We start from the raw sequence: 223,074 nt of genomic DNA, 5'->3' as shown, positions 1-223,074 counted from the left end.
GTTGCCGAGTCCGCCGCCCAGGGTGAGACCGGCGATGCCGACGCCGGGGCACATGCCGGAGGGCAGGCTCAGCCCGCCGCGATCCAGTTCGCGATAGATGTCGTAGAGGGTGTGGCCGGGCGCGATGACCGCGGTGCCGCCCTCGGCGCGGATGCCCTGCATGCGCCGCACGTCGATGACGAGTGTGCCTGTCGCCGTGGACATTCCCGCATACGAGTGGCCGCCGGCGCGGGCCGCCACCTGGAGGTCGTTCTCGGCCGCGAACTCGAAGGTGGCGGCGGCGTCCTGGGCGTCCGCGATCTGCACGATCGCCTCGGGCATCTCGTTGTCGAAGCGAGTATTGAAGACCTCCTTCACGCCCGGATACCCGTAGTCCCCCGGCAGGACGACCCGGCCGCGCAGTTTCCCTTTGAGCTCACGCCATTTCGGGTCGGCGCTCCCGCTGCTCGATCCGGAAGCGCTGCCCAGGTCTCCGGCGTTCGCTCCGGAGGACCCGGTATCGGGTGTCGCATCCGAGGTGGGCAGCCGTGTGGCCCCCGCGAAACCCACACCGGCGACCGCGATTCCGAGAGCTCCGCGCAGAAACACGCTGCGCGAGAATTGGGGTCTCACACCAGCCCCCTCGGTCTGCCGGAGATCCGCTGTGCCGCCGACTTATTCGCTTTCGACATCAAATTTCGCGACCACCTGTTTTCCATCGAACGACACGGCACCAATTGATCATGGTTCACCCACCGTTCATTCGTCGAAACGGGTGCTGGCGTGTCCACCGCATGCCGCCTACCGGGACCACATGTCGGCCACCGCATCCGGCGGCACGATCCACCGCGCGAACGTCTCCTCCGGACTGACGATGATCACATCCGCCCGCCGCACCAACTCCCCCGGCACCTCCCCACCCTCGAAATGCTCCAGACTCGGCACGATCACCGCATCCACCCCCACATTCCCGACCAGCACCCCCAACCGGTGCACCGGCCGATCGGTATGCGGCCCGAACACCGCCGTCCGCCGAAGGTCATACCCCAACCGTTCCGCCAACGCCCGAATCCGCCGCTCATCCCACTGCCGTCGTGAGCCGGACACGTCTTCGCGGAGATATCCCAGAGCCCCGGGGTTCATTGCTCGCCCTCTCGATCGTCGAGTGTGCTTCCAGCGGATTCCGAATCAGGATCGGGCCGCGGAGATTCTGCGGCAATGGCACTTTCCGGGGTCCGAACGCGGAAGTGCCACGAAGCGATCAGTATTCGAGGTGCATGAGGTCGGCGAGGGTGCGCATCTCCGGGGTGAGGGTTCGGCGTCTGCCGATCAGCCTGGCCAGGAGATCCTTGGCCAACCGCTGCTCGATCAACCAGGGGCGGGCCTCGCCGGAGAGCCGAATCAGGATGTCCAGGGCCGGATCTGGCCGGGCGAGGTCGAGGTGGGCTCGAGCGACGTCGAGGAGGTGCCGATTGCGGTTGTCGGAGGTGGGCCGCAGGCCGGTCGGTACGTCATGGGCCAACCGCAGTGCCAGGTCGGGCCGGTCATCGATGACCGCGTTCTCGACGCGCTTCATGGCCACGGTGGCGGGTCCGAAGACCGTCCAATAGTCCTGGTAGCCGCGGGGTTCGCGTTTGACGGCCACCGCGGCGGCCTGTGCGAACCGCATCATGTCATCGGCGTCGTCGGGGCGGTTGTCGCGGATCGCCGCCGCCGACCCACGCAACAGCAGCCAGCCCCACGTGGAGAGCTCGCGATCGGTTGCGGTCGAGATCCGTGGCTCGATTCGGTCGGCCCAGTCGATCGCCAGGTCATCGACCTGCTGAAATCGCCGCTCCACCAGGAGTAGCCAGCACAGCGTGACGACAACGGACGCGGCATCGAGTAGATCATCGCTCGCCTGTGCCGCCGCCAGCGCGTGATCGAGAACTCTGCGCGCCGTTCCCAATTGTCGCGTCTGCACCATGACCGATCCGGTCAGCTGGAGAATCCGCGCCCGCAGCACGGGTGAGACACTCTCACTCGCGTCCACCAGATCGGGCAGAACTCGCGCCAGCAGCTCATACCGGTTGTCGTGGTAGAGCCGCACGGCCGCCGCAAGGGATTCGGCCACAGCCTCTTCCGCGTGCGGCTCCACCGCGACATCCGGCCGAGGCGCATCGATCGCTCGCCTGGTGGCGGCCCACAGCTCGCCGTCCCTGCTCTCCGGAGCGCGGGGCGCGGCACCGATGAGCGCGGTCAGCGGGCACCCCAGGGCCACCGCCAACCGCCGCAGCGTCTCGATCCGAGTGTCGTCCCGCTCCCCCTGCTCGATCTTCCGGATCAGTGACACCGAGACAGCCGAATTCGCGGCCAGCTCCCGCTGCGTGAGCCCCCGCCGCTTCCGAACCGATTGCAGCCGCTGACCAAGGTCGCCGCTCATCGCTCCAGACTAGGTCGGCCACGCGGCAGGCGCAGCTGGTATCGGAACGTCCTGAGCCCCAAGCGGTCCGACCGCTGCCGGATTTGTCGGACCCGCGTGCTGAAGTATCGTGTGGCGGCCCGGCCAGTCGGTCTTACCTAGACCTTCGACCGGGCTCTTTCGTGAAAAGGAACAACATATGAAGAAGCTCGCAACGACCTCCCTGGTTGCCCTCGGCCTGATCGCCGCGATGGGTACCGCCCACGCCGGCAAGGACACCGAGTGGCAGGTGGACGGCAACTACCCCACCGAGGCCGCCTGCGACGCCGACGGCGAAACCGGCACCTTCACCCGCCCCGACGGCACCCAGCTCGTCCCCGGCGACGACATCTACGACTGCACCCTCGGCGACGACGGCCTCTGGTACCTCTCCATCTGGACCGACTGACCCCACCGGCGACAGCCCGAGCAATCGGCCCGGGCTCGACCCGTCCGCCGAACGCGGCGAAAAATCCGTGGCCGACCGCGCTGGTTCGTGATCTGGTGTGGGGATGACGGATTCGGTTGCGGACAGACTGGCGATCCACGAAGTGGTCGCCCTGCACGGACATCTGAGCGATTCGGGCGAGTTCGACCGCTGGACCGAGGTATTCACCGAGGACGTCGCCTACGACCTGACCGCTTTCGGCGCAGGCACCGTGCCCGGAGTGGAAGCCCTCCGCGACATGGCACGCGAACTGGGCGACGCCAACCCCCTCGCCCACCACGTCACCAATGTGGTGGTCACAGCCCTGGACGGCGACACGGCCCATGCGATCTCCAAGGGCCTGGCGGTCAACACCGACGCCACGACCACCAGCGTCACCTACGAGGACACCCTCCGCCGCACTCCCCACGGCTGGCGCATCGCTCACCGCCGCGTGATCCCCCGCCAGAAGCCCTTGACCCCGTAGATAGCCCGCCGGGATGGGCGCCACGCGGGTAGGGCAATATCCGCAAACCAGCGGAGTGCGGAACGCCGGGTGTCGGTCAGCTGTGGAGGTAGCGGACCAGGGCTTCGCGTTCGGTTTCGAGTTCGGAGATTTGGCTTTTGACCACGTCGCCGATGCTGACTATGCCGATCATCCGGCCGTCCTCGAGGACGGGGAGGTGGCGGATTCGGTGTTCGGTCATGATGGCGTTGAGGGTTTCGACGTTGTCGTCCGGGGAGCAGGTGTGGAGGGCCGCGGTCATGATGGTGGAGACCGGGGAGTCCAGGAGGGGTGCGCCGTCGCGGTAGAGGCGGCGGACGATGTCTCGTTCGGAGACGATGCCGGCCATGGCGGTGCCGTCCGGGGAGACGATGACCGCGCCGACATTGTGTGCCGCCAGGATTCTGAGCAGTTCACGCACGGTTGCATCGGGTGCAATCGTGACGACTTCGCCGCCCTTCCGGCGCAGGATTTCCGAGATTCGCATGTGCCCACCGCCCAACCAGCTAGGACTATCGATGGTTACCAGGATGCCGCTGTTGCTCGGGTGTGAACAGCAACGATTGCGATTCGATGCCTAAACGGACGCGAGGGCATCGAGCGCGGATTCGATGGCGCGGTGGAAGGTCGGGTAGGCGAGGATCATCTCCCGCAGGGTCGCGGTCGGGACCTGGGCGTGGACGGCTACCGACAGGGCGCTGAGGACTTCGCCGCCCTGCGGCCCGGCGGAGCACGCGCCGACGAGCACCCCGCGGTCGGCGTCCTCGACCAGTTTGATGAACCCGGCGTTGCCCGCTTTGTGGATCCAACCCCGCGTGGACGCAGGTACTTCGGTGATTCCGACCCGCACGGTCAGCCCCGCCGCCCGGGCCTGTTCCTCGGTCATACCGACCGCCCCGACCTCGGGATCGGTGAAGGTCACCCGCGGTACGGCGTGATACCGCGCGACCTCGTCCCCGCTACCGAGAATGTCCTGTGCCACGATCCGCGCCTGATACATGGACACGTGAGTGAAAGCCCCCTGCCCGGTGACGTCACCGATCGCCCACACCCCTTCGGCCGCCCGCAGCCGGTTGTCCACCGGTATTGACCTGGCCGACTCGTCCAAGCCGACCGCCCCGATTCCCAAGCCCGCCAGTTCGGTTCGCCGCCCCGCCGCGACCAGCAGCCGCTCGGCGCGCAGCACCTCGCCATTGTCGAGAGTCAGCGCGAACTCGCGCCCGTCGTGCCGCACCGCCGTTCCCCGAACCCCGCTCCGGACCTCGATCCCCTCCTCCGCGAACACCGTCGCCAGCAGCTGCCCCGCCTCCGGCTCGTCCTGCGGCACCAGCCGCCGCGGCACGACCACGGTCACCCGCGCCCCGAATCGCGCGAAGATCTGCGCGAACTCCGCCCCCACCGGGCCCCCGCCCAGCACGATGAGCGATTCGGGCACCTCGGTAGCCGGCACCGCCTCCCGGTTCGTCCAGAACGGCGTTCCCGCCAGCCCGTCGAGCGGAGGAACAGCCGGTTCCGTCCCCGGATTCAGCACAATCCCCCGCCGTGCTCGAAACATCCGTTCTCCACTATCGGTTGCCACGGTCACCTCCCCCGGCGCACTGATCCGCCCCCACCCGCGCACGAACCGCCCACCGGCCTTCTCGAACCGCTCCACCGCCGCCCGGTCGTCCCAATCGTCGGTGGCCTCGTCCCGGATCCGCGCGGCGACCGGCCGCCAATCCGCCTGTACCGTCGCCGACCCCGCGAGCCCCCGCACCCGCCGAGCCTCGGCCAGCACCCCCGCCGCCCGAACCATCATCTTGGTCGGCACACACGCGTAATACGGGCACTCGCCGCCCACCAATCGCCCCTCTACCCCGACCACGGCGAGTCCGCCCCGCGCCACCCGCGTGGCCACGTCTTCGCCTCCGGGCCCCATCCCGATCACCACGACATCAACGGATTCGGCAGTCACGCGTGCTCCTTCGCTCGTCAGCTCCCTGTGACGCTATCCCCACATCCGACCGGATCGATCCAACCTCCGCCGTCAGCGTCCGTGCGGCGAGTCGAAGGTGAACACCCGTCCACCGAGCAGCAACTGGCTGCCGGGCGCCAGGACGGTGGGGTGGCCGGGTGCGGCGCGGATCCAGTCGGGGCGGCCGGGCGGGCGGATGTGCGTGCCATTGGCGGACCCGCGATCCATGACCAGGACATCCCAGTCCACGAGGCGGATCTCGGCGTGGACCCGGGACATGCCGCCGGTGGCGTCGGGGATGCGGATGGCCTGGGCGCCACGCCGCACCTGCGGTGAGCGGGCGGGCTCGCGGCCGATCACGAGATCGCTGTCGAGGACATAGGAGGTGCCGTCGTCGAGCAGCAGAACGCCCAGCGGCGGGCGGATCCCGGGGGCGAGGACACAGGTCAGCTGTTCCATGCGAATGCCGCACACGACGCAGAAGGACACGCGAGGGTCGTTGAGATGTCTGCGAGCGCAGGTGAATCCGTGCACGACGACACCGGTGCGAGCGGTCTCGATTCCCGCGGGAATGGCAGTGGGTGCGATGGTGCGCGCGCTGCCGGAATCGCGCGGAACCGGGCGCCGGCCTCCGGTTGCGATCTCGGCCTCGGGTGTATTCGCCTTCTCTCCCAACCACATCACCGCTCCCGAACCTGGCACCCGCCCGTCGCGCAGCGACCACACGCTCTCCCGGGGCAGGGTCGTCCGCGGTTCGCCGTCGTCGACGAAGACCGCGGCCGCTCGCCCCGGCGCGGGACTCACCACCCGATCGACACTGAATCCGGCATCACGGCCGTGCAACACCTCCCGGTCATCCATCCCCTCGAGCATCGCGGTGACCCGCCCGTGCAGAAAGACCGCCAGCCCCCGCTTTCCCGGTGTGAGCACCCCGAATTCGACCTGCTCCTCGTCCGTACGGCCCATGAGCCACGTGCTCGCCAGCCGCGCGAAGGTGCGCCCGGTGCGCCGAGTCTCCCGCGACGACGCCTCCGCCACCATCGCCAATACCTTGTCCAGCACGCCAATAGCCTCGGACGCCGCGGTGATCACACTCGAATCCCGGTGCGCGACTACCACGACCACCCCGTCGACGCAGGCCACCAGGTGGCGGCCCGGCACCACCTCGACCCGCGCGGTCATAGCACCCGGCCCCCGGTATATCGCCAGCGCGGCAGCACCACCCGGATCGGACCGTTGACGAATCCCCAGTACGCAAACCAGGTCAGCGTGAAATCGATGCCGAACGCCGGCGCGGACGGCCGCAGATCCCGGGGCACGACCGCTGAGGTGTATCGCACCAGCAACCACAGCAGCAGTCCCTCGTTCGCAATGGTCACCAGCCCGAACACGGTCGGCCAGTCCTTGTCCCACCGGAACTGCTGCAGACCGTGATACGCCAGCTCCCACCCGACTCCGAGCAGGATGACCGCCGCCAATATGGTCAGCGTGACCCGGTAACCCTGCTCCAGCGACAGCCTCCCCATCGGCAGCAGCGGGGTGATCAGTAGCGTGATCACCGCCCCGATCCCCCCGAGCACGATCACGCGAGTCTGAATCCGCCCCCACAGCGTCGGCGTCATGCCGGAATCTTCCGGTCGGTGACCCACAGCCACCACTGCGTCAGCGACCGCAGCGCATCCAGTCGCCGGCAGAACCCGTTCGCCGCCAGGTCATCGGCGATCTCCAGGGCCGCGTACTGCAATCCGGCGAACGAGTCCACGGGAGCGAAATACCCGCCCAGCGTCGCGCTGCCCGAGGCGTAGACCCGCCCGGCCCCGCTGCGGGTCCCGAACAGCTCGAAGGTCCGATCCACATCCAGCCGCCCGAGCGGATTGCGCCGCGCCCCGGTGTGATCGAGCAGGTCGGCGAGCAGCCGATGCTCCCGGATATCGGCTTCGAGCCCGGTGCAGTCGATGATGTAATCGGCGTGCACGTCAACCGGCCGGTCGGTCGACGCGAAGCTGCTCGGCCCGCCCGGCTCGGGCGCCACCGTCGTCACCACCCCGGGCCGGGTGCGACCGGGCCGCAGATTCCGCGCCGACCCCACCAGGATCTGATACCAGCCCTGCGCCCGCCCCCGCGCCAGCTGTTCCTCCCACCGCTTGCGCAGCGGCGTCGTGGTCCCGCCCAGCGTCTTCAGCGCCTCCGCCCGTTCCCGCCCTTCGAGCTTCCCCAGCCGCTGCTTGATCTGGCCGCCGAAGCTCGCCTTGGGAAAGTTGAAGGCTTGATACGCCCACCCGTTCGCTCCCGCCCGCCGCGCGAACACGCTCTCCCCTTGTGGTCCCGCCACATAGGTCCGGAACAGATGCAGGATCTGGGTGTTGAGCCGCAGCCGATCCCGGTCGTCGATCAGCCGTTGCAGCACACGACTGGCTACTATCCCGCTGCCGCGCACCATGACCGTCCCGGGTCGCCGCTGCAACGCTTCGTACACGTGCTCGTGCGGCTCGTAGGCGTTCACCACCCGCGTCGGATCGCGATACCGCTCGCGGTACTCCTGCAGATCCGGCAGCAGCCGCAGCCCGGGGTACCCGACGGCGATGTGAACATGACTGCTGCGAAACGCGATTCGCTTGGTCGCCGCCGCTCCTTCGGGCGGCGTGAGAATCGTGAAATACCCGCCGCCGTTCCGTTTGCGCACCATGCGAACCTGCCCTTTGTGCAAGGATCGCGCGTATTCGACCCGCTGGAATTCGCGTTCCAGCGCCACGAGGACCTGCCCTGCCCGAGGCGTGTGATACTCGGCGAGAACGGGCTCCACCAGCACATTCCACACGGCTGACAGCGACTTTTCAGCTATTGCCTCGCGCAGGGCATAGGACGGAAATCCCCAGATATTGTCCGGCGTTCCGCCCGAATCGCTGCGCAGCCGTTCCCCGCGCGGAATCTGCGACACCCGGGTCAGGTATTCGTACGACCCCCACGGCACGTCCTGTGGCCCGAGCACCGCCATCGCCGCCCCGGGCACCCCGTAGATCCGCAAGGTGTCGAACAGGGTGAACGATCCCAGCCCGCTGCCGACGCTCACCAGCGGCACATCGAAGACCGGAATCCCGGCTCGCCCCACCAACTCGTCGGTCCATACGTCGGTTTCGATGAGGCGTTGCGTGACGTCTCCCCTCATTCGCGGGATCGTACCGGTCTCGGATTACGAACAACCGGGCATCGACACATTGTGCGACAGGCGATTCCGCGACGCGTCCGCGGACTTCTCGCGAAGCTGCCCCGCACCGCCCCATCTGCGACGTAGCATGCGGAACGTGGCCGATGCCAAACGTCCCGCCGCTGTGCGGGTCCTCGTTTACAGCAGTGATGCCGATACCCGGAGCCAGATCATGCTGGCGCTGGGCAGACGGCCGCACCCCGATCTGCCGCCCATCGACTACGTCGAGGTGGCCACGGGCCCGGTGGTCCTCGAGCGCATGGACGCCGGTGGACTGGATCTGCTGATCCTCGACGGCGAGTCGGCCCCGGAGGGCGGTCTCGGCCTGGCCAAGCAGCTCAAGGACGAAATCGCCGACTGCCCACCGATTGTCGTGCTGACCGGTCGGCCCGATGATGCCTGGCTGGCGAATTGGTCGCGCGCGGAAGCGGCGGTGCCGCACCCCATCGACCCCATCCGGTTGACCGACGCTGTCCTGGGTGTGCTCGGCAATAGCTTCGCGGCCTGATCTTCCTCTGCCCTCGTGATCAGGGCAAACCCGTGTCACGTGACAAACGGGATTGCGTCCAATCGGTCATAAAAGACCGTTCCGAATTCGATCAAACGCGATCGCGAATCGTCATGTATCTTCTCGTCCGAGTTGTAATCTGTGCCGTAGCTCACAGGAGCGCGGGGAGATGCATGACTGCCATGCACCACTGACATCATCCCTCCGCGCCCGCTGCCGTCCGTAGTGCGTCGTCCAGCTCGCAGGAGGGGTAGTGCTGAAGTGAATATCGAGGTACCGACCCTGGTTCTCGGCGCGGTCGCCGCCGCGTTCGGGGTGTTCTCCATTTTCCTGGCGGCCCTGATCGGCCCCAAACGCTACAACCGGGCCAAGCTCGAGGCCTACGAATGCGGTATCGAGCCGACCCCGCACGCGGTCGCGGGTGGTCCGGGAAACGCTGCGGGCCAACGCTTTCCGGTGAAGTACTACCTCACCGCCATGCTGTTCATCATCTTCGACATCGAGATCGTCTTCCTCTACCCGTGGGCCGTGCACTTCGACGCACTCGGAGTGTTCGGGCTGGCTGCCATGGCGTTGTTCATCTTCAACGTCTCGGTCGCCTACGCCTACGAGTGGCGGCGCGGCGGTCTCAGCTGGGATTGATCGGCGCACAGGGGATTTCCATTCACACATCCCGTGCGAGGCGGGATGTCCCGATCCGGGAGAAGTAGTTCGATATGGGTCTCGAGGAGAAACTGCCCAGCGGGTTCCTGCTGAGCACGGTGGAAGATTTGGCCGGCTATCTGCGCAAGAGTTCGCTGTGGCCGGCGACGTTCGGCTTGGCGTGCTGCGCGATCGAGATGATGGCCACCGGCGGCGGGCGATTCGATATCGCCCGCTTCGGCATGGAGGCGTTCCGCGCCTCGCCGCGCCAGGCCGATCTGATGATCGTGGCGGGCCGGGTGAGCCAGAAGATGGCGCCGGTGCTGCGCCAGGTCTACGACCAGATGACCGAACCGAAATGGGTGCTGGCCATGGGTGTCTGCGCATCCTCGGGCGGCATGTTCAACAACTACGCCATCGTGCAGGGCGTCGACCACATCGTCCCGGTCGACATCTACCTGCCCGGCTGCCCGCCGCGGCCCGAGATGTTGTTGAACGCGATCCTGAAGCTGCACGAGAAGATTCAGGAGATGCCGCTCGGCGTCAATCGCGAAGAGGCCGTGCGCGCGGCCGAAGCCGCCGCGCTCGCCAGCACCCCGACCATTCAGCTGAAGGGGCTGCTGCGATGAGCTTCGATGCACCTGTCGGCACGGAGAGCCCCCCGGAGGCGGCCGTGGAACCCACTGAGAAGACCCCGGACACAACGGAATCCGCCGCCGCCGAGTCTCCGGCCGCCGAGCCCGCACCGCCCGCCGACGATGTGATCGGCGTGCGCCAGGGCATGTTCGGCGTCTCCGGCACCGGCGACACCTCCGGCTACGGCCGCCTGGTCCGGACCGTCTCCATGCCCGGCGGTACCCCCGCCCCCTACGGCCCGGTCTTCGACGAGGTCATCGCGCATCTGCGCCTGGCGCTGGCCAAGACCTTCGACGAGGCGGTGGAGAAGATCGTCGTGTTCCGCGGCGAGCTCACCCTGCACATCCGCCGCGATCATCTGGTGCTGGTCGCGAAGACGTTGCGCGACAACGAAGCCCTGCGGTTCGAGCTGTGCCTGGGCGCCAGCGGCGCGCATTACCCGGAGGACACCGGGCGCGAGCTGCACGCGCTCTATCACCTGAACTCGATCACCCACAACCGCCGCCTGCGGCTGGAAGTGTCGGTGCCGGACAGCGATCCGCACCTGCCCTCCCTGTACTCGGTGTACCCGACGGTGGACTGGCACGAGCGGGAGACCTACGACTTCTTCGGCATCCGCTTCGACGGTCACCCGTCGCTGACCCGCATCGCCATGCCCGACGACTGGCGTGGCCACCCGCAGCGCAAGGACTATCCGCTCGGCGGAATCCCGGTCGAATACAAGGGCGCGCGCATCCCGCCGCCCGACGAGCGGAGGACGTACTCGTAATGAACAACACCGGCACCAAGTCCCGTCGTGACACCCAGGACCGGCCCGAACGCTCGGTCACCGTGGTGGGAAACGATTGGGACGAGATCTCCGCGACCTTGGACGGCATCGCCGAGGAACGCATCGTCGTGAACATGGGCCCGCAGCACCCTTCCACGCACGGGGTGCTGCGGCTCATTCTCGAAATCGAGGGTGAGACCGTGACCGAGGCGCGCTGCGGCATCGGCTACCTGCACACCGGCATCGAGAAGAATCTCGAGTACCGCAGCTGGGTGCAGGGCACCACCTTCGTCACCCGCATGGACTACCTGTCGCCGTTCTTCAACGAGACGGCGTACTGCCTGGCGGTGGAGAAGCTGCTCGACATCACCGATCAGATCCCCGAGCGCGTCAATGTCATCCGCGTGATGCTCATGGAGCTGAACCGCATCTCCTCGCACCTGGTGGCGCTGGCCACCGGCGGCATGGAACTGGGCGCGCTGACCCCGATGCTGTTCGGTTTCCGCGAACGCGAACTCATCCTCGACGTGTTCGAGACCATCACCGGTCTGCGCATGAACCACGCCTACATCCGCCCGGGCGGCCTGGCCCAGGACCTCCCGGACGACGGCGTGCAGAAGGTCCGCGAACTGCTCGACCTGCTGCCGAGCCGCCTGCGGGACATGGAGATGCTGCTCAACGAGAACCCCATCTGGAAGGCACGCACCCGCAATGTCGGCTACCTGGACCTGACCGGTTGCATGGCGCTCGGCATCACCGGCCCGGTGCTGCGTGCCACGGGTCTGCCGCACGACCTGCGCAAGTCCCAGCCGTACTGCGGCTACGAGAACTACGAGTTCGAGGTGCAGACCGACACCGGCTGCGACTGCTACGGCCGCTACCTGATCCGCGTCAATGAGATGAAGGAATCGGTCAAGATCGTCGAGCAGTGCCTCGACAAGCTGCGGCCGGGTCCGGTCATGGTGGAGGACAAGAAGATCGCCTGGCCTGCCGACTTGCAGCTCGGGCCGGACGGTCTCGGCAACTCGCCGAAGTACATCGGCCAGATCATGGGCACCTCCATGGAATCGCTGATCCACCACTTCAAGCTGGTGACCGAAGGTCTGCGGGTCCCGCCCGGCCAGGTGTACGTGGCGGTCGAGTCGCCGCGCGGCGAACTGGGCGTGCACATGGTGAGCGACGGCGGCACCCGCCCCTACCGGGTCCACTACCGCGACCCCTCGTTCACGAATCTGCAAGCGGTGGCGGCGATGTGCGAGGGCGGTCTGGTCGCCGACGTGATCGCCTCCGTCGCCTCCATCGACCCGGTGATGGGAGGCGTGGACCGATGACCGAGATCCTGCTGAACCTGACCACGCGGCCGATCCCGTTCCCGCCGGAGGCGCACGACCGGCTGCAGGTGGAGGCCCGGGAGATCATCGCCCGGTACCCGCATCCGCGTTCGGCACTGCTTCCCCTGTTGCACTTGATGCAATCGGTGGAGGGCTATGTGTCCGGTACCGGCATCGAATTCTGTGCTGAGCAGCTGGGATTGACCGATGCCGAGGTCACCGCGGTGGCCACCTTCTACTCCATGTACCGGCGCACCCCGACCGGCGACTACCACGTCGGCGTCTGCACGAACACGCTGTGCGCGGTCATGGGCGGCGACGAGATCCTCGCGGACCTGAAGCGACACTTGGGACTCGGGAACGGCGAGACGACCGCGGACGGCATGGTCACCCTCGAGCACATCGAGTGCAATGCCGCCTGCGACTACGCGCCGGTCATCATGGTCAACTGGGAGTTCTTCGACAACCAGACCCCGGAATCGGCCAAGGAACTGGTGGATTCGCTGCGCCGCGACCAGCCGCCGACCGCCTCCCGCAGCGGCATCCCGCCGTGCAGTTTCCGCGAGACCGCTCGGATCCTCGCGGGCTACCCGGACCAGCGACCCGGCGCCACCGACGGTGTGGCCGGGCCCGCGTCGCTGGCCGGTCTGCGTGCCGCGGAAGAGAACTCGACCGACGGAGGCGTTCGGTGACGACTGCTCTGACTCCCGTCTTCACCAAGCACTGGGCGGACCCGGACAGCTGGACCCTGGCGTCCTACCGCCGTCAGGGCGGCTATCGGGCGCTGCCCCAGGCACTGCGCATGCAGCCGGACGAGGTGATCGCCACCATCAAGGATTCCGGTCTGCGCGGCCGCGGCGGCGCGGGCTTCCCGACCGGCATGAAGTGGGGCTTCATCCCGCAGGGCCCCGGCCCCGACGGCGTCACCAAGCCGCACTACCTGGTGGTCAACGCCGACGAGTCGGAACCCGGCACCTGCAAGGACATTCCGCTCATGCTGGCCACCCCGCACACCCTCATCGAGGGCGTCATCATCGCGGCCTACGCCATTCGTGCCTCGCACGCGTTCATCTACGTGCGCGGCGAAGTGGTGTCGGTGCTGCGGCGATTGCAGGCCGCCGTGCGGCAGGCGTACGAGGCGGGCTATCTCGGCCGCAATATCCAGGGCTCGGGTTTCGATCTGGAGATCGTGGTGCACGCCGGGGCGGGCGCCTACATCTGCGGTGAGGAGACCGCGCTGCTGGATTCGCTCGAGGGCCGCCGCGGTCAGCCGCGACTGCGTCCCCCGTTCCCGGCTGTGGCCGGCCTCTACGCCTGCCCGACCGTGGTCAACAATGTGGAATCCATTGCGTCCGTGCCGCTCATCCTCGCGAATGGCGTGGAGTGGTTCCGGTCGTTCGGCACGGAGAAGTCGCCGGGGTTCACCCTCTACTCGCTCTCCGGTCACGTGACACGACCGGGCCAGTACGAAGCGGCCCTCGGAATCACGTTGCGCGAGTTGCTGACCTACGCCGGAGGCATCCGCGAGGGCCACACCCTGAAGTTCTGGACCCCGGGCGGTTCGTCGACCCCGCTGTTCACCGCCGAGCACATCGACGTCCCCCTCGACTACGAGGGCGTGTCGGCCGCGGGCTCCATGCTCGGCACCAAGGCGCTGCAGATCTTCGACGACACCACCTGTGTGGTGCGGGCGGTGCTGCGCTGGACCGAGTTCTACGCCCACGAATCCTGCGGCAAGTGCACCCCCTGCCGCGAGGGCACCTACTGGCTGGTCCAGCTGTTGCAGCGTTTGGAGAGCGGACAGGGCCACCAGACCGACCTGGACAAGCTGGCCGACATCGCCGACAACATCAACGGCAAATCCTTCTGCGCCCTCGGTGACGGCGCGGCCAGCCCGATCTTCTCCTCCCTGAAGTACTTCCGCGACGAGTACGCGGAGCACATCCGCCTCGGCGCCTGCCCGTTCGACCCGGCCCGCACCACGGCCTGGGCCACCCAAGGAGCACGATGACCTCGACAGTGAGCTCCACAACCGGTGGCGGGGTGACCCCCACCGACATGGTGACCGTGACCATCGACGGCACCCCGGTTTCGGTGCCCGCCGGAACCCTGGTGATCCGGGCAGCCGAACTCATCGGCGTCCAGATCCCCCGCTTCTGCGATCATCCGCTGCTCGACCCGGTCGGCGCGTGCCGGCAGTGCCTGGTGGAGGTCGAGGGGCAGCGCAAGCCCGTCGCCTCCTGCACCCAGACCGTGGCCGAGGGGATGGTGATCAGCACCCAGGTCTCCTCCCCCGTGGCCGCCAAGGCGCAGGAGGGCGTGATGGAGCTGCTGCTCATCAATCACCCCCTCGACTGCCCGGTGTGCGACAAGGGCGGCGAATGCCCGCTGCAGAACCAGGCCATGTCGGCGGGGCGCTCCGAATCCCGTTTCGACGGTAAGAAGCGCACCTATCCCAAGCCGATTCCGCTGTCCTCGGCGATCCTGCTGGACCGGGAGCGCTGCGTGCTGTGCGCGCGCTGCACCCGGTTCTCGCAGCAGGTGGCCGGTGACCCGTTCATCGAACTGATGGAACGCGGTGCGCTGCAACAGGTCGGCACGGCCGCCGGGGAGCCGCTGGACTCCTACTTCTCCGGCAACACCGTGCAGATCTGCCCGGTCGGCGCGCTCACCGGCAGCACCTACCGCTTCCGCGCCCGGCCCTTCGACCTGGTGTCGAGCCCGGCGGTGTGCGAGCACTGCGCGAGCGGCTGCGCTCAGCGCACCGATCACCGGCGCGGCAAGGTGATGCGCCGCCTGGCCGGTGACGATCCGCAGGTCAACGAGGAATGGAACTGCGACAAGGGCCGATTCGCGTTCACCTACCTCACCGAGTCCGATCGGCTCACCACGCCGCTGGTGCGCAGCTGGGACGGCAGCCTCCAGCCCGCGTCGTGGTCGGAGGCCATCGGCGCGGCCGCCCGCGGACTGGCCGCGGCGCGCGGTAAGGCGGGCGTCCTGGTCGGCGGCCGGGTGACCCTGGAGGACGCCTACGCGTACTCCAAGTTCGCGCGAGTCGCGTTGAACACCAATGACATCGACTTCCGCGCCCGCGAGCACTCCGCCGAGGAGGCCGACTTCCTGGCCGCCCGGGTGGCCGGGCAGGGCATCACCGTCGACTACGCCGCCCTCGAACGTGCGCCCTTCGTGCTGCTGGTGGGGTTCGAGGCGGAAGAGGAATCGCCGATCGTGTATTTGCGGCTGCGCAAGGCCGCACGCCGCAACGGCACGCCGATCTACTCGCTCGCGCCCTATGTGACCCGCGGCCTGCAAAAGCTGTCCGGCACCCTGCTGCCGGCCGCACCGGGTGCGGAACCGCATGTGCTGGAAGCGATCCGGACCGGCGAGACCGATGAGCTGACCGCCGGATACGCCCGGCTGCGCGAGGTCGCGGACCTGTTGCGCGAGCCCGGCGCGCTGATCCTCGCCGGTGAACGCCTCGGTGGCATTCCGGGCGGCCTGTCCGCGGTGGCGCGGCTGGCCGACGACACCGGATCGACGCTGGCCTGGATCCCCCGCCGCGCCGGTGAGCGCGGCGCGCTCGAGGCCGGGGCACTGCCGGTGCTGCTGCCCGGCGGGCGGCCCGTCGCCGATCCCACAGCGCGCAAACAGGTTCGCGAAGCCTGGAACGTGAACGAACTGCCGGGCACTCCCGGCCGCGACACCGCCGCCATCCTGGCCGCCGCGCCCAGCTTGGGCGCACTGCTCATCGGCGGCGTCGAGGTCGGGGACATGCCCGACCCGCACGCCGCCCTGCAGGCCATCGACGCGGCGGGCTTCGTGGTGTCGATGGAGTTGCGCCGCAGCGACATCAGCCAGCGCGCCGACGTCGTGTTCCCGGTCGCCTCGGCCATGGAGAAGGCCGGCACCTTCCTCACCTGGGAGGGCCGCCACCGCCAATTCGAGGCCGCCCTGCGCGATTCCACCGTCCGCCGCGAGGCGGCGCCGCTGCCCGAGTACCGGCTCCTGGACGCCATCGCCAACGAGATGGGGGTGCGGCTGGGCCTGCGCGACGCCGCCGGCGCCCGCGCGGAACTGGCCGACCTCGGAGTCTGGGACGGCGCCCCCGCCCCGACGCCGGTGCACCGCCCCCATCCGCCGGCCCAACCCCATTCGGGTACAGCGGTTCTCGCGTCCTGGCGGATGCTCATCGACCGCGGCCGGCTCCAGGACGGCGAACCCAACCTGGCGGGTACCGCCCGCACCCCCGTGGTGCGGCTGTCGGCCGAGACCGCCGCCGGGATCGGCGCCACCACCGGCGATCCGGTGACCGCCGCGACCGACCACGGCCACATCACCCTGCCCCTGGTCATCACCGAGATGCCCGACGGCGTGGTGTGGCTGCCCATGAATTCCCCCGGCTCCGACGTGCTGGTGCAGCTCGGCACCACACCCGGCCACCTCGTGCGTATCCGACGGGAGGACCACCGTGAGTGAGCTCGATCTGATGAGGGTGTTCGCGGGGCCCTCTGTGGTTACACACGCTGCCTCCTCCGGGCCTGACGCGAACACCCTGGGTATGTTCGGCCACGATCCGTGGTGGCTGGTGCTGGTGAAATCCATCGGGATCTTCGTGTTCCTGCTGCTCATCCCGATGCTGGCGGTGTACGCGGAGCGAAAGATCGTGGCGTTCATGCAGATGCGTGTCGGACCCAACCGGGTCGGGCCGCGCGGCTCGCTGCAGTCCATCGCCGACGGCGTGAAGATGCTCCTCAAGGAGGACATCATCCCGGCCATCGTGGACAAGCCGATCTTCATTCTCGCGCCGGTGATCTCGCTGATCCCGGCCGTGATGGCGTTCGCGGTGATCCCGTTCGGGCCGCAGGTCAGCATATTCGGGCACCAGACAATGCTGCAGCTGACCGATATGCCGGTGGGCGTGCTCTACATCCTGGCCATGGCTTCGGTCGGCGTGTACGGCATCGTGCTGGCGGGCTGGGCGTCCGGGTCCACCTATCCGCTGCTGGGCGGGCTGCGCTCTACCGCGCAGGTTATCTCCTACGAGATCGCCATGGCGCTGTGCTTCGCCGCGGTGTTCCTGCTCTCGGGCACCATGGCCACCTCGGGAATCGTCAAGGCGCAGGAGGGAACCTGGTACGTCTTCCTGCTGCTGCCGTCGTTCCTGATCTACGCGGTGTCCATGGTCGGCGAGACCAACCGCGCGCCCTTCGACCTGCCCGAGGCCGAGGGCGAGCTGGTCGGCGGTTTCCACACCGAATACTCCTCGCTCAAGTTCGCCATGTTCATGATGGCCGAGTACATCAATATGGCGACCGTGTCCGCGCTGGCCACCACGCTGTTCTTCGGCGGCTGGCACGCGCCGTTCCCGATCAGCCTGTGGGCGGGCGCGAACAGCGGCTGGTGGCCCATGCTGTGGTTCACCGCCAAGGTGTGGACGTTCCTGTTCGTGTTCATCTGGCTGCGCGGCACGCTCCCCCGCCTGCGCTACGACCAGTTCATGAACCTGGGCTGGAAGCTGCTGATCCCGGTGTCGCTGGCCTGGGTCATGTTCGTCGCGACCCTGAAGGTGTTGCAGAACAACGGCACCCACATCCAGACCGCGGGCATGGTGATCGGCGGGCTGGTGGTCGCGGCCGTGCTGCTCGCGCTGGTGATCCGGGCCGGGCACGCGGGCTACGACCGCGCCAACGCCTCCCCGGACCCGGACTCGACGCGGGCGTACTCGGACTTCCCGGTGCCGCCGATGCCCGCGACGCCGATGGCGTCCACCCCCAAGCCGGATCTGCTGGCCCCACTGGGCGGATTCGTGGTCACCGCCTCGACGATGTTCAAGAAGCCGAACACCGAGCTCTACCCCGAGGTCAAGACCCCGACCGCGCCGCGCTACCACGGCCGGCACCAGCTCAACCGACATCCGGACGGGCTGGAGAAGTGCATCGGCTGCGAGCTGTGCGCCTGGGCCTGTCCCGCCGACGCCATCTACGTGGAGGGCGCCGACAACACCGAGGACGAACGCTTCTCTCCCGGTGAGCGTTACGGCCGCGTCTACCAGATCAACTACCTGCGCTGCATCGGGTGCGGTCTGTGCATCGAGGCCTGCCCGACCCGGGCGCTCACCATGACCAACGAGTACGAGATGGCCGACGACAACCGCGCCGGGCTGATCTACGAGAAGCAGGATCTGCTCGCCCCGATGCAGCCGGGCATGGTCGCCCCGCCGCACGCCATGTACCCCGGCGCGGACGAGGGCTCCTACTACCGCGGCGAAGTCCCCGGCGCGGCAAGCGAACTCGCCGGAGCGGAAGGGACCAAGCAATCATGATCACCGACCGGATCGCCCAGCCCGCCCAGCAGATCGTCACCCACACCTCCACCGGCGAGGCCGTCCAGTTCTGGATCCTCGCCGTGGTGGCCGTGCTCGGCGCGCTCGGCATGGTCTGCGCGCGCAAGGCCGTGCACTCGGCACTGTGCCTGGCCGCCACCATGATCACGCTGTCGGCGTTCTACATCGCGCAGAGCGCGCTGTTCCTGGGCATCGTGCAGATCGTCGTCTACACCGGCGCGGTCATGATGCTGTTCCTGTTCGTGCTCATGCTCGTCGGCGTGGATTCCGCGGAGTCGCTGCGGGAGACGCTGCGCGGGCAGCGGCTCGCGGTCGTGGTGGTGGGCATCGGCTTCGGCATGCTGCTCATCGGCGGCATCGCCCGCGGCATGGCCGACCGGAGCGTCGCCGAGACCGGTCCCGGCCTGGGCGGCAACTACAGCGTCGGGGCGCTGGCCGAACTCATTTTCGTGCGCTACGTGTGGGCGTTCGAGCTCACCGGCGCACTGCTCATCACCGCGACCATCGGCGCCATGGTGCTCGCGCACCGCGAACGGTTCGGGCCGCCCACCGATCAGCGCACCCTGTCCAAGGAACGCTTCCGCGCGGGCACCCGGGTGACGCCGCTGCCCACGCCCGGCGTGTACGCCCGCCACAATGCCGTCGACGCGCCCGCGCGGCTGCCGGACGGCTCCTTCGAGGAGCTGTCGGTCAGCACCATCCTGCGGCACCGCCGCAATCGCGCCCACACCGAAGCGGTCGTGCTGACCGTCGGCGACGGCAGCGACGTTCCCGGCGACGACACTCACGAGGAAGGCCAGCGGTGAATCCGGACAACTATCTGTACCTCTCGGCCCTGCTGTTCACCATCGGCGCCGCCGGAGTCCTGGTGCGGCGCAACGCCATCGTGGTGTTCATGTGCATCGAGCTCATGCTCAACGCCGTGAACCTGGCCTTCGTCACCTTCGCGCGCACACACGGCAATCTGGACGGCCAGGTCTTCGCGTTCTTCACCATGGTGGTGGCCGCCGCCGAGGTCGTGGTCGGCCTGGCCATCATCATGAGCATCTTCCGTGCCCGCCGCTCGACCTCGGTCGACGACGCGAACCTGCTGCGGTATTGACATGGATACCGCACAGATGCTGTGGCTGATGCCCGCGCTCCCGCTCGCGGGGGCCGTATTCCTGCTGCTGATCGGCCGGATCGGCGACACGTGGGGCCATATTCCGGGCACCGCGCTGGCGCTCGCCTCGTTCGGGGTCGCGGCGTGGGCGTTCTCCGACATGCTGGACCGGCCGAATTCCGAACGGGCCGTGCACTACACGCTGTTCGAGTGGGTGCCGGTCGCCGGGCTGAAGGTCGACTTCGCGCTGCAACTCGACCAACTGTCGATGTGCTTCGCGCTGCTGATCACCGGCGTCGGATCGCTGATCCACATCTACTCGATCGGATACATGAACGGCGACGAGGGACGGCGGCGATTCTTCGCCTACCTCAACCTGTTCCTGGCCGCCATGCTGGTACTGGTCCTCGCGGGCAACTACCTGGTGCTGTACCTCGGCTGGGAAGGCGTCGGCCTGGCGTCCTACCTGCTGATCGGATTCTGGTACCACAAGCCCTCCGCCGCGACGGCGGCCAAGAAGGCGTTCGTGGTCAACCGGGTCGGCGACATGGGGCTGGCGATCGCGCTCATGGTCATGTTCGCGACCTTCGGGAGCATCGACTTCCAGACCGTCTTCGGGTCGGCGAGCCACGCGGGCACCGGAACCCTCACGGCCATCGGGCTTCTGCTGCTGCTCGGGGCCTGCGGCAAGTCCGCGCAGGTGCCGCTGCAGTCCTGGCTGGGGGACGCCATGGAGGGTCCGACGCCGGTGTCGGCGCTCATCCACGCCGCCACCATGGTCACCGCGGGCGTCTATCTGATCGCCCGCTCGAACCCGATCTTCGATCTCGCGCCGGGCGCGCAGGCGGCCGTGATGGCCGTCGGCGCGGTCACTCTGGTGTTCGGCGCGATCATCGGTTGCGCCAAGGACGACATCAAGAAGGCCCTCGCCGCCTCGACCATGAGCCAGATCGGCTACATGGTGCTGGCCGCCGGGCTCGGCCCGGTCGGGTACGCGGCCGCGATCATGCACCTGCTGACCCACGGCTTCTTCAAGGCCGGACTGTTCCTCGGCGCCGGCTCGGTCATGCACGCGATGAACGACGAGACCGATATGCGGCGCTACGGCGGACTGCGCAAGCTGCTGCCGATCACCTACGTCACCTTCGGGCTCGGATACCTTGCGATCCTGGGTGTTCCGCCGTTCGCGGGATTCTGGTCCAAGGACCGGATCATCGAGGCGGCGTTCGCGTACGGCGGGGTCGGCGGTGTCGTCACCGGCCTGGCCGCGCTGTGCGGCGCGGGCATCACGGCGTTCTACATGACCCGCGTCATGATCTTCACCTTCTTCGGCGAGCGCCGCTGGAAGGAAGGCACGCATCCGCACGAGGCGCCCGCCTCGATGACCGGGCCGATGATCCTGCTGGCCTTCGGATCCGTCTTCTCCGGCATGCTCTTCGCCTACGGGTCCTCGCTCACCAACTGGCTGGCCCCGGTGGTCGGCGAACATCACGGCGAACCGGTGATTCCAGCCTGGGCCATCACGTTCTTCGCGCTCGCGGTGGTCGCGGCCGGCGGCTGGGTGGCCTACGACCAGTACGCGAAGTCCCCGATCGCCGAGACCGCGCCCGCCGGCAACCCGCTCGTCGAGGCCGCACGCCGCGACCTGTACGGCGACGCCGCCAACGAGGCCGCGTTCATGCGTCCCGGCCGGCACCTGACCCGGTCGCTGGTGTTCGTCGACAACCGCGGCATCGACGGCCTGGTCAACTCCACGGCCGCGGTGATCGGCGGATTGTCGGCCCGGATCCGGCGCGTGCAAACCGGTTTCGTGCGCTCCTACGCCCTGTCCATGTTCACCGGCGCGGCCCTCGTGGTCGCCGCCCTGCTGGCGGTGAGGTTCCTGTGAATGAGCTTGCGAACGCACCGATGAACTCCGTGAGCGAATTTCCCTGGCTCACCCTGCTGTGGGCGGTGCCGCTCGGCGGGGCGGCGCTCGCGCTGCTGTTCCCGGCGGGACAGCGGACCGCGGTGCGGGCCTTCGCGTTGATCGTCTCGCTGGGCACGCTCGGGATCGGTATCTGGCTGGCCACCCGGTTCGAAACCGGTGGGGCGCAATACCAGTTCGTGGAGGACCGGCAGTGGATCCCGGCCTTCGGGGCGGGCTACACGGTCGGCCTCGACGGGATCGCCCTGGTTCTGGTCCTGCTCACCGCGGGACTGGTACCGCTGCTGCTGATCGCGGGCTGGCAGGACGATCGGGAGGTCGGCACCGGGCCGCGGGTCGCGCACTACTACGTGGCGCTCACCCTGGTCGTGGAATCCATGGTGCTGGTCTCGTTCACCGCCTTGGACATTCTGCTGTTCTACGTGTTCTTCGAGGTCATGCTGATCCCGATGTACTTCCTCATCGGCGGCTTCGGCCCCCGCACCGGGGACATGGCGTTGCGTCAGCAGCGGGCGCGGGCCGCGGTGAAGTTCCTGCTGTACAACCTGTTCGGCGGACTCATCATGCTGGCCGCGGTGATCGGGCTCTACGTGATCACCGCGCGGGAGAAGCTGGGCAGCCACGGCGGCGGCACCTTCGACTTCCGGACCGTCATGGAGGCCGCCAACTCCGGGCAGCTCGGGGCGACGCCCGCGGTGCTCAACGCGCTGTTCCTCGGATTCATGTTCGCGTTCGCGGTGAAAGCGCCACTGTGGCCGCTGCACACCTGGCTGCCGGACGCCGCGGTGGCGGCCACCCCGGCCAGCGCGGTGCTCATGATGGCGGTGGTCGACAAGGTCGGGACCTTCGGCATGCTGCGCTACGGCCTGCTGCTGTTCCCCTCGGCCACATCGACATACGCGCCGCTGATCAGCGTGCTCGCGGTGATCGGAATCCTGTACGGGGCGCTGCTGGCCATCGGGCAGACCGATGTGATGCGGCTGATCGCCTACACCTCGATCTCGCACTTCGGGTTCATCATCCTGGGCATTTTCGCGCTCACCACCCAGGGCGGCACCGGGGCGACGCTGTACATGATCAATCACGGCATCTCCACCGCCGCGCTGTTCCTCATCGCCGGATTCCTGGTGTCGCGGCGCGGATCTCGGTTCATCGCCGACTTCGGCGGCGTCCAGAAGGTCGCGCCGATCCTGGCGGGCACCTTCCTCATCTCCGGCCTGGCCACGCTGTCGCTGCCCGGGCTCGCCCCGTTCATCAGCGAATTCCTGGTGCTGATCGGCACATTCACCCGCTACCCGGTGGCGGCCGTGATCGCGGCCTCCGCGCTGGTGCTGGCCGCGGTGTACGTGCTGTGGATGTACCAGCGGATGATGACCGGCCCGGTGAAGGAGGGCAACGAGCGGCTCTACGACCTGCTGCCCCGCGAAATGGTGGTCGTGGTCCCGCTGATCATCGCGCTGCTGTTCCTGGGCGCGTACCCCAAGCCGGTGCTGGACCGGATCGATCCGGCCGTCGCCCGCACCCTCACCACCATCGGACAGCACAATCCGGCCCCGGCGGTGCAGCCGGAAGCCGCCCAGACGAACACCGGAGGTGCCCACAAATGAGTGGAGGTCTGCTGCTCGCCGCCGCGACGGTCCCGGCACCGAGCATCGAATACCGGTACCTGTCACCGATGTTGATCGTGTTCGGTGTCGCGGTCGCCGGGGTGCTGGTGGAGGCGTTCGCGCCGCGCGCGTCGCGCTATGTGATCCACCTGGTGCTCGGGCTCGGCGGTATGGCGGTCGCGCTGGGCGCGGTCATCGGACTGCGCGATGTCCGGGCGACCGCCGTGGTGGGAGCCGTTGCCATCGACGGGGTTTCCCTGTTCCTGCAGGGCACCATCCTGGTGGTCGGCATTCTCGGACTGCTCTTCATCGCCGAGCGTCGGGCCGACCGGATGCCGGTGCGCCGCGAAGGACCCGGCACCTGGAGTCTCACGGCTTCCCGTGGCGGGGTCGACGCCTTCACCCCGCAGGCCGCCTCCACACCCGGCAGCCTCGACGAGATCGCCGCCACCACAGCGGGAATCGCGACCACCGAGGTCTTCCCACTCACCATGTTCGCGCTCGCCGGGCTGATGCTCTTCCCCGCCTCGAACGACCTGCTCACCATGTTCGTGGCACTGGAAGTGCTGTCGCTGCCGCTGTACCTGCTGTGCGGACTGGCGCGGCGTCGCCGCCTCCTCTCCCAGGAGGCCGCGTTGAAATACTTCCTGCTGGGCGCGTTTTCGTCGGCCTTCTTCCTCTACGGAATGGCACTGCTCTACGGCTACGCGGGAACGATCCGGCTGGCGGGCATCGCCGAGGCGGTGGCCCGCGACGACAGCAAGTCGCACACCCTGGCCGTCATCGGCGTCGCCATGCTGGCCGTCGGACTGCTCTTCAAGATCGGCGCGGTCCCGTTCCAGTCCTGGGTCCCCGACGTCTACCAGGGCGCGCCGACTCCGGTCACCGCATTCATGGCCGCCGCCACCAAGATCGCCGCGGTGGGTGCCCTGCTGCGCGTGCTGTACGTCGCGGTCCCCAACCTCCGCAACGACTGGCGTCCGGTCTTCGCCGCGGTCGCCATCGCCACCATGGTCGTCGGCGCGATCCTCGCCGTCACCCAAACCGACATGAAGCGCATGCTCGCGTATTCCTCTGTCGCCCACGCCGGTTTCATCCTGACGGCCCTGGTCTCCGCCACCACCGCCGGCGTCTCCTCCATCCTCTTCTACCTCGCCGTCTACGGCCTCGGCACCGTCGGCGCCTTCGCCGTGGTCAGCCTGGTCCGCGACGACAACGGCGACGAGGCAACCGATCTCCCAGCCTGGGCGGGCATGGGCCGCCGCTCCCCCTGGCTGGCCACCACCTACTCCCTGTTCCTCCTCTCCTTCGCGGGCATCCCGCTGACGAGTGGCTTCATCGCCAAGTTCGGCGTCTTCGCCGCCGCCACCGGCGGCGAGGCCGCGACCCTCGTCATCGTCGGTGTCATCTCCAGCGCCATCGCCGCCTTCTTCTACATCCGAGTCATCGTCCTCATGTTCTTCACCGACGCCCCGGCAACCCCGCCCACCGTCGTCCACCCCACCCTCACGAGCACCATCATCGCCCTCACCGCCGCAGCCACCCTGGTCCTCGGCATCTTCCCCCAACCCCTCCTCGACCTCGCCAAGAACGCCGCCACCCTCATCCACTGAACCCACCGGATCCAAAGAATCGGGCTCGCCGCGAAATTCGCGGCGAGCCCGATTGGTGTTGACTTGGAGTGTGCTCCAGGTTCTAGGTTCGGGGTATGAGCAGAATTCTGATTACGGGCGCCAATAAGGGAATCGGGTTCGAGGCTGCGCGGCGGCTCGTGGTGGACGGGCACACGGTGTATCTCGGGAGTCGGGATGCCGAGCGGGGGCTGGCGGCGGCGGAAGCGGTGGGGGCGCGGGCTGTTCGGATTGATATCACCGATGATGAGTCCGTGCGCGCTGCGGTCGCGGCGATCGAAGCCGAGGGTGGGCTGGATGTGCTGATCAACAATGCGGGGATTCAGGCGGAGATGAGTGCGGACGGGGGTGTGCTGGGGGCCGGGGAGATGACTGCCGAGATCATGCGGGAGACGTTCGAGACCAACGTTTTCGGGACTGTGCGGGTGCTGGAGGCCTTCTTGCCGTTGCTGGAGAAGGCGGAGGCACCGGTTGTGGTGAACGTGAGTAGTGGGCTGGCATCGTTGAACAGGCTCGCTACGGACGGGGACATCGCCGGTCGGTATCCGGGGGTGGCATATCCGGCGTCGAAGACCGCGGTGAATGTGCTGACGATTCAGTACGCCAAGGCTTTTCCGGGTGTTCGGATCAATTCGGTGGAACCGGGTTACACCGGTACCGATCTGAACCACAACCTCGGGCATCAGACGGTGCAGGAGGCGGCGGAGATCATCGTGCGGATGGCGCAGATCGGGGCGGACGGGCCGACGGGCGGGTTCTTCGACGCGAAGGGGCCGCTGGCCTGGTGATCGGGTGGGTCAGGTGGTGATTCCGACGAGGTGGCCGATGGCGTAGGTGGTGATCATCGCCAGCGCGCCGCCGGCGAGGACGCGGATGGTCGCGCGGGCGACGGGAGCTTGCCCGAGACGCGCGCCCAACGCGCCGGTTAGGGCCAAGGCGGCCAGGACCGCGCCCATGGTGAGGGGAACCCGGATCGCCGGGGGCGTCAGGATTGCCAGGAGTGGGAGCAGTGCGCCGAGGGTGAAGGACAGGGCCGAGGAGAGGGCCGCGTGGAGGGGGTTGGTGAGATCGTCGGGGTCGATCCCGAGTTCGGCCTCGGCGTGGGCGGTGAATGCGTCCGCGGCGGTGAGTTCTTCGGCCACGGCCTGGGCGGTGGCTGGGGAAAGGCCCTTGGCGCGGTAGATGGCGGCCAGTTCGGCGAGCTCGGCTTCGGGTTGTTCTGCCAATTCACGGCGTTCGGTTTCCAGCAGGGCGCGTTCGCTGTCGCGTTGGGTGCTGACGGAGACGTACTCGCCGAGCGCCATCGACACCGCGCCCGCGGTGAGTCCGGCCACGCCCGCGGTCAGGATCGCGGTGCTGTTGCTCGTCGCGGCCGCGACACCGACGACAATCCCAGCCACGGAGACGATCCCGTCGTTCGCGCCCAAAACACCCGCACGCAGCCAATTCAGGCGAGTCGCCAATCCTGTCGCATGGGGTTCGGCGGGATGCGCGAGCGCCACCGAACCGGTCATTTCGTCCCTCACCAGGGGAACGGTAGTAGTTCACAACGTTTGCCGCCAGCAAAGAAAGCCTCACCGAAATTAGGTAATGCATTGCATATCAAGAGGTTTCGATGCGGTACACACCCCGGGTAATCCGCGACACGGCGATCGCGACACGTTTGCGACAAGCAGATTCTCGGTGGATTCGGGTCATGCGCGGCGCGGGTTGGCCGTAGCGTTGTCTTCGGCGCCAAGCGGATCGGGTAAGAGAGCGGCAGGATGCGGCCACAACCATCAGCGATCGGATACCTCCGGCACGATGTGTCGGGGGCGCAGCAGCAGTGGGACGAGGCTCAGATCCAGCATCTGGCTCGCCGGCTCGGCTATGACCTGTGCAAGACGGTGGTCTTCGGTCCCGAGACCGACCGGCCGCTGGTCCGGGTCCGCACCCTGGTCTCCCGGATGGAGGCCGACGCGGTGATCATCCCCAGCCTGGCCCACTTCGGCGGTCGCATCCCCGATGACATCGTGCAGGTGGCCGACATCATCACGGTGAGTCCCGAAAACACCTACGCGCGCTGGGCGATTCCACCGGTGGAATGACCCGGCCACGCTACGCCGAACAATGCGTGGTGGCCCCGTTCACCTCACCCGGCAACCACGATTCCCCGGTCGCCATCCCGCCATTGTCCTGGCAGTGCACGGTGAAGTCGTCCCCGCGCCGCACGATATCGAACGCACCGGATATCAAGCCCATCGCGGGAGCGCCGCCACCCGCGGATACGCAGTTCCCGGTCCCGATACCGTGACCATCCGTGGTGATCTCCACCTGATCGCACACGTACCGCTGACCGTCTACATCCTGAGCGCTCGAAGAGCTCACCACTGTTCCCGCGAATACCGCGAGACACATCGCCGCGATGCCCACACCTCGGGCTATTGGAGTTCTCATCACCCACACCTCCCGAATCGCACGGATAAGTGTGCCCCCAGCCTATTCCTGAATAGGCCGCACGGGGTCAGATGCCCGCCGCGCGCACCAGGCTGTCCGCCAGCCGCGGCGACACCGTCGACAGCAGCCGCAAGGCCGCCGCATACGTGGGATACAGCTCGACCGGACGGTCGCGCACCGCGGTGAGCACCCAGCCCGCGGCCTGCTCGGGCGTCAGCGCGGCCTGGGTGTCGTAGTCACTGGTCGGGCTGATCATCGGCGTACGCACGAGCGGGAATCCGATTGTGGTGACCGCGATTCCGGTGTCATGGCACTCCGCGCCGAGGCTGCGCCCGAACGCGGCCAGAGCGGCCTTCGAGGCGTGATAGGCACTGAACTTGGGCATGACGCCGGCGGTGGTGCCCCAGGTGCCGATATTGATGATGTGGCCGCTGTTCGCCGCCCGCAGCGCGGGCAACAGGGCCAGGGTCAGGCGAACAGGCCCGAAGTAGTTCACGGCCATGGTGCGCTCGTAGTCGTGGGCCCGGTCGGTGGCGTCGAAGGCGTTGCGACGGATGGACCGTCCCGCATTGTTGACCACGATGTCGGGGGTGCCGAAATGCTCGAGCACGGTGGCCGCCAGCTCGCCGACCTGTTCGGGATCGGTGAGATCGCAGGGCATCGGGTGGGCGACGCCGCCGTCGGCGGTGATGGCCCCGCAGGTCTGCTCGAGCCGTTCCCGGTCCCGGGCCACCGCGAGGATCCGCGCTCCGCGGTCGGCGAGCAGGTGGGCGGTCGCTTCGCCGATGCCCGAGGACGCGCCGGTCAGAATCACGGTGCGGCTGTGCAGATCCGGTGCGCCGGTCGCGCCGACGATCGATCGGATCGAGGGCGTCGGTTGCAGCAGCGCGGTGGCCAGATAGTTCTTCATATCGGTACCCGTCGTCGGTGGCGAGGTCGGCGGATGCGGGTAGCTGGATCTTGACCCACACGAATTGACTAATCGGTAAATTACGACGGGGGCAGTTCGCTGTCAATCGTCGACGGCCATGCGTCGGCGCCCAGGCTCGACACATGGCCGTCGACGAACCCGCTAGTCGGCCTCGATGACTTCGCGGACCCGCCCGGCGAACGTATCGGGCTGTTCCATGAACCCGGCGTGGCCACCCGGGAAGAGGGTCGGTTCGATGCCCAGCTCACCGCCCAGGGCACGCGAGGTCCGGTCGCAGAACAGGCCCGCGGACTCGTCGCCGATGCCGATGACGATCGTCGTCGGGGTGGCGCACAGCGCGTCCAGGGAAGGCTGCCAGCCGGAGGTGGTGTGCAGTTCGTGGCGGTAGAAGAAGTCGTCGGAGGCGATCGCCCGGGGGTCCCGCTCGCCGCCGAACATCTGCTCCAGCATCTCCTCCGGCATGAACAGACCCGACATCTCACCGAACTTGCGGACCGCGCCGATCACGTCACCGGTGTTGTAGACGTCCACGATCTCGTCGGTCCGCGCCCGCAGATCGTCCCGGTCGTCGAGCAGTTCGCGCAGCGGCGGCTCGTGCGCGATGAGTGTGGACACCAACTCGGGCCGGTCGATGGCGAGCGCCAGGCCGGTGATCGCGCCGCCGCTGGAGCCGAGCACCACGGCCGGGCCCTGACCGATGTGGGTGATCACGCGGGCCAGATCGTCGGCGCGCAGTTCCGGCGTCGAGTCCTTGTCGGCGTCGGTCACGGTGCTGCGCCCGTGGCCGCGCGGGTCGGGGCACAGGACGGTGTGGTCGGAGGCGAGCAGTTCGGCCAGCGTGCCGAAGGGGCCGGAATCCATCGGGGCGCCGACCAGTGCGATCAGCGGGCCGCTGCCGCGGACTTCGTAGTAGATGGTGCCGTCGGGCACCGCGACGGTTCCGGACGTGACAGGTGCGGTCGAGGTCATGGGTAGCTCCAGGTGTCTCGGAAGAGGGACACCTGAATTGACGGTACGACCGCGTCGAATTCATCGCCGCGAGAACGGAAGAGCCTCAGCCGACCTGACGGCGGGATTCCGGCAGCGCGCAGGCGACACCCTCGGCGGCGCCGAGCGGGCGCACCCCGAGCGCTTGGTTCAGCCGCGCTCGCTGGTTCTCCCACGCGATGGCGGCGGTCAGTTCGGTCAACTGGGACTTGTTCATCCGGCTCAGCAACTGGGTGCGCAGATCGTCGAGGTCCAGTGCGGTCGGCGTGACCGTCATGGCCTCGGCGAAGGCGATCACCAGCTTCTCGGTATCGCTGTAGGCATCGCTGTCCTGATACGTCGGCAGGTCGGTGACCTGCGCTGCCGTGACCCCGCCGAAGTGGGCCAGCGTGGAGCCGATGTCGAGACAGAACTGGCAGTTGACCAATGCCGCGGTCTTGAGCTCGGCCAGCTCCTTGAGGGTCGGGTCGAGTTTGTTGGAGAACAGCAGCATCGTCTCGTGGAGCAGGGTGCTGATCAGCAGCTGCGGCCGCCGGATGAGCCAGCCGAACAGATCGGTCTGATTCTTGCGAGCCCGACCGAAGGCCTTGACGTAATGCATGATTCGGGCAATTGCGCGCATGATGCCTCCCCATGGCGTTTCGCGGGATCTTCCCTGCGTATCAGCCTAGGCCGAACCTGCGACGGCTTGTAGTAGCAATGCGTGTCCGATTTCAGTGATCTGCATCTACCGCCTCGGCCCCCACCCACCCTGTTCCTGGGGATGCGGTCCCCGGGAACGGCGGATTGCCGTTCCCGGCAGGTGATTTCGTCGGACTGTCCTGTTAGCTTGCGCGCCATGACTGAAGAGGTGTGGCACGGGGTCGGCTTGACGCGGCGGGTGATCGAGTCGGTGCGGAGTGAGCCCGGGCGGGCGATGTTCGAGCCTGTCGCGTGGGTCGGTCACACACCGTGGGTGGCGGGTGAGCCACGGCCCATGGACAGGGAAGCGTTGGCCGGGGCGGTGTTTCCGTCGGGGCGGCCGCTCTCGCCGAGCCTTCGGGAGTGGCTCGCGTTCGATACCACCTTGTTCGAGCGTTGCGGATGGTTCGCGGAGGACGGCGGATTCGCGCCGCGGCCATTGGACGAGCTGGTCGGCGATGAGCTGGGGCAGCCCTGGGGTGAGACCTTCGAGGGGCTGGCCGAGCGGTTCCCGGAGTGCTTCCTGCTGCCGGGCGGGTCGGACTCACGACGGGTGCTGGCGGTGGGGGCGGCCGATTCGCTGGGTGAGTACCCCGTGGTCGCTGTGGATGTCGACGACATGCCGTACGCGGGGCTGATGTACCCGGGCTTCGATGTATATGTGGCGGAGGTGGCAGGATTCGTCCAGTGCGAGTTCGAGACCTATACGGATCTGGGCTCGGATGTGGTGTACGGGCGGCGGATGCGGGAGCATGCCGTCCGTAGTTTTTCAGGGCGGCTGTGTGCGGAGTATCCCTTCTGATGTTTTCCGCCGCGGGCGCCGAGTCGTGTGAGAAGGTGTCGTTTCACTCATGATGTCGGTGGGCCACCACCGGTTACCGTGTGGAAGGAATCCGGATGGAGGAGGGCTTGGTGGAGGCGACGTTCGACGTAGCGGGGCTGGTGGGGCATCACTACCGCCTGGACGACTACTACGAGGTGGGCAGGGAGAAGATCCGGGAGTACGCGCGAGCGGTCCAGGACTTCCACCCCGCGCACTGGAGTGAGGACGCCGCCCAGGGGCTCGGATACGCCGGGCTGATCGCACCGACCACGTTCATCTCCACCGCGGCGATGCTGGCCAATCGCAAGCTGCTGCAGACCGTGCTCGAAGGCTACGACGTGATCGTGCAGACCGATCAGGTCTTCGAGATGTACAAGCCAGTGGAGACCGGCGAGCGGCTGGTCAGTGATGTCGAGTTGTCCTCGGTGCGCCGGATCGGCGGCAAGGATCTGCTCACCATCACGAACACGTTCAGCGACATGGCCGGTGACATCATGCAGGTCATGCACACCACCGTCGTGGGGCTGACCGGCGACGACGTCAACGCCGATATCAGCGCCACGATCGACCGGGTCATGATGACCGGGCTCGAATCGACGCCCGCCGCTGCCGCCGACGCGGGTCGGGTGCCCGAGCCGGGCGACGCCACACGGTTCTCTCCGGTGTCGCGGCTGCGGACCCCGCTCACATCGGTGCGATTCGAGGATCTGGCCGTCGGTGACGAGCTTCCCCCTCGGACCGTGACCCTGACCCGCGGCGACCTGGTCAACTACGCCGGGGTCTCCGGTGACGTCAATCCGATCCACTGGCATGCCGAGATCGCCACGCTCGCGGGCCTTCCCGACGTGATCGCGCACGGCATGCTCACCATGGGCTTGGGCGCGGGCTTCGTGACCGGCTGGCTCGGCGACCCGGGCGCCATGCTCCGCTACGGAGTCCGGCTGTCGAACTACACGGTGATCGAAGCCGCCACGGCGGGCGTCGTCGAATTCACCGGGCGCGTCAAGTCGCTCGATCCCGAGACCCGGACGGCCGTGGTCGTCATCGTCGCGAAGGCGGCGGGGCGCAAGATCTTCGGTCTCGCCACCGCGGACGTCCGACTCGCCTAGCCACGACTTCCAGGTGGTGTCATCCCCGGCCACGACACCACCTGGCTGCCACCGGCCATCGCGGCGAATCTGATTGCCATGACAACACTTTCGCTCGCCACCGCCGCACGCCCTCTGACCGGTCAGTTGCCGCGGGGAACGAATTCGGCGTCGAGCAGGGTCTTGTAGTCCGGCAGCGGCGTCGAACGGTCGACCTTCCCTTGGTCTTTGGCCCAGGCGCCGAGCTCGGCGAGGGTATCGGCGAGCTCCGGGCGCAACTGCAGGGTGTAGTCGAACTCGGGCAGGATCTTCTCGAGCAACGCCCGGCTCAGCTGGGTGGCGGTGGCGACCGCGGACACCGCGTCGCCGGAGCGCGCGGCGAGCTGGGTCCCGGCCTCCCCCAGCGCGGCGAAGAACGCCGTCAGCGCAGCCGATTTCGACGCGATGGCGGTATCGGTCGCCAGGTACAGGCTGTGCTGGTTGTAGGTGCCGCCGGTGAGCTCGACGGCGTCGCCGCCCAGCGATTCGGCCACCTGGGCCTGGTAGGGCTGGAAGATCGAGACGGCGTCGACATTGTGCTGGGTCGCCGCGGTCAGCGTCGCGGACGGCGCGACCTGCACGAGATTCGCCGAAATACCGTTGTGCGAGAGCACATTCGACGCGAAGTAGGCGGCGCTGGTGCCCAACGGCGTGCCGATCGAATGCCCGGCCAGGTTCGCGACCGAGGTGATTCCGGCGCTGCGCCGGGCGATGATTCGCGAACCCTGCCACCGCGATCCGTCCCCGACCACCCGCAGCGCGGGCGACCGGGTCAGGGTGGCCGAGGTGGGCACGTCGGCGGCGGTGGCGATATCGACCTGGTGGGCGGCGAGCGCCTGCAACGCCTCCACCCCGGTCGAGAAATTGACGACCTTCACTTTCACATCGTGCTTGGTGAACAATCCGGTCTGCTGGGCGACGGGAATCTGCGCCCACGACGGGTCGACCACGAATCCGACGGTGAGGGTCTTCGGGTCGGAATCATCGGAGGATCCGCACGCGGTCAGCGGCAGTGCCAGGGCGAGTACGGCCAGGGCGGCGGTCAGGGGGCGGAGGAGTTTCTTCACGGCTGTTCTCTTCTTCTCTTCACATCGCGTGCTGGATACCGAGTTCGTGGTGGAGCAGCCGGCGCAGTTCGCTGTAGCCGGGCTGGTCGGCCAGGGCGTCGGCGGGCCGGGGCCGGGACAGCGGGTTGGGGATCTGATTGGTGATCCGTCCGCCCGCGAGCACGCTGATGGTGTCGGACAACCGGATCGCCTCGTCGACGTCGTGGGTGACGAAGACGACCGTGCGTTGCAGGCGGGTCCACAGATCGATGAGCAGGTCCTGCATATTCAGCCGGGTCAGCGCGTCCAGCGCCGCGAACGGCTCGTCCATGAGCATGATCTCGGGTTCACCGGCGAGCATGCGTGCGATCCCGGCGCGTTGACGCATGCCGCCCGACAACTGGGCGGGCCGTTTGCGCCGCACCTCGGCGGGGAGCCCGACCAGGTCGAGCAGCTCGTCGATCCGATTGCCGCGCAAGCGAACCGGCACCCGATGGGCGCGCAGCGCGAAGTCGATATTGCCCGCCACGCTCAGCCACGGGAACAACACGTCCCGCTGGAACGCGACGCCGCGCCGCGGATCGGGGGCGAGCACCGGCACGCCATTGTCGGTGACGGCGCCCGAAGTGGGCGTGATGAGCCCGGCCAGGCAGTGCAGCAGGGTCGATTTGCCGCTGCCCGACGCGCCCACCAGCACCGTGAACGACCCGTCCGGAACGATCAGATCGATGCCTTGCAGGGTGGGCTGCGGGGTGTTCGGGAAACGGACCGTCAGGTCGCGGGTGGCGATCGCCATGACTAGCTCACCTCCCGCGCCCAGCGCTGGACCGGGGCGCTGATCGCCGCGATCACGGCGTCACCGATCGCACCCAGGACCCCGAGCACCAGCAGGCAGAAGATCAGCCGGTCGGCCTGGGAGAACAGCTGCGCCTGATAGATCCGATACCCGAGACCCGCCGTGGTGCCGGTCATCTCGGCGACCACTATGAGCACGAACGCCATGGCCGCACCGACCCGCACACCGGCCACCACATCGGGCAGCCCTTCGGCGATGACGACGCGGGTCAGCGTCTGCCAGCGCCCCGCGCCGAGGCAGCGTGCGGCTTGCAGGTAGTCGGCCGGGGTCCCGGAGAATCCGGAATGGCTGTTGATCCAGACCGGAACGAACACACCCAGGGCGATCACCAGAATCTTGCTGTTCTCGCCGATCCCGAACCAGAGAATCGCCAAGGGCACCAAGCCGATCGTCGGCACCGGCGACAGCAAGCGCAGCACCGGCTGCAACAAGGCCCGCCCGGCCCCGGTGCTCGCGGTGAGGACGGCCGCGAACACGCCGGCGGCCACACCGATGAGCAGACCGAACACCGCGCGGCGAAGGCTCGCCGTGAGATCGGGGATCAGCAGACCCTCGGCCCACAGCGTGTGCCCGGCGGTCAGGATCTGGGGGACGGTCGGAAACAGCTGGCGGGGAAAGGGTTCGGCCGCGGCGACCAGGGACCAGGCCAGCACGGCCAATCCGATCCCGGCCGCCGTGCCGCCGATCGTTCGCCATCGCGGTGACCAGCGCGGATACGGCCGCCGCGTCCGGCGCGGCTCGTCCGCCACCACGGCGGACGGTTGCGACGTGGTGCGGCCCGAGGTGGTTTGCACGCTCGATGTCATGGGATTCACCTGAATTCGGCGGAGCTAGGTGGTGGGACGGACCGTCGTCCGCAGATCGACGGCGGCCAGATCGGGATGCGGCTCGAGCGGCACCCATTCGGCGGGGACGGCCTGCGAGCGGTACACCAGCGGGGTGTCGCTGAGCCGGTCCACGCCCGGCACGCGCGGCTCGTGCACCTCGGGTTCGCCGGCGACACCGCGACCCTCGTAGGGCGACACGTACTCCCACACCACATCGCCCCGCGGGGTGACCTGGAACAGGCGGCCGGTCATACCCTCGGTGATGAGGGTGTTGCCGTTCGGCAGTCGCTGGGCATTGCTGACGAACGAACTGAAGAACGTCCACGACGGCAGCCCGGAATCCTCCGCGGTGTACTGCCACACGATCTGCCGGGTCGTCGGATCGATCTCGAGCACCCGGGACCCGGCGTAAATGCCCAGGGCCGCGGGCGGATACCCCGCGCCGCCCTGATTGTCGAAGACGAGGATATGGCCCGCGCCCGGCAGGCCGTCGGCGATGAGATGCGGATTGTGTTGTCCGGAGATCTGATCGAGCGGCCGAGGCACCTTGTGCGCATTGATCCGCTGGTGCTGCGCCCCGGCCTCGGCGTCGAAGTACGGGCCCAGCTTCCAGACGATCGAACCCGACGCCTTGTCGATCAGTGCCACCACATTGGCCTTGCGGCTGCTGATCAGGATGTTGTCGGGCTGGAACACACTGTCGGGGTCGGCGCGATGCCAGCGGTTGGGTCCCAGCGTCTTCGCACTGTTGATCTCCAGATAACCCCAGGCATCGTCGGGGTCGCGAGCGACGGTCTCGCGCAAGGCATCCCACCCGGCCTCGGAGAATCCGAGTTCGTCGAGATGGTCACCGACCCGCCACTCCCACACGATCGACCCGTCCGGAGCGACCTCGTACAGCCCCTGGTCGCCCACTACGGCCGAACCCAGCCGCGGAACCACTCGGGGAATGGTGACCAGCAGCAGGCGGTTGCCATTGGCCAGCAGTTCCCAGTCGTGGTTCTGCCGGGCCGCGCCGCCCGGAGCCTGCGTGCCCCACTCCCACACCCGGTCGCCGTCCCAGGTCAGTTGTCCCACAGTGCCATTGGCGTAGATCCCGCCGCGCGGATCGCCGCTGAGCGAGAGCTGCACCCCGACGTCCCCGAGCCGCCCGGTCAGTGCCGGATCCAGGATGCGCGGCGGCACACCGGCATAGGACCATTCGTGGCGCACCGCGCCGTGCATGTCGATGAGCCGGGTGACGGAGTCCGCGCCGGTGAACACGATGTAGCTGTCATGGGCTGATTCCGGTTCGTAATAGGTGACACCGGTGAGTCGTACGAAGGCCATGCATTCACTCCATCAGTCGGCTGTTAAGCGGTCGGGTCGCGGATGTAACGAATCTAATCGATTTGCGCGGGACGGAACCGGTGCGGAGACTGTAAGAATCAGAACGATTTCAAGCCTGGGCAACCGGCCCGCGAGCGACGAGAGTTGGTACCAACGTGACTGCCAAACGCGCCACCCTCGCCGATGTGGCCCGGCGAGCCGGCACCTCCACCGCCGTCGTCAGTTACGTCCTCAATGACGGTCCGCGCCCGGTCTCGGACGCCTTGCGCGCCAAGGTGACCGCCGCCCTCGACGAACTCAACTACCGCCCCGATCGCGCCGCGCGCGCCCTGCGGCGCCCGCGACGCTGGCGGCACCTCGGCCTGCTCGTCCCCGACGTCCGCCTCCCCCTCTTCGGCACCCTGGTCGGCCACATCGAGATCGAGGCCCGCCACCGCGACCATCTGACACTGATCGGCAATACCGCCTACGACCCCGAACGCGAGATCGAATTCGCCGCCGCCTTCGTCGACTCCGGCATCGAGGGGCTGATCGTGGTCGGCGGCGCCAACGGTCCCGCGACGGCCGAATTGTGCAGGCAGGCCCGCATTCCCATCGTCTGGGTGCACAACAACCGCGACCACGTCGACGCGGGCATGGTCGGCGCGGACCATGTGCAGGCGGGACGGCTGGCCGCGAACCATCTGGGCCAGGACCATCAGCGTCGATCCATCGTCTTCGTCGGCGGATTCACCCCCGACGAGGTCGCGCACGGCGACCGCGAAACCGTCGCCCAGCGCTACGAGGGTTATGCCTCCGTCGTCGGAGCCGCTGCCGCGCAACGGATTCCCACCGACCTCACCCCCGCGGGCGCGTACGACGCCGTGCGGCGCTACCTCGCCGACCATCCAGCGCCGGACGGGCTCGTGGTCGGAACCTACGCCCAGGCCGCCGCGACCCTGCGGGCGGTCGCCGATGCCGGACTGCGCATCCCCGAGGACGTCGCCGTCGTCGGCTACGACGCCGACACCGCGAACACATACGCCCCGCTGATCCTCACCACCGTCCAACAGCCGATCGACGACATCGCCCGCACGGCCCTGTCCCGCGTCCTCGACGCAGCCGGAAACACGAACTCCCCCAGCGCTCCCCCGTCACCCTTCGATATCCATCTCAGCCTCGGTGAAACCTGTGGCTGCACCCGCGGCGGCCGGCATCGACACCCGTCGGGTGACTCGGTCCGGCGGACTCACTCCACGCCGTGACGCGCCCGCGGTATCGGTCGCCAGGTACAGGCCGGCATATCGAGAGCTGAAGGAAAGCGGCGGCGGATCAACCGGCGCCTACCCCGTCCCCGAGCGGGGAAGAGCGCCGGTTGGCATGACGGCGAATTCGACTACTTGGGCTGCCCGCCGTTAGCCGAACCGGTGGACAGTCCGCCGAGCAGGCCGAGGATCGCGGCAGCCAGCGGCGAACTGCACGTCTGAGGCATGCTCGAGGTGCATCCGCCGGATCCGGTATCCGCTACCGTGGTGGGCGAATTCGCCGCGGAGGCCGTGGCTGCGGAGACCAGTTGGCCGGGAATGAGCAAACCCGCGGCGACGACGACTCCGGCAATAGAACGCTTCATCAAGTCCTTCTCTTCTGTGTACCCCGGCGGATGCCTCCTCCGGTTCGGACGCTACAGACCGGAATCGGCCGCGTTGCAGCCCTCGATTCCAGGGGCTGACGCTGCGCGGCAGGCAAGATACGGCCCCGGACCGCGCCGAGCCCGAGGCGAGCGCCCGCGTCCGGTTTCCCGAGTCTGTCCCGTAAAACGTTGAGGATCAACAACATCGGCTACTTTGGTGAAGGACCAGAAGCTGAGGGGGCGCAGCACCAGCCCCCTGCAGGCAGGGTTAACGGTCAGATTGGAGTTCACATGAAGAGCCACACCGACGGCCCCATCGTCATCGACGCCTCAGGTAAAGACATTCAGGGTGAGATCGCCAGCATCCGCGCGCGAGGACCGGTCACCGAGGTCGAGCTCCCCGGCGGAGTACCCGCGTGGTCAGTGACCGATACGGAACTGCTCAAGAAGGTTCTCCTCAGCTCATTGGTTTCCAAGGACGCCAAGCAGCACTGGCCGGCGTTCCGGGACGGCACGATCGGGACGGACTTCCCGCTGTTCAACTGGGTGAACACCCCGAGCATGTTCACCGCCTATGGGCCAGACCACCGTCGCCTCCGCGCCCCTCTGGTGCCGGTGTTCACCGACAGGCGGACCGCGGCGCTGGAGCCTCGGATCCAGGCGATCGCCGATGATCTGGTGAAAGGGCTGGATGCCAGGACGGGAGGTGACCCTGTCGACCTCCGCGAGCATTTCGCCTACCCGCTGCCGCTGCGTGTGATCAACGAGCTGATCGGAGTTCCCGCAAACCTGATCGAGCCGCTGCGGAAGTGCGTCGACGGAATCTTCGACGTTGCCGCGAGTCAAGAGGAGGCCCTGGCCAACTACCAGGCAATGCTCGCGCTCCTGGAGACTCTCGTCGAGTATCGTCGCGACAATCCCGCCGAGGACATGACCAGTGCCCTCATCGCCCACGCGGACGATCCCGCAACGGTTTTCAGCGATGCGGAGCTCATCGGAACCCTCTATCTCGCGATCAACGCCGGGCACGAGACGACAGTGGACCTGCTCGACCAAGCCATCTTCCTGTTGCTCACCCACCCGGACCACCTGGCTGCCGCGCTCGACGGCAGCCTGCCCTGGGCGGATGTGATCGAGGAAACGCTGCGGTTCGAACCGTCGATCGCTCACGCCCCACTGCGCTACGCGGTGGACGATTTCGTTCTCGGCGACGTCGCGATCACCGCAGGCGATCCGATACTCTCGTGCCCCGCCGGCGCCAACCGGGACCCGAAGGTCTACGGCGACAGCGCGGATACGTTCGACCCCACTCGGACGAGCAAGGCCCACATGGCGTTCGGACATGGCCCCCATCGCTGTCCGGGCGCACCGCTGGCACGGCTAGAGGCCCTCGTCGGTCTTACCACGCTGTTCCAGGCGTTCCCCAACATGAAACTCGCTGTCTCGCCCGACGAGCTCGGCACAGTGCCCGGTTTCATCGCCAACGGGCACGACCGTCTGCCGGTTATCCTGCGATAGCCGCGGCATTCGAGAAGGAACTCGATACCGTATCGGCCGCATCGCTGTGGCAAGCGACTGATCGCTGAACCGCCGCGGGGCCTTCACCGAAGGCCCCGCGGCGACCGAGAAACGGATCGACCAATCCACGGATGACAGGCGCGATTCGAGGCGGTCGTCCGGATTGCTCCGAACCTGTGAGCCGTCCGGCGCGATCGTCGCAACGGGCGATTACCTTCTATAGGACTGGAAATGGCTTCGACGGCGGAAATGTGACGGGCAGCGCTGTCAGTGCGCGGTGAAACGGACCCGGCCGCCACACCAAATCGGGGACAGGCACCGCCAGCCTTGTTTCGGGTAGGTAGTCCAGGAGTTGATCGATGGCCTCCTGCGCGAGCAGGACCCCGAACGGCCGGGCGTGTGCGGGGCAGGCGTGCGGACCCGACGAGAACGCCAAGTTCCAGCCGTTATCAAGGGGACTGCCCGGCTCCAACTCTGGGTCGGTGTTGCAGGCAGCCATACTGATGATGACCGGTTGGTGCGCCGGCAGCCACACCTTGTCCAGCATGACCGGCTGCTGCGGGTAGGTCACGCAGTAGTTCGCCATCGGCGGGTCGGACGTCAACCGCTCGTCGATCGCGACGCGCGTGGGCAGGGGGATCCCTTGAACGATGCTGCTGGTGAAGCGGGGGTCGGTCATCATCAGCAACAGCGTGTTGGCGATGAGGTTCGCTGCGGGCTCGACGCCCGCGGCGAACAGCAGGACCAGCTGATGCACCATCTCCTCGTCGCTGAGCCTGGCCGGATGTTGAACCAGTCGTGTGGTGACGTCGTCAGCGGGCTGGGCTCGTTTGAGCGCGGTGAGGTCGAGCAGTGCTTCGCCCATGAGCCGGTTCACTTCCGCGGTGTCCACGCCATCGAACATGGCAGCGTTGACCGCCGCGATACGCTCACCGATTTCCGGTGGGCAGCCCACTGCCTGGCAGAAGGCCGAGAAGACAAGCGGGAAGGCGTACTGACCGAGTAGGTCAGCCGTCCCGTCCGCGCAGAAACCGTTGACCAGGGGGACAGCGGCGCGCTCCACCATGGCCCGCACAGCGTGGAGGTCGATGCCGGCGAGCGCGTCGTTGATCGTCTGACGGTAGCGGGCATGCGTATTCCCGTCGGTGCGGATGGCGTTGGGCCGGGCTTCGACCATGGGCATGATCGGGATATCGGCGGGCACAGTCTGCTGCCAGATGCTCGGATCGGACGGAAAGCGGACAGGATCGTTGAGGATCCGCACCGCAGTCGCGTAGTTGATCACCAGGGTCGCAGGCACTCCAGGCCAGATCTCGACCGGCACCAGCGGCCCGTAGGTGGCGCGCATCCACCGGTAATGCCCATGAGGATCAGCGGCGAACTCGGGACCGTAGATCGAGACTCGCGCGTGATCGGGCGACCTCATGCTGAGGGACGCGCCCTGATGCGCGTACTGCGGATCCACATATGCTCCAAGATTTCATGAAAGCGGTTGCGGCAAAATATAACCCACGCCGGCAGTGGTCACGTGTGCGCTGAGAGGCACCCGGCGACCGCGATCAGCCCGACCACCGACACCGAGACCGTGCTGCGACGGTCCACCACCAGCGAATTCCGCGATCCCCGTACGGGCTCAGCGCAGCGGCCGAACACCACGGCTGAGACGAGACCGCCCGCCGTCGCGCGGTATCCCTGGTATTCGAGGGACTGCGCGGGCGGTAACGGAAATCCGACGTAAGGGGCAACTGAGGTAACGACGTTCGCGACTTCCGGGGCGTTCGCCAGGTTTTGGCTCGCCGCCAAACCTAGGTATATTAGGATTAAACCTAATGGTCTTAGGAAGGAGTGGGCTGATGTCGCCGCGGGTGGGGCTGAACGCCGAACGCATTACGCAGGCGGCCGCCGAGATGGCCGATGCCATCGGGTTCGACAACGTGACGCTGGCCGCGGTCGCCAAGCACTTCGGGGTCAAGGATCCGAGCCTCTACTCGCATGTCCGGAATCTGCAGGATCTGCGTACTCGCATCGCTTTGCGGGCCGCGGTCGAGATGACCGACCGGATCGGCGTCGCGGTCCAGGGGCGGGCGGGTCGTGATGCGTTGATCGCCTTCGCGAACGCCTACCGCGACTACGCCCGCGAACACCCCGGCCGCTACGACGCGACCCAGCGCAAGCTCGATATCGAGGCCATCGCCGACGCCCCCGGAGCGGTCCGCAGCGTGCAGCTCACCGAAGCGCTGCTGCGCGGCTATGACCTCGACGGCGCCGAGCTGATCGACGCGGGCCGCTTGCTGCGCAGCACCTTCCACGGTTTCGCGACGCTCGAGACCGTCGGCGGCTTCAACCACTCCCGCGAGACCGACGGGTCCTGGGCGCGCATCCTCGACGCCCTGCATCTGCTGCTGACCCAGTGGCCGACATCGAAACAGGAGACCCCGCAATGAGATCCGAGACGCTTCCGGTACCAGGCGCGACCATTTACTACGAGGTGCGCGGCAGCGGTCCGCTCGTGCTGTTCCTGCCGGGCGGCGGGGGCGACGCGGCCTCGGTCGTCCCGATCGCCGAAGTTCTCCAGGACCGGTTCACGGTTGTGTCGCTGGACCAGCGCGGCTATTCACGCAGCGTCCTGGACGGTCCGCAGCAGACGCAGCGGGTCGAGGTGCAGAGCGATGACGCCCACCGGCTACTGGGCCACCTCACCGACGAGCCCGCCCTCGTCGTCGGCGGCAGCAACGGCGCGATCGTCGGGCTCGATCTGCTGGCCCGGCATCCGGAGCAGGTGTCGCTGCTGATCGCGCACGAGCCACCGTGTTTCGCCGTGCTTCCCGACGCCGCCGAACAGCGCGCCATGGTCGAGGAGGTCTACGCGCTGTTCCGCACCGAAGGCCCCGGCCCGGCGTCGGTGCGCTTCCTGGCGGGCATCGGCAATGCGATGAAGCCGTCCCCGATGCCCGACGAACTGCCGCCGCGCGCCGCCGAGATGTGGGCGCGACTGGCGGCCAACGGCCCGCTGATGCTCGAGCACGAGCTGCGGGAATTCACCTCGTATCGCCCCGATTTCGCGGCGCTCGCCCCGGTGGCCGATCGGCTGATCATGGCCGCCGGGCGTGAGACGCAGGGCTGCCTGCCGTACCGCCCCGCCGTCGAGATCGCTCACCGGCTGGGGATCGAGGTCACCGAGTTCCCCGGCGCCCACAATGGGATGCGTACCGAAGCCCCCGAATTCGCCGCGCAACTCGGCGACATCCTCACCGCGCACCTGCGCGCCGGAGCGGCCGGTCGCTGTTAGCGTCGGCACATGATCACCGGTGCGCACACCATCCTCTACGCCGAGGACGCCGACGCGGCACGGGCCTTCTTCCGTGACATCCTCGGCCTGGCCCATGTCGACGCGAACAACGGGTGGCTCATCTTCAAGTCGCCGCCCGCCGAACTCGCCGTGCATCCCGCGCAGGTCCCCGACAGCGGCAAGGCCGAGCTGTACCTCATGTGCGACGACCTGACCGCCACCGTGGCCGACCTGCGGTCCAAAGGCGTCGAATTCACCTCGGACGTCACCGATGCCGGGTGGGGCCTGCTCACCATGCTGAAGGTGCCGGGCGCGGGCCAGATCGGCCTGTACCAGCCGCGACACGCCACGGCCTACGACCTGCCCTGAACAGCGCACCTACGCTGTCGGTTTCCGCCACGCGGGGATCGACAGGTAGGTCGCCGTGCGCAGCAGCCACTCGACCGGGCCATACGGATGAGTGCGCAACCACCAGGCGCTCAGCCGGATCTGCGCCAGATACGTGGCAACCGCGATCACGACGACCCCGACCGGGGGCACACGATCGGCCAGTGCCAGGCCGTATCCGGTGTAGATGAGCATCAGGACCACCGACTGCCCGATGTAGTTGGTCGCCGCCATCCGCCCGGCGGGTGCGAGCCAGCCCACCGCGCCGGCCCACCGGTAGCGGGCCAGCCACACGATGCTCGCCGCGTATCCGAGTGTCAGCAACGGATTCGCGAGTTCCTGCACCCCGTACCAGAACGACGGCAGTTCCCCGTGGAGCGTCATCAACGTCACTGTGACAGCGGAAACGGGCAGTCCCACACCGAATCCCACCGCGAGTGCCCGTGGCAGCCACCGGGTCGTCCAGTCCGCGTCCTCGAACACGCGGCGCTTGCCCGCCGCCACGCCGACGAGGAACATCCCCAGCGCCGGAAGGCCCTGACCGATCCAGGTGAAGATCATGAACTTCGGGCCGAACTCCAGCTGAGCGCCCAGCGTGTCACCGAAATTGCCGGTGTAGCCATCATGCATCCGCTGCAAATCGAACACCTCGCCCAGCCCGGCCAGTCCCCCGTTGCCCGGGAGGAACGCCAGCGACGCGAACGCGAAATACAGCACCAGGCCGGTGATCAGGGCCGGGCGCGGCCGAATCCAGCGCAGCGCCACCAGGATCAGACACAAAGCGGCGTACAGGGTGAGGATGTCGCCGATCCACAACAGCAGCAGATGCGCCAGACCGATCAGGAACAGTGCGAGGCAGCGTCGCAACAGCCGCGGCGTGGCCGCGACGCCCGCCCGTCCGGCGGCCGCGATCTGCAAGGTGAACGAGTACCCGAACAGGAACGCGAACAGCAGATAGAACTTGCCGAGGAAGAACCCGTCGATCAGCCCGTAGACGAACCGGTCCAGCGTGCCGTCGAACATCGGCTGCGGATCGGCGCCCGCGCCCGGCGACGACCATAGCATCGTCGCCACCACGGTATTGGTGACCAGAATCCCGAACAGCGCGAATCCGCGCAGGCTGTCGACCACCCCGATGCGCTGCCTCTGCGTCACACCGGCTACCTGGGTTTCGAGCTGTTCGGACATACCGTCACGCTATTTCCGGCAGCGCCTCCGCCACATCCACCGCGGCCCCGGATTCCCGATCCGACCTCCGAGGTATTGACAGGCCCGGAAGTCATCCCATGGCAGGACCTCTGAGCAGGTCGATGAGCTTGGCTTCGGACAGATCGCCGTGTCCCGCCGCGACCACACGCTCGAAGATCCGCTCGGCGGTATGACCCAGGGCCGCGGGAGTGCCGACCGCATCGGCCAGTTCGACCCCGATCCGGGTGTCCTTCAGGCGCAGAGCCGCGGTGAAGGCGATGTCGCGGTCGTGCACGCCGCCGATCATCTCCGCGCACATGCGGATCACCGTAGGGCTGGCCGCACCGCCACGCGAGAGGGTGTCGGCGACGACCGTCAGGTCCAAACCCGCGAGTTCCGCGGTGCGCAGCGCCTCGGCGGTGGCGGCGATCTGAACCGAACCGAGCAGGTTCTGGATCAGTTTGTAGCTCGTGCCCGAACCGACCTCACCGAAGCGCACGATGTCGGTGCACAGTGGGCGCAGCAGTGGGCGCGCCGCGTCGAGGTGGGCGGCGGCCCCGCCGACGAACAGGGTCAGTCGTCCGGCGGCCGCGGCCTCGGGGAGCCCTGTGACCGGGGAGTCGAGGTACCGAAGACCGTGCGCGGCGGCATGTTTCGCCAGCTCCAGCACCCAGGGCCGGGAGATGGTCGAGAACTCCACCGCGAATGCGCCCGGCGCATACTCCCCCGCCAGCGCACCATCCGCCCCCAACCAGGCCGCCCGCGACGCCGTGTCATCGGCCACCATGGCGAAGATCGCCTCCGCGTTCCGGGAGGCTTCGCGGGGCGTGGCCGCGAACACAGCGCCCTGTGCGACGAGTTCGTCGGCCTTGGCGGCGGTCCTGTTGTAGACCACCACCTCGTGCCCGGCGGCGACCATGCGCCCCGCCATCCCCGCACCCATCCGGCCCAACCCCAGAAACGCGATCCTCGCCACGAGCCGAACCCTACCGAGGCCCGGTGACCGGCCGCATCGCTCGGCCGTTGAGCGACAGGATTTCACTCAGTGCATCGATCAGGGCGGTCCGCGGGTCGAGGGGCCGCTCGATCATGCGCCAGGCGATCATGTGGTCGGGGCGCACCAGAACCACGCCGTCCGGGCGCACGCCGATGTCGCCGGTCCCATCGCTGTCCGTCACTGGAATTCGATGCACGGTCTATGGAATCGACAGTGCCTCCGCGGCGGCGTGCGCGGCATCAGCCCAATCCTCGTCGGCGGTCAGGACGGTGAGATCCGTGCCGACCAGATCCAGTGTCGACGCCCTGCCTCCGTCGTGGCAGATCTCGGGCAATCGAGTAACTTCGGGAGGGCTAGTTATCCGAGGGAAGCACGAACGTCGCGCGGAGGATTTGTCAGAAAGTTCCGACGGTCACCGGCTGCACCCGCAGGCCGATCGCGATCTCCGAGACGCCGAGCGCGACCGTGAGCAGCCCCACGGTGATCGAGAGCGGCGGCAGCGTCGTGAACGGCGCGACCGCGACGCCCACCCCCGCGGCGACGGTCGCCAGCCCGATCAGCTCCAGTCCGCCCGCGCCCGCGTACTCCTCCGACCACACTCCGACGATCGCCTGCACGATTCCCCGCAGCACCCAGCCGATGCCGATCCACAAGGACAGCAAGGCAACCCACTCGCCACCGTCGAGGGTCCACAGCGCCAGCACGAGGGAGACGACCGCGCTGAACACCTCGAGCCATTTGAGAGCCGGGTGTATCCGGGCGCCGAACGCCATCACCACTTGGAAGGCCGCCGTCGCCAGCAGCACCAGCCCGAAGAGGAATCCCGCCACCTGCCAGGATTTGTCCGGCCAGACCGCCAGGACCACCCCCAGCACCACCGAGCAGCCGCCGGTGACGACCAGCGACTGCCAAGCCCAATCGGCGAAGACCTCGCTTCGCCCCTCTATCCGGTTGGCGGGCACCTCATCATGATATGACCGATTCGTGCAGGTAACTGGACGTTTGGTGTGCGCTCGGCGCGTCGGACCCGTCCGAAGTCAGGGAGCGCTGAGGAAAACCCCGCGCGGCGTGGTGCCGTCGGGGGCCGACCACGGCGCGTCCAGATGACTGCGGTCACGGCCCAGCGACCGGCCCGTGGCGAGGCGCCGGTGCACGCGGATCAGCTCCGCACCCGCATTGGTGGAACGGTCGGAGTCGAAGGCGATGTCGGTGTGGGCGTCGGTGTCGATCACCGTGGGCCGGAATCCCGGTGCGGGCGTGAGGATATCGCCCGGTACCACGTGCACCGTCAGGTCCGGGGTGTCACTCGTGTTCTGGTCCTGCGGGGTGGCCTTGCCGGTCAGCAGCAGGGCGGCCTGTTCGATGAACACCGGGTCGTGGGCGGCGTCGTAGAGCCAGCGCATGCCCAGCACACCGTGTTCGGAGGTGCCGATCAGCGCATGGTCCAGACCCTCGACGCGGGCCCCACGGTAGGTCATCGGAACCAGATACGCGACCGGCACCGGACCCGCGAGGTCGGTGACGACCATGAGTTCGATGCCGACCTCACCGTCGGGATCGTCGAGCCGGAATCCGCCCGACTTGACCAGGGCGGGCGTCCCGGCGCCGACATGCCAGTGCCGGGTGGGTAGCCACGCCGTCAGCAATTCCAGCTTGGCGGGCTGCATGGTCGTCTCATGGATCTCGGCCATAGAGCCATCCTGCCAGAGTCCGGCCGGATCGCGGCCGAACCCCTTGCGGCGGGCCAATATTCGCCGATGTCAGCGCAGCTTTCGGAAGAAGTCACGCAGATCCCGGGTCAGCAGATCGGGGGTCTCCATCGACGCGAAGTGGCCGCCGCGGTCGAACTCCGACCAGTGCACGACGGTGTGCTGCCGTTCGGCCAGGCCGCGAATCGTGCCGTTACCGGGGAAGACCGCCACCCCGGTCGGCACTCCGGAGTTGGGCGGCTCGGCGCCCCAGTGCTGGGATTCCTTGTACAGACGCATGGACGAACCCGCAGTGTCGGTGAACCACAGCACCGAGAGGTTGGTCAGCAACAGGTCGCGGTCGATCGCCGCGTCCGGGGTCTCGCGAGCCGGATCGGTGAAGGTGTTCACCACGTCGAGCACCCACGCGAGCAGGCCCGCCGGGGAGTCGGCGACGGCCGGGGCGAGGGTCTGCGGACGGGTCGAATGCATGCCCGCGTACCCGGAGGTCTCGCTGCTGCTCCAATCCTTCAGCCGCGCCAGCTTCTGCTGATCGGCCTCGCTGTAGCCGGAACCGTCGTCGTTCCAGGACGGGATCGTGATGGGATCGTTGAGGTGCACACCCGCCACCCGATCGGGCACGAGCCGGCCGATGCCGGGCGCGATGAACGATCCGGCGTCCCCGCCGTGCGCGCCGTAGCGGGTGTAGCCCAGGCCTGCCATGAGTTTCACGATCAACTCGGCGGACCGCTCGGTCGCGGCCTCCCCCGTGTGCCGCGTCGGTCCGGAGAAACCGAACCCCGGCAGCGTCGGAATGACCACGTCGAAGGCGTCGGCCGGATCGCCGCCGTACGCGCGCGGATCGGTGAGCGGGCCGATCATGGCGGTGAAGTCCTCGAACGGCCAGCCGTGCACCAGCGCCAGCGCCAGGGCATTCGGCTCGGGCGAGCGGACGTGCGTGAAATGCAGTCGCTGATCATCGATTTCGGTGACGAACTGGGGATGGCGGTTGCGTTCGGCCTCGTGGACGCGCCAGTCGTAGCCGCTGCTCCAGTACTCGCACAGCTCGCGCACGTACGCCGTCGGAATGCCGTAGGACCAGCCCACCTCGGGCAGGTCGGCGGGCCAGCGGGTGCGGGTCAGGCGAGTCCGCAGATCGTCGATATCGGAGTCCGGAACATCGATTCGGAAGGGCTCGAAAACCGTCATGTCTCCACGGTAGGAACCAACTAGGTCAGGGGCGGTCCTGATCCGTTCGCCGATTCCGCTGCGGCGGCCCGCGTTCTAGGCTGGTACGCAAGCGTTTCAGCCGCGGCGAGGCGGCGCGACTGGAGGGAACCGGCTACGTGACCACCACCTTTCCACCCGGACCGGCCCTGCCGCCCATCGTGCAGACCGCCATCTACACCAAATGGCGCGGACCGCTGGTCCGGTCGGCCGCCCGCCGGCACGGGGACACCTTCACCCTGCATCTGGCCGCGCCGTACGCCGAGAACCTGGTCGTGTTCACCCGGCCCGAGCACATCCGCGAGATCTTCGCCGGCGACCCCGCGGACCTGCATGCCGGAGAGGGCAATCGGCTGCTGGCCGAGATCCTGGGCGAGCACTCGCTGCTGATCACCGACGAGGACGAGCACGCCCGCGCGCGGCGACTGCTCATGCCCGCCTTCGTGGGATCCTCGCTGCGCGGCTACCGGGCGCTGGTCGACGACATCGCGAAAACCCATGTCGACCGGTGGGTTCCGGGCACGACCGTGCACACCCTGGACCGCATGAACGACCTGACGCTCGATGTCATCATGCAGGTGGTGTTCGGTATGGCCGACGAAGCCCGCCGGGCCGCCCTGGTGCCGCGATTGCGCGAGGTCGTGAACGTCAGTCCGATCATCATGTTCGGCTGGAAGTACCCGTTCCTGGCGCGGCGCGGCATGTGGAAGCGGTTCCGCGCCACCCAATCCGCCATCGACGAGCTGCTCTACCGCGAGATCGCGGAGCGCCGAGCACAGCCGAACCTGGACGCGCGCGACGATGTGCTGTCGCGGCTGCTGGCCGCCGGATCCGGCGAGAACCCCGACGACGCACCGCTGACCGACGCCGAACTGCGCGACCAGCTGATCACCCTGCTACTGGCCGGGCACGAGACGACCGCGTCCGCGCTGTCCTGGACCTGCCACGAGCTGGCCGCCAATCCCGAGATCCAGACCCAGGCCCGCCGCGCGGCTCACGACGGGGACGAGAAATACCTCGAAGCGGTGCTGAAGGAGTCGATGCGGCTGCACACGGTCATCGCCGGCACCGGCCGCAAGCTCACCCGCGACCTGACCATCGGCGGATACGACCTGCCGCGGGGCACGGTCATCGCCACCTCGATCATCCTGGCGCACGAACGCGCCGAAGCCTTCCCGGACGCCTTCGCGTTCCGGCCCGAGCGATTCCTCGACGGGTCGGTCGCGCCCAACACCTGGTTGCCGTTCGGCGGCGGCGTGCGGCGGTGCATCGGAGCCGGGTTCTCACTGATGGAGGGAACGGCGGTGCTGCGGGAGATCCTCACCCGCTACCGGCTTTCGCTGCCGCAGGGCAAGACCGGCGAGCCCGTGCGGATCCGGAACATCACGCACGTTCCGGCCCACGGTGCTCCGGTCGTGGTCTCCCCGCTCCCTTAACCGCGGTCCGGGAAGTCGGGTGCGCGTCGCACGTGGGCCTGCGCCACGTACGCCGAGCACTCGTCGCATTCGCTGATGATGGCGTGACGGCAGGCGAGCAGATGCTCGAGGAAGTGGTCCGTGGCCTCGAGTAACGCGATGCGCTCGCGCACCTCGGCGCGGCGGTCGTTGATGATGGCCCGGCGATCGGTGTGCTCGCTGAGTCCGAGCTGCCGGATCTGGCTCAGCGACAGGCCGGTTCGCTGCAGCGTCAGGATCGCGCGGGCGTAATCGAGAATGTCCTCGTTGTAGCTGCGGTGGCCCGACGGACTGCGTGGCGGGGCGAGCAGGCCCACCGATTCCCAATGCCGCAGCACGTGCGTCTCCACACCGAGTGCCGCGGCGGCGTCACCGATTCTCATATCCTGCGCTGTGGTCACGATTCTCCTCTTTACTTCATGTCGACCTTAAGTATTAGCGTTCCTCCATGTCCGATCCAGTACGCAAGCCCACGCTCATGCAATGCTGCGCCGCCGCAATCGGTTCCCTCCACGGCGCGGTCCGGCCACGGCCCGCCGACCAACGGTTCCTGCGCTCGATCACCGATGCGGGACTCCCCCGCACCGAGCGCACCGTCACCGTGACGGCTCTGACCAACGTCCCCCGTCCGGTTCCGACCCAGGTCGTCGTGGAAGGCGTCTCCACTCCGCGCCGCATCACCAGCGCGCTGAGCTCCTTCGTCATCCAGCACCCGGAGGCCACCTTCATCGTGGACCCGGGCTTCTGCGTCGACGCCGAGCACCGCGCCATCGCGCAACTGCCCGCCGTGATCCGCCCGGTCGCGCGTCCGCCGGCCGAGACCGTTGCGACCGCCACGGCCCTGCAAGCCCAACCGGGCCTGCCCGCACTGGAGTTCGCGCTGCCCACCCATGCCCACTGGGATCACGTGTGCGGTCTGCTCGACCTGCCGGGCCTGCCCGTCCACCTGCACAGCGTCGAGCGCGACTGGGTCATGACCGGTCCCGTCGCGCCCGTGGGCGGCGTCCGCGACTCCCTCGTCGACCGTCCCCACCAGGAGTACGACCTCGACGGTCCCGCGATCCTCACCTTCACCCGCAGCCACGACCTCTTCGGAGACGGCAGCGTCGTCCTGGTCGACCTCGGCGGACACACACCCGGCAGCATCGGCGTTCTCGCCCACACGACGCACGGCTGGAAACTCCTCGCCGGCGACGCCGCCTGGCACACCCTGCAAATCGACCGAATCCGGCAGAAGGCCACCTATCCGGGCGTCTTCATGGACCACGACCGCGACGCCACCTTCAAAACCCTGCACCGCCTCCACCTGGCGCAACGCCTCGTTCCGGTGATCCCCACCCACGATCACGACGCCGCCCTGCTGCTGGCAGCGCCCGATGCGGAGGTCGCCGAGCCGCTACCGTGAACCCATGGGGATCACCGTACGTCCGGCCCAGCTATCCGACATTCCGGAATTGGCGCGAGTGCTCGGCATCGCCTTTTCCGACGATCCGATCACCGCATGGCTCATCCGCGACGACGCCACCCGCGCTCGCCGCGCCGCCGCATTGTTCACCGCGATGGCCCGCCACCACTTCATCCCCCTGGGTGGGGTGGAGGTGGCCTGCAACGACGCCAATTCCATCGTGGGCGCGGCACTCTGGGCACCGCCCGGGCACTGGCACGCCCCGGAGAGCGCGACCCGGCGTCAGCTGCCCGGGCTGCTGTTCGCCTTCCGGCACCGGCTGCTGACCGCCGGCCGGCTCTCGGAGACGATGGCGCGGGCGCACCCCCGTGAACCGCACTGGTATCTGGCCGTCCTCGGAACCCTGCCCGGCGTTCGCGGACAGGGATTCGGGCGGGCCCTGCTCAATTCGCGTCTGGATCGGTGCGACGCGGACGGGCTGCCCGCCTACCTGGAATCCAGCAAACCCGACAACGTGCCGTACTACGAGCGATTCGGCTTCGAGGTCACCGGCACCCTGGACGCCACCCGAGGCGGCCCGCCGTTGTGGCCGATGTGGCGTACGCCCCGCTGACGACGCCGGTCGTTCATCGAATCTCGGCGCCCCACGCGGACATCAGCCACACCTGACGAACGGCGGCCATTCTGCGGTCGGTGGCCGCGGTGTCGCCGCCCACGGTCTCCTCGCGGACGACCGCGATGGTCATGGCGACGAGCACACTGACCAGAGCGGGAACATCGTCGGTGGCCGGGCGCATCCGGTGCGCGTCGACCTGGGACTGGATGAATGCCGCGAGCTTGTTCTCCAGGTTTCCGACGAACGCGTCCCACATTGTGCGCAATTGGGCGTCGGTGTCGCGGGATTGGGCGCAGGCATTGAGCAGGTGGGCGTGGCGGCGCCAGACCGCGACCGCATTGTCGATCATGCGGATGGAGAAGTCCGCGGGCGGTTCCTGATTGTCGTAGGAGCCCAATTCGCTGGTCTCCTGGTCTATTTCGGTCCAGACCTCTTCGAGGGCGGCGGCGACCGCCGAGTACTTGGACTCGAAGTAGAAGTAGAACGCCGGGCGGGAGACGCCGGCGTGCTTGGCGATCCGCAGCACCGACATATCCGTGATGGAGACCGTGCGCAGCAGGTCGGTGACCGCGTCGATGATCAGGGCGCGCTGCTGATCGCCCCGGCTGGGCGGGCGACGGTCCCCGGCCACAGCGCGCGCGGCTGCCTGTGTCATCTGCACCTCCGAATCCTCGGTTTCCTCGCACAGTCTACCCACTATTGACACACTGTCAGACACGCTGACAGTGTGTCAGGTATGGGTTGCTGTATTGCCGTGGCTTATCTGATCGCACTCGCCGGATTCGGATGGCGGTTGCTGACCCGCGCCGGCGGGACACCGTCGACCTCGGCGCCGCCGCCCGCCCGGCGGACCGCACCGGCCCGCACACCAGGGAGTCCCGCATGACGACCGGCGCGCTGTTCCCGCCGAGCAGCCGGACCCGGCAGGTCCGGGCGCCCCTGCCCGACGGGCTCGGCCGCATCGGCATGACGACCCGGCGAAAGATGGTGCGGGCCATGACCTGCTGGGGCGTGGTCTGGCTGGCCGCCGCCACGGCGGCGGTCGCCGATCTCTCGCATGCGGTCACGGCATTCGCCCTCGGGCTGGTTGTGCCGGGTGGCGGCCTGCTCTTCAGCGGCCATCCGCTGCTCATGGTGTTCGCCTGGCTGGGCTTCCTGGCGGCGCTGTTCGCGTGGTGGGCCTTCGGGCCGGTGGTGTTGCCGCCGCTGCTCTGGTTCTCGACCGCTCTGCTCGGCGCCGCCCTGAGCGGCCACACGGCATGGCCGTGGGCGGTAACGCCGGTCCTCGCGACACCCTTCGTGGTGGTACCGACCGCGTTCGGGATATTCCTCGTGCGGCGTTCGTCCCAGCGTGGACGTGGCCGGGAAGTGAATGTGCGCTTGGCATCCCATACGTTCACCATCACGGGCGCACCCGCCGCGCCCGCGGTGGCCGAGCATTCCGAGGAAGACCTCGCCGCGTTGCGCTACGCCCTCGACCTCGCGCTGCAACCGCTCGATCGTTTCGACGGCTTCACCAGGATCGATCAGTTCCGTGAAGCGGCCCTGCGCTACCAGCTCAACGAGCTGAGCTACGCGCTGGCGACGGCCCAGTACACGCGAACTCCCGCCTTCACCGGCTATCTCGCCGAGGCACAGCGCAATGCCATCGAGAAGATGCTGGACCGGCGGGTCTGGGGCTACTGGGCACTGGAGAATCTCTGGGGCAACCTGCGCTGGAATCCGGACCCGGTCGACCGGGAGAACATCATGCTCACCGGCTACCTGGGCCAGATGGTGGGCATGTACGAGACCCTCAACGACGATCGGTTCTCCGCCCCCGGCGCACTCACTTTCCGCTGGAACGATCGCCGCGTCTACTCGAACAGCTTCGGAACCATCGCGGAATCGGTGCACCGCAATATGGTCGCCGGCGATTACACGCTGTATCCGTGCGAACCGAACTGGATCTACACGGTGTGCAACACCTTCGGGCTCAATACCCTGCTCACCCATGACCGCCTGCACGGCACCGCGTTGACCGCCGATGTCATCGACCGCCTGCACCGCGGCTACGAGTCGGAGTTCCTACGCCCCGACGGTCGGATCATCGGCGTCCGCAGCGCCCGGCTGGGTGGATCCTGGAACTTCTGGACGGGTCCGGCGATCCAGCTCACCACCGCGCTGTGGCTACACGCCGGGCTGCCGGAATACGCACAGCGGGCCTGGTGGCTGGTTCGCGACCAGGAAATTCGGGTCGACGGTGACCGGGTCGGGTTCCCGCTGCGGGCGAGCTCGCGAGTCGATCCGGGCAACTATCGACTCGGCGGCGCCTACGGGCAGGTGATGATCGCTTCGGCCGCCCGGGAGATGGGCGACGAGGAGGTCGCGCGGACGGCGCTGGCCGGAATCGAGGAGCTCGGTGATCCGGTGCACGCCAACGGCGTTCGCTATTACGCGGGACTATCCGAACTGGGCAACATGTACGCGCTGCAGTTCCGATTCAATCGGGCCGCCGGACTCCGCGATCAGATCGCCTTCGGAGCGCCGCAGCACTGGCGGACCGGGCCGGCGCTGACGGAGGCGGCCTATCCGGAGGTACAGGTGGCGCGAGCGGTCACGGACGGCCACGCTCTCGACCTGGTTCTGCGTCCGGGAAACGGCCTGTGCCGCACCACCGTACGGATCGCACGCCTGGAACCCGGGCGCGTCTACCGCGTGGCCGGAGCACGGCAGGCGGAGTTCACCGCGTCGCTCACCGGCGAGGCCCTCATCGAAATCGAACTCGGAGGTCGTCATGAAGTCCACATCGCCCCGCGGTAAAGGAGAGCTGATCTCCGGCCGCACGCTCACCCGCCGATTGACGGACCTCGATCCAGTGCGCGACAACGAGGAAGCCACCCGGCTCAGCATCGAGGTTCGGTACGGCGACGCCATTTTCGTGCACGCCGCCTACACGGTCGCCTTCGCCCGTCAGGTTGCGATCCCGACCATCGCCCGGGTCGTGTACCGGCGCGGAACCGGCGACATGATGCACGACGTGCGCCGCCGCAACGACGACACCCTGGTGTTCTTCGGCGAAATGCTGAGGCACGGCCACAGCGGGGCGAGCGGCCGGGCGGCCATCGATCGGATGGAGGCGATCCACAGCCGTTTCGGGATCAGCGATGAGGACAAGCTCTATACGCTCGCCTCGCTCGCCCTCGAAGCGGACCGCATCCTCGACCGTCTCGGGCTGTCGGTCTTCACCGACGCCGATCGGCTGGCACGGTTCCACTTCTGGCGCGGTGTCGGCGAGCACATGGGTCTCGAGGTGCCCGCCACACGCGCCGACCTGGTGGCTTGGACATTCGAATACGAGAACGCCCACTACGCCCATACCGAGGGTGGTCGCGCGCTCGTCGATCAGCTCTTCGACGACTGGCGGCAACGCTGGTTCCCGGGTCCGCTGCGCCCGCTGGCCGACAACGCGCTGCTCCTGATCCTCGATGACCAGCTCCGCGCGACGCACCGGCTTCCGGACCCGCCTGCCGCGGCGCGGCGCATGGCGCCGCCGATCATCAACTCGTACATGAAGTTCCAGGCCGCGCGTCCGCACCGGCTCGATCGATCATGGGTCGACCACTTCCGGCGGGATTCCGCGGGATCCCTCGACCTCGACCAGATCGGATACCAGCCAGGCCGCTACGGACGTCCCGACTGATCGGTGGCCTTCGATCAGAAATGACGATGCACCGGCAGCTGGTCGCTACCGGTGCATCCTCGTGTGCGGCGATCAGGGCTTGCGGGCCATGCCGCCGACCACCAGCTGTTCCCAGACGGTCAGCTCGGGCTGGTCCCTTTCGGGGTCCTCCCCACGCCACTGGACGCACGGGCGCAGATCGTCCTCGTCGAGCGCGAGCGTTCCGAAACAGGCGCGGATCTCGTCGTCGGTGCGGAAGCGTCCGCGGCCGAAGGCTTCCAGGATCTTGCTCGCGGTCGCCATCGCCTCACGCGAGGTTCCGGTTCGGAAGTGCGAGAGGTAGATCCGGCTGCCGGAAGCGATCCGATCCGCCCAGTACTGGACCACCGAGGTCGGATTCTCTTCGTCATTGACGAAACTCAGCGTCATGGCGAAGAGCAGGCCGACCGGCTCGTCGAAGTTGATGAGCCGCTGCACCTCGGCGTTGTTCTCGATACCCGCCGGATCTCGAATATCGGCTTCCAGCACCGTGATTCCGGCGTCGACGGCGAGCAGCGCCCGGCCGTGGGCCACCACGAACGGATCGTCGTCGACGTATACGACGTGGGCCTCCGGGTAGACCTGCCGCACCACCTCGTGCACGTTCACGGCCGCCGGAAGTCCGCAGCCCATATCGATGATCTGCCGGATTCCCGCGTCCGCCATGGCCTTCGCGGCGCGCAGCACTGCGTCGCGATTGGTGATGGCCAACTTTTCCGACCCGGGTAGATCCTCGATGAAGTAGTCACCGAGATCCTTGTCGACACCGTAATTGTCGCGCCCGCCGAGGACGTAGCTGTATACGCGTGCCACGCTCGGCCGGGACTGCCGTGCTCGCATGGCGTTGATGTTCAAGTGTCACACCCCTCTTTCCCCACCGACGATACCGCTATCCACCAGGAAATCTTGCGTCATATTCGCAAACGGCACCAGGTGTCACAAGGGGTGGGTCCGAGCTATTTCTGGACGGTCGCGGCGGCCGGCGTGGTGGCCGGGTCGGCGGTGGGAGTCGCTGCGGCCGTGCCGGTTTGCGGAGACGTCGTCTCCGCTGCCGTGGTGGTCGGAGCAACCGTGGTGGACGTGACGGTGGGCGCCGGATCGGTGGAGGTCGTCGCCGGTGGCGTTGTCGTCGCGGTTGCGGTGGCGGTAATCGGAACCGGGCAGTCGCCACCGTGTTGCTCACCGAGCAGATTGATTTCGGCGTTGCTGCGCGGGTCGCCGGCGTAGTTGATCTTGTCGGTGCACTTCACGTAGTGGTCGACGCCGCCGGGAGCCGGAGCGGGCGCGGGCGGCGGCGCGTCACCGGGTGCCACGTCCTGCGGCTGCTGCGGCGAGTTCGCTACCGGGTTACCACCGCCGGGATTGCCACCGCCCGGGTTCCCGCCACCCGGACTCGCCACCGGCGCACCGGAACTCGTCGGTACCACACTGGTGGCCGTCACACTGATGGACGGTTTGGTCGTCGTCGCCGATGAGGTCTTCGAATCGTCCGAGGAACACCCTGCCGCCAGTGTCAACACGGCCGTCAACATCAATACCGCCGCCGCGCCGGCACCCTTCCCCGCACGCACCCGGCCACACCGATCCGCAATCGCGGACATTCTTCCTCCCGAATTCACCGCAGCCCCAGCCCCGACACATCCGCTGCGCGACAAGACAACTCGGGGGCGGAGGCCCCCGCTCCGACCTTAGGAGGCGAATCTCCGGTTCACCATCGGAGCGGTGCCCTCAATTTCTCTGTCCCCCGCAACGGGGCTGCATGGTGTAAGGGGCTACTTGGAGGGCTCGGGCTGTTCGCTTCGGGTTGCGAGGAGGGCGTCGAGTTGTTGCTCGGCGCGGGCGGCCCGCGCCAGGGTCTGGGCCCGCGCGTCGTCGAGCGCCGCGATGCGGGCCGCGGACTCCTGATGCGCCTGGTCCAGTGCGGCTTTGGCTTCCGCACGGACGGTGCCGATATCGGCGGCGGCTTGGCGGCGGACATCGGCGAGTTCGGTCCTGGCGCGTTCGAGATCGGTGCGCGTCTGTTCCAGCACCGACCGCGTTTCGGCGACCACCTGACTGCGTTCCGCCACCGCGGCTTCTGCGCGTTCGATGGTGCGCTCGGCATCGGCGGCGCGCTGCACCGCCAGATCCCGCTCCGCGCCCGCCGCGGTAATCCGCTGCGCCGAATCCCGCCGCACCTGCTCGATCTCGGCCGCCGCCTTGGTGCGCGCCAACTCGATGTCCTCGCTCGCCTGCTGCCGGGCCCGCTCGACATCCTCGCTGGATTCCCTGCGGACGGTGCGGATCTCGGCCTCCGCCTCGGCCCGCGCCGCGAACACATCATCGGCGGCCTGCTTGGTCACCCGCGCGACTTCCCGCAGCGCGTCATCGCGCGCCGCCAGCGCCTCCGCGATCCGCCCCTCGGCTTCCTCCGCGGCGAGCGCCGCGTCCTCGGCCGCCGAATCCGCGGCGGCCCTGGCCTCGTCGCTCTCCCGCCGCGCCTGTTCGGCCGCCACGGTCGCCATCTCCGCCTCGGCAATCCGCCGCGCCGCATCGGCCTGCACGGCTTGGACCTGCGCCTCCGCCACCGCCGGGTCGGCCAGGGTGGACAGCTCCGCCACCGCCGTATTCAACGTCGTACCCAGCTGTTCGGCGATCGCCCGAAACTGTCCGAGCAGCTCATCCGCCCGTAGCCGAGCCACGGTCACCGGCCCCTGTTGCGTCACAGTGACATTGGCGACCGACCCTTCCCCCTCCCCCGCCTGCTGCCGCTGCCGCTCCCGCCAAGCCCTCCACCGTGTGTGCTCGGGGTGCTCACAGTATTCCGACGGCCGCCCCGGCCCTCCGCCGCGCGTGATCGGTTTCGTACACCCCGGGTAGTTGCAAGTACTCGTCACGCCGCAAATCGTAGCGTTGGTTTCGTTACTTTTAACGGAACAACACGAAACGAAACCTGAACTGCCCCAAACCAATCGATCCGAGTCTGACCTCCGATAAGTGAACCTTATCGGGGGTCAGGATTCCCCACTTCCCCAATCGACGTCGCAAACAATACGTTTACGTTGGGTCGCAGCCAACGTTACGAAATCCCAACGTATCCCCCGAAAAACTGTGCTCGCATGCACGCCCGTACCAATTCCCGATCTGCTGGTGTCGCAGCCGTCCACGCTGCTGCGTAGCCGCGACCGACGGACCGTAGATTCTTGTCGTACCGACCACATCGCATCGACGGATAGGACCTGGATGCTCAACCTGAACCACGACGATGCCCCCGCCCTCCTGCGCGAACGCTTCGTCGTCGAAATCGGCATACGGCAAGCCTGGCCGTACGTGACATTCGCCGATCATCGTGACGAGGCATCTCCGCAGGAAGTCCGCCTCTACATCGACAGCAGTTTCACCGTGATGCCGGGCCCCGCTGTCCCGGTCCCAGCGGAAGAGGACGATGAGAAACTCAGGCTGCTACGCCTGGCCGAAGTGCTCAACCGGACCGTTCACGACGTCACCGTCGAGGACGACGGGAGCCTGATGGTGAGGTTCCACGACAACGTCCGCTTGCGTGTGTCTGGGCACAGTCAACCCTGGACTGCACACGACGTCTGGTGGCTCGGCTCGTGCCCTGCCGGATAGCAGCCGAAGACGGTGTCGATCAGCGCAGCACGCCGGCCTGGCGTGCGGCCCGCAACCAGGAGGGGAACTCGCTGAGCAGCAAGCGGTACAGCTCGGCGTCGGAGAGCTGATCGATGTCGCGCACGGCGAAGAAGCCCGCGTTGTCGACCACCCGGCCGTCGAGATCGTCGAGTTTGGTCAGGATCCCGAAGTTGTTGGGCCCCAGCCCGATGAACTGCCAGAAGGCGGGCGCCCGCGACGCGGCACGCATGAGTTGGGTGATCTCGCGGCGTTTGCTGAATCCGCCGTCGGTGAAGAACAGCACCAGCGTCGGCTGGCCGGTGTTCTGCAGCGACCCGAGAATCGCCTGCATGATCGGGATCTCGTCATTCACTGCGCCGATGTGCCGGTAGTCGATGCCCGCGTGCACGCCGTTCAGGTGCAGGAACGTCGCGCACCACCGCTCGGCGTCCTCGACGGTGATATCGGGCAGCTTCGCGTACTTCTGGCCGTAGAGGAACGGCTCGAGCGCACCGTTGTCGTCGAGTTGAATGGCGACCGGGATCATCCGCTCCACCACCTGGTGTACGACCTTGCGTTTATAGAGCCCGGCCATACTCCCGGTCTTGTCGATCACCAGGATCACCCTTGCCCGCACGCCTTGTGCGCCCTTGGTCAGCAATACCTTGGCCACTTCGCGTTTGCGCAGATCCAGAACCTGCCGCTTCTCGAGCGACAACTTCGCCTCACCCGGCATAGACCGCACCGACTCGATCGGCTCGGGCGCAGGCGTCGCGGCGGCGGAGCCGATCGCCGGTTGATCGACGACGACACCGTGATCGGTGATCAGATCCGCGAAGCCGCCCGCATAACCCTGCCCGACAGCGCGCACCTTCCAGCCCGAACCACGACGGTACAGTTCAATCGCCACGATCACGGATTCCCTGCCGAGGCCGTCGATCCGGTAGTCGTACAACGGCTTTCCGGCGGCATCCGCGAGAGTTGCCGTGGGTGGCGGATAGGCGCCGAAGGACGCGTGCTGATCATCGAGGGTGACCACCGCCCGGATCTGCGCGATCTCGGCCGGTACTTGACTCAGATCCACCCGCAGGGTTCCCGCCGACAGGTGGACACCGGATGCGTCAGGCTGGTTGTAGAACACGAAGTCGGCATCCGAGCGGACCTTCCCCGCAGCGGTGACCAGCAGTGCCGAAATGTCCACCGGGGCCGCGACGCTCACAGCGATCACCACCGCGGCCGTCGCTACTTCGGCGTTCTGCCCCTTGGTCAGCATCAGTGGAGACTCGGTCATCAGGTCGGCTCTCGATCCAGGTAGACGGTTCCGGTTCACCGTAACCATTCGCGCACCCTGCTTCTCGGCGAATGGAACGGTCCCGCGGAATCCGCGTGCTGAGCTGGCTTACGGCTGCGAGTGCGACAGCAGGACCGCGAGCGAGTTCGTGAGCCATCGCTCGTACGCCGCGGGCGTCCAGCCGGCGTCGGTGACCAGGCTGTGGTAGACGTCGTCCGTCATCAGCGCGATGGCGACATCGGTGGCGTTGGCGTCGAGGTTTCTACCGGCCTCGCGAATCTGCGCGATGACCGCGTCGATTTCGATGCGGTTGCGTCGCATGGCTTCTGCCCTGGCATTGGCGATGTCGGCGTCGATGCTGGCGCCGGAGTGCAGCAGCGTGAGGATGTCACCACATCGCTCGCGGACCTGCCGGCTTCCCTTGGCCAGCACCTGAATCAACTCCAGGGAATCGTCGAGGTGCTGGGCCTCGGCTCGCAGATCGATCAAGCCCGCTTCTTCCTCGAGCAGGTCGATCAGCCCTCGCAGCACTCCGGCCTTGGAACCGAAGTGCGAGTAGATCGTTTGCGGCGCGACCCCGGCCTCGCGGGCGATGTGCCGAATCGACGTGCCCGTGTAACCGCTCTCGGCGAAGAGCCGGCGGGCGGTGGTCAGGATGATCCGCAGCGTCAGTTGCTCACGTCGATCACGCAAGCGGACCACGCCGGATTGCTCCGCCGACATCTACTCCTCCTGTCCAACAACCACACCTGTGGTCAGTCAGCGTATCGAGCCCATCAGCTTCGACGTGCTCGTACTACGCCGAGTCTAGGCGATCAGCGATCCACACACTAGAACGTTGTTCCATTTACTGATCATCTGTTCTAGAGTGGTGGTCGTCATGATGGCCGACCGGCCGCAAGGATCGGGCAGGGCGCCCAGGGGAGGCCGGCACCCCACACTCCGACAAGGAACTCGATGAAACAGCTCTACTTCGCGGCGACCCTCTACACCGTCCTCGGACTGCTGTCCGGGTTGTTCTATCGCGATTTCACGAAGTCCCACAATTTCACCGGGAAGACCGAACTCGCGATCACCCATACGCATCTGTTGTCGCTCGGCACGCTGTTCTTTCTCATTGTCCTGGCTTTGGACAAGCAGTTCGCGCTTTCCTCCCAGCGGCTGTACGGCTGGTTCTTCTGGACGTACAACACAGGTGTCCTCTGGTCGGTGACGTGTATGACGCTGATCGGCATGCGAACCGTCAAGGGCCAACCCGAGAGCGGGTTCCTTGCCCACATGTCCGGCGGCGGCCACATCCTCCTGACCATCGGATTCACCCTGTTCTTCGTCTGCCTGTATCGCCCGGCGACGGCCCGTCAGGAAGTACCCGCCCACGTATGACGCACGGGCACACCAGATTTACGAATGAAGTCAGCACGAAAGGATGAACCAATGATTCAATTCCAGGCACTGGACCCCACGGTTCCGCTCCCTGTCCAGCTCCAGGAGAACACCGGCCCGATCAACGTCATCAACATCTTCGTCGTCCCCGCCGACCTGGCCGATGACTTCCTGAAGATCTGGACCGAAGACGCTTCCTTCATGAAGTCACAACCCGGCTTCGTCTCCACCCAAATGCACCGCGGATTCGGGGGCAGCCAACTCTTCGCCAATATCGCGGTCTGGGAATCCTCCGCAGCCCTCCTGGCAGCCCTCTCCAACCCACAGTTCCATCAAGGCGCAGCCAAGTACCCCGACGGAATCATCACCTACCCAACCGCATTCCAGAAGCTTGCCGTCGAGGGAATCTGCGGCGCCTGACCATCACCCCGACGTTGGGGCGGGCGAAACACGGTCCGCCCCAACGATCGGATCAGGTTCGGTCATCTGTACCAGAGGCACTGATCCACGCGGCGAGGGTGGCGAAATCAGTGCGCTGTAGTCAGGCGCTGTAGGACCGAGCGACGGCGGCGAAGGCCTGCTTCGGTTCCCATGGCATGTCCGGGTAGGTGTCGCCGTGGGTGTGCTCCAGGACTTTGACGATGCCGAGGCTGGCCAGGTCCAGGTCGTCGCGGGGATCGCCGTCGGGGCGGTGCGGGTGGCTGTGCAGCGCGAAGAGGAATACGAAGGTGCTGTCGACGGCTTCGGTGTCGAAGATCTCGAGCAGTTCGGAGAGGTAGGCGGCTTGTTCGGTCTCGTCCCGGATGAAGCTGCCCGTCAATCGGATCGGGGCGCCGGTGGCGTCGTATTCGACGATTTCGTTGCTGCGCGGCGCGATATCGGCCGCGCCTTGCCAGGTGGCGGTTCCGAAACCGGTGATCGCCAGCGGCTTTCCCTGGGCGACCAGGTCGCGCACCCCGGCCCGGAATCGGTCGGCCACCTCGGCGGAGCGAATGAGCTCGATCGACATGATGTCGAAGGGGGTCCAGTCGATCCGTTCGAACGGGATGGCGCAGTAGGTGAGCTTGCCTGCGAAGTGCTCACGCACCACCGCCACGGCCTCCCCCAGGAACCTGTCGAGACGACCGATCACCTCGGCCAGCCGCTCACCGCGGGTCTCGGGATTGCCGAGCAGGAATTCGAGCCTCTCCCAGACGGTGTCGCCGGGCAGGAACTCCCGATTCATCAGGCTCAGCTCGACTCCGGTGACGAATACGACCTCGGCTCCGGCCGCCCGCAGCCGCTCGGCCCGTCGCGCACAATCCGCGAACAAGGCCAGGATCTCCGCGGCGGTCCGTTCCAGCGGGTAGGGCGAGAACCACACCTCGAGACCCAGGTCCGCGGCATGCCGCGCCGCCACGTCGAGCCGGTCGGCATCGCCTCCGACAATCTGAACGGCAGTGCAGTGCAGGTCATCTCGGATGATCGCCAACTCCCGGCGGACAACGTCGGGGTCGAAGTCCTGTCGTGACGTGTGGCCGTTCGCGATGAACCCGGTGTCATAGGTCATTCCCTTGGCTCGCATGTGCGATCCCTTCTGTCGATCGGGAGGTTCGGTCGACGCCAGGCTAACCGCAAAACATGCGTGCACGCAATATTTCGTACGCGCACCTTTGTGTGGCAGGATCGGGTCGTGACACCGCGACCCGCAGGATTGCGCGAGCGTAAGAAGCAGGCCACCCGCGAGGCCCTCCGGGAAGCCGCGCTCAGACTGGCCCTCGAACAAGGGCCGGACAATGTGCGCGTCGAAGACATCGCCGAGGCGGCCGGCGTCTCGCCGCGCACCTACAACAACTACTTCTCCAGCCGCGACCAGGCGATCGTCGCGGCCGTCACCGGCGAGCGGGACGCCCGGGTCGCCGCGGCCGTCACCGCCCGAGCCCCCGAGGTGGGTCTCGCGGACGCGATCATCGACGCGGTTCTGACGGAGTACACCGACCCGGGCGAAACCCGCCGCGACGCATTGCTATTGATCACCACGCATCCGGCGCTCCGCGAAGTGTTCCTAGGAACCACGGGCGCGATCTCGAAACCTCTCGCCGCCGCGATCACCGAACGCCTGGGCGCCATCGACGAATTCACCGCCCCGGTACTCGCCGCCGGGGTGGCCGCCGCCATCCGGGTCGCGCTCGAACAATGGCTACAGCCCGCCTCCGACACCGCCATCGCAGGCTTCGTCGTGGTGTCCGGCTCGCTGTCCGATCTGCTGCGCGCCGCGCTCGCCCCACTCGTGCCCGCGCTCGACGACGCGGAGACCAGGGCAGGTTCCGCAGCGCGCACTCCGACGAGTCACGGTCCCGATCACGCTCGTTCCTAGCTCGGACGTGAGAGCTTCTGCCCCGGTGGATGATTCGTCACTGACGGCGTATTCGTCGGAGTTCGGGAATGACATGCCCTCATTGGGCAGTGGGACTCCCGAATATTGGCGGGCAAGAACGGTGGCGTGGTCGTAGAGCGTGGTGGTCGGGCTCGGCCCCGGTGGATGCGCACACCGCGCGGTGGAGGACTCGATCCCCTTGATCGACAGGCGTTGACCGCCCGCACAACAGGATCGGCTGGGTCGGTTCAGACGATCGGGCCGCAGCGGGCGTCGAATCGGTCGCGGAGGGTGTCGAGGGTTCGGCGGTTGTGCTCCTGGTCGTGGTGGTGGGTGCGGACGAAGTGAGCGGTGTCGCCGAGGCGGCGGTGCATGGGATACCAGCGGTCGAAGTCGAGTCCGCAGCGGAGGAACACCGACGGTCCGAGCGCGTCGTAGATGAGGCTCAGGTTGTAGAGGTGCAGGGTCAGGGCGCCGTAGGTGAGGGCGGCGGCGGTGGCCGTCTTCGTTCGCAGGTCGTCGCCGTCGACGGCGTACAGCGGCAGCTCACGGAGCTTGTCGCGGAACATCAGGTGGGTGAGGAAGTAGCCGGCGAACGACAGGAATCCGAATGTCGCCGAACGGGTCTGGATCGACAGCACCGATCCGCTGGGCGAGACGTACGGCTCGTAGGGGGTGCTCGTGTGCAGCAGATAGCCGGTGCAGTTCACGAGCCAGCTGCCGGCGGTGGTCTCGGTGGAATTGCCGCTGCGGAATTGCAATTCAACGGAACCGTTGCGGTCGACCGCGTCCTCGAGGTGATCCATGACCACCGTGTTCAGTCCCTCGCGAATGGTCCGCTGCTCCGACTCCGACAACAGGCCCGCGAAGAAGTTGTTCGGGTGCGGGGTCACCGCCAGCCCGGCGGTACGCAGCAGCCAATCCTGGACCTCGGGCTCGTTGGTTCCGTCGAAATGGCGTGCGATGTCGATGAACAACCGGTTCGGCATGCCGCCGCCCCACCAGCGGCGTGCCCCGCGCGGCAGGATCCGGTCGCGATTGATGAAGACGGTTCCCGGCCCGGCAACCAGGTTGACCTCCCGTCCGGGGGAAGCGGTGATCAGTGCCGCCGCGGTGTCCATGGCGGTCTTGCCGCCGCCGATGATCCACACCGGCGCATCGCTGGCGGCCATGTCATCGGCGCGCACGTCGCAATAGTTGGGCGATACCGACCGCATTCGGGTACTCGACACCTGGAGCGGTTCCAGCGGCGTCACATTGGTGCCGAACGCTTTGATCAGTTTGGTCGCGGTGATCACGAGTGGCGTGCCGTCGGGACCGGCACAGGTGATCCGCACGCCGCCGCCGGTCTCCTCGTGCGACCGATAGTCGAAGCCGAAGTACTCCTCGACCCGAACGCGTTGTCCGATCACCCGCATGCAGTGCTGGAAATGCTCCAGTACCTCGCTCTTCGTCGCGAGGTAGGAGCGTTCCTTGCCGATCGTCCACTTGATGTCGCCCGCGGTGAACAGTGGATGGGGCTGATGCAACCGAACGTAGGGATAGGCGTCGACCCACATCCCGCCGGCTCGTGGATGCCGGTCCACGAGAATGACTTTCTGATCGGGGCTCAGGTAGCGACTCGCGACGTAGAGGGCGTTGAGCCCGACGATCCCCGCCCCGACGATGCATACATCGCAGGTCTCGCCATGCCCTGGATTCACGTCAGATGTGCTCATCGGCAACCCCCAGTTACCTCTGATGAGAACACCCACGGCCGCGGATGTCAACGAATAGTCGACCGGCCGTCACGTCCGCGCGCGGTCGTGGGCGAGGGTAAGCAAATCCCTGGCCACCGGGGCCGTGGTGTCCGGGTTGATGATCGACAGCCAGGCGGCACCGGCATAGACCGGATGAGGGAACAGGGAGTCGACCTCGGCGGGGTCGTGCGGGTGGTCGGCGCTCTCACGCGGCGTATGCCCCAACCGGGCGATGAAGGCGTCCCGCCCGACGCTGATATTGAGGCGGAAGAGGCCCGGGCGGTTCAACTGCGAGGTCGCGTCGTCGGGGTAGTCCTTGGTGATGATCGTGGCGAACGGCTGGGTTCGGGCGGGGACCTGGCCGTCGGGGGCGTAGTAGAAGAACCTGTCGCCCCAGGCGATCTCGGGGAAGGCGCTGTCCGGGCCCGGCGCGAGAGTCAGGACGCCGTCCAAGGACTCGATGTACTCGGTGATCTGCTCGATATCCATGAGTTCTATCGTGGACCCGAAGTGCTTGTGGAGACTTGGGTGCGGAAAGCCGAGGTGAGGTGGTCGAAAGTCGCAACTCCGCTGTTCTGCGGACCGCCGATGTGGCGCGCCGCGCGGGGTATTCGGTTCAGCAGATCCGCAATCTCGAACGTGATGGCGTCCTGCCGCCCGCGACACGGACGCCGACCGGGTACCGGGTCTACGACCACCGTCACGTCGTGGCGGCTCGGGCTTACCGCGCGCTCGCGGCCGGAACCGGGCCCGTGGTGGCCAAGGACATCGTCCGCGCCGCCCAGCACGCCTCCCCCGCGCGCATGCTGGCCCTGCTCGATGCCGCGCACGCCGGCCTCGACACCGAACGCCGTGATCTCGAGGCGACCCGGGCAGCCGTCCGCCACATCAGCGAGGAACCCATCACCGAGGTCCGCGGTTCGGACTCGATGAGCGTCTCCGAGCTCGCCACAGCTCTCGGCATCCGCCCCTCGACCTTGCGGCATTGGGACACAACAGGATTGGTGACCCCGGGTCGCGCCGCTCCTCGGGACGCCCGCGTCTACGCACCCGCCGACGTCCGTGACGCGCGCATCGTGCACCAGCTCCGCCGAGCCGGGTACGGCATCCCGGCCCTGGGCATCCTCATGGCCGAATTCCGGAGCGCGCGCCGCTGGAACGAGGTGCTGGAGCGGCTGGCGGTCCGGGATGCCAGCATCGAATCCCGTTCGCTGGCCTTGCTCGACGGCGCCGCCGAGCTGCGCGCCCTGCGGTCTCGGGCCTAGCCTTGCAGCGCGGCATCGAGTTCGGCGAGGAGCTTGGTCTTGGATCGCGCGCCGACGAGGGTGCGGAGCAGGTGACCGTCGCGGAAGAGCAGCAGGGTCGGCTGCGACATGATTCGGTAATCCCGCACAGCGGTGGGGTTTTCGTCGGTATCGAGCGTGTAGATGGTCAAGGTGTCGGACCGCTCGTCGGCGATCTGCGCGAGCACCGGCTTGATCATGTGGCAGGGCGGGCACCACTCGGCCGTGAAATCCACCAGGACGGTTCCCTTGCGGGCCAGTACCTGTCGCTCGAAGCTCTCGTCGGTGACGCGGGTTATCTCGGTCATGGTCAGGATTCCTTCTCGTGGAGCCAGCGCAGGAGTTCGGCGGCGTGTCGGTCGGGCGGGAAAACGGGGTAGAAGACGTGCTCGATCACGCCGTCGCGGATGACCAGGGTCAGCCGCTTGTAGAGCCGGGTGCCGTCGAAATCGAAGGTCGGCAGCGACAGTGCGTCGGCCACCCTGAAGTCCGGGTCGGACAGCATCGTGAACGGCAGCCGCAATCGAGTGACGACCTCGTGCTGGTAGCTCGTGGTCTGGCTGGACAGGCCGAAGAGCCGGTCGACGCCCGCGGCGCGCAGCTCGGTGTAGTGGTCTCGGAAGCCGCAGGACTGGGGCGTGCAGCCGCGGGCCCCCGGGATGTCATTCCATCCGGCGGGAATGTCGGCGTCGGGTCGGCCGGTCAGCGGGTAGAGGTAGATGACGGTGCGTCCGGGGCCGAGCGCGGCGAGATCGATTCGCTCGCCGCTGGAATCGTCGATCGACACCGCGGGCACGCGCACTCCGGCCAAGTGTGCGGCCGCACCGTCGTCGATCGGCGCCACCAGATCAGCCGGTAGCTTCATCAGATCGTCCGGGCCCGGAACGGGAACGGCGTCGCTGCGCCGATACGCGGCCTCCCGCAGTCGCTGGATCAGACCGTCCCTGCGGGCGGTCAGCACGTCGATCTGTGCGGTCAGATCGTCGATGGCTCGGTGATACTCGGCCAGCGACTCCGGGCAGTCGTCACCGTGCTCGCTGCCCGCCACCAGGCATTCCAGAAACGGGCGGGTCTCCTCCACCGGAATCCCGAGCCGGTTGAGCACACGGATCTCGCGCACCAGCCGAATCGTGTCGTCGTCGTACTCGCGATACCCGTTCGCCTGCCGGGCCGGAGCCACCAATCCCAGCGCCTCGTACCGCCGGATCGCTTTCGGACTGACTTCCGCCAGCCGAGCGACTTCACCAATCCGCATGACGCCGAATCTAAATGCTGCCCCTAGGGGCAAGGTCAACCCGCCACCTGTGAATACCGGGACCGGCCTAGTCTGATGACGAGATGCGCCGCCGAGACGAGCAGGAGCGACCCATGGCCGTGCCACCTATCCAGGTAGCGGTCTGCGGACCGCGCCACGCCACCGACGCCGACACCACCCATGCCCGTGAGATCGGCCGACTGCTGGCCGAGGCCGGTGCCACCGTGCTGTGCGGCGGCGGCACCGGCGTGATGGCCGCGGTCGCCGAAGGCGCCTCGGCTGCGGGCGGTTTGGTCATCGCTGTGCGCCCCGACACCGACCCGGCCGCCGTCTGCGCCGGCGTGTCCGCGGTGCTGTACACCAACATGGGCGCAGCCCGAAACGCTGTCCTGGTCGGGTCCGCGGACGCGGTCGTCGTGGTCGGCGGCTCCTGGGGCACGCTGTCCGAATACGCGCTGGCGAACGGCGGCGGTGTGCCCGTCGTGACGATCGGTGGCTGGCAGGTCCTCGACGCCGCCGGTGCACCCATCGCGGGCGCGGCCGTCGCCACCACGCCGGCGGAAACCGTCGACCTGGCGCTCACCGCCGCCACCGAGTTCCGGCGTCACCTCACCGGCGCACCGTGACGCGGCCGGGCTCGACCGGCGACCATCGCCGTGGCGCGGAGCCTAAACCCCACGATGCGACAATGAGCGAATGGCCGACGCAGAACGGATCAACTGGGACCACCTCACATCACGGCAGCCCACCGACGCGGACCGCGCGGCTTTGAAGGCGACCCTGGTCGAGCGTGCCCTCGCCGTCAAGCAGCACGGTTGGGACGACTACCGAGAGGAGTGGTCCCCCACCGAACTGGCCGACGTCGCCTACCTGCTCGGGGACGCCGCCGTCCTCGAGGAACTCGACGAGCACGAGGGCTCCGTACTCACCCGCTACGCCGGCAACCTCTACGGCTTCAACGGCGCCCGCAAGGACATCGCCGCCGGCCTGGTCGGCACCCAGGAATGGTTCGCCGCGGCTCGCGCGGCGCTGGCCTCCGCCGGCTAGACCGGCCGGACCGCCGTGGAGATCTGGGCGACCAGCCGCCACGGCCGGTCGGCGTCGGCCTGGGCCTTGCCGCTGGTCAGGATCGCGCCGGCGAGGCTGCGCGCGGGGTCGGCCCAGCCGTACTGGGTGGTGAGTCCGCTGCGGCCGAAATGGGAGCCGGTGTCGGGGCCGAATTTGGAACGGCGCGCGCCCAATTCGTAGCCCGCCACCGATACCCGGCCCGCGACGCCCGGCAGCCGGCGGGCCGGACGGGTCGCCGCGGCCACGGTGTCGGGCCGCATGATCCGGACACCGTCGAGTTCGCCGCCGCGGGCCAGGATTTCGTAGAAGCGCGACAGCTCGGTGGCGGTGGTGACGAGGTTGCCGGAGGGGAGTTCCGCGGTCAGGAAGGCGCGGGCGGCGGATTCGTCGGTGGGGCCGGACAGGCCGCCGCCGAGGGCGCGACCGGCGAGGTGGCGCCACACCTTGGACGGGCCGGGGCCGACCCGCACGCTGGGGACCACGCTGTCCACGTCCTCGGGCCGGACGCCGAAGTTGTTCCAGCGGAAGCCGAGCGGTTCGAGGACCTGCTCGCGCAGGTGGTCGCGCATGGCCCGCCCGGTGGCGCGCTGCACCAGGAGTCGCTGGATCAGGCCGCCGGTCATGGCGTGGTAGACGCGAAAACGGTTGGGGCGCCAGCTCGGAACGAGATCGGCGAGGCCGCGCACCGCGAGTTCTTCGTCGAGGACGAGTTCGGAGCCGCGGTAGGGCGGGGTGATGAACGGGACGCCCGCGGAGTGCGACATGACGTCGCCGATGGTGATGCGATCCTTGCCGTGGCTGCTGAACTCGGGCACGTGGTCGCACACCCGGTCGTCCAAGGCGAACGCGCCCTGTTCGATGAGCATGAACATCACCGCCGCGGCTACGCCTTTGGCCGTGGAGAAACCACAGAACGGCGAGTCGGGCGTCACCAGCCGCTTGTCGGCATCCGGTGCGTCCTTCGGGGCGTTGCCCCAGCCGTAGCCGATGGCCCGGTTCAGAACGATGTGCCCGCGGTGGCGCAGGCACACCTGGATCGCGGGCGTGGTGCCCATCCGATACCAGTCCTGCACGGACCGCCAGATCGCCTCGATGTCGCCGCCCGGGAGGCCGGCGTCGGCGGGGTCGGATTCGGGACCGATCGTGGTCACGGCGTCGAGGTCGGGGTCGATCCGCACCAGCGCCGTCATCGGAGGGGTCATGCGACCAGCATAGGGAGATCTTGGTTCCCAGGAAGCTCCCAGCTCGGAGCCAGGGTGTTCACCGGCTGGCCGGACACACTCCCGCGGTGAGCGTGACCACCGCCGAGCTGGCCCCGTCCGAACCGACCACCCCGCCGACCGCGCAACCGGACGGCCTCGCCCCCGCCCGACGCTGGGAACGGATCGCGCTGGCGGTGCTGCTCCTCGGCACCGCGGCCGCCTACCTGTGGAACATCGGCGTCAACGCGATGGGCAACAGCTTCTACGCGGCAGCCGTCTGGTCCGGATCACGGGACTGGAAGGCGCTGCTGTTCGGATCGCTGGATCCGGGCAACTTCATCACCGTCGACAAGCCGCCGGTCTCGCAGTGGGTGATGGGCCTGTCCGGGCAGCTGTTCGGATTCAGCAGTGCGAGCATGCTTGCACCGCAGGCAATCATGGCGGTCGGCGCGGTGGCGCTGATGTACGCGGCCGTGGTTCGCGCGACCGGCAACCGTGGCGCGGGCCTGCTGGCGGGCATCGTGTTCGCGGTGACGCCCGTGGTGGCATTGATGTTCCGGTTCAACAACCCCGACGCGGTCATGGTCCTGCTCATGACCGCCGCCGCCTATTGCACGGTCCGCGGGCTGCCGCGGGCGAGTCTGCGCTGGATCGTGCTGGCCGGTGTCGCATTGGGATTCGCGTTCCTGGCCAAGATGCTCGAAGGGCTGATGGTGCTGCCCGCACTGGGGCCGGCGTACGTGATCGTCGCCCCGGCGAGCATCCGCGCCCGCTTGCTGCACTCGCTGGCCGCCGTGGGCGCGCTGATCGTGTCGTCGGGGTGGTTCGTGCTGCTCACCATCCTGTGGCCGGCGGATTCCCGGCCGTATCTGGCCGGGTCCAAGGACAACACGTTCATGGATCTGGTGCTGGGCTACAACGGCTTCGCCCGCTACCTGGGCAAGAACCACATGGGCGGCAACAACAAGAACCCCTTCGAACTGCCCGAGGGCTATCAGATTCCGGAGGCGCTGAAGCAGGGTGGCTTCGGCGGCGGATTCGGTTCCGGCCCGGACCGCATGTTCACCGGTGAGATCTGCTTCGAGATCTCCTGGCTGCTGCCCGCGGCACTGGTCGCGTTCACCCTGGTGCTGCTGTCGCGAGGCCGGCGTCCGCGCACCGACCTGATCCGTGGTTCCGCGCTGGTGTTCGGCCTGTGGCTGGTGATCGACAGCGCGCTGTTCTCCGGCATGAAGGCGGGGATGCACGCCTACTACACGCTGGCCGTCGCACCCGCGATCGCGGGCTGCGTCGCGATCGGCGCGTACGAGGTGTGGCGTCGCCGCACCGAAGCGTTCGGGCGGGTCGGGGCCGCGGCGTTGATCCTGTCCGCGGGCATCTGGGGTTTCGTCCTGCTGCAACGCGATTCCGACTGGCAGCCGTGGCTGCGCTGGACCATCCTCGCCGCCTCGGTGATCGTCGCCCTGGCCCTGCTGGTCCTGTCACTTCCGCCCGCGGCCCGCTGGGACCGGCGACGTACTCGCGCGACGACCGCCCTACTCATCGCCGGAGTCCTCGCGTCCCTGGCCGGTTCCACCGCCTACGCCGCCGCCACGCTGCCGCAGGCCCACACCGGTGGCAGCCCCACCGTGGGCCCGGCCCGTCCGAAGCAGTCCGGTCCGGCCGACCAGTTCCGCCGCCGGCTCTCGACCCTGATGGGCGGGCAAGCGGATCCCCAGCTGGTGGCCTTGCTGCAGCAGACCGATACCCAGTGGTCGGCCGCCATCGACCGTTCCTCCCCGGCGGCGGGCCTCGAATTGGCCAGCCGCACACCCGTCCTCGCGATCGGCGGCTTCACCTCGGAGGATCCGGTTCCTACCCTCCCGAAGTTCCAGCAGATGGTCCGTGACCACGCCATCACCTACTACCTGATCCCCGAGGTCGAGCTCCCCGACTCCTGGCGCGTCGACCCCAAGCCGGCGGACCCCTCCAGTCCCGCGCAACCGAATGCACCCCACGGCATCTGGCGCCCAGCGGGCAACACGGAAATCCTCGCCTGGGTGACCGCGCACTACACCGCCACCCACCACTTCGGCGACATGGCCGTCTACGACCTGACCGCGCCACCGCACTGATTCGGCCGCCCGGCATACATCAGACCGATGGGTATGCGAACATATGTTCGTGTCCGGATCGATGTCGAGCAGGCAGGAACGCCCCCAGCGGGCGGCGATTCTGCACGCCGACCTGGACTCGTTCTACGCATCGGTCGAGCAGCGGGACAATCCGCGACTGCGCGGCCGACCGGTCCTGGTGGGTGGCGGGGTGGTGCTGGCCGCCAGCTACGAGGCGAAGGCGTTCGGGGTGCGGACGCCGATGAATCTGCGTCAGGCGGTGAGCCTTTGCCCGCACGCGATCGTGGTGCCGCCGCGGATGTCGGCCTATTCGCAGGCCAGCAAGGCGGTGTTCGAGATCTTCCGGGACACCACGCCGGAGGTCGAGGGCATCTCCATCGATGAGGCGTTCCTCGACGTGGCGGGCCTGTGGCGGATCGCGGGAAGCCCGGTGGAGATCGCGCGCGGACTGCGGGAGCGGGTGCGGGCCGAGGTCGGGCTGCCGATCTCGGTGGGGGTGGCTCGGACCAAGTTCCTCGCCAAGGTGGCCAGCGCGGTATCCAAACCGGATGGGCTGCTGGAGGTTCCGCCGGACAAGGAGCTGGAGTTCCTGCATCCGCTGCCGGTGGAACGACTGTGGGGCGTGGGCGCCGTGACGGCCCGCGAGCTGCACGAGCGCGGGATCACCAAGGTCGGCCAGCTCGCCGATATGGGTGAGGGACCGCTGGCCGTGGTGCTGGGCCCGGGTGTCGGCCGGCACCTGCACGCGCTGTCGTGGGCGCGTGATCCCCGGCGCGTGGATACCGGTCGGAGGCGGCGGTCGATCGGCGCGCAACGGGCCATGGGGCGGCGGTACCGCAGCGACGAGGAGCTCGAAGCGTATCTGCACGGACTGGCCGATCGGCTCGGGCACCGGCTGCGCAGAGCGGGGCGGGTGTGCCGAACGGTGGTGTTGCGCATGCGCTTCGACGACTTCACCCGCGCCACCCGCTCGCACACCCTGCCGGAGGCCACCGACAGCGGCACGGCGATCCTGCGTGCGGCGCGCACGCTGCTGGCGACGGCGTTGCCCCTGATCGAGGAGCGCGGTGGGCTCACGCTCATCGGCCTGACCCTGACCAATCTCGATCGGGCCGACAGTATGCAGTTGTCGCTGCCGTTCGAGGCGCGCGCGGAATCGGCCCTGGATTCGACGCTGGACGCGCTGCGGGATCGGTTCGGTGCGGGCACGGTCACCCGCGCGGCGCTGCTGCGCAAGGGTGAAGGGCTGTCGGTGCCTCTCCTCCCGGACTGATCAGTCGTGTTCGGTGGCGCGGGTAGCCTGTGACGCATGGCTCTCGACCACGGTGACCCCGGCGACGCTCCCTCGACCCCACCGCCGCTGACCCCGATCGTGAACACCACGCGGCCGTCGGCGGCCGATGAGGCCAGAACGGTTGCCGCGGCGACGAATACGGCGACCTTGGCGACGCTGTCCGCCGACGGCGGACCCTGGGCCAGTTTCGTCACGTACGGGTTGCTCGAGGGTCAGCCGGTGCTGTGTGTGTCCCGCATGGCCGAGCACTGCCGCAATCTGGCGGGCGATCCACGGGCCAGCGTCTCGATCGTCACCCCGGATCTGCCCGAGGATCCGCTGGCCGGAACGCGATTGACGCTGGCCGGTGTCGCCGAGCGGCCCGAGGGCGCGGAGGCGGTCGCCGCTCGTGAGGCGCACCTGGCGGAGGTCCCGGCCGCCAAGACCTATATCGACTTCAGCGATTTCACGGTGTGGGTGCTGCGCGTGCGGCGGGCCCGGTGGGTCGGCGGCTACGGCCGGATGGATTCGGCGACGGCCGAGGAATACGCGGCGGCTCAGGCCGATCCGATCATTCCCGCCGCGGCGCGGGCGATCGCACATCTCAACGATGATCACGCTGATGCCTTGCTCGACATGGCGCACGCGCGCGGCGGGTACCCGGATGCGACGGCCGCGGTCTGCGAACGTGCCGACCGGTTCGGACTGGATCTGCGGGTCACCACGCCCCGCGGCATCGCCGTGACGCGGATCGGCTACCTCCAACCCATCGACGCCATCGCCGAATTGCGTGCGGCGACAGTCGAATTGGCACGAGCCTCGAAGGATGCGCCATGACCCACGGCGCCGCCGGTCAGGGGCCCGAACAGGGGCGCGGTACGAGCGGCGATCACCATCCCCATGGACAGCGGATGTCCTTCCGGCGCTGCGAAGACGCGCAGACCGCACGACAGTCCGCCACCTTTGGGGGATGATTGGGCCATGTCGGACAAGCCGTCTGTGCTCGAGCATCATCGGATGCCAGAGCATAGCGCCATGCGCTTGTCCGGCACGGTCGAAGCCATGCTCTGGACACACCGCAACTGTGTCGAAGGCGACGGCGGCACCGAGCAATCCTGTGGACGACGGCAGCAACTGCTCGAACTGCGCGCCCAGCACGGCTGGAGCTGGCCACTCCCCAAACCCGACGCGGCCTGGCGGCTACAGCCCTGACCCGGCGCCGGACACGCGAAACGGGGTCTGCCGCAACGGGAACGCCGGCTCGATCTAGGGTCGAGACATGCCGGAACCAACCGAGATCAGCGAACGCCCGCCCGGGGATCAGTCCGCGGTGATCGCGGTGCCCGACGAGGTGCGCGGCGAACTGCGGCGCGGGGTGCGCAGCGTGCTGGTCGACGCGGCGGCCTTGCGGCTGGTGCGGGACCGGTTCGACGAGGTCCAGGCGGAATCGTTGCGCCGCTATCTCGAAGCGTCGCAGTCGGCGAACACGCTGCGCGCCTACCGGACCGATTGGATCGCGTGGGCGGCGTGGTGCTCGGCCGAATCCCGGCAGGCGCTGCCCGCGGACGCCCTGGACGTCGCGGTCTATCTGGCCGCCGCAGCCGACGCGCGTCGGGAGAACGGCGAATGGGCGTTCAGCGCGGCCACTTTGGAACGCAAGGCCGCCGCGATCGCCGCGGTCCATGCCGCCAACGGGCTGCCCTCGCCGACCCGCTCGGACGTGGTGCGGCTGACCCTGCGCGGTATGCGCCGCACCCGCCGCAGCCGGCCGAAACGCAAACGGCCGGTCCTGCTGCACACCCTCGACCAACTGCTGGGCGAACTTCCGCCCGCGGCGTGGCCCACCGAACCGGCGCGCCGCCGCGACACCCTGCTGCTACTGGTCGGCTTCGCGGGAGCGCTGCGACGCAGCGAGATCGCCGCCCTGCGGATCACCGACGTCAGCGTGGCCACCGACCACACCACCGGCGAGCCGCTGCTGCTGATTCAATTGCCCGCCACCAAGACCGACGCCACCGGCGTGAACGAACAGCGGGTGGCCCTCCCCCGCGGTCAACGCCCGCACACCTGCCCGGTATGCGCCTACGCCGACTGGACCCGGCTGCGCGAAGCGCACGCCGATGGTGACCTCCGCACCTGGATCGACGCCCGCCCCGCCCCCGACCCGCGCCTGCACCGCTGCCACGGCTTCACCGGCACCACGCTCATCGACCCGGATCTGCCACTGTTTCCATCGATCTCACGCCACGGCGGCCTCGCGGCAACCGCCATGTCCGGCCGGGCGGTCGCAGAACTGGTCAAGCGCTACGCGGCCCGCGCCGGTCTCGATCCCGCGCTCTTCTCCGGCCACTCGCTGCGCGCCGGCTTCGCCACCCAGGCCGCCCTGGGCGGCGCCAGCGACCGCGAAATCATGCGCCAGGGCCGCTGGTCCAATCCGCGTACGGTGCACGGCTACATTCGGACCGCGAACCCCTTGGAGGACAATGCCGTAACCAAGCTGGGACTCTGAGGCGCGATTCCTCCGGTCAGGCGATCTCGGCGGGCGCCGACAGTGCGGCCTGCATCGCCACGCCGTCGACGTAGGTGTGCTTCTCGCGCACCAGACCGCCTTCGACCAGCACCAGGTCCGCGATGTCGACATGTACGGCGGCTCCGGTGATGGAGGTGCCGGTCAGGACCCATTGGACGACCCAGAAGTCTTCGCCCACACGCAGATTCACCATCGTGAAGGTCAGATCCGGGACGAGGGCGAAGTTCTCGGCGGCGGCGGCGCGGATCGCGTCGCGCCCGCGTGCGGGTTCGCGACCGGAGTGCAAGTGGAAAATGGCGTCGGGCGTGTGCAATTCGGCGATGCGGTCGGGGTCGTGCGCGGCCCAGCAGGCGTGATAGCGCTCGAAGAGATCCTTGGTATCGGACATGAGAAGAATCCTTCTGAGATACAAACAGGATGACTGCATGTTCCCGGAGGGCGGGTGACCGGGTCAAGGGGTGTTCTGCCAGCTATCGAGTAGCTCAATACGCAGGTCGCGGTGGTAGCGGGGGCTTAGGCTGATGGAATCGCCGTGTGGTGTCTCTCCAAGGGGGCCCGATGTCTCAGAACGCCGAACTGCGAATCGCGCTCGTCTGCTACGGGGGCGTATCTCTCGCCATTTATATGCATGGCATAACTAAGGAATTACACAAACTCGTCCGCGCCTCCCGAGCTTTCGATGAGCGGTTCGGCACCGGGGCAGAGAACGTGAATCCCTTCGTCGGCGCCGATGGCAAGCCGGTCGATACGGAAGGCGTCTATTTCGACGCTCTTGCGCGGATGAATGCGCGAGGACGGCCGCTGTCGGTCGGCATCGACATCATCGCGGGCACCTCCGCCGGGGGCATCAACGGTGTCGTGCTGGCCAAGGCGATCGCCCAGAACGCCGATCAGGGACAGCTGAAGCAATTGTGGATCGACCAGGCCGATCTCCACCGGCTGCTGCGGGGCTGGCGGATCGGCACGCTGCCGCTGCGCTTCGCGCTGGCCTTCGCGGTCAAACTCGGCACGTTCTGGACCGGGCGCTCCGTCCTCAGGGGTGATCTGATGTCGCGCCTGCTGTACGGCGCCCTGTCGAGCATGGACGACCGAGGAACCGTCCCCTGGTCCGCCACCACGCCGGGTCCCGTGCCCGCGACGCTGATTCCGCCGGAGGGCGAGCTGTCGCTGTTCGTGACCACGACGGACCTGAACGGATTCGATGTGGCGGTCGCGTCGAGCGGCGGCGGGGTCGGGCAGCGCGACCGGCAGCACGCGCAGGTACTCCAGTTCCTGCGCGACGACGACGATCCGGCGGCCTTCGGTCCGCACGACACCCCGACACTGTCCTTCGCCGCGCGGGCGACCTCCGCGTTCCCCGGTGCGTTCGAACCGGTCAATCCCACGACCTTCCCGGCCGAGGCGGGGTTCCCGCGCGGTACTCGGGTCGATACCGATCGATTCCGGTACAGCTACCAGGAGATCGGGCGGGACGCGGGCACCGCCTGGTTCGTCGATGGCGGCGTGCTGGACAACGCGCCCTTCGACCTGGTCATCGAGGCGATCGGACGCAGACGGGCGGCGACCCAGGTGTATCGCCGCCTCGTCTATATCGAACCGGACCCCGCGTGCGGCCTCTCGGCCGCGGCCGCCGACACCAACGCGGGCAAATCCTCGAAACGCCGGTGGGCGGCCGATGTCCGCAAGGTGCTCATCGGCATCCGGGGCAGTCGGTCACTGATCCCGGACCTGCTCCGGTTGCGCGACCTGAACGAGAAGATCGCCGAAGTGGGCGCCATCTCCATGCAGCAGGAGGCCGAAGTCCTCGACCACGTCGCGAGTGCTCTCGCCACGCTCCCCGGCATCGAGCGATCCGCGCCGCAGCCCGGCTCGCAGGGCTTGCGCGCGGCGATCGAGTCCATGCCGCCGCTGGACTTCCTCATGGATCAGGCGGACTTCCAGAAACTGTCGGACCGCCTGTACGCGGATGCGGTGACGGCGCTCGGGTCGACCTGGAACACCTACCAGCGGCTCAAGGCCGACGCGGCCGCCCGGTGCCTGGCCGATGCGATCGTGGCGCATTTCGCCTTGCCCGGCGAATCGGGGACCGCGGTCTTCATCCGGTGCGCCATCGCTTCCTGGCTGCGCAGCCAACCCTGCTGGACCGCAGCGGATTCCAGCGAACTGTCGCCGCTGCTGAAAGACATGGACGCCCCCTACCGGCAGCGCCGGATGCTGTTCATCGTGGCCGGACTCAACCGGCTCTACACCGTCGAGGGCGGGCCGCCACGCGAGGACGTCAACGACCTCAAACGCCAGGCCTGGGCACAACTGGAGACGATATCCCAGGCGCCGCGCACGGCGATCCAGGCGCTGTCCGAACAGCAGGTACTCGACTTCCTGGACCCGGTTCGCCTGCAGGCCGGGGACTTCCAGGGGGTGCGCTTCGGGACGCCGGAGGATTTCGCCGCCCGCGCGACGAAGAATTTCGACCGGCTGTTCACGGAGTATCGCGCAGTGATCCGGGGGCTCATCGGAAACGACGGGCAGACGCTCTGGGAGGCGTTCGCGCGAACGACATCGCCGTGGAACAAGCGCGACCGGATTCTCCTGGCCAGTCGCTATTTGGGATTCGGCCTCTGGGACGGACTGTTGTTCCCCACGATCTCGTTGTCGGAGCTCCCGCAATTCAGCCCCATTCCGGTGGTGCAATTCAGTCCCTTGCGCGCGACCGCGCTGACACCACTCGGGCAGCGCAAGCTCAAAGGCGTTGCCCTGCACCACTTCGGCGCGTTCGCCCACGCACCCGACCGGGAGAACGATTACCTGTGGGGGCGGCTGGACGCGGTCGAGTTGATATTGCGGACGCTCGACGAAACATTCCAGAACGATGGCGATGTGGGACGAACCCTTCTTCCCCAGGCGCTGGCGGCGGTGCTCGCGACCGAGGGCGATCTGCGGCGCATCCCTGCGACATTGATGGAATCCCTGCGCGCGCAGATTGCCGCACTCGAAGCCGGGAAAATTGGTTATAACCGCTGAATCGAACTCTTTACGGGTGCTGTGAAGTGCGTCACTACACCCGAGGAAACAGCCGTGAAAACGGTGAGCGGAGTCACCGCGGGTGGACTGTCCACCCGATCGACTGCTTTCCTGTATGACGAAGATTCATTTCAGATTGTCTGGGTTCTGGATCGCGGTCCGGGGCCGCTGCCTTCCGCCGCCGTGGCGTGAACACTCCGCCAACGGCCAAAAAAGCAACAGGAATCCATAGTCATGCGTCTGATGTCCGCACCGTCGGAGGAAACAATTCGTGCCGCGCTGGAAATGGCGCGGGAAGCCCCACTCGCCAACGGCACGCTGCCATGGATGTGGTGGCTCGACGGTGCCGCACTGCATATCAGGATGGACGAGCCGCACGTGCCGCTGATCTTCGATCCGGCGGTGGAGCGGGCCCGCATGATCGGCAACGGCGCCGCCCTGCATCACCTGCGGACCGCGCTGACCGCCTTCGGCTGGGCCGTGGTGACCGTGCCGCTACCCGACCCGCGCGATCCGAATCATCTTGCGGTGCTTCATCTCGCGCCGAGCACGGCCACCCGCGATCAGATCGGTTTGGCGGGTGCGATCTTTCAGCGGCAATTCCAGCACAACCGTTTCCGGCCCTGGGAAATGCCGGCCAACATGATCCGCTCGATCAGCGGCAGCACCGCCGGGACCCGGGCGGCGGCCCGGCATGTGCCGGATCAGCTGCGGCGCAATCTGTCGAACGCGTATCGCGCGGCCGCCGACCGTGACGGCGACTACGGCGAATTCCTGACCGGTGTCGCGGGACGAATCGACCAGCGTGACCTCTCGGCCAGGGCCGCACCGCCGAGCTGGAGTTCCAACGGGTCCGCGATCGAGCCGATCCCCGCCACCGGCAGCCCCTTCGACGACAACGACCCGGACTCGGCCGAACTGCTCATCCTCTGCACACCCACCGACGACCGGCTCGGCCATCTCAACGCCGGCGTGGCCGCCAGCTCCATCCTGTTGACCGCCGCCCGCAACGGTCTGGCCAGCTCACTGCTGACCCAGACCATGAAGGTTCCGGCGGTGCGGGAGGGCGTGCGCGGCGCACTGCTGCACGAGTGCGCTTATCCGCACGCGCTCATTCGGCTCGGCCGCCCCGACCAGTCCGATGCCGGGGCAGGCTACGTCCAGCCCCTGCCGGGCACCAGGAAGGCGGCCTGAACGGCGCCGGCCACCGGCTCGGCGGGCCGAGACTCGACCACGACCGCTCAACCCACGCACCGACAACATGGGTTGTCTTGACAAAATAATTTGTCGGTGCGAGAGTTGAGCCATGCTCGACGTCGCAGTGATCGAAGAACCCGCGGCGGCAGAGGCGTCCCTGGACCCGATCCGGTCTCGGATCCTCGCCGCACTCGCCGAACCAGGGTCGGCGGCCATGCTGGCCGGACGGCTGGGGCTGCCGCGGCAGAAGATCAACTACCACCTCAAGGAGCTGGCCCGGCACGGGCTGGTGGAGTTGATAGAGGAACGTCGCAAGGGAAACGTCACCGAGCGTGTGTATCGCGCTACCGCAGCGTCTTACGTGATTTCGCCCAGTGCGATGGGGGCGGTCAGTCCCGATCCGGCGCGATCGCCCGATCAGCTGTCGGCGCGGTGGCTGCTGGCGCTGGGGTCGCGGCTCGTGCAGGAGGTCGGGACGCTGCTGAGCGGGGCCGCGCGGGCGCAGCGGCGGGTCGCGACGTTCGGGATCGACGCGCAGGTGCGGTTCGCCTCCGCCGCCGACCGCGCCGCGTTCGCCGAGGAGCTGGCCGATGCGGTCACCTCGCTGGTGAGCCGCTATCACGACGAGTCCGCACCGGCGGGCCGCAATCACCGGGTGGTGGTCGGGATGCATCAGATTCCCGACGCCGCCACCGAAACAGCAGCAGGACAGGGGAACTGACCATGGGACATCCGTTCGAGATCGAACTGGAGGAGCACCTGCCCGCCACCCCGGAGCAGGTGTGGGACGCGATCGCGACCGGGCCGGGGGTCGACTCCTGGTTCATGGGGCGCAATGAGATCGAAGCGCGCGAGGGCGGGATCTCGGCCATGGAGACCGGCGGGCAGCGAGAAGAAGCCGTGATCACCGCCTACGAGCCGGGTAAGCGGCTCGCGACCCGCACCGGGACCGCCGAGGACGGGCGGTTCATGGCCTTCGAGTATCTGATCGAGGGGCGCGAGGGCGGCAGCACCGTGCTGCGGGTCGTGCACAGCGGCGTGCTGGGCGACGACTGGCAGGACGAATACGACGCGCTGCGGCGGGGCTGGCCGTTCCACCTCAATACGTTGCGCGAATACCTCAGCTACTTCCCCGGGCGGATCGCGGCGCCCGTATTCGGTGTCGCGACAGGCTCTTCCGGCCGCGCGGTGCGGGACGCGCTCATCGAGGCTTTGACCCTGCCGACGCCGCTCGTCGCGGGCGCCCAGGTGCACGCCTCCCCCGCCGGCCTGCCGCCGATCGACGGCGAGGTGGTGTGGGCCGACGACGAACGCTTCGAGATCCGCACCGCCGACGGCCTCTACACCTTCCATCAGGCACCCACCGGTCTGGCCCTGATGTTCCACCACCTGTTCGGACCCGACACCGACGGCGCCGAAACCGCTTGGCAGCACTGGCTCACCGCCCTGGTGAGCTGAACCCGACTCGATCATCACCCGCACCCCAGATATCAAGGAGAACAGCATGCGCACCCTGATCAGCACCGCCTTCGTGTCCCTCGACGGTGTCGTGGAAGGCCCCGGCGGCGAACCCGGCTACCGGAACTCCGGATGGACCTTCAAGGACATCGACTTCGTTCCCGAGGCCTACGAGATCAAGGGCCGCGAGCAGGAGGAGTCGGCGGCGATCCTGTTGGGCCGCACCAGCTATGAGGCGTTCAGCCCCGTGTGGCCGGACATGGAGGACTTCGCCGGCTACAAGGTGATGCCGAAGTATGTCGTCTCCACCACCTTGAAAGAGGACGACCTGGTGTCCAACTGGGGCGAGACCACCATCCTGCGTTCGCTCGACGAGGTCGCCAAGCTCAAGGACACCGAGGGCGGCCCGATCATCGTCCACGGCAGCGCCACCCTCAACCGCGGCCTCTCCGACGCGGGCCTCATCGACCGCTACCACCTGCTCGTCTTCCCGCTGCTGCTGGGCGCGGGCAAGCGACTGTTCTCCGACACCGACAAGGATGTCCAGAAGCTGAAGCTGGTCGAGTCGGAGACCTACGCCAACGGCATCCAGAAGAACGTCTTCGACGTCGTGCGCTGACCATTTCCGGCTGCTCCGAATTCGGGCCCGGCGGATCGAATCCGCCGGGCCCGAATGTTCCTACCGGCACCGGTGGTCATCCGCGACTACGCTCACCCCGTGGGCTCAACCGATTACGGACCGGGTGACGTCGTCTACTTCCCATCCGGACCCTTCTCCGGAATCTGCGGCGTAGTCCGCACCGTCGACCCCCACCGCGAAGAACTCCGCATCGACTTCGCCGAAGGCATCGTCCACCGCGAGGGCGGTGTGCTTCGCGAACGCCGCCACACCTTCACCGTCCGCTTCGACGAAGTAGAACTCGTCTGACCGGCCACTGCCTGACCATCGGGTGGGACGAGTGTCGAATCATGGAGCCGGTCAGCATGCGAGCCGTGCGTTGATGGCGGCGGGCGCGAGCGTGTCGTCCAGAATCATCGCGGCGCACGCCTGGACGCCGGTCGGGGCGTCCGGGGCGGCGGGCTCGATACGCAGGGCCCGGGTGTTGAGGGCCGAGGAGCGGCGGTAGATCTGTTCGCGCAGTCCGGCGGCCAGTGGGTCGAAGGCGCGCGACAGGTCGCCGCGAACGACGATGACCGCGGGGTTGAGCAGGTTGACCGCGGCGGCCATCACCTCGCCGATACTGCGGCCCGCCTGCCGCACCAGGCGCAAGGCGTCGGGGTCGCCGGCTGCGGCCAGGTCGGCCAGCGCGGGCAGATCCGATGCCGTGCGGCCGAGGGCGGTGAACTGCTCGAGCAGGGCCCACCCGCCGGCGACAGTCTCCAGGCACTCGGTGTCGCCGCAGCGGCATGGACGACCGATGCCGCCGCTCACCTTGATGTGCCCGATTTCGCCTGCCGCGCCCCACGCTCCGCGCTGCTGACTCCCCCCGGCAATGATTCCCACGCCGATACCGGTCGACGCTTTCAGCAGCAGTAGATCATTCACGCCCGGGCGACGCGCGTGCTCGGCCAGGGCCAGTACGTTCACATCGGTGTCGACGCGCACGGGAGCGGAGAACCGGGTCCGGAACAGGTCGGAGACGGCGATCTCGTCGAGGTCGGCCGGGCTCAGCGCGTGCCCGGACGCGGCGTCGACCACGGTGGGCACGCCGACCCCCACGCCGACCCCCACGCCGTACACCGGCGCCGCGGATCGTTCTGTCAGGAGCCGGTCGAGGTGATCGGTGGCGGCGCTGAGCACGGCCCGCGCTTCGTGGGCGGCCGGAACCGTGAATTCGTTCTGCGCCAGCACTTCTCCGGCGAGGTCGCACACCGCGACCTGGGCCCGGCTCGCGCCGATCGACGCGGCCAGCACCACCCCCGCGTCCGGGGCGAAGCGCAGGCGGCTCGGTGGGCGGCCGCCGGTCGACGGGCCTTCGGAGCGCTCGGTCACCAACCCCTGCGCGAGAAGCTGGTCGACGCGGAGGGTGACCGCGGTTCGTGACAGGCCGGTCACCCGGGCGATATCCGAACGCGTCGCGACGGCGTTCGCACGGATCAGCGCAAGCACGTCCCCCACCGAGACGCCGGGTGTCGTCATGGGTCGACCGGTCACCATTCCTCCTTGTCGACGAGATCCCGACGGGCGCGCTCGCACACACTATCGGCGTCTGCCGGACGCTCGAACCGCCCAGTAATGTACTTCTAGTACTTAAGTTGCCTTGCAAACGAACATAAGTATCTCTAGCGTGGCGCAGGTTCGCTCATCACGCACGACTCGAGGAGCCCGCCGTGCCGGCCCGCATGCCCCATCCCGCCCGTGACATCGCCGACTATCTCGGCACCGGAGACCTCGCCCTGTCGAAGACCGAAAGCCTGTCTCTGGTAGCCGATATCGGCGGCACCAATGCCCGCTTCGGCCTGGTGTCCGACAGCCGCGATGAACCGCGGGAGGTCCGGAACCTGCGCTGCGCCGACTATCCCGATCTGGTCGCTGCGATCGAGGACTTCCTGGGCCGGATTCCTGGATTTCCACGTCCGGAGGCCGCCTGCGTGGCTGTCGCCGGACCGGTGCTCGGCGACCGTATTCGGCTCACCAACGCGGCGTGGGACTTCTCCGTGGTCGACAGTCGCCGCCGCCTCGGTCTGGCCCGGCTGGAAGTGATCAACGACTTCAGCGCGCTCGCCCTGGCGGTGCCGCAGCTTCCGAACGAAGGTTTTGTGCGTATCGGCACGGGCATTCGCCGGTACAACGAGCCGATGGCCGTGATCGGCCCGGGGACCGGCCTCGGCGTCGCGGGTCTGATGAGGTCTCGGCATGGCTGGATTCCGATCGCGGGCGAGGGCGGCCATGTGGACCTACCGGTCCGCACCGACCACGAGGCCGAGGTCGCCCGGTTGCTGCGGGCCGACCACGGGGCGGTCCGCGCGGAGACCGCGTTGTCCGGCCCCGGACTGGTCCGGCTGTACCAGGCGGTAGGCGCGGTGGACGGTGTCGCGCCGACTTACGGACGGCCCGAACAGATCTGCGTCGCCGCCCGGGAGGATCGCGATCCGCTCGCCAGTCGGACAATGGAGGTGTTCTTCGGCTTGCTCGGCACTTTCGCCGGCGGCGTGGCGCTGACCTTCGGCGCTCGCGGCGGCGTATTGCTGGGCGGCGGCATCCTGCCCGGCATCGCGGACCTGCTGGCGGCCAGTGACTTCCGGCGACGCTTCGTCGAATCCAGCGCCCTGCCCGGCTATCTGGAGGACGTGGCCACCGAGATCATCGTGGCGGCCACCCCCGCGCTGCGCGGGGCCGCGTACCGGCTCGCGCAGCGTTGAGGCGCGATCAGCCGCAAGCCGGGGATGTTTGATTCACCAGCGACAGCGTGGTGCAGGTCCATTCCTTCTGGACCTTCCACTTGCCGTCCTCCGCGACGACCGGCACCACGACCGGGTTGGGCGCTCCACCGTCGATCGACACCTGGGCCTCGGCCAGGGCAGAGCCGTTGCCCGAGTCGGCCACCTTGGTGACGGTGATGGTGACATTGCTCTGCTTGAAGGCGTCGGCCAGGCGTTGCGGCAGGATCGGGTCAGCCTGGATGCCCTGGACCAGATCCAGCTTCTGTCCGTTGGGGACGGTGGGATCCATGAGCTTGTGCAGCTCGGAATTCAGCTCCGTCGTCGTGGGGACCGGCGGGTAATTTCCCTGGGCGACAGCAACCTTCGAGGGGGTCGCCGGAGCCGGAGCGGCTTCGTCCTTACCGCCGCAGGCGGACACCCCTAGTGCGGTCATCACCGTGACGACGGCGATCGCGATGCGAGCGGTGGCGGGAATCATCAACGTGTTCTCCTTCAGGTTCGTGCTGGCGTTCTGGTCGGCGAACGCCACGCCGGAGCGTACCGACTGAACAGTCAGTGTGTTTTATATTCGTCGGAATTCTCGCTGCCGCCGCTCACCGTGAGCGGCCGCCGACGAAGGAGGACTACATGCGCCGGAAGATCGGAATCGCCGCGGTCGCCATGGGGCTCACGATGCTGTCGATCACCTCCGCGACCGCCGAGCCCGGCGGCGACCAGCACGAAGGGAGACTGCCGGCGGGATTCCTGTGGGGTGTAGCGGGTTCCGGGTTCCAGTCCGAGGGATATTCACCGGACAGCAACTGGTCGCGCTATGCCGCGTCGGGCAAGACCCACGATCCCGTCGGAACCTCGGTCGACTTCCTGCACCGCTACCGCGAGGACATCGCGCGCGCTCGCGACCTGGGTGTCGGGGTGTTCCGCTTCGGGGTGGAGTGGGCGCGCCTGGAACCCGCTCCCGGACAATACGATCCGGCGGCATGGGCGTTCTACGACGATGTCGTGGCCACGATCCGAGCCGCCGGACTGCGGCCGATGATCACCCTGGACCACTGGGTCTATCCCGGTTGGGAGTTCGACCGCGGTGGCTGGCGGCACGAGGACATGCTGACCGATTGGCTGACCAACGCCCGGCAGGTCGTGGACCGCTACGCCCGGTTCGATCCGATCTGGATCACGTTCAACGAACCTTCGGCGTACGCGTTCCAGGAATTGCAGGTCGGCGGGCTCGCCCCGGCCGATCTACCCGGCGCGCTCGATCGCTGGGTCCGGGCCCACCGCACCATCTACGACTACATCCACTCGGTACAGCCGGGCGCGCAGGTCTCGTCCAATGTCGCCTACTTCCCCATTGGCGAGACCGCCGTCGACACCACCTTCCTCGACCGGGTCGCCGACACACTCGACTTCATCGGGCTCGACTATTACAACTCGATGTCCCCGACGGATTTCAGCTTCTTCAATGCCTTCGCCGAGCCCTGGAAGGCCAACCCGGCTCCCGATGGCATCTATTACGCGTTGCGGCATTACGCCGAGCGCTACCCGGCCCGGCCGCTGTATGTCGTCGAGAACGGAATGCCGACCGACAACGGTGCGCTCCGGCCGGATTACGAGCGCTCCGATCACCTGTCCGACATCGTCTACTGGGTCCAGCGCGCCGTGCAGGACGGGATGAATGTCATCGGCTACAACTACTGGAGCCTCACCGACAACTATGAATGGGGCAGCTACGAGCCACGTTTCGGACTCTATACCGTCGACGTGCGCACCGATCCCGGCCTCGAACGGGTGCCTACCAAGGCCGTCGACACCTACCGGTCGATCATCGCGAACGACGGTGTCCCCACCGGCTACCGGCCGGTGTATCCGCAAACCCTCTGCTCGCTGGTCGATGCCCTGGAAAGTTGCCTGCGTCCCATCCGCTGACCCGGCCCTGCGCTACCCGGCGCGGCAATTGCCCGTCCGCGCCAACGATATCCATGGGCGAGTCGCGCCGAACCCCGGCGGTCGAGCAGTATGACTGGACAGTAGGCTGGCTACGACGGAGCGATCCAGCGAAACCCGTTCAGCGAGTGAAAGGTCGGATGAATGGCGCGAACACGCGACGCCGAACAGTCGGGCGCGGCACGTCGTGGCCAGATCCTCGCCGCGGCAATGACCTTGTTCGCCGAGAACGGCTATCGGGGCACGTCGCTGGCGGCTGTAGCGGCCGCGGCCGGCATCACCCGGTCCGGGGTGCTGCACCACTTCTCCAGCAAGGAAGCGCTGTTGTCGGCGGTGCTGGCCGAACGTGATCAGCAGGCATTCGACGCTGTCGAGGTCGATCGGGAGTACGAGGGCCCGGCCGTGATGCGAGCCCTCGACATCGTGGAGGATCTGGCCGAGCGCAATCGCGCGGATCGGGAATTGACCCGGATGAGTCATCTGGCGCTCTTCGGCTCGGCCGACGCGCCGGATGTGGCGCACGAGTGGTCGAACGAGCGCATCCGAACCTACCGCGACAACCTGGCCGGCGTGATCGAGCAGAGCGCCGCCGCGGGCGAGATCCGCTCCGACGTGGATGCCGAGGCCGCCGCGCTGCTGCTGGTGGGCGCGCTCACCGGCCTGACCGAGCTCTGGCTGCGCGACGAGTCGTTGGACATGGTGGCCGCGGTCCGAATGCTCACCGGCCTACTGCGCCGGGATCTGGCGAAGTAGGCCGGGAGCTGCTTTCTACCGTCCCACGGGGCGATTCAGATCGGCATCGGCGACCGGGTCACCGCCGGTGAGCCGGTCCCGGAGGAACTGCTGGGCCGTGGACTGCCGCAGCGACGCCTCCAGACCGTGTTCGCTCTGAGGGTCTCGGATGGTGACGACCGTCGCTCCCCCGCGCCGCCAGGCCGCGACCAAGTCGTCCGCCTGCGCTACGGGCACCACCTCGTCCGAGTCGGACTGATAGTTGAGGATCGGCATGACCGGCGCGCTGCCGCCGAGCGAATTCCGTTGCAGCGCTTCGGTCAGCCGACTGTCGTCGCGGTACCCGTCGGCGGTGGCCGCGGCGAGCCGCCAGAACGGGTAGCGGATCAGCAGTTCGATCACGCACAGATCGGCGGCCGCCGAGGTGTCTGCCCTGCCCCGCTCGTTGAGCAGCTCGTCGATGCGGGCTTCGGGGAACTCGCGCTGATAGGACACCAGCACGCCGACCAGGAATCCGGAGAACACTCCGCCCTCGACGTTGTTCATGACCGCGGGCAGGCTCGCCGGCACTCCGCCGATGGCAGCCCCGGCGAAAGCCAGCTCGGGTGCGTAGCTGGGTTGCAGCTCCGCGGCCCAGCCGGTCGCCGCCGCTCCCCCGGAATATCCGTCCAACGCCCAGCGGGTGCCGGGACCGAGTCCCGCGGGAGTGAATCCACCGGCGGCCCGCACCCCGTCCAGAATGGCGTGGCCGGATTGCGGGCCGGTGAGGAAGGCCGACTTCGGCCCTTCGAAGTCGGGTACCGCCACCGCCCAGCCCTCGGCGAGCATCGCCGCGATCTGATCCCCGGATTGCAGTGTGCCCGTGGCGATTCCATAGGACGGCGCGCACCGGGTACCGGTGGCGTCCTCGGGAATCTGCTCGGAGACCGCCGGCCGGGAACCGGGACCGGTCCACGGCGCGGTCGGCACCAGCAGCGTGGTGATGCCCAGTTCCGCGTTCCCGTGCGAATCGTTGGTGCGGTAGGACACCTGCCAGGCTCGCACCGGAACCGGCAGCGTGGTGCGGATTTCCCGTCCCGCCACCACCTGCCCGTTGCCCAGCGAGCCGATATCGGAGGGCGCGGCGTAGAACGGATCCTGATCGGGCACCACCGAAACGGCGACGACCGGGGGTTGTTGGGCGGACACCGGGCCGGCGGTGGCCGCCGCGGCGACGGCCAGCGCGGAAGCCACCGCTAGACGCGAAATCATGAAATAGGTTCTCTCGGTTGATTGTCGAATCGGCGGCTCGCCCCCGGCCGGCCGTCGCTGGTCGGTCAGTTACCGGATCCGCTGCTGCTGCCCGACCCGAGCGAGGGAGGCATGCGCAGCACGGCGTCCGGCACTCCGGTGCCGTTCGGATCGAGGACGCCGCCCTGATGGGCGTACATGCTCTCGCCGGGCGCGGCGTTCACCGTGGACAGGTAGCGCCACACGCCGTCGACGACGGCCGCGCCTCCGGCGGTGAGCGTCCCCAGCAGTCCACCCAACCCCGCGAACGTGCCGATGGCGGCGGGCGCGGTCGCCAGGCACGCGGGCCCGACAACCAGGCACGAGCCCAGGCCGATCACCGCCCCGACCGCCGCGCCCAGGAACGCTCCGGCAATGGAACCGAGCGGGATCTTGCTCATGTTCGCGGCGAAATCGTTGACCGCCAGCTGTTCTTCCATCGGCGAGGCGACCGGTTTCAGGCCGGTGTCGGGGGTCAGCGTGAGGGCGCGTCCGGAATCCTGGATCCGGTAGCGCATGGGATGCGCGACGCCGTCGAGCAGAAACCCGGTCGGCAGGCTCAGGACCGGCTGCCCGTCGAGGGTGCGGATCTCCACGCCCTGCCCATCCGCGGTGGCGGCGAACAGTGCGTGCTCGAGCACGGCCAGCACGGAGTCGCCGACCACGCGGGCCGCGACGGTCGGCTCCAGCGCCGGGGGTTCGGCGATCGCGGCGCCGGACCCGGCAACGGTGCAGGCCGTCAGGGTGGCGACGGAAAGCGTTGTGCGAAGGTTCATCTCGGTGTTCCTCGGACCTTTCCGGCTCAGTTGGCCTCGGCGGGCACGGCCGGAACGCCGGGGCGGCCCTGCAGGTCCTTGGCGTAGATGCTCTGCCCCGGAGCCGCGTTGAGCGCGGTCACGTACTGATAGACCGCATAGGCGGCCGCGGGACCGCCGCCGATGACCAGACCGGCCAGACCGCCGACCCCGCCCACCATGGTCACGATGGGCATCACCGCGATGACACAGCCCAGGCTCAGCACCAGGCAGGACGCGCCCGCCAGCGTGAACCCGACGCCGATGCCGATCACCGCGCCGACGGCGGTGCCGATCAGGCTGCCCACCGAGGTGCCGATGCTGACGGAGTTGATCATGTCGTTCATGGCCAGCTGGTTCTCCAGCGGCGAGGCGACGGAGGTCAGCGGCGCGGCGATGGGGCGCAGCGCCGCGTGGTCCAGGGCCGCCACATCGGGTGTCAGGCGCAGCGTGCGGCCGTCGCCGGACAGCTGTTCCCGGATCGAGAGGCGTTGGCCGTCAATGGTGTAGATCAGCGGGAGCGAGTCCAGTACGGCGCCCGCCTCATCGCGGATGCCGACCGCGTCCCCGGCGGCCGGCGCGAAGGTGCCGTGGTCGAGGCTGACCACGACGGTTCCCTGCTCGAGCGTGGCGTGATAGCCAACGGGTGAAGCGGTTTGTTCGGGAGCGGCGTTCGCGGTGGCAGCGGTGGCGGCCAGGCCGGCGACGGCGCACGCCGCGATCAGATTCGCGCGACGATTCTTCATCGATACCTCGGTTGTCGGTGGTGCGTTACCGCGGCAGAGCCTACCGACTGAATAGTCAGTCTGCTATAGATTCGGGGAACAAAAACACCGGCGCACTTCGTGCGGAAAGGAATCACCCAATGCATCGACGCTATGAGGTGGCGGCCGAATGAACCCGACGCTGCCCGCCGAATTCCTGTGGGGCGCGGCCACATCTCCGCATCAAATCGAGGGAAACAACATCGCCAGCGATTGGTGGGCGCTGGAGAACGGCGAACATCCGGTCGTTCCCGAGCGCAGCGGCGACGGGGTCGACAGCTACCACCGCTATCCCGAGGACATGGCGCTGCTCGCGGACGCGGGTTTGAACGCCTACCGCTTCGGTGTCGAGTGGGCGCGCATCGAGCCCGAACCCGGCCGGGTCTCGCGGGCGGCCCTCGCGCACTACCGGCGCATGATCGACACCGCGCTGGAATCCGGTCTGACGCCGGTGCTCACGCTGCACCATTTCACCGGTCCGCGCTGGTTCGCCGAACTGGGCGGCTGGACCAACCCGCACGCGGTGGGATACTTCGCGCGGTTCGTGACCAGCGTGGTTCCGATCCTGGGCGACGTGCGCTGGGTGTGCACCATCAACGAACCGAACATGGTCGCCACCATGGCGGGAGCGCAACGGGCGGTCCCGGACGCGGAGGCCGTGCGCGCCTTCACCTCCGGCGCGCTGCCGGACCCGGATCCGGAGGCCGCGCGCATCCTGATCGAGGCGCATCACATCGCCACCGAGATCGTGAAATCCGGGACCGACGCCGCGGTCGGGTGGAGCGTCGCCCAGCAGGCCTTCGTGGCGGCCCCCGGCTGCGATGACCAACTGGCCGAGGCGAATCGACTGTGGGAGGACCCGTACCTGGAGGCCGCGCGCGACGACGACTTCGTCGGCACGCAGGCCTACACCAGCCGGTTGGTCGGACCGGATGGCCCTATCGCCCACGCCGAGGATCCCGGCAACACCCTCACCGGCTGGGCCTATCGTCCCGATGCGCTCGGCCTCGCCATCCGCCACGCCTGGCAGGTCACCGGTGGCACGCCGATCCTGGTGACCGAGAACGGCATTGCCACCGGCGACGACACCCGCCGGATCGCCTACACCGGCGAGGCGCTCGAGCACCTCGGTCGGGCGGTGGCCGAGGGTATCGATGTGCGGGGTTACCTGCACTGGTCGGCTCTGGACAACTATGAATGGGGCCATTGGCGGCCCACTTTCGGGCTGATCGGGGTGGACCGCGCGACCTTCGCCCGCTCCCCCAAACCCAGCCTGGCGTGGCTGGGCTCGATCGCCCGCGCCAATGCCCTGCCGACCGCCGAACACCGGGAGGCGCAGCCGTGCTGATGATCTATCGAGCGGGCCGCCGGTACATGCTGCGGACCTCCATCGCCATGCGGGCCTCCCAGTTCGAGCAGTTGCCCGCACCGACCGGGCGGGTGGTGTTCTTCGGCGACAGCATCACCGAGGGCGGCCTCTGGGACGAGTGGTTCCCGCAGGTGCGGCCGGTCAACCGCGGGATCGGTGGCAATACCGTCGATGACCTGCGGGCCCGGCTGGACACCGCGATCGACGCGCCCGAGGCGATCTTCCTGCTCATCGGTACCAACGACCTCGGGCTGGGGCAGACGCCCGGGCAGGTCGGCGAGAACCTTCGCCGGCTCGTCGAAGAGATTCGTGAGCGGGCTCCGCACACGCCGCTGCACGTGCAGAGTGTCATGCCGCGGCGGGCGAAGTTCGCGGAGCGGATTCGCGAATTGAATTCCGCCGCTTGGCAGATCGCCGCCGAAGCCGATGCCTGGTACATCGATCTGTGGCCCGCTCTCGCCGACTCCAACGGTGCGCTGCGGCCCGAATTCACCCGCGACGGATTGCATCTGTCGGGCGCTGGATATGCCGCCTGGGTCGAGGTGCTGCGGCCGCACGTCGCCGCGCTGTCCATCGACCACTGAGGCGATACCCGCGAATGGCGCTGGCCGGAACGGAATTCCGTTCCGGCCAGCGCCTTCATGGGTGCATGCTCACTCGGTTGGCGGCGTGGCCGCGCGATCGGGCGGCACCGCCTCGATGCGCACCGGCACGATGGTTCGCGGCAGCAGCAGCGCGAACACCAGCCCCGCGACGGCGATGGCGGCGGCGATGAGGAACCCGATCTCCAAGCCCCGCTCGGTGTAGACGATCGCACCGTTGAGCATCCGGGTGATGAAGGGAGGCAACTCGGCGATGTGGGAGCCGTTCATGATCGAGAAGGCGATGATCGGCGCGATCGCCGGAATCACGGTCTGCGACACGCTCACCAGTGCGGCCGTGGACGCCTGCACCCCCGGCGGAACGGCCGCCATGAGCAGGTTCGGCGTGGCGGCGTAGGCGAGCCCGGCGCCGAGTCCGACCAGACCGGCGAACAGCAGGACGAGTTGCTCGCTGCCGTGGGCGTACGCGGTGAGCGCCGAACCCAGCGCGGTCGACAGCATTCCGAGCGCCAGCAGCCACCCTGGGCGCAGCAGCCCCCGGCCCACGAGCACACCGACCGCGATGCCGCCGACCACACTCGCCAGCCCGATCGGCGCGAGGTACCGCGCGACGCCCGTCGGGCTGACTCCGAATCCGTAGCCCAGTTTCAGCATGTCGGGTGTCCGGATCAGCATCGGGAGCACGATGCTGTACAAACCCGTCGCGGCATAGACGCATCCGGCCGCGACGGCGGTGCACAGCACGGCACGGCCGCGCCACAGCCGGAGATCCAGCAACGCGTCCCCGGTCCTGGCCGCGGTCACGCGCCAGATCACGAGCAGGCCGACGCCGCTGCCCAGCCAGGCGAGGGTGGCCGGCGCGGCCCAACCCCACGCCGGCCCCTGCGATACCCCGATGAGCACGGCCGCCAGGCCGCCACCCACCAGGACAGCGCCTCGCACGCCCACCCGAACCGGTAGCCGCACAGGCGATTCCCGGGTGGTGAGCGCCACCGCCACCGCCGAACCGGCCGTGGCGAGGCAGAGGAACCCGAAGACGGTGCGGTAGCCGTGGTCCTCGAGCAGCCGTTCGGTCAGGTACGGCGCGGGTATGGCGGCCAGCCCCACCGCCGAGGCGACCATCGACACCGCGAGTGCGACGGTCCGGCCAGGGAAGACATCCCGGGCCAGCGAGTAGCTCAGGAACAGGCATGGCACCAGCAATCCCGACAGGCAGCGCCCGGCCAGCAGCGTGCCGATATTCGGCGCGAGCGCCGAGAGGAGCGCGCCCGCCGCGGATAAGGCGAGGCAGCTCAACAGAATTCGCCGCTTGCCGTACAGATCGGCCAGCTTGCCGGCCAGTGGCGCGGTGGCCGCACCGACGATCAGGAACGCCATCATGACCCACCCGGAGGCGGTGGTGCGGAAGTGCGACGCGATGGCGGGCTCGGTCATCGGAGCCAGCGGATAGCTGAGCGCGAGCGTCTCGACAACGGCGACCAGGGCGGCCAGCGAGCAAGCCGACCTCCAGGTCCAGCCCGGTCGCGGCGGGCCCGGCGGTTCGACCTGCGCGGCGGGTTCGGTGGCGTCGGCGGCGGGTTTTGTGGCGTCGAAGGAGGCGTGGGAAGCCATGGCGGATCCGTTCGGGAGTTGCGGTGGAGAGGGTCGATCGCTGCCCGGCGTCTCAGCGGACGCTCTTGATCGGGAGCACGGCGAGCGCGCCGAGGGCGGAGACCACGGCGGCGGTCGGATACACCGCGCCGTAGCTGCCGCTGAAGTGCACGATGCCCGCGGCGATCGCCGGGGCCAGCACACTGGGCAGCGTGGTGGCGATATTGAGAATGCCCAGGTCCTTGGCGAAATCGTCCTTGGCGGGCAGGACTTCGGAGACCAGCGCGATATCGACCGCGGTGAAGATGCCGAAGCCGATGGTGGTGACCGCGCCGGAGGCGAACAACCCCGCCACACTCGGGGCTGCCAACGGGATCAGCGTCGACGCCGCGACGATCAGTCCGCCGGCGAGCACCAGGGGTTTGCGGCGGCCGATGCGATCGGAGTAGGGCCCGGCCACCGTGATGGCCACCAGGAATCCGGGCAGGCCCACCACGCCGATCAGCGGGACCACCTTGGCGGCCTCGGAGGTACTGAGCCCGATATAGCCCTGCGCCAGATAGAGCTGATAGGTCAGGACCATGAAGTAGCCGCCGAAGATGAACAGCCGCCCGAGGAAGGCCCAGCCGAAATCGGGATGCTCGCGCGGATCCACCCACAGGGCGGTGAAGAAGTCCCGCACCGAGAATCCCGGTCGCGGGAGGCCACGATTATCGGGTTCGGGATTCACGACGAGAAATGCCACGACGATCACCATGATCACACCGGTCGCGCTGAGATATCCCAGCGGAATTCGGTCGGCGAACAAGGAGGCGACCACGGGTCCGAGGATGGCCGACGCGATCGAACCCAAGCCCGACAGCGTCGAATATCGGCCGCGCAGCGGAATCGGAATCCGGTCGGGCAGGATCGCCGACAATGGACCGGCCAGGGCGTTGAATCCGAATTGAATCGTCATGGCCGCCACCATGAGCAGCGCGATGGTGGTCGCCTGTCCCGCGGTGATCAGCCCGACCGAACCGATCAGCGCGCCGAGCAGAATCCATGGTGGGCGGGCGCCCGCCCGGGTGCGGGTGCGGTCGGACAGCACGCCGATCAGCGGCTGGGCGACCATGGCGGCCACCGCCCCGGCCGCCTGCACCAGGGCGAGATTGGCCACCTTGGCATCGGCGTCCACGGCCTGGACCTGAAGTGCGAGAAAGTATCCCGATACCGCGAACCCCAATCCCGAGGTGGCGCTGGCGAACGGTACGGAGGCCAGCAGTCGTTTCACCGCGCGGTCGGGTGTGGCGGTGTGATCGGGGGTGGTCATCGTGGCGGCTGGGGTGAGCTGGTCATCCATCAGGTGCTCGTCCTAATCGCCCACAGGGCAGGGCGTTTCGGCCCGATCGGCGAGCGCGTCGTCGGCCAGCCGCCACATCTCCTCGACCTGCCCGCGGAAGGTCTCGCGGCTGAATTCGGGGAGTGCGAAGACCAGCGGATCACTGCGCAGGATCCCCTCGACGGCGAGGCGCGCCACGTCGCTCGGTTCGATGGCCAGCGGAATCACGCCGGTGCCGAACGGTTCCCGCGCCCGCCGGCCGAATCCGTCCGGCCGGTTGCGCTGTGCGTCGAGAATGCGGGTCGCCGCCTGCCCCGGGCACAGCAGGGTGACGCCGATCCCGTCGTCGGCCAGCTCGGAACGCAAGCCGAGGGTGATGCCGACGACCGCGTGCTTGGTGGCGCTGTAGAGCGCGCTGGTGGCGGTGTCGGGCAGGAAGGCGTGCGTGGAGGCCGTGTTCATCACGTGCCGCCATCCGCTGGTCTGCCGCATCCGGGGCAGGAAGGCGTGCAGGCAGTTCAGCATGCCTTCGACGTTCACCGACGACAGCCACCGCCAGTCCCCGATCGTCGAGTCGGCCACCTCCCCGAACAACAGCACTCCCGCGTTGTTGCACAGCAATTCGACCGATCCGAACTCCTCGTAGCTGACCGCCGCCAGCTCCGCCACCGATCCCGGGTCCGATACGTCGACGCCGTAACCGAGCGCGCGAACTCCCCGCGCGCACAGCTCCGCGGCGGTCCGGCGCACCCCGATCTCATCGATATCCGCCAGCACGAGCGACATCCCCCGCGCGCCGAGCTCGGCCGCGAGGGCCGCGCCGATCCCTCCTGCCGCGCCGGTGACGACGGCGGTACGGCCGGTGAAAGGGTCTGGTTCAGACATGGGTGTCCTTCCTCGAACAGGCCCGTCCGCATTGGCGAGACAGGCCGACTGACTCATAAGTCGGTCAGACTAACCTGTTACCCCGCTCACGTCGAGGGGCGCCATCGGCAGGGTCGCCTTCCCGGAGATCGAGACTGCGCGGTGAGGAAGCTCGGGCGGCACGCGATGGTGGTGGCACCTGTCACATGTCATCCAGGAGGTATGGCCGTCGTGCGATTCCACTTCGCTGAGGCTGCGGGCGACCCTGCCCATTGGCTCCCGCTGGCGCGATCGCTCGAGGAGGCCGGGTTCACCGGCATCTGTTTGGCGGACAGCCTTGCCTATCCGGCGGAATCCGACGCGCGGTATCCGTATACCGAGGATGGGACGCGGGAGTTTCTGCGGGGGAAGCCGTTTATCGAGCCGCTGGTGTTGGCCGCCGCGGTGACCGCGGCTACCAGCAGGCTGGAGGTGACTCCATTCGTGTTGAAGTTGCCGGTGCGGCCGCCTGTGCTGGTCGCCAAGCAGGCGGCATCGGTCGCGGCGCTGAGTGGAGGCCGGTTGTCACTGGGCGTCGGGATCAGTCCCTGGCCGCAGGACTTCACGATGATGGGCGTGGACTTCGAGAAGCGGGGCAAGCGGCTCGACGAGTGCATCGATATCGTTCGCGGCCTGTGCGCGGGCGGGGCGTTCCAGTTCCGCGGGGAGTTCTATGACATTCCCGAGATCGAGATGAATCCGGTTCCCGCGCGGCCGTTGCCGATTCTGATCGGTGGGCACAGCGAGGCGGCGTTGCGGCGGTCGGTGGTGCGGGGCGACGGCTGGATGAGCGCGGGTGGGAGCAGCGAGGAGCTCGACAGGATACTCGGGCGACTGGGTGAACTGCGGCGAGAATTGGCTCCGGAGAAGGAGTTCCGGACCTTTGCGGCGTCTCGGGAGGCATTCACCGTCGACGGGGTGCGACGTCTGGCGGATTCGGGGGTCACCGATGTGGTGGTGGGCTTCCGCGGGGTTCACGAGAGCGGCCCCGACGAACGCACCCTCGATCAGCGGATCGAGCAGATCGAAAAGTACGCCGCCGCGGTCATCGCGGCGCTCTGAAATCCCGAGGAGAAGATCATGGATACGATCGAGTCGATTCGCCGGCTGAAGTACCGCTATCTCCGGGCATTGGACCTGAAGAACTGGGACGAATTCGCCGACACCCTCACCCCCGATGTCACCGCCGAATACGGTCACCGCCTCTCATTCTCGGACCGCGACGCTCTGGTCGGTCACATGCGCAACAGCCTGACCCCCGCGATCATCACCGTCCACAACTGCCACCACCCCGAAATCGACATCGACGGCGATACCGCCACGGGCACTTGGTATCTCACCGACCAGGTCATCTTCACCGAACAGCGCCAGATCCTCTCCGGCGCCGCCTTCTACTCCGACGAATATCGCCGCTGCGACGACGGAGTCTGGCGGATCAGCAAGACCGGCTACACCCGCAGCTACGAAGCCATGGAATCGGTCAGCGATACCTGGCAACTGCTCGAGAACCGCTGGCGCTGAGCGAATGCCGCGTGAGCACGCGGCATTCGCCGATGGCATCGGCTAGAGGCGTATCGCCGTGCGGACCAGGTCGGCGACGGCTCGGGATCTGCTGTGTGGTGGCCAGGCGATGACGGTCGTGACGGCCGGTGCGTCCGGCACCGGCACGATGGCGTGATCGTCGCGGAGTTGGGCTCGCAGCGACTCGGGCATGAGCGCGCAGGCCCGTCCGAGCGTGATCAGTTGGGTCAACTGGGTCTGGTCGCGAACCTGCGGGCCGGGGCCGTCCGGATAACTCCCATCCGGTCGAGGCCACCGCGGTAGGGGCAGGTCCGTCAGGGTCTCGACCTCGGCCATCGACAGGTGGGGGCGGTTGGCGAGGGGATGCCCCGCGGGCAGGACCACGACCTGCTGTTCGGTGTGCAGGTCTTCGGTGTCGAGTCCGGCTGTCGTGTCGTAGGGCCGGTGGAGCAGGGCAACGTCGGCACTCCCGTTGCGTAGCAGTCTTTCCGGTTCACCGGGCCCGCACAGCATCACCTCGACGGCGACAGCGCCGGGTTCGACGGCGTAGGCGTCCAGCAGCTTCGACAGCAGTTCTCTGGACGCTCCCGCCTTGGTGGCCAGCACCAGACCGGGCCGGTCGGCAACGGCGCGCCGGGTGCGGCGCTCGGCGGCTTCGACCGCTTCGAGGGCGAGCCGGGCCTCCCGCAGCAGGACAGCCCCGGCCTCGGTCAACGTGATCACGCGCGAAGCGCGATGCAGCAGAACGACTCCGAGCCGCCGTTCGAGCTGCTGGATCGCCCGCGACAGCGGTGGTTGCGCCATCGCGAGCCGTTGCGCCGCCCGACCGAAGTGCAACTCCTCGGCGACGGCGACGAAATATCGCAACTCCCGCGTCTCCACCACGTCATCGTATCCGGCGCTCACCAGGACGAATACCCGTGCGGTATCGTCGCCCACCCAATCGGTCTTGGACGCCTCACCCGAGTCGGCAGCAGGATCGGCGGTGTGAGTGAACGAACGATTGCGCTGGTGACCGGCGCGAACAAAGGAATCGGATACGAGATCGCCGCGGGCCTGGGCGCCCTCGGCTGGCGAATCGGTGTGGGCGCGCGAGACCGGCAACGCCGCGAGACCGCGGTGGAGAAGCTGCGCGCGGCCGGGACCGATGCGTTCGCCGTACCGCTCGATGTGACCGACGACGCGAGTGTGGCCGCCGCGGCCGAGTTGATCGCCGAGGAAGCCGGAGGCCTCGACGTCCTGGTCAACAACGCCGCGATCACCGGCGGTATGCCGCAGACACCGACCACGGTCGATCCCGCGACCGTGCGAATCGTCGTGGAAACCAACGTGATCGGGGTCGTCCGGGTGACCAACGCGATGCTGCCGATGCTGCGGGCCTCGGCCTCGCCGCGAATTGTGAACATGTCCAGCAGCGTCGGTTCGCTGAGTCTGCAAACCACACCGAGCATCGATATGGGCCCGGTTCCCACCGCGTACTTGGCGTCGAAGTCCTTCCTCAACGCCGTCACCATCCAATACGCCAAGGAACTGAGCGGCACCGGCATCCTGATCAACTGCGGCTGCCCCGGTTTCACCGCCACCGACCTCAACGGCTTCAGCGGCGACCGCACACCACAGCAGGGCGCGGCCATCGCGATTCACCTCGCCACCCTGCCCGACGACGGCCCGAGCGGCGAATTCATCGACGACGCCGGAGCCGTGCCCTGGTGACGGGAACACCGGCGCCCCACCACATCCCGCTCGAGTGATCAGCGACGCCTCGCGCGCCGGAGGAGAAGCGAGGCCATGACATGGGCAGTCAGTGCGACGAGTCCGGCGGCATCGAGGTGTTGCGGGTCGACGAGGTCGTCCGCCCTGCGCCCGGAGACGAGCAGCTCCTCGTGCGGGTCGAACGAGCTGACGGCCGGTCCTGATCGGGTGCTCGGGATACTGTTCGACTGTGGGAACGGGACTGAACGCTGACGGCTGGCTCGAAGCGACGCAGAGGTCGTACGACACCGTCGCGACTACATATGCGGACCTCACCCGTCACCTCTTGGACGAAACACCCGAAGAACGTTCAGCTTTGGCGTCGTTCGCCGAACGAGTGCGCGTCCATGGCGGCGGCCTGGTCGCGGATGTGGGCTGCGGGGCGGGGCGGATCACCGCCCACCTGCGTCAACTGGGTGTCGACGCATTCGGAATCGACCTCTCGCCCGGGATGATCGAAGTGGCCCGCCGTGATCACCCCGATCTCCGGTTCGACGTCGGCTCCATGACCAACCTCGCCCTCCCGGACGCCTCGATAGCCGGCCTGGTCGCATGGTATTCGCTGATCCACATCCCCGATGACGAGCTCGGTTGCGTCGCCGGCCAATTCCGGCGAGTGCTTCGCCCGGACGGGCCACTGCTACTCGGCTTCCACGTCGGAGACGAGTCGAATGTGAAGACCCACGGCTACGGCGGACACCCCATGCATCTCCATGTCCATCGCCGCCGACACGGCCGAATCCGCACGTGGCTCGAGGACGCGGGCTTCGTCGTCGAGACCGAGAAGACTCTGACCTCGGCCGAGAGTCCGCTCGGCGGGATCATCCTCGCGCGCCGCAAGACCGAGTAGAAGCCAGCACTCACGCACCGACGAACCCGCACCACGCGGCGATCACCTGATCACGAATTGTGTTCGGCACGGTGGTCGCGCCCACGCCAAGTCGGCTTGGGAGGGCGTCTCGTCCTGCCCGCCCCGGCTTCAGGGGACGCCCTCCTCATTCTGTGGATCGGTGATTGTCTCGGCAGCATGTGGCCGTTGTGCGCCGAGGATCACCCGGCTGCGGGTTGCAGATCGTTCATGAGCAGGCGGAGGGTGAACTCGAAGCGCTCGTGTCCGCCGCCGGAGATCAACTCGGAGGCATGGCGGCGAGTCAGCGGGAATTTCTCGGCGGGCAGTGCGGTGAAGCGGTCCAGCAACTCCTCGTGGCCGAGCACCCAGTCCTGATCCTGGTGCTTGCGCCGTTGCTGGACCAGTGACTTTTCCAGTGCGTAGGCGCTGACGTAGAGCGACATCGCGTCCCGGGCCCATCCGGCGGCCCTCGGTTCGATGCCGCCCGCGAGCAGGATCGCCAGGATTCCCTCGCCGACCCGCAGCGTTTCCAGGTTGGTCGGCACCATGGCCAGGGCGGCCCGCGAGACTCCGGGGTATTTCAGGTACAGGTCGCGGATCTGCGTGTACACCCCGAGCAACTGTTCACGCCAGGCGTCCGAATTCGGTTCGGGAAGAATGACTTCGGCGTAGAGCCTGCCGATCAGCAGATCATCGATGTCGTCCTTGTTGACGATGTGCGCGTAGAGCGACGACGGACCGGTGCCGAGCGCGGCGGCGACCCGGCGGATGGTCAGCGCGTCATACCCCTCGGTGGCGACGACCTCCAGGGCGGCGTCGGTGATCCGTTCGACGGTGATGGGCTTCTTGCGTGGCGCCGACACGGCCGCCTCGGCTGCGGGCTGGGCGTGGCGGGCTGCGCGGCGTTGGCGGGGATCAGCGGGCATACCAGCAACTATAGCTTGACACGAACTAAGTTCGTTGCGTAGAACTTAGATCGTCATAGCGAACTAAGTTCGTTCGCTGTTCAGGAGGTGCGTGATGCGAGTTTCCGTCGTCGGAGCCGGTCTGGGAGGTCTGGCTCTCGCGCAGGGTCTGCGTGATGCCGGGATCGAGGTCGACGTGTTCGAGCGCGACCCGGGCATCGTCGCGCGGTTCCAGGGCTACCGGCTCGTGTTGAATCCCACCGGTTTCCACGCGGTGCGCGGCTGCCTGCCGACGCGCTGGCACCCCCTGCTCGACGAGATCGGCATGGACGCCTCCGCCGAACAGCTGATCCTGGACCCGCGGCTGAACGAGATCGGCAGGCTCGGCGCGGGCCGGACCGGCATCGTCGTCGATCGGCAGGTGCTGCGACACCTGTTGCTGACCGGGCTCTCCGTGCACACCGATGCCGTGCTGACCGGCTACGACGTGCTGGCCGATGGCGGGGTCCGAGCCCAGTTCGCCCGCCGCGACCCGGCGACCGCCGACCTGCTCGTCGGCGCGGACGGCGTCACGTCCGCGGTCCGCGGGTTGTTGTCGCCGCAGACCACCCCGACCGACACGGGTGTCCGGTTCGTCATCGGCCGCACCCCGCTGACCGACGAATTCGCCGGTCTGTCCAAGGCATACGGCTCGAAGATCACGGGCGGCGGCGTCAGCCTGCTGCTCGGCGCAATGCGCTTCCGTACCCCGCCGAAGCAGGCCGCCGAGCAACTGGCTCCCGAAGTCACACTGCCCGATATCGGCGACTACGTGCGTTGGGCCATGATCCTGCCGCCGAACGGCTCGCTGGAGGACCTGACCGCCCAGGAAGCCGTGCTGTCCAGGATGGAAGGCTGGCACCCGCAGCTGCGCGCGCTGATCGAGCAGGCCGACCCCGACAACAGCACGCTGCTGTCCATCCGGGTGGTCGAGCCCGGTGGGCGCTGGGCCTCCGGCCCGGTCACGCTGCTCGGCGACGCGATCCACGCCACCTCCCCGACCGGCGGCAACGGTGCGAACACCGCGCTACGCGACGCGGACCTATTGCGCCGCTGCCTGATCGAGGCCAACGAAGGCCGTCGGGATCTGCTCAGCGCGGTCGACGACTACGAGCGACAGATGTTCGAGTACGGCACCGAAGCCGTGCGCAGCAGCCTCGAGAAGCTGCCCGCCTTCGCCCCCGAAGCCACACTGCCCTGAGGACGTTCACCTTCCGCCGCTGCGGATCCTGCCGCCCCAGAGCGTGACCGGTCGAACGGCGGCCCATCGCGGCCAGGAACCGGTCACATCTCATCGGAACTGAGGCAAGCGCTCACTTCGGAATGGTGAATTCAGGCGGCGGCCATCATGCGGTGACCAGCGAAGCGCGGAGGGCGGGCCATTCGGTGGCGAGGATGGAGTAGTAGGCGGAGTCTCGGACGGTGGCGTCGGGGTCGGAGAAGTCGGCTCGGAGAATGCCGTCGAGGGTTGCGCCGAGGGATTCGATTGCCCGGCGGGAGCGGGTGTTGCGGACGTCGGTGCGGAAGCGGACTCGGTGGACTTGCCAGTCGGTGAAGGCGTAGTCCAGGAGGAGGAGTTTGGCTTCGCGGTTGACTCCGGTGCGCTGGGCGGAATGGGCCAGCCAGGTGGAGCCGATTTCTACCGCGTCGGGGGTGGGTGGGGTGGTGGTGCGGCCGGGCCAGGGCCAGTGTTCGAGGTGGAAACTGGTGGTGCCGATGATTCCCCGGTGTGAGCGCGACGGATGACCCAAGGCAGCTGACGGGAGGCGGCGCGCGCCGCCAGAGCTTGATCGACCCAACGGCGCATGGCCTCGACGTCGGCCGGGACGTGAGCGTGCGTGTAGGAGTCGCGGTTCTCGGCGGCCGCGGCCGACAGAGCGGCCACGTCATCCAGCGTCAGCTCGGTCAGTTCGACGATCTTGCCGGACAGAGTCGAGACCATGGATTTCCCCCGAACAATCGTTTCCCCCATGGCTTTCGCCGATCACGGTGAGCGTACAGGGCATCGGCCCGCACGCCAGAATGACGGCGGGCTGCTCTGATGCCGAACGAAAGCTATCGCGGGCTACTGCGGAGGGGCGGTCAGGCGGGCGGTCAGGAAGGCGAGGATTTCGTCTCGGGCTTCGAGGGTGGGGTGGCCCGGTTTGTCCACGAGGTGGGCGGTGACGACGCTGTGAGGGGTTTGGACTGTCTGGGCGAAGAAGGGGGGCGGGGTCGGGTTTGCTTGGGCGGCGGGGAGGACTCGGGCGTCGAAGCGGTCGCCCAGGAGGGACCGGTAGGCGGTGAATCGGGCTGCGGTGCACCATTTGTCACCCTCGAAGCGGTAGCCGAGGGCTCGGAGGTCTTCGCGTTCGAAGCGGGCGGCGATCGCGGAGGCGTCCGCTGGGGAGAGTTCGAGGGCGCCCGGGTCGTCGAAGGGCAGGGAGGGGTGGTTGATCACGGGGGCGATGACGGCGGGGTCGAGAGTCATTGTCAGGGCGAAGTTTCCGGTCAGGCAGAGGCCGATGGCGCCTACGCCGGGGCCGCCGCAGTCCTGGTGGGCTCGGCGGGCCAGGCCGCGGAGCCAGCTGACGACGGGGCTGGTGCCGGTTCCGGCGAGGACTCGGAATTCGGCGCTCACGCAGATGTGGTTGTAGACGCGCTTGCCCAGTTCGACAGTGGGGTAGGCGCCGTCCACGCCGAAGAGGGAGGGCATGTGAACGGTGAAGCCGGCGTCTCGGATCCAGCGGGCGAAGCGGGCGACATCGGGGCTGATGCCGGGCATTTCCGGCATGAGGATGACAGCGGGGCCGGATCCGGAGACGTAGACGATCTTGGTGATGTCGTCGACGGTGACAGCTCGTGGGGTGAAGTCGTCGAGGGGGTCGTCGTGGTCCATGACGAGGAAGGTAGGGCGTGGACGCGGGCTGTCACATAGGCTGGATCGCCATGTACGAGGGTGATCTGGCCATCGGCTCGGGAGGTGTGGTGTGACGCGATTGCGGGTGGGGGTGCTGGCGTATGACGGGTGCTTCGCGTCGCAGGTGTACGCGGTGCCGGATCTGCTGACGATCGCGGCGCAGGTCGCGCCGGCGGGGCAGGCGCCGGAGATCGTGGTGATGTCGCCGCGACGGCAGGTGGTGGCGGCGGGTGGGCTGCGGGTCGCGGTGTCGGCTCTGCGCGAGGTGGATGTGTTGATCGTGCCGGGGTTCGAGACGGGTTCCGGCGCGGCGTTTGTGGGTGTGCGGTCTCGGTTGGGGCCGGAGATCGCCGCGATTCAGAGGTTTCGTGCGCAGGGCACGAAGGTGGTTTCGATCTGTGTCGGGGCGTTTCTGCTGGCCGAGGCCGGGTTGCTCGGTGGTCGCGAGGCGACTACCTCGTGGCTGTACGCGCATGATCTGGCGCAGACGTACCCGGATGTCAGTGTCGTGGCCGAGCGCACGGTGGTGGTCGCCGAGGCGGAGGTGATCACCACCGCCGCGTTCAGTGCGATGCACGACCTGGCGCTGACGCTGGTACGTGAACACCATGGAGATCGGGTGGCGCGGACGACCGCGAGACTGACGCTGCTCGATGACACTCGGACTCGGCAAACTCCGTATGTCGACCCGGCACTCGTTCCGGCCCGCCGCGGTGGTCAGCTGTCGCGAGAGGTGAGGCGGTATCTGGATCGAAACCTCGACCAGCGCTACGACCTGGATGCCCTGGCCGCGGTCATCGGGGTCAGCCCGAGGACGTTGCTGCGCCGCTTCACCGGCGAAACGCAGCAGACGCCTCTGGAATACCTCCAGCGGGCCAGGGTGCGGCGGGCGAGCCTGCTCTTGGAGGAAACCGACCATTCGGTGGCGAGGATCAGTCACCTCGTCGGATATCGCGACGCCGCGACCTTCGCCAAACTCTTCCGACGGCACACCGGGTGCGCGCCCGGCGAGTACAGAACCGCCTTCAAGCGCTCGGCTACCAGCGCACCGGCAACGCCGTGAGTCCGCCGGTGAAGATGTCGTCACGTTCGGTGAGAGTCGCCGGGTCCACCGCGAAGGCCAGGGTCGGGAAGCGAGTCACCAACTGCGAGAACGCTATTTGGAGCTCGAGCCGGGCCAGCGGAGCGCCGAGGCAGTAGCGGGGGCCGTAGCCGAACATGAAGTGCGCCGATTCCTGGCGGGTGATGTCGACCCGGTCCGGGTGGGTGAAGGTGGTGCGGTCGTGGTTGGCGGAGGCCACGCCGAGCAGGACCAGGTCGCCCGGGGCGATGTCGGTGTCGCCGACGGTCAGGGCGTGGCGGGCGTAGCGCGGCAGGCTGCTGGCGTTGCAGGCCCGCAGGAGTTCCTCGGCGGCGGAGGCGACCAGGTCGGGACGCTCGTGCAGGAGCTGGAACTGGGCGGGGTTCTCGAGCAGCATGCGGATGCCGACGCCGATCTGGACGGCGGAGGTTTCGTGGCCCGCGAACAGGAGAACCATGGCGTGCGTGGCGATTTCGTCGTCGGTGACGCCGTCGACGGCGCACAGGCGCGAGACCACGTCGTCGCCGGGGTCGCGGCGTTTGCGGCCGACCAGGTGCAGGCAGTAGGCGAACAGTTCGGCGACGCCCTGTTCGACCTTGGCGCGGTCGGCGACATTGCCGACGGCGTCGACCCAGTCGCGGAAGCGGTTGCGGTCCTCGTAAGGGACGCCGAGCAGTTCGCAGATCACCAGCAGTGGCAGCGGGAGCGCCAGGGCGGCTTGCAGATCGGCGGGCGGACCCTGATCCTCCATGGCGTCGAGCAGTTCGGTGGTGAGTTGTTCCACGCGCGGGCGCAGTTCACGCATGCGTTTGGGTGAGAAGTGCGGTTGCAGCAGGGTGCGCATGCGGGCATGGTCGTCGAGTTCGGTGTCGAAGTTGCCGATCGGGCCGCCGGAGAAGGCCGACTCCCCCAGGCGGGGCGCGGTTTCCGGGGTGCGGTGCGAGCGGCCCAGGCGAGGGTCGGTGAACAGGTCACGGACCAGGTCGTAGCCGGTGGCCAGCCAGGCGGAGTCGCCGGTGGGGGTGGTGGTGCGGGTGATGCCGGAGCCGACGACGCCGGTGACCGGGCAGACCGACGGGGTCGTGTCGCGCGCGGTGCCGTCGGCGGGCAGGGGTTCGGCGGGGGTGGTTGTCATCGGTGGTGTCCTCGGGTGCGTTCAGAAAGGTGTGGTGTTGAAGGGTTTCCGCGTCGTGGCGAAGGCGCGGTCGAGCGCGTCGGCGGCACCGGCGGTGAGTGAGCCCACGCGGCCCGCGCTCTCGAACTCGCTGATCGAGTGCGTGCCGAAGTAGGCGGTCGTGAGTTCGAGCGGCCCGATGCGGACGTCGGCGGCCGCCCCTTCGGCGGGCGTCCAGACGCCGTGGCCGCCGGTGATGTCGAGCCGGTAGGTTCCGGCGCTCAACCCCCACGGATCGGCCACCTCGATGACGCCGTGGAAGTCGGCCCGGAACTCTCGGGCTCCGATGGCCTTGGGCAGGTTGAGGATCCACGTCGACAGCCCGGCATCGACGCCGGTCACCGCAGCGGCGCGGGCATCCTCGAGCAGCAGCGGGGTGGGGTCGTCGATGGCGGTGTCGAGGAGGATCCGGGCGTATTCGCCCTGGCCGAGCAGACAGCGCAGCAGCTCGCGGTGGGCGGGCACGGTGAGCGCGCAGAAGTCGCGCACATGCACGGCGTCTCCGGCGAGTTCGTAGACGACGTAGCCGTCGGCGTGCGTCAAGACGAACGCCCGCGGATGCAACGCACTGGGCCACCAGGACTCCGCGCGATCCAGCGCCCCGGGCGTGCCCTGCTGCCAGCGGGCGTAGAGCCGACGCAGCTCCCCCATCGACTCGGCGTACGAAGACTCCCGCACTCGACCCGAATCCGGTTCGGCCGCTCGGAGTTTCGCCCGCGCGCGGTCGATCCGCAGATGCCGGGTGTGGGTGGTGACACCGACATAGGCGTAACTGCCGCCGGGCCCGGGCATGGCGGCGAACACGTCGGCTTCGGTCTCCATGGCGATGGCCATCAGCTCGGCCTGCACCTTGGCGTAGATTCCGCGCTTCTGATGGGTGGTGGCGACCATCCCCTGCGCGCAGGCCGCGACGGTCAGCTGGGCCCCGCCCGGCGCGGTCACCGTGGTGCGAATGATGGCCGCGGTCCCCACGATGCGCGGTTCCCCGGCCTCGGTGACGTCCTCCACGACCGCGATGTCCTCGAGCCGGAACTGCCGTTTCCACGCCTCGAAATCGTGGGTCTTCACACCCCCGAACGCGCGATCGTAGCGCCCGCGCAACGCCTCCCAATCGGATTCGACGGCGCGGCGGGTGCGGATCCCGTCGATGGTGCGGCTCTGCCAGTCGGCCATGAGTTCCGAGGTCATGCGAGGCCTTTCGGGTCGAGGGCGGCGGCGTGGGCGCGCACCTTGTCCAGCGCGGTGAGGATGTCGTCGATGTCGGCGCGCTCGCCCAGCAGCACGCTGTGATGCATGAGCAGGGTGTGATCGCGGTAGTGGTCGGCGCCGGTGAAGTCGCGCCCGGTGGCGCGTCCGACGGCCTCGGCCCAGCGCCGCGCGAAGCGAGGCTTGGTCTGCGGGCGCAGCAGGGCGCTGCGGTGCAGTGGATCGCGGGGCGGGTAGACCTTGGTTCCGAGTTCGGCCGTGAGCGCCGCCGCCACCTGATCGACGGTTGCGAGACCGAAAGCACCGGGTTGCAGCCGGATTCCGTATTCGTAGACCGCGCGCCGGTCCACCGCCGCGGGGACGGGGATGCGTTCCAAACCGGGAATGTCGGGCAGTCCGGCTTCCAGATCCTTCGCCCTGGCCTCACGCAGCGCGTGCTGGTCGTCGAGGCGCGGCAACTGGTCGAGCAGGAGCCCCGCGGTGAGTTCGGACATGCAGTAGTTCGCGCCCATGACGGTGGCCTGTTCGACGAGCTCGAACTCCCCGGGAGCGGGCGCATGTCGTGTGTACGCGCGAGAGTCCGCGCGCAGCATGAGCATTCGCTCGTACAGGTCGCGGCGGTCGGTGATCGCGGCCCCGGCCTCCCCCGCGGCCAGCGATTTGGCCGCACCGAGGCTGAACACCCCGATCGCGCCGAAGGTCCCGACCGCGCGACCGGCCCACCGAGTGCCGTGCGCTTGCGAGCAGTCTTCGATCAGCGCGAGCCCCTCGTCACCGGTGACCGCGACGATGTCGTCGAGTTCGGCCGCGGTGCAAGCCAGATGCACCACGATGGCCGCCCGCGTGCGCGGCGAGACGACCGCGCGCAGTTCATCACCGGTCAGGCAGCCGGTATCGGGATCGACATCGGCGAGTACCGGCACCGCGCCCACCCGCAGCACCGCCGTCGCCGGAGCGACCCAGGTCATGGCGGGCACCACCACCTCGTCCCCGGGCCCGATCCCGAGCGCCTCCAACGCGATCACCAGCGCACTGGACCCGTGGTCCACGCTGACCCCGTAGGCCGCGTCGTTGTAGCGGGCGAACGCCTCGCCGAACAACCGCTCGCGCGACTTGCCGCCGCGCGGGCTGTACCAGGTCACCGACCAGCGCGAGGAGTGCAGCGCGGCCAGCAGTTCCGCCGCGGTCCGATTGTCGTATTGCGGCCAGCGCGGCCAGGCCCGTCCCCCGCGGACCGACGCACCCCCGTGCAGTGCGAGCATGGCGCGCCTACCCGACCACGACCGGGGCGGACGCCCGCGCGACGACATCGAGCGCGGCCCGGATCTCCGACACCTCCACCGGCACCAGCGGAAGGTCCCCCGTATTCGCCGGACGCCCCAGCGACCGCAGCAGCACGAACGGCACCGTGTCCGGCCGCGGCGGCAGGTACCCCTTCTTGTTGTCGTCCGCGATCACCGCGAGCACATCGTCGACGCTCACCGACGCGGGCAGCGCCGGCTCCACGCCCAGCCCGGTGACGATCTCGTAGTGGACGCTCACGTCGTCATCGGACAGCCACCCCCGTGCGTGCGAGATATGCGCGGCCACCAGCATTCCCAGCGCAATCGCCGCGCCGTGCGGAAGTCCCGCGACCCCGCGCACCCGGTGATCGCAGATCTCGATGGCGTGCCCGGTGGTGTGCCCGTATTCGAGGACCAGGCCGGCGCGGCGCTCGAAGGTGTCCGACCGGGTGACCGCGGATTTCGCGGCGATGCTCGCGTCCAGCAACCACAGCAGCGAATGCGGGCTGCTCAATTCGCCCGCCGCGATGACCCGCCGCAAGCCGTCCAGCGCCGACGGCTGGATCGCGAGACAATTCTTCGCCATTTCACACAACCCCGAACGCAATTCACGCTCCGGCAGGGTGGTGAACAGTTCGACGTCGGTGAATATCGCTTCGGGCGCGTAATAGGTGCCCAGATGATTCTTCCCGACCCCGGAGTTGATCGCCTGCTTGAGCGACAGCACCGAATCCATGGCCGCGATCGTGGTGGTCGGCACGTGCACCAGCCGCACACCCCGGAACAGCAGGTTCGCCATCAGCCCGGCCAGATTCCCGGGCACCCCGCCGCCGAAGGACACCACGACCGAACGCCGCGTGACGCCCGCCCGCAAGGCGGTCTCGAGATGGCTCGACAGGCAGGTCAGCGTTTTCATGGATTCGCCGGAGGGATGCGAGAGGATCAGCGCGGGAATGGATCCGGCCAGGGTGTCGAGGTGGTGACGGTAGCGGGCGCGGACGTCGTCGTCGGTGACGATCACGAGTTTGTCGGGTCCCAGGGCGGTGATCGCCGCACCGATCTCGGCTACGCAGTCGCGGCCGAAATAGTAGGGAAACGATTGTTCGCCGATCACTATCGTGCGCGACCGCAGACCCGATTCGTCGCGCGACAATGAAGTATTGGCCATTTCCGGTGCCGCTCCTTGCTATTGGCCGATCCCCCATCGACTCCCTTGCCGGCGCCATTGCCGACCCTCGCACGGCAAATATCGAATGCGCGCTCCCCACTTGGCAACCGCTGGGATTCCCCAGTCAGGTGCAGGCGAATTCGCGAGTACCACTGTGCGAAACACGGTGTTGCGCCGCCACCACCGCCGGTGGTACCGCCGCCTGCGGCCACCCCGGGTCGTCATTCCGTGCGGCCCCGGCCGGTGCGGCCCCCTAGGCTGGGGGCAGATGACCGTGTGCGAAGGGATGCCGTTGGCCGACAACGAATTCGGGCTGCCGACCGTCGAGGTGCTGCGCGCGCCCACGCTGGCGGAGTTCGTGCGCGAACGCCGGGCGCGGGCCAGTACGCGCTATCCGGCGGGGCTGACCCGTAAACAGCTGGCCGAGGCCACTCACGCCAGTCTGGGCTACATCGCCAAGATCGAGCAGGGTGAGGCGCTCAATCCCGGTCCGGCCATCCTGGATTCGCTCGCCGTGGTGCTCGAGCTGGACACGGCCGAACGCGTGCACCTGTACCACCTGGCCCAGCAGCGTCCGGCGGCGTCGTCGGCGCGGGCGTTGCGTCACGGTGACGCGGCGGCCTCCGCGGTGCGCACCACGCTCGACGCCCTGCTGCCGCATCTGGCCGCCGCGATCGACGATGCCTGGAATGTGGTGGCCTGCAACAGCGCCTTCGACGAGGTGCTGCCGGGACTGTCGTGCCGGGGGCACGTGCTGCGCTGGATGTTCACCGATCCGCGGGCGCGCATCGTGCTCGAGGAGTGGGAGCGCGAGGCGCGGTTGATGGTCGGGCGCTTCCGCGCCTACGCCGCCGGGGTTCCGGGAAGCGGCGAACTCGACGGTCTGCTGCGGGAACTGGGTCAGCAGCACGACTTCCGGCGGCTGTGGAACGAGGGGCATGTGCACATCGGCCGCCAGGACCCCACCTTCACATTGCGAAACCCCCGCACCGCCACCGTGTTCGACGTGCGGGTGCAGCGCTATCGCGCGACCGCCCCCGGTCCGGCGCACCAGTTGTTCATCGGACTGCTCGAGCCGTGATCAGCGGGGCACGCCCGCGAGGAATCCACGCAACAGCGCGTTGACCTCCCCGGGATGGGTGAGTGAGGGGGTCATGGCGGCCCCGGCGATGGTGTGCACCGGCACCGGATTGCCCAGAGCCGCGGCCAGTTCCTCGACCTGCTCGGCGCTGATCGCCTGATCGGCCAGCCCGCGCAGCACCAGCGCCGGACACCGGACCTCGCCGAGCAGCTCGAGCACGGTGTCCCGGTTGACCAGGCACTCCCCGGCCAGCCGGATGCGTTCGCGGTCGGCAGCGCCCCATTTGTCGCGCCAGGGCTGCTGCTCCTCGACCGTGCCGCCGACCATGAGTGAGCCCACCATCCTGATGGTCGGCCCCGGGGTGGCGCCGCTCGTCCACTGCGCGAGCACCTCCTGGTACCCGGCGCGGCGTTGCGCGGTCATGGCGGTGCCGCTGCAACCGACCACGATCAGCCCGTCGACCCGCGGCTGCGCCAGCAGCGCCATCCGCAGCGCCGTGAACCCGCCGTGCCCGACCCCGCCCACCACGACCCGGTCCAGGCCCAGTTCGTCCACCACCGCCCAGGCGTCGCGGGCGAGATCCCAATAGCTGAACGGGGTGTCGTCGTCCTCGGTCTCGCCGTGCCCGCGCGAATCGATGGCGATGATCCGGTAGTCGGGCGCGAGCGCCTCGATCTGGGGTGCGAACATCGCCTGATCCATGAACAGCCCGTGCCCGAGCACCACCGCCGGACCCGGCCCGCCGGTATCGGTGTAGTGGATCTTCACCGATCCTCTGCTCGCAAACGGCATTCCGAAACTCCTTCAGTTCACCCTGCAGGAATCGCTCACCGTACAGCAGATTCCACACCGGGTGACCGTCCTTGCGAGATCCGTCACGCCGCCCGCTCCGCCAGGCCTCCCACCACGAATGATGTTCTGCCCGTAGAAAATACGGCTAGACGCGAGGCTCCAGCAGATACTCGACCAGAGTGATCAGCGCCTGCAGGCAGGGGTTGCGGTCGCGGGCGTCCAGCCGCAGCAGCGGGGTGTCCGGATCCAGGTCGAGAGCCTCCCGGATCTCCTCGAGCGCGTGGCGGGGCGCTCCGTCGAAGTCGTTGACGGCCACCGCGTACGGCACGCCGCGCTCCTCCAGGATCGACAGCGCCTCGTCGGCCTTGTCCAGGCGGCGGGTGTCCACCAGCACCAGCGCGCCGAGCGCGCCGACGGCCAGGTCCTCCCAGATGGGCACGAACCGGCGCTGGCCGGGCGTGCCGAAGAGATACAGGGCCAGGCGGGGATTGAGGGTGATGCGGCCGAAGTCCATGGCCACCGTGGTGGTGGTCTTGCCCGGCAACCCGGCCATATCGTCGACACCGACGCTGGCCTCGGTGATCGTCTCCTCGGTGCGCAGCGGCCGGATCTCGGACACACTGCCTACGAACGTGGTCTTCCCGACGCCGAAGTTCCCCGCCACCAGCAACTTCACGGTGCGGGTGACGGTCTCCGGCACATAGTCGACGACGCGCTCATGCGGAGAGAGCGCGGAGTCCATGGAGTACCTCCTCCAAGAGGGCTTGTCCCGGCAGCGCTTCCACCGGGGCAGGGTGGGCCAGATGGCCACTGTCGAGCAGATCGGCTACCAGGATCTTCACCACCGACGGCGGCAGATCCAGGTAGGCCGCCAGCTCGGCGGGGGTCAGCACCCCGCGCCGAGCGATCTGCAGGATGCGGCGAGCGTCCGGGGACGCACCGGGTGGCGGATCGGATACCGCGACAACCAGACTGACCAGATCCAGCGCCCGACTCGGACGCGATCGGCCACCGGTGCGCACGTAGGCCCGGACCAGGTCGGGATCGCGCCGGGGCCGGCTCATGACCGCGGCAGATCCACTCTGGTCCGCGACGTACTGCCGAGCTCACGCCCGACCCGCCCGGCCAGCTCGTTCATCCGGTGCGCGACCAGGCTGACGTCCACGTCCTGGGTGGTCGAGACGCCGAGCAGCGCACCGGCTCCGGCGGCGGTGATGAAGATCATCCCGTCGGCGTATTCGGTCATGTTCTGCCGCACCGAGTTCCCGGGCGAACCGCCGCAGAACTCGGCGAGCGCCTTGCCCAGGGCCCGCAGACCCGACGCCGCGGCGGCGAACCGCTCGGCATCGTCGATGCTGACGCCGCCGGTATGGGCGATGCGCAGGCCGTCCTCGGACAGCAGCACGGCGAACCGGACACCGGGGGCCTCGAGATCCTCGAGCAGCCAGGCCAGCCGGTTGGTATCACTCACTGCCGTCGCGGGCGTACCGGTCACGATGTCATCCCTTCGGAGTGCTCGTACGCGGCCGCACGGCCGCGCTGGGAGCCGCTGTGCCAGGCAGCGGCGATATCGGGACGCGCGGAGGCGGTGGCGTCCGCGGTGTCCGGGCCGGCGGTGGCCGCCAGGGCCACCGTCGCGGAGCGGCGGCGCCGTCGAGGCAGGCCGCCGGAGGTCAGTTCCTGGGGTGCGACCGAATCCATGGCCACCACGGTAGGTTCGGGATCGGGTGAGGGCAGCCGGGTGGGCGCGGGCGCCGGGGCGGGAGCCGCCACGGTCATCGGCACCGGGGCGGGAGCCGGCACCACGGCCGGGGCGGTCAGCTGCGCGGCGGCCGGTGCGGCCAGCAGGGTTTCGGGGATGAACACCATGGCACGCATACCGCCGTACATGTTCGGGCCGTCGATGTAGACCGAGAACCCGTAGCGGCGCGCCAGCGCGGCCACACCGGGGAAGCCGACGCGCGGCGTCGGACCCAGCGCGTGGATGTCGACGACCTGGTCGCCGGCCAGCACGCGGCGGGTCTCCTCGAGCTGTTCGGGGTTCATCCGGACGCCGGCGTCATCGACGATGACGGTGACGCCGTGGTGGCCCTCCTGGAAACCGATGTCCACGAACGAGGTCGGCGGCGAGTAGCGCAGCGCGTTGTCCAGCAGCGTCGCGATGGTGTGCACCAGCGGCTCGACCACCCGGCTCACCACCGGGCGGTCCAGTTCGCCCGAACGCACCCGGGTGTAGTCGCGCACGCGGCCGGTGGCACCGCCCACCACGTCGGTGAGGGACTGCTGCGGCCAGCGGCGGCCGGGCAGACCACCACAGACGATCACGTAGGACTGCGCCTGACGGATCATCTGCTGCACGGAATGGTCGATGCGGGTGAGCGTCTCGAACGTCTCGTCATTGCGGTGGCGACGCAGCGCGGCGCTCACCACCTGGCTGACGTCGGCGCCCAGGCTCACCACGGACGCGCCGAACGCGCGCACGGCCGCGGAGGTGGCGTCGCGGGCCGCGCCTTCCACCTGCGCACGAGCGCTGTCGGCGGCGTCGGCGACCGCGGCGCGGGCGTTCTCGTTCGATTGCGCGACCGAGACGCGGGCGGCCTCCTCGGCCTGGGCGATGGCCAGCTGCGCCATCTCCTCGACCTGGGCGATCGCGGTCTCGCGGGTGGATTCGGCCTCGGCGAGGGCGAGCTGGGTCTCGTTGGCGCGTTCGCGCGCGACCCGCTCGGCGGTCTCGGTGGCGACCTTCTGCAGTTCTTCGCCGCAGCGGGCGGTCCACTGCCACACCAGTTCCGCGATGCGCGACTGTTCGAGTACGACCGGCAGGTTCACGGTCGGGTTGTCGGGGTCCGAGCGGCGCACCGCCGCACCGATGGCGGGCACGACATTCTCGGTCAGATTCGCGATCATGGCCTCGACCGCGGCGTCGCGGTCCACTTGCTCCTCGCGCACGGCCGCGACACGCCCACGTTCGGCGCGCAGGGCGCGCCACAGGAATACCACCCCTACCACCGCGAGCACGAGAGCGGCGGCGAGGACCCAGGAAAGCAGCACGGCGTTGTCTTGATTCATCAATTCTCTTGTCGTCCGGCCGATCCTGAAATCGGCGGAGCCACCATAGCAGAATCGTCTGTGTCCCCGAACCTTTCGGTATCTCCGAGCAAACCGCCGACCGGAGTCCATGCAGCTCATCGCATTTCAGCGCACTCTTGCAGGCCGAGGGCTCGCTGCGTTGGACCTCCCCGCCGAGCGGGTTCGAACCCGAGGTCCGAGCGCCACAATATGGACGTCCGACCATTTCTTCCGAGGTCGTGGCCCGACGTGCCGACACCGGGCTTCGATCACCGGTCGCGCAGCCCCGAGAGGGGTCCAGCGGCCCAGCTACTCCCCCGCGCCCGCAGCGGGTGGCTTCGAGGGGGAACCGATTTCGACCTCCGCTCGAAGCCACCCCGCGATCACCTACGCACGGGCCGGAGCGCCGGTCGCGTCGCCGATCCACTCCAGCACCGCGTCACCGACCTCGATCCGGCGCGGCAGCAGGCCGTTGGCGGCGAGCAGATCCGCGGCATGCTGCTGTTCGGCGAGAAACTCCGGACTCACCGGGCCGATGCCGAACGGCCGGCCGCGCAGGGCGGCTTCCCACGCGTCCAGGTCGGCGTCCCCGCCGCGCGCCTGGATGTCGTCCACGAAATACCGCGCGGCCTCGCGCGGATGCTCGACGATCCACGCGTCGGATTCCCGCAGGGCGGCGACGATCGCTTCCAGTTCCGGGCGGTGTTGTTCGGCGAAGTCGCGGCGGGTGAACCACAGCGACGGGTGACTGAAGACCGATTCGGTGTCGACGATCGTATGCAGGTCGACGGCCGCCTCCACGGCGGCCAGACCCGGATAGGCGCCGACCCAGGCGTCGAGTTCGCCGCGACGCAGCAGGTTTCCGCCGTCGTGCACGTCGGTGTCGACGGGTTCGATGTCGGCCCAGCCGAGCCCGGCGCGGTCCAGGGCGAACAACAGCAGCGTGGTCTGCCAGGATCCGTGCGCGATCCCGACGCGCTTGCCCCTCAGGTCGGCGGCGGTCTCGATGCCGCTGCCCGCCAGGGTCACCAGGCGACCGTTCTCGACGCGCGGACCGGAGATGCCGACGTAGACGATGTCGCGGCCGTGGGCCAGGGCGGTGATCGGCGGGGTGAAACCGGTGCCGATGAAGTCGTAGCCGCGCTCGTCGAACAACCAGTCCGAATGCTGGGACGGCAGCGCCGATTTCACGTCGACCGGCGCGGGCCGGGGCAGTTCGCGCAGGTCGACCCATTCCACATCGGGCAGAGCGCGTTCGAGGATGCCGCGGTGCCGCAGCACGAACAGCGAGTTGTTGTGCGGGAAGTAGCCCACGCGGATGCTCATGAGATCTCCTGGTGAATTCGGGTTTTCGGGGATGCGGCCGGGACGGCCGGGTTCGATGGCGGTGCGGCCGCCGGGCGGGTGAGACGGGAGCGGCCCAGCAGCGGCAGCACTTCCTCGCCGACGCGATAGGCCTCCTCCAGATGTGGGTTCCCGGCCAGAATGAAGGCGTCGACGCCCAGATCGACGAGTTCGTCCAGGCGCTGGGCGACCTGCTCGTAGCTGCCGACCAGCCCGAACGCGGGCCCGCCGCGGATCAGGCTGAAGCCGCACCACACATTCGGTTGCACCTCGAGGTCCCGGTAGCCGGTGATGGTTTCGGGCACCCAGCCCTGGATTCGGGCCGCGCCCACCGAATCGCCCTGGGCGGCCCGGTTGGCGGCGGCGCGGTCGACGAACGCCCAGCCCTGCTCGATCTCGGCCCAGGCGGCCTCCTCGGTGTCGCGGGCGACGATGTCGATGCGGACGGCGAACTTGGGTGTGCGGCCGGTCCGTTCGGCGTGGGCGCGGACGCCGTCGAATTTGGCGCGCAGGTCGGCGAAGGGCTCGAGCCAGGACAGGTAGTAGTCGGCGTGGCATCCGGCGGCCTGCACGGCGGCGGGCGAGGAGCCGGAGAAGTACACCTCGGGGAAGGTCTGCCCGGCCAGGGCGGGCGGCAGGGCCGCGCCCTCGGTGTGGAAGAAGCGGCCCGCGTGGTCGAACGGTTCGCCGTCCCAGACCCCGCGCAGGACATCGAGGAACTCGCTGGTGCGCGCATAGCGGTCGTCGTGGGAAACCTTGTCGCCCCACCACAGTTGGGCCGGTCCCCCGCCGCCGCTGATGATGTTGTAGACCAGCCGTCCGCCGGTGGCGCGCTGCAGGCTCGCCGACATGCGCGCGGCCTGCACGGGGTGCAGGAAGCCGGGCTGGAAGGCGACCATGAAGCGGTAGGTGGTGGTTTCGCGGGCCAGTGCCGCGGCCACCGCCCACGGGTCCTCGGTGATCGGGAACGAGGGCAGCAGCCCGCCGAGGAATCCGGCCGACTCCGAGGCGCGCGCCACGGCCGCGGCGTGATCGAGATAGCTGTAGCCGTCGAGCTCGCCGCCACGGACGGCCGGGGCGATATTGCCGGGACCGTAGCCGCCGGCATGGCCGCGGTTGTAGCGGCGCGGGGTGCGCAGGGAGGCGTGATCGCCTTCCATGCCGATGCGCCAATAGATGTCGATGGTCATGCCGTGGCCTCCTTCAGGGTGCGCCCGGCCGGGTCGGCCCGGAACAACAGGTGTTCACCGGCGCGATGAACCTCCTCGAGGTGCGGGTGACCCGAGAGCACCACGGTGTCGACCCCGGCGGCCGCGTAGTCGCGCAGCCGCCGCGCCACCTGGTCGTAGCTGCCGACCAGGCCGATGTCCTGCGGATAGCCCAGGTGGGCGAAGCCTGCCCAGCGCTGCTCGCCCAGGCGCCGGGCCGTGGCGCCGGTGGCGCCGGGATACAGTTCGCGCCACTGCCTCTCGACCCGGGCCCAGGCCTCGGCCTCGGTGGCGCGGGCGATGACCGGCACCTCGACGCCGGCGCGCACGGTGCGTCCGGCTGCCGCTGCTCGCGCGCGCAGTTCGGTGAGGACCGGTTCGATTCCGTCGGGGGTCTCGGTGAGGGTGTGCACGTCGGCGTGCCGCGCCGAGAGGTCCAAGGCCGCCGTCGAGTTACCGCTCAGGTGGACGACGGGGAACGGCAGGCCGGAGAGGATGCCGCGGAATCCACCGTTGACGACGTCGTAATGCTCGCCCGCGAAGTCGAATCCGGTGCCGGTGAAACCCGCGGGCGCCACCGCGGACTCGTTCCAGACACCGCGTGCGACGGTGAGGAATTCCGCGGCTCGCGCATACCGGGCGTCGCCCTCGACTCGGTCGCCGCGCCGCCGCGCGTCCACCGGGTCGGTGTCGACCGCGAGCCGCCAGGCCAGCCTGCCCGCCGAGAACCGTTGCAGGGAGGCCGAGATCTTCGCGGCGTACACCGGTGTCCCGAATCCGGGATGGAACTCGACGACGACCCGCGCGTGCCGGGTGGCGCGCAGCGCCCCGGCGGCGACGATCCAGGATTCCTCCCCCGCCGGGTCGTAGGGCGCGAGAATCCCATCCAGTCCGGACAGTTCCGCCGCGTGCACGATCTGATGCAGGTCGTCGAAGGGGCCGAACCGCCCCGGCCGGACATCGGTGACATCGCCGTATCCGGGACCGGCCGCGGTCGGTCGATCGCCGGTTCCCCGCGGGCTCACGGGATTCCCCTGCGCCCGCGAGGCATTCGCCCCCACGTCGGCGGCGGGGATCGGAGCCCTGCCGCGACCGCGATGCCGCTGTTCGGGGTGGGCCCGGCGGCCGTCACCGCGGCTGGGCAGCCGCCACAGGTACTCGGTCATGCCGCCACCTGTCCGGCGGCCACCAGCGCACGCGCCTGCTCGAGCGGTTCGGGCGCCAGCCACGAGTCGAGGTCGAAGTCGGCGGCCAGGAAGCCGTGGGCGTAGAGGAACTGCTTCTGCACCGCCAGCAGTTCGACACGGTCGGGCGACAGGCTCGGATGCAGGCCGACGGTGAAGTCCGTGCCGTAGGCGGCGATGACACCGGCCGGGCCGGACAGGGTTTCGCGTTGCAGCACTTCGGCGGCCGCGTCGTGGTCGGTGGTCGCCCAGTCGGCGGCGCGCAGGGTTTGCGCGAGGAAGCCGATCACCGCCTCCGGGCGGGTGTCGAGCAGCTCCTGGTGCACGGTCAGGGGCCGGGGCGTGCCGTTGTTGACGCGCAGGGCCCGGGTGGCGGAGACGTCGAGATCGACCGCGACCCGCAGGCCGTGTTCCTTCGCGACCTCCTGCGCGTGCGCGCCCTTGATGTAGACGGCGTCAACCGTGCCGTCGAGCAGTTCGGCGACGCCCCAGGTCAGGGCGCGCTCGCGGTGCTGGATCTCGGTGCGCACCTGCGGATTCGGTTCCACGCCGAGCTCGACGATCCGGACGTCGGCGAGGGTGAGTCCGGCCGGGCGCAGGGCGTTGGCGAACCCGTGCAGGGCCATGGCACGCGGGAAGCTGCGCGCCTGATCGCGGGCCCACGCCGGGATGCCGACGCGCACCCCGGCCAGCTCGGCGGCGGAGGTGACCGGCGAATTCGGGCCGACCACAATGGCTTGCGCCTCGTCGATCCAGGTCAGTCCGATCAGGCGGGTCGGTGAACCCTGGGCCCGGGCGGCCAGGGCCGGGACGTTGCCGCCCTCCCGGATCAGCCCCGGCAGGGTGTGGTCGAAGTGGCGGACGGCGAGTTCGGGGCCCGCGTCCTGCAGCACTCCGAAGGCCAGGCCGTTGCGCGCGGCGGTGTCGCCGAGCCAGCCGAGGCTGTGGGCGAGGCCGCTGGCCGTGGGCACGGGGCAGCGGGTGTACCAGAGGGTGTCGGTCATGGTGTGCTCCTGGGGTTTTCGGGGTCGGCGCTGCCGACACCGAGCTGGGCGAGGAACGCGGACCGGTAGCGCAGCGCCGCCGGGTCGGTGTGGTCGCGTGGGTGGGGCAGCTCGATGGCCTGGTCGACGGCGAAGCGGCCGCGGTCGAGGATGAGCACGCGGTCGGCCAGGCGTACGGCCTCGTCGACGTCATGGGTGACCATGAGCACGGCCGGGCGGTGCCGGGCCACCAGATCGCCCACCAGGTCCTGCATCCGCAGCCGGGTGAGGGCGTCGAGTGCGGCGAAGGGTTCGTCGAGCAACAGCAGGTCGGGTTCACGGACCAGGGCGCGGGCCAGGGCCGCGCGCTGGGCCTCACCGCCGGACAGGGTGGCGGGCCATTGGCGGGCCTTGCCGTCCAGGTGCACCTCGGCCAGGGCGCGTAGTCCGGCGTCGCGGGTGGCGCGGGAACGCCGCTGCCCGATGGTCACATTGGCGAGCACCCGTTTGGAGGGGACCAGCCGGGGCTCCTGGTAGACGGTGGTGCGGGCGGGCGGGACCAGCACCTGTCCGGCGTCGGGCTGTTCGAGTCCGGTGAGCAGCCGCAGCAGGGTGGTCTTGCCGGTGCCGCTGGGGCCCAGCAGCGCCACGAACTCGCCGCGCCGGATGGTGAGGTCGACGCCGTCGAGAATCACCTTGTCGCCGAACGACTTCCGCAACCCGGTGATCGAGACCGCCAGCGGGGCGGCCGTCTCGGGCCCGGAGACACCGGTACGGGCCGGAGTGTGGTCGATGGCGGTCATCGCAGCGCCGCCTGACCGCGCCACGGCATGGCGACGCGCTCGACCAGCCGCACCGCGGCGTCGAAGATCAAGCCCAGCAGGGCGTAGAGCACCACACACAGCACCATGTAGTCGGTGCGGTTGTACTCCTGGGCGAGGGTGACCAGGTAGCCGACGCCCTCGGTGGTGCCGACCTGTTCGGCGGCGATGAGACCGGTGATGCTGATGGACAGGCACACGCGCAGCGCCATCAGCACCCCCGGCAGCGCGGCGGGCAGGATCACCTCGAGCACCAGCCGCACACCGCTGAGCCCGAACCCGCGCGCGGCCTCGATCAGCCTGCGATCGACATTGCGGACGCCCAGATAGGTGTAGGCGTACATCGGCGCGACCGTGGCCACCGCGATGAGCGCCACCTTGTACAGCTCGTCGATACCGAACCAGGCGATGAACAGCGGAACCAGAGCCAGGAACGGCACCGCGCGCACGATCTGCAGGGTCGAGTCCACCAGTTCCTCACCGAGGCTGGACAATCCGGCCACCAGACCCAGCACCAGTCCCGCGCTCACCCCCAGCGCGACGCCGATCGCGGCGCGGGTGAAGGACGCCAGTGCGAAGTCCACCAACTGACCGCTGCGGGCCAGTTCGAGCAATGCCGACCACACCTTGGGCGGTCCGGCCAGTACCTGCGGCGACAATGCCCCGGTCCCGGCCGCGATCCACCACGCCGCGATGATCAGCGCCGGCAGCACGAACCGGAGCGGCACGGAAACCCATGCGGGCCTGGCATGTTCGGTCCGGTCCCGGGGCGGCGCCAAACCTGCCCGGGCTGCGGCGGTCGCGTCCATGTCAGCGGCCCTGCTGCAACCCGGCCGACTGCTCCGGGGTGAGTTTCGACTTCAGGTCGTAGAAGATGTCGGCGGCGGTGACGTCGCGGTTGATGACGCCGTTGTCGCGGAACAGCTTCACGATGGCGGCCAGATCCGCGGCATCGGAGGCGGTGGGCAGATGCGGCGCGGTGGCCTCTCCGCCGACACGGATCGCGTCGGCCAGCCGGGGACCGCTCAGCGCGCGCGGACCGGACTGATCGAACACGTTCTGGAACTCGGCGGGATTGGCGCGCTGCCGAGTCGCGAGCTGCTGCACCGTCCGCAGGAAAGCGGCCGCGATCTCGGGGTGCTGGTCGGCGACCTCGGTGCGGAAGACGAAGACGGTGTTGTCCTTGGAGCCGATGGACTGTTCGGTGGCGATCTCGACGCCACCGTTGGCCTTGGCCTCCTGGTAGGGCACCAGGAACGAGGCCCAAGCGTCGACCTTGCCGGTGGCGAAGGCGGAGGCCGCGTCCTTCTGCTGCAAGGGAACCCGGGTCACCTTGTCGGCGGGGACGCCGGCCTGGGCGAGGGCCTGCAGCAGGATGTACTCGCCCTTGCCGGCCGGATTCACCGCGACCCGCTTGCCGACCAGGTCCGCGACTGATCTGATGCCCGACCCGGGCGCCGCCAGGATGCCGCTCTGGTCCTTGCCCGCCGGATCCGACACCGAGACGATGCGCACGGCCACGTCCTTGGACAGGGCCCCGACCACCGGGCTGAAGGCGGCGTCGGAGACGTCGAGTTCCTTGGTGTTGAACAGTTTGAGCATGGAGCTGAAACCCGGTGTCGTGGTGACCCATTCGACGCGGGCGTGCAAGGGGGCGAGCGCTGTGTCGAACAGGCCCTCGCGTTTGCCGACCGCGAGCGGTCCGGCATTGCCCGGATCGACGACCTTGAGCACGATCTCGCCCGGCGCGGCCGTGGTGGAGCCGGAGCCGCACGCGGCGACCAGGGCGACGACGGGAGCCAGGATCAGGGCGTGACGCCAACGGCGTGGCCGGCGCGTGCGGTACATGGAGGGCACCTCTTCCGTTCGGAACTGTCCAACGATGCCTCGGGACAGTAGGGATTCCGGCGGGGCGAGGCGAGGTAATGCTTTCCGAGGATCGGAAGGGTTGACAGAGATCGCCCGAACCCGTTAGGGCCGTTCCCCTCCAGCTTTCCAAATAATGGAAAGCGATGCGCCGGTTGCCTACCGGTCCTGTGCTACGGTCCCCACCGTGGAAGGTTCCGGAGTGCAGACCGTCGCTCGTGCCCTGTCGGTGCTCGACTGTTTCCGCGACGGGCAGGAACGCGGCGTCTCGGAGGTCGCCCGGCAGCAGGGGCTGGCGGTCAGCACCGCCCATCGGCTGCTCACCGCGCTGGTACAGGCCGGATTCCTGGACAAGACAGCGGATTCGGGCCGCTACCGCATGGGTGGGGCGCTGGCCGAATACGGTCAGATCGCCTATCGCCAGCACCGCATCTACCTGGCTGAGCCCGCTCTCGAACAGCTCGCCGCCACCACCGGCGCGAGCGCCTCGCTCGCCATCCGGCACAGCATTCACGCTGTGCTGCTGGCCACCAGCCGCTGGCGTGACACCGACGGCCACCGCCTCCAAGGCGTCCGGCTGCCCTTGCACGCCAGCGCCCTCGGCAAGACGCTGCTGGCCTGGAACGAGGCCACCGACGCCGAACTCGCGACGCTCCCCTACGACGAGGGCACCGACCGGTCGGTGTCGACTCCCGCCGAACTCCGTGCCGAGCTCACCCGCACCCGGGAACGCGGCTACGCCTACAACGACGAGGAACTCGACCCCGGCTTCCGCACCCTGGCCGTTCCGATCCTCACCCCCACCGCCCCGTACCGCTTCGCGCTGGGCCTGCGCGGACCCACCACACTGATGATTCCCGAGCGGCTGCCGTTCCTGGTCGACCTGGCCAAGATCACCGCGACCGACATCGCGACCCGCTTCACCACCGCCTGACCCAGGTCCCGTTCCCCCGAACCATCCGGCCGCCAAGGGATTTCATCGATCCCGGTTGGCGGCGGTGACGCCGGACTGACAGCATGGACGGCATGCGAACGTTCGCGGTCCCTCGACCGCGCGTGTGGCCTAGACGCCGCGGACGGCCGGGCGATACAGCAGAGTGATCAGGCTGGAACCGGCCAGGCCGCCGAGGATCTGGGCCGCGGTGAACGCGGGCACCGAGGACGGGGCGATGCCGGTGAACGAATCCGACAGCATGCGCCCCAGGGTGAGCGCGGGATTCGCGAATGACCCCGAGCTGGTGAACCAGATGGCCGAGCCGAGGTAGGCGGCCACGGCCGCGGCGCCGACTCCGCGTCCGAGCCGGGCGGCGGCGAAGCCGATCGCGACCAATCCGGCGGCGGCGATGATCTCGCCGAGCAGGTGGCCGCCGGTCACACGCTGCTGGGTCGCCAGTTGCAGCGGAGGCCGGTCGAACATGGCGTTGGCCAGCAGCGCACCGACAATCGCGCCGGAGCATTGCGCGGCGACATAGACGCCGAACGCCCGGGTGGACAGTCCCCGGCGGTCGCGCCGGCCGCCCAGCCAATCCGCCAGCGACACCACCGGATTGAGGTGCGCGCCCGAGATCGGGCCGAAGATCAGGATGAGCACGGCCAGCCCCAGCGCGCTGGCGGTCGAGTTCTCGAGCAGCCGCAGGCCGAGGTCGCCGGGTGAGAGCTGGTCGGCCGCGATGCCCGAACCGATCACGACGGCGGCGAGGGCGGCGGTACCGGAGAACTCGGCCACCGCTCGACGCCCGAGCGGCAGCGGGCCCGCGTCGGGGATGGCGCGGTCAGCGGCGAGGACGGGCGGTTCGGGGTTCGGCACCCGGTCACAGTGCCAGACCAGCGGTTTCCGAAGCCGGGCTCGGCACAAGATATTTCGTATATACCGCCGCCGGGCTATTCCAGGCCGCCCGCGCCCACCTCCGGCAGGCCCTCGGTGAGGCGCAGTCGCTCGGCCATGGTGATGAGCAGGTGCTGGGATTCCTCGCTCAGATCGACGGCCGCGATGGCGAGCCCGCGCAGGCCGGGGAATTGCAGGCGGGCGAGCAGGTCCAGGTCGTGGCCGCGCGGGACGGGGTGGGCGGCGGTGGCGAAATGGTCGGGGCGGACCCGGAAGTAGCGGGCCAGGGCGGCGATGGTCTCGCGGGAGGGGTTGGTGCGCGCACCCGAGCGCAGCTGGCTCAGGTAGGGCTTGGAGATGGGGTGGCCCCAGGCGGTGAGCTGGGTGGCGACCGCGGAGTTGGTGTGCGGGCGTCCGCCGGGCGCGGGCATGGCGTCGAAGAGCTCGTTGAGCCGGGCCGCGAAACCGGTCACGGCCGACGGGATCGGGGCGGGCGTGCCGTGCCGCGTCGGGGTGCGATGCGGGATGCGGGTGTAGAGGCGGTCCAGGGCGGGGTCATTGAGTGAGGAGCGTTCGAGCAGGTCGGCGATGCGGAGCATCGGGTCGGGGGCGTGATCGGGGCTCATTCGGCCACCTCCTGGCCGTCGAGGCCGGTCATCCAATCATGGTCGCTGCGTAGTCCGGCCCAGCGCACTTCGACGGCCGGGACCGACGGGAACGCGAAGAGCTGCGCGATCTCGCTCGCGCTCAATCCCATCGCTTTGCCCCAGGCGAGCGCACGGTCTCGCTCGCTCAGGCCCTCCAGACGGCTGCGGAACGCCAGGCGGGAGACGACGGATCCGGCGATGTCCTCGGCGGCGGCCAGGACCTCCGACAGCTCGGGGCCGTCCTGGCTCACCACCGCCACCGTGGACGCGGGCTGGTACCGGTAGAGATCTCCGCCGCGGCGGCTGCGGCGGAAGTGCTCGACGAAGGCGCGGACACACGCGCCGAGGAAGTAGCCGCCCAGACTCTGTGCGCCGTCGGCGTCCCAGCCGTCGCCGTCACGGGCGGCGCGGCGAAAGCGTTCGAGGGCGCGGGTGATGGTCTCGCGCACGAAGTCCTCGGCGAAGCGGGTCTCCACCAACAGCCGCTCCTGCGCGGTCGGACGCAAGGGCATCCCCTCGCGTTCGGCGACCGCGAAAATCCAGCCGCTGCGTACCCACGGCCCCAGGACGGCCAATGCGTGGCGAACCAAACTGTCCGCCAACAGCTTCCAGGCCGGTCCCTCGAATCCGGCCTTGCGAACCAGCTCGAACAGCTCGTGTTCGGCCGCGCATCTCTCTGGGTCGGTCATGTTTCAGGTGTCCTCCGCCCTGCACCTCCAGATCGCTGACGAACACGTTATAGGGGCGGCAAACAAAGCGCATTTCTTTCAGCTAATGCTCAGTAAGCGGGGTGTGTAAATCGTTCCTTGACAGCAGAATTCGCGTCAAGGCAGCATTTACATATGAGTGATTCCCCGCACCGGGATCCCGCCGACGAGCGAGCGATCCTGGCAAAACTGTTGTCCACCAATGCCGATGTCGTGGTCGAGGTATTGCGCCCCGGCCAGGGCGTTCCGCCGCCCTCGGTGATGGCCGCGCTGCGGGCCGCACGCAGTCTCGACGGTGTCGTCGACGATGTGCTGCGGTCGCTGGTGCGGCAGGCCCGCGACGAAGGGCGGACCTGGGCCGAGATCGGCGAAATCTTCGGCACCTCACGTCAAGCCGCGTTCCAGCGCTTCGGCGGAGCCGGCACCGGGATCCCGATTCCGCCACTGCACGCCACGCCGCCGATTCCGCCGGTTCCCGCCATTCCGCCCATGCCGGGCATTCCGCCCTTGCCCTCGATGCCCCAGATGCCTTCCATGCCAGGCATGCCCGAATGGCCGAAGGGGCCCGGCATACCGCCAGCACCGGGACGTCCGTTCGCCGGACCCGGGCACCACGGACCGCACGGTCATCGCGGCCCCGGTCCGCACGGTCCGGGCACCGCGCCGGGACCCGAGCCGCGCGACGACGAGCCGGGCGCATGAGAGCCGCCGCCGCGGGCCGCGAGGTCCCGCACCCACCCGGTGGTCGGAGCCGCCGACTGCTCGCGGCGGCCCGGCAGCGCTATGCCGAGGACCGGCTCGCCGACGCGGTGTCGGCGGGTACACGTCAGGTCCTCGTGTTCGGCACTGCCCTGGACACTTTCATCGCCCACAATCCGTACCGTGACGTGCGCGTCATCCGGGTCACCGAGCGTGAGGGCGGAATCGTGCGGCGATCAGGGGATTCCGCGCCCGGCGACCCGGCCGCGGCGAGGCAGATCGCGGAATTCGTCCGATTCGCACCCGGATTCGAGCCCGGGGACCCGGTGTTCGCCATTCGGCTCGACGACCCGTACCGCCGCGATTCGGGCCACGCCGCCGCGGACACCGATCCCGGGAGCGGCCCCGCCTGTCCCGAGACGACCGCGACGGTGCTGCGGCTACTCGCCGGTTGCCCGGGCGGCGCGGAGATCGTGCTCGAGGTGCCTCGCGCGGGCGTCACCGGCGTGGCCCGGGCGGTGCGCGACACGGGGTGGGTGGTGCAGGAGGACCTGAGCGCCGACACGCTGGCCTCTCGCTATCTCGAAGTCTCGGCCGGACAGGACTATTCGGTCGAACCCCGCATTGTGCGAGCGCGGGTCGCGCACTGATGCCGACCCGGTGACGCTGCCTCGCCAAAACGACGCCGGGTGGTTGCACAGGACTGTGACTCCCCCTCCTGGAACCGCTTGGGCCACAGGCCGGTACAGCACGAACGGTAGGCGGCATGAGGACGGCTCGACACCGAGATCATCAACGGGACCGCCATCGCAGCAGGTGAGGTGCGCGCAAGGGTTTTCCGGTCCGGAAATCCGGCGCTGATCGGCGGGTGAGCAGGCCGCACCGGTCCCCGCGACACGCCCCTCGCTGCCCCGGAATTCAGCTAATAGACAGCTACGCTCCGAATGGGACATTCCGACCAGGCGTCCCGGAGAAGGAGCCCCGATGCGCCGTCGCCTGCACCGACTAGTCCTAGCTGGGCTCGCCGCCGCCGCGACGCTGCTGCCGGTGGCCACAACCGCCCACGCGACTCCCGCACTGCCGCCCGCGACCCCGGGCACCCACGGCGGACTGGGCCCGGACTTCCTGTGGGGCGTGGCCGCGTCCGGCTTCCAGTCCGAGGGGCACGCCCCCGACAGCAACTGGATGCACTACATCGACGGCAATCCCGACTGGGACCGCTACCGCAACTCCATCGACTTCCGCTCCCGCTACCAGACCGACATCGCGCTGGCGGCGGGCCTGGGCTCGAAGGTGTTCCGCATCGGCATTGAATGGGCGCGCCTCCAGCCCGAACCGGGGGTGTGGGACGAGGAGGGCTTCGCCTTCTACGACCGCGTCATCGACGACATCGTGGCCAACGGCATGGAACCCATGCTCACGCTGGACCATTGGGTGTACCCGGGCTGGGCCGCCGAACGCGGCGGCTGGAACGACGACGCCATGGTGGGCGACTGGCTGGCCAATGCCCGCAAAGTGGTCGACCGCTACACCTCCCGCAATCCGGTCTGGGTGACGGTCAACGAGCCGGTCGCCTACATCATGCACGAGGTACGCCAGAACGACACCGACGCCGACCAGATGCTCGACCGGGTCGCCCAGGCACACAACGAGATCTACGACTACATCCACCAGGTGCAGCCCAAGGCGCTGGTCACCAGCAATGTCGGCTATGTGGCCGGGGCCGAGGCGGAGGTCAACGGGCCGCTCATGGAACGCATCGGCGACAAGCTCGACTTCATCGGCGTGGACTACTACTTCGGCTACGAGCCGCCCAAGGCCAATACGGTCAATATGCCGGACGGGTCGGTCGCGCCGCCCGCCGGGATGTGGGATCTCCCGATCCGCCCCGAGGGCATCTACTATGCGCTGCAACACTATTCGCGGATGTTCCCCGGCAAGCCCCTGTGGGTGGTCGAGAACGGCATGCCCACCGAGAACGGCAAGCCGCGCGCCGACGGCTACACCCGCTCCGATCATCTGCGCGACACCGTGTACTGGCTGCAGCGCGCCAAGGCCGACGGCATGAACCTGATCGGCTACAACTACTGGAGCCTCACCGACAACTACGAGTGGGGTTCGTTCGCACCGCGTTTCGGCCTCTACACCGTGGACGTGCAGACCGATCCGAGCCTGACCCGCAAACCCACCGACGCGGTCGACACCTACCGGCAGATCATCACCGCGGGCGGGGTGCCCTCGGGCTACGAGCCGGTGCGGTTCCCGTCCGACTGCCAGCTGGTCGATCCCCCGGCCAGCTGCGAGAACCCCGTCACCGTCCCCACCGCGGTCCCCGCACCCTGATCCGGGCGCGGCGCGCGTCAGCGTTGGCGGACCGCGCGTTCGATCTCCTCGGCCAGGGTGGCGCCGCCGACCTCGCGGGCCGTGGCGAGGAACCGGTCCCGGAATCGATCCAGGTCCAGATCGATGCCCTCGCCGGTGTACTCCCGGCCCGAGGCCTCGCGCACCACCCGGATCATCTCGTCGGCCAAGGTGGCGATGTGGGTGCGGATCAGCTTGCGCAGCACGCCCGACAACGCGATGTCGGTGCCCACGTCGTAGAGGATCAGCGCGCCGGTGAGCATGGCCGGTTCGGGCACCCGCCAGCGGGTGCCGAGCGGTTGGAGGTAGCCCTCCGACAGCAGGTCGTCGAGGATCTCGGGGCGGCGATCACCGAGCAACTCGGTCAGGGCGTCGTCGTCGAGGACGGTGCCGGTGTCGATGTCGCCGCTGTAGCGCGGATCGAAGACCTCCCGCCAGTCGCCGTCGCCGGGGACCTCGGCTTCGAACACCTCGCGGATCGCGTCCAGGCGCAACCCGCGCGCCTGCATGGCGGTGATGGCCCGCAGTCGCTCCAGGTGGTCGGGACCGTAGACGGCTTCCTTGCCCGCGCGCCCGGGCTTGGGCAGCACGCCGACCGAGTGGTAGTAGCGGATGGTGCGGGCAGCGACACCGCTGAGTTCGGCGAGTTGCAAGCGGCTGTATCGGTCCACGCGAACAGCATAGATACCGCAACCCGGCCCGACGTTGACAGCCACAACTGTCCGCATTAGCGTAACCGCCGCCACACTGTCGACGACGACAAGGGAGTCCTCATGACCCAACGCGACACCGATTTCGACGTGCTCATCGTCGGGTCCGGCTTCGGCGGCAGTGTCAGCGCACTGCGCCTCACCGAGAAGGGCTACTCGGTCGGCGTGCTCGAGGCGGGTCAGCGCTTCACCGACGACCAACTCCCCGACACCAGCTGGGACCTGCGCAAGTTCCTGTGGGCCCCGAAGCTGGGCTGCTTCGGCATCCAGCGCATCCACCCGCTGCGCGATGTGCTGATCCTGGCCGGCGCGGGCGTGGGCGGCGGCTCCCTCAACTACGCCAACACCCTCTACGTGCCCCCGGCCCCGTTCTTCGCCGACCCGCAGTGGCGCGAGATCACCGACTGGCACGACGAGCTGATGCCCTACTACGAGCAGGCCCGCAAGATGCTCGGCGTCGTCACCAACCCGCACATGACTCCCGCGGACGAGGTGTTCAAGCAGGTCGCCGTGGACATGGGCGTCGGCGACACCTTCGTGCAGACCCCGGTCGGGGTGTTCTTCGGCGAGGCGGGCAAGACCGTGCCCGACCCGTACTTCGGCGGCGCGGGCCCCGAGCGCACCGGCTGCATCGAATGCGGCGAGTGCATGACCGGCTGCCGCCACAACGCCAAGAACACCCTGGTCAAGAACTACCTGTACCTGGCGGAAAAGGGTGGCGCGCAGGTGTTCCCGATGACCACGGTCACCACCGTACGCCCGCTGCCCGACGGCACCTGGGACGTGGAGACCGAACGCACCGGCGCGTGGTTCCGCAAGCAGCCCAAGACCTACACGGCCAAGCACGTGGTGCTGGCCGCCGGCACCCGCGGCACCCAGCAGCTGCTGTTCGCCATGCGCGACAAGGGCGTCCTGCCGCAGCTGTCGCCGCGGCTGGGCCTGCTGACCCGCACCAACTCCGAATCCATCCTCGGCGCGGCCACCCGCAAGGTGAACCCGGATGTCGACTACACCCGCGGCGTGGCCATCACCTCCTCCATCCACCCGACCCCCGACACGCACATCGAGCCGGTCCGCTACGGCAAGGGCTCCAACTCGATGGGCCTGCTGCAGACGCTCATGGTCGACGGCGGCGGCAGCATCCCGCGCTGGCTGCGCTTCCTGGGCATCGTGCTGCGGCACCCGCTGATGCTGCTGCAGTTCATGTCGGTGAAGAACTGGAGTGAGCGCACCATCATCTCGCTGGTCATGCAGCATCTGGACAACTCCATCACCACCTACACCAAGCGCGGGCTGTTCGGGCGCAAGCTCACCTCCAAACAGGGCCACGGCGAACCGAATCCGACCTGGATCCCGGCCGGCAACGAGGTCACCCGCAAGGTCGCCGACACCATCGGCGGTGTCGCGGGCGGCACCTGGGGCGAAGTCTTCAATATCCCGCTGACCGCCCACTTCCTGGGCGGCGCGGCCATCGGCGCGGACGCCGACCACGGTGTCATCGACGCCTACCACCGCGTCTACGGCTACCCCACGCTCTCGGTCGTCGACGGCGCCGCGGTCTCGGCCAACCTGGGTGTGAACCCGTCGCTGACCATCACCGCCCAGGCGGAGCGCGCCGCGGCCATGTGGCCCAACAAGGGCCAGGCCGACACCCGCCCCGACCAGTCCGCAGGCTATGCCCGCATCGCACCCGTCGCACCGTCGAAGCCGATGGTCCCCGCTTCCGCCCCCGCGGCCCTGGTGCTGCCGATCGTCGAAATCCGGGGCGGCAGCTCCGAATCCACGCCGGCCTGACCACCCGCACACGAGTAGGGCCCCGGCCGATCGACGGCCGGGGCCCTACTCGTGTCGACATCAGATCAGGTCCCGCTCGTGGCTGTAGACGAAAGTGACACCGCCGGTGGCGAAGTTGGGGACATCGGCGACCGCCGCCTGCCCCTGCGGACTGGCCAGGACCGCCTCGAGCTCGGCACGCGAATCGGCGTAGAGGCCCACGACCAGGTAGTAGGGCGAAGGTTGGCTGGGATCGACGCTCTCACCGTGGCCGATGGTCCACTTCTTCAGGCCGGTCATCTCCCGAGCGATCGGGATATGGATGTTCCAGTAGTACTCGTCGAAAGCTGCCGGATCCTGCGGATGTCCGTAGAGGATCGAGAGTCGGTACATCGCACCGAGGCTACGGGGCGGTCCGGCTCAGTGGGCGTGGATGTGGGAGATGCCCATCGGGGAGGTCGGGGGCGGGACGTCGCCGAGGGGAGCGCGGAATTCCTGGAGAGCGGCGAGGACGTCGACGTGGCGGGCGGCGTAGCAACGGACCTGGGGCAGGGCGTGGGCGACCTCGCTGCGCTCGAGGGGTTCGGCGTCGATGTAGCCGACCTGGCCCAGGCCCACGCCGAGGGTTTCGGCGATACGGGCGATGGCGGCGGACTTGCGGCCCCAGCCGACCTCGACGGCGGCGAAGCGGTCGGCGACGCCGTGGCGGCGCAGCTGCTCGACCGTCCAGGCCCATTCCCCGCGGGAGGCGACCGCGTGCATGACGCCGCGCTCGCTGAGGATGCGCAGTGAGCGCGCGGCCTCGGCGCGCAGCGCTCCGGCGGTGGAGTCGCACACCACCCCATCCCAGAGCGTGTTGTCGCACTCCCACACAAGCAGTTTCACGTTCGCGGCATTCATCGTTCCCCTACCAGTCAGCAACCATCCGGTACCAAGGGTGCCGGACGGTCCCCTCTTTCACGAACCGCCCCGCGCGTGACATCGTAGGGGCTGTCTGGGCCAATACACCAGCGCGGGCAAAACCGGAGCACCGAAGTCCGGGGCTGCCCTGCGTGTTCCGCGTGTGCGCGATTGTCGCTGGTAGTTTCGGATCCCGGCCGGACGAATCGAATGAAAGGGGCGTATGCCCATGCGGCGGCGCTGGAAACTCGCGGGTGGCCCGCCCGTGCTCGCGCTGGCACTGGTACTGACCGGTTGCGGCGCGGCCGAGAACTCGCCGCCGGTGGTGGTCAGTTCGCTGGGGCCGATCTCGGCGACCGTCGCACCCGTACAGCCGGTGCCCACCGCGAGTGCGGTGGCCCCCACGACCGCGACCGCGATCTCGAGCGCGGCGACGCCGACGGTGGACCCGATGGCCGATCAGGCGCTCATCGATCACACCGAGTGGACCGACGAGATCGACGGACGCCGGTTGAAGATCTTTCCGACCCGCGCCGGGCGCGTCGACCTGTTCCCGACGGCCGGGGATCGCGCCTGGGGCGAGGTGCTGGCGCTGGCTCCCGACGCGGACTCCCCCGGCATGTACGACCAGTTCCGATGCCACTGGGAGTGGGCGCGCGCGGTCGCGCCGGACAAGACCAGCTGGAACATCGAGCCGTGGCGGCCCGCGGTCGGGTACGACGCGACGGTCTCGGCGCTGTGCAATCCGGGCGGTCCCGAACGCTGATCGGTTGTTCGATGCGGTAACGAAACCGGTTGCCCGCCAGAACCTTCGAGCCGATCGCCAAATGTGCGTATCGTGGGTGACGTCCAGCGCTCACTCCTGGGAGGGAGGGCAATGGTGCGCGCCTCGGCACCCGAGACCTCTACGCCCACGCCGCCCGCCGCCGCCCGGGGACCGGCGCACCCCGGCGTGCGCGCGCTGTTCCCGGCGCTGACCCAGGCCACCGAGGTTTACCTCGATTCCGCCTCCACCACCCAGAAACCACGACCGGTGATCGACGCGGTGCAGCGCTATCACCGCGAACGCACCGCCAATGCCGGGCGCGGCACCTATGCGTGGGCCGGCGCGCTGACCACCGAGGTGGCCGCCGTGCGCGCGGCGATGGCCGAATTCATCGGGGCCGCACCGGATGAGGTTGTCTTCACCGGCGGCGCCACGGCCGGGCTGAACGCGGTGGCGCTGTCGTGGGGGCTGGCGAATCTGCGCGACGGCGACGAGATCCTCTACAGCCCACGCGATCACGCCTCCAATGTGTATCCGTGGCAGCATCTGCGCGGCCTGCTGGCCCGGTTCGGGCGGCGCATCGAGCTGGTGCCCTACCGGGTGAACGAGCTCGGTGAGGCCGATGTCGAGGATGTGGCGGCGCGGATCACGCCGCGCACGCGGATGATCACCGTGGCGCATCTGCACCATGTCTTCGGCGGACTCACCACCCTGGAAGAGTTGCGCGGGCGCATCGATCCGCGGATCGCGCTGTGCTTCGACTGCAGTCAGTCCGGCGGACATGTGCCGGTGCGGATGGCGGAGCTGGGCGCCGATTTCGCGGTGTTCGCCGCGCACAAGATGTTCGGAGCCCCGGGGACGGGCGTGCTCTATTGCCACCGCCGCCGACACAGTGAACTGCTGCCGTTTCTGCCGGGTGGCAATTCGGGAGTGTCACTGGACGATTCGGGCCTGGTGAGTGGGGCGATGCCGCAACTGTTGGAGGGCGGCACCCACAATCTGCCCGGGATCCTCGCCCTCGGCGCGGCCCTCGATGTGCTGGGCGAGCTGGGACTCGACGCGATCACCGCCCACAATCGGGCCCTCACGCAGCGGTTGATCGCGGGTCTGCGCCCGATCACCGGGCTCGAGTTCACGCCCGGCCCCGCGTACGCGCCGTGCGAAACCGGGTACGGGATCGTGTCTTTCACGGTCGCCGGGATCAGCGCCACCGACCTGGGGTTCGTGCTCAGCGAGCTGGGCTTCCTGGTCCGTACCGGTGCGCACTGCGTCCCCACCGCCGGCGCGGCGGCCGATGAGGATTCGGTGCGGGTGAGCACGCACGTCTATACCACCGTCGACGAGATCGACCGGTTCACCGAGTGTGTCGCCACGATTGCCGAGGAGGTCTCGTGACCAAGTCAGGCCCCGAACCCCGCTACGACCGCCGCGCCGCCTCCCGGGTGCTGGCCGGACTGGCCCGGCCCGGATTGGGCGCGGCCCCGGTGCCGCCGCCTCCGCGTCGCGTCGAATACACCTGCACGCCGCTGGCTTCGGAGTCCGGCTCGCATCTGACGCTGTCGCAACGGCTGTATCTGGAACGGTTCATGCGCCCGTGCCGCGCCGACCAGGTGACCAGCGCGACCCACCGCATCACCTGGACGGACAGCGACGGCATCCCCAATACCGGGCATTTCCGTACCGGCGGGCTGGGCCCGGTCGTGCCGATCGCCATGCGCGAGACGGTGCTGGCGCTGTGGCACGCCCTCGACGCCGATCCCGCACTGGCCCAGCGGATGGCCAAGCTCGGCCCGCGCGAGCAGGCGGTGCTCGACGGCACCACCACCGATCACGCGCCGCACGAGATCTTCCGGGTGGGCATCGAGGCGGCGGGGCGGGCGCTGGCCCAGCACGCGCTGCTGGCGCGGGAGACGCCGTATCGCACCCCGGCCGAATTCGCGGTCGGCATGCGGGATTCGGGCATCTACGCGGCGGTGGCGACGCGCTGGTTCTGGGAGTTGCAGGCCTCGAGCTACCGGCGCGGCATGATCGCGGTCACCCTGACCACCCAACCCGATGGGACCGTACGGTATTCGGCGGAGACGGTGGCGACACTGCGCGCCATGAAGGACATGACCATCGAGGACGCGCACCGGGTCATGCGCCGGGCCACCAACGCCGAGGGATTGAGCGTGAGCGAGGCGATCGCCAAGTATCACGACGAGCTGGATCTGATCTCGCGCCAGTACGCGCTGCTGCCGCCGGGCACCCGCCCGGCCTGCCTGGCCGCCATGCCGCATCAACTCGACGGCGCGCACTACAGCATCCTGCCGCTGGTCGTCGACCGGTTCACCGAGGTGTTCACCCATATCGTCGACCGGATCACGGTGGCCGAGGTGGCGGCCGAAACAGGGTCGGAGACCGGTGAACTCGCCGCCGAGGACCAGGTGTTCTATGTCCCGGACATGACGTGCAAGCATTGCGTGCGCACCATCGGCGGGGTGCTGGACGCGATGGGCATCGGGGTCGGCGATATCGATCTGGTCAGCAAGCGGGTGGTCGCGGAGTTCCGCAGTCCGCGCAACCGGCATCGCGCTTTCGAGGCGCTGCGCGACAGCGGCTACAACCCGACCCTGGTCACGCCGGCGACCAGCGAAACCGCCGTATGACGGCTGCGGCGCCGCCGGGGTTGCCGGCGAAGATGCATGCGCTGGTGTCGGAATTCCTGGACACGCCGGGCGCGGTCCGGGACGCGGTCACCGAGTTCGGATCCCCCGCGCATCTGGTGTTTCCGCAGGTATTCGCGGAGAACGTGGAGCGGTTGCGGGCGGTTCTGAGGGCGCGCGGGGCGGGGTTCCGGATCTGCTACGCGCACAAGGTGAATCAGTCGCGCGCGTTCGTGGCCGCCGCGCGCGCGGCGGGCATCGGTATCGACGTGGCCTCGGAGGCCGAGCTGCTGGGGGCGTTGAAGGCCGGGTTCGAACCCGACCGCATCGAGGTCACCGGCCCCAAGGGCGAGGGGCTGTTGCGCGCACTGGTGGGCACCGGGGTGACCATCAATGTCGACAATCTGTGGGAACTGGAACGCATTGCGGCACTGGCGGATATCCCCGTGCCGGTTTTGGTGCGAATGTGCGGATTCCCGGGGACGCCGGTGAGTCGATTCGGAGTGCCGTTGACCGAGAGCGACCAGCTGCTGGAGCTGCTGTCGTCCCGGCGGGATCGGATCGAGTTCCGCGGGTTCGCGTTTCACCTGGATTCGGGCGAACCGGCCGAACGGGTCCGGGCGGTGGAGAGCTGCCTGGAGTTGACCGAGCGGGCCTACGGGTACGGATTGACGCCGACGGTGCTGAATATCGGGGGCGGCTTCCGGCAGGTGTTCACCGCGGACGCGGGCGCATTCGATGCATACGTGCACGCGCTGCGCGAATCACTGGTGGGCCGTGGCGAGCAGATGGCCTGGGGCGCCAACACTTTCGGGTTCCACGTCGAGGACGGCGCGGTGCACGGGACACCAGTTTTTCACAAATACGCCAACATTGTGGATGCCGACCTCATGCTCGCCGATCTCCTGGATACGGGCCTGGAAGCGCAGGGCGGGCGCAGTTTTGCACAGGTGGCTGGGGAGAACCTCCTCGACATCTGGCTGGAGCCGGGCAAGGCGCTGGTCGACCACGCCGGAATCACCGTGGCGCGGGTGGAATTCGTGAAGCGGACCGCCGACGGGTCGACCCTGGTCAATCTCGATCTGAGCCGCGACACCGTCACCCCGGCCGATCAGGAGGTGATGGTCGACCCGATCCTCCTCCCCGCCCGAACCGGCGCTGACGAGCCGGTTTCCGTCCCGGGCGTCCCGAATCCCGATGCGGCGGGCGTGTTCCTGGCCGGGCGGCTGTGCCTGGAACGGGATCTGATCACCAACCACAAAGTGTGGCTACCGCGGTATCCACAATCGGGGGATTTCGTGGTGTTCCCCAATACCGCCGCCTACCACATGGATCTGTCGGCCGCACGGGCCTCGATGCATCCGGTGCCGCCGAAATTGGCGGTGTCGCGCGAATCCGGGATGTTCCGGGTGTGCCGCGACGTTGATTGGCACGAGGTGCACTGATGCGCTATGACCACATCACCGAACTGATCGGCAATACCCCACTGTTGCGGCTGGATCCGGCCGTGCACGGGCTCGCGCGGGTGGAGCTGTACGCGAAGCTCGAGTTCTACAACCCGTTCGGGTCGGTGAAGGATCGGGTGGCGTGGGGGATGATCCGCGACGACCTCGATGAGATCATCGCCGGGAAGCAGACTTTGATCGAGGCGTCGAGCGGCAATACCGCCAAGGCGTTGCGGGTGCTGGCGGCCTTGCACGGGATCGGGTTACGCGCGGTCACCAATCGGATCAAGGTCGCCGAGGTGCGAGACCTGTTGCAGCTGTTGGGGACCGATATCGAAGAATTGCCTGGTTTGTCGGAATGCCCGGATCCGACGGCCCCCAACGACGTGTACTCGGTCATCGAATCGACCATGGCCCGCGAACCCGGCGCCTGGTACCACCCCTCGCAGTACACCAGCGAGAAGAACATCGAGGCCCACCATCACGGGACCGGGCGCGAGATCCACGAGGACCTGGCGCGCGACGGCATCACCCGTGTCGACTATCTGATCGGCGGGCTGGGCACCACCGGGTCCACCCGCGGCACGGCGACCTTTCTGCGCAAACACAATCCGGAGTTGAAGACCGTCGCGGTGGTCTCCGAACGCGGCGACTTCATCCCCGGTATCCGCTCGGAGACCGAGATGTGGGACGTGGGCCTGTTCCAGCCCGACTTCTACGACCGCATCATGGCGGTGGAGGCCGGGCGCGCGGTCGACGCCACGCTGACCCTGGCCACCGGCCACGGGGTGCTCGCCGGGCCGACGAGCGGGGCGACCTATGCCGCGGCGCTGGAGTTCCTGGGGTCGGTGGAACCGCCTTCGGCGCAGGCGGATCCGCTGGTCGCGGTGATCATCGTGTGCGATCGGCTCGAGCCGTACCTGTCCTATATCCGCAAGCGCCGCCCGGACCTGTTCGGCAAGCCCGGGCGGGCCCCGGCTCCGGACGCGGCCGAACTCGCCGCGACTCCGGCCCTGTCCCCCGACGAGCTCGAGCAGCTCGATCGCACCGCGCGCCCGACCATCGTCGACACCCGCGGCGCGATGGCCTACCGGATCGCGCATGTGCCGGGCGCGTTGAACATCCGCGACGATCAACTCGACGACATGCTCGTCCAGGGTGTTCCGTTCTCACGGTCACGGCCGGTGGTCTTCGTCTGCCCGGTCGGTGAGGTGTCCTTGCGGTTCGCGGCGCTGGCCCGCCGGGCCGGGTACGACGCGCACAGTCTGGCCGGTGGCATCACGGCTTGGCGCGACGCGGGCAAACCGATGGAATCCACGCCCCGGCACAGTTGACGCCAATATGCCGCAGCCCCAGTAATTTCGGCTGTGGCGACCCCGACCCGGGCGATAGGATTGCTGTGCTGCCGCACATGCATGGAACAAGGGGCGCTCGTGCTCGAACAGTTCTCGCAGTTCTTCTCGCCACTGTGGACCCCATTCTCCCAACGGGTGCTCGCACCGTTGCTGAGGCGCGTACCGGCGTGGGCGCTGGCCGTGATCGTGGTGGCGGTGGCCGCCGCGGTGATCATCACCCCGTTGATCGTCAACGTCGTCGGTGATCGCACCCAGTCCTCGACCGCGCCGAGTGTGCCCGCGTCCACCTCGATCGGCGGGCTGGATCTGGCGCAGTACTGCGTGTCCTACGGGTACGGCCAGGTCGACGGCCAGTCGTGTGAGGCGGTCATCGATTTGGGCAAGGCGTGCGACTGGCAGTACAAGCAGACCGGTCTGCACATGTCCTTCTCGATGAACGACCCGTACAGCGGTATGTGCTTCACCCCCGAACAGGTGGCCAAGGGCGGTATCCGGGATATGCCCGGCTACTGCAAGGCGACGTACCCGACGAGCAACGAGGTGCGTCCGGCCGTGATCGACAAGACCACCTGGGTGTGCCAGGCTCCGATCGACATGCAGATCGCGTGCATTTGGCAGTACCAGTCGCCGAAGGTGGAGGCCCGCAAGGACGGCGAAACCTGGATCTGCGTCAAACAGACCCCCTGATCCGACTCGCGAATTCCGTTGAGCAACACCGCCATCACGCCCCGCAAGCGAATACGGCGGGAACGGTGAGCTGCTGGACTCTGCACTTCCGGCTTCGGGACGCTATGGTGCCTGGGGCCGAATTCAACAGTGTTGCCAGGAGTTTCACCATCAGTATCGAGCGCGCCGCGGGTCCGGACACCGACCTGCGCATCACCCTCACCGTCTGTCATGCCGCCACCGTGCTGTGTTTCTCGGCGGGTGTCGTCTCCATCCTGGTCGGCTCCTACACCGGCGCCGGTCCGATGCTCAATATGGTCGGCGTGGTGCTGTGGGTGGTGGCGCTGGCCGCGCGCATCGGGGTCTTCGCGATCACCCGGTCCCGTTCGGGCCACGCCGACTGACCCGTCCGCGGTGCCGCTGCCGGAATCGGACACCGCGACTGGCACGATGATCACGTGGAGTGGGCGTTCGGACTCGTGGTGCTGGTGTCGGTCGCGGTCGCACTGGCGGCCGGTGCGCGCCGGCTGGGGGTGGGTGAGCCGTTCGTGCTCACCGTGGCCGGGGTAATCGCGTCGTATCTGCCGTTCGTGCCCGAGTTCGACATCGAGCCCGAACTGGTGTTGCTGGGGCTGCTGCCGCCGTTGCTGTACACGACGGCGATCCGCACCTCGCTGGTGGATTTCCGGCCGAAGAAGACCTCGATCACGCTGCTGTCGGTGGGGTTGGTGTTGTTCACCGCGTTCGCGGTGGGCGCGGTGGTGTATTGGCTGCTGCCGGTGCCGTTCTCCGCGGCGGTGGCGATCGGCGCGATCGTCGCCCCGCCGGACGCGGTCGCGGCGACCGCGGTGGCGCGACGGGTGGGGATGCCGCGCCGGATCGTGACCCTGCTCGAAGGCGAGTCGCTGTTCAACGACGCGACCGCGCTGGTGACCCTGCGGACCGCGGTCGCGGCCATGGCGGGCAGTGTGACGCTGTGGCAGGCGGGGGCCAGTTTCATCGGCGCGGCCGGCGGCGGCGCGCTGATCGGGGTGGCCGCGGCGATGATGCTGGCGTTCCTGCGCCGCCGGATCACCGATCCGGTGCTGGACACCAGTGTGTCGCTGCTGGCGCCGTGGATCGCGTATCTGCCCGCGGAGTCGGTGCACGCCTCGGGCGTGATCGCGGTGGTGACGTGCGGGCTGATCCTGGGTCACGGTGCGCCGCACTGGCAGAGCGCGGCCTCGCGCATCGCCGAGCACACCAATTGGCGGACCATCGCGTTCATTCTCGAGTCCGCGGTGTTCCTGCTGATCGGGTTGCAGGTGCGCCATATCGTGGAGGCCGCCTGGCACAGCGATCTGCCGCATTCGACGCTGCTGTGGACGTGTGCGGCGGTGCTGGTGACGGTGATCGTGGTGCGGCCGGTGTGGGTGTTCCCGGCGACGTACGCGGCCTGGCAGATCGAGGGGCGCCGGCAGGGGAAACCCAAGCCGGAGTGGACCGGACCAGCGGTGGTGGCGTGGGCCGGTATGCGCGGAGTCGTGACGCTGGCGGCGGCGCTGCTGCTGCCCGGCGATACCCCGGAACTGGACACGCTGCGGCTGCTGGCGGTCGTGGTGGTGGGCGGAACGCTGCTGCTGCAAGGACTCTCGCTGCCGTGGCTGGTGCGGATGCTGCGCCTGCGCGGGCCCAGCCGGGCCGAGGACCTGTTGCAGGAGGCGAATCTGCTGCAACAGGCGACGACGGCGGGGTTGAAGGCGCTCGAGGAGAACATCGCGCCCGAGACGCCGCCGGATGTGGTGGACTCGCTGCGCAACCGGGTGGTGGTGCGGGCGCAGTCGGCGTGGGAGCTGTTGGGGCGCTCGGAGTCCCAGCGGGTCACCCCCAGCGGCGAGTACCGGCGGCTGCGGCTGGCGATGCTGGCGGCCGAGCGCGAGACGGTGCTGCGGATCCGTGACGCGGGGCAGGTCGATCAGGAGGTGCTGCAGGCGGTGATGGCCGCCCTCGACATCGAGGAGTCCACCATCGACCGGGTCACCGAGGCCGAGGACGACGACGGGCTGGGGTTGCGGGCGCCGATGCCGCCGGGCGCGTGTGAGCACCTGCGGGAGGCGCCGTGCGTGCGGGTGCCCGATACCCCGGACGCCTGCGGGGAATGCCTCGAGGAGGGTCTGGTGTGGGTGCATCTGCGGATGTGCCTGGAGTGCGGGCATGTGGCGTGCTGCGACTCCTCGCCGGGCAATCACGCGACCAAGCATTTCGACGGCACCGGGCATCCGGTGATCCGCAGTGTGGAGCCGGGTGAGTCGTGGCGCTGGTGCTATCTGGACGAACTGCTGGGCTGAACCACCCTTGACTTTCCTGGCAGGAAAGTGGAGTCTTACTTTCCAAGTAGGAAAGTGAGGAGTCATCATGGACGGCATCACTCCGGAGCAGGCGCGTTCGGCACTCGACGCGGCTGGTCAGGCGCGGCGGAAGATGGCCGCGGAAGTCGGATTGCCCCGCGGTTACTGGTGGGGAATGGCTTGCGGCTGGCTGGCTTTGGGAGCCCTGGGCGATCTGGGCCCGGACTGGTTGGCAGCGGTCGCGACCTTGGCGTTCGGGGCCGCGCACGCGACGGTGGCGTCGCGGCTGCTCGATGGCCGCCGCCGCACCGGTGGGGTCCAGGTCAGCGCCGAGGTGGCCGGGCGGCGCACGCCGCTGGTCGTGATCGGCATGCTGGTGGGCCTGGTCGCGCTGACCGTGGCCGCGGCGATCGCGCTCGACGCCGACGGGGCGGGGCATCCGCGCATCTGGTCGGCGCTGCTGGTGGCCGCGGTCATCGGTTTCGGCGGGCCCGAGCTGCTGGCGGCGGGACGGCGGTGGGTGCGCGCGTGAGCGAGGCCCGTTTCGACGAACTGATCCACCCGAGCACGCGCCTGACGCTGGTGGCCACGCTCGCCGCGGCCGACTGGGCGGAGTTCGCGTTCCTCAAAGAGCGCCTGGGACTGTCGGATTCGGCGCTGTCCAAGCAGTTGGCGACCCTCGAGGAAGCCGGGTACGTCAGTACCGAGCGTCGCCTCGAGGGCAGTCGCCGCAAGGTGCGGGCCCGCTTGACCGACGCCGGGCGCACCGCCTTCGACGGGCATATCGCGGCGTTGCGCGAGATCGTCGCGGGCGCCACCGCACCCGGCGAGCCGCTCGGGTAGGCGGCCGCCGATGGGCTGGGAGCGGTTGATCAGGTGCGGGCCGGGCGGCGGGCGGGCTGTTCACCGCGCGCGGGGCGGCGCTGCTGGGGCGGCTCGGGTCGCGCCTGACGGCGCTGGGGCTCCTCGGCGCGGGCCTGCCGGCGCGGCGGTTCCTCGGTCCGCGGCTGGCGGCGCGTCGGCTGCTCGGCCGCGTGCCACTGGTGATGTTCGGCGACCGCGTAGTGCTCGGCCTCGTAGTGCTCGGGCCCGCCGTTGCGGTCGGCCATGGCGCGCGCCGACCACCGGATGGCGTAGGCGACCCAGAAACACGGCAACGACGCGGCCAGGAAGATCACTCCCGCGGCGAGCAATCCGGAGCCGACGCCGAGCACCAGCAACTCCCAGCGCGGATAGCAGGTGGCGGTGCCCGTGCAGTCGCCGTAGGTCCGCTGACCGTACTCCCAGGCGAACAGGCCCACACCCGAGCCGAGGGTCGACGCGAGCAGGAAGTTCGCGATGTACCAGCAGCGCACCAGTTTTCGGGCGAAGATGAGCGCGCCGAGCTGTCCGGAACCGAGACTGTCCGCGACGTCGTCCCCGACGCCCAGATGTCGGCCCCAGCCCGACGGCTCGGCAGGCTCGGCTACATCGGAGTTACTGGCATACCGGCTTGCGGTCATCCTGCGCGATCCTTCTGCACCTCGAACAGTCCACCGGCACAGGTTGATTCGCAATGCCTACCCGAACTGAATCCAAACTGGGTCGATCATCGCAGCGTCACGGCATTCGCGCCGTCCTTGTGGCGGAATCGGCGCTTATGAGACGGCGTCGCCGGGCCGGGATCGGGGTTCGGCCCGGCGACGCCGGGGTTCGCGGCGCCCGCTGCGCGGCGGGGACGCGGGAGGCGAGTCTCGGGGAAGAGGACTCGCGTGGTGTCCGATCACCGGTGGGTGTCTGCGCTTCGTCACCCCGGCGATTCGGACAATCGGAACGTTAGCGATGTAGTAGCTGAATTGCGCTGTGAGCGCAGGAATTAGGGGATTGTTAGGGGAACCCCCACCTTTCGACCTCGGACCTGGGCAGCCGACTGATTGCCGGTGATCGCGAATTGCGTTGGCGGGGTGACCGGTTCGCACCGAGTAGTCCGATACGCGCATATCGCGGGTGCTGAACACCGACACTTGCCTCTATGCGCCAATGGCGTCGCAGGGTTCTCATTCATCCCGTTCATCTGGGGAGATGATCGACAATGATCCGCTCACGCACCTCGGCCGTGTCCGTGTTCGCCACCTGTCTCGCCGCGGCCGCGGCGCTCGTGCTGGGCGCGCCCGACGCGTCGGCCTACGTCAGCAGCGTGACCATCGCGACCGGTACCAGCATCGGCGGCGGCTACGGCACCAACTGCGCCTACACGGTCACCGTCAACGGCAGCCCCAACGAGTACGTGTGGCTCTACGACAGCGCCTCGGCGACGTTCAGTCCGCAGCAGTTCAGCCTGGGCAGCGGCGGCACCGCCACCTCGAGTTGGACGCCGACCTCCACGGGCACCCATTACGTGCAGGCCTGGACCTACAACGGCTCGCAGTGGGCGACGGTCACCGTCGGCACCGGCATCAACCTCGGCAGCGCGTGCGTGGTCACCAAGTGAGCCGGTCCGGGGCCGGGTGTGCGCTCACACCCGGGCCCGGGCATTACTCTTGACCCGGTGCAGACCGAGCAGCCTCCCGCCGAGGAGCCCCGCATCTGGGGCGGAACCACCCTCACCGAACGCCGTGAGGCGCGCCGCACCGCGCTGCTCGAGGCCGCACTGGACCTGATCGGCGAATCCGGGGCGGGCGCGGTCACCATGCGCGCGGTGTGCCGGCGCGCCACGCTGACCGACCGCTATTTCTACGAATCCTTCGCCAGCCGCGACGAACTGCTCGACGTGCTCTACCGCCAGATCGCCGACGAGTTCCTGGATCCGATGACGGCGTTCGCGGTCGCCGATGATCCCGATCGGGATCGCGCGCTGTCGGAAGCGCTGGTGGACAAGGTGCTGCAGGATCCGCGCAAGTCGCGACTGTTCCTGGTGGAGCCGTATTCGTCGACGGGGCTGGGCCAGACCACGATCGCGGTCATGCCCGCGTTCACCCGCCTGATCCAGGATCACCTGTTCGCCCACATCGATGATCCGGTGCGGCGGCGGCTGGCCGCGGTCACCATGGCCAGCGGCAATGCGGGCATGTTCTCGGCGTGGCTCAACGGCACGCTGCGCGCCACGCGCGATCAGATCGTGGACCATCTGGTGGCGACCATCGACGCCTATCGCGGCATGTATCGCTGACCCTCCCACCGGATCGGTTGCGGCGTGGATGCGGGCGACCGCGGTCACATCGGGTTGCGAGGCGCGGCGCCGGGGTGTTTACTCGCTGACGCAAGGTGCCGTCGTTAGCTGAGGCTCCTTCACGGATACAGGCCGGCGATCCCGAACGTCGAGAGACGCCCCGGATCAGGACAGGCTTCCCCGAGCTAAGGGGATGCCCCGACCGGCTCCCGCCCTGGTGGCGGGTTACGCCGTGGAGTGCTGAAGGTCTTACGAGGGGTGGTACCCGTGCCGGCGATTCCCCGCCGGTCCCACTCCCCCGGCATGGACGCGACCCGATGGTCGCGTTGCGCGCGTGTGTGGAGGAGGTGGTGGTCGTGCCCGATAGACCGGACCGAGTTCCGTTAGCCAATCGTTCACCAGGCGACACTCCGCTCATCCTCAGGCCGCTGCCGCGCACCCGGTAGCGTCCACTTCCGAGTGCGCCGTCATCCGCTGGGAGATCGAGATGACCACCTGGGAAATGCTGCTCCGCCTGGCCACCGGCGTCGGGTTGGGCGCGATCATCGGATTCGAGCGCCAGTTCCGGGCCCGCATGGCCGGGCTGCGCACCAACGCACTGGTCGCCGCCGGTGCGACCCTGTTCGTGCTGCTGTCCGCGCACGGCTTCAACGGCGCCACCGCCGACCCGACCCGCGTTGCGGCGCAGATCGTTTCGGGTATCGGCTTCCTGGGCGCGGGCGTGATCCTGCGCGACGGGTTCAATATCCGCGGCCTCAATACCGCTGCCACGCTGTGGTGTTCGGCCGCGGTCGGCGCGCTGGCGGGTGCGGGCATGTACTCGACGGCCGCGGCGGGCACGGTCGCGGTGGTGGTGGTCAATACCGCGCTGCGCACGGTCGCCCGGTCGGTGGACCGTCCGCTCGCCGACGGCACCGACGCCCAGGACGCGTTGTACGCCTTCCACGCCGACACCGACGACGCGCACGAGGCGCAGGTGCGGGCGTTGCTGGTGCAGTCGTTGACGCGCACCGACTTGCGGCTGGTGTCCATCTCGAGTCACGACACGTCCCCGGGGCGGGTGCAGGTGCGGGCCGAGCTCACCGGCGATCGTCGCGACGATCGCCAGATGGAGTCCGCGGTGAGCCGTCTGAGCCTGGAGCCGGCGGTGACCAGCGTCGGCTGGCGCACGGTGCCACGGCCGGTGGAAACCGAGCAGTGAGCCGCTTCAGACCATGGCCGAGGGGATGACGGTGGTGAGCCCGCCGTCGACGAGCAGGTCCTGGCCGGTGATGTAGGAGGCGTCCGCGGAGGCCAGGAACGCGACCGCGGCGGCCACATCGTCGGAGGTGCCGATGCGAGCGAGCGCTACCCGCGAGGCCGCCTCGGCCTGGGTCTCGGGTGTGGTCTCGGCACGGAAGGCGGGGGTGTCGGTGTAGCCCGGGCTGATGGAATTCACCCGAATCCCCCGAGGCGCCAGCTCCGCCGCCAGGGTCCGCGCCAAGGAATCGACCGCGGCCTTGGTGGCGGTGTACAGGGCGGCACCGGGCGCACCCCGATAGGTGGCGAACGAGGCGTTGATGACGATCGCGCCACCCGCCGACACCAGCGGCAGGACCTGCTGGACGGTGAAGAACACCGACTTGAAGTTCAGGCCCACGATCCGATCGAACTCCTCGGCGGTGACAGCGGTGAACGGCTGGAACGCCCCGACCCCCGCATTCACGAACACCACATCCAGCCGCCCGAACCGCTCGCCGACCGTTCGACCCAGCGCGGCAAGATCCTCGGCGTCGGTGACGTCGCCGGGGATGGCGGTCGCGCGCTCCCCCAGCTCGGCGACGGCGGCGTCGAGCCGACTCTTGTCCCGCCCGGTGATGATCACCTCCGCGCCTTCGGCAATGAGGCGCTGCGCCGTGGCCAGCCCCATCCCGCTGCTGCCACCGGTAATGAGGGCGATCTTGTTCTCGTAGCGGATCCCGTTGTGCGTCATGGCTTCAGCGTGCCGGGCCACGCCATGGGTAAACAGTGCGCACTCATCGTGGGTGTGACACCACCACCTTGCGCGGCCGCCACCGTTTCACGCGGGTGGGGCCAGGCGGAGGCGGTGCAAACGGTCGAGGGCTTCGGCGGTGTCGGTGTCGGGGCGCGGGTTGTAGAGGACGACGTGTTGGTCGGGGTGGTCGGCGAGAGTCAATGTGGTGGTGTCGAAGTGGAGTTCGCCGACTTCTGGGTGGTGGAGGGCGTTGACGGCTTGAGCCGGGGTGCCGACGTCGTGGCGGGACCACAGGTCGGCGAATTCGGGGCTGCGCCGGGCGAGGTCGGTGATGACGGCGTCGAAGCCGGGGTCGTCGGGGCAGGGGGCGGAGTCGGCGCGGTAGGCGGCGACGACGGCGGGGGCGGCTCGGGTCCAGTGGTGGGGCATGGCCAGGTAGCGGGGGTTGGTGAAGTAGGTGATGAGGCAGTTGTGGCCGGGGGCCTCGTAACCGAAGACGGCGCGGGCGGCGTCGTTGTAGGCAAGCACGGTCCAGTAGCGGTTGCGGAGGACGGCGGGGCGGGGGCCCCAGGCGTCGAGGAGGTTCCGGGTCTCGGGGGTGATGCCAGCGGTGGCGGTGCCGGAGCGGCAGGGTGGGTTGAGGCCGGCGAGGACGTACAGGTGGGTGCGTTCGGGGCCGTCGAGCAGCAGGGCGGCGGCGATGGCGTCGAGGACGTCGGTGGAGACGGTGATGTCGCGGCCCTGTTCGAGCCAGGTGTACCAGGAGACGCCGACTCCGGCGAGGACGGCGACTTCTTCGCGGCGCAGGCCGGGGGTGCGGCGGCGGCCTGCGGTGGGAAGTCCGACCTGGTCGGGGGTGATGCGGGCGCGTCTGTCGCGCAGGAACTCTCGCAGTTGGTCGCGGCGCGCACCCGGGGTGGTCATATCTCACGCTAACAATCACGGGGCCCCTTTCGTTCCGGCGGCGGTTAGCATGTGACCGGATTTCGGGTTTCGAGGGGGTGCGATGCGGCAGATTCTGGTGGCGGCGCTGGTGGCACTGGTGGTGTCGATCACGGTGACGCCGTTGCTGATTCGGCTGTTCACGCGGCAGCGGTGGGGGCAGGCGATCCGCTCGGATGGCCCGGCGAGTCATTTGTCCAAGCGGGGCACGCCGACCATGGGCGGGTTGGCGATCCTGGTCGCGATCTGGTGCGGGTACGGGGCGGCGACGCTGGTGGGGCGGCATTTCGACGGGCGGGGCGCGTCGGCGTCGGGGCTGCTGGTGCTGGGGTTGGCGACGGCATTGGGGGCGGTGGGGTTCGTCGACGACGCGATCAAGTTGTCGCAGCGGCGCTCGCTGGGGTTGACGGCGTCGGGCAAGATCGTCGGCCAGTTGTGCGCGGCAGTGGTGTTCGGGGTGTTGGCGTTGCGGTTCCGCGGCGGGTCGGGGCTGACGCCGGGCAGCAAGCAGATCTCGATCGTGCGCGACATCTCCACGGTGTCCCTGGCGGTCGCGGGGTTTCTGGTGGTGGCGTGCATCATCGTGGTGGCCTGGTCGAACGCGGTCAACATCACCGACGGCCTGGACGGTTTGGCGGCGGGTTCGGTGGGGTTGGCGCTGGGTTCGTATGTGCTGATCACGTTCTGGCAGTACGCGCACGCGTGCGCGACCAGGGCGGTGCCGGGCTGCTACACGGTGCGCGATCCGCTGGATCTGTCGGTGGTGTGCGCGGCGGGCGCGGCGGCGTGCGTGGGATTCCTGTGGTGGAACGCGGCTCCGGCGAAGATCTTCATGGGCCACACGGGGTCGCTGGCGTTGGGCGGGCTGCTGGCGGGGCTGTCGATCACCACGCGCACCGAACTGCTGATGATCGCGGTCGGCGCGCTGTTCGTGGCCGAGATCGCGTCGGTGGCCTTGCAGATCGTCATGTTCCGCACCACCCGCACCCGAGTGTTCAAGATGGCCCCGTTCCATCACCATTTCGAGCTGACCGGCTGGCCGGAGACCACGGTGATCATCCGATTCTGGCTGCTGGCGGCGATCTCGGCGGCGACGGGCTTGCTGTTCTTCTACGCCGAGCACCTGGCCTCGTCGGGACCGCGACGCTGAGAAACGCGAAAGCCCACCCGGGACAATGGTTTCCGGGTGGGCTTTCGACGGTGTTATCTCAGTGCACGACCGCGGGCGCGTCGGCCGCGGCCGGGGTCGCCGGTTTGGTGCGCGGCAGGAAGAACGCCGGGATCAGCGTCGCCAGCAGCAGCACGGTGGCCACCACGAAGGTGTGGGCGAACGCCTGGGCGGCTTGATCGAAGCCGTCGGCGAGGACCTGCGGCGGAACCTGCTGGGAGATGCGCGGATCGTAGTGCGATCCGATGGCCATCTTGGCTTCGGGCCGGTGGTTGAGCAGGGTGGTCAGCACCACGGAAATGGTTGCGGTGCCGATGGATCCGGCGGTCTGGTTGACGATGTTCATCAGGGTGGAACCGCGCGCGACCTCACCGTGGGTGAGGGTCTGGATGGCGGCGGTCATGGTCGGCATCATGGTGCAGCCCATGCCCAGACCCATGACGAACAGCACCCCGCACAGCAGCGGGTAGGGGGTGTCGGCCTTGACCTGGGTCAACGCGGCCATCGACAGCGTCATGATGGAGATACCGGTGAGCACGATCTTGCCAGGCCCGATCTTGTCGACCAGGCGGCCCGCGATCGGCATGGTCAGCATCGCGCCCAGACCCTGCGGTGCGATGAGCAGACCGGCGGCCAGGGTGGATTCACCGCGCACCTGCTGCAGATACGAGGGCAGCAGCAGACCGGAGCCGAAGAACGCCATGGCGAACAGGGTCATGGTCATGACGGCGTAGCGCAGCGACTTGTTCTTGAACAGCCGCAGGTCGATGAGCGGGTGCTCGGTGCGCAGGGCGTGGAAGACGAACGCGATCAGCAGGCCCGCGCCGATGATGGCGGGGATGAGCACCTTGGCCGATTTGATGGTGCCTTCGCCGGGGATGGAGGACACGCCGAACAGGAAGGCGGCCAGGCCGGGCGAGGCGAGCAGCATGCCCAGGAAGTCGAAACTCTGCGACGGCTCGGGATTGTCGCGCGGGAAGATCGTGTAGGCCAGGACCAGCGCGATGATGCCGATGGGCAGGTTGATCAGGAAGATCCAGTGCCAGCTGAAGGAGTCGATGAGCCAGCCGCCCAGGATGGGGCCGCCGATGGGGCCCAGCAGCATCGGCACGCCGAGCACGGCCATGACGCGGCCGATGCGGGTGGGGCCCGCGGCGTGGGTCATGATCGTCATACCCAGCGGCATGAGCATGCCGCCGCCGAGACCCTGGATGACGCGGAAGGCGATGAGGGACTCGATGTTCCAGGCCGTCGAGCACAGCACCGAGCCGATCACGAAGAACACCAGCGCCATCATGTAGAGGCGTTTGGTGCCGAATCGGTCGGCGGCCCAGCCCGTGAGGGGGATGACGGTGGCCAGCGCGAGGGTGTAGCCGGTCATGGACCAGGCGGCGATGGCGTAGGTGGTGTCGAAGTCGTGCTGGAAGGTGGGGATGGCGACGGTCACGACCGTGACGTCGAGGATCGACATGATGGCGCCGAGCACCACGACACCGGCGATTTTGAAGACGCCGATGTCCAGCTTGTCGTCGGCGGAGTCGGCCGCCTTGGTATCCGGAGGGGTGGTCACCGCTTCAGCCTGCCAGCCGGTCGGTGCGGACACCAGCACATTTTTCTCTCGGCGTGGATCGGAATGCTCACGAGCGGGTCCTTCCTGCCGCGCGACTGTCGCTCCGAGGTGGGACAAGCGAATCATACCGAGCAGTAGCAAACATGAGGCGACCGCGCAGCGGCCCGAGCAGCACACTCCGCGCGCGTACGCTGGCGTTTTCAGCGAACCCCCCGGCGAGGAGAACATCGCGATGACCGACCCGGTAGTGGGCCTGACCGGTACGCTGACCTCGCCGATCCGGGGCGCGGGAGCCCTCGGTGAGGTACTGGTCGCCATCCGAGGGGGAACCGAGCTCTACATCGCGCGCGCGGACGAGCCGCTGCCCGCCGGTGCGCCGGTACTGGTGGTCGCCGCTCATCCCGGCCGTCTCGTCGATGTTGTTGCGTGGGTCCCGCTTCCGGGCGATTGATTCAACGGAAATGCTCGGGAACCACGTTCGAGGGGAAATACACGATGCTGGGTTATCACGTACCCGATCCCGATGAGGCGATGCTGGTCAGCGGTGGCCGTCACGGCAAGGACGGCGGCGCGCCGTTCCGGGTGATCATCGGTCACGGCGCCTGGGTGGTGCCGTTGTTCCGCAAGGTGCGGTATCTGTCGCTGGCGATGTTCGAGGCCGAGATCGGTGAACGCTGCGTCACCAAACAGGCCATCCAGCTCGACGTGCGGGCGGTGATCGCGTTCAAGGTCGCCAATGACGAGCAGTCGATCGTCAATGCGGCGCAACGGTTCCTGTCCGAGCAGGAGAAGGAGATGAGCGTGCTGACCGGGCGCATCTTCTCCGGTCATCTGCGCTCGATCGTGGGGTCGATGACGGTCGAGGAGATCATTCGCGAGCGCCAGAAGCTGGCCGACGAGGTGCTGGTGGCCTCGAAGGTGGAGATGAGCAATATCGGGTTGTGGGTGGACTCGTTCCAGATCCAGCACATCGATGACGGCAATCTGGGCTACATCTCCGCCCTGGCCGCCCCGCACAATGCCGCGGTGCAGCGTGACGCGCAGATCGCGCAGGCCGCGGCCGCCCAGCTGGCCGCCCAGGCCGAGCAGGAGTCCCAGCGCAAGCAGGCCGAGTATCAGCGCGAGACCGCGATCCTGCGGGCGCAGTATCAGCGCGATATCGACAAGGCCAATGCCGAAGCCGCGCAGGCGGGTCCGCTCGCGCAGGCCACCGCCATGCAGGAGGTGCTGGCCGCTCAGGCCGAGCAGGCGCGCAAGCAGGCGGAGTTGCGGGAGCAGCAGTTGCAGGCCGAGGTGGTCAAACCCGCTCTGGCAGAGGCGGATCGGGTGCGCATTCTCGCCGAGGCCGAAGCCGACCGCACCCGGATCCAGGCCGAGGCCGCGGCGTCGAACAATCGGATCGCGCTCGATCAGCTGCTGATCGAGCAGTTGCCCGAGATCGTGAAGCAGGCCGCCGGCGGGCTGTCGAAGGCGAATCTGACGGTGCTCAATGGTCCCGACGGGGTGTCGGAGATCGTCAACGGGATGGTGGGCCAGGGGTTGACGGTCTTCAATTCGTTGCAAAAGGCACTTTCCTCCAACAATGATCAGCCCGCGGACTAGAGTGACCGCCAGAGGGACGCGGCGACGAGGAGCGGGTGTTTAGGTGTCCATCGGGAAATTGGTGTCGTTCGACAGCTCTCGGGGTTTCGGGTTCATCCGTCCGGAAGACGGCGGCCCGGATGTGTTCGTGCATGTCAACGACATCGGGTTGGATGAGGACGAGCTGCGCCAGGGGCGGGTTTTCGAATTCGATGTGACCGAGGGTGATCGGGGTCCGAAGGCGATCAATCTGGCGGTGGTGCCGGGTCAGCCGGCGGCGCCGGTGCGGCACAAGGGTAAGGAGCATCGCGCCGCGGGGCAGATGACCGCGGCCGAGCATCGCCGGTTGATCACCGAACTGCTGTTGGATGCCTCGCCGCAGTTGACGGCGGCGGAGATCATCACGATTCGGGATCGGCTCACCTCGTTCGCCGACGCGCACGGGTGGCTCGAAAACTGACCGGTTCGCATTACGATCGGTCTCGGATCCGCCGCGAACCGAGGAGGCCGTGTGCTGTTGCCCGTCATGCCGCCGGTGAAACCGATGCTGGCCAAATCGGTGTCGGAGCTGCCCCGGGAGCCGGGGTTGCGGTTCGAACCGAAATGGGACGGCTTCCGCTGCATCGTGTTCCGCGATGGACCCGAGATCGAGCTGGGTTCCCGCAATGATCGGCCTCTGACCCGGTATTTCCCCGAACTGGTGGAACTACTGGGTCAGGCGCTGCCGCCGCGGTGCGTGGTGGACGGGGAGATCGTGGTCGTCACCGAGAACGGCCTGGATTTCGACACGCTGCAGCAGCGGCTGCATCCGGCGGCGTCACGGGTGAAGAAGCTGGCCGCGGAGACCCCCGCGAGTTTCGTGGGCTTCGACCTGCTGGCCTTGGGTGACGAGGATCTGACCGGGCGGCCGTTCGCCGAGCGGCGCGCTCTGCTCGAAACGGTGCTGGACGGCGCGCATCCGGGCACGCATCTGACGCCGATCACCGATGATCCCGATGTCGCCGCGGACTGGTTCACCCGGTTCGAGGGCGCGGGGTTCGACGGGGTGATGGCCAAGGCATCGGATCTGGCGTATCTGCAGGACAAGCGGGTGATGCTCAAGATCAAGCATGAGCGGACCGCCGATTGCGTGGTGGCCGGGTTCCGCTGGCACAAGGACGGCCAAGGGGTCGGGTCGCTGCTGCTGGGCCTGTTCGACGACGACGGCAATCTGCATCATGTCGGGGTGGCGTCGTCGTTCACCGCGGCGCGGCGCAAGGAACTGGTCGACGAGCTGGCCCCGTTGCGGAAGAACGCCCTGGACAACCATCCGTGGCGTTCCTGGGCCGATGCCGCCGCACAGGCCAAGGCCGACGGGAAGATGCCGGGCGGGGTGAGCCGCTGGACCGGCGGCAAGGATCTGTCGTGGGAGGCGTTGCGGCCGGAGCTGGTGGCGGAGGTGCGCTACGAGCATGTGATGGCCGGGCGTTTCCGCCACGGCGGCCGGCTGGTGCGGTTTCGCACCGACCGCACCCCCAAATCGTGTACCTACGCTCAGCTCGACGAGGTCGCGCCCGCCGAGCTGGCCGACATCTTCGCCGAGGCCAGAAATTCGAAAGGGACCGCGCGGTGAGTGATTCGGTGCAGATCGAGGTGTCCGGGCGCACGGTGCCGGTGTCGAATCCGGGCAAGGTGTACTTCTCCAAGCGCGGGGACACCAAGCTGGATCTGGTGAATTACTATCTGGCCGTCGCCGATCCGATCATGCGGACCATCGGCGGGCGGCCGGTGCTGCTGGAGCGCTACCCGGACGGGGCGTCGGGCAAGTCGTGGTTCCAGAAGCGTGTCCCGTCCTCGGCGCCGGACTGGTTGCAGACCACGGTCGTGTCCACCCCGAACGGCACCACCAGCGACGCGCTGGTCGCGGTCGATATGGCGCACATCGTGTGGGCGGTCAACTTGGGCTGCTTGGGTTTCCACGTCTGGCCCACCCATGCCGGGGCCGAGGCGGCGTCCACGTTCCTGCCGGTGCTCGACGCGGCCGGGAACGTGCTGCCGCCGACCGGGGTCACCGATGAGCTGCGCATCGATCTGGATCCCTCCCCCGGCATCGGTTTCGACGATCTGCGTGCCGCGGCGTTCGCGACCCGCGAGTTGTGCACGGAACTGGGTATCGATGTGCGGGTGAAGACGTCCGGTTCGCGCGGTCTGCACCTGTACGCGATGCTGGAACCGAACTGGGACGGCTACCAGGTCCGTGCCGCCGCGGTCGCGCTGGCTCGTGAACTCGAACGCCGCCACCCCGACGACATCACCGCGGCGTGGTGGAAAGAGGAGCGCGGTTCGCGGGTGTTCGTCGATTTCAACCAGAATGCCCCGCACAAAACGGTTTTCGGTGCGTGGTGCGCCCGCCCGAAGGTCGGCGCGCAGGTCTCCACCCCGATCTCGTGGGACGAGCTGGCCACGATCGTTCCCGACGACCTCACGATCGCCACCGTTCCCGCCCGCGTCGCCGAACTGGGCGACCCGTGGGCCGATCGCACCCCGCAGTCGCTGACTCCGCTGCTGGAGATGTCGGACAAGGACATGGCCGCGGGCTTGATGGACGCCCCGTGGCCGCCGGTGTATCCGAAGATGCCCAATGAGCCGCCGCGCGTGCAGCCCAGCAAGGCCCGCAAGGACGCCGACTAGCGGTACCGCATCCTCACAGCCAGGCGGCGTTGACGTTCGAGCGGCTCACCGATCGGGTGAACGACACCATGGCGGTCGACACACCGGGCGACGGTCACGGCCGATCCGACGAGGAAGACTGCCTACATGCGGGTGCGACGCCGACGGGTCGCGGACACGGGCTAGGCCGAGAGTGTCTGCGCGGGGGCGTGTTCGGTGCCTGCGCACCAGATCTTGCGGATGGCGCGGGTGGCGGTGATGTCGGCCAGCGGGTCGGCGTCGAGCAGGATCAGGTCGGCGCGCAGGCCGGGGGTGATGGCGCCGCGGTCGCTGAGGCCGAAGTGGCGGGCGGGCAGGGTGGTGGCGGCGTTGAGAGCGGCGACGGGGGTGAGACCGGCTCGGACGAGGAGTTCGAGTTCGTGGTGCAGGCTCGCGCCGTGGGGCGGGTGGAAGGGGATTCCGGGCATCTGATTGGCGTCGGTGCCCGCGAGGATGGGGACGCCCGCGGCGTGGAGGGCGCCGACGGTTTTCAGAGAGGCGGGGAGATACTGTGCGACGCCGTGGATTTCGGCGACGCCTTCCATCATGACGAGGGTGGGGATCACCACGTGGGCGCCGGTGGCCAGGCGGTCGATGTCGGCGGCGGGCAGGCGGGCTCCGATGGGGACGTGGGTGAGGGCGTCGACGCCGGCGTCGATGGCCATGGCGTACGCGCCGGGGGTGGAGGTGTGGGCGACGACGGTCAGGCCGCGAGCGTGGGCGGCGGTGACGACGGCCTTGGCGGTGTCGGCGTCGGGTCCGCCTTCGCCGGGGGCTTCCAGGATCAGCTTGATGTAGTCGCTACCGGCCGAGACGCGTTGCGCCACCATGGCTTCGGCCTCGTCCGGGTGGCGGATGATGCCGACGTCGGCGATGCCGGGGACGTGGGCGTGCACGCCGGCGGAACCGATGATCGGCGCTCCAGCACAGCGCACGGTGGTCGTGGCGGTGCGGGCGCGCGCCTGCTCGATCAGGGCGGTGTCGACCGATCCCATGTCCAGGGCGGTCGTGACGCCGTGGGCGGCATAGGTATCCAGCGCGTGCGGGCTGTCGAGGTGGACGTGGGCGTCGATGAGGCCCGGAATGAGGATGGCTCCGTCGGCGTCGAGGGTCTCGGCGCCGACGGGGTCGGTTCCCAGGACGGTGCCGTCGATGACGACGGTGGTCGGTGCGGTGATGGTGTGGCCGTCGAAGATTCGGACGTGACGGATGGCCAGCTTGTGGTTCGGCTCCCCCTGCATGCAGCCAATCTAGAACCCGTTGCAGCAGTGGGCAAGATCGACTCGCGGGTCAGGCGGCTCCGGCGGTGCGCTGCTCGGCGAGGGCGGCGGGTTGGCGGGCGCCGCGCAGGATCAGGTGCAGCAGGGCCACGAACAGGGTTTGGTCGACCGGACTCCAGCCCGCGGACATGCGGTTGTGCACGAATCCGACGGCGACACCGGAGTCGGGGTCGGCCCAGCCCATCGACCCGAACAGGCCCATGTGCCCGTAGCCGCGCGGGGCGTGCGGGGACGGGAAGCTGTGGTAGCCGACGTGCCAGAACGGGATGACCAGGGCGCGGTCGAGTTGGTAGGTGCGGATGCGTTGCAGGCCCCGAACGGTTTCCGGCGACAGGTAGGTGCGGCCGTCGACGGTGCCGCCGCCGGCCAGGGCGCTGTACATCTTGGCCAGGGCGGGCGCGGTGCACACCGCATTGCCGGCGGGCAGGGCGGTGTCGAGGATGGCGGGCCGGTCGCCGCGGAAGATCGATTCCAGACCGGGGACGTAGAGGGAGGAGATCGGGGATCGCAGCAGGCGCGGCAGTTGCGGGACGGCGGTGGCGACCGGGCCCGGAATGGTGTGCTCGGCCAGGTTTTTCAGCGATCCGACCAGGTCGGCGGGGCGGGTGCGGGATCCGGCGGGTGGGCGGCCCAGGTGGATGCCGTCGACGCCGAGGGGTTCGGCGACCTCGCTGCGGTAGAGGCGGGTCATGTCGTGGCCGGTGATGGCCCGGGCGAGGCCGGCCATGAGCCAGCCGATGGTGAGCGCGTGGTAGATCGGTTTGCCCAGCAGGTGATCGGGTTTCGCGGCCGCGAGGCGTTGTTCCATGAGTTCGTGGTCGAGGACTTCGTCGGGGGTGACGGCGGGCAGGCTCGAGAGTCCGGCGCGGTGGCTGAGCAGTTCGGTGACGGTGACGCGGGCTTTGCCGTTGGCGGCGAATTCGGGCCAGTATTCGGCGACGGGGGCGTCGTAGTCGAGCAGGCCGCGATCGGCCAGGCGGGCGAGCACGGTGGCCGAGACACCCTTGGACGCGGAGTACACCATGGCGCCGGTGTCGGCGGTCCAGGGTGTGCCGTGGGCGTCGGCGGCGCCGGCGTGGATGTCGACGACCGGTTCGCCGTCCTGATACACCGCGAGTGCGCCGCCGTTGCCGCGGCGTCCGGCCAGGACGCGGGCGAATGTCCGTATGGCGGAATCGAATCGGGGGTCGGCGGCGCCGTGGACTCCGGCGGGCAGTCCGGCAGCGGTGGCGGAGCTGTGGGTCGTCATCGGTCCACGGTAGCGGCGGCACCACCACCCCGGCAAGATGTGTCTGGGACAATTTTGGGGCGGGGTGGGAGGTTTCGACACCGGTGACGTGGGAACGGTTGCGCGCCCGGTCAACCCAGCGCGGTGCGCAGGGTCTCGCGCAGCCAGCGTTGGGCGGGGTCGGCGTCGAGGCGGGCGTGCCAGCGCAGCCGGATGTCGACTTCGGGGAGGGGCGCGGGGATGTCGAACCAACGCAGGCCCAAGGTGTCGCCGTACTGTTCGGCGAGCCGGTGCGGGACCAGCCCGACGTAGGGGGTGTGCGAAACCAGCAGGGCGGCAAGGGCGGAGGTGGGCACGACCGCGGCGACGTGGCGATGCAGGCCCGCGGCGGTGAGCGCGTCGTCGAGGGGGCCGCGGGCACGGCCGCGACGCGACGCCGACACGTGCGGGTGTGTGCAGAGTTGAGCCAGCGTGGGGCGGCGGTGGCGCCCCAGCGGATGCTCGGCGCGCACGATGCCGACGAGGTGTTCGCGGTAGAGCTCGGCGGTGTGGATGTCGGGGGCGGCGGCGGTATCGGCGCCGATGTCGAGGTCGATGCTGCCGTCACGTAACGCTTCGAGGCTTTCGTCGCCTTCGGGCACGAAGCGCAGGACCACGCCGGGTGCGGCGGCCGCGGTGGCCGCGACGGCGGCGGTGACCAGGGTGGCGGCGACACCATCGTTGATGCGGATGGCGAAGGTGCGCTCGAGCGCCGCGAGGTCGATGGTGCGGTCGGCGCTGATGAGGGCGGCGGCCTCTTCGAGCAGGGACCGCACGCGGGGTGCGGTGCGCAGCGCGAACGGGGTGGGCGTCATGGCACGTCCGGCTCGCACCAGGATGGGGTCGCCCATGGCGCGGCGCAGCCTGCCCAGGGCGCGGCTGGTCGCGGGGATCGACAGGTGCAGGCGTTCGGCGGCCGCGGTGACGCTGGCGTCCTGGAGCAGGGCGTCGAAGACGCGCAACAGGTTCAGGTCGAGCTGCTCGGTCATTGTTGCATCGTATGCAACTCTGGGTTGTCGAACTTGCGTCGCGCGAATACACACCTGATCCATAGCGTGCACTTCATGCAAACAAACCTTCTTCCCCAAGCTGGGACCGCGCCGAACGCGGTGGTTCGTCGGGGGCTCGTCTCGTTGATGTGCGCGTGTGTGGTGTTGGTCGTGGGGATGGTGGCCGCGATCAATCTGGCTGTCCCGATGCTGGCGGCGAGTCCGCTGCGGCCGTCGGCGTCGGCGCTGGTGTGGATCGTGGACACCTATGTGATCGTGTTCGCGTGCCTGGTGATTCCCGGTGGCGCGGCCGGTGACCGGTTCGGGCGCAAGGGGGTGCTGCTGGCCGGGCTGGGCTTGTTCGCGGTGGGCGCGCTGGTCTCGGCGCTGGCGCCGTCGGTGGGCGTATTGCTGGCGGGGCGGGCGATCACGGGGGCGGGCGCGGCGGCGGTGTTGCCCAATACGTTGGCGGTGTTGCTGCACGCGGTGCCCGTCGATCGCAAGGCCGCGACGATCGCGACGTGGGCGTCGATGACCGGGATCGGCGGGGTGCTGGGCAATGTCGGTGGCGGCGCGGTGCTTTCGGGCGGGTCGTGGCGGTGGCTGTTCGTGGCGGCGGCGCCGCTGGCGGGGGTGCTGGCCGGGTTGGTGGCGTGGATCGCGCCGGTGTCGGGCCGTCACGATCGGCGGTTGGATCCGGTGGGGACGGTGTTGCTGGTCGCGGCGTCGGTGGCGCTGCTGGTCGGGATCGTGGAAGGTCCGGTGGCGGGTTGGGGCAGTGTCGTGGTGGTCGCCGGGTTCGGGTGCGCGGCGGTGTTGTTCGCGGTGTGGACGGTGGTCGAGTTGCGGGTGCGGCATCCGTTGCTGGATCCGCGGCTGTTCGCGTCACCGGGTCTGCGCAGCGCCTGCCTGGGGATGACGGCGGTGTTCTTCGGGATGTTCGCGCTGTTCTACGTGAACGCCTCGTTCCTGCAGTACGCCAAGGGGTTCGGGGTCCTGCGCACGGGGCTCGGGATCATTCCGTTGACGGTTCCGGTCATCGTGGGCGCACGCCATGTCGGACGCTTGTCGGGGCGGATCGGGGTGGATGCCACGATCGCGATCGCGTTCGGTTTCGTCGGCGGCGGACTGCTGGGCCTGTCCACCACCGGCCCGCACACTTCCTACCTGGTGTATGCGGTGTGGCTGGTGGTCACCGGAATCGGTGTGACGCTGGCTCTTCCGACCTTGTCGGCGGCGATCACCGGCGCATTGCCGCAGTCGCTGGCCGGGGTGGGTGCGGGGTTGCAGGCCACGACCCGCGAATTCGGGAGCGCGTTGGGTGTGGCGGTGATCGGCACCGTCCTGACCTCCCGTTTCGTCGCCGCTCTCCCGCCGGAGGTCCGTGCGGGCGGCGCGCACACCGTGGCGCAGGCTCGGGGCTTCGCACCTGAGCGTTCCGATGCGATTGTCGCGGCGTTCGTCTCGGGCGCGGACGCCGGATTCCGAGTGGTCGGGGTGGCGGTGCTGGTCCTGGGTGCGCTCGTGCTCGGGCAGGCGTTGATGTCGCGTCGGGTGGCCCGGTAGCGGCGATCAGCGGTGGTGTCGGTGCGGTCTGCGACAGTGGCGGGTATGGATTCGGTGGCGTTCGGTGACGCGGAGGCGTTCGATGCCTGGCTCGAGGTCAATCACGCGCGCGCGGAGGGGGTGTGGATTCGGATGGCGAAGAAGGGATCCGGGATCGCGTCGCTGACCGAGGACGAGGCGGTGGATGTGGGGCTGTGCTGGGGTTGGATCTCCGGGCAGCGCAAGGGTCTCGATGCCGAGTTCTATCTGCAGAAGTATGTGCCGCGGCGGCCCGGGAGTTTCTGGTCGCAGGTGAATGTCGACAAGGTGGCGGCGTTGACCGCGGCGGGGCGGATGCGCGGGCCGGGGCTGGCGGAGGTGGCGGCGGCGCGCGCGGATGGGCGGTGGGCGGCGGCGTATCCGTCGCAGGCGAACTTCACGGTGCCCGAGGATTTGGCGGCGGCGTTGGCGGCGCGGCCGCGGGCCCGGGCCGCGTTCGAGGCGCTGGACCGGACGGGCCAGTATCTGATCGTGTTGGACGTGGTGCGCACGAGAACGGCGAAAACACGGGCTTCCCGGCTGGAGAAGGCCGTGAGCGGGCTCGAAAGCCGGTGACACCGGCTGATTCCGGGCGACAGGCGTGACGCGTGTCGCCCGGAATCGGTGTCAGTCCCGGTTCGTGGTGAGGATGGGGGCGAGGGCGCGCAGGGCGGCGGCGGTGTCGTCGCCGAGGACTTGGATGGCGACATGGCCGGCTCCGGCGCGCAGGTGCTCGTTCAACCGGTCGGCGACCTGGTCGGCGGTGCCGTGGGCGACGACGGCGTCGATGTAGCGGTCGCTGCCGGGGGCGGCGAGGTCGGTGTCGTCGAATCCGAAGCGGCGCAGGTTGTTGGTGTAGTTGCTCAACCCGAGGTAGAAGCCGGCGCGGTCACGGCCCTGGGTGCGGGCGCGGGCCGGGTCGTCGTCGAGGACCACTTTGTGTTCGACCGCGAGCAGGGAGTCGGGGCCGAGGATGCCGCGCAGTTCGGCGGTGTGTTCGGGGACCGTCAGATAGGGCAGGGCGCCGGCGGTACGGTCGCGGGCCAGGCGTGCCACGCGCGGGCCGAGCGCCGCGAGGGCGCGGCCGTGCTGGGGGACGCCGCGGGCGTCGAGGACGTCGAGGTAGTCGACCAGCGCGTCATAGGGTTTGGTGTAGTCCGCGGTGTGTTCGCGGTGGCCCGCGCCGATGCCGAGCAGGAAGCGGCCGGGGAATTTCTCGTCCAGGCGCAGGTAGGTGTCGGCGGCGGCGTCGGGCGCCGAGGCCCACACATTGACGATGCTGGTGGCGACCACCAGTGATTCGGTGGCGGCGAGCAGCTGCTCGTAGCCGTCGAAGTCGGCGGGCGGGGAGCTGCCCAGCCAGATCGTGCCGTAGCCGAGTTCCTCTATTTCCCGCGCGGATTCCGGGGTGAACTGCGGATAAGGCTGCCACACGCCGAATGTTCCCAAGCCGTCGAATGCCATACCGGGCACCAACCGTCGATGATCGAGTTGCATTCCCCGGCGCGGTATCGAATTCGCTCAGGCGGCGTCGGGGCGGCCCTGGGCGCGGAATCGTCCCGGCGCGACCCCGAATTCGCGTTTGAAGGCTTTGGCGAACGCGTATTCGGAGGTGTATCCGGACTTTTCGGCCACGACGCGCAGCAGCAGGTCGGTGTCACGCAGCAACCGGGCCGCGCCGGTCATGCGCCACCAGGTCAGGTAGGTGAGCGGGCCGATGCCCAGGGTGGCGGTGAAGCGTTGCGCGAACACCGATCGTGAGACGCCCGCGCGGTCGGCCAGTGATTGCACGGTCCAGGCCTGGCCGGGGTCGGCGTGGATGGCTTGCAGGGCGGTGTGCACGGCCGGGTCGCGTAGCGCGCCGACCCATCCGGTGTCGGAGGGGTGGGCCTGGTGCCAGGCGCGCAGCAGGAACAGCAGCAGCACTTCGAGCAGTGGCGCGATGGCCCCGGAGCCGTCGGCGGCGTCGAGTTCGTGGCCGAGCAGGTCGATCGCGGCGCGCAGCGGGCTGTGGTGGCCGACCCGGGCGGGCAGATGGATCACATCGGGCAGTTCGGCCAACGCGGGGTGCGGGCGCGCGTCGTCGAGAGAGTAAGCGCCACACAGCAATACGGTGTCCGACCCCGCCGCGGCCGGACCGGGGTCGCCGTTCGGGCGGTCGGCGATCGCGTGGCCTCGACTGCGGGGCATGAACGCGACGTCACCGGCGTGCAGGTGGATCGGGTCGCCGTCGTCGGGCAGCAGCCAGCACGAACCTTGCAGCACAACATGGAAACCGGCGCTGTTGCCCGCGGCAGGAAAGTGGGTGCGCCAGCTGCCGCGCCGGACGGTGCGGGTGGAATGCGGTGTGCCCAGCCGCATCGCGGCGACCGCGTCACTGAGGATGTCCACGAATCCCACCGTACCGGCGGCGCCCGCGACTCCGGACGATCGGATATCGGAACCGGACTTTCGAGCATGGATCGTCCGACCGGGCGTGCCTAGCGTGGATTGCGAGCCGATTCCCGGCCCGTATCCCCTTCACCCGATGGAGTTGTCCCTCATGCGTATTGCCGTGCACGGCGCGAGCGGTTTCACCGGTTCGCTCATCGTCGCCGAACTCGCGCGCCGCGACCTGTCCCCCATCCTCGTGGGCCGCGACGAGACCCGGTTGCGGGCCGTCGCCGCCCGCACCGGGGTCCCCGACGCCGAGATCCGGGTGGCCGCCCTCGATGACACCGCCGCCCTGGCCGCCGCGTTCGCCGACAGCGACACCGTCGTCAATGCCGCCGGCCCGTTCACCCTGTGGGGCGAGCCGGTGGTGCGGGCCGCGATCGCCGCCCGCCGCCATTACATCGACACCACCGGCGAACCCGGCTACCTGCACAAGATCCTGTCCACCTATGACGAGCCCGCGAAACAGGCCGGGGTCGCGGTCGTTCCGGCGGTCACCGATGACGGTGTGCCCGGTGATCTGATCGCCGCGCTCACCGCGGCCCGCCTCGACACACCGCTGCGGGAAGTCCGGGTCGCCGATCTGCGTCGCCCGGGCGCGGCCTCGCGCGGCACGGCCCGTTCGATGGCCGCCATCGCCGTGCTCGATCAGGTCGAATACCGCGACCGGACATGGCAATCGGCGAACGAATCGGCCACCACCCTCCTCGAACCCGGCGAACCGGAACCGGTGTCGGTGACGCCGCTGGCCCTGCCGGGCGTCTACACCATTCCCCGCCACCTCGACACCCCGATCGTGCGCGGGGTGATCCGCACCGAGATGGGTGAGATCTTCGCCGGCCTGGGCGGTGAAGTCGCCGAGACGATTCCGGAGATCCCCGACCCCGACGCGCTGGCCGCGTCGCGCTGGCTGATCCTGGCCGAGGCGACCGGCGCCGATGGCAGTCGGGCGCGAGGCTGGGTGACCGGGTTCGACCCGTACGCGGCCACCGCGGTCATCGCCGTCGAGGCCGCGCGCCGCCTGGCGCTCGACGGCGCCGCGGCCGGAACCCTCGCGCCCGCGCAGGCTTTCGACGCCGCGAGCTTCCTCGACCATCTCGCCACCACGGGCGTGCACTGGCAGGTCGAGGAGCTCGCGAGCGTCTAGGGGTTCGCGTCGACCTTCGGGAACGTCTCGGCCACCAGCGTGGTGAGCGCGTCGGCGAGCAGGTGGTGCACCTGCTCGCGGGTCAGGCTGCCGCGCACGATCCATTCGCGCCCGGCGGCCTTGACCAGGCCGCCGTAACAGCGCACCAGCGCCCGCAATTCGGCCGAATGCAGCGAATCGTCGAGACCCATCATCGCCACCATGCGGTCGGCGGCGGCGTAGTCGGCCTCGTCGAGGATGCGCTGCACCTCCGGATCGTCGCCGACGCCTTCGTGGCCGGTGACCTTGACCCAGGTGCTGCCGTGCTCACCGATGGTGTCGAGCAGCCACGCCACGCTGGCGTCCACGCGTTCCCGCAGCGTCCCGGCGGGCACCGCCATCTTCTCCGGCCGCGGCAGCGTGACCATGCGGCGCACCACCGCCAGATACAGGTCGCGCTTGTTGCCGAAGTAGTGGTTGATCAGCCCGCGCGCCACCCCGGCCCGCTGGGCCAGCTCGGCGGTGGACACCGCCGCGTAGGGTCGCTCGCCGAACATGTCGATCGCGCAGGACAGAATCTGCGCGCGACGTTCGTCGGGCTCGAGGCGGCGACGGCGCGTGGCGCCGTCGTCCGCCGTGAGGTCGGTGCTACCGCCGGGCCTTGGCGGCGCGGTGGGTTCGGAGTTACCGCCGGGCCTTGGCGGCGCGGTGGGGTCAGAGTGAGCGGGCAATGAGATCCTTCATCACCTCGTTGGCTCCCGCGAGGATTCGCAGGACCCGAGCGCCGGTGTACAACTGCGAGATCGGGTATTCGGTCATGTATCCGTAGCCGCCGAAGAACTGCAGGCAGCGATCCACCACATTACCGAGTTGATCGGTCAACCAGTATTTCGACATGGCCGCGGTGGGGATATCGAGCTCCCCGCGCAGGTGCTTGCTGATGCAGTCGTCGAGGAACACGCGTCCGACCTTGGCGATCGTCGCGCACTCGGCGAGTTCGAACCGGGTGTTCTGCATGGCGTAGAGCGGCTTGCCGAACGCCTCGCGGCCCTTGGTGTAGTCGACGGTCAGCTGCACGGCCTTCTCGGTCATGGCGACCGCGAGGATGGCGGTGACCAGTCGTTCCTGGGCCAGCATCTGCATCATCTGATAGAAGCCCTGGCCCTCGGCCTGCCCGAGCAGGTTCGACGCGGGCACCCGCAGGCCGTCGAAGAACAGTTCGGCGGTGTCCTGGGCCTTGCCGCCGATCTTGGACAGGATGCGGCCGCGTTTGAAGCCGGGGGTCTCGTCGGAGACCTCGGCGAAGATCAGCGAGACGCCGGCCGCGCCCTGGGTGGGGTCGGTCTTGCAGGCGATGATGATGCCATCGCACAGCCAGCCGTTGGAGATGAAGATCTTCGAGCCGGTGATGACGTACTCGTCGCCCTCGCGCACCGCGCGGGTCTTGATGTTCTGCAGGTCCGAGCCGGTGCCGGGTTCGGTCATGCCGATGGAGAGCACCATCTCGCCGCTGGCCGCCTTGGGCAGCACGCGCTGTTTGAGTTCCTCGGAACCGAACTCGTGGATGTAGGGCGCGATGATCGAGGAGTGCACCGACATGCCCAGGGAGCCGTCCCCGGCGTGGGTCTGGGCTTCGATGATGGCCGCCTCGTGGGCGAAAGTGCCGCCGCCACCGCCGTATTCGGCGGGGATGGCCGCGCACAGCAGGCCCAGTTCGCCGGCCCGGTTGTAGAGGGCGCGGTCGGGGTGGCCCTGTTCGATGAACTTCTCGGTGTGCGGGATCACCTCCTTCTCGAAGAAGGTGGTCGCCAGAGTCCGTACCGCCTCGACCTCGTCGTCGCTCCATGCGGGGCGTGCCATCGCAGATCCTTCGCTTGCCTGAAAGGGGGGTGCGCACATGCGCCTCGCCCCTAGGGTGCACGGCTATTGGCGTGGTGTCAACAACGTGTCAATAGTCGGACGACCGGGCCTGATTCACCTCGGCGAACATCGTGAAGATCGGCACGTCCGGATTCGCGGCGATCCCCTGACGCCGCAGAAAACCATCGATCAACCCCCACGCCAACTCCGTGGCCTGCGCCACGAACTCCTCGGTCTGCGCCGCCGACGGCGTATCCGAATCCGACAGCCACAGATCGGTGATCGACACCACCGCACCGGTCAGCGCGCGCGACAGATAGTCCAGCCCCGCCGTATCCAAAGGCACCGCCTCGGCCACCGACCGCGCCAGCTTCTCCAACCGCAGCGCCGCCTCACGCCCCAGATCCAGCTGCAGCACCCCCGAGCCCGACTGCCGGATCACCGGGGCCTGCCCCAGATACCGGAAGACGTTGGGATGCTCCAGGATTCCGCGCGCGTACTCCCCGAACACCCGCGTCAACGCCAGCCGTGGCGGCTGCAGCATCAACGTCATGTCCGCACCCGCGGCCGCGAACGCCCGCCGCGACATCCGCGCCGCGATCTCGGTGAACAGATCCCCCTTGTCCGCGAACTGCCGGTACAACCGCGGCTTGGTGATCCCCGCCTCCCGCGCGATGTCATCCATGCTCGGGCGCGGACCCGCCCGATCGATCACCCGGATCGCCGCGTCCACAATGTCCTCACGCGACACCAGCCGAGTCCCCCCGGCACTGCTACGAACCACCCGCGCAGCATACATGTACCGCCGGTACGGCAGGTCCACGCGACAATCCCACTTGATTTCGGACCGAGCGTACTGCCAGTATCGAATCCCGTACCGGCAGTACGCACAACCGGAAAGACGACGATGTCCGACCCCGCCCGCCAACTCGGCGACACCCTGCGCGCACCCCTGCCCGCAGCCTTCGACCAGCTCCCCGACAGCGACCTGGCCGAACTCCACCGCCTCCTCGAAGCCGCCAAGACCCACCGCCGCGACACCCTCGACGCCGCCCTCGGCTCCTCGCTCGACTTCGTCCCGCGCCTGCTGCGCCCCGCCGTCAAGAAAGCACTGGGTCTATGAGCGACCACCTCGCCGCCGTCGCCGAAACCACCAAACTCGCCCGCGTCCTGGGCCTCGACGACCCCACCGACCTCGACTTCCTCGTCGACCTCCCACCCGCCGCCCTACGCGAATACCGCGAACGCGTCACCGACCTGCTCTTCGACCGCGACGCCCAACGCATGAAAGCCATCGCCACCGCCAGCGCCATCGTCCCCGTCGCCATCAGCTCCAAGATCGCCGAACGCGCCTTCGGACCCATCCTGTGCGCCGCCGTCGCCAGTGCCGTCGAACCCCGCCGCGCGGTCGACATCGCCAAGAACCTCACCCCCGCCTTCCTCGCCGAAGCCGCCGTCCAACTCGACCCCCGCCGCACCGCCGCCATCATCGCCGCCGTACCCGCCACCATGGTCGCCGACGTCGCCCGCCAACTCCTGTCCCGCGGCGACCACATCACCATGGGCCGCTTCGTCCACGTCATCCCCGAACCCGCCCTGCGCGCCGCCGCCCCCGTCATGAGCGACCCCGACCTGCTGCGCATCGGCTTCCTACTCGAGGACAAAACCGCCCTCGACCACGTCCTGCACATCGTCGCCGACCGCGTCCCCGGCATCATCCGCGCCGCCCACGACCAGCAGATGTGGGCCGAAGGCATCGACCTGCTCGACAACATCGCACCCCACAACCGCGCCTGGGTCGGCGACATCACCGCCGGCCTCGGCGACGACGTCCTCGACGGCCTCATCGCCGCCGTCGCCGAACTCGACGCCTGGACCACCCTGCTGCCCATCACCAGCGCCATGAGCCCCGACAGCCTGCGCCGGTTCGCCCAACGCCCCGCCATCCACGACGAACACATCCTCACCGCCATCATCGACGCCACCGCCACCCACGACCTCTGGCCCCAAGCCCTGCCGCTCGTCGACGCCGCCCTCACCACCGACACCCCGGACACGGTGTGGCACACCCTCATTCAGCTCCGCGACCACATCCCCGCAGACCTGCTCACCCGGCTCGCCGACCACGCCCGCGAACTCGGCCACGACCACCACGCCACCCGACTCGAACCCCTCCGCACCGCCACCACCTGACCCGACCACCACCCACCGCGCCCGGCCCCAGGTCACGGCCGGGCGACCCGCACCTCCGACGCTCTGGGAGAATGGCTCGGTCCACCGCCCCGCACACGAAGGATCACCGCAGCTCCGATGGCCGAGCAGACCACCCCGACCGACGCCCCAGCCATCGACCCCGCCGACCTGGCCACCTGCCTGCGCGTCCTCGAACAAGCCGGAGAGCTCGACAAGGACCACCCGGACTCCGTCACCGTGCAGCGCGCCGTCGGGCACATGTTCAAGAAGTTCAAGCGCAACAAGCGCATCGCCACCCGCGACGCCATCTCCGCCGCCGACAAGGAAGTCGTGGCCGCCACCGCCACCGGCTCTCCCAACCGCATCGACGACGAAACCGCCGGGATCCCGATCAGCTCCGCCACCGAAGGCGGCAGCGCCGGAACGCTGCTGCGGGCACGCCCCTGCTACATATGCAAACAGCGCTATACCCGCGTGGACGCCTTCTACCACCAGCTCTGCCCGGACTGCGCAGCCAAGAGCCACGCCAAGCGTGACGCGGGCACCGACCTCACCGGCAAGCGCGCCCTGCTCACCGGCGGCCGCGCCAAGATCGGCATGTACATCGCGCTGCGCCTGCTGCGCGACGGCGCCCACACCACCATCACCACCCGCTTCCCCAACGACGCCATCCGCCGCTTCGCCGCCCAGCCCGACAGCGCCGACTGGCTGCACCGGCTCCGCATCATCGGCATCGACCTGCGCGACCCCGCCCAGGTCGTCGCCCTCGCCGACGACGTCGCCGCCCAGGGCCCGCTCGACATCCTCATCAACAACGCCGCCCAGACCGTGCGCCGCTCGGTCGGCGCCTACAGCGCCCTCGTCGAAGCCGAGAACGGACCGCTGCCCGCCGGCGAACTGCCCGACGTGATCAGCTTCGGCAAGACCATGCAGGCCCACCCCACCGCGCTGACCGCGAGCCTCACGCCCAACCTCACCGCCGCCGACATCACCGACCTCGCGCTGATCGCGGGATCGGCCACCCCCGAACGCATTTCGCAGGGCGTCGCCATCGACGCGGGCGGCCTGGTGCCCGACCTCGCCCACACCAACAGCTGGGTGCAGAACGTCGGTGAGGTCGAGGCCACCGAACTGCTCGAAGTGCAGCTGTGCAACTCGGTCGCGCCGTTCATCCTCATCTCCCGACTACGCCCGGCCATGGCCGCCGCCCCCGCCCGCCGCAAGTACGTCGTCAACGTCTCCGCCATGGAAGGCGTCTTCGCCCGCGGTTACAAGGGCGCGGGCCACCCGCATACCAATATGGCCAAGGCCGCGCTGAACATGCTGACCCGCACCAGCGCCCGCGAGATGTTCGAGTCCGACAAGATCCTCATGACCGCGGTCGACACCGGCTGGATCACCGACGAGCGACCGCACTACACCAAGATCCGGCTCGCCGAGGAGGGCTTCCACGCACCCCTCGACCTGGTCGACGGCGCGGCCCGGGTGTACGACCCGATCGTCCGCGGCGAAGCCGGTGACGACCTGTACGGCTGCTTCCTCAAGGACTACGAACCTTCCAACTGGTAGCCAGACTCCCGTACCGACCCAGCCCCCTCCCCTCTTTGCTGTTTTAGAAGGTGAGGGGGCTGTTTCTCGACTGTTTCCGAGTAGGTGAGCATTCATGTTTTGATGCGCATATGTACGTACTCATATGACTTGATTGCCGAAATCAGCTCCGGCGAGCATCGGGCTGCCGCCAGAATTGGACGAGAAACTCCCCTACTCTGCGGGTTTCCCGAGTCCGATTCATGTGCGGTCCCCCACCCCGCGTTTCCACCCGGCCCATAATCGACACACGCACTCCCCCACCAGGACGGGTGATCTCATGAGCGCTAGGTCTGTGGCTGATGCATTGCGGGAGCGGTTGCCGTTCCTGCGCTGGTCGGTGATCCGATTCGCCTTGGGCGGGCCGACTTTCGCACGCACGGGGCAGGTCGGCGACGGCCGGGAGGAGGCGGCGCGGGCGTACGTGCTGGCCCACGGGGCGGCCGGCGATCCGGACAGTGTGCTCGCCGCGTACGACGGCTTCGCGCGGACCCGCAGCATGCTGGTGAATGTCGGCGATGAGAAGGGGCTCATCCTGGACGCGGCCGTGCGCCGGGCCGGCCCCGCGTTGGCCCTGGAATTGGGTGGTTACTGCGGGTACAGCGCGGTCCGGATCGGCCGGGCGCTGGCGCCGGGCGCGCGGCTGGTGTCGGTGGAGTTCAATGCCGACAACGCGTCGATCGCGCGCACGCTGCTGGCGCACGCGGGGCTCTCGGATCGGGTGACCGTTGTCGTGGGCACCATCGGCGACGGCGGCGACACCGTGAAACGCTTGGCGTCCGAGCACGGATTCGCCCCCGGCGCACTCGATTTCGTCTTCCTCGACCACGACAAGAAGGCTTATCTCCCGGACCTGAAGACGATCCTGGAGGCCGGCTGGCTGCACCCGGGCAGCCTCGCCGTCGCCGACAATGTCCGCATTCCGGGAGCGCCGGACTACCTGCGGTACATGCGCGAGTCCGAGGGCGCCACGTGGCGCACCGTCGAGCACGACACCCACGTCGAATACCAGTCGCTCCTGAAAGATCTCGTACTGGAGTCGGAGTACCTGGGCTGACCCGCACCTATCCTGGGGTCATGGTCTACCGGCTGCTGGCCGACGCGACCGCGATCGCGCATTTCGCGTTCGTGGCCTATGTCGTGGTGGGCGGGTTCATCGCCTGGCGCTGGCCGCGCACGTTCTGGCTGCACCTGCTCGCCTTCGGATGGGGGTTCAGCACCGTGCTGTTCAAGGTCGAGTGCCCGCTGACGAACCTGGAGAACTGGGCGCGCCACCGCGCGGGCGAGGCGGGCCTGCCGCCGAGCGGATTCATCGACCACTACATCACCGGTGTGCTCTATCCCCGCAGCGCGCTGGAAGAGGTCCGAGTGGTCGTGGTGGTGTGCGTCGTCGTGTCCTGGGTGGGCCTGTATCTGCTGTCGCGGCGGCGGGCCGCCACACCCTCGTGATCACCGCCGATCCGGCCGCTGCGGGCGAATCCGCTTCGGGGCGTGCATAATCGCGCTGGTTGTCGAAGTGACTTAAGGGGTTTTCATGGGTGGCTCATCGATCGCGTCGGTGTTCCTGGAGCGGGTGGTGTATCCGGTGCGCACGGCGGTCAGCACCGTGTGGGGAATCGGGACCTTTACCCGCACGGGCCAATTCGGTGACGGGCGTGAGGCCGCGGTGCGCGATCACGTGCTGGCCAATGCCGAGCAGGGCAACCCGGACAGCGTGCTGGACGCGATCGACCGGTTCGCGCGCACGCGCAGCAATCTGGTGAACGTCGGCGACGAGAAGGGCCTGCTGCTGGATGCCGCGGTGCGCCGGGCGAATCCGAGGCTGGCCCTGGAGCTGGGCACCTACGTCGGCTACAGCGCGGTCCGCACGGCGCGGGTGCTGCCCGAGGGCGCGCGCCTGATCTCGGTCGAGTTCAGTGCCGCCAATGCCGAGGTGGCGCGGGCCATCATCGCGCACGCCGGGTTCGCGGATCGGGTGACGGTGGTGGTCGGCACCATCGGCGACGGCGGGGACACCATCCGCGCGCTCGCCGAGGAGCACGGGATCACCGAGGGCGCGGTCGATTTCGTTTTCGTCGATCACGACAAGTCGGCGTACCTCGCCGATCTGAAGCACATTCTCGACGCGGGCTGGCTGCACCCGGGCACCATCGTGGTGGCCGACAATATGCGCATTCCCGGCGCGCCGGACTACCTGGCCTACATGCGGGAGGCCGAGGGCACGTCCTGGCGCACCGTGGAGCACGACACCCACATCGAGTACCAGTCCCTGCTCAAGGACCGGGTGCTCGAGTCGGAATACCTGGGCTGACGGCGAACTCGCCGCGGCGGCGCAGGCGCCGTCCGCGGCAGCCCGGCCGACCTACTTCGAGGGGCCGGGCGACGCCGTGGCGAGCGCGCGGGTGATCGAGTCCGCGAGCGCCTTGATGTTCTCGGGCAGATCCAGATAGAAGTGGCCGCCTTCGAAGGTGGCGAGATCGAAATCGGCGGTGGTGAAGTCGCGCCACTGCCCGGCCTGGACGGCCGAGGTGGTCGGGTCCGAGGAGCTGATCAGCGCGGTGATCGGCGTGCGCAGCGGTGCGCCGATCTGGTGGCGGTAGGTCTCGACCGCGCGATAGTCGGTGCGGACCGCCGGGAGGACCAGATCGGCCAGCCCCGGTTCGTCGCGCAGGATGCGCACCGAGGCCGGATCGTTCGACAGGCGTTCGAGTTCGGCGATGAGACCCTCGTCCGGGCCCTCGTGCAGGCGTCCGGACTCCTCGTGCACCGGTGCGGGACGGCCGGAGACGAACAGGTGCGTCACCTCGCGTCCGCCCGCCTCGACCCGGCGGGCGGTCTCGTAGGCGACGGTCGCGCCCATGCTGTGCCCGAAGATGGCCAGCCGCACGTCTTTCGGCCAGGCCAGCAGATCGGTGGCGGCGTGCCCGGCCAGTTCGGTGAGCGCGGGGACGGGCGGGTCGCCGAGGCGGTCCTGCCGCCCGGGGTACTGCACGCCGAAGACCGCGGTGCCCGCGCCGAAGCGCTGGGCCAACTGCCGGTAGGCGCCGACGGAGCCGCCGCCGGGCGGAAAGCACACCAGTACGGTCTCGGGGGCGGGATCGGGCTTCAGTTCGCGCAGCCAGGTGGTTCCGGGGAGTCGATGGGCGCTCATCGATCGAGTATGCCCCGAGATCTCGCGTCGGGCTCGCACCTGGTCCCGGCGTTAGAGTCGGCTCGTGGCCACCTATGACGCATTGGTTCGCGACTACGAGACCGGAATCGGGGTTGCCGGGACACCGGTGCCGGCGCTCGATCCGGGCGCGAATCTGGCTGCGACGCTACCGGTCTGGGCGCTGGCGGGTGGCGCGGTCGCGGCCTTCGCCGGTGCGGCCGACCGGTGGCGCGAAGTCTGCGGGGTGACGCCGCTGCACGGCGTCATCGATCCCGGCCGTGTCGCGGCGGCCTTCCAGAGCGACAAGCTGCTGCGGATCGATGGGCAGCAGCCGCGAATGTTCGCGGAGTTGTCGGGTTTCTTCCGAAGCGCGGACGGCTGGGTGCGGACGCACGCCAACTACCCGCACCATCGGGCGCGCCTGCTGGCGGCGCTGGATCTGTCCGCCGAGGCCACTCCCGAGGATTTCACCCGGCGGGTCGCGACGCTGACGGCCGCCGATATCGAACAGCGCGCCGCCGAGCACGCGGCCATCGCGTTCCGGGTGCGCACCGAGCGGGAGTGGGCCGACAGCCCGCAGGGCACAGCGGCCGCGTCCGGCCCGTTGGTCGCGCTCGACGCCCGCGGCGATCGGGGCGCGCTCGACTCACTCGGCGCCGCAACGGCAATGCTCCCGCTGCGCGGAATCCGGGTGCTGGATCTGACCCGGGTGATCGCCGGTCCGGTGGCGACGCGGGCATTGGCCCTGCTGGGAGCCGATGTGTTGCGGATCGACCCGCCGGACCTGCCGGAGATCGACTGGCAGTTCCTGGACACCTGTCAGGGGAAGCGTTCCACTGTAGTCGATTTGCGCACCGGACTTCCGGTCTTTCGCGAATTGATCAGCAATGCGGACATAATCATCACGGGTTACCGACCGGGCAGCTTGGAACGGTTCGGAGTGCGGCCCGGCGATATTCGACCGGGAATTGTGCACGGACGAGTTTCGGCGTGGGGCGAACGGGGCCCGTGGGGAGATCGCCGCGGTTTCGACAGCATCGTGCAGGCCACATCCGGAATTTCTCTTATCGAAGGCACACGCGATAATTCGCGTAACGAACCGGCTGTGGGCGCCCTCCCGGCCCAGGCCCTCGACCACGCCAGCGGGTACCTGCTCGCGGCGGGCGTGCTGGACGCGCTGTGCGCGCGCCGCGCCGACGGCCGCGGCCGCGATGTCCGGGTCGCGCTGGCCCGCACCGCATCCTGGCTGATCACCGCACCGGGCCGGACGCCCGGGCACGTGCCCGCGCAGGTCCCGGATCCGCGTTACGCGGTGACGCACGCGGCGGTGAGCACCGCGGGCCCGGCATTGGGCGAGTATCCGGACTTTCCGTGTCCCGCTCCGGCCTACGGATCGAGCGCTCCCGAATGGAAAGCCCGACCGGACGGTTCGTAACTTCGGCGAATGTATACAAGCTGCTGCACGCACACCCGCAAGTACATCCGAGAAATAGTCGAATTGCCTTGCAATGCAGCACTTTCGACACGCCGCACTTATCCCCCGTCCGGCGTTAATAAATGAGACCCTGAAACCGACATCAAAATTGTCGACATGTGTGTCGACATGCGGATGGAGGACGTCACCGTGGACACACCTGCTCCCTTGCTCACCGCCGCCAGCGATGCCGGCGCCACCAAGGTAGGGAGACGGGAATGGGCCGGACTGTCGGTGCTCGCACTGGCGTGCCTGGTCTACTCGATGGACCTGACGGTCCTGCACTTGGCGGTGCCGCAGATCAGCGAGGTCCTGCGGCCGACCAGTTCCCAATTGCTGTGGATCATCGACGTTTACGGATTTCTCGTCGCGGGTTTGCTGCTCACCATGGGCACCATCGGCGACCGCATCGGCCGTCGCCGGTTGCTGATGGTCGGAGCGGCCGCGTTCGCGGCGATCTCGGTGATCGCGGCCTTCGCGCCGTCCGCGCCGGTGCTCATCGCCTGCCGGGCACTGCTCGGCATCGCCGGGGCCACCCTCGCGCCCTCCACACTCTCGTTGATCTTCACCATGTTTCGCGACGCGGGGCAACGGTCGGTGGCGGTCGGGGTCTGGGTGGGCTCCTACTCGGTCGGCGGCTCCATCGGGCCGCTGGCGGGCGGGCTCATGCTCGAACATTTCTGGTGGGGGTCGGTGTTCCTGCTCGCGGTGCCGGTCATGGTGCTGCTGATCGTGCTCGCGCCCCGGGTGCTGCCCGAGTTCCGGGATCCCGACGCGGGCCGCCTCGATCCGGTCAGCGCCGCGCTGTGCACGGCGGCGGTGCTGCTGGTGGTGTTCGGCATGAAGAAGGCCGCGCAGGACGGGCCCGGCCCGATCGCGGTGGCCGCGCTGGCCACCGGCATCGGGATCGGGGTGATCTTCGTTCGGCGTCAGCTCAATACGCCCGACCCGATGCTGGACCTACGCCTGTTCCGACTAGGCAGCTTCCGGACCGCGCTGACCATCAATATGGTCTCCATCTTCGTCGCCTTCGGATACGCCCTGTTCGTGGGACAGTACTTCCAGCTGGTGCTGGGCATGTCGCCGCTGCGTGCCGGTCTGGCCACCATCCCGGCGGGCCTGGGCTTCATGGTCGGCTCGCAGCTGGGGCCGCGCATCATGAAAGTGGTACGGCCCGCGTACATGATCGGCGCCGGCATGACCATGGCCGCCGCCGGACTGCTGCTGCTCACCCAGATCACCACCTCGGGCGGGGTGGAGCTCACCATCGTGGCGTCACTGCTGGTGTCGTTCGGTCTGGCACCGGTGTTCGGGGTGACCACCGAGCTCATCGTCGGCTCCGCGCCGCCGGAGCAGGCGGGGGCCGCCTCCGGGCTCTCGGAGACCGGGGCCGAATTCGGCGGCGCGCTCGGGATCTCCATCCTCGGCAGCATCAGCATCGCCATCTACCGCAGCCAGCTCAATGCCGGCCTGCCCTACGGCATGCCGGAACCCGACGCACGCGCGGCGCGGGACACGCTCGGCGCGGCATTGGAAGTCGCGCGCACCATGCCTGGCAGGCTCGGCACCACAGTGGCCGACGCCGCCAAGCACGCCTTCCTCACCGGCATGCACCTGACGGCTGCCATCGCGGCGGGGGCCGCACTGCTGCTGGCCGTCATCGCCGTGACCCGGCTGCGGCACGTGCCGCCCAGCTGAGATCACTTGCCTCGGATCGCCTCGATGGCGGTGGTGAGCGAATCACCGTCCAGCAGTTCCGCGCTCGGAGCGATGACCATCTGGATCGCGAGGCCCTGGAACACCAGGAACAGCAGCTTCCCGACCGCGACGGCCTGATCCTCGCTCAGATCCGGATGGGTGGATCTGACGATGGCGACGATATCGCGGTGCGCCACCTCGGTCGCCTCGGCCATGAAGATCTGCTGCGCGGGATCGCGCGCGATCTGCAGGCCGTTCTCCATGCTCAACAGCAGGCCGTCGCGATTGCGCTGCACGACGTCCACGAATCCGTTCCAGGTCGCGGCCAGCGACTCCCAGAGCGTGTGGCCCTCCCCCGCGTCGCGGATGGCGGCCTCCATGCCGTCGCCGATCCGGGTGCCGACCCCGATGGTGATCGCCTCGGTGATCAGCTGGTCCTTGGACCCGAAGTGATAGCCGATGGCGGCGAGGCTGACACCGGCGGCGCTCGCGATGTCCCGGGCGGTGACCTTGGCCAGGCCGCGCTCGAGGACGGCCTTGCGTGCACCTTCCAGCAGGTCTTCTCGATTTCCCATGACCTCACCCTAGCAGCGTCTTAGACATTCGTTCCAGACACCCGTATCAAACGCCCGATCGGGCCTCGGTCTCATCGGGCATCGATCCCGCTACCCTCGAACCCGTGCGGCAGAAGATCCTCATGGACAACGACACCGGCATCGATGACGCCCTCGGTCTGCTCTACCTGCTCGCCTCCCCCGAGGCCGAGATCATCGGAATCGCCTCCACCGCGGGCAATGTGCCCGCGCCGCGGGTCGCGGCCAATAATCTGGCGCTGCTCGATCTCGCGCGGGCCCCGGAAATCGAAGTGACACAAGGGGCGTTGACGCCCCTGGCGGTGCCGCTGCGCACCACCGAGGACACCCACGGGCCGCAGGGGGTCGGGTACGCGGAGCTGCCGCCGAGCAAGCGGACGCTGTCGAATCGGCCGGCCGCGCAGCTGTGGGTCGACCTGGCCCGCGAGCACCCCGGCGAGATCGTCGGCCTGTGCACCGGCCCGCTCACCAATCTCGCGTTGGCACTGCGCCTGGAACCGCGACTGCCGCAACTGCTCCGGAGGCTGGTCATCATGGGCGGGGCGTTCAATCACCCGGGCAACACCACCCCCACCAACGAGTGGAACGTGCACGTGGATCCGGAGGCGGCCAAGGAGGTCTTCGACGCCTTCTCCGCCGCGCCCGCCGACCGCCGACCGATCGTGTGCGCGCTCGACATCACCGAGACCATCGAGATGAAGCCCCCACACCTGGCACTGCTGGCCGAACGGGCGGGCAGCGCGCCGGTGGAACTGGTCACCGAGGACGATCCGCCACACGCCCGCTCGAAGGCGAGCAATCCGCTGGTGCGGTTCCTCACCGACGCGGTGCGCTTCTACTTCGACTTCCACAAGCTCTACGACCAGGGCTATCTGGCGCACATGCACGACCCGTTCGCGGCGGCGGTGGCACTGGACCCGAGCCTGGCCGTCACCAAGCCCGCGACGGTCGACGTGGAGCTGACCGGCACCCTGACCCGCGCCACCACCGTGGCCGACTGGGCGGGGATGTGGGGCCGGGAACCCAACGCGGACATCGTGGTCGCGACCGGGCCCGAGGAATTCTTCGAGCGGCTGATCGGCCGCGTCGGCGATTACGCGCGGACGGTGTTCGCGGAAGGAGACACCGACCGGTGACCGGCAGAACAGACCTCGACTACGTCACCGGATTCCGCGAGCGCCTCGGACTGCCCGGAATCATCGACGTGCACACGCATTTCATGCCCGAGCAGGTGCTGCGCAAGGTGTGGACCTACTTCGACACGGCCGGACCGCTGGTGGGTCATCGTGAATGGCCGATCACCTACCGCGACGAGGAGCAGGTGCGGCTGAAGACGCTGCGCGAGTTCGGGGTCAGCGCCTTCACCTCGATGATCTATCCGCACAAACCGGACATGGCGGCCTGGCTCAACAGCTGGTCCGCCGACTTCGCCGCCCACACGCCGGACTGCCTGCACACCTCGACCTTCTATCCGGAGCCGGGCGCGCCCGAGTACGTGCGCGCGGCGCTGGAGTCCGGGACGCGAATCTTCAAGCTGCACATCCAGGTCGGTCACTACCACCCGGCCGATCCGCTGCTGGACGAGGTGTGGGGCCTGATCCAGGACGCGGGCACCCCGGTGGTCATCCACTGCGGATCCGGGCCCGCCGCCGGGGAATTCACCGGTCCCGAGCCCATCACGGCCCTGCTGCGGCGCTTCCCGCGACTACGGCTGATCATCGCGCACATGGGCGCTCCCGAATACCGCGAATTCCTCGATATCGCCCAGGCTCACGCCGGTGTCCTGCTCGACACCACGATGAACTTCACCGACTTCTTCGAGGCCGCGGACCCCTTCCCCACCGCCGAACTCCCCCGCGTCCGCGATCTCGGCGACCGGATCCTGTTCGGCAGCGACTTCCCGAACATCCCCTACCCGTACGGGCACGCGCTGTTCGCGCTGGAACGCCTGGACCTCGGCGACAACTGGCTGCGCGCGGTCTGTCACGATAACGCGGCACGCGTGTTCACTCTCGGATAACACCTCACGCCCTGGCGATATCGAGAAAGGCGGGCCGGTCATGCGGTTGGTCGCGGAAATCCTCGTCGGATTGCTCGCCGCGTTGCACGTCTACATCCTGGTCATGGAGATGTTCCTGTGGACCACGCCCCGGGTTCGCGCGAGCTTCGGCACCACCGCCGAGTTCGCCGAGGAGACCAAGGTGCTGGCCGCCAATCAGGGCCTCTACAACGGCTTTCTGGCCGCGGGCCTGATCTGGGGTCTGATCGTGTCCGATCCGGTCGGGCAGGCCGCGAAGATCTTCTTCGCGGCCTGCGTGGTGGTGGCCGGACTCTACGGCGCGGCCACCGCGAGCCGGCGGATCCTGTTCGCCCAGGCGGTGCCGGGCGCGATCACGCTGGCCGCGGTGCTGCTGGCCGGATAGCGGCTAGCCGCCGGAGACGCTGAGCGCGATCTTGGCGTTGCGGCCCGGTCGTTCGCTGGCCGCGGCCGCCTCGGCGGCCTGCTCGAGCGGGTAGGAGGTCTCGACGGGCAGATCCAGCACGCCCTTAGCGGCCAGGGTGACCAGTTCGGTGATGAGTCGGCGGCGCTCCTCGCCGCCGATCTCCTCGGCCCGCTTGGAGCCCCAGAAGCCCTTCACCACGGCCTGTTTGAAGATGATCGGGCCGGGGTCGAGCACCAACGGCTGACCGGAGAGCGCACCGAACGTGATCAGCTCGCCGCGCGGGGCCAGCACCGTGAGGAGGTCGTTGGCGGCCTTGCCGCTGACCTGGTCGACCGCGCGCACGATCGGCTCACCGCCGGTTTCCTCGGCGGCCCGCTCGACCCAGTCCGCGGACTCGGTGTCGAGCACCGGCTCGAAACCCAGCTCCCGCAAGGACTTCGCGGCGGCCTCGCTGCGCACCAGATTGAGCACATGGACGCCGCGGGCGCGGGCCAGCAGGTTCAGCAGCCGCCCGACCGCGCCGTTGGCGGCGTTGATCGTGATCCATTGCCCGGGTTCGACCTTCAGGTCCTCCAGCAGCATGAGCGCGCTCAGCGGCATGGCCAGCAGCTGGCTCGCGGTCGCGTCGGACACCCCGTCCGGCACCGGCACCACGCCGCCCGCCTTGGCGACGAAATACTCCGCCCACGCGCCCTGCACCCCCGAGACCGTCACGCGCTGACCGACTTCCAGGCCGGTGACTCCCGCGCCGAGGGCGTCGACGCTGCCGACGGCCTCGGTGCCGGGGACGGCGGGCAGCTCCGGCCGGTAGCCGTAGATGCCGCGAATGATGGCCAGGTCGTGATTGTGGATCGGGGCCAGGGTGGTCGCGACGCGCACCTCACCCGGGCCGGGTTCGGGCACCGGCCGTTCGGACGTGGTCAGCACGTCCTTCGGCTCGCCGAATGCTTCGATGATCACCGCGCGCATGGGAGCGTTCATGAGGGGTTCTCCTTCGATCGAGGGTGGGCGGCCAGGGCCGCGGTGAGCCGGTGCAGGGTCGTCCGCAGGTCGGCCAGTTCGGTGGTGGACATGCCGGAGATCTCCTCGGCCCGTCCGGGGATGTGGCAGGCGGCCGCGCGCAGGTCGCGGCCGCGGTCGGTCAGGCTGATCTCGACGCGACGTTCGTCGGTCGTGGAGCGGCGGCGGGTCACGAAGCCCGCCGTTTCGAGGCGCTTCAGCAGGGGTGAGAGCGTGCCCGAGTCCAGGTCCAGCGCCGCGCACAGATCGCTGACAGTTCGCTCGTCGCGCTGCCAGAGCGCGGCCAGGACCAGATATTGCGGATAGGTGATGCCGAGCGCGTCGAGTTTGGACCGGTACAACCCGGTCATCGCCCGCGACGCCGCGTACAGCGCGAAGCACAGCTGGTTCTCCAGTGCCTGCTCATCGGTCACCTCAACACGGTAGCCAACAATTAAATTGTGCACAATCTATCTGTCCGTCTGCTCCGTCACACCGGCAGCCCGGAGACGATGCACGGTGATAGCGATCGGGTTTGTCCGGCAAACCGCGGGAATTCGGGATACGTTGCCCTGGAACGCGTTCCAATCGAGGGACGCCGAACAGCGGGGAGTTGCAATGACGCATGAGGTAGTGAGCCGGATCGAGGAGCTGTCCGGACAGCTCGCGGCGACTGCCCCGGAAACCGAGCGGCTGGGGAAGCTCTCCGACGAGAGCGTGAAGCTGCTCCGTCAGACCGGCATCATGCGGATGCTGCAGCCGACCGAGTACGGCGGCCTGGCCGCGCACCCGCGCGACTACGCCGAGGCGGTCATGGCCGTGTCCAAGCACTGCGGCTCCACCGGGTGGGTGACCGGCGTGGTCGGCGCGCACCCGTGGGAAATGGCGCTGATGGATCGCCGGCTGCAGGACGAGGTGTGGGGCGAGAACCCCGAAGCCTGGATCGCCTCGCCCTACGCGGTGATGGGCGTCGCGAAGCAGGCCGACGGCGGGTACACGCTGAACGGGCGCTGGGCCTTCTCCTCCGGCACCGACCACTGCGACTGGATCTTCCTGGGCGCGTTGCTCGCCGACCCCGAGGGGAATCCGGTGATGCCGCCGACCGTGCTGCACGTGGTGCTGCCGCGCAAGGACTACACCATCGTCGACGACTCCTGGGACGTCATCGGGTTGCAGGGCACCGGGTCCAAGGACATCATCGTCGACGGCGCCTTCATTCCGGCCTACCGGACCATCGAGATGGAGGCGGTCGCCGAAGGCGAGCGGGCCGCCGAACGCGCGGGCCGCACCGACACCGTCTACAAGCTGCCGTTCTGGTCGATGTTCCCGCTCGGCATCACCGCCGCGGTCATCGGCATCGCCGAGGGCGCGCTCGCGGCCCACCTCGACTACCAGCGCAATCGCGTCACCGCCACGGGCACCATGATCAAGGACGACCCGATCGTGCTGTCCGCCATCTCCGAGGCCGCCGCCGACATCGCCGCCTCCCGCAGCCAGCTGCTCGACGGCATCAGCCGCCTCTACGATCTCGCCGACGAGGGCAAGCCCATCTCCTTCGAGGACCGAGCCGTGGTGCGCCGCAATCAGGTTCGCTGCGCGTGGCGGGCGGTGGCGGCGGTGGACCAGATCTTCGCGCGGTCCGGCGGCAACGCGGCGCGGCGGCAGAACGTCATGCAGCGGTTCTGGCGCGACGCGCACGTGGGATTGCAGCACGCCATCCACACGCCCGGTTCGATCTACCACTCGACGGCGTTGACCACCATGGGCCTGGAACCCGAGGGCCCGCTGCGCATGATGATCTGACATCCTCGGCGCGGTCCGATAGCTGCCAGGATGCGGCTATCGGACCGCGCGACTTTACCCATTTTCGCCCACCGCGAAACCCCTCGGCGGAGAACACGCGTGCTGATGTCAGAAAGAATCGACGTCATCGGCGGGATACTCACTGTCATGCATCGACTGACGCGTTCTCTCGTTGCCCTGATCGCCATATTTGCCGCCCTGGTGCCGGCATCCGCGCACGCCGACCCCGGCGGCGGTTCCGGCATCGTGGACGTGCGGCCGCTCGGCGGACGCCAGTACGAAGTGACCGTCTACTCCGCGGCCATGGGACGCAACATCCCGGTCTGGGTGTCGCATCCCGACGAACCGGCCCCCGCCCTGTACCTGTTGAACGCGGTCGACGGCGGTGAATCCGGCGGACCCTGGTCCAATCGCACCGACGTCGCCCAGTTCTTCGCCGACAAGCCGGTCAACGTCATCACCCCGATCGGCGGGCGCGCCAGCTTCTACACCGACTGGATCTCCGACGACCCGGCGCTGGGCCGCAACAAGTGGTCCACCTTCCTGATCCACGAACTGCCGCCGCTGCTGGAATCCCACTTCCAGATGACCGGGCGCAACGCGATCGCGGGCGCGTCGATGTCCGCGACCTCGGCGCTGAATCTCGCCATCGAAGCGCCCGGCATGTACCAGGCCGTGGGGGCCTTCAGCGGCTGCCCGCGCACCACCGACGCGATGGCCCGCAATTTCGTGCGCACCGAACTCAGCCTGTTCCGGGCGAACGCCGCCAACATGTGGGGGCCTGACAACAATCCGGCCTGGGACGCCCACGATCCGGTGATCAACGCGGACCAGCTACGCGGGGTGGCGCTCTACATCTCGGCGGGCGATGGCGCATCGGGCGTGCACGATTCCCTCGCGGATCCGAGCATCGGCGGGAACGTGGCCACGCTGGCCGATCGCATGGCGGTGGGCGGGGCCATGGAGACGGTTGTCCGCAGCTGCACGGACTCCCTGGTCAGCCGGCTCGGGGAGCTGGGGATTCCGGCGCAGGTCGCCTACCGGAACGGCACGCACGCCTGGCCGTATTGGCAGGATGACGTGCACGATTCCTGGCCGCTGATCGCCGGCGCCCTCGGGGTCTAGCCGGCGGGCGTGACAGGCCAGGTGATTTCGAGATCCTGGACCTCGAAGCCCTGCGGGAAGCGGTAGGTCCGCGGCACACCAGCCCGGCCGCCATGGCGTTCGTAGAACGCGATGGCGGCCGTATTGTCTTCCAGCACTTCCAGGTACACCGGGTGGCCGGGGAATTCGGCGGCGGCCCACTCGAATCCGTGCCGCAGGAGTCGCGTCCCGATGCCGCCACGCTTGAGGGCCGGGCTGACGTGCAGATTGTCGATCAGAACGCGACCGTCCGGTTGCGGCGCCAGATAGATGAATCCCAGCAGTTCCGAGCCGGATTCGGCGACGAAGAGGCTGCCGGGCGCGACCTCCGCGGTCAGCCGGGACAGCCACATGGCTTGGTGGTCATCGGCCAGCGCCCCGTCCAGATACGCCCCGGGCATGATCCCGACGTAGGCGGTGCGCCAACTGGCGGTGTGCAGCGTGGCGACCGCGTCCGCGTCGGAGGCGAGACCGGGGCGGATCCGGATGGTCATGGCGGTCAGGGCCGTTCGTCGAAGGCCCGCAGGATCTCCTCGGCGGCCAGCGCCGGGGTGAGGGAGCCGTCGCGGATCTGCTTCTCGACCGGGGCCTTCAACGCCTTGACGGCCGGGTTGTCGGACAGGCGGCGCAGCAGGTTGTCGTGCACCATGGTCCAGGTCCAGTCGACCTGCTGACGGCGGCGCTTCTCGGCGAACTCCCCCGCCTCGGTCAGCACCCGGCGGTGGGTGAGCACCGCGTCCCAGAACGTGTCCAGGCCGGTGCCGTTGAGGCCGGACATGGTGAGAACCGGTGGCCGCCACAGCGATTCGCGCGGATGCACGAGCCGCATGGCGCCCTGGAGTTCGCGGGCGGCGGCCTTGGCCTCGAGCTCGTGACGGCCGTCGGCCTTGTTCACGGCCACCAGGTCGGCGAGTTCGAGCACGCCCTTCTTGATGCCCTGCAGCTGGTCGCCGGTGCGGGCCAGGGTGAGGAAGCAGAAGACGTCGACCATATTGGCGACGGTGACCTCGGACTGGCCGACGCCGACGGTCTCCACCAGGATGACGTCGTAGCCCGCGGCTTCGAGAAGCACGATGGTCTCGCGGGTCGCCTTCGCGACGCCGCCGAGCGTGCCCGCGGTCGGCGAGGGCCGGATGAACGCGTCGCGCTGCACCGACAGCCGTTCCATACGGGTCTTGTCGCCCAGGATCGAGCCGCCGGTCAGGGTCGAGGACGGGTCGACGGCCAGCACCGCCACCCGATGGCCCTGGCCGATCAGGTACATGCCGAGCGCGTCGATGAACGTCGACTTGCCGACGCCCGGAACGCCGGTGATGCCCACGCGATTGGACAGCGCCTTGCCCGCGTCGGGGGTCAGCTTCAGCAGCAGCTGCTGAGCCAGTTCCCGATGGTCGCTCCGGGTGGATTCGACGAGGGTGATGGCGCGGGCCAGTCCGGCCCGCTCCCCCGCCCGCACCTGCGCGGCCAGCTGGTCGACGTCGATCACCCGGCGCGCCACCGGGGTGGCGGGCCGAACGCCGGGGCCGGGTCCGGGGACCCCGACACCGGCGGTGGTGCCGAGCCGGGGGTGGTTCTCGCCACCCCCGGTCGCGCGTGCGGCGTCGCTCATTCCGTTGCGCCGCTGCCGATCTCGTGGCCCAGCTGTGCGGCCAGCTTCCCGATCAGGTCGATCGCGGCGTCGGCGATGATGGTGCCGGGGCCGAAGATGCCCGCGGCGCCGGCGGCGTACAGCTCGTCGTAGTCACCGGGCGGGATGACGCCGCCGACGGTGACCATGATGTCGGGACGACCGACATCGGCCAGTGCCTGCCGCAGGGCGGGCACCAGCGTGAGGTGGCCTGCGGCCAGCGACGAGACGCCGACGACGTGCACGTCGTTGTCGGCCGCCTGCTGCGCCACCTCTTCGGGGGTCTGGAACAGCGGGCCCACGTCGACGTCCATGCCGAGGTCGGCGAAGGCGGTCGCGATCACCTTCTGGCCGCGGTCGTGGCCGTCCTGACCCATCTTGGCGATCAGGATGCGGGGGCGACGGCCCTCGGCTTCGGCGAACTCCTCGACCAGTTCGATGGCCTTGCTGATATTGGTCACCTTGCCCGCCTCCTCCCGGTAAACGCCGGAGAGCGTACGGATTTCGGCCTGATGGCGGCCGTAGACCTTCTCCAGGGCATCGGAGATCTCACCGACAGTGGCCTTGGCGCGGGCCGCCGCGATGGCCAGGGCCATCAGGTTGTTCTCCATGCCGCCCTCGGTCGAGGCGGCCGCGCGGGTGAGCTCGGCCAGCGCCTGCTCGACCGCGGCCGAATCACGTTCGGCGCGCAGCTTTTCCAGCTTGGCGTTCTGCTCGGCGCGCACGCGCGAGTTCTCGACCTTGAGGACCTCGATCGGGGTGTCTTCCTCGACCAGGTACTTGTTGACGCCGATCACCGGCTGCTGACCGGTGTCGATACGGGCCTGCGTACGAGCCGCGGCCTCCTCGATGCGCAGCTTCGGGATGCCCTCCGAAATCGCCTGCGCCATACCGCCGTGCGCCTCGATCTCGGCGATGTGGGCGCGGGCGCGCTCGGCCAGCTGGTGGGTCAGCCACTCCACGTAGTACGAGCCGCCCCACGGGTCGGCCGGACGGGTGGTGTTGGACTCCTGCTGGATCAGCAGCTGGGTGTTGCGGGCGATGCGGGCGGAGAAGTCGGTCGGCAGGGCCAGCGCCTCGTCGAGGGCGTTGGTGTGCAGCGACTGGGTGTGGCCCTGGGTGGCGGCCATGGCCTCCACGCAGGTGCGCGCGACGTTGTTGAACACGTCCTGCGCGGTCAGCGACCAGCCCGAGGTCTGCGAGTGGGTGCGCAGCGCGAGCGACTTCGAGTTCTTCGGCTCGAACTTGGCGACCAGCTCGTTCCAGAGCAGGCGGCCCGCACGGAGTTTCGCGACCTCCATGAAGAAGTTCATGCCGATGGCCCAGAAGAACGACAGTCGCGGCGCGAACTTGTCGACCTCCATGCCCGCGTCCAGACCGGCCTTGATGTACTCCACGCCGTCGGCGAGGGTGTAGGCCAGCTCCAGGTCGGCGGTCGCGCCGGCTTCCTGGATGTGGTAGCCGGAGATGGAGATCGAGTTGAACTTCGGCATCTTCGCGGAGGTGTAGGCGAAGATGTCGGAGATGATCCGCATCGAGGGCTTGGGCGGGTAGATGTAGGTGTTGCGGACCATGAACTCCTTCAGAATGTCGTTCTGAATGGTTCCGGCCAGCTGCTCGGGCGCGACGCCCTGCTCCTCGGCGGCGACGACGTAGAGCGCCAGGATCGGCAGCACCGCGCCGTTCATGGTCATCGACACCGAAACCTGGTCCAGCGGAATCTGATCGAACAGTTCCCGCATGTCGAGGATGGAGTCGATGGCGACACCGGCCATGCCGACGTCACCGGTGACGCGCGGGTGGTCCGAGTCGTAGCCGCGGTGGGTCGCCAGGTCGAAGGCGACCGACAGGCCCTTCTGACCCGACTGCAGGTTGCGGCGGTAGAAGGCGTTGGAGTCCGCGGCGGTGGAGAAGCCCGCGTACTGGCGGATGGTCCACGGCTGGTTCACGTACATGGTCGGGTAGGGACCGCGCACGAACGGCGCGATACCCGGCACGCTGTCCAGCGGGTAGCCCTCGGCCACGATGGCGTCCCGGTCGGCCTTGGTGAACACCGGCGGCACGTCGATGCCCTCGGGGGTCGACCAGGTGAGCTGTTCGGGCGCATAGTGATTGGCGGTCGCGGCGGTCTTGACGAACTCCTCGACCTGCGCGGCGCTGACCTCGGCGGGGGCGGTGTCGCCCTCGGTCAACGGTACTTCGGCGAAATTGCCGATCCGGTGCTTGATATCGCTCATCTCTACGCTCCCAGCTTCTCCAGCAGACCGGACAGAGCCGCCACCGCATCCATGCGCGCGGTCACGAAACCGTCGGGGCGCTGGGCGCCGGTCAGGTCCGCGACCGCCTTCTCGGGTCCGGCCAGCAGCACGGTGGTGACACCGGCCGCCCGCAATTCCTCCACCGCCGCGGCGGCGTCGGTGCCGTACCGCTTGTCCGAACCGCACAGCACCGCGATCGACGGACCGGCCTCGGTGACCGCCTCGATGCCGCCGGAGGCCAGCAGGTTGGTGGAGAAGGTGACACGAACATTGTTCTCCGACACCGGGCCCAGCGGAACCAGGCGCACCCGCGGGCGCGCGCCGTTGGCGGCCAGGTAGGCGTCGGAGCGGTTGCGCAGCGCCTCGAAGGCCGCGCCGTAGCGGGCCGAGGACTCCGTGGCGCGCGCGGCCTCCGACAGCGGCTTCTCACCCAGGTTCGGGAACTCGTTGACACCGGTGACGGCCGTCTTGCGGTGCGCCACATCGGAATCGCGCTCGGCCTTGGTCTCGCCGATGCGCTCGGCGAGCAGACCCGCCTGCAGCGCGGCCAGGTAACCGCCGGCGGCCTCGATCTCCTGCATGAACTCCCACGCCTTGGCGGCGAGCTCATCGGTGAGCGACTCCACGTACCAGGAGCCCGCGCCCGGGTCCTGCACGTGGCCGAGGCGGGATTCCTCGAGCAGCAGCAGCTGGGTGTTGCGGGCCATGCGCTCGGAGAACGCCTGCGACACCTCGAGTTCCCCGGCGGGCAGGGCGGCGTCGAAGGGCAGCACGGTGACGATGTCGGCGCCGCCGACGCCCGCGCCGAACGCGGCGAGCGTGGTGCGCAGCATGTTCACCCACGGGTCGCGCTGGCTCATCATGGCCGCGGAGGTCACGGCCTGCTGCGGCGCGTTGCCGGCGGACGGAGCGCCGCAGACGTGAGCCACGCGGGCCCAGACCTTGCGGGCGGCGCGGAACTTCGCGACCGTCTCGAACTGGTCGTCGGTGGCGGCGAAGCGGAACTCCAGCTGCCCCAGCGCATCCACGATGTCGGCGCCGGCGTCGGTGAGCGAGCGCAGGTACTCCAGGCCCGCGGCCACAGCCGCACCCAGCTCCTGCGCGTCGGAGGCGCCCGCGTTGTGGAAGGCCACGCCGCACACGGTGATCGCGCGGATGGTCTCCGGCCGGGCCACCGCCTGCTGGGCCAGCGCGACCGCGCCGTCCAGGTCGATGGCGGAGGTGCCCGCGAACAGGCTCGTCAGCGGGGTCGCGCCCAGCGAGACGCGGATGTCGGCACGGTTCGGCACCGTGGTCGCGTTGGCCGCGGCGTACGCGTCGAGCACCGAGAACAGCTGGGCGGCGGCCTCATTGGCGGCCGGACCGGCGTCCAGGGTGAGCGGGGCCAGCTCGAACAGCAGGCCCTTCAGCGCGGTGGCCACGCCCTCGACCGGGACGCCACGCTCGGCGACGCCCAGCTGCACGGCGCTCACACCGTTGTCCAGCGCGAAGAGGATGTCGGCGTTGACGGCCTTCGCGTCCGCACCGGCGAACTTCTGGCTCACGAACCAGCCGCGGTGCACGTCGCGGGTGGCGTCGCCACCGCGCACGAAGGGGAACTGCCCGGGCAGCGGCTGCTCGGGCAGTTCGTCGCGGCGCGTGTAGAGCGGGTTGACCGTGAGACCGTCATAGGTCGTGACCGCGAGCAGCTTCTCCGGCTCGTCCGGCAGTTCGCTCGCATCCACCCTGCGGGCCTTCGCCAGCACCCCGGCGACACCCTTGCGCCAGGCGGCATACTCGGGCACCGGATCGGTGTCCGAGTCGGAAGCAATCGGCATAGCTGCTGTTCCTTCTTCCACTCCCTGACCGCGGTGCCCGTTGGGCCGGCATACGCGCAGATCAACGGTCACTTTGGTTAACGAGCATTCCTCGTCTTTCCCCTGATGCTAGCGGCACCCCCGTGATTGCCGTCTCCGGAGTCTCGCTACCAGCGGGTAACCTGGCGCGGTGCCAACAACCGTGAGCTCCCCGCTCGAGCGCGTATCCGGGCTGCTCAGCCGCCTGCGCCAACCCCGCACCCTGGCCTTGCTGATCGGCTGCGGACTACTCTTCGCGCTCGCGGCCTTCGCGCCGCATCCGGCACCCCAGCAGATCCGGCAGTGGGCCGACTCGGTCGGGCCCATGCTGCCGCTGGTGTTCTTCGCGGTGCACACACTCGTGTGCGTCGCCCCGTTCCCTCGAACGATTTTCACGCTCAGCGCGGGGATGCTGTTCGGGTCGGCCGAGGGGCTGACGCTCGCCATCACCGCCACCACCCTGAGCGCGGTGCTGGCATTGTGGCTGGTGCGCGCGCTCGATCACGAGCGAGTTCGCGCCCGGCTCACCCATCCGACGGTGCAGGCGGTGGACGCCCGGCTCGCGCGGCGGGGCTGGCTGGCGATCGGCTCGTTGCGGCTCATCGCCTTCGCGCCGTTCTCGATCGTGAACTATTGCGCGGCACTGTCTTCCATCCGGTTCACGCCCTACCTCGCCGCAACCTTCCTCGGCATCATCCCCGGCACGGTGGGGACCGTGCTGCTCGGCGACGCGCTGACCAATCGGACCTCCCCCGCCCAGATCATCGTGACCGTCGCCTGCCTGGCCGTGGGTGTGATCGGCCTGGTCGTGGATGCCCGCACGACGGTCGGCCAGGCAGACCCGACCGGCGTGGGTCGCTGACCCGGGGACCGGTCAGTCTGGGGTTGCGGCCCGGTCGGATACGAGGTGGGTGTCCAGGTACTGCCGGACCATGGTGGTCAGGGCGGCCAGGCGCATGGCATCCAGTTCCGGCTGCGGGAAGGTGCCGGTGTGGATGGCGAAGCCGTCGAAACAGAACACCACGATCGAGCCCAGGGCCAGGTTCTGTTCGGGGGTGAGTCCGCGGGTGGCGGGCAGGCCGCCGCCGGAGAGCAGGGCCACGGCGTACTCGTCGCGGACCACCGAGAGGTGTTCGCGCAGTTGCTCATCGGTGCGGGCCGCGATGGTCAGCTCCAGCCACACCGTATTGATCGGGTCGCGGGCGGCATCGAGCCAGATCGCCAGCACCGCGTCGACGTCGCGCGGATCGGGCAGCTCGGCGACGTTCGCGCCGAAACGCTCGATCTGGCGGCGGCCGACCTCACCCGCGGCGGCGGCCACCAGGTCGAACAACGAGTCGAACCGGCCGAACAGTCCGCCGTGCGAGACGCCGGCGCGGCGGCACACCTCGTTGACCGTGAGCTTGGAGTAGCCCTTCTCGACGATCGCCCGAATGGTGGCCTCGATCAGCGCCTCTCGCGTCTCGGCGCGCCGCTGGGCCTGAGTCCGCCGTACGGCCGTCACGACACTCTCCTCCGGGCTCAGCTCATAACCGATCAACCGATCGTTTTCCTGCGACCACGCTACCAACCTGCCCCCACCTGCTCACAGTCCACCGGCCACCGGCGTGATCCGCGCGAGGACGGTGGGGTCCCCTCCTCCCCACCGTCCTCGCGCCTTCCATGGTCGGCCGCCGCGCCTGCCCCGGGCAGCCTGCCGATACCACTGATCAACGTGGTGCCTGCACCACCTCGCGGGCAAGGGGCACACCGGGATTGGCGCGTGCGGATCCGCGTCGGCGTGATCGGGTCGCGCGGTACCCGTGCGCGGGGGCCACGGTCGGAGGATCCTTGGACACTGTGAGTAGTACAGCGGTCACGGTTGTGGTGGCCGAGGACTCGATGCTGATCCGCGACGGGGTACTGCGGGTACTGGCCACCGACGAAAGCATCGAAGTGGTCGGCACCGCCACCGATTTCGACGCCACCGCCGCACTGGTGCACCGGCACCAACCCGATGTACTGATCACCGATATCCGCATGCCGCCCACCGGGACCGACGAGGGGATCCGGCTGGCCCGGCAGCTGCGCGCCACCGGGCGGCGCACCGGCGTCATCGCCCTGTCCCACTACGCCGAACCCCGGTACGCGACCGGGCTGCTCGATGGCGGGTCCGCCGGGCGCGGGTACCTGCTCAAGGAGCACATCGCGCATGTCGACCAGCTGCTGAGCGCGGTGCACGTGGTCGCGGGCGGCGGATCGGTGCTGGACCCGGTGATCGTGCAGACGCTGTTGTCGCGCCGCCGCGAAGACGAACTGGTCGGCCGCCTCACCGCCCGGGAACGGCAGGTGCTCGCCGAGATCGCGGGCGGCGGCAGCAATCGGGTGGTGGCGCAGCGGCTTTCGCTGTCGCAACGCGCGGTCGAGAAGCACATCAACTCGATCTTCGCGAAGTTCGGACTCACCTCCGATCCCACCCTGGACCAGCGGGTCACCGCGGTGCTGCTGTACCTGGCCGCGCACCCCGGGTAGGGGTGCCTGCACCCTTTCCCGAGGCCCGGTCCGCGTCGCACCATGACATTCATGACCGAGCCGGAGCACACATGACCGAGCAGGTGCTGGTGTGGATCGTCGACGACGGGCCCGCTTTCCGGCGCGCGGCCGCGGCGATGGTGGCCGCGAGCGCCGGGTTCGTGCTGGCGGGCGAGGCCGACAGCGGCGAGGCGGCCCTCGAACTGACCCGCGGCGCGGGCGCCGGCCTGGTGCTGATGGACATCCACATGCCCGGCATGGGCGGCATCGAGGCCACCCGGCGGCTGCGGCGGGCGCATCCCGGTGTGGCGGTGCTGCTCATGTCGACCTATGACACATCCGATCTCCCCCACGAGGTATACCGGTGCGGCGCAGCAGGTTACGTACACAAGGAGACGCTGAGCCCGCAGTTGTTGCGCAGCATCTGGAGCGGGCTCACACCGCCCTGAACACCGGCGGGTCGAACGCGGGTGGCGGCGTGGACTCCGACGGCACCGACGTTCTGGCCCGGATCCGGTTGCGGCAGCTCATCGTCGCACTGCTGATCGCGAACGGCGTGCTGCTCGGACTGACCGTGGCCGTGGCGATCGGGCGGCCGACGATCTGGGTGTTCGCGATGCTGGCGCTGCTCGTCGTCGAATGCGTGGTCTTCTCGGTGGCGCTGCGGATCGCGGCGCGGGGCGCGTTCGAAATGGCCATCGCCACGCTCTCCGTGTGCATCTGGACCGGAGCGCTGGCCGCGTCGTGGCTGTCGCCGTTCACCCTGCCCTTGCATGTGGTAGCCGCGATCATCCCGGCCATCAGCGCGATCCCGTACGTGCAGCGCCGCCGCCTGCTGCTGTACTGCCTCGCGACCCTGGCCACCACCTTCGGGTGCGCGGCGCTCGCGCTGCCGGTGGTCGCCTCGGTCGTCGCGCCGATGGTCGCCAAATACCTTGCCACCATCGGGTTTCCGGCCGTGACCGTGCCGATCCTGCTGGTGGTCTGGCACACCGCGGCCACCCTGGGCGATATGGCGGTGATCGCGCGCCGCAATGCCGACGCGCTGCGCTCCTCGCAGCGGCTGCTCGCCGAACGCGCCGACCAGCTCACGTCCTCCCGCGCCCGCCTGGTGGCGGCCACCGATGCCGAACGGCGGCGGCTGGAACAGGATCTGCACGACGGGGCGCAGCAACAGCTGGTCGCGGTGGCGATCACGCTGCAGCTGGCCCGCCAGACCGTGACCACCGATCCGGTCGCCGGCGTCGGATTGATCGGGGAGGCAGGCGAACTGCTGCAAACCGCCATCGCCGAGATCCGCCGCCTCGCCCAGGGCATCTACCCGCCGCTGCTGGCCCGCGAAGGTCTGCCGGGCGCTCTCCCCGCCGCGGCCGCCCGCTCCCCCATTCCCGTGCGGGTGCGCGCCGACCGGATCGGGCGGTATCGGCCGGACATCGAGACAGCGCTCTACTACTGCTGTCTGGAAGCGTTGCAGAACAGCGCCAAACACGGCGGGCCCACCGCCACCGTCACCATCGCCGCACACCAGAGCGACACCGGCCTGGTGGTCACCGTCACCGACACCGGCCGCGGGTTCGACCCCGATCGCACCACCGACGGCACCGGGCTGACGAACATGCGCGACCGGCTCGCGGTCATCGGCGGCAGCATGCGCGTCGACTCCCGCCCCGGCACGGGCACCCGGCTCACCGCGACGGTTCCCACCCGGCCGCTGGCGGAGCCGGTTTCAGAATCACGCTGATCCTGGCGCTGTTCGCCGCGACGCCACCTCGACAGGATCGGGCCGGACGGTTTCGGTCTCGCACCGGCACCGCAGGCCCACCCGTCGGACAGAGAGGCGCACCCACGTGAGTCCCCACCACGTGCCCGGAACACCCGCATGATCAGTATCGGCGCGACCCGATCCACGACCGCCTCCGCAGACCGGACCCGAATCACCCTGCCCGCCGGACCGATTCGCGGTCTCGCCGTGCGCGCGGCGTCCCTGGCCGGATTCCTGGCCCTGTGGTGGGCCGTCACCGCCGCGAAACTCGTCGACCCGCAATTCCTGCCGGGCCCGCACGCTGTGTGGGACGCCTTCGTGCGCGCCAACAGCTGGCATCAGCTCGCGCCCGGCGTCCCCCGCGAGGTGCCCGGCGAGCAGAACTACTTCCTGTGGGAACACCTGCTGGCCAGCCTGCAACGCATCGCCGCGGGCGCGGGCGCGGCCGTGATCCTCGGTCCGATAGCCGGATTCGCGCTCGGCACGTCGCGGACCCTGGCCACAATCGTCGGGCCCTACCTCAACTTCGTGCGAACCCTGCCGCCGCTGGGCTATATCGGGCTGCTCATCGTCTGGTTCGGTATCGGCGACACCGCCAAGATCTGGCTGTTGTTCCTGGCCGCCTTCCCACCCATCGTGATCGCGACCATGGCGGGCGTGCACCAGGTTTCGGCCGACCGGATCAATGCCGCGCGCTCGCTGGGGGCCAACCGATTGCAGGTCGTCACCCGGGTGCTGGTGCCCGCCACCCTGCCCGAGCTCATCGGCGGGATCCGGGTCGCGGTCGGATTCGCCTGGACCACCGTGGTCGCGGCGGAGCTGAACAACGGCATCCCGGGTATCGGCGGGCTCGCCTTCCTGGCCGGCCAGCAGCTCAATACCCCGCTGACCATGGCCTGCATCATCGTCATCGGTCTCACCGCGCTCACGCTCGACGCGGTCATCAGTCGGATCGGCACGCTGGTCGTGCCGTGGAAAGGCCAAGCATGAAACGCGTTGTCGCGGCCCTGGCAGTCGCCGGGCTGCTCACCGTCTCCCTGACCGCGTGCGTCCAGTCCGGGCGCACCGATCAGTCGCGCGGCGGCGGGGAGAAGGTGGCGTGCCCGGTGGCGGTGGACGAAACCTTCACCGGCACGGTGCGACTCGGCTACCAGGAGATCCCCAACGGGGACCTGATCGTCAAGGACGCGGGACTGCTCGAGACCTGCCTACCCAAGGCGACCATCACGTGGAGCAAGTTCGCCTCCGGCGCGACTGTCATCCAGGCGTTCGGGTCGAACTCCTTGGATCTGGGTCTGCTCGGCAGCGCGGCAGCCGCCCGAGCCCTGTCCGCGCCGCTGAACATCGGCATGAAGGCGGTGTGGATCCACGACGTGATCGGCGCGGCCGAATCGCTCGTCGTGAAGGACCCGGCCATCACCTCGGTGGCGGGCCTGCGCGGGAAGAAGGTCGCGGTGCCGTTCGCCAGCACCTCGCACTACAGCCTGCTCGCGGCGCTCACCGCCGCCGGGGTCGAGCGCGACGTGACGCTGGTGAACATGCAGCCCGATGCCATCGCCGCGGCCTGGCGTGGCGGCGATATCGACGCGGCGTTCGTCTGGGAGCCGACGCTGTCGGAGCTGGTGAAGAACGGGCATGTGGTCACCACCGCCGCCGACACCGCCAAAGCCGGCAAACCCACCTACGACCTGGCGGGCGCGCGCAGCGAGTTCGTGACGGCCAACCCGCGCTTCCTGGACGTGTGGACCGCGGCGCAGAACTGGGCGGTCACGCTCATCAATACGTCGCCCGACAGCGCCGCCGCCCGTATCGCCGCGCAACTCGGCGTTCCGGTCGCCGACATCCGCAAGCAGCTCGGCGAATACGGCTACCTCGACGCCACGACGCAGGCCGGTCCGGCCTACCTGGGCAAGCAGCTGGGCGCGGACCTGAAGGCCTCGGCCGAGTTCCTGTTGAGCCAGGGCGAGATCCAGGGCCTGGCGGCGCCGGAGGCGTACGCAGGAGCGGTCTACGCGGCGGCGGCAACCAAGGTCAGCACGAAATGACGACGGCACTCGACCAGCGCGACCGGGTGGTGCTGACGGAGGTCTCCAAGACCTACGACACCCCGACCGGCAGCACCGTCGCGCTGTCCCCCACCGATCTGGTCATCGAGCCCGGCGAGTTCGTGAGCATCGTCGGGCCGTCCGGTTGCGGCAAGACCACGCTGCTGCAACTGCTCGGCGGGTTCCTCGAACCCAGCACCGGCACCCTGCTGGTCGGCCAGGACCGCGTCGACGGGCCGAGCCCGGAACGCGGCGTCGTCTTCCAGTCGCCCACCCTGTACCCGTGGCTCAGCGTCCGCGGCAATGTCGAGTTCGGCCCGAAGTGCCGTGGCGTGGACAAGAAGGCGCGCCGGGTCGCGGCGGATCGGCTGCTCGAGCTGGTCGGGCTCGGTGACGTCGGCGGCAAGCGGCCCTACGAGCTGTCCGGCGGGATGCAGCAGCGGGCGCAGATCGCGCGGGTGCTGGCCAACGATCCGCGCATCATCCTCATGGACGAACCGTTCGGCGCGCTGGATCAACTGACCCGCGAGCGGTTGCAGGTGGAGTTGCTGCGACTGTGGCGCGAAGCCGGGAAAACCATTGTGTTCGTGACCCATTCGGTGGAGGAAGCGGTGTTCCTGTCCACCCGGGTCCTGGTCATGAGCGCCCGGCCGGGGCGCGTCATCGTGGACCGGGCCATCACCCTGCCCGGCGACGACAAGCACGGTGTCCGGGAGTTAGCTGTCACCGCGAAGCCCGAATTCCAGGCCCTCGAGATCGAATTGGCGCAGGCGATCTACGAAGCCCATGCGTGATTGCATGAAATACGACAATGGCTCGTGCCGCATCGTTGCGGCACGAGCCATTGTGAATTCCGTCTGAGCGGAACGCCTATTACAGGTAGGCGCCGCACACGGGCCAGGCGCCCCGGCCCTGGCCGGCGAGCACGTTCTCCGCGACGCGGATCTGCTCCTCACGGCTGGCGTTGGCGGCACTGCCCGCGCCACCGTAGGCGTTCCAGGTGCTCTGGGTGAACTGCAGGCCGCCGTAGAAACCGTTGCCGGTGTTGGCGGCCCAGTTGCCACTGCTCTCGCACTGCGCGACAGCATCCCAGTTGCCCGAGGCGGCCGAGGCGGTCGCCGTCGACAGCGCGAACGGGACGGACACGAGCGCGCCCACGGCCGCGGTGGCGGCGGCGATACGAGTGCGGGTGGTGAGCTTCCGGTTGCGATGCATAAGTTTGTTTCCTTGCCCCGCTCCCACCGGCCCGTGCTGCTCGCTGCGGGTCCCCGTCCCCAGGGGTATCGGTTGCTCTCGAATCGCGGGACGGAGTTGCCGGTGTTCGTCGATTCGAGCTGGAGCCCGGGTTTCTCCGAGCCGCTAGCGACGGTAACGGAAAGATCTCCGCAAATCACGTATCGATCACGAGCAGTTGACGAAACGATTGCGACCGCACTTTATGTGGTTTACGCAGTTCGTCGCGGAGTGTCGGAGAATGACATTTCTGGAATTCAGCCGTGAATTTGTGAGCGAGGTCACGCATAAAAGGTGACCCCCATCGCGTAATACAAACGCGACACAAAACGATGCGCGCGCGAAAACGCGGGCCGACCGGCTCGGATCGCGGTGCGCACAACCGTTGCCCCAGGTCAGAGCACTCGGGATAGTGCCTGGAACGTCGTTTCGGGTCCCCCAGGAGGAACCATGGCCGCCATCGATGAACCCCGGTCCGGAGCCCGCGCTGTCGACCGCGCGATCCACGTCCTGAACTGCCTCGAGGGCGACGATCCCGAGCTGTCGCTGAGCGAACTCGCCCACCGGGCCGCGCTGCCCGTCAGCACGACGCACCGGCTGGCCCAGGCGCTGGTCCGAGGCGGGCTGCTCGAGCAGGACCCGGCCACCGACCGGTATCGCGTCGGACAGGGGCTGGCCACACTGGCCCGGCCCGCGCTGGCACGGCTGGGCCTGGACTCGATCGCACCGCACCTGTACGCGCTGGCGGCGGGCATCCGCATCACGGTGAGCGTGAGCGTGCCCGAGGCCGACGACGCGGTCACGGTGTTCCAGGCCCGCCCGCCCGTCCACTTCTGCCACCATCAGGTGCCGCGGGCCCGGCAGTCGCTGCACGCCAGCGCGACGGGCCACGCGTTGCTCGCCTACTCCGCCGGCCGGGCCGCGGCCGATGTCGACCTCGACCGGGTCCGGCACCGCGGGTTCGCCAGCGAGCTCATCGAGACCGACGATCCGATCCGCGCGCTCGCGGTGCCGATCGTCGGACCGCACCGGCAGGTGCGGGGCGCGCTGGCGGTGCAGGCCCGCTCGGCGCGCCTGGATGGCGAACTCATCCGCGCCGTCGTCCCGGCCATGCGCATCGCGGCGGGCCGGATCGCACCGCTGTTCCAAAACACCGGCGACGCAACGCTTTCCGCCGCCGAATTTCGCTCACGCTGATTTCCACATCGTGAAATGGCGGTTGCCGGGGCCTGCCGGCCATCGCAGCATGTGAGCACTCCGATCGACCGTCCCCACCCCCGAAGAGGAACCCCATGCGGCTCTGTTGTCGTCCCCGCCACGAAACCCATTCCGCGACGGACACACTCACCGAAAGACATCCCCATGGCCTTCTCTCTCCGCCCCGCGCGGGTGCGACGCGCGGTCGCCGCCGCGATCGCGGTCACCAGCGCGGCGGTCCTGCTCACCGGCTGCGCCGAGACCGATGCGGGCACGACCGCCGACGGTAGGACCGTCGTCCGCTATCAGGGCAGCACCGGCCAGGTCACGGCCTTCGAACTCGCGGCCGACCTCGGCTACTTCACCAAGATCGACCTGCACTGGGAGGGCGACACCACCTCCGGCCCGGCCAATATCCAGGCCGCCGCCACCAAACAGGTCGAATTCGGCAGCGCCTTCAACGGCGCGGTCATCAAGCTCATCGCGGGCGGCGCGCCCGTCACCTCCGTGCTCAGCTCCTACGGCGCGGACGAACTCAACTTCACCGGCTACTTCGTGCGCGACGACTCCCGCATCACCTCGGCGCGCGACCTCATCGGCAAGAAGGTCGGCGTCAACACCCTGGGCGCGCACCACGAGTTCATCACCCGCCAATGGCTGCACGATCAAGGGCTCAGCGACGCCGAGATCAAGCAGGTGCAGCTCGTCGTGCTGCCGCCCGCCAATACCGAGGACGCGCTGCGCAACGGGCAGATCGACGTGGCCGCGCTCGGCGGCGTCTTCCGCGACACCGCCATCGGGCGCGGCGGCATCCATCCGCTCTACACCGACAAGGATCTGTTCGGCCAATTCGACTACGGCACCTACGTCTTCCGCAACGACTACCTGAAGTCGCACGCCGACGCGGTGGCCGACTTCGTCCAGGGCACCGCGCGCGCCACCCGCTGGCTGCAGGTGACCCCGCGGGACGAGGTGGTGGCCCGGTTCGCCGACATCATCCACAAGCGCGGGCGCAACGAGAACACCTCGCTGCTGCAGTACTACAAGAGCTCCGGCGTCCCGGTCCCCGGCGGCGTGGTCGCCGAACGGGAGCTGCAGATCTGGATCGACTGGCTGGTCCGCAACGGCGAACTGCCCGCGGGCAAGCTCGCCGCCAAGGACCTCTACACCAACAAGGACAATCCGTACGCCAACGGGAAGTACCCGGCGACCGGCGGCCCGAGCGGCGAGGCGGTGGCCAAATGAGCACCGCCGCGGTGAAACTCGCGCTCTCGGGCGTCGGTAAGGAATTCCCCGTGCGGGGTGAGCGGGAGCCGCTGACCGCGCTCTCCGACATCTCCGTCGATGTTCGCGACGGTGAGTTCCTGGTCCTGGTCGGGCCCAGCGGTTCGGGCAAATCCACGCTGCTGGACCTGCTCGGCGGGCTGGACCGGCCGACCGCCGGGCAGATCCTGCTCGACGGCGCGCCCGTCACCGGGCCCGGACTCGATCGCGGCATCGTGTTCCAGCAGTACGCGCTGCTGCCGTGGCGCACGGCGCGGGCCAATATCGAATTCGGATTGGAGGCCAAGGGCATTCCCCGTCGCGCCCGCAAGGGAATCGCCGAGCACTATCTGGAACTGGTCGGACTGGCCGGCTTCGGCAACCGGTACCCGCACGAATTGTCCGGCGGTATGAAACAGCGCGTCGCCATCGCCCGCAGCCTGGCCTTCGATCCGGAAGTGCTGCTGATGGACGAGCCGTTCGCCGCGCTCGACGCCCAGACCCGGGAGTCGTTGCAGGACGAGCTGTTACGGATCTGGCGGGCCACCGGCAAGACCGTGCTGTTCATCACCCACGGCATCGACGAAGCCGTTTATCTGGGCCAGCGCGTCGCCGTGCTGACCTCGCGACCCGGGCGGATCAAGGCCGTGGTCGACATCGACCTGGACCGGGCCGCCGACCCGGATGTCCGGTCCAGTGAACGGTTCCGCGAACTGCGCCACCACGTGTGGTCGCTGCTGCACGACGAGGTCGCGCGGGCCCAGGACCTCGAGCAGGCCGCGCTCACCGCCGACCGGAGGAATTCCCATGTCTAGCGCTGTGCACCTGGTCGACGCACCCGTCGAGATCCCGTCCCGCACCGCCGCCGATCGCGCGGCGCGGCGACCGAGCCGGGCCTCCTCGGTCCTGCCCACGCTCGCCCGCATCGGCTGGCGGATCGGCAAACCGGCCGTGGTGATCGCGGCATTCCTCGCGGTGTGGGAGGCCGCGCCACGACTGGGTCTCGTCGACGAGGTCTTCCTCCCGCCGTTCTCCACGGTGGTCAGCGCCGGGCTCGAACTGATCCGCAACGGTCAGCTCTGGGAACACGTGTCCACCAGCCTGACCCGCTCGCTCATCGGCTTCGCCATCGCACTGGTGACCGCGATTCCGGTCGGTGTGGCGATCGCCTGGTACCGGCCGGTCGCGGAATTCCTGAACCCGGTGCTGGAACTGTTCCGCAATACCGCCGCCCTCGCCTTGCTGCCGGTGTTCATCCTGATCCTCGGCATCGGCGAGACCTCGAAGATCGCGCTGGTGGTGTACGCCGGATTCTTCCCGATCCTGCTCAACACCATCAGCGGCGTGCGGACCGTGGACCCGCTGCTCGTGAAATCGGCCGTCTCACTCGGCTTCTCACCGCTCCGACTGTTCCAGAAGGTGATCCTGCCCGCGGCCGTGCCGTCCATCTTCACCGGTATCCGGATGGCGGCCTCGGGCTCGATCCTGGTGCTCATCGCCGCGGAGATGTTCGGGGCCCGCGCCGGGCTCGGGTACCTGATCACCGCCGCCCAGCAGAACTTCCAGATTCCGGACATGTACGCCGGGATCGTCGCCATCGCCGTGGTCGGGCTCACCTACAACGGCGTGCTCGTGGCCATCGAGCGACGGCTCTCCCGCTGGCGCGCGCACCGCTAGCCGCCGCCACCACTGAAATCATTGAAGGATCACTCCCCTATGCCCAACCCCCGCAAGACCTTCCATCTCAACGCCTTCCTCATGGGCGTCGGCCACCACGAGGCCGCCTGGCGGCATCCGCGCACCCGCGAACACCAGGTGCTCGAGGTCGGGCACTTCCAGGAACTCGGCCGCATCGCCGAACGCGGCAAACTGGACTCGGTGTTCTTCGCCGACGGGCTCGCGGTCGGGCCGCGCATCAAACGCAACGCCCTCGCCGTCTTCGAACCGGTCACCCTGCTCGCGGCCATCGCCACCGCCACCGAACACGTGGGCCTCATCGCCACCGCCTCGACCAGCTACAACGAACCCTTCAACCTCGCCCGCAAATTCGCATCCCTGGACCACATCAGCGGCGGACGCGCGGGGTGGAACATCGTCACCTCCGGCAGCGAGGACGAGGCGTTCAACTTCGGCTTCGACGCCATCCCCGAACACGCCCGCCGCTACGAGCGGGCCGAGGAGTTCGTCGATCTGACCGTGCGGCTGTGGGACAGCTGGGAATCCGACGCCGTCGTGCTCGACCCGGAGACCGGCGTCTTCGCCGACCCGGACAAGGTGCACACCCTCGACTACCGCGGCGAACGATTCCGGGTCCGCGGGCCGCTGAACTCCCCGCGCAGCCCGCAGGGGCGGCCGCTGCTCGTGCAGGCCGGATCCTCGGAGAGCGGCAAGGAATTCGCGGCCCGCCACGCCGAGGCCGTGTTCACCGCCCAGCGCACCCTCGCCGAGGGGCAGGCGTTCTACCGGGACCTGAAGGCCCGGCTGCCCAAATACGGGCGGTCCGCCGACGACCTGAAAGTGCTGCCCGGTCTGGTGCCGTTCATCGCCGGCACCGAGGCCGAAGCCCGTGCGCTGGAACAGGAATTCACCGACCTCATCTCCCCCGACTACGCGCTGCGGCAGCTGTCGACGCTGCTCGGCGTCGACCTCACCGAGCACGCCCTCGACGCGCCGCTCCCGCCGCTGCCCCCGGAAAGCGAGATCGAAGGCGGCAAGAGCAGATTCACCCTCGTCAAGGAGCTCGCCGAGAAGGAGGAGCTGACCGTGCGCCAGCTCATCGGCAAGCTCGGCGGCGGCCGCGGCCACCGCACCCTCGCCGGCACCCCCGAACAGATCGCCGACGACCTACAGAGCTGGTTCGAGCAGGGCGCCGCCGACGGCTTCAACATCATGCCGCCGTACCTGCCCGGCGGGCTGGAGGACTTCGTCGACCAGGTCGTGCCGATCCTGCAGCAGCGCGGCCTGTTCCGCACCGAATACACCGCCACCACACTGCGCGGCCACTACGGCCTCGACGCGGTGGAAAGTCAGTTCACTCCCGTCCGCACCCAGGCCACCGCCTGAGCACCGAAAGGAAACCCTCATGACCACCGTCACCGAGAACCCCGTCGCCACCTTCCAGATCACTCCCGTCGCCGGGCACATCGGCGCCGAGATCAGCGGCATCGACCTGCGCGACGACTTCACCGACGAGCAGATCGCGGTCCTCACCGCGGCACTGCACGAATACAAGGTGCTGTTCTTCCGTGATCAGCGCATCGGGCACGCCGAGCAGATCGCCTTCTCCCGGCGCTTCGGCGCGGTCACGCCGTCGCACCCCTATGACGACGACGCCCCGACCGAGCACCCCGAGATCCTGGCCGTCGACAGCCGGCTCTACGAAAAGCGTTTCGGGAAGAAGAAATTCAGCTACACCAATCAGTGGCACACCGATATCTCGCCGCTGATCAACCCGCCCGCCGCCTCCCTGCTGCGGGCCGAGATCGCACCCGACCGCGGCGGCGACACCCAGTGGACCAATCTGGCGGCCGCCTATGCGGGACTGCCGGATTCGCTCAAAACGCTGCTCGACGGGCTGCGCGCCGAGCACCGGTTCGGCGGCAAGCTGCCCGTGTGGGACGCCGACAGCGACTACGCCAAACGCGTCGCGGCGGCGCCCCTGGTCACCGAGCATCCGGTGGTCCGCGTGCACCCGGTGACCGGCGAACGGGTGCTGTTCGTGAACCCCGGCTTCACCACCCGCATCATCGGACTGAGCCCGCGGCAGAGCGACGCGCTGCTCGAGTTGCTGTACGCCGAGATCGCCGACCCCGCGTACACGGTCCGATTCCGGTGGGAGAAGGACAGCGTCGCGTTCTGGGACAACCGCGCCACCGCGCACCTCGCGCCCAGCGACCTCGACCATCTCGACGTGACCCGAGTGCTGTACCGCACGACCCTCGAAGGTGAAGTCCCCGTCGGCGTCGACGGCGAGCCGTCGCGGTCGATCTCGGGGGAACGGTTCGACGGTTCCACGAACTGACCTCTACCGACGACGAGGCCCTCCCGGCGCTACCGGGAGGGCCTCGTTCGGTTTCGTGACCGGGAAATCCGTCAGTGCCCCTGCGGGCGCGGGGGCTGCGGCGGGTTCTGCCAGCGCTGGTCCGGCGGTTCCGGCCGGTACTGCGGCTGCACGGGCGGAGCCGGACGCTGGGTGTGCGGCAGCTGCTGCGGCGCGACCGTCGGCGGCAGGCTCATCGGCTCGACCGGAGTGCGCGCGTCGGCCTCCGCGGCGCGCACGGCCTGCTGGGTGGCCGGGTCGGTGGCGGTGTCGAACCAGTCGGCGACCTCGTCGGAGTCGTCCTCGGTCGCGGATTCCGCGCCGTCAGGGGCCGGCTCGTAGCGGAACACGCCGTCCTCGCCCTGCTTGCCGAAACCGCGCGCGAACCCTTCGAGAGCCTTGCCGAAGTCGCTCGGCACCAGCCACACCTTGTTGGCGTCGCCCTTGGCGACCTGCGGCAGGGTCTGCATGTACTGGTAGGCCAGCAGCTCGGGGGTGGGTTTGCCGTTCTTGATGGCGGCGAACACCTTCTCGATGGCCTTGGCCTGGCCCTGTGCCTGGAGATACGCGGCCGCCCGCTCACCTTGGGCGCGCAGGATGCGGGACTGCCGCTCACCCTCGGCGGACAGGATCATCGACTGCTTCGAGCCCTCGGCGGCGAGGATCTGCGCCTGCTTCTGGCCCTCGGCCGTCTTGATCGACGCCTCGCGCTGGCCTTCGGCGGTGAGGATGATGGCGCGCTTCTCACGGTCGGCCTTCATCTGCTTCTCCATCGATTCCTGAATCGACGGCGGCGGATCGATCGCCTTCAGTTCCACGCGCGCCACCCGCAGGCCCCAGCGGCCGGTGGCCTCGTCGAGGACGCCGCGCAGTTCACCGTTGATCTGATCGCGGGAGGTGAGGGTTTCCTCGAGGGTCATGCCGCCGACCACGTTGCGCAGCGTGGTGATCGTCAACTGTTCAACGGCGGCAATGTAATTGGAGATCTCGTAGACGGCGGCCTGCGGGCTGGTGACCTGGAAATACACCACCGAGTCGATCTGCACGGTCAGGTTGTCCTTGGTGATGACCGGCTGCGGCGGGAAGGACACCACCCGCTCGCGTAGGTCCACCTTGGCGCGCACCCGGTCCGCGAACGGCACCAGGAAGGTCAGCTGCCCGGACACGGTCCGCGAATAGCGGCCCAGCCGCTCGATCACGGCGGCCTCGGCCTGCGGCACCAGCGCCACCGACTTGAAGACCACCACGACGACCAGAAGTATGAGTACGACGGCGACTATCAGTACACCCATCACTGCCCTTTCATGACGACGGCGTGCGCGCCGTCGATCCTCATGACGTACACGGTCGAACCGATGGGATAGGTCTCCGAGGCGTCGTACGGGCGCGCACTCCACACCTCTCCGCCGAGCTTCACGCGACCACCGTGCTCGTCGACCGTTTCGAGCACCTTGGCGGTCCTGCCCGGCAAAGCGTCCACCCCCGTCTGATGCGGCGGCGGAGTCGCGTAGCGCCGCAACAGGAATGGGCGCACCAGCACCAGCAGCGCGATCGAGGTGACACCGAACACGACCGCGTCCGCCAGCACCGGGGCCCCCGTGAGCGCGTTCACGCCCGCCGTGATCAGCGCGGCGACCCCCAGCATGATCAGCACAAGAGTGCCCGTGAGCATCTCGGCCGCCGCGAGCAGGATGCCCGCGACCAGCCAAACTATTGCGGCCACGCCACAACAGTAACTGTATTTGCGGGGCCCGGCTGATATTCGTGATCACTCCGAGCCCCGCGACCGGGCACATCGGACACCGATCACCGGAAACCGTGCACAACCTGCCCAGCAGCCGCCCGACCGCCGGAATGGGCGCGGCGCGAGCGGGATTCCCGTCCGCCGCCGGTAACCTCGACGCGGTGAGTGGGCACCAGAAGTACGGCGACATCTTCACCGGGCACGCACGGAAACAGAAGCGGGAAGTGCCCCGCGTGGTCGCCGAACGCGACCTGGTCGTCGAGGACGCGGCCACCGGATTCTGCGGCGCCGTAGTCGGTTTCGACCGCAGCTACGACGGAGAGTTCGTCAAACTCGAGGACCGCGCCGGACGCGTGCGACTGTTCGCGATGCGAGAAGCCGCCTTCCTCATCGACGGCCAAGCGGTCACCCTGGTCAAGCCGACCGCCACCGCACCCGCGAAATCCACCCGATCCGCCTCCGGATCCACCCGCGTCGAAGGCCTGAAAGCGCGCGTCGCCCGCGCCAGCCGCATCTGGGTCGAAGGCATCCACGACGCCGCCCTCGTCGAACGCGTGTGGGGCCACGACCTCCGAGTCGAAGGCGTCGTCGTCGAACAACTCGAGGGCCTGGATCACCTCGGCGCGAAACTCGCCGAATTCCAGCCCGGCCCGAACCACCGCGTCGGCGTCCTCGTCGACCACCTGGTCACCGGCTCCAAGGAAACCGGCCTCACCCAGGGCCTCGGCGCGCACGTCCTCGTCACCGGCCACCCCTACGTCGACGTGTGGCAGGCCGTCCGGCCCACAGCCGTCGGCATCCGCGCCTGGCCGGACATACCCCGCGGCGAGGACTGGAAGACCGGCATCTGCCAACGGCTCGGCTGGGGCACCCCGCAGGACGGGTGGCGGCGCGTCTACAACGCCGTCAACTCCTACCGCGACCTGGAAACCCCCCTCATCGGGGCGGTCGAACGACTGATCGATTTCGTCACCGAGCAGGAGTAGCCAGCCAGTTATCCTCGAATACATGAGTTCCCCAAGCGCCTCGCTCACGGTCTGGGCCGGTTCCTGGCTGGCAGGCTGTAGCGCCCCCGACGATGTGCTCGATGAACTGCGCGCTTGGGCTTCACGGCAGACCGTGGCCGCCGGGGACCCTGTCACCGGCGGGCACACCGGGCTGCCGTGGGCGTCCGACGACGACCCCGCGGCGGTCGCCGGGGCGGGAATCATGGCGCTGCTCAAGATTATTCGCGAGGCGTACACCGGGCCCGAGGCGCAGGTTCGACTGGTGCTGCCGATCCCCGGAGACGTGCGAGGCATACCCGTCGGCACCGAGTTCGCGGCCGCCGCAACCGAAGCCGAGGAAGGCATCCTCGTCGGAGCGCCCGGAACCACTGGGACCGGACTCGTACCGGTGTGGACCGATGAGGACGCATTGCAGTGGCGGGTGTACTCCACACCCATTCCGCTGACCCTCGCGCCGGAAATGCCGTTGGGTGAGGCCGAATACACGATGCGGGAAGCCGTGCGGGATGCGGCGGACGCGTTGGCGCAGATGCACACCACGCGGCTCGGGTCGGGTGGGGTCGCGCCGCGGGATCTGGTGGAGGCCGAACTGGCCGGGCATTCGCGGCACAAGTATCCGGATTCGATGCCGCTGCGGGCGCGGCGAATTCTCGATACCGCCGATCAGGTCGCGGCGATCCTGACCGTCGCCGAGCGGGAGCCGGCTTCGGCGCCGACCTCTGCCACTGCGGTGGCTGCTCAGGAAGCGTTGTTGCGGCCGTTGTGGAATGCGATTCGCGCCGCGCGGCTGGCGGCTGTCCACGCTCGCTGAGTGTCCGATTCGTTCAAGAGAATCGGTGTGGCCCGCGCTTAGGGTTCGGGCATGGGTATTCGACTGAATGTGATCGGGATCGTGGTCGCCGACATGGGGGCTTCGCTGGCGTTCTATCGGCGGTTGGGCGTGGCTTTCGCGGACGGGGCCGAGACGGAGCCGCATGTCGACGCGGACCTGGGTGGGGGTGTGAAGCTGATGCTCGATACCGAGGAGACGGTTCGGTCGTTCCGGCCGGACTGGGTGGCTGTGCCGGGGGCTGGGCGGATCGGGCTGGCGTGCGACTGTGGGTCGCCGGGTGGGGTGGATGCGAAGTTCGAGGAGCTGGTGGGGGCGGGGTATCGGGCGGAGTTGAAGCCGTTCGATGCGTTCTGGGGGCAGAGGTATGCGACTGTGCTCGATCCGGATGGGCACGGGGTGGATCTGTACGCCGCGTTGGGCTGAGGGACAAAGGCCACAGACTCAAAGACAAAGGGACCAAAAGAAGCCTGGAGAAGGAAGAGAGGTGGCCGAGCTTGCGAGGCCCCTCACCTACCAGCCCCCTCTAGGTTCGGCCGCGCATCGTCCCGGTGTAGAGGAAGAGCTGCGGGTGAGCTTCTCGAAGTGGCTTGTTGTCTATAGGTTCTTCGGGTTCTTCTCTCGAGAGGGTGATGCGTGCAGTCGGTGGGCTGGGGTCGGTGGGTAGCGGCTCTCAGCCTGGCGTCAGCCCCAGTCCGGCAGGGCAGGCGAGGTGACCACACTCCGCGTAGCTTTGCGCACGCTGGCAGGACACGAGCAGCCGGGTGTCACGCTGCCCGTGAGCGCCACGTTCGGCAACTGGAATCGACGGCGGCGGCGATCGCCTGCCCCACGTGATGACGATCGTTCACGCGTGGGGTGCCGGTGGGATCAACACTCTTCGGCGCAATCCACCCCGTCCGGCCAGGGAATGGTGAATCTTTACCCATCACAACGGTTTTCCAGCCATCGGGGCCGTCGTTGACCAGCGCGTGGCAGTGGTCGCACGCGAGTGTGAGGTTGGTGATGTCAGTCGGCCCGTTTTTGGCCCAATCGGTGATGTGGTGGGCGGCGCACATGTTGGCGGGTTGCTCGCACCCTGGTCGAGTACATCCCTTGTCGCGGGCGAGAAGTGCGAGGCGTTGGGCGCGGTTGGCGGTGCGGCGGGAGCGGCGCAGGTAGAGCGGCATCCCGTCGCCATCGAGGACCGCGATCACCGGCCGGGTGCCCTCGGCCATCTTCAGCGCTTCGTTGATCGAGATCTGGGTGCCCGAGGCGGTGGTGGCGACGCCGGTGCCGTTTTCGAGGTCGGTCAGGCTCATGGTGAGGACGACCTCGACCGGCAGGCCACGGTGCATGCCCAGGGTCCGCATGTTCACACCCGGCTGCACCAACGCCAGCAACGCGTCATGAGTCCGCTGCCCGGCATCACGACGATCACGACGCGCGGCAGCATCAAGAACACTGTCGGCGATGAACCCACCAGTGGCCGACGGGCTTTCCGGATCCTCGGCATTGCACATCCCGGGACGCGCCAGCTTCGCGAACACCGCATCCAGGCACGCACGCAGCTCCGGCGTGATCCACCCTTCGATCCGCGTCATCCCGTCCACGCCGGGACGGCACAACGTGATCCCACGACGGCGGCGACGGTCAGCGTCCGACACCACTTTCCCGTCGGGATCGAGGCGGGCGAGGATGTCACGGCCGATCTTCAACAGATCATCCGGCCACCCACTACGCGAGTAGTCCACCAGGATCTGCTCCGCCTCCGCGCGAGCTTCGGCGGGCACATCGACCGGCAGGTGGTTCATCACGTCCATGATGTGACGCACGTGATCCCGCGAAATATCGCCGGTCGCGAATGCCTCGGCCGTCACCGGCAGTACCGGCGGCGCGACATGCCCGGTCTGCTGCACGAATTCGCCGCAGTGGTGAGTGACCTTCACCCGCACCGACGCGTCGTAGCGTGACAGCCCGAGGGTGTGACGCAGAAACGGCACCATCTTCCCCGCGCCACTGCGCGAATGCAGCGACCGCTCTCCGGCTTCGATGATCAGACGGGTATCCAGCGCGGCGAGCTGACGCTTGCAAGTTTCGAGCTGCCGCATCAACGACACAACATCCTCGTCGGAGAACTCCACCATCTTCCCGCCCTGCACAGATTCGGTCAGGGTCGAGACCGCGGCCGCCAGTTCAGCGATACCGCAGTCGTCGAGTGTCACCCCCATCGAATCCATGCATCAATTCTATCGCCAATGCAACGCATCTACGCCCGAATCACGAAGTGATATAACAATATTCAGAACGAGAGCGGTTCCAATTCCGCTCCGAGTAACTTCATCGGCGACATGCCCGAAAACTCCCGAACATCCCGCGTCAAATGCGCCTGATCCGCATATCCAGAAGCGACCGCTACGTCCGCAAGCCCCATTCCGCCGCGCGCCAATGCCAACGCACGCTGCATCCGCAGGACCCTCCCCAGCGTCTTGGGCCCATAACCGAACGCCGCAAGGGATATTCGATGCAACCTGCGCGGCCCCGTCTCCAACTCGTCGGCGATGGCCGCGACCGAACTGCCCGATCTCAGCGACGCCACCAGGAATCGCACCACGGGATCGATGGCATCCGTTCGGCCCGCGCACCAGCGAGCGATTGCTTCCAGCCCGACGGCCGGACTCGATGCTCGTGCGATCAACCCCGAAGCGGTGCGCAGATCGGCGGGCGACCACAGATCGGCGAGATCGGCCCTGGCGTTCCGGAGTTCGCGTGCGGGCACCCCGAGCAGTGCCGGCGCCGCCCCCGGGGAGAAGCGGACACCCGCGATCCGGTCCGCGAAGCCGGGCTCCGGACGGTAGGCCCGGGTGTCCGGGCCCGCCACCGACAATCGTCCATCGATCCACAGCAGATCCATGCAGCCGTCCGGCAGCACCGGCGGGTCGGCGTCGGAGATGCCGTCGCGACACCAGATCACGGCGTCACCGACGCTCGACGGTCGCTCCCGATAGCCTTGTGGGGCACGGACAGTCGTCACGACACACGCACCCGATCGCGCATTGACCTCGAAATCTGCTGAAAATCAGCAATATTCGGCATCTCGTGCACTGTTGCACGAGATGCCTTCTTGCACTGCGTGCAATATTGCACGTTATGTAGTCGCCGGGTCGGCGCTGTCGGAGACTTCGACGACGTGCTCATCCTGCCCCGGCTTCCACACCGTCACTTCCATGCGGCCCTCGACGATCTCGACCGACGAAGCCCCGGTCAGCTCCACCGCGTAGAACGGCTCGAACTTCCGTCCGCGCAGGTCGAATCCGCTCTCGGCGAAGAGTTCTTCGGCCCAACGGCGCTGCAGCTCCGGATCCTGCACATCACGCACGCTGCCGAAGATCTTCACGTCACCGTCGCTGACCTGAGTGTCGACGGTCGCCGTGTGCAGGCAGAAGCGCGGGTCGCGGGCCAGGTCGGCGAACTTGGTGGTGCCCGGCATGCCCACCAGCCAGAGCTCACCCTCGAAGATGCGCGGTTCCAGGGGGCTGATGCGCGGTGAGCCGTCTTTGCGCAGGGTGGCGAGCATGCACAGGTTGCCGGTGGCGGCGTGACGACGAGTGAAGATTCCCGAGATGCGAGGGGCGGCCGCAGCGAATTCGTTCCAAGACGTCATGACCGCGACCGTACGCCGAGGGTCCGACATATCAGGCCACCGAAACCCGGTCCCCTCTGTTTGAATGGCCTGATGTCGTACTCCTGTCGGCTCGCCGTCCTCGCCGCGGCGCTCATCGGCTGCGCGGTGCCCGCCCCCGCTCACGGCGTGGTCGGCGGCGCCGAGGCCAAGGCCGGCGACTATCCCTGGCTGGCCGCGGTCGGCACCCCGCTGTTCTTCCCGCGCGCCTCGGGTCAGTTCTGCGGTGGCGCACTCATCGCACCGGACCGGGTGCTCACGAATGCGCACTGCGTGCAACTCGCACAACTGTTGCCGCAAGCGCTCACCGTCACCTTCGACCGCAGCGATCTGACCACACGTGACGGAACTACCGTGAGCGTCGCGGATATCCACTTGCACCCCGACTTTCGCACCGACACCGTCGACGGCGTCGATGTCTATCAGCATGACCTCGCGATCCTGACGCTCGCGCACCCGCAGTCCCGCCCGACCGTCCCGATCGCCGCACCCGACGGCGGCACCGGCACCGTGCTCGGTTGGGGCGCTACCAGCGACAGCGACATCTTCAACACCGTTTTGCGGCAAGCCACCGTCCCGATGGTGTCCGACGCCGAGTGCGCCGCCGCCTATCCCGGCGCCTTCGACGCCGCCGACATGGTGTGCGCCGGCTCCACCGACGCCGACACCGGCGAGCTCGACAGTGGCGGACCACTGCTCATCGGCGGGAAACTGGTCGCGATCACGTCCTGGGCGCGCGGAACCGCGTTGGCCGGGTACCCGGGCGTCTATGCGCGGATACCCGCGTCATTCTGAGCTTCTGACCTCGACACCGGCTACCAGCCGCGACGCCGCGCAGCGACACCGCGCCTCCGCCGGAGCTGCGCGTTCCACGACAAGGAGATCCATGAACGGCGTGCACCCACGCTCCCGCACCGGCGAAATCGACTGGTCCGCGCTGGAACACGCGTACGGCGACGCGAGCGACGTGCCCGGCTGGATCGAGGGGCTGGAGGATTCGGCGACGGTCGAGCAGTCGTTGCACGAGTTGTGGGGCGCGGTGTTGCACCAGGGCACCCTGTACGACTCGACCGCACCGGCGATGACATGGATCGCCGCGGCCCTCGGCGCGCGGCGCACCGCGGACGCGGAGAGCACCGCGTGGCTGCTGCTGATGTTCGCCGACACGGTCAGCGACTACGAACGGATCGACAACGATGCCGAGACCGCCGCCCTGGTCCGGTCCGCCCGAGCCGAGCTGACCGGGATCGCCGCGCTGGTGCGGCCGCTGATCTACGACGACGGCCCCGAGGCCGCGGCCGCGGCATTGCTGCAGTCCGCCGCGCTCCCGGCCGATTCCGGCAAGCCCGCGGTCGATTCCACGGTTATCGACACCCTCGTGGTCCGGGCGGCATCGCGACCGGCAGGTCAAGTCGGGCAGGCTTGCGTCGCCGCGCTGACGACGCTCGGGGCCGACGCGACTTCGGCTCTCGCGGACAGGGATCCCGGTCTGGTCATGGCGGGCACGCTCGCGCGGGTCGCGTCCCGGCGCGAGGAGCCTTCCGATCTCGACGCACTGATCGCAGGATGGGAACTGGCTGTCGAGGTCGCGCCGAACATCGCCTTCGGCGTCGACAATCTTCCGGAGTGGCTGAGCGCGGTCAACCCGGACGCTGCGGCTCACATCCTCGCGAAACTGCCGGTTCCGGACGAGTCGACAATCGGCGGACTGGTCGATGTCATGCTCGGATCCCGCGGCAATGCGCCGGCGGCGGTCCGCCGATTGCTGGCCATCGCGGCCCTCCCCGAGTCCGGGCCCGAGACGATGATCGCCGCGCTGCGCCAATGCCCGCCGACGCCCGAGGTCCGCGACGCGCTCGTCACACTCGCCGAGCAGGTCACCTCCGCCGGCATCTCCACCTTCGGGTCGAGCAGCTTCGACACCGATGCTCGCGTGGACGCCGGCTTCGCACTACTGCGGGCCGGGGACGGACGGTGGTCGCGCCCGCTGGCTCAGGCCCTGCTCACCAACCCCGCCGCGCGCGGCCTCATGGTCGCCACGTCGGCATCGGCGCGATCCGCACTCGGATACGCGCTCGTGCGCGCGCAAGCGCCGGCCGCCACCCTGCTCACCGCCGCGATCCTGCAGGCCCTGCGGCAAACGCCGCCCGCCGATCCGTCCCGCGACGGCGCGGGTCAGCTCATCGCGCTCCTCGGCTCCTGGCCCGGCGCGGCCACGGCCGACGCGATCTCGGCGGTCCGGGCGCTGCTGGCGTCCGCGCCGAAACAGGCGGCCGACGCGCTCGCGGGCTGGAACGACACGGCGAGCATCGGCCATGTCCGCGAAGCCGCGCGCGGCGGCGATGCGACAGTGCTGCTGGCGCTCGCGCGATTGACCAAGAACCCGAACGACTTCCACCGCGTCCTCGACGCCGACCTGCGGTACACCGAATCAGAGGTCCTCGCGCACTGGGACGATCGCTCCGACCCGCGCTTCCTCGACTGGTGTCGCGGCCTCGTCGGCGCTGAGCCCGCGACCAGCATCCCCGAACGCGGCAACCAGCTGGCCGCGCTTCGTGTTCTCGCCGAGGGTGACGCTCGCGAGGCCGCACTCGGCTGGTCCATCCTGCGCGGCATCATCGACGCCGGGACCGAGCCGATCGAGGATGCCGTCCGCCTCGCGCTCGATTGGCGTGCCGGGCAACTCCTTCCGCCAGAGGCGGTGGCCGACTCGAGCGCACTGCTGGCCGACCTCGTGATCACCGACCGCAAGAACTACAACGGCCCGCTCATCAAGGCCGGCGTCACCGCGACCATGGCCCTGCTCGACCTGGGACTGCCGCTGCCTGGAACTCCCGCACGCATCGCGAAGATCGTGGCGCGGGCGGTGACCGACAGGTGGGCGCGCGACCTCGGGCTCCGACTCACCGAACGACTCACCAGCGCACCGGCGGCGGTCCGCGGCGCGGTGGTGAAGAAGCTCCGCCCCCTGGTCGAGCGCGACGAGCGCTTCGACTCCACCGACGACATCGCTGTCGAGGACGAGCGGGCCCTCACCCGCCTCGTCCCGATCCTGCACGCCTTGGAATCCGCCTGAGGCACCACACAACTGGGCAACCGTCCGACAGGCCGCGCTGAATCGCTCGGCAACACCGTGGACCCGTTTACATTGGGGACCTCGATCGCGACGAAACGACGATTTCACGAGGCAGGTCCGAGATAGCAGCGACAGCGGAAGAGGCGACCCCGGCGAACGCACGTCGCCGGTGGCGAGTTGTCCGGGGAGTGACGGTCATCGCCGTCGGCATCGTGGTGGCGATCGTGGCCGGAGGACTCGCGGCGGTCGCGGTGGCATACGTAGTGGACACCCCGTCGGTGTTCCTCGGCATCGGTCTCGCGGTGGCGGTCGGCGTGTGCTTTCTGATCAGCCGCTGGGGCTTCCGCGTGGCAGGGGTGCGCCGCGCGACCGTGGCCGCGGCCGGATCGAGCACGGCGGTCGGCGCGGTGATCGTCGCGCTGGCGGCTGCGACGATTCTCCACCCCTTCCCGTCGCAGCCGACCGCCGAAGCGCCCGCGGCTGTCGGGTATTGGGAACTCCCCACCGGGTCGCGGATCGCCTATGTCCACGCGCCGGCCGCCGATGTCCCCTCCCGGAAGCCGCCGGTGATCTTCCTCCACGGCGGGCCGGGAACCCCAGGAGAAGGAATTCCGATCGGCGGGACCGAACTCGCGGCCCGCGGATACGACGTCTACGCGTACGACCAAGTGGGCGGCGGCCGGTCGACGCGACTCGGCGATATCACCGACTACACCGTGCGGCGTCAGGTCGACGACCTCGAGGCGATCCGGCGCCGGCTCGGCGCCGACCGGCTCATCCTCATCGGACGATCCTGGGGCGGATCGCTGACGGCGCAGTACATCGCGGCTCACCCTGACCATGTCGCGAAGGCGGTCTTCGTCGCGCCCGGCGCGATCTGGCCGGAGGCCTTCCCCGACGGCGTCGGCGAGCCGTGGAATGCGATGAGTCCAGCCCAGCAGGCCCGCTACGACGAACTGATGAGCAATCCGCGCGTCCTCGCCTTGTCCCTGCTGATGGGTGTGAAACCCCAGGCCGCGCACGCGTTGGTCCCCGACGCCGAGGCCGACTCCTGGATGCATGAGGTCGCTCTCACCGGGCGCGACGGGGCGTCGTGCTCACACGACGTCACCACGCCGCCACATGACAATCTGCAGGGCTTCTACGTGAATCAGCGGACGACAGCCGATTTCGCCACCATCCCCGATCCCCGGCCCGCCTTGCGGAACGCACGCGTTCCGGCGCTGGTCCTGGCCGCGCAGTGCGACTTCCTCCGATGGCCCGTCTCCCGTGAATACCGTGACACCCTCCCCCTCTCGACCCTCGTCGATGTTCAGGGTGCGGGCCATGCGGTGTCGACCGACCAGCCCGAACTCTTCACTCGGCTACTCGAGACCTTCCTCGACGATCAGCCGCTGCCGCTGCCCGCCTACACCTCGATGGACCCGCCGCCCGGACGCTGGACCCGTTGAACCTCAAGCCCTCGACGCCGACTGGTCGAAGGTGAAGACTCCGGCGGGGTCGTAGTGTTTGGCGATCCCGCGCAGCCGGGACGCGTTGTCGCCGTAATAGGCGGTCGCCCAGTTGGATAGGCCGGGGTCGATGTAATTGACGAAGGCCGTATTGCCGGTCAATGCGCCGAGGCCATCCCGCACTTCGTTCACCGCTGTCCGCGCCTCCGGGGTGGTCGCACCTACGTAAATCTGCGCTGTCGCCAACGCACCGCGATAGGGAAATGCCGTGTCCTTCGCACCGATTCGAGTGGGTGCGCCGGACATGCTGTCGAGCAGGACATCCATGCCGCTGCGACCGGTCAGCAATGCGGTCAATCGGCTCGGGTCCGCCAATGGTTTCGTCAGCACTCGCGAGGACGCCGTGAACGACTCCCGCCCGAGCACTCCCCCGCCATTCCAGTCCGGCCGGCACTGCTCGACGGAGTAATTCGCGCAGCCGCCGAAATACATCATCGCCGAGAGGTAATCCTTGGACAGCGAATACCGATTGGACGGTTGGGTCTTCGTGGCCGCCACCAGTTTGTCGAGCAGGGCATTCATGGTGCTTTCCGACCCGACATAACATCCGTTGATCCGGCACGTCGGCGGGCTCCCGGCGGAAATGCCGAGGGTGGACCAGAATTCGTCGGGCGCGGAGGCCGTGAAGGTCTGCCAGGCGCCGAGCACATCCGTCAGCGACCCGGCCGGGAAGCGGACCTGGAAGACCGCCAGTCGCGGCGCCGCGACGGTCGTGAAGGTGAAGGAGGTGACGATGCCGAAGTTGCCGCCGCCGCCACCGCGCAGCGCCCAGAACAGGTCGGGTTCGGAGGTCGCCGAGGCGGTGCGTACGGTTCCGTCGGCGGTGACCACCTGCGCCGAAATCAGGTTGTCGCAGGTCAATCCGTACTTGCCGGTCAGGACGCCGAGGCCGCCGCCCAGGGTCAGACCGGCGATGCCCACCGTCGGGCAAGAGCCTGCGGGCAGGCAGCGACCGGCCTTCGCCAGAGCCGAATACACGTCCATCAGCCGGGCGCCCGCACCGATGACCGCGGTGCCGTCCGGCTTCACCTCCACACCGCTCATCGATCCCAGGTCGACGACCAGGCCGTTGTCGGGCGTCGAGTACCCGCCGTAGCTGTGGCCACCACTGCGCGCGGCCACCGGGATCCTCGCGCTCGCCGCGGCGTTCACACACGCCTGGACGTCGGATGCATTGGTCACCTGGGCGACCGCCGCCGGACGGCGACTGTCGAACACCGGATTGAAGGCCAGTTTGGCTGTCCCGTAACCGGAATCGGACGGCAGGTTCAGGGTCCCGGCCAGTCGCTGCCGGAGTCCTTCCCAATCCACCGACCCCGCAGGTGTTTCCGCACGCGGCAAACCTTCCGGTCCACAGCCGGTCACCGAACTCAATCCGGCCACACCGACTCCGAGCGCGGTCGCCCGCAACAGGTTTCGACGATTGATCGCCATGACGGCGCACCTCCCCCGAGGTCACGCCCGATTGCCCGGGCGCGATAACGAACCACTCAACGGTTCGTTATCGCGCCTCGCGACCGATGTGTTTACGCCAGCATGCCGTCGGCGAGCCGTGCCCAGTCCGAGAGAACCTGCTTGCGCCGCAGACGATCTCGGCCCACCATCTCGTCCAGGGTCGCGCCGCGCACCAGGTTGATGGTGAGCCAGAACGCGGCTTCCAGGCGCTCGCGCGGCACGTCCACGAAACGGCCGCAGGCGTCGAGTAGTTCGGCGGTCAGGTCGTGCTGCACGCGCAGCATGTTGCGGCGCAGCTCCTTGTCATTGGCGATGCCGACGTACAGCTCCACCGCGGCCTTGCCGAGCTTCCCCGCGAAGGGCGCGGTCACCAGCTCGACCAGCACCTCCCCCGGCGACGACGCCCCCGGCAGCGTCCGTTCCCGCCGCCGCAACGCCTCACCCTGCCGCTGCGTCAGGTGCTCGATGGTCTGGGCGAACAATTCCTGCCGGGTGTGGAAGTGGTGCAGCTGCGCGCCCCGGGTCACCCCGGCCCGCGCGGTGATGTCCGCGATGGAGGCGCTCGCGTACCCGACCTCGGCCAGGCTGTCGATGGCGGCGTCGAGCAGCAGCGCACGGGTGCGGAGGCTCTTCTCCTGGTGCTTGTTCGGGGGTAGACCGGATACCACCTGGTCAGTCTAGCCGCCTTGCGAAATTGCGTGCTGCCTTGCACGCAATTGGGTGTCGGTCGTACTGTGACCTCATGCCCGTCGATCGTTTGCTGCCCACGTCCGAAGCCCGCGACCTCATCGAGCTCACCCGCGATATCGCGGACAAGGTGCTCGAACCGATCGCGGCCGAGTACGAGAAACAGGAGCGCTATCCCGACGAGGCGTTCCGGGCGCTCGGCGCGGCAGGGCTGCTGAGCCTGCCGTATCCGGAGGAGTTCGGCGGGGGCGGCCAGCCCTACGAGGTGTACCTCCAGGTGCTCGAAGAACTGGGCGCGCGGTGGGCGGCGGTCGCCGTGGCGGTCAGCGTGCACAGCCTGTCGTGCCACCCGCTGTTCGTCTACGGCACCGACGAGCAGAAGCAACGCTGGCTGCCGGACATGCTGTCGGGCAATCTCATCGGCGCGTACAGCCTGTCCGAATCGCATGCCGGGTCCGATGCCGCGGCGCTGCGCTGCCGGGCCGTCGAGGCCGAGGGCGGCTACCGGATCACCGGCACCAAGGCGTGGATCACCAACGGCGGCAAGGCCGATTACTACACCCTGTTCGCCCGCACCGGCGAGGGCTCACGCGGCATCTCCTGTTTCCTGGTTCCCGCCGGCACCGAGGGCCTGACCTTCGGCAAGCCCGAGGAGAAGATGGGCCTGCGCGCGGTTCCCACCACCAGCGCCGCCTACGACGACGCGTTCGTGCCCACCGAACGCCTCCTCGGCGAACCCGGCCAGGGTCTCCCGATCGCGTTCAGCGCCTTGGACTCCGGCCGACTGGGCATCGCGGCCGTCGCCACCGGCATCGCGCAGCGCGCCCTCGACGACGCCGTCGCCTACGCCAAGCAGCGCGAAGCCTTCGGCCGCGCCATCATCGACCACCAGGGCCTGGGCTTCGTGCTCGCCGACATGGCCGCGGCCGTCGACTCCGCCCGCGCCACCTACCTCGACGCCGCCCGCCGCCGCGACGCCGGACTCCCCTACTCCCGCCAGGCCAGTGTCGCCAAACTCGTCGCCACCGACGCCGCCATGAAGGTCACCACCGACGCCGTCCAGGTCCTCGGCGGCTACGGCTACACCCAGGATTTCCCCGTCGAGCGCTACATGCGCGAAGCCAAGATCACCCAGATCTTCGAGGGCACCAACCAGATCCAGCGCCTGGTCATCGCGCGGTCGCTGGCCGGCAACTGAGGGTCGGGCGGACAGAGTTCAGCCGTCCCGCGCCGGGAATGCGCGGGACGGCGACGAATTACCGTCAGCAGCTGCCGAATTGGCACCACCACGGCGACTGCTGGTAGTCGCGGTTGTTGCCCCAGTCGTTGCCGTAGTGGTCCGGCCTCAGTCAATCCCGGCAACGGGCGAAAAGAAGGGCCTCACCGGGGCGAATGCCGCGGTGAGGCCCTCGTTTTCACTGCTATGCCGTGGTCTCGCGCCGGGGCAGCTTCCAGCCCGGACGCGGGAAGTGGCAGGTGTAGCCGTTCGGGTAGCGGACCAGGTAGTCCTGGTGCTCCGGCTCGGCGTCCCAGAACGCGCTCGCCGGGGTCACCTCGGTGACCACCTTGCCCGGCCACAGGCCCGAGGCGTCCACGTCGGCGATGGTGTCCTCGGCGACCCGCTTCTGCTCGTCATCCAGGTAGAAGATGGCGGAACGGTAGCTCGAGCCGATGTCGTTGCCCTGCCGATCCTTGGTGCTCGGATCGTGGATCTGGAAGAAGAACTCCAGCAGCGCACGGTAATCGGTCCGGGCCGGGTCGTAGACGATCTCCACGGCCTCCGCGTGCCCGGGGTGATTGCGGTACGTGGGGTTGTCGTTGCTGCCGCCGGTGTATCCGACCCGGGTGTCGATGACACCGGGCTGACGCCGGATCAGATCCTGCATGCCCCAGAAACAGCCACCGGCCAGAATCGCCTTGCGTGTGTCGCTCACGCTTCCTCCTTCGTGAACAGCGTCTTGTACTGTCCGTAGCCTTCGGATTCCAGATCGTCGAGATGCACGAACCGCAGCGACGCCGAGTTGATGCAGTAGCGCAGCCCGCCCGCGTCGCGCGGGCCATCGGGGAACACATGGCCCAGATGGCTGTCACCGTGCACCGATCGCACCTCGGTGCGCACCATGAAATGGCTGACGTCGCGCTTCTCGGCCACATTCGTCGCGTCGATCGGCTTGGTGAAACTCGGCCACCCCGATCCGCTCTCGAACTTGTCCGTCGACGCGAACAACGGCTCCCCGGACACCACGTCCACGTAGATACCGGGCTCGTGGTTGTCCCAGTACTCGCCGGTGAACGCCCGCTCGGTGCCGTTCTCCTGGGTGACGTGATACTGCTCGGGCGACAGCGCCGCCACCGCCGCCGGATTCCGGTTGTACTCCCGTGCCACATGACCTCCTTGGTAGGCCTCAGCTACAACCCACCCTGCCCGACGGAAAGTCCGTTCGCGAGCCCGCGTCATACTTCTGTCACCTTTGCCCGCCGGGCATACTCACGATCGTGAGCGCAGCCAGGAACGACGCCGACGACGACCAGGTACCCGCGTGGGCGCGGCGCACGACCGGGGAATCGCGCTGGGCGGCCACCGCGGCCGTCGTCGGGATCCTGCTGGTGCAGTACCTCCTGCCGCCCGAATACTCGGCCGGGCCCAACTGGGTCGTGCCGATCGTCGGGTTCGCGCTGCTGCTCGTCCTGGTGATCGCCAACCCGGTACGGCTCGACCGCGAGGACGAACGACTGCGGCGGTTCAGCCTGCTGTTGATGGCGCTGCTCGGCTTCGGCATGGTGTGGTCGGTATCCCACCTGGTGAAATCGCTGATCAACGGGACGGCCGCGAACAACGCCGCCGGTCTGCTCGGCTCGGGCGCTGCGGTCTGGCTGTCCAACGTGCTGGTGTTCGCGCTCTGGTACTGGGATTTCGACCGGGGCGGTCCCGCGGCGCGCGCCCACGCCCGCAAGCCGTATCCGGATTTCCTGTGGGTCCAGATGCAGAATCCGGAACTCGCCGATCCCGAATGGGAGCCGCAATTTCCGGATTATCTGTATCTGTCGTTCACCAACGCGACCGCCTTCAGCCCCACCGACGTGATGCCGATGACCCGCTGGGCCAAGCTCCTCATGATGGTGCAGTCCGGGGTCTCCCTCATCACCGTGAGCCTGGTCGTCGCCCGCGCGGTGAACGTCCTGCACTGACAGGCGAATCGTTCAGCGGTTGAAGAACATGTCGGCCACCAGCATGACCACCGCGATGGCGACGAAGGCGGCGGCGAACATGATGGACTGGCCGATGGTGCCGACGATGCCGGCGGCCAGGAACAGGGTCAGCACGGGCGCCCAGACGAACATGTCCGGCGGGCCGAAGGTGCGCTGCGGCTTGCGGGCGGCGGTGCCGCCGGAGGCGGGCTGACGGCGTTGCGGGGTTCCGCGTCCGGGTGTAGTCACCTGGGCGAGACTACAATTCGGCGGCCGCCGGTGCCACCGCGGGCCTGCGGGGCGGCAGAGCGCAGCAGCCGACCACGCAGGGCGCGCCGTCGACGGTGCAGCCCAGGCCGGTGATGTCGCTCAGACGCGCCGGGGCGGCGGCGGTCAGGTACTCCTGCACCAGATCGGCGACCATGCGCGCGAAACGCGGGTCCGGGCCGGGGGTGGCGGCGCGGGCGAAGGCCATACCCAGTTCGGCGGCACGCCTTCTCGCCTCGTTGTCCAGGTCCCAGATGACCTCGAGGTGGTCGGAGACGAAACCCACCGGGCACACCACGACGGAGTCCACGCCCCGGTCGGCGAGCGCGTCGAGATGGTCGACGATGTCGGGGTCCAGCCACGGCACCTGCGGCGGGCCCGAACGCGACTGCCACACCAGGTCGTAGGCGTCGAATCCGGTTGCCGCCGCGCACAATCGGGCCGCCTCGGCGACCTGACGGCTGTAGAGACGCTGCTCGGCGGGCGGACCGGAGGCGATATCGGCGGAGACCGGCACGGAATGCGCGGTGAAGACCAGGCGGGCCGAATCCCGCTTGTCCTGCGGCAATTCCGCGACCGCCGCACGAATCGCGTCCGCGAACGCCTCCACGAACAACGGATGATCGAAATACTGGCGCAACTTCACCAATTCGGGGGCATCGGCGACCGCGGCGCGGGCACGCGTGATGTCCTCCTGGTACTGCAGGCAGCCCGAATACCCGCCCCAAGCCGACGTCGGGAACACCAGCGCCGAGCGAACACCGTCGGCACGCATGCCCTCGACGGTCGCCTCGACCATGGGATGCCAGTTGCGATTGCCGAAATACACCGGCAGATCGATACCGCGCGAGCCGAATTCGGCCTCGATCGCCTTGATGATGTCGAGGTTCAGCGCATTGATCGGGGACACCCCGCCGAAGTGCAGATAATGCTGCGCGACCTCGGCCAGGCGTTCCGGCGGCACGCCCCGGCCCCGAGTGACGTTCTCCAGGAACGGCATCACGTCCTCGGGGCGCTCGGGACCGCCGAAGGACAGCAGTAGCAGGGCGTCCACTTCACGAGCCGCGGGCTCCGCCTGCACTGCTCTCCTCCTCAGAAAATCGAACCGCTGACGATCAGTTGGCGCCGAAACCGGATTCCGGGAACCAGGTGTTGTGGCTGGCGCCGCCATCGACGTAGATGATCGAACCGGTGGTGCCGGGCAGCCAATCCGACAGCAGCGCGCACACGGACTTGGCGACCACGGTCGGATCGTCGACATCCCAGCCGATCGGGGACGCGCCGTCCCAGTACTCGTTGAGCATGTTCAGCTGCTTGGCGTCATCGGTGGCGGTGCCCGCGATGGCCTTGGCCGCGAGGGTCTTGATCGGACCGGCCGCGATCAGGTTGGAGCGGACCTTCTTGGCGGCGCCCACCTCCCGCGCCACGTAGCGGTTCACCGACTCCAGCGCCGCCTTGGCGACACCCATCCAGTTGTAGAACGGCATCGCGGTGCGCGGATCGAAGTCCATGCCCACGATGGAGCCGCCCTCGTTCATGGCGGGGAGCACGGCGCGCGCCAGCGAGGCGTACGACCACGCCGAGATCTCGAACGCCTTGGCCGCGTCCGGGCCGGGGGCGTCGAGGAAGTTCACCGCGTCCGGGCCCATCAGGGTCTTGGGTGCGAAGGCGATCGAGTGCAGCACGCCGTCGATGCCCTCCGGAGCCAGCTCACGCAGCTTCTCCGGCAGCTCGGCCAGGTTCTCCTCGCTGGTGACGTCCAGACCGATGGCCGGGGGCACCTCCTGCGGCAGGCGCTTGGCGATGCGGTCGATGAGGCGCAGCCGCTCCGGGATGCCGGTGATGATCACCTTCGCGCCCTGCTCCTGCGCGACCGCGGCCGCGTGGAAGGCGATGGACGAGTCGGTGATGATGCCGGTGATGAGTACGGTCTTGCCTGCGAGCAATCCAGCCATGGGGTGGTGGGTTCTCCTCGTTAGAAATGCTGGGGGTGAGGGTTCGGGTCGGGCCTGAGCGGAAGGCTCAGTGGCCCATGCCCATTCCGCCGTCGACGGGGATGATCGCGCCGGAGACGTAGCGAGAATCCTCGGAGGCCAGGAAGCTGACGACCGCGGCGACGTCCTCGGCCTGGCCGAGACGCTGCAGCGGAATGAACTTCTTGGCGGTCTCCTTCAGGTCCTCGGGCAGCTCGGCCGTCATATCGGTCTCGATGAAGCCGGGGGCGACCACATTGGCGGTGATGTTGCGCGAACCCAGCTCGCGGGTCACCGAGCGGGCCAGACCGATGACACCGGCCTTGGAGGAGGCGTAGTTGATCTGACCGGGGCCACCGCCCAGACCGACCACCGAGCCCAGGAAGATCATGCGGCCCCAGCGGGCCCGCAGCATGGCGCGGTTGGCACGCTTGGCGCAACGGAAGGCGCCGGTCAGGTTGGCGTCGATGACCCGGGTGAACTGCTCCTCGGTCATGCGCATCAGCAGGGTGTCATCGGTGATGCCCGCGTTCGCGACCAGCACCTCGACCGGACCCTGGTGCGCCTCCACCTCGGAGAACGCCCGATCGACCGATTCGCTATCGGTCACATCGCATTTCACGCCGAAGAGCCCCTCGGGAACGCCGGACCCGCGGTGGGTGACGGCGACCTTGTGTCCGTCGGCGAGCAGGCGCTGGGCGACCGCGAGCCCGATGCCGCGATTACCGCCGGTCACCAGGACCGACCGGGATGTGATGTTCGACATAGACGCAAACCTATCTGTTCGTGTTCGGGACTCGGCGCGCGGTACCGATTTACGGCAGACGCTGACGATAGAGCAACGCGGCCACCAACCCGGCGGCAGTCACCACCAAACCCAGCAGCAACCACGGGCGGCTGGCGTCGGCGACGGTCGTCTCGAAGCCGATCTGCTCTTCCAAGTGCGCGTAGACGTTCTTGAGTTCTTCCAGCGTGGAGGCGGTGAAGAATTCGCCGCCGGACAGTTTCGCGATCTCGCGCAGCGAATCGTCGTCCACCGGGACGCGGACCCGCTGGGAGCCCTTGCCGTCCTGGTCGGGGATCTCCACGGTGCCCCACGTGGTGCCGAACGAAATCGTCGACACCGGAATGCCTTTCTCCTTCGCCAGACGCGCGGCGGTGAAGCCGTGGCGGGGATTCTCGACATCCTTGTCGTCCGGGACGGTCTGCTTACCGTCGGACATGAGCACCACCTGGGCCGGCGGCGGCTTCTCCGCACCCGGCAGCACCGAGGCCAGGGTGTCGATGGACTGCAACGCGGTCAGGATGCCCTCACCGGTGGCGGTGCGCTCGGCCAGCTTCATGGTGTCGATGGCGGCCTTGACCGCCTCCCGATTCGTGGTCGGCGACACCTGCACCGACGCGGTACCCGCGAAGGTGACCAGGCCCAGGTTGATGCCCGGGGTCAGATTGTCCGCGAATTCCTTGGCGGCCTTCTTGGCCACCTGGATCCGGCTGGGCGGCACGTCGGTGGCCTCCATCGACAGCGACACATCGATCACCAGGATCACCGTGGCGCGGTTGCGGGGCACCTTCTTCGCCG

232 protein-coding genes and 1 riboswitch (2 of these 233 running past the window's edge) are annotated in these 223,074 nt (G+C 68.6%); of the genes, 122 read left to right on the top strand and 110 right to left on the bottom strand.

Annotated elements, in window-relative coordinates:
• From ACFRAQ_RS15240 to ACFRAQ_RS15230, 3 genes are all read right to left on the bottom strand, one after another.
• Positions 1-612 carry the start of an FAD-binding oxidoreductase gene (locus ACFRAQ_RS15240; RefSeq protein WP_379099514.1) on the bottom strand. 894 nt of this gene lie to the left of the window's left edge, so 612 of the gene's 1,506 nt are visible here — the first part of the coding sequence; the start codon lies at positions 610-612; its stop codon lies beyond the left edge, outside the window.
• Positions 613-780: 168 nt separating this feature from the next.
• Positions 781-975 (bottom strand): hypothetical protein, encoded by a 195-nt coding sequence (locus ACFRAQ_RS15235; protein WP_379099511.1) that lies wholly within the window; start codon positions 973-975, stop codon positions 781-783.
• Positions 976-1,240: 265 nt separating this feature from the next.
• On the bottom strand, positions 1,241-2,401 hold the full coding sequence (locus ACFRAQ_RS15230) for a helix-turn-helix domain-containing protein (RefSeq protein WP_379099508.1): 1,161 nt from the start codon (positions 2,399-2,401) through the stop codon (positions 1,241-1,243).
• A 178-nt stretch (positions 2,402-2,579) separates the two neighbouring features.
• Between ACFRAQ_RS15230 and ACFRAQ_RS15225 the strand changes: the two genes are divergently transcribed.
• Together ACFRAQ_RS15225 and ACFRAQ_RS15220 are read left to right on the top strand one after the other, a co-directional pair.
• A complete protein-coding gene (locus ACFRAQ_RS15225) occupies positions 2,580-2,828 on the top strand; it encodes a hypothetical protein (RefSeq protein ID WP_379099506.1) in 249 nt (82 codons plus the stop codon).
• A gap of 103 nt (positions 2,829-2,931) precedes the next feature.
• The gene (locus tag ACFRAQ_RS15220; RefSeq protein ID WP_379099502.1) at positions 2,932-3,333 is read left to right on the top strand and encodes a nuclear transport factor 2 family protein; all 402 of its coding nucleotides are present in this window, start codon (positions 2,932-2,934) and stop codon (positions 3,331-3,333) included.
• Positions 3,334-3,409: 76 nt separating this feature from the next.
• Here the strand turns inward: ACFRAQ_RS15220 and ACFRAQ_RS15215 are convergent, their stop codons facing one another.
• The 5 genes from ACFRAQ_RS15215 to ACFRAQ_RS15195 all read right to left on the bottom strand — a co-directional run bounded on the left by ACFRAQ_RS15215 (position 3,410) and on the right by ACFRAQ_RS15195 (position 8,471).
• The gene (locus ACFRAQ_RS15215) at positions 3,410-3,838 is read right to left on the bottom strand and encodes a CBS domain-containing protein (RefSeq protein WP_379099499.1); all 429 of its coding nucleotides are present in this window, start codon (positions 3,836-3,838) and stop codon (positions 3,410-3,412) included.
• Between the two features lie 90 nt (positions 3,839-3,928).
• A complete protein-coding gene (locus ACFRAQ_RS15210; protein ID WP_379099496.1) occupies positions 3,929-5,305 on the bottom strand; it encodes a dihydrolipoyl dehydrogenase family protein in 1,377 nt (458 codons plus the stop codon).
• Between the two features lie 72 nt (positions 5,306-5,377).
• The gene (locus ACFRAQ_RS15205; RefSeq protein WP_379099493.1) at positions 5,378-6,487 is read right to left on the bottom strand and encodes an FHA domain-containing protein; all 1,110 of its coding nucleotides are present in this window, start codon (positions 6,485-6,487) and stop codon (positions 5,378-5,380) included.
• Positions 6,484-6,927, bottom strand: a complete 444-nt coding sequence (locus tag ACFRAQ_RS15200; protein ID WP_379099490.1) for a hypothetical protein — start codon at positions 6,925-6,927, stop codon at positions 6,484-6,486. The genes ACFRAQ_RS15205 and ACFRAQ_RS15200 overlap by 4 nt, the downstream gene beginning before the upstream one ends.
• On the bottom strand, positions 6,924-8,471 hold the full coding sequence (locus ACFRAQ_RS15195) for a hypothetical protein (protein ID WP_379099487.1): 1,548 nt from the start codon (positions 8,469-8,471) through the stop codon (positions 6,924-6,926). The genes ACFRAQ_RS15200 and ACFRAQ_RS15195 overlap by 4 nt, the downstream gene beginning before the upstream one ends.
• A 127-nt stretch (positions 8,472-8,598) precedes the next feature.
• On the opposite strand from ACFRAQ_RS15195, the gene ACFRAQ_RS15190 reads away from it, so the two are divergent.
• The 15 genes from ACFRAQ_RS15190 (at position 8,599) to ACFRAQ_RS15120 (ending at position 25,794) form a co-directional block, all read left to right on the top strand.
• Complete coding sequence (locus ACFRAQ_RS15190) at positions 8,599-9,018, top strand: hypothetical protein (RefSeq protein ID WP_379099484.1); 420 nt, start codon at positions 8,599-8,601, stop codon at positions 9,016-9,018.
• A gap of 261 nt (positions 9,019-9,279) precedes the next feature.
• Entirely contained in the window at positions 9,280-9,660 is a 381-nt protein-coding gene (locus ACFRAQ_RS15185; RefSeq protein WP_033090134.1) for an NADH-quinone oxidoreductase subunit A, read from the top strand.
• Between the two features lie 74 nt (positions 9,661-9,734).
• On the top strand, positions 9,735-10,289 hold the full coding sequence (locus ACFRAQ_RS15180) for an NADH-quinone oxidoreductase subunit B family protein (protein ID WP_040808330.1): 555 nt from the start codon (positions 9,735-9,737) through the stop codon (positions 10,287-10,289).
• A complete protein-coding gene (locus ACFRAQ_RS15175) occupies positions 10,286-11,065 on the top strand; it encodes an NADH-quinone oxidoreductase subunit C (RefSeq protein ID WP_379099479.1) in 780 nt (259 codons plus the stop codon). Before ACFRAQ_RS15180 ends, ACFRAQ_RS15175 begins: the two co-directional genes overlap by 4 nt.
• Entirely contained in the window at positions 11,065-12,396 is a 1,332-nt protein-coding gene (gene nuoD / locus ACFRAQ_RS15170; RefSeq protein WP_379099476.1) for an NADH dehydrogenase (quinone) subunit D, read from the top strand. The genes ACFRAQ_RS15175 and nuoD overlap by 1 nt, the downstream gene beginning before the upstream one ends.
• On the top strand, positions 12,393-13,088 hold the full coding sequence (gene nuoE, locus ACFRAQ_RS15165) for an NADH-quinone oxidoreductase subunit NuoE (RefSeq protein WP_379099473.1): 696 nt from the start codon (positions 12,393-12,395) through the stop codon (positions 13,086-13,088). Before nuoD ends, nuoE begins: the two co-directional genes overlap by 4 nt.
• On the top strand, positions 13,085-14,407 hold the full coding sequence (gene nuoF / locus ACFRAQ_RS15160; RefSeq protein ID WP_379099470.1) for an NADH-quinone oxidoreductase subunit NuoF: 1,323 nt from the start codon (positions 13,085-13,087) through the stop codon (positions 14,405-14,407). Before nuoE ends, nuoF begins: the two co-directional genes overlap by 4 nt.
• A complete protein-coding gene (locus ACFRAQ_RS15155; protein WP_379099467.1) occupies positions 14,404-16,872 on the top strand; it encodes an NADH-quinone oxidoreductase subunit G in 2,469 nt (822 codons plus the stop codon). The genes nuoF and ACFRAQ_RS15155 overlap by 4 nt, the downstream gene beginning before the upstream one ends.
• A gap of 82 nt (positions 16,873-16,954) precedes the next feature.
• A complete protein-coding gene (nuoH, locus tag ACFRAQ_RS15150) occupies positions 16,955-18,718 on the top strand; it encodes an NADH-quinone oxidoreductase subunit NuoH (RefSeq protein WP_379099464.1) in 1,764 nt (587 codons plus the stop codon).
• Positions 18,715-19,545 (top strand): NADH-quinone oxidoreductase subunit J, encoded by an 831-nt coding sequence (locus tag ACFRAQ_RS15145; protein WP_379099461.1) that lies wholly within the window; start codon positions 18,715-18,717, stop codon positions 19,543-19,545. The genes nuoH and ACFRAQ_RS15145 overlap by 4 nt, the downstream gene beginning before the upstream one ends.
• Positions 19,542-19,841, top strand: a complete 300-nt coding sequence (nuoK, locus tag ACFRAQ_RS15140; protein WP_357010729.1) for an NADH-quinone oxidoreductase subunit NuoK — start codon at positions 19,542-19,544, stop codon at positions 19,839-19,841. Before ACFRAQ_RS15145 ends, nuoK begins: the two co-directional genes overlap by 4 nt.
• 16 nt (positions 19,842-19,857) lie before the next feature.
• Positions 19,858-21,729, top strand: coding sequence for an NADH-quinone oxidoreductase subunit L (nuoL, locus tag ACFRAQ_RS15135; protein ID WP_379100274.1), 1,872 nt, complete (start codon positions 19,858-19,860; stop codon positions 21,727-21,729).
• 20 nt (positions 21,730-21,749) lie between these two features.
• Positions 21,750-23,375 (top strand): NADH-quinone oxidoreductase subunit M, encoded by a 1,626-nt coding sequence (locus ACFRAQ_RS15130; protein WP_379099458.1) that lies wholly within the window; start codon positions 21,750-21,752, stop codon positions 23,373-23,375.
• Positions 23,372-24,988: an NADH-quinone oxidoreductase subunit NuoN gene (nuoN, locus tag ACFRAQ_RS15125; protein ID WP_379099456.1), complete on the top strand. Its 1,617-nt coding sequence runs from the start codon at positions 23,372-23,374 to the stop codon at positions 24,986-24,988. Before ACFRAQ_RS15130 ends, nuoN begins: the two co-directional genes overlap by 4 nt.
• A 95-nt stretch (positions 24,989-25,083) precedes the next feature.
• A complete protein-coding gene (locus ACFRAQ_RS15120) occupies positions 25,084-25,794 on the top strand; it encodes an SDR family NAD(P)-dependent oxidoreductase (RefSeq protein WP_379099453.1) in 711 nt (236 codons plus the stop codon).
• Positions 25,795-25,803: 9 nt separating this feature from the next.
• Here the strand turns inward: ACFRAQ_RS15120 and ACFRAQ_RS15115 are convergent, their stop codons facing one another.
• Positions 25,804-26,520: a VIT family protein gene (locus ACFRAQ_RS15115; protein WP_379100272.1), complete on the bottom strand. Its 717-nt coding sequence runs from the start codon at positions 26,518-26,520 to the stop codon at positions 25,804-25,806.
• Positions 26,521-26,769: 249 nt separating this feature from the next.
• On the opposite strand from ACFRAQ_RS15115, the gene ACFRAQ_RS15110 reads away from it, so the two are divergent.
• On the top strand, positions 26,770-27,093 hold the full coding sequence (locus ACFRAQ_RS15110; protein WP_379099451.1) for a hypothetical protein: 324 nt from the start codon (positions 26,770-26,772) through the stop codon (positions 27,091-27,093).
• 10 nt (positions 27,094-27,103) lie between these two features.
• Here the strand turns inward: ACFRAQ_RS15110 and ACFRAQ_RS15105 are convergent, their stop codons facing one another.
• The 4 genes from ACFRAQ_RS15105 to ACFRAQ_RS15090 form a co-directional block, all read right to left on the bottom strand.
• Positions 27,104-27,373, bottom strand: coding sequence for a hypothetical protein (locus tag ACFRAQ_RS15105; protein WP_379099448.1), 270 nt, complete (start codon positions 27,371-27,373; stop codon positions 27,104-27,106).
• A gap of 136 nt (positions 27,374-27,509) precedes the next feature.
• On the bottom strand, positions 27,510-28,352 hold the full coding sequence (locus ACFRAQ_RS15100; protein ID WP_379099445.1) for an SDR family NAD(P)-dependent oxidoreductase: 843 nt from the start codon (positions 28,350-28,352) through the stop codon (positions 27,510-27,512).
• A 162-nt stretch (positions 28,353-28,514) separates the two neighbouring features.
• A complete protein-coding gene (locus tag ACFRAQ_RS15095; RefSeq protein ID WP_379099441.1) occupies positions 28,515-29,342 on the bottom strand; it encodes an alpha/beta fold hydrolase in 828 nt (275 codons plus the stop codon).
• An 85-nt stretch (positions 29,343-29,427) separates the two neighbouring features.
• Positions 29,428-29,982: a carboxymuconolactone decarboxylase family protein gene (locus ACFRAQ_RS15090; RefSeq protein ID WP_379099438.1), complete on the bottom strand. Its 555-nt coding sequence runs from the start codon at positions 29,980-29,982 to the stop codon at positions 29,428-29,430.
• Between the two features lie 216 nt (positions 29,983-30,198).
• Here ACFRAQ_RS15090 and ACFRAQ_RS15085 point away from each other — a divergent pair, with 216 nt between their 5' ends.
• The gene (locus ACFRAQ_RS15085; protein ID WP_379099436.1) at positions 30,199-30,843 is read left to right on the top strand and encodes a hypothetical protein; all 645 of its coding nucleotides are present in this window, start codon (positions 30,199-30,201) and stop codon (positions 30,841-30,843) included.
• Between the two features lie 95 nt (positions 30,844-30,938).
• Complete coding sequence (locus ACFRAQ_RS15080; protein WP_379099433.1) at positions 30,939-31,973, top strand: fused (3R)-hydroxyacyl-ACP dehydratase subunits HadA/HadB; 1,035 nt, start codon at positions 30,939-30,941, stop codon at positions 31,971-31,973.
• 122 nt (positions 31,974-32,095) lie between these two features.
• Here the strand turns inward: ACFRAQ_RS15080 and ACFRAQ_RS15075 are convergent, their stop codons facing one another.
• From ACFRAQ_RS15075 to ACFRAQ_RS15060, 4 genes are read right to left on the bottom strand one after another with little or no spacing between them, the layout of a single operon-like run.
• Entirely contained in the window at positions 32,096-33,058 is a 963-nt protein-coding gene (locus ACFRAQ_RS15075; RefSeq protein WP_379099430.1) for an ABC transporter substrate-binding protein, read from the bottom strand.
• A gap of 19 nt (positions 33,059-33,077) precedes the next feature.
• On the bottom strand, positions 33,078-33,833 hold the full coding sequence (locus ACFRAQ_RS15070) for an ABC transporter ATP-binding protein (protein WP_379099427.1): 756 nt from the start codon (positions 33,831-33,833) through the stop codon (positions 33,078-33,080).
• A 2-nt stretch (positions 33,834-33,835) separates the two neighbouring features.
• Complete coding sequence (locus tag ACFRAQ_RS15065; RefSeq protein ID WP_379099424.1) at positions 33,836-34,699, bottom strand: ABC transporter permease; 864 nt, start codon at positions 34,697-34,699, stop codon at positions 33,836-33,838.
• A 24-nt stretch (positions 34,700-34,723) separates the two neighbouring features.
• Positions 34,724-36,049 carry an aryl-sulfate sulfotransferase gene (locus ACFRAQ_RS15060; protein WP_379099421.1) on the bottom strand — a complete coding sequence of 442 codons (1,326 nt, stop codon included), beginning with the start codon at positions 36,047-36,049 and terminating at the stop codon, positions 34,724-34,726.
• A gap of 155 nt (positions 36,050-36,204) precedes the next feature.
• Between ACFRAQ_RS15060 and ACFRAQ_RS15055 the strand changes: the two genes are divergently transcribed.
• Positions 36,205-37,293 (top strand): LacI family DNA-binding transcriptional regulator, encoded by a 1,089-nt coding sequence (locus ACFRAQ_RS15055; RefSeq protein ID WP_379099418.1) that lies wholly within the window; start codon positions 36,205-36,207, stop codon positions 37,291-37,293.
• A 131-nt stretch (positions 37,294-37,424) separates the two neighbouring features.
• Here ACFRAQ_RS15055 and ACFRAQ_RS15050 read toward each other — a convergent pair whose 3' ends face one another.
• A complete protein-coding gene (locus ACFRAQ_RS15050) occupies positions 37,425-37,658 on the bottom strand; it encodes a hypothetical protein (protein WP_379099415.1) in 234 nt (77 codons plus the stop codon).
• 291 nt (positions 37,659-37,949) lie between these two features.
• On the opposite strand from ACFRAQ_RS15050, the gene ACFRAQ_RS15045 reads away from it, so the two are divergent.
• Entirely contained in the window at positions 37,950-39,176 is a 1,227-nt protein-coding gene (locus ACFRAQ_RS15045; protein WP_379099412.1) for a cytochrome P450, read from the top strand.
• A gap of 217 nt (positions 39,177-39,393) precedes the next feature.
• Here the strand turns inward: ACFRAQ_RS15045 and ACFRAQ_RS15040 are convergent, their stop codons facing one another.
• Entirely contained in the window at positions 39,394-40,641 is a 1,248-nt protein-coding gene (locus ACFRAQ_RS15040; protein WP_379099409.1) for a cytochrome P450, read from the bottom strand.
• A gap of 388 nt (positions 40,642-41,029) precedes the next feature.
• Here ACFRAQ_RS15040 and ACFRAQ_RS15035 point away from each other — a divergent pair, with 388 nt between their 5' ends.
• The 3 genes from ACFRAQ_RS15035 to ACFRAQ_RS15025 are packed head-to-tail and all read left to right on the top strand — an operon-like array spanning position 41,030 to position 42,834.
• On the top strand, positions 41,030-41,620 hold the full coding sequence (locus ACFRAQ_RS15035; RefSeq protein WP_379099406.1) for a TetR/AcrR family transcriptional regulator: 591 nt from the start codon (positions 41,030-41,032) through the stop codon (positions 41,618-41,620).
• A complete protein-coding gene (locus tag ACFRAQ_RS15030) occupies positions 41,617-42,465 on the top strand; it encodes an alpha/beta fold hydrolase (protein WP_379099403.1) in 849 nt (282 codons plus the stop codon). The genes ACFRAQ_RS15035 and ACFRAQ_RS15030 overlap by 4 nt, the downstream gene beginning before the upstream one ends.
• Positions 42,466-42,474: 9 nt before the next feature.
• Positions 42,475-42,834, top strand: coding sequence for a VOC family protein (locus ACFRAQ_RS15025; protein ID WP_379099400.1), 360 nt, complete (start codon positions 42,475-42,477; stop codon positions 42,832-42,834).
• A 9-nt stretch (positions 42,835-42,843) separates the two neighbouring features.
• Here ACFRAQ_RS15025 and ACFRAQ_RS15020 read toward each other — a convergent pair whose 3' ends face one another.
• The 7 genes from ACFRAQ_RS15020 to ACFRAQ_RS14990 form a co-directional block, all read right to left on the bottom strand.
• Positions 42,844-44,040, bottom strand: a complete 1,197-nt coding sequence (locus ACFRAQ_RS15020; RefSeq protein WP_379099397.1) for a DUF418 domain-containing protein — start codon at positions 44,038-44,040, stop codon at positions 42,844-42,846.
• Positions 44,041-44,131: 91 nt separating this feature from the next.
• The gene (locus tag ACFRAQ_RS15015; RefSeq protein WP_379099394.1) at positions 44,132-45,016 is read right to left on the bottom strand and encodes an NAD(P)-dependent oxidoreductase; all 885 of its coding nucleotides are present in this window, start codon (positions 45,014-45,016) and stop codon (positions 44,132-44,134) included.
• Positions 45,017-45,026: 10 nt separating this feature from the next.
• Positions 45,027-45,218 carry a hypothetical protein gene (locus ACFRAQ_RS15010; RefSeq protein WP_379099391.1) on the bottom strand — a complete coding sequence of 64 codons (192 nt, stop codon included), beginning with the start codon at positions 45,216-45,218 and terminating at the stop codon, positions 45,027-45,029.
• 18 nt (positions 45,219-45,236) lie between these two features.
• On the bottom strand, positions 45,237-45,371 hold the full coding sequence (locus ACFRAQ_RS15005) for a hypothetical protein (protein ID WP_379099388.1): 135 nt from the start codon (positions 45,369-45,371) through the stop codon (positions 45,237-45,239).
• A gap of 61 nt (positions 45,372-45,432) precedes the next feature.
• Positions 45,433-45,999: a DUF308 domain-containing protein gene (locus ACFRAQ_RS15000; protein ID WP_379099385.1), complete on the bottom strand. Its 567-nt coding sequence runs from the start codon at positions 45,997-45,999 to the stop codon at positions 45,433-45,435.
• Between the two features lie 75 nt (positions 46,000-46,074).
• On the bottom strand, positions 46,075-46,728 hold the full coding sequence (locus ACFRAQ_RS14995) for a 1,4-alpha-glucan branching protein (protein ID WP_379099382.1): 654 nt from the start codon (positions 46,726-46,728) through the stop codon (positions 46,075-46,077).
• A 69-nt stretch (positions 46,729-46,797) separates the two neighbouring features.
• On the bottom strand, positions 46,798-47,934 hold the full coding sequence (locus tag ACFRAQ_RS14990) for an epoxide hydrolase family protein (protein WP_379099379.1): 1,137 nt from the start codon (positions 47,932-47,934) through the stop codon (positions 46,798-46,800).
• A 137-nt stretch (positions 47,935-48,071) separates the two neighbouring features.
• On the opposite strand from ACFRAQ_RS14990, the gene ACFRAQ_RS14985 reads away from it, so the two are divergent.
• Positions 48,072-49,388: a cytochrome P450 gene (locus ACFRAQ_RS14985; protein WP_379099376.1), complete on the top strand. Its 1,317-nt coding sequence runs from the start codon at positions 48,072-48,074 to the stop codon at positions 49,386-49,388.
• Here ACFRAQ_RS14985 and ACFRAQ_RS14980 read toward each other — a convergent pair.
• Complete coding sequence (locus ACFRAQ_RS14980; RefSeq protein WP_379099373.1) at positions 49,385-49,807, bottom strand: MerR family transcriptional regulator; 423 nt, start codon at positions 49,805-49,807, stop codon at positions 49,385-49,387. The genes ACFRAQ_RS14985 and ACFRAQ_RS14980 overlap by 4 nt on opposite strands.
• Before the next feature lie 47 nt (positions 49,808-49,854).
• Between ACFRAQ_RS14980 and ACFRAQ_RS14975 the strand changes: the two genes are divergently transcribed.
• Together ACFRAQ_RS14975 and ACFRAQ_RS14970 are read left to right on the top strand one after the other, a co-directional pair.
• On the top strand, positions 49,855-50,811 hold the full coding sequence (locus tag ACFRAQ_RS14975) for an MBL fold metallo-hydrolase (RefSeq protein WP_379099370.1): 957 nt from the start codon (positions 49,855-49,857) through the stop codon (positions 50,809-50,811).
• 4 nt (positions 50,812-50,815) lie between these two features.
• Entirely contained in the window at positions 50,816-51,424 is a 609-nt protein-coding gene (locus ACFRAQ_RS14970) for a GNAT family N-acetyltransferase (protein ID WP_379099367.1), read from the top strand.
• Between the two features lie 13 nt (positions 51,425-51,437).
• On the opposite strand, the gene ACFRAQ_RS14965 is transcribed toward ACFRAQ_RS14970, so the two are convergent.
• Positions 51,438-52,082 carry a TetR/AcrR family transcriptional regulator gene (locus ACFRAQ_RS14965; RefSeq protein WP_379099364.1) on the bottom strand — a complete coding sequence of 215 codons (645 nt, stop codon included), beginning with the start codon at positions 52,080-52,082 and terminating at the stop codon, positions 51,438-51,440.
• Between the two features lie 131 nt (positions 52,083-52,213).
• Here ACFRAQ_RS14965 and ACFRAQ_RS14960 point away from each other — a divergent pair, with 131 nt between their 5' ends.
• Both ACFRAQ_RS14960 and ACFRAQ_RS14955 read left to right on the top strand, forming a co-directional pair.
• Complete coding sequence (locus ACFRAQ_RS14960) at positions 52,214-54,229, top strand: hypothetical protein (protein ID WP_379099361.1); 2,016 nt, start codon at positions 52,214-52,216, stop codon at positions 54,227-54,229.
• A complete protein-coding gene (locus ACFRAQ_RS14955) occupies positions 54,204-55,109 on the top strand; it encodes an oxygenase MpaB family protein (protein ID WP_379099358.1) in 906 nt (301 codons plus the stop codon). The genes ACFRAQ_RS14960 and ACFRAQ_RS14955 overlap by 26 nt, the downstream gene beginning before the upstream one ends.
• A 72-nt stretch (positions 55,110-55,181) precedes the next feature.
• On the opposite strand, the gene ACFRAQ_RS14950 is transcribed toward ACFRAQ_RS14955, so the two are convergent.
• The 3 genes from ACFRAQ_RS14950 to ACFRAQ_RS14940 all read right to left on the bottom strand — a co-directional run bounded on the left by ACFRAQ_RS14950 (position 55,182) and on the right by ACFRAQ_RS14940 (position 57,832).
• Positions 55,182-55,967, bottom strand: coding sequence for an SAM-dependent methyltransferase (locus tag ACFRAQ_RS14950; RefSeq protein WP_379099355.1), 786 nt, complete (start codon positions 55,965-55,967; stop codon positions 55,182-55,184).
• 116 nt (positions 55,968-56,083) lie between these two features.
• Positions 56,084-56,569: a hypothetical protein gene (locus ACFRAQ_RS14945; RefSeq protein WP_379099352.1), complete on the bottom strand. Its 486-nt coding sequence runs from the start codon at positions 56,567-56,569 to the stop codon at positions 56,084-56,086.
• A gap of 330 nt (positions 56,570-56,899) precedes the next feature.
• The gene (locus ACFRAQ_RS14940; RefSeq protein ID WP_379099349.1) at positions 56,900-57,832 is read right to left on the bottom strand and encodes a hypothetical protein; all 933 of its coding nucleotides are present in this window, start codon (positions 57,830-57,832) and stop codon (positions 56,900-56,902) included.
• Between the two features lie 517 nt (positions 57,833-58,349).
• Between ACFRAQ_RS14940 and ACFRAQ_RS14935 the strand changes: the two genes are divergently transcribed.
• Positions 58,350-58,736 (top strand): hypothetical protein, encoded by a 387-nt coding sequence (locus tag ACFRAQ_RS14935; RefSeq protein ID WP_379099347.1) that lies wholly within the window; start codon positions 58,350-58,352, stop codon positions 58,734-58,736.
• Positions 58,737-58,755: 19 nt separating this feature from the next.
• Here the strand turns inward: ACFRAQ_RS14935 and ACFRAQ_RS14930 are convergent, their stop codons facing one another.
• Together ACFRAQ_RS14930 and ACFRAQ_RS14925 are read right to left on the bottom strand one after the other, a co-directional pair.
• Entirely contained in the window at positions 58,756-60,027 is a 1,272-nt protein-coding gene (locus ACFRAQ_RS14930; RefSeq protein WP_379099345.1) for a VWA domain-containing protein, read from the bottom strand.
• A gap of 108 nt (positions 60,028-60,135) precedes the next feature.
• A complete protein-coding gene (locus ACFRAQ_RS14925; protein WP_379099342.1) occupies positions 60,136-60,750 on the bottom strand; it encodes a TetR/AcrR family transcriptional regulator in 615 nt (204 codons plus the stop codon).
• A 234-nt stretch (positions 60,751-60,984) separates the two neighbouring features.
• Here ACFRAQ_RS14925 and ACFRAQ_RS14920 point away from each other — a divergent pair, with 234 nt between their 5' ends.
• Both ACFRAQ_RS14920 and ACFRAQ_RS14915 read left to right on the top strand, forming a co-directional pair.
• The gene (locus ACFRAQ_RS14920; RefSeq protein WP_379099339.1) at positions 60,985-61,410 is read left to right on the top strand and encodes a DUF2871 domain-containing protein; all 426 of its coding nucleotides are present in this window, start codon (positions 60,985-60,987) and stop codon (positions 61,408-61,410) included.
• Positions 61,411-61,461: 51 nt separating this feature from the next.
• Positions 61,462-61,830, top strand: a complete 369-nt coding sequence (locus ACFRAQ_RS14915) for an antibiotic biosynthesis monooxygenase family protein (protein WP_379099336.1) — start codon at positions 61,462-61,464, stop codon at positions 61,828-61,830.
• A 121-nt stretch (positions 61,831-61,951) separates the two neighbouring features.
• On the opposite strand, the gene ACFRAQ_RS14910 is transcribed toward ACFRAQ_RS14915, so the two are convergent.
• Positions 61,952-62,974 (bottom strand): hypothetical protein, encoded by a 1,023-nt coding sequence (locus ACFRAQ_RS14910; RefSeq protein WP_379099333.1) that lies wholly within the window; start codon positions 62,972-62,974, stop codon positions 61,952-61,954.
• Positions 62,975-63,082: 108 nt separating this feature from the next.
• Here ACFRAQ_RS14910 and ACFRAQ_RS14905 point away from each other — a divergent pair, with 108 nt between their 5' ends.
• Positions 63,083-63,766 (top strand): TetR/AcrR family transcriptional regulator, encoded by a 684-nt coding sequence (locus ACFRAQ_RS14905; RefSeq protein WP_379099329.1) that lies wholly within the window; start codon positions 63,083-63,085, stop codon positions 63,764-63,766.
• 248 nt (positions 63,767-64,014) lie between these two features.
• On the opposite strand, the gene ACFRAQ_RS14900 is transcribed toward ACFRAQ_RS14905, so the two are convergent.
• Positions 64,015-65,484 (bottom strand): potassium transporter, encoded by a 1,470-nt coding sequence (locus ACFRAQ_RS14900; protein WP_379099326.1) that lies wholly within the window; start codon positions 65,482-65,484, stop codon positions 64,015-64,017.
• A 69-nt stretch (positions 65,485-65,553) separates the two neighbouring features.
• On the bottom strand, positions 65,554-65,994 hold the full coding sequence (locus ACFRAQ_RS14895) for a DUF6194 family protein (protein WP_379099322.1): 441 nt from the start codon (positions 65,992-65,994) through the stop codon (positions 65,554-65,556).
• Between the two features lie 59 nt (positions 65,995-66,053).
• Between ACFRAQ_RS14895 and ACFRAQ_RS14890 the strand changes: the two genes are divergently transcribed.
• Positions 66,054-66,770 carry a MerR family transcriptional regulator gene (locus ACFRAQ_RS14890; RefSeq protein WP_379099319.1) on the top strand — a complete coding sequence of 239 codons (717 nt, stop codon included), beginning with the start codon at positions 66,054-66,056 and terminating at the stop codon, positions 66,768-66,770.
• On the opposite strand, the gene ACFRAQ_RS14885 is transcribed toward ACFRAQ_RS14890, so the two are convergent.
• A complete protein-coding gene (locus tag ACFRAQ_RS14885) occupies positions 66,767-67,096 on the bottom strand; it encodes a thioredoxin family protein (protein ID WP_379099316.1) in 330 nt (109 codons plus the stop codon). The genes ACFRAQ_RS14890 and ACFRAQ_RS14885 overlap by 4 nt on opposite strands.
• Positions 67,097-67,098: 2 nt before the next feature.
• A complete protein-coding gene (locus tag ACFRAQ_RS14880; RefSeq protein WP_379099313.1) occupies positions 67,099-68,043 on the bottom strand; it encodes a MerR family transcriptional regulator in 945 nt (314 codons plus the stop codon).
• A 113-nt stretch (positions 68,044-68,156) separates the two neighbouring features.
• Between ACFRAQ_RS14880 and ACFRAQ_RS14875 the strand changes: the two genes are divergently transcribed.
• Positions 68,157-68,669, top strand: coding sequence for a dethiobiotin synthetase (locus tag ACFRAQ_RS14875; RefSeq protein WP_379099310.1), 513 nt, complete (start codon positions 68,157-68,159; stop codon positions 68,667-68,669).
• Between the two features lie 70 nt (positions 68,670-68,739).
• Complete coding sequence (locus tag ACFRAQ_RS14870) at positions 68,740-69,090, top strand: hypothetical protein (RefSeq protein WP_379099307.1); 351 nt, start codon at positions 68,740-68,742, stop codon at positions 69,088-69,090.
• On the opposite strand, the gene ACFRAQ_RS14865 is transcribed toward ACFRAQ_RS14870, so the two are convergent.
• A complete protein-coding gene (locus tag ACFRAQ_RS14865; protein ID WP_379099304.1) occupies positions 69,087-70,313 on the bottom strand; it encodes a serine hydrolase domain-containing protein in 1,227 nt (408 codons plus the stop codon). The two genes, ACFRAQ_RS14870 and ACFRAQ_RS14865, sit on opposite strands and share 4 nt — an antisense overlap.
• An 86-nt stretch (positions 70,314-70,399) precedes the next feature.
• Here ACFRAQ_RS14865 and ACFRAQ_RS14860 point away from each other — a divergent pair, with 86 nt between their 5' ends.
• From ACFRAQ_RS14860 to ACFRAQ_RS14840, 5 genes are all read left to right on the top strand, one after another.
• Positions 70,400-72,427 (top strand): ArnT family glycosyltransferase, encoded by a 2,028-nt coding sequence (locus ACFRAQ_RS14860; protein WP_379099300.1) that lies wholly within the window; start codon positions 70,400-70,402, stop codon positions 72,425-72,427.
• Positions 72,428-72,470: 43 nt separating this feature from the next.
• On the top strand, positions 72,471-73,700 hold the full coding sequence (gene dinB / locus ACFRAQ_RS14855) for a DNA polymerase IV (protein WP_379099297.1): 1,230 nt from the start codon (positions 72,471-72,473) through the stop codon (positions 73,698-73,700).
• Positions 73,701-73,736: 36 nt separating this feature from the next.
• A complete protein-coding gene (locus tag ACFRAQ_RS14850) occupies positions 73,737-74,537 on the top strand; it encodes a HugZ family protein (RefSeq protein ID WP_379099294.1) in 801 nt (266 codons plus the stop codon).
• Between the two features lie 180 nt (positions 74,538-74,717).
• Complete coding sequence (locus ACFRAQ_RS14845; protein ID WP_379099292.1) at positions 74,718-74,912, top strand: hypothetical protein; 195 nt, start codon at positions 74,718-74,720, stop codon at positions 74,910-74,912.
• Between the two features lie 67 nt (positions 74,913-74,979).
• Complete coding sequence (locus ACFRAQ_RS14840) at positions 74,980-76,209, top strand: site-specific integrase (protein ID WP_379099289.1); 1,230 nt, start codon at positions 74,980-74,982, stop codon at positions 76,207-76,209.
• A gap of 16 nt (positions 76,210-76,225) precedes the next feature.
• Here the strand turns inward: ACFRAQ_RS14840 and ACFRAQ_RS14835 are convergent, their stop codons facing one another.
• Positions 76,226-76,618: a nuclear transport factor 2 family protein gene (locus tag ACFRAQ_RS14835; RefSeq protein ID WP_379099286.1), complete on the bottom strand. Its 393-nt coding sequence runs from the start codon at positions 76,616-76,618 to the stop codon at positions 76,226-76,228.
• Between the two features lie 170 nt (positions 76,619-76,788).
• On the opposite strand from ACFRAQ_RS14835, the gene ACFRAQ_RS14830 reads away from it, so the two are divergent.
• From ACFRAQ_RS14830 to ACFRAQ_RS14805, 6 genes are all read left to right on the top strand, one after another.
• Positions 76,789-79,251, top strand: coding sequence for a patatin-like protein (locus ACFRAQ_RS14830; RefSeq protein ID WP_379099283.1), 2,463 nt, complete (start codon positions 76,789-76,791; stop codon positions 79,249-79,251).
• A 243-nt stretch (positions 79,252-79,494) separates the two neighbouring features.
• On the top strand, positions 79,495-80,445 hold the full coding sequence (locus ACFRAQ_RS14825) for a hypothetical protein (protein WP_379099280.1): 951 nt from the start codon (positions 79,495-79,497) through the stop codon (positions 80,443-80,445).
• 112 nt (positions 80,446-80,557) lie between these two features.
• Positions 80,558-81,169, top strand: a complete 612-nt coding sequence (locus ACFRAQ_RS14820; RefSeq protein WP_379099277.1) for an ArsR/SmtB family transcription factor — start codon at positions 80,558-80,560, stop codon at positions 81,167-81,169.
• A 2-nt stretch (positions 81,170-81,171) separates the two neighbouring features.
• Positions 81,172-81,906, top strand: a complete 735-nt coding sequence (locus ACFRAQ_RS14815; protein ID WP_379099275.1) for an SRPBCC domain-containing protein — start codon at positions 81,172-81,174, stop codon at positions 81,904-81,906.
• A gap of 46 nt (positions 81,907-81,952) precedes the next feature.
• Positions 81,953-82,525 carry a dihydrofolate reductase family protein gene (locus ACFRAQ_RS14810; RefSeq protein ID WP_379099272.1) on the top strand — a complete coding sequence of 191 codons (573 nt, stop codon included), beginning with the start codon at positions 81,953-81,955 and terminating at the stop codon, positions 82,523-82,525.
• 99 nt (positions 82,526-82,624) lie between these two features.
• Positions 82,625-82,834: a hypothetical protein gene (locus ACFRAQ_RS14805; protein ID WP_379099269.1), complete on the top strand. Its 210-nt coding sequence runs from the start codon at positions 82,625-82,627 to the stop codon at positions 82,832-82,834.
• A 51-nt stretch (positions 82,835-82,885) separates the two neighbouring features.
• On the opposite strand, the gene ACFRAQ_RS14800 is transcribed toward ACFRAQ_RS14805, so the two are convergent.
• On the bottom strand, positions 82,886-84,061 hold the full coding sequence (locus ACFRAQ_RS14800; RefSeq protein ID WP_379099266.1) for an ROK family transcriptional regulator: 1,176 nt from the start codon (positions 84,059-84,061) through the stop codon (positions 82,886-82,888).
• Between the two features lie 176 nt (positions 84,062-84,237).
• Here ACFRAQ_RS14800 and glk point away from each other — a divergent pair, with 176 nt between their 5' ends.
• A complete protein-coding gene (gene glk / locus ACFRAQ_RS14795; RefSeq protein WP_379099263.1) occupies positions 84,238-85,269 on the top strand; it encodes a glucokinase in 1,032 nt (343 codons plus the stop codon).
• A 7-nt stretch (positions 85,270-85,276) separates the two neighbouring features.
• Here glk and ACFRAQ_RS14790 read toward each other — a convergent pair whose 3' ends face one another.
• The gene (locus ACFRAQ_RS14790) at positions 85,277-85,819 is read right to left on the bottom strand and encodes a hypothetical protein (protein WP_379099260.1); all 543 of its coding nucleotides are present in this window, start codon (positions 85,817-85,819) and stop codon (positions 85,277-85,279) included.
• Between the two features lie 143 nt (positions 85,820-85,962).
• Between ACFRAQ_RS14790 and ACFRAQ_RS14785 the strand changes: the two genes are divergently transcribed.
• Both ACFRAQ_RS14785 and ACFRAQ_RS14780 read left to right on the top strand, forming a co-directional pair.
• Positions 85,963-87,213: a family 1 glycosylhydrolase gene (locus ACFRAQ_RS14785; RefSeq protein WP_379100270.1), complete on the top strand. Its 1,251-nt coding sequence runs from the start codon at positions 85,963-85,965 to the stop codon at positions 87,211-87,213.
• Positions 87,214-87,375: 162 nt separating this feature from the next.
• Positions 87,376-87,984, top strand: a complete 609-nt coding sequence (locus ACFRAQ_RS14780) for a TetR family transcriptional regulator (protein WP_379099258.1) — start codon at positions 87,376-87,378, stop codon at positions 87,982-87,984.
• Between the two features lie 15 nt (positions 87,985-87,999).
• On the opposite strand, the gene ACFRAQ_RS14775 is transcribed toward ACFRAQ_RS14780, so the two are convergent.
• From ACFRAQ_RS14775 to ACFRAQ_RS14765, 3 genes are all read right to left on the bottom strand, one after another.
• On the bottom strand, positions 88,000-89,214 hold the full coding sequence (locus ACFRAQ_RS14775; RefSeq protein WP_379099255.1) for a lipase family protein: 1,215 nt from the start codon (positions 89,212-89,214) through the stop codon (positions 88,000-88,002).
• A gap of 65 nt (positions 89,215-89,279) precedes the next feature.
• On the bottom strand, positions 89,280-90,008 hold the full coding sequence (locus tag ACFRAQ_RS14770) for a hypothetical protein (protein ID WP_379099252.1): 729 nt from the start codon (positions 90,006-90,008) through the stop codon (positions 89,280-89,282).
• A 26-nt stretch (positions 90,009-90,034) separates the two neighbouring features.
• Positions 90,035-90,772, bottom strand: coding sequence for a hypothetical protein (locus ACFRAQ_RS14765; RefSeq protein WP_379099249.1), 738 nt, complete (start codon positions 90,770-90,772; stop codon positions 90,035-90,037).
• A gap of 148 nt (positions 90,773-90,920) precedes the next feature.
• Here ACFRAQ_RS14765 and ACFRAQ_RS14760 point away from each other — a divergent pair, with 148 nt between their 5' ends.
• Together ACFRAQ_RS14760 and ACFRAQ_RS14755 are read left to right on the top strand one after the other, a co-directional pair.
• Positions 90,921-92,138: a glycoside hydrolase family 1 protein gene (locus ACFRAQ_RS14760; protein WP_379099246.1), complete on the top strand. Its 1,218-nt coding sequence runs from the start codon at positions 90,921-90,923 to the stop codon at positions 92,136-92,138.
• Positions 92,138-92,743, top strand: coding sequence for a GDSL-type esterase/lipase family protein (locus ACFRAQ_RS14755; RefSeq protein ID WP_379099243.1), 606 nt, complete (start codon positions 92,138-92,140; stop codon positions 92,741-92,743). The genes ACFRAQ_RS14760 and ACFRAQ_RS14755 overlap by 1 nt, the downstream gene beginning before the upstream one ends.
• 69 nt (positions 92,744-92,812) lie before the next feature.
• Here the strand turns inward: ACFRAQ_RS14755 and ACFRAQ_RS14750 are convergent, their stop codons facing one another.
• Genes ACFRAQ_RS14750 through ACFRAQ_RS14740 form a run of 3 tightly spaced genes read right to left on the bottom strand, consistent with a single transcriptional unit; the run spans position 92,813 to position 96,557 of the window.
• Entirely contained in the window at positions 92,813-94,372 is a 1,560-nt protein-coding gene (locus tag ACFRAQ_RS14750) for an MFS transporter (RefSeq protein WP_379099240.1), read from the bottom strand.
• Between the two features lie 52 nt (positions 94,373-94,424).
• Positions 94,425-95,693: an MFS transporter gene (locus tag ACFRAQ_RS14745; protein ID WP_379099237.1), complete on the bottom strand. Its 1,269-nt coding sequence runs from the start codon at positions 95,691-95,693 to the stop codon at positions 94,425-94,427.
• A 12-nt stretch (positions 95,694-95,705) separates the two neighbouring features.
• Positions 95,706-96,557 carry an SDR family oxidoreductase gene (locus ACFRAQ_RS14740; protein ID WP_379099234.1) on the bottom strand — a complete coding sequence of 284 codons (852 nt, stop codon included), beginning with the start codon at positions 96,555-96,557 and terminating at the stop codon, positions 95,706-95,708.
• A 210-nt stretch (positions 96,558-96,767) separates the two neighbouring features.
• On the opposite strand from ACFRAQ_RS14740, the gene ACFRAQ_RS14735 reads away from it, so the two are divergent.
• A complete protein-coding gene (locus ACFRAQ_RS14735) occupies positions 96,768-97,637 on the top strand; it encodes a TIGR03619 family F420-dependent LLM class oxidoreductase (RefSeq protein WP_379100268.1) in 870 nt (289 codons plus the stop codon).
• Positions 97,638-97,655: 18 nt separating this feature from the next.
• The gene (locus ACFRAQ_RS14730; RefSeq protein ID WP_379099231.1) at positions 97,656-98,096 is read left to right on the top strand and encodes a nuclear transport factor 2 family protein; all 441 of its coding nucleotides are present in this window, start codon (positions 97,656-97,658) and stop codon (positions 98,094-98,096) included.
• A gap of 42 nt (positions 98,097-98,138) precedes the next feature.
• On the opposite strand, the gene ACFRAQ_RS14725 is transcribed toward ACFRAQ_RS14730, so the two are convergent.
• Positions 98,139-99,035 (bottom strand): LysR family transcriptional regulator, encoded by an 897-nt coding sequence (locus ACFRAQ_RS14725; protein WP_379099228.1) that lies wholly within the window; start codon positions 99,033-99,035, stop codon positions 98,139-98,141.
• Between the two features lie 48 nt (positions 99,036-99,083).
• On the opposite strand from ACFRAQ_RS14725, the gene ACFRAQ_RS14720 reads away from it, so the two are divergent.
• The 3 genes from ACFRAQ_RS14720 to ACFRAQ_RS14710 all read left to right on the top strand — a co-directional run bounded on the left by ACFRAQ_RS14720 (position 99,084) and on the right by ACFRAQ_RS14710 (position 100,698).
• Positions 99,084-99,809: an SDR family NAD(P)-dependent oxidoreductase gene (locus tag ACFRAQ_RS14720; protein WP_379099225.1), complete on the top strand. Its 726-nt coding sequence runs from the start codon at positions 99,084-99,086 to the stop codon at positions 99,807-99,809.
• 80 nt (positions 99,810-99,889) lie between these two features.
• Positions 99,890-100,012 (top strand): hypothetical protein, encoded by a 123-nt coding sequence (locus ACFRAQ_RS14715; protein WP_379099221.1) that lies wholly within the window; start codon positions 99,890-99,892, stop codon positions 100,010-100,012.
• A gap of 26 nt (positions 100,013-100,038) precedes the next feature.
• The gene (locus ACFRAQ_RS14710) at positions 100,039-100,698 is read left to right on the top strand and encodes a class I SAM-dependent methyltransferase (RefSeq protein ID WP_379099218.1); all 660 of its coding nucleotides are present in this window, start codon (positions 100,039-100,041) and stop codon (positions 100,696-100,698) included.
• Between the two features lie 200 nt (positions 100,699-100,898).
• On the opposite strand, the gene ACFRAQ_RS14705 is transcribed toward ACFRAQ_RS14710, so the two are convergent.
• Positions 100,899-101,624, bottom strand: coding sequence for a TetR/AcrR family transcriptional regulator (locus ACFRAQ_RS14705; protein WP_379099215.1), 726 nt, complete (start codon positions 101,622-101,624; stop codon positions 100,899-100,901).
• 94 nt (positions 101,625-101,718) lie between these two features.
• Between ACFRAQ_RS14705 and ACFRAQ_RS14700 the strand changes: the two genes are divergently transcribed.
• Positions 101,719-102,843: an FAD-dependent oxidoreductase gene (locus tag ACFRAQ_RS14700; RefSeq protein ID WP_379099212.1), complete on the top strand. Its 1,125-nt coding sequence runs from the start codon at positions 101,719-101,721 to the stop codon at positions 102,841-102,843.
• A 145-nt stretch (positions 102,844-102,988) separates the two neighbouring features.
• On the opposite strand, the gene ACFRAQ_RS14695 is transcribed toward ACFRAQ_RS14700, so the two are convergent.
• Positions 102,989-103,393: a GNAT family N-acetyltransferase gene (locus tag ACFRAQ_RS14695; RefSeq protein ID WP_379099209.1), complete on the bottom strand. Its 405-nt coding sequence runs from the start codon at positions 103,391-103,393 to the stop codon at positions 102,989-102,991.
• A gap of 314 nt (positions 103,394-103,707) precedes the next feature.
• Positions 103,708-104,520 carry a dienelactone hydrolase family protein gene (locus ACFRAQ_RS14690; RefSeq protein WP_379099206.1) on the bottom strand — a complete coding sequence of 271 codons (813 nt, stop codon included), beginning with the start codon at positions 104,518-104,520 and terminating at the stop codon, positions 103,708-103,710.
• A 91-nt stretch (positions 104,521-104,611) separates the two neighbouring features.
• On the opposite strand from ACFRAQ_RS14690, the gene ACFRAQ_RS14685 reads away from it, so the two are divergent.
• Positions 104,612-105,604 (top strand): GlxA family transcriptional regulator, encoded by a 993-nt coding sequence (locus ACFRAQ_RS14685; protein ID WP_379099203.1) that lies wholly within the window; start codon positions 104,612-104,614, stop codon positions 105,602-105,604.
• Here the strand turns inward: ACFRAQ_RS14685 and ACFRAQ_RS14680 are convergent.
• From ACFRAQ_RS14680 to ACFRAQ_RS14665, 4 genes are read right to left on the bottom strand one after another with little or no spacing between them, the layout of a single operon-like run.
• Positions 105,579-106,757, bottom strand: coding sequence for a cytochrome P450 (locus ACFRAQ_RS14680; protein WP_379099201.1), 1,179 nt, complete (start codon positions 106,755-106,757; stop codon positions 105,579-105,581). The genes ACFRAQ_RS14685 and ACFRAQ_RS14680 overlap by 26 nt on opposite strands.
• Before the next feature lie 21 nt (positions 106,758-106,778).
• Positions 106,779-107,984 carry a GNAT family N-acetyltransferase gene (locus ACFRAQ_RS14675; protein WP_379099198.1) on the bottom strand — a complete coding sequence of 402 codons (1,206 nt, stop codon included), beginning with the start codon at positions 107,982-107,984 and terminating at the stop codon, positions 106,779-106,781.
• A complete protein-coding gene (locus tag ACFRAQ_RS14670; RefSeq protein ID WP_379099194.1) occupies positions 107,981-109,264 on the bottom strand; it encodes a DegT/DnrJ/EryC1/StrS family aminotransferase in 1,284 nt (427 codons plus the stop codon). The genes ACFRAQ_RS14675 and ACFRAQ_RS14670 overlap by 4 nt, the downstream gene beginning before the upstream one ends.
• A gap of 7 nt (positions 109,265-109,271) precedes the next feature.
• Positions 109,272-110,453 carry a 2-deoxy-scyllo-inosose synthase gene (locus ACFRAQ_RS14665; RefSeq protein WP_379099191.1) on the bottom strand — a complete coding sequence of 394 codons (1,182 nt, stop codon included), beginning with the start codon at positions 110,451-110,453 and terminating at the stop codon, positions 109,272-109,274.
• Positions 110,454-110,721: 268 nt separating this feature from the next.
• Here ACFRAQ_RS14665 and ACFRAQ_RS14660 point away from each other — a divergent pair, with 268 nt between their 5' ends.
• The gene (locus ACFRAQ_RS14660) at positions 110,722-111,534 is read left to right on the top strand and encodes a helix-turn-helix domain-containing protein (protein WP_379099188.1); all 813 of its coding nucleotides are present in this window, start codon (positions 110,722-110,724) and stop codon (positions 111,532-111,534) included.
• On the opposite strand, the gene ACFRAQ_RS14655 is transcribed toward ACFRAQ_RS14660, so the two are convergent.
• From ACFRAQ_RS14655 to ACFRAQ_RS14600, 12 genes are all read right to left on the bottom strand, one after another.
• Positions 111,535-112,326: an alpha/beta fold hydrolase gene (locus tag ACFRAQ_RS14655; protein WP_379099185.1), complete on the bottom strand. Its 792-nt coding sequence runs from the start codon at positions 112,324-112,326 to the stop codon at positions 111,535-111,537.
• Positions 112,327-112,471: 145 nt separating this feature from the next.
• On the bottom strand, positions 112,472-113,068 hold the full coding sequence (locus ACFRAQ_RS14650; RefSeq protein ID WP_379099182.1) for an ATP/GTP-binding protein: 597 nt from the start codon (positions 113,066-113,068) through the stop codon (positions 112,472-112,474).
• Positions 113,043-113,390: a DUF742 domain-containing protein gene (locus tag ACFRAQ_RS14645; protein WP_357082077.1), complete on the bottom strand. Its 348-nt coding sequence runs from the start codon at positions 113,388-113,390 to the stop codon at positions 113,043-113,045. The genes ACFRAQ_RS14650 and ACFRAQ_RS14645 overlap by 26 nt, the downstream gene beginning before the upstream one ends.
• The gene (locus tag ACFRAQ_RS14640) at positions 113,387-113,821 is read right to left on the bottom strand and encodes a roadblock/LC7 domain-containing protein (protein WP_357276764.1); all 435 of its coding nucleotides are present in this window, start codon (positions 113,819-113,821) and stop codon (positions 113,387-113,389) included. The genes ACFRAQ_RS14645 and ACFRAQ_RS14640 overlap by 4 nt, the downstream gene beginning before the upstream one ends.
• Complete coding sequence (locus tag ACFRAQ_RS14635; RefSeq protein WP_379099178.1) at positions 113,818-115,395, bottom strand: sensor histidine kinase; 1,578 nt, start codon at positions 115,393-115,395, stop codon at positions 113,818-113,820. Before ACFRAQ_RS14635 ends, ACFRAQ_RS14640 begins: the two co-directional genes overlap by 4 nt.
• Positions 115,396-115,782: 387 nt before the next feature.
• The gene (locus ACFRAQ_RS14630; RefSeq protein ID WP_379099176.1) at positions 115,783-116,721 is read right to left on the bottom strand and encodes an ABC transporter substrate-binding protein; all 939 of its coding nucleotides are present in this window, start codon (positions 116,719-116,721) and stop codon (positions 115,783-115,785) included.
• Entirely contained in the window at positions 116,718-117,929 is a 1,212-nt protein-coding gene (locus ACFRAQ_RS14625) for an LLM class flavin-dependent oxidoreductase (protein ID WP_379099173.1), read from the bottom strand. Before ACFRAQ_RS14625 ends, ACFRAQ_RS14630 begins: the two co-directional genes overlap by 4 nt.
• Positions 117,926-119,113: an LLM class flavin-dependent oxidoreductase gene (locus ACFRAQ_RS14620; protein ID WP_379099171.1), complete on the bottom strand. Its 1,188-nt coding sequence runs from the start codon at positions 119,111-119,113 to the stop codon at positions 117,926-117,928. The genes ACFRAQ_RS14625 and ACFRAQ_RS14620 overlap by 4 nt, the downstream gene beginning before the upstream one ends.
• Entirely contained in the window at positions 119,110-120,135 is a 1,026-nt protein-coding gene (locus ACFRAQ_RS14615) for an ABC transporter substrate-binding protein (protein WP_379099168.1), read from the bottom strand. Before ACFRAQ_RS14615 ends, ACFRAQ_RS14620 begins: the two co-directional genes overlap by 4 nt.
• Positions 120,132-120,917 (bottom strand): ABC transporter ATP-binding protein, encoded by a 786-nt coding sequence (locus tag ACFRAQ_RS14610; RefSeq protein WP_379099165.1) that lies wholly within the window; start codon positions 120,915-120,917, stop codon positions 120,132-120,134. The genes ACFRAQ_RS14615 and ACFRAQ_RS14610 overlap by 4 nt, the downstream gene beginning before the upstream one ends.
• Positions 120,914-121,744 (bottom strand): ABC transporter permease, encoded by an 831-nt coding sequence (locus ACFRAQ_RS14605; RefSeq protein WP_379099162.1) that lies wholly within the window; start codon positions 121,742-121,744, stop codon positions 120,914-120,916. Before ACFRAQ_RS14605 ends, ACFRAQ_RS14610 begins: the two co-directional genes overlap by 4 nt.
• Position 121,745: 1 nt before the next feature.
• On the bottom strand, positions 121,746-122,783 hold the full coding sequence (locus ACFRAQ_RS14600; protein WP_379099159.1) for an NrtA/SsuA/CpmA family ABC transporter substrate-binding protein: 1,038 nt from the start codon (positions 122,781-122,783) through the stop codon (positions 121,746-121,748).
• A gap of 205 nt (positions 122,784-122,988) precedes the next feature.
• On the opposite strand from ACFRAQ_RS14600, the gene ACFRAQ_RS14595 reads away from it, so the two are divergent.
• Positions 122,989-123,735, top strand: coding sequence for an IclR family transcriptional regulator (locus ACFRAQ_RS14595; protein ID WP_379099156.1), 747 nt, complete (start codon positions 122,989-122,991; stop codon positions 123,733-123,735).
• Between the two features lie 129 nt (positions 123,736-123,864).
• Here the strand turns inward: ACFRAQ_RS14595 and ACFRAQ_RS14590 are convergent, their stop codons facing one another.
• The 3 genes from ACFRAQ_RS14590 to ACFRAQ_RS14580 form a co-directional block, all read right to left on the bottom strand.
• Positions 123,865-124,608 carry an aquaporin gene (locus ACFRAQ_RS14590; RefSeq protein ID WP_379099153.1) on the bottom strand — a complete coding sequence of 248 codons (744 nt, stop codon included), beginning with the start codon at positions 124,606-124,608 and terminating at the stop codon, positions 123,865-123,867.
• Between the two features lie 74 nt (positions 124,609-124,682).
• Positions 124,683-125,099, bottom strand: a complete 417-nt coding sequence (locus ACFRAQ_RS14585) for a helix-turn-helix domain-containing protein (RefSeq protein WP_379100266.1) — start codon at positions 125,097-125,099, stop codon at positions 124,683-124,685.
• 149 nt (positions 125,100-125,248) lie between these two features.
• Complete coding sequence (locus ACFRAQ_RS14580; protein ID WP_379099150.1) at positions 125,249-125,962, bottom strand: RNA polymerase sigma factor; 714 nt, start codon at positions 125,960-125,962, stop codon at positions 125,249-125,251.
• Positions 125,963-126,115: 153 nt separating this feature from the next.
• Between ACFRAQ_RS14580 and ACFRAQ_RS14575 the strand changes: the two genes are divergently transcribed.
• The 3 genes from ACFRAQ_RS14575 (at position 126,116) to ACFRAQ_RS14565 (ending at position 129,022) form a co-directional block, all read left to right on the top strand.
• Complete coding sequence (locus ACFRAQ_RS14575; RefSeq protein ID WP_379099147.1) at positions 126,116-126,682, top strand: hypothetical protein; 567 nt, start codon at positions 126,116-126,118, stop codon at positions 126,680-126,682.
• Positions 126,679-127,329, top strand: coding sequence for a hypothetical protein (locus ACFRAQ_RS14570; protein WP_379099144.1), 651 nt, complete (start codon positions 126,679-126,681; stop codon positions 127,327-127,329). The genes ACFRAQ_RS14575 and ACFRAQ_RS14570 overlap by 4 nt, the downstream gene beginning before the upstream one ends.
• Before the next feature lie 334 nt (positions 127,330-127,663).
• Positions 127,664-129,022, top strand: coding sequence for a family 1 glycosylhydrolase (locus ACFRAQ_RS14565; protein WP_379099141.1), 1,359 nt, complete (start codon positions 127,664-127,666; stop codon positions 129,020-129,022).
• 17 nt (positions 129,023-129,039) lie between these two features.
• Here ACFRAQ_RS14565 and ACFRAQ_RS14560 read toward each other — a convergent pair whose 3' ends face one another.
• Positions 129,040-129,711 (bottom strand): MerR family transcriptional regulator, encoded by a 672-nt coding sequence (locus tag ACFRAQ_RS14560; RefSeq protein ID WP_379099138.1) that lies wholly within the window; start codon positions 129,709-129,711, stop codon positions 129,040-129,042.
• Between the two features lie 102 nt (positions 129,712-129,813).
• On the opposite strand from ACFRAQ_RS14560, the gene ACFRAQ_RS14555 reads away from it, so the two are divergent.
• Positions 129,814-131,544 (top strand): GMC oxidoreductase, encoded by a 1,731-nt coding sequence (locus ACFRAQ_RS14555; protein WP_379099135.1) that lies wholly within the window; start codon positions 129,814-129,816, stop codon positions 131,542-131,544.
• Between the two features lie 60 nt (positions 131,545-131,604).
• On the opposite strand, the gene ACFRAQ_RS14550 is transcribed toward ACFRAQ_RS14555, so the two are convergent.
• Positions 131,605-131,916: an EthD family reductase gene (locus ACFRAQ_RS14550; RefSeq protein WP_379099132.1), complete on the bottom strand. Its 312-nt coding sequence runs from the start codon at positions 131,914-131,916 to the stop codon at positions 131,605-131,607.
• 27 nt (positions 131,917-131,943) lie between these two features.
• Complete coding sequence (locus ACFRAQ_RS14545; RefSeq protein ID WP_357276788.1) at positions 131,944-132,408, bottom strand: hypothetical protein; 465 nt, start codon at positions 132,406-132,408, stop codon at positions 131,944-131,946.
• A gap of 238 nt (positions 132,409-132,646) precedes the next feature.
• Between ACFRAQ_RS14545 and ACFRAQ_RS14540 the strand changes: the two genes are divergently transcribed.
• From ACFRAQ_RS14540 to ACFRAQ_RS14495, 10 genes are all read left to right on the top strand, one after another.
• Entirely contained in the window at positions 132,647-133,189 is a 543-nt protein-coding gene (locus tag ACFRAQ_RS14540) for a DUF2599 domain-containing protein (RefSeq protein ID WP_379099128.1), read from the top strand.
• 114 nt (positions 133,190-133,303) lie between these two features.
• Positions 133,304-134,584, top strand: coding sequence for an aminotransferase class V-fold PLP-dependent enzyme (locus ACFRAQ_RS14535; protein WP_379099125.1), 1,281 nt, complete (start codon positions 133,304-133,306; stop codon positions 134,582-134,584).
• Positions 134,581-135,837, top strand: a complete 1,257-nt coding sequence (locus ACFRAQ_RS14530; protein ID WP_379099122.1) for a heavy-metal-associated domain-containing protein — start codon at positions 134,581-134,583, stop codon at positions 135,835-135,837. Before ACFRAQ_RS14535 ends, ACFRAQ_RS14530 begins: the two co-directional genes overlap by 4 nt.
• A 32-nt stretch (positions 135,838-135,869) precedes the next feature.
• Positions 135,870-137,279, top strand: coding sequence for a decarboxylase (locus ACFRAQ_RS14525; RefSeq protein WP_379099119.1), 1,410 nt, complete (start codon positions 135,870-135,872; stop codon positions 137,277-137,279).
• Positions 137,279-138,613 carry a pyridoxal-phosphate dependent enzyme gene (locus ACFRAQ_RS14520; RefSeq protein WP_379099116.1) on the top strand — a complete coding sequence of 445 codons (1,335 nt, stop codon included), beginning with the start codon at positions 137,279-137,281 and terminating at the stop codon, positions 138,611-138,613. Before ACFRAQ_RS14525 ends, ACFRAQ_RS14520 begins: the two co-directional genes overlap by 1 nt.
• Positions 138,614-138,712: 99 nt before the next feature.
• Positions 138,713-139,321, top strand: a complete 609-nt coding sequence (locus ACFRAQ_RS14515) for a hypothetical protein (protein WP_379099113.1) — start codon at positions 138,713-138,715, stop codon at positions 139,319-139,321.
• 107 nt (positions 139,322-139,428) lie between these two features.
• Positions 139,429-139,704 carry a hypothetical protein gene (locus ACFRAQ_RS14510; RefSeq protein ID WP_357082128.1) on the top strand — a complete coding sequence of 92 codons (276 nt, stop codon included), beginning with the start codon at positions 139,429-139,431 and terminating at the stop codon, positions 139,702-139,704.
• A gap of 54 nt (positions 139,705-139,758) precedes the next feature.
• Positions 139,759-141,627 (top strand): Na+/H+ antiporter, encoded by a 1,869-nt coding sequence (locus ACFRAQ_RS14505; protein ID WP_379099110.1) that lies wholly within the window; start codon positions 139,759-139,761, stop codon positions 141,625-141,627.
• Between the two features lie 67 nt (positions 141,628-141,694).
• On the top strand, positions 141,695-142,159 hold the full coding sequence (locus ACFRAQ_RS14500; RefSeq protein WP_379099107.1) for a hypothetical protein: 465 nt from the start codon (positions 141,695-141,697) through the stop codon (positions 142,157-142,159).
• Positions 142,156-142,470: a transcriptional regulator gene (locus tag ACFRAQ_RS14495; protein WP_357276806.1), complete on the top strand. Its 315-nt coding sequence runs from the start codon at positions 142,156-142,158 to the stop codon at positions 142,468-142,470. The genes ACFRAQ_RS14500 and ACFRAQ_RS14495 overlap by 4 nt, the downstream gene beginning before the upstream one ends.
• Before the next feature lie 29 nt (positions 142,471-142,499).
• On the opposite strand, the gene ACFRAQ_RS14490 is transcribed toward ACFRAQ_RS14495, so the two are convergent.
• A complete protein-coding gene (locus tag ACFRAQ_RS14490; protein ID WP_379099105.1) occupies positions 142,500-143,129 on the bottom strand; it encodes a hypothetical protein in 630 nt (209 codons plus the stop codon).
• A 569-nt stretch (positions 143,130-143,698) separates the two neighbouring features.
• Between ACFRAQ_RS14490 and ACFRAQ_RS14485 the strand changes: the two genes are divergently transcribed.
• The 3 genes from ACFRAQ_RS14485 (at position 143,699) to ACFRAQ_RS14475 (ending at position 145,976) form a co-directional block, all read left to right on the top strand.
• Positions 143,699-144,097: a hypothetical protein gene (locus ACFRAQ_RS14485; protein ID WP_379099102.1), complete on the top strand. Its 399-nt coding sequence runs from the start codon at positions 143,699-143,701 to the stop codon at positions 144,095-144,097.
• A 57-nt stretch (positions 144,098-144,154) separates the two neighbouring features.
• Positions 144,155-144,775, top strand: coding sequence for a TetR/AcrR family transcriptional regulator (locus ACFRAQ_RS14480; protein WP_357276812.1), 621 nt, complete (start codon positions 144,155-144,157; stop codon positions 144,773-144,775).
• A 93-nt stretch (positions 144,776-144,868) separates the two neighbouring features.
• A riboswitch (M-box (ykoK) riboswitch) is annotated at positions 144,869-145,042 on the top strand.
• 220 nt (positions 145,043-145,262) lie between these two features.
• On the top strand, positions 145,263-145,976 hold the full coding sequence (locus ACFRAQ_RS14475; protein WP_379099099.1) for an MgtC/SapB family protein: 714 nt from the start codon (positions 145,263-145,265) through the stop codon (positions 145,974-145,976).
• A gap of 6 nt (positions 145,977-145,982) precedes the next feature.
• Here ACFRAQ_RS14475 and ACFRAQ_RS14470 read toward each other — a convergent pair whose 3' ends face one another.
• A complete protein-coding gene (locus tag ACFRAQ_RS14470) occupies positions 145,983-146,747 on the bottom strand; it encodes an SDR family NAD(P)-dependent oxidoreductase (RefSeq protein ID WP_379099096.1) in 765 nt (254 codons plus the stop codon).
• 87 nt (positions 146,748-146,834) lie between these two features.
• A complete protein-coding gene (locus tag ACFRAQ_RS14465; RefSeq protein ID WP_379099093.1) occupies positions 146,835-147,674 on the bottom strand; it encodes a helix-turn-helix transcriptional regulator in 840 nt (279 codons plus the stop codon).
• Positions 147,675-147,756: 82 nt separating this feature from the next.
• Between ACFRAQ_RS14465 and mraY the strand changes: the two genes are divergently transcribed.
• Complete coding sequence (mraY, locus tag ACFRAQ_RS14460) at positions 147,757-148,842, top strand: phospho-N-acetylmuramoyl-pentapeptide-transferase (protein WP_379099090.1); 1,086 nt, start codon at positions 147,757-147,759, stop codon at positions 148,840-148,842.
• Between the two features lie 58 nt (positions 148,843-148,900).
• On the opposite strand, the gene ACFRAQ_RS14455 is transcribed toward mraY, so the two are convergent.
• On the bottom strand, positions 148,901-150,430 hold the full coding sequence (locus ACFRAQ_RS14455; RefSeq protein ID WP_357277143.1) for a DHA2 family efflux MFS transporter permease subunit: 1,530 nt from the start codon (positions 150,428-150,430) through the stop codon (positions 148,901-148,903).
• 232 nt (positions 150,431-150,662) lie between these two features.
• Here ACFRAQ_RS14455 and ACFRAQ_RS14450 point away from each other — a divergent pair, with 232 nt between their 5' ends.
• Genes ACFRAQ_RS14450 through ACFRAQ_RS14430 form a run of 5 tightly spaced genes read left to right on the top strand, consistent with a single transcriptional unit; the run spans position 150,663 to position 154,681 of the window.
• Positions 150,663-150,881: a hypothetical protein gene (locus tag ACFRAQ_RS14450; RefSeq protein WP_379099087.1), complete on the top strand. Its 219-nt coding sequence runs from the start codon at positions 150,663-150,665 to the stop codon at positions 150,879-150,881.
• Between the two features lie 44 nt (positions 150,882-150,925).
• Positions 150,926-152,032, top strand: coding sequence for an SPFH domain-containing protein (locus ACFRAQ_RS14445; protein ID WP_357276824.1), 1,107 nt, complete (start codon positions 150,926-150,928; stop codon positions 152,030-152,032).
• Between the two features lie 43 nt (positions 152,033-152,075).
• Positions 152,076-152,471, top strand: a complete 396-nt coding sequence (locus tag ACFRAQ_RS14440; RefSeq protein ID WP_379099083.1) for a cold-shock protein — start codon at positions 152,076-152,078, stop codon at positions 152,469-152,471.
• A 51-nt stretch (positions 152,472-152,522) separates the two neighbouring features.
• Entirely contained in the window at positions 152,523-153,623 is a 1,101-nt protein-coding gene (locus ACFRAQ_RS14435; protein ID WP_379099080.1) for an ATP-dependent DNA ligase, read from the top strand.
• On the top strand, positions 153,620-154,681 hold the full coding sequence (locus ACFRAQ_RS14430) for a DNA polymerase domain-containing protein (RefSeq protein WP_379099077.1): 1,062 nt from the start codon (positions 153,620-153,622) through the stop codon (positions 154,679-154,681). Before ACFRAQ_RS14435 ends, ACFRAQ_RS14430 begins: the two co-directional genes overlap by 4 nt.
• Positions 154,682-154,842: 161 nt before the next feature.
• Here ACFRAQ_RS14430 and ACFRAQ_RS14425 read toward each other — a convergent pair whose 3' ends face one another.
• The 3 genes from ACFRAQ_RS14425 to ACFRAQ_RS14415 form a co-directional block, all read right to left on the bottom strand.
• The gene (locus tag ACFRAQ_RS14425) at positions 154,843-155,940 is read right to left on the bottom strand and encodes an amidohydrolase family protein (protein ID WP_379099074.1); all 1,098 of its coding nucleotides are present in this window, start codon (positions 155,938-155,940) and stop codon (positions 154,843-154,845) included.
• A 49-nt stretch (positions 155,941-155,989) separates the two neighbouring features.
• Positions 155,990-157,228, bottom strand: coding sequence for a serine hydrolase domain-containing protein (locus tag ACFRAQ_RS14420; RefSeq protein ID WP_379099070.1), 1,239 nt, complete (start codon positions 157,226-157,228; stop codon positions 155,990-155,992).
• A 110-nt stretch (positions 157,229-157,338) separates the two neighbouring features.
• A complete protein-coding gene (locus tag ACFRAQ_RS14415; protein WP_379099067.1) occupies positions 157,339-158,235 on the bottom strand; it encodes a LysR family transcriptional regulator in 897 nt (298 codons plus the stop codon).
• A 159-nt stretch (positions 158,236-158,394) separates the two neighbouring features.
• On the opposite strand from ACFRAQ_RS14415, the gene ACFRAQ_RS14410 reads away from it, so the two are divergent.
• Both ACFRAQ_RS14410 and ACFRAQ_RS14405 read left to right on the top strand, forming a co-directional pair.
• Entirely contained in the window at positions 158,395-159,801 is a 1,407-nt protein-coding gene (locus tag ACFRAQ_RS14410) for an MFS transporter (protein ID WP_379099064.1), read from the top strand.
• Positions 159,802-159,855: 54 nt separating this feature from the next.
• Positions 159,856-160,395 carry a YdeI family protein gene (locus ACFRAQ_RS14405; protein ID WP_379099061.1) on the top strand — a complete coding sequence of 180 codons (540 nt, stop codon included), beginning with the start codon at positions 159,856-159,858 and terminating at the stop codon, positions 160,393-160,395.
• Between the two features lie 51 nt (positions 160,396-160,446).
• Here ACFRAQ_RS14405 and ACFRAQ_RS14400 read toward each other — a convergent pair whose 3' ends face one another.
• Both ACFRAQ_RS14400 and ACFRAQ_RS14395 read right to left on the bottom strand, forming a co-directional pair.
• On the bottom strand, positions 160,447-161,283 hold the full coding sequence (locus ACFRAQ_RS14400; protein ID WP_379099058.1) for an LLM class F420-dependent oxidoreductase: 837 nt from the start codon (positions 161,281-161,283) through the stop codon (positions 160,447-160,449).
• Between the two features lie 57 nt (positions 161,284-161,340).
• Complete coding sequence (locus tag ACFRAQ_RS14395) at positions 161,341-162,210, bottom strand: AraC family transcriptional regulator (protein ID WP_379099055.1); 870 nt, start codon at positions 162,208-162,210, stop codon at positions 161,341-161,343.
• Positions 162,211-162,361: 151 nt separating this feature from the next.
• On the opposite strand from ACFRAQ_RS14395, the gene ACFRAQ_RS14390 reads away from it, so the two are divergent.
• Positions 162,362-163,399, top strand: coding sequence for a saccharopine dehydrogenase family protein (locus ACFRAQ_RS14390; protein WP_379099052.1), 1,038 nt, complete (start codon positions 162,362-162,364; stop codon positions 163,397-163,399).
• On the opposite strand, the gene ACFRAQ_RS14385 is transcribed toward ACFRAQ_RS14390, so the two are convergent.
• From ACFRAQ_RS14385 to ACFRAQ_RS14375, 3 genes are all read right to left on the bottom strand, one after another.
• Positions 163,396-164,109 carry a TetR/AcrR family transcriptional regulator gene (locus ACFRAQ_RS14385; protein WP_379099049.1) on the bottom strand — a complete coding sequence of 238 codons (714 nt, stop codon included), beginning with the start codon at positions 164,107-164,109 and terminating at the stop codon, positions 163,396-163,398. The genes ACFRAQ_RS14390 and ACFRAQ_RS14385 overlap by 4 nt on opposite strands.
• Positions 164,093-165,238: an acyl-CoA dehydrogenase family protein gene (locus tag ACFRAQ_RS14380; RefSeq protein ID WP_379099047.1), complete on the bottom strand. Its 1,146-nt coding sequence runs from the start codon at positions 165,236-165,238 to the stop codon at positions 164,093-164,095. The genes ACFRAQ_RS14385 and ACFRAQ_RS14380 overlap by 17 nt, the downstream gene beginning before the upstream one ends.
• An 88-nt stretch (positions 165,239-165,326) precedes the next feature.
• Positions 165,327-166,022: a TetR/AcrR family transcriptional regulator gene (locus ACFRAQ_RS14375; RefSeq protein WP_379099044.1), complete on the bottom strand. Its 696-nt coding sequence runs from the start codon at positions 166,020-166,022 to the stop codon at positions 165,327-165,329.
• A gap of 123 nt (positions 166,023-166,145) precedes the next feature.
• Between ACFRAQ_RS14375 and ACFRAQ_RS14370 the strand changes: the two genes are divergently transcribed.
• The 6 genes from ACFRAQ_RS14370 to ACFRAQ_RS14345 all read left to right on the top strand — a co-directional run bounded on the left by ACFRAQ_RS14370 (position 166,146) and on the right by ACFRAQ_RS14345 (position 171,329).
• A complete protein-coding gene (locus tag ACFRAQ_RS14370) occupies positions 166,146-166,361 on the top strand; it encodes a hypothetical protein (RefSeq protein WP_379099041.1) in 216 nt (71 codons plus the stop codon).
• A complete protein-coding gene (locus tag ACFRAQ_RS14365) occupies positions 166,358-167,431 on the top strand; it encodes a hypothetical protein (RefSeq protein WP_379099038.1) in 1,074 nt (357 codons plus the stop codon). Before ACFRAQ_RS14370 ends, ACFRAQ_RS14365 begins: the two co-directional genes overlap by 4 nt.
• Positions 167,432-167,548: 117 nt before the next feature.
• A complete protein-coding gene (locus ACFRAQ_RS14360; protein WP_379099035.1) occupies positions 167,549-169,000 on the top strand; it encodes an SDR family NAD(P)-dependent oxidoreductase in 1,452 nt (483 codons plus the stop codon).
• A 313-nt stretch (positions 169,001-169,313) separates the two neighbouring features.
• A complete protein-coding gene (locus tag ACFRAQ_RS14355; RefSeq protein ID WP_379099032.1) occupies positions 169,314-170,075 on the top strand; it encodes an O-methyltransferase in 762 nt (253 codons plus the stop codon).
• Positions 170,076-170,095: 20 nt separating this feature from the next.
• A complete protein-coding gene (locus tag ACFRAQ_RS14350) occupies positions 170,096-170,467 on the top strand; it encodes a DUF2784 domain-containing protein (protein ID WP_379099030.1) in 372 nt (123 codons plus the stop codon).
• An 85-nt stretch (positions 170,468-170,552) separates the two neighbouring features.
• Positions 170,553-171,329 (top strand): O-methyltransferase, encoded by a 777-nt coding sequence (locus ACFRAQ_RS14345; protein WP_379099027.1) that lies wholly within the window; start codon positions 170,553-170,555, stop codon positions 171,327-171,329.
• Positions 171,330-171,380: 51 nt separating this feature from the next.
• Here the strand turns inward: ACFRAQ_RS14345 and ACFRAQ_RS14340 are convergent, their stop codons facing one another.
• The gene (locus tag ACFRAQ_RS14340) at positions 171,381-172,169 is read right to left on the bottom strand and encodes a thioesterase II family protein (RefSeq protein ID WP_379099025.1); all 789 of its coding nucleotides are present in this window, start codon (positions 172,167-172,169) and stop codon (positions 171,381-171,383) included.
• A gap of 64 nt (positions 172,170-172,233) precedes the next feature.
• On the opposite strand from ACFRAQ_RS14340, the gene ACFRAQ_RS14335 reads away from it, so the two are divergent.
• On the top strand, positions 172,234-173,604 hold the full coding sequence (locus tag ACFRAQ_RS14335; protein WP_379099023.1) for a CoA transferase: 1,371 nt from the start codon (positions 172,234-172,236) through the stop codon (positions 173,602-173,604).
• A 156-nt stretch (positions 173,605-173,760) separates the two neighbouring features.
• On the top strand, positions 173,761-175,341 hold the full coding sequence (locus tag ACFRAQ_RS14330; protein ID WP_379099020.1) for an MFS transporter: 1,581 nt from the start codon (positions 173,761-173,763) through the stop codon (positions 175,339-175,341).
• 2 nt (positions 175,342-175,343) lie between these two features.
• On the opposite strand, the gene ACFRAQ_RS14325 is transcribed toward ACFRAQ_RS14330, so the two are convergent.
• Positions 175,344-175,916, bottom strand: coding sequence for a TetR/AcrR family transcriptional regulator (locus ACFRAQ_RS14325; protein ID WP_379099018.1), 573 nt, complete (start codon positions 175,914-175,916; stop codon positions 175,344-175,346).
• Between the two features lie 122 nt (positions 175,917-176,038).
• Here ACFRAQ_RS14325 and ACFRAQ_RS14320 point away from each other — a divergent pair, with 122 nt between their 5' ends.
• From ACFRAQ_RS14320 to ACFRAQ_RS14310, 3 genes are read left to right on the top strand one after another with little or no spacing between them, the layout of a single operon-like run.
• Positions 176,039-177,070 carry a nucleoside hydrolase gene (locus ACFRAQ_RS14320; protein ID WP_379100263.1) on the top strand — a complete coding sequence of 344 codons (1,032 nt, stop codon included), beginning with the start codon at positions 176,039-176,041 and terminating at the stop codon, positions 177,068-177,070.
• Positions 177,067-177,954, top strand: a complete 888-nt coding sequence (locus ACFRAQ_RS14315; RefSeq protein WP_379099015.1) for an amidohydrolase family protein — start codon at positions 177,067-177,069, stop codon at positions 177,952-177,954. Before ACFRAQ_RS14320 ends, ACFRAQ_RS14315 begins: the two co-directional genes overlap by 4 nt.
• A gap of 40 nt (positions 177,955-177,994) precedes the next feature.
• On the top strand, positions 177,995-178,357 hold the full coding sequence (locus tag ACFRAQ_RS14310; protein WP_379099012.1) for a DUF1304 domain-containing protein: 363 nt from the start codon (positions 177,995-177,997) through the stop codon (positions 178,355-178,357).
• Between the two features lie 3 nt (positions 178,358-178,360).
• Here the strand turns inward: ACFRAQ_RS14310 and ACFRAQ_RS14305 are convergent, their stop codons facing one another.
• Both ACFRAQ_RS14305 and ACFRAQ_RS14300 read right to left on the bottom strand, forming a co-directional pair.
• Positions 178,361-179,359 carry a zinc-binding dehydrogenase gene (locus tag ACFRAQ_RS14305; RefSeq protein WP_379099009.1) on the bottom strand — a complete coding sequence of 333 codons (999 nt, stop codon included), beginning with the start codon at positions 179,357-179,359 and terminating at the stop codon, positions 178,361-178,363.
• Entirely contained in the window at positions 179,356-179,811 is a 456-nt protein-coding gene (locus ACFRAQ_RS14300) for a MarR family winged helix-turn-helix transcriptional regulator (RefSeq protein WP_379099006.1), read from the bottom strand. Before ACFRAQ_RS14300 ends, ACFRAQ_RS14305 begins: the two co-directional genes overlap by 4 nt.
• 184 nt (positions 179,812-179,995) lie before the next feature.
• On the opposite strand from ACFRAQ_RS14300, the gene ACFRAQ_RS14295 reads away from it, so the two are divergent.
• Complete coding sequence (locus ACFRAQ_RS14295; protein WP_379099003.1) at positions 179,996-181,180, top strand: acyl-CoA dehydrogenase family protein; 1,185 nt, start codon at positions 179,996-179,998, stop codon at positions 181,178-181,180.
• A gap of 147 nt (positions 181,181-181,327) precedes the next feature.
• On the top strand, positions 181,328-182,305 hold the full coding sequence (locus ACFRAQ_RS14290) for an alpha/beta hydrolase (protein WP_379099000.1): 978 nt from the start codon (positions 181,328-181,330) through the stop codon (positions 182,303-182,305).
• Here ACFRAQ_RS14290 and ACFRAQ_RS14285 read toward each other — a convergent pair.
• The 4 genes from ACFRAQ_RS14285 to ACFRAQ_RS14270 form a co-directional block, all read right to left on the bottom strand.
• Positions 182,302-182,817, bottom strand: a complete 516-nt coding sequence (locus ACFRAQ_RS14285; protein WP_379098997.1) for a GNAT family N-acetyltransferase — start codon at positions 182,815-182,817, stop codon at positions 182,302-182,304. The two genes, ACFRAQ_RS14290 and ACFRAQ_RS14285, sit on opposite strands and share 4 nt — an antisense overlap.
• A gap of 5 nt (positions 182,818-182,822) precedes the next feature.
• Entirely contained in the window at positions 182,823-183,821 is a 999-nt protein-coding gene (meaB, locus tag ACFRAQ_RS14280) for a methylmalonyl Co-A mutase-associated GTPase MeaB (RefSeq protein ID WP_379100261.1), read from the bottom strand.
• A 107-nt stretch (positions 183,822-183,928) separates the two neighbouring features.
• Entirely contained in the window at positions 183,929-186,187 is a 2,259-nt protein-coding gene (gene scpA, locus ACFRAQ_RS14275; RefSeq protein ID WP_357082223.1) for a methylmalonyl-CoA mutase, read from the bottom strand.
• 2 nt (positions 186,188-186,189) lie between these two features.
• Positions 186,190-188,025 (bottom strand): methylmalonyl-CoA mutase family protein, encoded by a 1,836-nt coding sequence (locus tag ACFRAQ_RS14270; RefSeq protein ID WP_379098994.1) that lies wholly within the window; start codon positions 188,023-188,025, stop codon positions 186,190-186,192.
• Positions 188,026-188,194: 169 nt separating this feature from the next.
• Here ACFRAQ_RS14270 and ACFRAQ_RS14265 point away from each other — a divergent pair, with 169 nt between their 5' ends.
• Entirely contained in the window at positions 188,195-188,905 is a 711-nt protein-coding gene (locus ACFRAQ_RS14265; protein ID WP_379098991.1) for a TVP38/TMEM64 family protein, read from the top strand.
• A gap of 12 nt (positions 188,906-188,917) precedes the next feature.
• Here the strand turns inward: ACFRAQ_RS14265 and ACFRAQ_RS14260 are convergent, their stop codons facing one another.
• Complete coding sequence (locus tag ACFRAQ_RS14260) at positions 188,918-189,547, bottom strand: TetR/AcrR family transcriptional regulator (protein ID WP_379098988.1); 630 nt, start codon at positions 189,545-189,547, stop codon at positions 188,918-188,920.
• Between the two features lie 335 nt (positions 189,548-189,882).
• Here ACFRAQ_RS14260 and ACFRAQ_RS14255 point away from each other — a divergent pair, with 335 nt between their 5' ends.
• The 6 genes from ACFRAQ_RS14255 (at position 189,883) to ACFRAQ_RS14230 (ending at position 195,155) form a co-directional block, all read left to right on the top strand.
• The gene (locus ACFRAQ_RS14255) at positions 189,883-190,554 is read left to right on the top strand and encodes a response regulator (protein WP_379098985.1); all 672 of its coding nucleotides are present in this window, start codon (positions 189,883-189,885) and stop codon (positions 190,552-190,554) included.
• Between the two features lie 71 nt (positions 190,555-190,625).
• On the top strand, positions 190,626-191,003 hold the full coding sequence (locus ACFRAQ_RS14250; RefSeq protein WP_379098982.1) for a response regulator transcription factor: 378 nt from the start codon (positions 190,626-190,628) through the stop codon (positions 191,001-191,003).
• Between the two features lie 29 nt (positions 191,004-191,032).
• Entirely contained in the window at positions 191,033-192,295 is a 1,263-nt protein-coding gene (locus tag ACFRAQ_RS14245) for a sensor histidine kinase (RefSeq protein ID WP_379098979.1), read from the top strand.
• 138 nt (positions 192,296-192,433) lie between these two features.
• Positions 192,434-193,306: an ABC transporter permease gene (locus tag ACFRAQ_RS14240; RefSeq protein ID WP_379098976.1), complete on the top strand. Its 873-nt coding sequence runs from the start codon at positions 192,434-192,436 to the stop codon at positions 193,304-193,306.
• Positions 193,303-194,361 (top strand): glycine betaine ABC transporter substrate-binding protein, encoded by a 1,059-nt coding sequence (locus ACFRAQ_RS14235; protein ID WP_379098972.1) that lies wholly within the window; start codon positions 193,303-193,305, stop codon positions 194,359-194,361. Before ACFRAQ_RS14240 ends, ACFRAQ_RS14235 begins: the two co-directional genes overlap by 4 nt.
• Positions 194,358-195,155, top strand: coding sequence for an ABC transporter ATP-binding protein (locus tag ACFRAQ_RS14230; RefSeq protein ID WP_379098969.1), 798 nt, complete (start codon positions 194,358-194,360; stop codon positions 195,153-195,155). The genes ACFRAQ_RS14235 and ACFRAQ_RS14230 overlap by 4 nt, the downstream gene beginning before the upstream one ends.
• Positions 195,156-195,234: 79 nt before the next feature.
• Here the strand turns inward: ACFRAQ_RS14230 and ACFRAQ_RS14225 are convergent, their stop codons facing one another.
• Positions 195,235-195,576, bottom strand: coding sequence for a transglycosylase family protein (locus ACFRAQ_RS14225; RefSeq protein WP_357276906.1), 342 nt, complete (start codon positions 195,574-195,576; stop codon positions 195,235-195,237).
• Positions 195,577-196,044: 468 nt separating this feature from the next.
• On the opposite strand from ACFRAQ_RS14225, the gene ACFRAQ_RS14220 reads away from it, so the two are divergent.
• The 6 genes from ACFRAQ_RS14220 to ACFRAQ_RS14195 all read left to right on the top strand — a co-directional run bounded on the left by ACFRAQ_RS14220 (position 196,045) and on the right by ACFRAQ_RS14195 (position 202,075).
• Entirely contained in the window at positions 196,045-196,791 is a 747-nt protein-coding gene (locus ACFRAQ_RS14220) for an IclR family transcriptional regulator (RefSeq protein WP_379098965.1), read from the top strand.
• 165 nt (positions 196,792-196,956) lie between these two features.
• On the top strand, positions 196,957-198,036 hold the full coding sequence (locus tag ACFRAQ_RS14215) for an ABC transporter substrate-binding protein (protein ID WP_379098962.1): 1,080 nt from the start codon (positions 196,957-196,959) through the stop codon (positions 198,034-198,036).
• The gene (locus ACFRAQ_RS14210; protein ID WP_379098959.1) at positions 198,033-198,869 is read left to right on the top strand and encodes an ABC transporter ATP-binding protein; all 837 of its coding nucleotides are present in this window, start codon (positions 198,033-198,035) and stop codon (positions 198,867-198,869) included. Before ACFRAQ_RS14215 ends, ACFRAQ_RS14210 begins: the two co-directional genes overlap by 4 nt.
• Positions 198,862-199,731 (top strand): ABC transporter permease, encoded by an 870-nt coding sequence (locus ACFRAQ_RS14205; RefSeq protein ID WP_379098956.1) that lies wholly within the window; start codon positions 198,862-198,864, stop codon positions 199,729-199,731. The genes ACFRAQ_RS14210 and ACFRAQ_RS14205 overlap by 8 nt, the downstream gene beginning before the upstream one ends.
• Before the next feature lie 39 nt (positions 199,732-199,770).
• Positions 199,771-201,117 (top strand): LLM class flavin-dependent oxidoreductase, encoded by a 1,347-nt coding sequence (locus ACFRAQ_RS14200; protein ID WP_379098953.1) that lies wholly within the window; start codon positions 199,771-199,773, stop codon positions 201,115-201,117.
• 19 nt (positions 201,118-201,136) lie between these two features.
• Positions 201,137-202,075 (top strand): TauD/TfdA dioxygenase family protein, encoded by a 939-nt coding sequence (locus ACFRAQ_RS14195; protein ID WP_379098950.1) that lies wholly within the window; start codon positions 201,137-201,139, stop codon positions 202,073-202,075.
• Between the two features lie 71 nt (positions 202,076-202,146).
• Here the strand turns inward: ACFRAQ_RS14195 and ACFRAQ_RS14190 are convergent, their stop codons facing one another.
• Together ACFRAQ_RS14190 and ACFRAQ_RS14185 are read right to left on the bottom strand one after the other, a co-directional pair.
• Entirely contained in the window at positions 202,147-203,385 is a 1,239-nt protein-coding gene (locus ACFRAQ_RS14190; protein ID WP_357276919.1) for an SPFH domain-containing protein, read from the bottom strand.
• A complete protein-coding gene (locus ACFRAQ_RS14185; RefSeq protein ID WP_379098946.1) occupies positions 203,385-203,816 on the bottom strand; it encodes an NfeD family protein in 432 nt (143 codons plus the stop codon). The genes ACFRAQ_RS14190 and ACFRAQ_RS14185 overlap by 1 nt, the downstream gene beginning before the upstream one ends.
• A gap of 182 nt (positions 203,817-203,998) precedes the next feature.
• Between ACFRAQ_RS14185 and ACFRAQ_RS14180 the strand changes: the two genes are divergently transcribed.
• From ACFRAQ_RS14180 to ACFRAQ_RS14170, 3 genes are read left to right on the top strand one after another with little or no spacing between them, the layout of a single operon-like run.
• Positions 203,999-204,823, top strand: coding sequence for a DUF3097 domain-containing protein (locus ACFRAQ_RS14180; RefSeq protein ID WP_379100259.1), 825 nt, complete (start codon positions 203,999-204,001; stop codon positions 204,821-204,823).
• Between the two features lie 22 nt (positions 204,824-204,845).
• Positions 204,846-205,655 carry a hypothetical protein gene (locus ACFRAQ_RS14175; protein WP_379098943.1) on the top strand — a complete coding sequence of 270 codons (810 nt, stop codon included), beginning with the start codon at positions 204,846-204,848 and terminating at the stop codon, positions 205,653-205,655.
• Positions 205,656-205,706: 51 nt separating this feature from the next.
• A complete protein-coding gene (locus ACFRAQ_RS14170) occupies positions 205,707-206,099 on the top strand; it encodes a VOC family protein (RefSeq protein WP_379098940.1) in 393 nt (130 codons plus the stop codon).
• 341 nt (positions 206,100-206,440) lie between these two features.
• On the opposite strand, the gene ACFRAQ_RS14165 is transcribed toward ACFRAQ_RS14170, so the two are convergent.
• From ACFRAQ_RS14165 to ACFRAQ_RS14155, 3 genes are all read right to left on the bottom strand, one after another.
• Positions 206,441-207,892: a DUF222 domain-containing protein gene (locus ACFRAQ_RS14165; RefSeq protein WP_379098937.1), complete on the bottom strand. Its 1,452-nt coding sequence runs from the start codon at positions 207,890-207,892 to the stop codon at positions 206,441-206,443.
• A 62-nt stretch (positions 207,893-207,954) separates the two neighbouring features.
• The gene (locus ACFRAQ_RS14160; protein ID WP_379098934.1) at positions 207,955-208,686 is read right to left on the bottom strand and encodes a helix-turn-helix domain-containing protein; all 732 of its coding nucleotides are present in this window, start codon (positions 208,684-208,686) and stop codon (positions 207,955-207,957) included.
• A 114-nt stretch (positions 208,687-208,800) separates the two neighbouring features.
• Positions 208,801-209,316, bottom strand: a complete 516-nt coding sequence (locus ACFRAQ_RS14155; protein WP_379098931.1) for a pyridoxamine 5'-phosphate oxidase family protein — start codon at positions 209,314-209,316, stop codon at positions 208,801-208,803.
• A 72-nt stretch (positions 209,317-209,388) separates the two neighbouring features.
• Between ACFRAQ_RS14155 and ACFRAQ_RS14150 the strand changes: the two genes are divergently transcribed.
• The 3 genes from ACFRAQ_RS14150 to ACFRAQ_RS14140 all read left to right on the top strand — a co-directional run bounded on the left by ACFRAQ_RS14150 (position 209,389) and on the right by ACFRAQ_RS14140 (position 213,861).
• Positions 209,389-210,129 (top strand): S1 family peptidase, encoded by a 741-nt coding sequence (locus ACFRAQ_RS14150; protein WP_379098928.1) that lies wholly within the window; start codon positions 209,389-209,391, stop codon positions 210,127-210,129.
• Positions 210,130-210,220: 91 nt separating this feature from the next.
• Complete coding sequence (locus tag ACFRAQ_RS14145) at positions 210,221-212,410, top strand: hypothetical protein (RefSeq protein ID WP_379098925.1); 2,190 nt, start codon at positions 210,221-210,223, stop codon at positions 212,408-212,410.
• 188 nt (positions 212,411-212,598) lie between these two features.
• A complete protein-coding gene (locus ACFRAQ_RS14140; protein ID WP_379098922.1) occupies positions 212,599-213,861 on the top strand; it encodes an alpha/beta hydrolase in 1,263 nt (420 codons plus the stop codon).
• Positions 213,862-213,864: 3 nt separating this feature from the next.
• Here ACFRAQ_RS14140 and ACFRAQ_RS14135 read toward each other — a convergent pair whose 3' ends face one another.
• A complete protein-coding gene (locus tag ACFRAQ_RS14135) occupies positions 213,865-215,355 on the bottom strand; it encodes an FAD-binding oxidoreductase (RefSeq protein WP_379098919.1) in 1,491 nt (496 codons plus the stop codon).
• Between the two features lie 92 nt (positions 215,356-215,447).
• Positions 215,448-216,044 (bottom strand): TetR family transcriptional regulator, encoded by a 597-nt coding sequence (locus ACFRAQ_RS14130; protein ID WP_357276942.1) that lies wholly within the window; start codon positions 216,042-216,044, stop codon positions 215,448-215,450.
• 74 nt (positions 216,045-216,118) lie between these two features.
• Here ACFRAQ_RS14130 and ACFRAQ_RS14125 point away from each other — a divergent pair, with 74 nt between their 5' ends.
• Positions 216,119-217,261 carry an acyl-CoA dehydrogenase family protein gene (locus tag ACFRAQ_RS14125; RefSeq protein ID WP_379098917.1) on the top strand — a complete coding sequence of 381 codons (1,143 nt, stop codon included), beginning with the start codon at positions 216,119-216,121 and terminating at the stop codon, positions 217,259-217,261.
• 223 nt (positions 217,262-217,484) lie between these two features.
• Here the strand turns inward: ACFRAQ_RS14125 and msrA are convergent, their stop codons facing one another.
• Complete coding sequence (gene msrA / locus ACFRAQ_RS14120) at positions 217,485-217,997, bottom strand: peptide-methionine (S)-S-oxide reductase MsrA (protein WP_379098914.1); 513 nt, start codon at positions 217,995-217,997, stop codon at positions 217,485-217,487.
• Positions 217,994-218,449, bottom strand: a complete 456-nt coding sequence (gene msrB / locus ACFRAQ_RS14115) for a peptide-methionine (R)-S-oxide reductase MsrB (RefSeq protein WP_357276948.1) — start codon at positions 218,447-218,449, stop codon at positions 217,994-217,996. The genes msrA and msrB overlap by 4 nt, the downstream gene beginning before the upstream one ends.
• Positions 218,450-218,559: 110 nt before the next feature.
• On the opposite strand from msrB, the gene ACFRAQ_RS14110 reads away from it, so the two are divergent.
• Entirely contained in the window at positions 218,560-219,252 is a 693-nt protein-coding gene (locus ACFRAQ_RS14110; protein WP_379098910.1) for a hypothetical protein, read from the top strand.
• Between the two features lie 12 nt (positions 219,253-219,264).
• Here ACFRAQ_RS14110 and ACFRAQ_RS14105 read toward each other — a convergent pair whose 3' ends face one another.
• From ACFRAQ_RS14105 to ACFRAQ_RS14085, 5 genes are all read right to left on the bottom strand, one after another.
• Positions 219,265-219,501, bottom strand: a complete 237-nt coding sequence (locus ACFRAQ_RS14105) for a hypothetical protein (protein ID WP_357276951.1) — start codon at positions 219,499-219,501, stop codon at positions 219,265-219,267.
• Between the two features lie 10 nt (positions 219,502-219,511).
• Positions 219,512-220,600 carry a ferrochelatase gene (locus ACFRAQ_RS14100; protein WP_379098907.1) on the bottom strand — a complete coding sequence of 363 codons (1,089 nt, stop codon included), beginning with the start codon at positions 220,598-220,600 and terminating at the stop codon, positions 219,512-219,514.
• Between the two features lie 34 nt (positions 220,601-220,634).
• Entirely contained in the window at positions 220,635-221,474 is an 840-nt protein-coding gene (gene inhA / locus ACFRAQ_RS14095; protein WP_379098904.1) for an NADH-dependent enoyl-ACP reductase InhA, read from the bottom strand.
• Between the two features lie 67 nt (positions 221,475-221,541).
• Complete coding sequence (gene fabG1 / locus ACFRAQ_RS14090) at positions 221,542-222,258, bottom strand: 3-oxoacyl-ACP reductase FabG1 (RefSeq protein ID WP_357276957.1); 717 nt, start codon at positions 222,256-222,258, stop codon at positions 221,542-221,544.
• Positions 222,259-222,307: 49 nt separating this feature from the next.
• Positions 222,308-223,074 carry the 3' portion of a VWA domain-containing protein gene (locus ACFRAQ_RS14085; protein WP_357276959.1) on the bottom strand. 259 nt of this gene lie beyond the right edge of the window, so only the last 767 of its 1,026 coding nucleotides appear in the window; its start codon lies beyond the right edge, outside the window — the gene reads right to left on this strand; it ends in the stop codon at positions 222,308-222,310.

Source organism: Nocardia sp. NPDC056611 (assembly GCF_042792755.1).
GTDB lineage: Bacteria > Actinomycetota > Actinomycetes > Mycobacteriales > Mycobacteriaceae > Nocardia.
This window is presented reverse-complemented; position numbering and strand designations above follow the sequence as displayed.

Bases quoted from the DNA above. Each gene is read 5' to 3' on its own strand.
- ACFRAQ_RS14350 (WP_379099030.1), top strand. From the start codon at position 170,096: ATGGTCTACCGGCTGCTGGCCGACGCGACCGCGATCGCGCATTTCGCG.
- ACFRAQ_RS14655 (WP_379099185.1), bottom strand. From the start codon at position 112,326: ATGCCGTTTGCGAGCAGAGGATCGGTGAAGATCCACTACACCGATACC.
- ACFRAQ_RS14665 (WP_379099191.1), bottom strand. From the start codon at position 110,453: ATGGCCAATACTTCATTGTCGCGCGACGAATCGGGTCTGCGGTCGCGC.
- ACFRAQ_RS15045 (WP_379099412.1), top strand. From the start codon at position 37,950: ATGAAGAGCCACACCGACGGCCCCATCGTCATCGACGCCTCAGGTAAA.
- ACFRAQ_RS14230 (WP_379098969.1), top strand. From the start codon at position 194,358: ATGACGACGGCACTCGACCAGCGCGACCGGGTGGTGCTGACGGAGGTC.
- ACFRAQ_RS14500 (WP_379099107.1), top strand. From the start codon at position 141,695: ATGGACGGCATCACTCCGGAGCAGGCGCGTTCGGCACTCGACGCGGCT.
- ACFRAQ_RS14785 (WP_379100270.1), top strand. From the start codon at position 85,963: ATGCTGTCGATCACCTCCGCGACCGCCGAGCCCGGCGGCGACCAGCAC.
- ACFRAQ_RS14630 (WP_379099176.1), bottom strand. From the start codon at position 116,721: ATGAGCATCCGCGTGGGCTACTTCCCGCACAACAACTCGCTGTTCGTG.
- ACFRAQ_RS14155 (WP_379098931.1), bottom strand. From the start codon at position 209,316: ATGACGTCTTGGAACGAATTCGCTGCGGCCGCCCCTCGCATCTCGGGA.
- ACFRAQ_RS14135 (WP_379098919.1), bottom strand. From the start codon at position 215,355: ATGGCGATCAATCGTCGAAACCTGTTGCGGGCGACCGCGCTCGGAGTC.
- ACFRAQ_RS15020 (WP_379099397.1), bottom strand. From the start codon at position 44,040: ATGTCCGAACAGCTCGAAACCCAGGTAGCCGGTGTGACGCAGAGGCAG.
- ACFRAQ_RS14370 (WP_379099041.1), top strand. From the start codon at position 166,146: ATGTCCGACCCCGCCCGCCAACTCGGCGACACCCTGCGCGCACCCCTG.
- ACFRAQ_RS14580 (WP_379099150.1), bottom strand. From the start codon at position 125,962: ATGACCGACCCAGAGAGATGCGCGGCCGAACACGAGCTGTTCGAGCTG.
- ACFRAQ_RS14295 (WP_379099003.1), top strand. From the start codon at position 179,996: ATGACGCATGAGGTAGTGAGCCGGATCGAGGAGCTGTCCGGACAGCTC.
- ACFRAQ_RS14660 (WP_379099188.1), top strand. From the start codon at position 110,722: ATGACCGTGTGCGAAGGGATGCCGTTGGCCGACAACGAATTCGGGCTG.
- ACFRAQ_RS14990 (WP_379099379.1), bottom strand. From the start codon at position 47,934: ATGACGGTTTTCGAGCCCTTCCGAATCGATGTTCCGGACTCCGATATC.
- nuoD (WP_379099476.1), top strand. From the start codon at position 11,065: ATGAACAACACCGGCACCAAGTCCCGTCGTGACACCCAGGACCGGCCC.
- ACFRAQ_RS14470 (WP_379099096.1), bottom strand. From the start codon at position 146,747: ATGACGCACAACGGGATCCGCTACGAGAACAAGATCGCCCTCATTACC.
- ACFRAQ_RS14765 (WP_379099249.1), bottom strand. From the start codon at position 90,772: ATGAAGAATCGTCGCGCGAATCTGATCGCGGCGTGCGCCGTCGCCGGC.
- ACFRAQ_RS14690 (WP_379099206.1), bottom strand. From the start codon at position 104,520: ATGGACCACGACGACCCCCTCGACGACTTCACCCCACGAGCTGTCACC.
- ACFRAQ_RS14235 (WP_379098972.1), top strand. From the start codon at position 193,303: ATGAAACGCGTTGTCGCGGCCCTGGCAGTCGCCGGGCTGCTCACCGTC.
- ACFRAQ_RS14950 (WP_379099355.1), bottom strand. From the start codon at position 55,967: ATGCGAGCACGGCAGTCCCGGCCGAGCGTGGCACGCGTATACAGCTAC.
- ACFRAQ_RS14330 (WP_379099020.1), top strand. From the start codon at position 173,761: ATGTGTGTCGACATGCGGATGGAGGACGTCACCGTGGACACACCTGCT.
- ACFRAQ_RS14770 (WP_379099252.1), bottom strand. From the start codon at position 90,008: ATGAACCTTCGCACAACGCTTTCCGTCGCCACCCTGACGGCCTGCACC.
- ACFRAQ_RS15100 (WP_379099445.1), bottom strand. From the start codon at position 28,352: ATGAAGAACTATCTGGCCACCGCGCTGCTGCAACCGACGCCCTCGATC.
- ACFRAQ_RS14425 (WP_379099074.1), bottom strand. From the start codon at position 155,940: ATGCAGGGGGAGCCGAACCACAAGCTGGCCATCCGTCACGTCCGAATC.
- ACFRAQ_RS15155 (WP_379099467.1), top strand. From the start codon at position 14,404: ATGACCTCGACAGTGAGCTCCACAACCGGTGGCGGGGTGACCCCCACC.
- ACFRAQ_RS14885 (WP_379099316.1), bottom strand. From the start codon at position 67,096: ATGACCGAGATAACCCGCGTCACCGACGAGAGCTTCGAGCGACAGGTA.
- ACFRAQ_RS14305 (WP_379099009.1), bottom strand. From the start codon at position 179,359: ATGAACGCTCCCATGCGCGCGGTGATCATCGAAGCATTCGGCGAGCCG.
- fabG1 (WP_357276957.1), bottom strand. From the start codon at position 222,258: ATGTCGAACATCACATCCCGGTCGGTCCTGGTGACCGGCGGTAATCGC.
- ACFRAQ_RS15200 (WP_379099490.1), bottom strand. From the start codon at position 6,927: ATGACGCCGACGCTGTGGGGGCGGATTCAGACTCGCGTGATCGTGCTC.
- ACFRAQ_RS14760 (WP_379099246.1), top strand. From the start codon at position 90,921: ATGAACCCGACGCTGCCCGCCGAATTCCTGTGGGGCGCGGCCACATCT.
- ACFRAQ_RS14175 (WP_379098943.1), top strand. From the start codon at position 204,846: ATGAGTTCCCCAAGCGCCTCGCTCACGGTCTGGGCCGGTTCCTGGCTG.
- ACFRAQ_RS15220 (WP_379099502.1), top strand. From the start codon at position 2,932: ATGACGGATTCGGTTGCGGACAGACTGGCGATCCACGAAGTGGTCGCC.
- ACFRAQ_RS14755 (WP_379099243.1), top strand. From the start codon at position 92,138: ATGATCTATCGAGCGGGCCGCCGGTACATGCTGCGGACCTCCATCGCC.
- ACFRAQ_RS14620 (WP_379099171.1), bottom strand. From the start codon at position 119,113: ATGACCGAGTACCTGTGGCGGCTGCCCAGCCGCGGTGACGGCCGCCGG.
- ACFRAQ_RS14360 (WP_379099035.1), top strand. From the start codon at position 167,549: ATGGCCGAGCAGACCACCCCGACCGACGCCCCAGCCATCGACCCCGCC.
- nuoN (WP_379099456.1), top strand. From the start codon at position 23,372: ATGAGTGGAGGTCTGCTGCTCGCCGCCGCGACGGTCCCGGCACCGAGC.
- ACFRAQ_RS14210 (WP_379098959.1), top strand. From the start codon at position 198,033: ATGAGCACCGCCGCGGTGAAACTCGCGCTCTCGGGCGTCGGTAAGGAA.
- ACFRAQ_RS14700 (WP_379099212.1), top strand. From the start codon at position 101,719: ATGCGAGTTTCCGTCGTCGGAGCCGGTCTGGGAGGTCTGGCTCTCGCG.
- ACFRAQ_RS15130 (WP_379099458.1), top strand. From the start codon at position 21,750: ATGAACTCCGTGAGCGAATTTCCCTGGCTCACCCTGCTGTGGGCGGTG.
- ACFRAQ_RS14485 (WP_379099102.1), top strand. From the start codon at position 143,699: ATGATCCGCTCACGCACCTCGGCCGTGTCCGTGTTCGCCACCTGTCTC.
- ACFRAQ_RS14600 (WP_379099159.1), bottom strand. From the start codon at position 122,783: ATGTACCGCACGCGCCGGCCACGCCGTTGGCGTCACGCCCTGATCCTG.
- ACFRAQ_RS14400 (WP_379099058.1), bottom strand. From the start codon at position 161,283: ATGGCATTCGACGGCTTGGGAACATTCGGCGTGTGGCAGCCTTATCCG.
- ACFRAQ_RS14145 (WP_379098925.1), top strand. From the start codon at position 210,221: ATGAACGGCGTGCACCCACGCTCCCGCACCGGCGAAATCGACTGGTCC.
- ACFRAQ_RS14920 (WP_379099339.1), top strand. From the start codon at position 60,985: ATGAAACAGCTCTACTTCGCGGCGACCCTCTACACCGTCCTCGGACTG.
- ACFRAQ_RS14320 (WP_379100263.1), top strand. From the start codon at position 176,039: ATGGACAACGACACCGGCATCGATGACGCCCTCGGTCTGCTCTACCTG.
- ACFRAQ_RS14380 (WP_379099047.1), bottom strand. From the start codon at position 165,238: ATGGCACGCCCCGCATGGAGCGACGACGAGGTCGAGGCGGTACGGACT.
- ACFRAQ_RS14215 (WP_379098962.1), top strand. From the start codon at position 196,957: ATGGCCTTCTCTCTCCGCCCCGCGCGGGTGCGACGCGCGGTCGCCGCC.
- ACFRAQ_RS15065 (WP_379099424.1), bottom strand. From the start codon at position 34,699: ATGACATCGAGCGTGCAAACCACCTCGGGCCGCACCACGTCGCAACCG.
- ACFRAQ_RS14445 (WP_357276824.1), top strand. From the start codon at position 150,926: ATGCTGGGTTATCACGTACCCGATCCCGATGAGGCGATGCTGGTCAGC.
- ACFRAQ_RS14325 (WP_379099018.1), bottom strand. From the start codon at position 175,916: ATGGGAAATCGAGAAGACCTGCTGGAAGGTGCACGCAAGGCCGTCCTC.
- ACFRAQ_RS14930 (WP_379099345.1), bottom strand. From the start codon at position 60,027: ATGACCGAGTCTCCACTGATGCTGACCAAGGGGCAGAACGCCGAAGTA.
- inhA (WP_379098904.1), bottom strand. From the start codon at position 221,474: ATGGCTGGATTGCTCGCAGGCAAGACCGTACTCATCACCGGCATCATC.
- nuoL (WP_379100274.1), top strand. From the start codon at position 19,858: ATGCTGTGGCTGATGCCCGCGCTCCCGCTCGCGGGGGCCGTATTCCTG.
- ACFRAQ_RS15030 (WP_379099403.1), top strand. From the start codon at position 41,617: ATGAGATCCGAGACGCTTCCGGTACCAGGCGCGACCATTTACTACGAG.
- ACFRAQ_RS14150 (WP_379098928.1), top strand. From the start codon at position 209,389: ATGTCGTACTCCTGTCGGCTCGCCGTCCTCGCCGCGGCGCTCATCGGC.
- ACFRAQ_RS15050 (WP_379099415.1), bottom strand. From the start codon at position 37,658: ATGAAGCGTTCTATTGCCGGAGTCGTCGTCGCCGCGGGTTTGCTCATT.
- ACFRAQ_RS14240 (WP_379098976.1), top strand. From the start codon at position 192,434: ATGATCAGTATCGGCGCGACCCGATCCACGACCGCCTCCGCAGACCGG.
- ACFRAQ_RS14415 (WP_379099067.1), bottom strand. From the start codon at position 158,235: ATGACCGAGCAGCTCGACCTGAACCTGTTGCGCGTCTTCGACGCCCTG.
- ACFRAQ_RS14200 (WP_379098953.1), top strand. From the start codon at position 199,771: ATGCCCAACCCCCGCAAGACCTTCCATCTCAACGCCTTCCTCATGGGC.
- ACFRAQ_RS15070 (WP_379099427.1), bottom strand. From the start codon at position 33,833: ATGGCGATCGCCACCCGCGACCTGACGGTCCGTTTCCCGAACACCCCG.
- ACFRAQ_RS14840 (WP_379099289.1), top strand. From the start codon at position 74,980: ATGCCGGAACCAACCGAGATCAGCGAACGCCCGCCCGGGGATCAGTCC.
- dinB (WP_379099297.1), top strand. From the start codon at position 72,471: ATGTTCGTGTCCGGATCGATGTCGAGCAGGCAGGAACGCCCCCAGCGG.
- ACFRAQ_RS14935 (WP_379099347.1), top strand. From the start codon at position 58,350: ATGCTCAACCTGAACCACGACGATGCCCCCGCCCTCCTGCGCGAACGC.
- ACFRAQ_RS14645 (WP_357082077.1), bottom strand. From the start codon at position 113,390: ATGAGCCGGCCCCGGCGCGATCCCGACCTGGTCCGGGCCTACGTGCGC.
- ACFRAQ_RS14270 (WP_379098994.1), bottom strand. From the start codon at position 188,025: ATGCCGATTGCTTCCGACTCGGACACCGATCCGGTGCCCGAGTATGCC.
- ACFRAQ_RS15110 (WP_379099451.1), top strand. From the start codon at position 26,770: ATGCGGCCACAACCATCAGCGATCGGATACCTCCGGCACGATGTGTCG.
- ACFRAQ_RS14340 (WP_379099025.1), bottom strand. From the start codon at position 172,169: ATGAGCGCCCATCGACTCCCCGGAACCACCTGGCTGCGCGAACTGAAG.
- ACFRAQ_RS14450 (WP_379099087.1), top strand. From the start codon at position 150,663: ATGACCGACCCGGTAGTGGGCCTGACCGGTACGCTGACCTCGCCGATC.
- ACFRAQ_RS14310 (WP_379099012.1), top strand. From the start codon at position 177,995: ATGCGGTTGGTCGCGGAAATCCTCGTCGGATTGCTCGCCGCGTTGCAC.
- nuoE (WP_379099473.1), top strand. From the start codon at position 12,393: ATGACCGAGATCCTGCTGAACCTGACCACGCGGCCGATCCCGTTCCCG.
- ACFRAQ_RS14365 (WP_379099038.1), top strand. From the start codon at position 166,358: ATGAGCGACCACCTCGCCGCCGTCGCCGAAACCACCAAACTCGCCCGC.
- ACFRAQ_RS14570 (WP_379099144.1), top strand. From the start codon at position 126,679: ATGAGAGCCGCCGCCGCGGGCCGCGAGGTCCCGCACCCACCCGGTGGT.
- ACFRAQ_RS14190 (WP_357276919.1), bottom strand. From the start codon at position 203,385: ATGGGTGTACTGATAGTCGCCGTCGTACTCATACTTCTGGTCGTCGTG.
- ACFRAQ_RS14635 (WP_379099178.1), bottom strand. From the start codon at position 115,395: ATGAATCAAGACAACGCCGTGCTGCTTTCCTGGGTCCTCGCCGCCGCT.
- ACFRAQ_RS15085 (WP_379099436.1), top strand. From the start codon at position 30,199: ATGACTGAAGAGGTGTGGCACGGGGTCGGCTTGACGCGGCGGGTGATC.
- ACFRAQ_RS15225 (WP_379099506.1), top strand. From the start codon at position 2,580: ATGAAGAAGCTCGCAACGACCTCCCTGGTTGCCCTCGGCCTGATCGCC.
- ACFRAQ_RS14865 (WP_379099304.1), bottom strand. From the start codon at position 70,313: ATGACCCCTCCGATGACGGCGCTGGTGCGGATCGACCCCGACCTCGAC.
- ACFRAQ_RS14960 (WP_379099361.1), top strand. From the start codon at position 52,214: ATGGCGGTTGCTGACCCGCGCCGGCGGGACACCGTCGACCTCGGCGCC.
- ACFRAQ_RS14605 (WP_379099162.1), bottom strand. From the start codon at position 121,744: ATGGACGCGACCGCCGCAGCCCGGGCAGGTTTGGCGCCGCCCCGGGAC.
- ACFRAQ_RS14540 (WP_379099128.1), top strand. From the start codon at position 132,647: ATGCCCATGCGGCGGCGCTGGAAACTCGCGGGTGGCCCGCCCGTGCTC.
- ACFRAQ_RS14195 (WP_379098950.1), top strand. From the start codon at position 201,137: ATGACCACCGTCACCGAGAACCCCGTCGCCACCTTCCAGATCACTCCC.
- ACFRAQ_RS15190 (WP_379099484.1), top strand. From the start codon at position 8,599: ATGCGGAACGTGGCCGATGCCAAACGTCCCGCCGCTGTGCGGGTCCTC.
- ACFRAQ_RS15205 (WP_379099493.1), bottom strand. From the start codon at position 6,487: ATGACCGCGCGGGTCGAGGTGGTGCCGGGCCGCCACCTGGTGGCCTGC.
- ACFRAQ_RS14730 (WP_379099231.1), top strand. From the start codon at position 97,656: ATGGATACGATCGAGTCGATTCGCCGGCTGAAGTACCGCTATCTCCGG.
- ACFRAQ_RS14390 (WP_379099052.1), top strand. From the start codon at position 162,362: ATGCGTATTGCCGTGCACGGCGCGAGCGGTTTCACCGGTTCGCTCATC.
- ACFRAQ_RS14875 (WP_379099310.1), top strand. From the start codon at position 68,157: ATGGCCGTGCCACCTATCCAGGTAGCGGTCTGCGGACCGCGCCACGCC.
- ACFRAQ_RS14870 (WP_379099307.1), top strand. From the start codon at position 68,740: ATGGCCGACGCAGAACGGATCAACTGGGACCACCTCACATCACGGCAG.
- ACFRAQ_RS14565 (WP_379099141.1), top strand. From the start codon at position 127,664: ATGCGCCGTCGCCTGCACCGACTAGTCCTAGCTGGGCTCGCCGCCGCC.
- ACFRAQ_RS15115 (WP_379100272.1), bottom strand. From the start codon at position 26,520: ATGACCGGTTCGGTGGCGCTCGCGCATCCCGCCGAACCCCATGCGACA.
- ACFRAQ_RS14750 (WP_379099240.1), bottom strand. From the start codon at position 94,372: ATGGCTTCCCACGCCTCCTTCGACGCCACAAAACCCGCCGCCGACGCC.
- ACFRAQ_RS14880 (WP_379099313.1), bottom strand. From the start codon at position 68,043: ATGCGGATTGGTGAAGTCGCTCGGCTGGCGGAAGTCAGTCCGAAAGCG.
- ACFRAQ_RS14285 (WP_379098997.1), bottom strand. From the start codon at position 182,817: ATGACCATCCGGATCCGCCCCGGTCTCGCCTCCGACGCGGACGCGGTC.
- ACFRAQ_RS14520 (WP_379099116.1), top strand. From the start codon at position 137,279: ATGCGCTATGACCACATCACCGAACTGATCGGCAATACCCCACTGTTG.
- ACFRAQ_RS14575 (WP_379099147.1), top strand. From the start codon at position 126,116: ATGAGTGATTCCCCGCACCGGGATCCCGCCGACGAGCGAGCGATCCTG.
- ACFRAQ_RS14420 (WP_379099070.1), bottom strand. From the start codon at position 157,228: ATGACGACCCACAGCTCCGCCACCGCTGCCGGACTGCCCGCCGGAGTC.
- ACFRAQ_RS15230 (WP_379099508.1), bottom strand. From the start codon at position 2,401: ATGAGCGGCGACCTTGGTCAGCGGCTGCAATCGGTTCGGAAGCGGCGG.
- ACFRAQ_RS14125 (WP_379098917.1), top strand. From the start codon at position 216,119: ATGCCCGTCGATCGTTTGCTGCCCACGTCCGAAGCCCGCGACCTCATC.
- ACFRAQ_RS14715 (WP_379099221.1), top strand. From the start codon at position 99,890: ATGGGCAGTCAGTGCGACGAGTCCGGCGGCATCGAGGTGTTGCGGGTC.
- ACFRAQ_RS15195 (WP_379099487.1), bottom strand. From the start codon at position 8,471: ATGAGGGGAGACGTCACGCAACGCCTCATCGAAACCGACGTATGGACC.
- ACFRAQ_RS14615 (WP_379099168.1), bottom strand. From the start codon at position 120,135: ATGACCGACACCCTCTGGTACACCCGCTGCCCCGTGCCCACGGCCAGC.
- ACFRAQ_RS15175 (WP_379099479.1), top strand. From the start codon at position 10,286: ATGAGCTTCGATGCACCTGTCGGCACGGAGAGCCCCCCGGAGGCGGCC.
- ACFRAQ_RS15025 (WP_379099400.1), top strand. From the start codon at position 42,475: ATGATCACCGGTGCGCACACCATCCTCTACGCCGAGGACGCCGACGCG.
- ACFRAQ_RS14290 (WP_379099000.1), top strand. From the start codon at position 181,328: ATGCATCGACTGACGCGTTCTCTCGTTGCCCTGATCGCCATATTTGCC.
- ACFRAQ_RS14835 (WP_379099286.1), bottom strand. From the start codon at position 76,618: ATGTCCGATACCAAGGATCTCTTCGAGCGCTATCACGCCTGCTGGGCC.
- ACFRAQ_RS14250 (WP_379098982.1), top strand. From the start codon at position 190,626: ATGACCGAGCAGGTGCTGGTGTGGATCGTCGACGACGGGCCCGCTTTC.
- ACFRAQ_RS14915 (WP_379099336.1), top strand. From the start codon at position 61,462: ATGATTCAATTCCAGGCACTGGACCCCACGGTTCCGCTCCCTGTCCAG.
- ACFRAQ_RS14465 (WP_379099093.1), bottom strand. From the start codon at position 147,674: ATGACCACCCCGGGTGCGCGCCGCGACCAACTGCGAGAGTTCCTGCGC.
- ACFRAQ_RS14825 (WP_379099280.1), top strand. From the start codon at position 79,495: ATGTCCGCACCGTCGGAGGAAACAATTCGTGCCGCGCTGGAAATGGCG.
- ACFRAQ_RS15060 (WP_379099421.1), bottom strand. From the start codon at position 36,049: ATGGCCTTCGTACGACTCACCGGTGTCACCTATTACGAACCGGAATCA.
- ACFRAQ_RS14780 (WP_379099258.1), top strand. From the start codon at position 87,376: ATGGCGCGAACACGCGACGCCGAACAGTCGGGCGCGGCACGTCGTGGC.
- ACFRAQ_RS14845 (WP_379099292.1), top strand. From the start codon at position 74,718: ATGCCAGAGCATAGCGCCATGCGCTTGTCCGGCACGGTCGAAGCCATG.
- ACFRAQ_RS14955 (WP_379099358.1), top strand. From the start codon at position 54,204: ATGAAGTCCACATCGCCCCGCGGTAAAGGAGAGCTGATCTCCGGCCGC.
- ACFRAQ_RS14490 (WP_379099105.1), bottom strand. From the start codon at position 143,129: ATGACCGCAAGCCGGTATGCCAGTAACTCCGATGTAGCCGAGCCTGCC.
- ACFRAQ_RS14675 (WP_379099198.1), bottom strand. From the start codon at position 107,984: ATGACCTCGGAACTCATGGCCGACTGGCAGAGCCGCACCATCGACGGG.
- ACFRAQ_RS14170 (WP_379098940.1), top strand. From the start codon at position 205,707: ATGGGTATTCGACTGAATGTGATCGGGATCGTGGTCGCCGACATGGGG.
- ACFRAQ_RS14705 (WP_379099215.1), bottom strand. From the start codon at position 101,624: ATGCCCGCTGATCCCCGCCAACGCCGCGCAGCCCGCCACGCCCAGCCC.
- ACFRAQ_RS14910 (WP_379099333.1), bottom strand. From the start codon at position 62,974: ATGCGAGCCAAGGGAATGACCTATGACACCGGGTTCATCGCGAACGGC.
- ACFRAQ_RS15035 (WP_379099406.1), top strand. From the start codon at position 41,030: ATGTCGCCGCGGGTGGGGCTGAACGCCGAACGCATTACGCAGGCGGCC.
- scpA (WP_357082223.1), bottom strand. From the start codon at position 186,187: ATGAGCGATATCAAGCACCGGATCGGCAATTTCGCCGAAGTACCGTTG.
- ACFRAQ_RS14965 (WP_379099364.1), bottom strand. From the start codon at position 52,082: ATGACACAGGCAGCCGCGCGCGCTGTGGCCGGGGACCGTCGCCCGCCC.
- ACFRAQ_RS14740 (WP_379099234.1), bottom strand. From the start codon at position 96,557: ATGTCTGAACCAGACCCTTTCACCGGCCGTACCGCCGTCGTCACCGGC.
- ACFRAQ_RS14775 (WP_379099255.1), bottom strand. From the start codon at position 89,214: ATGATTTCGCGTCTAGCGGTGGCTTCCGCGCTGGCCGTCGCCGCGGCG.
- ACFRAQ_RS15145 (WP_379099461.1), top strand. From the start codon at position 18,715: ATGATCACCGACCGGATCGCCCAGCCCGCCCAGCAGATCGTCACCCAC.
- ACFRAQ_RS14475 (WP_379099099.1), top strand. From the start codon at position 145,263: ATGACCACCTGGGAAATGCTGCTCCGCCTGGCCACCGGCGTCGGGTTG.
- ACFRAQ_RS14810 (WP_379099272.1), top strand. From the start codon at position 81,953: ATGCGCACCCTGATCAGCACCGCCTTCGTGTCCCTCGACGGTGTCGTG.
- ACFRAQ_RS15120 (WP_379099453.1), top strand. From the start codon at position 25,084: ATGAGCAGAATTCTGATTACGGGCGCCAATAAGGGAATCGGGTTCGAG.
- ACFRAQ_RS14995 (WP_379099382.1), bottom strand. From the start codon at position 46,728: ATGGCCGAGATCCATGAGACGACCATGCAGCCCGCCAAGCTGGAATTG.
- ACFRAQ_RS14925 (WP_379099342.1), bottom strand. From the start codon at position 60,750: ATGTCGGCGGAGCAATCCGGCGTGGTCCGCTTGCGTGATCGACGTGAG.
- ACFRAQ_RS14895 (WP_379099322.1), bottom strand. From the start codon at position 65,994: ATGGATATCGAGCAGATCACCGAGTACATCGAGTCCTTGGACGGCGTC.
- ACFRAQ_RS15215 (WP_379099499.1), bottom strand. From the start codon at position 3,838: ATGCGAATCTCGGAAATCCTGCGCCGGAAGGGCGGCGAAGTCGTCACG.
- ACFRAQ_RS14625 (WP_379099173.1), bottom strand. From the start codon at position 117,929: ATGACCATCGACATCTATTGGCGCATCGGCATGGAAGGCGATCACGCC.
- ACFRAQ_RS14680 (WP_379099201.1), bottom strand. From the start codon at position 106,757: ATGACAACCACCCCCGCCGAACCCCTGCCCGCCGACGGCACCGCGCGC.
- ACFRAQ_RS15180 (WP_040808330.1), top strand. From the start codon at position 9,735: ATGGGTCTCGAGGAGAAACTGCCCAGCGGGTTCCTGCTGAGCACGGTG.
- ACFRAQ_RS14975 (WP_379099370.1), top strand. From the start codon at position 49,855: ATGTCCGATCCAGTACGCAAGCCCACGCTCATGCAATGCTGCGCCGCC.
- ACFRAQ_RS15090 (WP_379099438.1), bottom strand. From the start codon at position 29,982: ATGCGCGCAATTGCCCGAATCATGCATTACGTCAAGGCCTTCGGTCGG.
- ACFRAQ_RS14525 (WP_379099119.1), top strand. From the start codon at position 135,870: ATGCATGCGCTGGTGTCGGAATTCCTGGACACGCCGGGCGCGGTCCGG.
- ACFRAQ_RS14225 (WP_357276906.1), bottom strand. From the start codon at position 195,576: ATGCATCGCAACCGGAAGCTCACCACCCGCACTCGTATCGCCGCCGCC.
- ACFRAQ_RS14165 (WP_379098937.1), bottom strand. From the start codon at position 207,892: ATGGATTCGATGGGGGTGACACTCGACGACTGCGGTATCGCTGAACTG.
- ACFRAQ_RS15080 (WP_379099433.1), top strand. From the start codon at position 30,939: ATGGAGGAGGGCTTGGTGGAGGCGACGTTCGACGTAGCGGGGCTGGTG.
- nuoH (WP_379099464.1), top strand. From the start codon at position 16,955: ATGTTCGGCCACGATCCGTGGTGGCTGGTGCTGGTGAAATCCATCGGG.
- ACFRAQ_RS14970 (WP_379099367.1), top strand. From the start codon at position 50,816: ATGGGGATCACCGTACGTCCGGCCCAGCTATCCGACATTCCGGAATTG.
- ACFRAQ_RS14815 (WP_379099275.1), top strand. From the start codon at position 81,172: ATGGGACATCCGTTCGAGATCGAACTGGAGGAGCACCTGCCCGCCACC.
- ACFRAQ_RS14900 (WP_379099326.1), bottom strand. From the start codon at position 65,484: ATGAGCACATCTGACGTGAATCCAGGGCATGGCGAGACCTGCGATGTA.
- ACFRAQ_RS14220 (WP_379098965.1), top strand. From the start codon at position 196,045: ATGGCCGCCATCGATGAACCCCGGTCCGGAGCCCGCGCTGTCGACCGC.
- ACFRAQ_RS14555 (WP_379099135.1), top strand. From the start codon at position 129,814: ATGACCCAACGCGACACCGATTTCGACGTGCTCATCGTCGGGTCCGGC.
- ACFRAQ_RS14205 (WP_379098956.1), top strand. From the start codon at position 198,862: ATGTCTAGCGCTGTGCACCTGGTCGACGCACCCGTCGAGATCCCGTCC.
- ACFRAQ_RS14820 (WP_379099277.1), top strand. From the start codon at position 80,558: ATGCTCGACGTCGCAGTGATCGAAGAACCCGCGGCGGCAGAGGCGTCC.
- ACFRAQ_RS14830 (WP_379099283.1), top strand. From the start codon at position 76,789: ATGTCTCAGAACGCCGAACTGCGAATCGCGCTCGTCTGCTACGGGGGC.
- ACFRAQ_RS15095 (WP_379099441.1), bottom strand. From the start codon at position 29,342: ATGACCTCGACCGCACCTGTCACGTCCGGAACCGTCGCGGTGCCCGAC.
- ACFRAQ_RS14670 (WP_379099194.1), bottom strand. From the start codon at position 109,264: ATGCTCGCACTGCACGGGGGTGCGTCGGTCCGCGGGGGACGGGCCTGG.
- ACFRAQ_RS14745 (WP_379099237.1), bottom strand. From the start codon at position 95,693: ATGGATGACCAGCTCACCCCAGCCGCCACGATGACCACCCCCGATCAC.
- ACFRAQ_RS14850 (WP_379099294.1), top strand. From the start codon at position 73,737: ATGGCTCTCGACCACGGTGACCCCGGCGACGCTCCCTCGACCCCACCG.
- ACFRAQ_RS14610 (WP_379099165.1), bottom strand. From the start codon at position 120,917: ATGACCGCCATCGACCACACTCCGGCCCGTACCGGTGTCTCCGGGCCC.
- ACFRAQ_RS14550 (WP_379099132.1), bottom strand. From the start codon at position 131,916: ATGTACCGACTCTCGATCCTCTACGGACATCCGCAGGATCCGGCAGCT.
- ACFRAQ_RS14345 (WP_379099027.1), top strand. From the start codon at position 170,553: ATGGGTGGCTCATCGATCGCGTCGGTGTTCCTGGAGCGGGTGGTGTAT.
- ACFRAQ_RS14650 (WP_379099182.1), bottom strand. From the start codon at position 113,068: ATGGACTCCGCGCTCTCTCCGCATGAGCGCGTCGTCGACTATGTGCCG.
- mraY (WP_379099090.1), top strand. From the start codon at position 147,757: ATGCGGCAGATTCTGGTGGCGGCGCTGGTGGCACTGGTGGTGTCGATC.